Origin of the sequence: Paenibacillus sp. FSL R5-0744 (assembly GCF_037972555.1) — a bacterium.
GTDB lineage: Bacteria > Bacillota > Bacilli > Paenibacillales > Paenibacillaceae > Paenibacillus_AQ.
The window spans coordinates 6,225,856-6,456,541 of the sequence record NZ_CP150228.1 but is presented as its reverse complement, the minus strand read 5'-3'; the positions used below and the strand labels follow the sequence as shown (position 1 = coordinate 6,456,541).

The 230,686-nt window shown below is 43.9% G+C and carries 184 protein-coding genes and 2 riboswitches (2 of these 186 running past the window's edge); of the genes, 165 read left to right on the top strand and 19 right to left on the bottom strand.

Annotation, left to right across the window (positions count from 1 at the left end; all coding sequences use genetic code 11):
* The 12 genes from MKY19_RS28630 to MKY19_RS28575 form a co-directional block, all read left to right on the top strand.
* On the top strand, positions 1-402 hold the 3' portion of the coding sequence (locus MKY19_RS28630) for a ThuA domain-containing protein (protein ID WP_042192549.1). 237 nt of this gene lie to the left of the window's left edge; 402 of the gene's 639 nt are visible here — the last part of the coding sequence; the start codon falls outside the window, past its left edge; the stop codon is at positions 400-402.
* A gap of 94 nt (positions 403-496) precedes the next feature.
* Positions 497-844, top strand: a complete 348-nt coding sequence (locus tag MKY19_RS28625; RefSeq protein ID WP_339799228.1) for a polyhydroxyalkanoate synthesis regulator — start codon at positions 497-499, stop codon at positions 842-844.
* Complete coding sequence (locus tag MKY19_RS28620; protein ID WP_339799226.1) at positions 845-2,512, top strand: AarF/ABC1/UbiB kinase family protein; 1,668 nt, start codon at positions 845-847, stop codon at positions 2,510-2,512.
* A gap of 393 nt (positions 2,513-2,905) precedes the next feature.
* Positions 2,906-4,711 carry a DEAD/DEAH box helicase gene (locus MKY19_RS28615; protein WP_339799224.1) on the top strand — a complete coding sequence of 602 codons (1,806 nt, stop codon included), beginning with the start codon at positions 2,906-2,908 and terminating at the stop codon, positions 4,709-4,711.
* A 199-nt stretch (positions 4,712-4,910) separates the two neighbouring features.
* Positions 4,911-5,774 carry a M15 family metallopeptidase gene (locus MKY19_RS28610; protein WP_339799222.1) on the top strand — a complete coding sequence of 288 codons (864 nt, stop codon included), beginning with the start codon at positions 4,911-4,913 and terminating at the stop codon, positions 5,772-5,774.
* A gap of 147 nt (positions 5,775-5,921) precedes the next feature.
* The gene (locus MKY19_RS28605; RefSeq protein WP_339267652.1) at positions 5,922-6,398 is read left to right on the top strand and encodes a glutathione peroxidase; all 477 of its coding nucleotides are present in this window, start codon (positions 5,922-5,924) and stop codon (positions 6,396-6,398) included.
* Between the two features lie 250 nt (positions 6,399-6,648).
* Entirely contained in the window at positions 6,649-8,283 is a 1,635-nt protein-coding gene (locus MKY19_RS28600) for a formate--tetrahydrofolate ligase (RefSeq protein WP_339799219.1), read from the top strand.
* A gap of 337 nt (positions 8,284-8,620) precedes the next feature.
* Positions 8,621-9,985, top strand: coding sequence for an FAD-dependent oxidoreductase (locus MKY19_RS28595; RefSeq protein ID WP_339799217.1), 1,365 nt, complete (start codon positions 8,621-8,623; stop codon positions 9,983-9,985).
* A 275-nt stretch (positions 9,986-10,260) separates the two neighbouring features.
* Positions 10,261-11,088, top strand: coding sequence for a formate/nitrite transporter family protein (locus MKY19_RS28590; protein ID WP_042131410.1), 828 nt, complete (start codon positions 10,261-10,263; stop codon positions 11,086-11,088).
* Between the two features lie 433 nt (positions 11,089-11,521).
* On the top strand, positions 11,522-12,742 hold the full coding sequence (locus MKY19_RS28585) for an MFS transporter (protein ID WP_076297928.1): 1,221 nt from the start codon (positions 11,522-11,524) through the stop codon (positions 12,740-12,742).
* Positions 12,743-12,819: 77 nt separating this feature from the next.
* On the top strand, positions 12,820-13,350 hold the full coding sequence (locus MKY19_RS28580; protein WP_339267645.1) for a GNAT family N-acetyltransferase: 531 nt from the start codon (positions 12,820-12,822) through the stop codon (positions 13,348-13,350).
* Positions 13,331-13,975, top strand: a complete 645-nt coding sequence (locus MKY19_RS28575) for an MOSC domain-containing protein (RefSeq protein ID WP_339267644.1) — start codon at positions 13,331-13,333, stop codon at positions 13,973-13,975. Before MKY19_RS28580 ends, MKY19_RS28575 begins: the two co-directional genes overlap by 20 nt.
* Positions 13,976-14,068: 93 nt before the next feature.
* Here MKY19_RS28575 and MKY19_RS28570 read toward each other — a convergent pair whose 3' ends face one another.
* A complete protein-coding gene (locus tag MKY19_RS28570; protein WP_339267642.1) occupies positions 14,069-14,617 on the bottom strand; it encodes a GNAT family protein in 549 nt (182 codons plus the stop codon).
* Positions 14,618-14,847: 230 nt separating this feature from the next.
* Between MKY19_RS28570 and MKY19_RS28565 the strand changes: the two genes are divergently transcribed.
* Positions 14,848-16,554 carry a glutamine--tRNA ligase/YqeY domain fusion protein gene (locus MKY19_RS28565; protein WP_339243816.1) on the top strand — a complete coding sequence of 569 codons (1,707 nt, stop codon included), beginning with the start codon at positions 14,848-14,850 and terminating at the stop codon, positions 16,552-16,554.
* An 81-nt stretch (positions 16,555-16,635) separates the two neighbouring features.
* On the opposite strand, the gene MKY19_RS28560 is transcribed toward MKY19_RS28565, so the two are convergent.
* The gene (locus MKY19_RS28560) at positions 16,636-17,859 is read right to left on the bottom strand and encodes an MFS transporter (RefSeq protein WP_262495582.1); all 1,224 of its coding nucleotides are present in this window, start codon (positions 17,857-17,859) and stop codon (positions 16,636-16,638) included.
* 378 nt (positions 17,860-18,237) lie between these two features.
* On the opposite strand from MKY19_RS28560, the gene MKY19_RS28555 reads away from it, so the two are divergent.
* The 4 genes from MKY19_RS28555 (at position 18,238) to MKY19_RS28540 (ending at position 25,303) form a co-directional block, all read left to right on the top strand.
* Positions 18,238-20,094, top strand: coding sequence for an ABC transporter ATP-binding protein (locus MKY19_RS28555; protein WP_339267641.1), 1,857 nt, complete (start codon positions 18,238-18,240; stop codon positions 20,092-20,094).
* Positions 20,024-20,701, top strand: coding sequence for a response regulator transcription factor (locus MKY19_RS28550; protein WP_339799214.1), 678 nt, complete (start codon positions 20,024-20,026; stop codon positions 20,699-20,701). Before MKY19_RS28555 ends, MKY19_RS28550 begins: the two co-directional genes overlap by 71 nt.
* A complete protein-coding gene (locus MKY19_RS28545; RefSeq protein WP_339799212.1) occupies positions 20,698-21,750 on the top strand; it encodes a HAMP domain-containing sensor histidine kinase in 1,053 nt (350 codons plus the stop codon). The genes MKY19_RS28550 and MKY19_RS28545 overlap by 4 nt, the downstream gene beginning before the upstream one ends.
* A 130-nt stretch (positions 21,751-21,880) precedes the next feature.
* Positions 21,881-25,303, top strand: coding sequence for an S-layer homology domain-containing protein (locus MKY19_RS28540; protein ID WP_339799210.1), 3,423 nt, complete (start codon positions 21,881-21,883; stop codon positions 25,301-25,303).
* Between the two features lie 91 nt (positions 25,304-25,394).
* Here the strand turns inward: MKY19_RS28540 and moaA are convergent, their stop codons facing one another.
* Entirely contained in the window at positions 25,395-26,396 is a 1,002-nt protein-coding gene (moaA, locus tag MKY19_RS28535; protein ID WP_076285640.1) for a GTP 3',8-cyclase MoaA, read from the bottom strand.
* Between the two features lie 415 nt (positions 26,397-26,811).
* Between moaA and MKY19_RS28530 the strand changes: the two genes are divergently transcribed.
* Complete coding sequence (locus tag MKY19_RS28530; protein ID WP_042192508.1) at positions 26,812-27,504, top strand: molecular chaperone TorD family protein; 693 nt, start codon at positions 26,812-26,814, stop codon at positions 27,502-27,504.
* Positions 27,505-27,887: 383 nt separating this feature from the next.
* Here the strand turns inward: MKY19_RS28530 and MKY19_RS28525 are convergent, their stop codons facing one another.
* The 3 genes from MKY19_RS28525 to MKY19_RS28515 form a co-directional block, all read right to left on the bottom strand.
* On the bottom strand, positions 27,888-28,085 hold the full coding sequence (locus MKY19_RS28525; RefSeq protein WP_339799207.1) for a hypothetical protein: 198 nt from the start codon (positions 28,083-28,085) through the stop codon (positions 27,888-27,890).
* Complete coding sequence (locus MKY19_RS28520; protein WP_339799205.1) at positions 28,078-31,239, bottom strand: efflux RND transporter permease subunit; 3,162 nt, start codon at positions 31,237-31,239, stop codon at positions 28,078-28,080. The genes MKY19_RS28525 and MKY19_RS28520 overlap by 8 nt, the downstream gene beginning before the upstream one ends.
* Positions 31,240-31,353: 114 nt before the next feature.
* Complete coding sequence (locus MKY19_RS28515; protein WP_339267631.1) at positions 31,354-32,271, bottom strand: TetR/AcrR family transcriptional regulator; 918 nt, start codon at positions 32,269-32,271, stop codon at positions 31,354-31,356.
* Positions 32,272-32,498: 227 nt separating this feature from the next.
* Between MKY19_RS28515 and cls the strand changes: the two genes are divergently transcribed.
* On the top strand, positions 32,499-34,007 hold the full coding sequence (cls, locus tag MKY19_RS28510) for a cardiolipin synthase (protein WP_042192502.1): 1,509 nt from the start codon (positions 32,499-32,501) through the stop codon (positions 34,005-34,007).
* A 57-nt stretch (positions 34,008-34,064) separates the two neighbouring features.
* On the opposite strand, the gene MKY19_RS28505 is transcribed toward cls, so the two are convergent.
* Positions 34,065-35,594, bottom strand: a complete 1,530-nt coding sequence (locus MKY19_RS28505; protein ID WP_339799202.1) for a phospholipase D family protein — start codon at positions 35,592-35,594, stop codon at positions 34,065-34,067.
* 187 nt (positions 35,595-35,781) lie between these two features.
* On the opposite strand from MKY19_RS28505, the gene fni reads away from it, so the two are divergent.
* The 95 genes from fni (at position 35,782) to MKY19_RS28030 (ending at position 144,285) form a co-directional block, all read left to right on the top strand.
* Positions 35,782-36,921 (top strand): type 2 isopentenyl-diphosphate Delta-isomerase, encoded by a 1,140-nt coding sequence (fni, locus tag MKY19_RS28500; RefSeq protein WP_339243799.1) that lies wholly within the window; start codon positions 35,782-35,784, stop codon positions 36,919-36,921.
* 38 nt (positions 36,922-36,959) lie between these two features.
* Positions 36,960-37,433 carry a GNAT family N-acetyltransferase gene (locus tag MKY19_RS28495; protein ID WP_256721720.1) on the top strand — a complete coding sequence of 158 codons (474 nt, stop codon included), beginning with the start codon at positions 36,960-36,962 and terminating at the stop codon, positions 37,431-37,433.
* Positions 37,434-37,601: 168 nt separating this feature from the next.
* A complete protein-coding gene (locus MKY19_RS28490; RefSeq protein ID WP_339799198.1) occupies positions 37,602-38,954 on the top strand; it encodes a S41 family peptidase in 1,353 nt (450 codons plus the stop codon).
* Positions 38,955-39,097: 143 nt separating this feature from the next.
* Entirely contained in the window at positions 39,098-40,198 is a 1,101-nt protein-coding gene (ychF, locus tag MKY19_RS28485; protein ID WP_042192499.1) for a redox-regulated ATPase YchF, read from the top strand.
* Between the two features lie 234 nt (positions 40,199-40,432).
* The gene (gene prfA / locus MKY19_RS28480) at positions 40,433-41,506 is read left to right on the top strand and encodes a peptide chain release factor 1 (protein WP_042192496.1); all 1,074 of its coding nucleotides are present in this window, start codon (positions 40,433-40,435) and stop codon (positions 41,504-41,506) included.
* Complete coding sequence (gene prmC, locus MKY19_RS28475; RefSeq protein ID WP_339267622.1) at positions 41,499-42,497, top strand: peptide chain release factor N(5)-glutamine methyltransferase; 999 nt, start codon at positions 41,499-41,501, stop codon at positions 42,495-42,497. Before prfA ends, prmC begins: the two co-directional genes overlap by 8 nt.
* A gap of 140 nt (positions 42,498-42,637) precedes the next feature.
* Positions 42,638-43,822, top strand: coding sequence for an FtsW/RodA/SpoVE family cell cycle protein (locus tag MKY19_RS28470; protein WP_076285646.1), 1,185 nt, complete (start codon positions 42,638-42,640; stop codon positions 43,820-43,822).
* 199 nt (positions 43,823-44,021) lie between these two features.
* Entirely contained in the window at positions 44,022-45,206 is a 1,185-nt protein-coding gene (locus tag MKY19_RS28465) for an FtsW/RodA/SpoVE family cell cycle protein (RefSeq protein ID WP_076285647.1), read from the top strand.
* Positions 45,207-45,289: 83 nt separating this feature from the next.
* Entirely contained in the window at positions 45,290-46,045 is a 756-nt protein-coding gene (spoIIR, locus tag MKY19_RS28460; RefSeq protein WP_081382658.1) for a stage II sporulation protein R, read from the top strand.
* A gap of 207 nt (positions 46,046-46,252) precedes the next feature.
* On the top strand, positions 46,253-47,494 hold the full coding sequence (locus MKY19_RS28455) for an L-threonylcarbamoyladenylate synthase (protein ID WP_339804547.1): 1,242 nt from the start codon (positions 46,253-46,255) through the stop codon (positions 47,492-47,494).
* Between the two features lie 127 nt (positions 47,495-47,621).
* Positions 47,622-48,194: a manganese efflux pump gene (locus MKY19_RS28450; RefSeq protein ID WP_042192488.1), complete on the top strand. Its 573-nt coding sequence runs from the start codon at positions 47,622-47,624 to the stop codon at positions 48,192-48,194.
* A 47-nt stretch (positions 48,195-48,241) separates the two neighbouring features.
* The gene (locus MKY19_RS28445; protein ID WP_339799195.1) at positions 48,242-48,829 is read left to right on the top strand and encodes a low molecular weight protein arginine phosphatase; all 588 of its coding nucleotides are present in this window, start codon (positions 48,242-48,244) and stop codon (positions 48,827-48,829) included.
* Between the two features lie 48 nt (positions 48,830-48,877).
* Positions 48,878-48,960, top strand: a riboswitch (ZMP/ZTP riboswitch).
* Between the two features lie 74 nt (positions 48,961-49,034).
* The gene (locus tag MKY19_RS28440; RefSeq protein ID WP_339267614.1) at positions 49,035-49,619 is read left to right on the top strand and encodes a TIGR01440 family protein; all 585 of its coding nucleotides are present in this window, start codon (positions 49,035-49,037) and stop codon (positions 49,617-49,619) included.
* Between the two features lie 113 nt (positions 49,620-49,732).
* Entirely contained in the window at positions 49,733-50,980 is a 1,248-nt protein-coding gene (glyA, locus tag MKY19_RS28435; protein WP_042192482.1) for a serine hydroxymethyltransferase, read from the top strand.
* A gap of 423 nt (positions 50,981-51,403) precedes the next feature.
* The gene (gene upp / locus MKY19_RS28430) at positions 51,404-52,033 is read left to right on the top strand and encodes a uracil phosphoribosyltransferase (RefSeq protein WP_042131376.1); all 630 of its coding nucleotides are present in this window, start codon (positions 51,404-51,406) and stop codon (positions 52,031-52,033) included.
* Between the two features lie 60 nt (positions 52,034-52,093).
* Positions 52,094-53,254, top strand: coding sequence for a UDP-N-acetylglucosamine 2-epimerase (non-hydrolyzing) (gene wecB / locus MKY19_RS28425; protein WP_042192480.1), 1,161 nt, complete (start codon positions 52,094-52,096; stop codon positions 53,252-53,254).
* A 177-nt stretch (positions 53,255-53,431) separates the two neighbouring features.
* Positions 53,432-53,665 carry an AtpZ/AtpI family protein gene (locus MKY19_RS28420; protein ID WP_042192476.1) on the top strand — a complete coding sequence of 78 codons (234 nt, stop codon included), beginning with the start codon at positions 53,432-53,434 and terminating at the stop codon, positions 53,663-53,665.
* Positions 53,658-54,035 carry an ATP synthase subunit I gene (locus tag MKY19_RS28415; protein WP_076285650.1) on the top strand — a complete coding sequence of 126 codons (378 nt, stop codon included), beginning with the start codon at positions 53,658-53,660 and terminating at the stop codon, positions 54,033-54,035. The genes MKY19_RS28420 and MKY19_RS28415 overlap by 8 nt, the downstream gene beginning before the upstream one ends.
* 29 nt (positions 54,036-54,064) lie before the next feature.
* Positions 54,065-54,832, top strand: coding sequence for a F0F1 ATP synthase subunit A (gene atpB, locus MKY19_RS28410; protein WP_042192471.1), 768 nt, complete (start codon positions 54,065-54,067; stop codon positions 54,830-54,832).
* A gap of 104 nt (positions 54,833-54,936) precedes the next feature.
* Entirely contained in the window at positions 54,937-55,152 is a 216-nt protein-coding gene (atpE, locus tag MKY19_RS28405; protein ID WP_060625974.1) for a F0F1 ATP synthase subunit C, read from the top strand.
* Positions 55,153-55,249: 97 nt separating this feature from the next.
* The gene (gene atpF / locus MKY19_RS28400; RefSeq protein WP_060625973.1) at positions 55,250-55,738 is read left to right on the top strand and encodes a F0F1 ATP synthase subunit B; all 489 of its coding nucleotides are present in this window, start codon (positions 55,250-55,252) and stop codon (positions 55,736-55,738) included.
* Positions 55,735-56,286 (top strand): F0F1 ATP synthase subunit delta, encoded by a 552-nt coding sequence (locus tag MKY19_RS28395; RefSeq protein ID WP_042192468.1) that lies wholly within the window; start codon positions 55,735-55,737, stop codon positions 56,284-56,286. Before atpF ends, MKY19_RS28395 begins: the two co-directional genes overlap by 4 nt.
* Before the next feature lie 11 nt (positions 56,287-56,297).
* On the top strand, positions 56,298-57,809 hold the full coding sequence (atpA, locus tag MKY19_RS28390; protein ID WP_339799189.1) for a F0F1 ATP synthase subunit alpha: 1,512 nt from the start codon (positions 56,298-56,300) through the stop codon (positions 57,807-57,809).
* Between the two features lie 153 nt (positions 57,810-57,962).
* Positions 57,963-58,832: an ATP synthase F1 subunit gamma gene (gene atpG, locus MKY19_RS28385; protein ID WP_042131368.1), complete on the top strand. Its 870-nt coding sequence runs from the start codon at positions 57,963-57,965 to the stop codon at positions 58,830-58,832.
* A gap of 261 nt (positions 58,833-59,093) precedes the next feature.
* A complete protein-coding gene (gene atpD, locus MKY19_RS28380) occupies positions 59,094-60,494 on the top strand; it encodes a F0F1 ATP synthase subunit beta (RefSeq protein WP_042192466.1) in 1,401 nt (466 codons plus the stop codon).
* 103 nt (positions 60,495-60,597) lie between these two features.
* On the top strand, positions 60,598-61,014 hold the full coding sequence (locus MKY19_RS28375) for a F0F1 ATP synthase subunit epsilon (protein WP_042131365.1): 417 nt from the start codon (positions 60,598-60,600) through the stop codon (positions 61,012-61,014).
* A gap of 196 nt (positions 61,015-61,210) precedes the next feature.
* Entirely contained in the window at positions 61,211-61,468 is a 258-nt protein-coding gene (locus MKY19_RS28370; RefSeq protein WP_076285651.1) for a DUF1146 family protein, read from the top strand.
* A gap of 201 nt (positions 61,469-61,669) precedes the next feature.
* Entirely contained in the window at positions 61,670-63,046 is a 1,377-nt protein-coding gene (murA, locus tag MKY19_RS28365) for a UDP-N-acetylglucosamine 1-carboxyvinyltransferase (protein WP_042192464.1), read from the top strand.
* Positions 63,047-63,381: 335 nt separating this feature from the next.
* Entirely contained in the window at positions 63,382-64,533 is a 1,152-nt protein-coding gene (gene spoIID, locus MKY19_RS28360; protein WP_339799182.1) for a stage II sporulation protein D, read from the top strand.
* A gap of 61 nt (positions 64,534-64,594) precedes the next feature.
* Positions 64,595-65,329, top strand: a complete 735-nt coding sequence (locus MKY19_RS28355) for a M23 family metallopeptidase (RefSeq protein ID WP_339799179.1) — start codon at positions 64,595-64,597, stop codon at positions 65,327-65,329.
* A 271-nt stretch (positions 65,330-65,600) separates the two neighbouring features.
* Positions 65,601-65,888, top strand: a complete 288-nt coding sequence (spoIIID, locus tag MKY19_RS28350; RefSeq protein WP_019915029.1) for a sporulation transcriptional regulator SpoIIID — start codon at positions 65,601-65,603, stop codon at positions 65,886-65,888.
* Positions 65,889-66,017: 129 nt separating this feature from the next.
* Positions 66,018-67,016 (top strand): rod shape-determining protein, encoded by a 999-nt coding sequence (locus tag MKY19_RS28345; RefSeq protein ID WP_042192456.1) that lies wholly within the window; start codon positions 66,018-66,020, stop codon positions 67,014-67,016.
* A gap of 47 nt (positions 67,017-67,063) precedes the next feature.
* A complete protein-coding gene (locus tag MKY19_RS28340; RefSeq protein ID WP_149645345.1) occupies positions 67,064-67,942 on the top strand; it encodes a flagellar hook-basal body protein in 879 nt (292 codons plus the stop codon).
* Between the two features lie 52 nt (positions 67,943-67,994).
* Positions 67,995-68,816, top strand: a complete 822-nt coding sequence (locus MKY19_RS28335; protein ID WP_076285654.1) for a flagellar hook-basal body protein — start codon at positions 67,995-67,997, stop codon at positions 68,814-68,816.
* Positions 68,817-68,826: 10 nt separating this feature from the next.
* Entirely contained in the window at positions 68,827-69,063 is a 237-nt protein-coding gene (locus MKY19_RS28330) for a DNA-directed RNA polymerase subunit beta (RefSeq protein WP_042192450.1), read from the top strand.
* Between the two features lie 257 nt (positions 69,064-69,320).
* Entirely contained in the window at positions 69,321-69,743 is a 423-nt protein-coding gene (fabZ, locus tag MKY19_RS28325) for a 3-hydroxyacyl-ACP dehydratase FabZ (protein WP_042192447.1), read from the top strand.
* A 47-nt stretch (positions 69,744-69,790) separates the two neighbouring features.
* Positions 69,791-71,512, top strand: a complete 1,722-nt coding sequence (locus MKY19_RS28320) for a phospho-sugar mutase (protein WP_339799174.1) — start codon at positions 69,791-69,793, stop codon at positions 71,510-71,512.
* Between the two features lie 134 nt (positions 71,513-71,646).
* On the top strand, positions 71,647-73,683 hold the full coding sequence (locus MKY19_RS28315) for a DUF5693 family protein (RefSeq protein WP_339799171.1): 2,037 nt from the start codon (positions 71,647-71,649) through the stop codon (positions 73,681-73,683).
* Positions 73,659-74,795: a polysaccharide pyruvyl transferase CsaB gene (gene csaB, locus MKY19_RS28310; protein ID WP_339804544.1), complete on the top strand. Its 1,137-nt coding sequence runs from the start codon at positions 73,659-73,661 to the stop codon at positions 74,793-74,795. The genes MKY19_RS28315 and csaB overlap by 25 nt, the downstream gene beginning before the upstream one ends.
* A gap of 6 nt (positions 74,796-74,801) precedes the next feature.
* Positions 74,802-75,557, top strand: a complete 756-nt coding sequence (locus MKY19_RS28305; RefSeq protein ID WP_042192439.1) for a WecB/TagA/CpsF family glycosyltransferase — start codon at positions 74,802-74,804, stop codon at positions 75,555-75,557.
* Positions 75,558-75,673: 116 nt separating this feature from the next.
* On the top strand, positions 75,674-76,801 hold the full coding sequence (locus MKY19_RS28300; RefSeq protein WP_339799167.1) for an MraY family glycosyltransferase: 1,128 nt from the start codon (positions 75,674-75,676) through the stop codon (positions 76,799-76,801).
* Positions 76,802-77,009: 208 nt separating this feature from the next.
* The gene (locus MKY19_RS28295) at positions 77,010-80,903 is read left to right on the top strand and encodes an S-layer homology domain-containing protein (RefSeq protein ID WP_339799164.1); all 3,894 of its coding nucleotides are present in this window, start codon (positions 77,010-77,012) and stop codon (positions 80,901-80,903) included.
* 260 nt (positions 80,904-81,163) lie between these two features.
* On the top strand, positions 81,164-81,505 hold the full coding sequence (locus tag MKY19_RS28290) for a hypothetical protein (RefSeq protein ID WP_042131350.1): 342 nt from the start codon (positions 81,164-81,166) through the stop codon (positions 81,503-81,505).
* Positions 81,506-82,325: 820 nt separating this feature from the next.
* Complete coding sequence (locus MKY19_RS28285) at positions 82,326-85,076, top strand: hypothetical protein (protein ID WP_339799161.1); 2,751 nt, start codon at positions 82,326-82,328, stop codon at positions 85,074-85,076.
* Positions 85,077-85,161: 85 nt separating this feature from the next.
* The gene (locus MKY19_RS28280) at positions 85,162-85,698 is read left to right on the top strand and encodes a hypothetical protein (RefSeq protein WP_339799158.1); all 537 of its coding nucleotides are present in this window, start codon (positions 85,162-85,164) and stop codon (positions 85,696-85,698) included.
* A gap of 153 nt (positions 85,699-85,851) precedes the next feature.
* Entirely contained in the window at positions 85,852-86,118 is a 267-nt protein-coding gene (locus tag MKY19_RS28275) for an alpha/beta-type small acid-soluble spore protein (RefSeq protein WP_339799154.1), read from the top strand.
* Between the two features lie 339 nt (positions 86,119-86,457).
* Positions 86,458-87,660, top strand: coding sequence for a methionine adenosyltransferase (metK, locus tag MKY19_RS28270; protein ID WP_339799151.1), 1,203 nt, complete (start codon positions 86,458-86,460; stop codon positions 87,658-87,660).
* 201 nt (positions 87,661-87,861) lie between these two features.
* A complete protein-coding gene (locus MKY19_RS28265) occupies positions 87,862-91,902 on the top strand; it encodes an Ig-like domain-containing protein (protein ID WP_339799148.1) in 4,041 nt (1,346 codons plus the stop codon).
* A 228-nt stretch (positions 91,903-92,130) separates the two neighbouring features.
* Positions 92,131-94,863, top strand: a complete 2,733-nt coding sequence (locus MKY19_RS28260; RefSeq protein ID WP_339799145.1) for a stalk domain-containing protein — start codon at positions 92,131-92,133, stop codon at positions 94,861-94,863.
* Between the two features lie 57 nt (positions 94,864-94,920).
* On the top strand, positions 94,921-96,081 hold the full coding sequence (locus MKY19_RS28255; RefSeq protein WP_042131343.1) for a sensor histidine kinase: 1,161 nt from the start codon (positions 94,921-94,923) through the stop codon (positions 96,079-96,081).
* A 4-nt stretch (positions 96,082-96,085) separates the two neighbouring features.
* A complete protein-coding gene (locus MKY19_RS28250; RefSeq protein ID WP_339799140.1) occupies positions 96,086-96,814 on the top strand; it encodes a response regulator transcription factor in 729 nt (242 codons plus the stop codon).
* Between the two features lie 237 nt (positions 96,815-97,051).
* Positions 97,052-97,498 carry a glycosyltransferase family A protein gene (locus tag MKY19_RS28245; protein ID WP_339799138.1) on the top strand — a complete coding sequence of 149 codons (447 nt, stop codon included), beginning with the start codon at positions 97,052-97,054 and terminating at the stop codon, positions 97,496-97,498.
* Positions 97,499-97,625: 127 nt separating this feature from the next.
* Positions 97,626-99,629, top strand: a complete 2,004-nt coding sequence (locus tag MKY19_RS28240; RefSeq protein WP_339799135.1) for a helicase-related protein — start codon at positions 97,626-97,628, stop codon at positions 99,627-99,629.
* Positions 99,626-100,444: a ComF family protein gene (locus MKY19_RS28235; protein ID WP_339799132.1), complete on the top strand. Its 819-nt coding sequence runs from the start codon at positions 99,626-99,628 to the stop codon at positions 100,442-100,444. The genes MKY19_RS28240 and MKY19_RS28235 overlap by 4 nt, the downstream gene beginning before the upstream one ends.
* Before the next feature lie 170 nt (positions 100,445-100,614).
* Positions 100,615-101,025 (top strand): TIGR03826 family flagellar region protein, encoded by a 411-nt coding sequence (locus MKY19_RS28230; protein WP_339804541.1) that lies wholly within the window; start codon positions 100,615-100,617, stop codon positions 101,023-101,025.
* 102 nt (positions 101,026-101,127) lie between these two features.
* A complete protein-coding gene (gene flgM / locus MKY19_RS28225) occupies positions 101,128-101,412 on the top strand; it encodes a flagellar biosynthesis anti-sigma factor FlgM (protein ID WP_042192418.1) in 285 nt (94 codons plus the stop codon).
* 12 nt (positions 101,413-101,424) lie between these two features.
* The gene (locus tag MKY19_RS28220; protein WP_042192416.1) at positions 101,425-101,925 is read left to right on the top strand and encodes a flagellar protein FlgN; all 501 of its coding nucleotides are present in this window, start codon (positions 101,425-101,427) and stop codon (positions 101,923-101,925) included.
* A 54-nt stretch (positions 101,926-101,979) separates the two neighbouring features.
* Positions 101,980-103,563, top strand: coding sequence for a flagellar hook-associated protein FlgK (gene flgK, locus MKY19_RS28215; RefSeq protein WP_339799128.1), 1,584 nt, complete (start codon positions 101,980-101,982; stop codon positions 103,561-103,563).
* A gap of 15 nt (positions 103,564-103,578) precedes the next feature.
* Positions 103,579-104,496 (top strand): flagellar hook-associated protein FlgL, encoded by a 918-nt coding sequence (gene flgL / locus MKY19_RS28210; RefSeq protein WP_339799125.1) that lies wholly within the window; start codon positions 103,579-103,581, stop codon positions 104,494-104,496.
* A gap of 16 nt (positions 104,497-104,512) precedes the next feature.
* On the top strand, positions 104,513-105,079 hold the full coding sequence (locus tag MKY19_RS28205) for a DUF6470 family protein (RefSeq protein ID WP_339799122.1): 567 nt from the start codon (positions 104,513-104,515) through the stop codon (positions 105,077-105,079).
* A gap of 115 nt (positions 105,080-105,194) precedes the next feature.
* The gene (locus MKY19_RS28200) at positions 105,195-105,641 is read left to right on the top strand and encodes a flagellar assembly protein FliW (protein ID WP_339799119.1); all 447 of its coding nucleotides are present in this window, start codon (positions 105,195-105,197) and stop codon (positions 105,639-105,641) included.
* A gap of 1 nt (position 105,642) precedes the next feature.
* Positions 105,643-105,885, top strand: a complete 243-nt coding sequence (gene csrA, locus MKY19_RS28195) for a carbon storage regulator CsrA (RefSeq protein ID WP_094871898.1) — start codon at positions 105,643-105,645, stop codon at positions 105,883-105,885.
* Positions 105,886-106,128: 243 nt separating this feature from the next.
* Entirely contained in the window at positions 106,129-107,385 is a 1,257-nt protein-coding gene (locus MKY19_RS28190) for a flagellin (protein ID WP_339799116.1), read from the top strand.
* Between the two features lie 149 nt (positions 107,386-107,534).
* Positions 107,535-109,340, top strand: coding sequence for a 6-hydroxymethylpterin diphosphokinase MptE-like protein (locus MKY19_RS28185; RefSeq protein WP_339804537.1), 1,806 nt, complete (start codon positions 107,535-107,537; stop codon positions 109,338-109,340).
* 21 nt (positions 109,341-109,361) lie between these two features.
* Positions 109,362-110,363, top strand: coding sequence for an NAD-dependent 4,6-dehydratase LegB (locus tag MKY19_RS28180; protein WP_339799114.1), 1,002 nt, complete (start codon positions 109,362-109,364; stop codon positions 110,361-110,363).
* Complete coding sequence (locus MKY19_RS28175) at positions 110,360-111,529, top strand: LegC family aminotransferase (protein WP_339799112.1); 1,170 nt, start codon at positions 110,360-110,362, stop codon at positions 111,527-111,529. The genes MKY19_RS28180 and MKY19_RS28175 overlap by 4 nt, the downstream gene beginning before the upstream one ends.
* Complete coding sequence (gene neuC, locus MKY19_RS28170; protein WP_339799109.1) at positions 111,522-112,682, top strand: UDP-N-acetylglucosamine 2-epimerase; 1,161 nt, start codon at positions 111,522-111,524, stop codon at positions 112,680-112,682. Before MKY19_RS28175 ends, neuC begins: the two co-directional genes overlap by 8 nt.
* Before the next feature lie 47 nt (positions 112,683-112,729).
* The gene (gene neuB / locus MKY19_RS28165) at positions 112,730-113,809 is read left to right on the top strand and encodes an N-acetylneuraminate synthase (RefSeq protein ID WP_339799106.1); all 1,080 of its coding nucleotides are present in this window, start codon (positions 112,730-112,732) and stop codon (positions 113,807-113,809) included.
* Entirely contained in the window at positions 113,806-114,801 is a 996-nt protein-coding gene (locus MKY19_RS28160; RefSeq protein WP_339799102.1) for a GNAT family N-acetyltransferase, read from the top strand. The genes neuB and MKY19_RS28160 overlap by 4 nt, the downstream gene beginning before the upstream one ends.
* Before the next feature lie 17 nt (positions 114,802-114,818).
* The gene (locus MKY19_RS28155; RefSeq protein WP_339799099.1) at positions 114,819-115,484 is read left to right on the top strand and encodes a class I SAM-dependent methyltransferase; all 666 of its coding nucleotides are present in this window, start codon (positions 114,819-114,821) and stop codon (positions 115,482-115,484) included.
* A gap of 48 nt (positions 115,485-115,532) precedes the next feature.
* Positions 115,533-116,582, top strand: coding sequence for a nucleotidyltransferase family protein (locus MKY19_RS28150; RefSeq protein WP_339799096.1), 1,050 nt, complete (start codon positions 115,533-115,535; stop codon positions 116,580-116,582).
* Positions 116,579-117,277 (top strand): acylneuraminate cytidylyltransferase family protein, encoded by a 699-nt coding sequence (locus MKY19_RS28145; protein ID WP_339799092.1) that lies wholly within the window; start codon positions 116,579-116,581, stop codon positions 117,275-117,277. The genes MKY19_RS28150 and MKY19_RS28145 overlap by 4 nt, the downstream gene beginning before the upstream one ends.
* A gap of 141 nt (positions 117,278-117,418) precedes the next feature.
* On the top strand, positions 117,419-117,619 hold the full coding sequence (locus MKY19_RS28140) for a hypothetical protein (RefSeq protein WP_339799089.1): 201 nt from the start codon (positions 117,419-117,421) through the stop codon (positions 117,617-117,619).
* Between the two features lie 391 nt (positions 117,620-118,010).
* A complete protein-coding gene (locus tag MKY19_RS28135; RefSeq protein WP_339799087.1) occupies positions 118,011-118,787 on the top strand; it encodes a methyltransferase domain-containing protein in 777 nt (258 codons plus the stop codon).
* A 310-nt stretch (positions 118,788-119,097) separates the two neighbouring features.
* Positions 119,098-120,666, top strand: coding sequence for a DUF2920 family protein (locus tag MKY19_RS28130; RefSeq protein ID WP_339799083.1), 1,569 nt, complete (start codon positions 119,098-119,100; stop codon positions 120,664-120,666).
* 119 nt (positions 120,667-120,785) lie between these two features.
* Positions 120,786-121,202 carry a flagellar protein FlaG gene (locus tag MKY19_RS28125; RefSeq protein WP_339799080.1) on the top strand — a complete coding sequence of 139 codons (417 nt, stop codon included), beginning with the start codon at positions 120,786-120,788 and terminating at the stop codon, positions 121,200-121,202.
* Between the two features lie 48 nt (positions 121,203-121,250).
* Positions 121,251-122,993: a flagellar filament capping protein FliD gene (gene fliD, locus MKY19_RS28120; RefSeq protein ID WP_339799077.1), complete on the top strand. Its 1,743-nt coding sequence runs from the start codon at positions 121,251-121,253 to the stop codon at positions 122,991-122,993.
* 28 nt (positions 122,994-123,021) lie between these two features.
* Complete coding sequence (gene fliS, locus MKY19_RS28115; RefSeq protein ID WP_339799074.1) at positions 123,022-123,420, top strand: flagellar export chaperone FliS; 399 nt, start codon at positions 123,022-123,024, stop codon at positions 123,418-123,420.
* Positions 123,413-123,748: a hypothetical protein gene (locus MKY19_RS28110; RefSeq protein WP_339799072.1), complete on the top strand. Its 336-nt coding sequence runs from the start codon at positions 123,413-123,415 to the stop codon at positions 123,746-123,748. The genes fliS and MKY19_RS28110 overlap by 8 nt, the downstream gene beginning before the upstream one ends.
* Positions 123,749-123,982: 234 nt before the next feature.
* Positions 123,983-124,180, top strand: coding sequence for a cold shock domain-containing protein (locus tag MKY19_RS28105; protein ID WP_019915069.1), 198 nt, complete (start codon positions 123,983-123,985; stop codon positions 124,178-124,180).
* Between the two features lie 317 nt (positions 124,181-124,497).
* Complete coding sequence (locus tag MKY19_RS28100) at positions 124,498-125,934, top strand: S-layer homology domain-containing protein (RefSeq protein WP_339799069.1); 1,437 nt, start codon at positions 124,498-124,500, stop codon at positions 125,932-125,934.
* Positions 125,935-126,163: 229 nt separating this feature from the next.
* A complete protein-coding gene (raiA, locus tag MKY19_RS28095; protein ID WP_042131328.1) occupies positions 126,164-126,712 on the top strand; it encodes a ribosome-associated translation inhibitor RaiA in 549 nt (182 codons plus the stop codon).
* A gap of 279 nt (positions 126,713-126,991) precedes the next feature.
* Entirely contained in the window at positions 126,992-129,499 is a 2,508-nt protein-coding gene (gene secA / locus MKY19_RS28090; RefSeq protein ID WP_339799066.1) for a preprotein translocase subunit SecA, read from the top strand.
* Between the two features lie 368 nt (positions 129,500-129,867).
* Positions 129,868-130,981 (top strand): peptide chain release factor 2 gene (gene prfB, locus MKY19_RS28085; protein WP_143759238.1). Its coding sequence is split into 2 segments (ribosomal slippage): positions 129,868-129,939 and positions 129,941-130,981, totalling 1,113 coding nucleotides; the frame shifts between segments, so codons are not numbered across the junction.
* 151 nt (positions 130,982-131,132) lie between these two features.
* Positions 131,133-132,017: a YitT family protein gene (locus tag MKY19_RS28080; RefSeq protein ID WP_076285679.1), complete on the top strand. Its 885-nt coding sequence runs from the start codon at positions 131,133-131,135 to the stop codon at positions 132,015-132,017.
* 181 nt (positions 132,018-132,198) lie between these two features.
* Positions 132,199-133,248, top strand: coding sequence for an N-acetyl-gamma-glutamyl-phosphate reductase (gene argC, locus MKY19_RS28075; RefSeq protein WP_339804534.1), 1,050 nt, complete (start codon positions 132,199-132,201; stop codon positions 133,246-133,248).
* Positions 133,249-133,268: 20 nt separating this feature from the next.
* A complete protein-coding gene (argJ, locus tag MKY19_RS28070) occupies positions 133,269-134,501 on the top strand; it encodes a bifunctional ornithine acetyltransferase/N-acetylglutamate synthase (protein ID WP_339799063.1) in 1,233 nt (410 codons plus the stop codon).
* Between the two features lie 42 nt (positions 134,502-134,543).
* Positions 134,544-135,374 carry an acetylglutamate kinase gene (gene argB, locus MKY19_RS28065; RefSeq protein ID WP_339799060.1) on the top strand — a complete coding sequence of 277 codons (831 nt, stop codon included), beginning with the start codon at positions 134,544-134,546 and terminating at the stop codon, positions 135,372-135,374.
* Positions 135,375-135,444: 70 nt separating this feature from the next.
* Complete coding sequence (locus tag MKY19_RS28060) at positions 135,445-136,731, top strand: acetylornithine transaminase (RefSeq protein WP_339799057.1); 1,287 nt, start codon at positions 135,445-135,447, stop codon at positions 136,729-136,731.
* Positions 136,728-137,696: an ornithine carbamoyltransferase gene (gene argF / locus MKY19_RS28055; RefSeq protein WP_339799054.1), complete on the top strand. Its 969-nt coding sequence runs from the start codon at positions 136,728-136,730 to the stop codon at positions 137,694-137,696. Before MKY19_RS28060 ends, argF begins: the two co-directional genes overlap by 4 nt.
* Before the next feature lie 311 nt (positions 137,697-138,007).
* Entirely contained in the window at positions 138,008-139,243 is a 1,236-nt protein-coding gene (locus MKY19_RS28050; RefSeq protein ID WP_076297891.1) for an argininosuccinate synthase, read from the top strand.
* A 94-nt stretch (positions 139,244-139,337) separates the two neighbouring features.
* Entirely contained in the window at positions 139,338-140,753 is a 1,416-nt protein-coding gene (gene argH / locus MKY19_RS28045; protein WP_339799051.1) for an argininosuccinate lyase, read from the top strand.
* A gap of 146 nt (positions 140,754-140,899) precedes the next feature.
* Positions 140,900-142,099, top strand: a complete 1,200-nt coding sequence (locus MKY19_RS28040; protein ID WP_339799048.1) for a phosphoenolpyruvate hydrolase family protein — start codon at positions 140,900-140,902, stop codon at positions 142,097-142,099.
* A 99-nt stretch (positions 142,100-142,198) separates the two neighbouring features.
* Entirely contained in the window at positions 142,199-143,407 is a 1,209-nt protein-coding gene (locus MKY19_RS28035; RefSeq protein ID WP_042131317.1) for a Tm-1-like ATP-binding domain-containing protein, read from the top strand.
* Positions 143,408-143,448: 41 nt separating this feature from the next.
* Complete coding sequence (locus MKY19_RS28030) at positions 143,449-144,285, top strand: phosphoenolpyruvate hydrolase family protein (protein ID WP_042192344.1); 837 nt, start codon at positions 143,449-143,451, stop codon at positions 144,283-144,285.
* A 137-nt stretch (positions 144,286-144,422) separates the two neighbouring features.
* On the opposite strand, the gene MKY19_RS28025 is transcribed toward MKY19_RS28030, so the two are convergent.
* Complete coding sequence (locus MKY19_RS28025) at positions 144,423-145,211, bottom strand: alpha/beta hydrolase family protein (protein WP_339799045.1); 789 nt, start codon at positions 145,209-145,211, stop codon at positions 144,423-144,425.
* Positions 145,212-145,398: 187 nt separating this feature from the next.
* Here MKY19_RS28025 and MKY19_RS28020 point away from each other — a divergent pair, with 187 nt between their 5' ends.
* The 3 genes from MKY19_RS28020 to MKY19_RS28010 are packed head-to-tail and all read left to right on the top strand — an operon-like array spanning position 145,399 to position 148,284.
* Positions 145,399-145,950: a type II secretion system protein gene (locus MKY19_RS28020; RefSeq protein ID WP_339799042.1), complete on the top strand. Its 552-nt coding sequence runs from the start codon at positions 145,399-145,401 to the stop codon at positions 145,948-145,950.
* Positions 145,934-146,470, top strand: a complete 537-nt coding sequence (locus tag MKY19_RS28015; protein ID WP_339267514.1) for a prepilin-type N-terminal cleavage/methylation domain-containing protein — start codon at positions 145,934-145,936, stop codon at positions 146,468-146,470. The genes MKY19_RS28020 and MKY19_RS28015 overlap by 17 nt, the downstream gene beginning before the upstream one ends.
* Before the next feature lie 14 nt (positions 146,471-146,484).
* Positions 146,485-148,284 carry a hypothetical protein gene (locus MKY19_RS28010; protein WP_339799039.1) on the top strand — a complete coding sequence of 600 codons (1,800 nt, stop codon included), beginning with the start codon at positions 146,485-146,487 and terminating at the stop codon, positions 148,282-148,284.
* 86 nt (positions 148,285-148,370) lie between these two features.
* Here MKY19_RS28010 and MKY19_RS28005 read toward each other — a convergent pair whose 3' ends face one another.
* Positions 148,371-152,951, bottom strand: coding sequence for a DUF5057 domain-containing protein (locus MKY19_RS28005; protein ID WP_339799036.1), 4,581 nt, complete (start codon positions 152,949-152,951; stop codon positions 148,371-148,373).
* A 375-nt stretch (positions 152,952-153,326) separates the two neighbouring features.
* Here MKY19_RS28005 and MKY19_RS28000 point away from each other — a divergent pair, with 375 nt between their 5' ends.
* The 8 genes from MKY19_RS28000 to MKY19_RS27965 all read left to right on the top strand — a co-directional run bounded on the left by MKY19_RS28000 (position 153,327) and on the right by MKY19_RS27965 (position 161,804).
* A complete protein-coding gene (locus tag MKY19_RS28000) occupies positions 153,327-154,991 on the top strand; it encodes an ATPase, T2SS/T4P/T4SS family (RefSeq protein WP_149645302.1) in 1,665 nt (554 codons plus the stop codon).
* A gap of 44 nt (positions 154,992-155,035) precedes the next feature.
* Entirely contained in the window at positions 155,036-156,085 is a 1,050-nt protein-coding gene (locus MKY19_RS27995; protein WP_149645301.1) for a type IV pilus twitching motility protein PilT, read from the top strand.
* Positions 156,085-157,290: a type II secretion system F family protein gene (locus MKY19_RS27990; RefSeq protein ID WP_076119116.1), complete on the top strand. Its 1,206-nt coding sequence runs from the start codon at positions 156,085-156,087 to the stop codon at positions 157,288-157,290. Before MKY19_RS27995 ends, MKY19_RS27990 begins: the two co-directional genes overlap by 1 nt.
* A 167-nt stretch (positions 157,291-157,457) precedes the next feature.
* A complete protein-coding gene (locus tag MKY19_RS27985) occupies positions 157,458-157,949 on the top strand; it encodes a type II secretion system protein (RefSeq protein WP_339799031.1) in 492 nt (163 codons plus the stop codon).
* A 78-nt stretch (positions 157,950-158,027) separates the two neighbouring features.
* Positions 158,028-158,777, top strand: coding sequence for a prepilin peptidase (locus MKY19_RS27980; RefSeq protein ID WP_339799028.1), 750 nt, complete (start codon positions 158,028-158,030; stop codon positions 158,775-158,777).
* 14 nt (positions 158,778-158,791) lie between these two features.
* The gene (gene pilM, locus MKY19_RS27975; protein ID WP_339799026.1) at positions 158,792-160,417 is read left to right on the top strand and encodes a pilus assembly protein PilM; all 1,626 of its coding nucleotides are present in this window, start codon (positions 158,792-158,794) and stop codon (positions 160,415-160,417) included.
* A complete protein-coding gene (gene pilO / locus MKY19_RS27970; protein WP_339799024.1) occupies positions 160,401-161,006 on the top strand; it encodes a type 4a pilus biogenesis protein PilO in 606 nt (201 codons plus the stop codon). Before pilM ends, pilO begins: the two co-directional genes overlap by 17 nt.
* A gap of 195 nt (positions 161,007-161,201) precedes the next feature.
* The gene (locus MKY19_RS27965; protein ID WP_339267499.1) at positions 161,202-161,804 is read left to right on the top strand and encodes a DL-endopeptidase inhibitor IseA family protein; all 603 of its coding nucleotides are present in this window, start codon (positions 161,202-161,204) and stop codon (positions 161,802-161,804) included.
* A gap of 45 nt (positions 161,805-161,849) precedes the next feature.
* Here the strand turns inward: MKY19_RS27965 and MKY19_RS27960 are convergent, their stop codons facing one another.
* Positions 161,850-162,251 carry a CBS domain-containing protein gene (locus MKY19_RS27960; protein ID WP_339267497.1) on the bottom strand — a complete coding sequence of 134 codons (402 nt, stop codon included), beginning with the start codon at positions 162,249-162,251 and terminating at the stop codon, positions 161,850-161,852.
* 151 nt (positions 162,252-162,402) lie between these two features.
* Positions 162,403-163,830 (bottom strand): VanW family protein, encoded by a 1,428-nt coding sequence (locus tag MKY19_RS27955; protein ID WP_339799020.1) that lies wholly within the window; start codon positions 163,828-163,830, stop codon positions 162,403-162,405.
* Positions 163,831-164,059: 229 nt separating this feature from the next.
* Between MKY19_RS27955 and ftsE the strand changes: the two genes are divergently transcribed.
* The 5 genes from ftsE (at position 164,060) to MKY19_RS27930 (ending at position 170,316) form a co-directional block, all read left to right on the top strand.
* A complete protein-coding gene (gene ftsE / locus MKY19_RS27950) occupies positions 164,060-164,746 on the top strand; it encodes a cell division ATP-binding protein FtsE (RefSeq protein ID WP_042192319.1) in 687 nt (228 codons plus the stop codon).
* Positions 164,736-165,650, top strand: a complete 915-nt coding sequence (gene ftsX / locus MKY19_RS27945) for a permease-like cell division protein FtsX (RefSeq protein ID WP_042192317.1) — start codon at positions 164,736-164,738, stop codon at positions 165,648-165,650. Before ftsE ends, ftsX begins: the two co-directional genes overlap by 11 nt.
* Before the next feature lie 30 nt (positions 165,651-165,680).
* Complete coding sequence (locus MKY19_RS27940; RefSeq protein WP_042192315.1) at positions 165,681-166,988, top strand: M23 family metallopeptidase; 1,308 nt, start codon at positions 165,681-165,683, stop codon at positions 166,986-166,988.
* A 125-nt stretch (positions 166,989-167,113) separates the two neighbouring features.
* A complete protein-coding gene (locus MKY19_RS27935) occupies positions 167,114-168,580 on the top strand; it encodes a S41 family peptidase (protein WP_339799016.1) in 1,467 nt (488 codons plus the stop codon).
* 851 nt (positions 168,581-169,431) lie between these two features.
* Positions 169,432-170,316: a PDZ domain-containing protein gene (locus MKY19_RS27930; protein WP_339799013.1), complete on the top strand. Its 885-nt coding sequence runs from the start codon at positions 169,432-169,434 to the stop codon at positions 170,314-170,316.
* A gap of 53 nt (positions 170,317-170,369) precedes the next feature.
* Here MKY19_RS27930 and MKY19_RS27925 read toward each other — a convergent pair whose 3' ends face one another.
* Entirely contained in the window at positions 170,370-171,023 is a 654-nt protein-coding gene (locus MKY19_RS27925) for a response regulator transcription factor (protein WP_339799010.1), read from the bottom strand.
* Between the two features lie 57 nt (positions 171,024-171,080).
* A complete protein-coding gene (locus MKY19_RS27920; RefSeq protein WP_042192307.1) occupies positions 171,081-172,238 on the bottom strand; it encodes a sensor histidine kinase in 1,158 nt (385 codons plus the stop codon).
* A gap of 167 nt (positions 172,239-172,405) precedes the next feature.
* Here MKY19_RS27920 and MKY19_RS27915 point away from each other — a divergent pair, with 167 nt between their 5' ends.
* The 6 genes from MKY19_RS27915 (at position 172,406) to MKY19_RS27890 (ending at position 180,768) form a co-directional block, all read left to right on the top strand.
* Positions 172,406-173,341, top strand: a complete 936-nt coding sequence (locus tag MKY19_RS27915) for an ABC transporter ATP-binding protein (RefSeq protein ID WP_076297871.1) — start codon at positions 172,406-172,408, stop codon at positions 173,339-173,341.
* Positions 173,342-173,357: 16 nt separating this feature from the next.
* Positions 173,358-174,530 (top strand): ABC transporter permease, encoded by a 1,173-nt coding sequence (locus tag MKY19_RS27910; protein WP_339243701.1) that lies wholly within the window; start codon positions 173,358-173,360, stop codon positions 174,528-174,530.
* Positions 174,523-175,683 (top strand): ABC transporter permease, encoded by a 1,161-nt coding sequence (locus MKY19_RS27905; RefSeq protein ID WP_076285708.1) that lies wholly within the window; start codon positions 174,523-174,525, stop codon positions 175,681-175,683. The genes MKY19_RS27910 and MKY19_RS27905 overlap by 8 nt, the downstream gene beginning before the upstream one ends.
* A 117-nt stretch (positions 175,684-175,800) precedes the next feature.
* The gene (locus MKY19_RS27900; protein ID WP_042192298.1) at positions 175,801-176,124 is read left to right on the top strand and encodes an L-rhamnose mutarotase; all 324 of its coding nucleotides are present in this window, start codon (positions 175,801-175,803) and stop codon (positions 176,122-176,124) included.
* Positions 176,125-176,346: 222 nt separating this feature from the next.
* Positions 176,347-177,501: a cation:proton antiporter gene (locus MKY19_RS27895; protein ID WP_042192295.1), complete on the top strand. Its 1,155-nt coding sequence runs from the start codon at positions 176,347-176,349 to the stop codon at positions 177,499-177,501.
* A 252-nt stretch (positions 177,502-177,753) separates the two neighbouring features.
* Complete coding sequence (locus MKY19_RS27890) at positions 177,754-180,768, top strand: efflux RND transporter permease subunit (protein ID WP_339799004.1); 3,015 nt, start codon at positions 177,754-177,756, stop codon at positions 180,766-180,768.
* A 494-nt stretch (positions 180,769-181,262) separates the two neighbouring features.
* Here the strand turns inward: MKY19_RS27890 and gcvPB are convergent, their stop codons facing one another.
* From gcvPB to gcvT, 3 genes are all read right to left on the bottom strand, one after another.
* Positions 181,263-182,723, bottom strand: a complete 1,461-nt coding sequence (gcvPB, locus tag MKY19_RS27885; RefSeq protein ID WP_076286983.1) for an aminomethyl-transferring glycine dehydrogenase subunit GcvPB — start codon at positions 182,721-182,723, stop codon at positions 181,263-181,265.
* Positions 182,720-184,072, bottom strand: coding sequence for an aminomethyl-transferring glycine dehydrogenase subunit GcvPA (gene gcvPA / locus MKY19_RS27880; protein WP_339799000.1), 1,353 nt, complete (start codon positions 184,070-184,072; stop codon positions 182,720-182,722). The genes gcvPB and gcvPA overlap by 4 nt, the downstream gene beginning before the upstream one ends.
* A 106-nt stretch (positions 184,073-184,178) precedes the next feature.
* Positions 184,179-185,291 carry a glycine cleavage system aminomethyltransferase GcvT gene (gene gcvT / locus MKY19_RS27875; protein WP_339798997.1) on the bottom strand — a complete coding sequence of 371 codons (1,113 nt, stop codon included), beginning with the start codon at positions 185,289-185,291 and terminating at the stop codon, positions 184,179-184,181.
* 185 nt (positions 185,292-185,476) lie between these two features.
* Positions 185,477-185,575, bottom strand: a riboswitch (glycine riboswitch).
* 179 nt (positions 185,576-185,754) lie between these two features.
* On the opposite strand from gcvT, the gene gcvH reads away from it, so the two are divergent.
* Positions 185,755-186,147, top strand: coding sequence for a glycine cleavage system protein GcvH (gcvH, locus tag MKY19_RS27870; protein WP_042131286.1), 393 nt, complete (start codon positions 185,755-185,757; stop codon positions 186,145-186,147).
* Positions 186,148-186,603: 456 nt separating this feature from the next.
* On the opposite strand, the gene MKY19_RS27865 is transcribed toward gcvH, so the two are convergent.
* Positions 186,604-187,440 carry a flagellar motor protein MotB gene (locus tag MKY19_RS27865; RefSeq protein WP_042192284.1) on the bottom strand — a complete coding sequence of 279 codons (837 nt, stop codon included), beginning with the start codon at positions 187,438-187,440 and terminating at the stop codon, positions 186,604-186,606.
* Positions 187,437-188,219, bottom strand: a complete 783-nt coding sequence (locus MKY19_RS27860) for a flagellar motor protein (protein ID WP_076286986.1) — start codon at positions 188,217-188,219, stop codon at positions 187,437-187,439. Before MKY19_RS27860 ends, MKY19_RS27865 begins: the two co-directional genes overlap by 4 nt.
* Positions 188,220-188,499: 280 nt before the next feature.
* On the opposite strand from MKY19_RS27860, the gene uvrB reads away from it, so the two are divergent.
* The 8 genes from uvrB to galU all read left to right on the top strand — a co-directional run bounded on the left by uvrB (position 188,500) and on the right by galU (position 204,675).
* Positions 188,500-190,491 (top strand): excinuclease ABC subunit UvrB, encoded by a 1,992-nt coding sequence (uvrB, locus tag MKY19_RS27855; RefSeq protein ID WP_339798994.1) that lies wholly within the window; start codon positions 188,500-188,502, stop codon positions 190,489-190,491.
* 474 nt (positions 190,492-190,965) lie between these two features.
* The gene (gene uvrA, locus MKY19_RS27850; protein ID WP_339798991.1) at positions 190,966-193,839 is read left to right on the top strand and encodes an excinuclease ABC subunit UvrA; all 2,874 of its coding nucleotides are present in this window, start codon (positions 190,966-190,968) and stop codon (positions 193,837-193,839) included.
* Positions 193,840-195,485: 1,646 nt separating this feature from the next.
* Complete coding sequence (locus tag MKY19_RS27845; protein WP_339798987.1) at positions 195,486-196,619, top strand: acyltransferase; 1,134 nt, start codon at positions 195,486-195,488, stop codon at positions 196,617-196,619.
* Between the two features lie 731 nt (positions 196,620-197,350).
* Positions 197,351-197,560 carry a hypothetical protein gene (locus MKY19_RS27840; RefSeq protein ID WP_042192275.1) on the top strand — a complete coding sequence of 70 codons (210 nt, stop codon included), beginning with the start codon at positions 197,351-197,353 and terminating at the stop codon, positions 197,558-197,560.
* A 153-nt stretch (positions 197,561-197,713) separates the two neighbouring features.
* Positions 197,714-198,823, top strand: a complete 1,110-nt coding sequence (locus tag MKY19_RS27835) for a trypsin-like peptidase domain-containing protein (protein ID WP_339798983.1) — start codon at positions 197,714-197,716, stop codon at positions 198,821-198,823.
* Positions 198,824-198,850: 27 nt separating this feature from the next.
* On the top strand, positions 198,851-200,764 hold the full coding sequence (locus MKY19_RS27830) for a stalk domain-containing protein (RefSeq protein ID WP_339798980.1): 1,914 nt from the start codon (positions 198,851-198,853) through the stop codon (positions 200,762-200,764).
* 206 nt (positions 200,765-200,970) lie between these two features.
* Positions 200,971-203,493, top strand: coding sequence for a U32 family peptidase (locus tag MKY19_RS27825; RefSeq protein ID WP_339798977.1), 2,523 nt, complete (start codon positions 200,971-200,973; stop codon positions 203,491-203,493).
* A 294-nt stretch (positions 203,494-203,787) separates the two neighbouring features.
* Positions 203,788-204,675: a UTP--glucose-1-phosphate uridylyltransferase GalU gene (gene galU / locus MKY19_RS27820; RefSeq protein ID WP_339798974.1), complete on the top strand. Its 888-nt coding sequence runs from the start codon at positions 203,788-203,790 to the stop codon at positions 204,673-204,675.
* Positions 204,676-204,746: 71 nt separating this feature from the next.
* Here galU and MKY19_RS27815 read toward each other — a convergent pair whose 3' ends face one another.
* A complete protein-coding gene (locus MKY19_RS27815; protein ID WP_339798971.1) occupies positions 204,747-207,524 on the bottom strand; it encodes an O-antigen ligase family protein in 2,778 nt (925 codons plus the stop codon).
* 112 nt (positions 207,525-207,636) lie between these two features.
* Here MKY19_RS27815 and MKY19_RS27810 point away from each other — a divergent pair, with 112 nt between their 5' ends.
* The 20 genes from MKY19_RS27810 to ligA all read left to right on the top strand — a co-directional run.
* Positions 207,637-208,398, top strand: coding sequence for an ABC transporter permease (locus MKY19_RS27810; RefSeq protein ID WP_339798968.1), 762 nt, complete (start codon positions 207,637-207,639; stop codon positions 208,396-208,398).
* A gap of 12 nt (positions 208,399-208,410) precedes the next feature.
* Entirely contained in the window at positions 208,411-209,697 is a 1,287-nt protein-coding gene (locus MKY19_RS27805) for an ABC transporter ATP-binding protein (protein ID WP_339798965.1), read from the top strand.
* Positions 209,698-209,712: 15 nt separating this feature from the next.
* Entirely contained in the window at positions 209,713-213,021 is a 3,309-nt protein-coding gene (locus tag MKY19_RS27800) for a glycosyltransferase (RefSeq protein ID WP_339798962.1), read from the top strand.
* A complete protein-coding gene (locus MKY19_RS27795) occupies positions 213,018-214,379 on the top strand; it encodes a mannose-1-phosphate guanylyltransferase/mannose-6-phosphate isomerase (protein ID WP_339798959.1) in 1,362 nt (453 codons plus the stop codon). Before MKY19_RS27800 ends, MKY19_RS27795 begins: the two co-directional genes overlap by 4 nt.
* A complete protein-coding gene (locus tag MKY19_RS27790) occupies positions 214,376-216,580 on the top strand; it encodes a hypothetical protein (RefSeq protein ID WP_339798956.1) in 2,205 nt (734 codons plus the stop codon). The genes MKY19_RS27795 and MKY19_RS27790 overlap by 4 nt, the downstream gene beginning before the upstream one ends.
* A 43-nt stretch (positions 216,581-216,623) precedes the next feature.
* Positions 216,624-217,025: an FdtA/QdtA family cupin domain-containing protein gene (locus MKY19_RS27785; protein WP_339804533.1), complete on the top strand. Its 402-nt coding sequence runs from the start codon at positions 216,624-216,626 to the stop codon at positions 217,023-217,025.
* A complete protein-coding gene (locus tag MKY19_RS27780) occupies positions 217,022-217,582 on the top strand; it encodes an acyltransferase (protein WP_339798953.1) in 561 nt (186 codons plus the stop codon). Before MKY19_RS27785 ends, MKY19_RS27780 begins: the two co-directional genes overlap by 4 nt.
* A 92-nt stretch (positions 217,583-217,674) precedes the next feature.
* Positions 217,675-218,718, top strand: a complete 1,044-nt coding sequence (locus tag MKY19_RS27775) for a DegT/DnrJ/EryC1/StrS family aminotransferase (RefSeq protein WP_339798950.1) — start codon at positions 217,675-217,677, stop codon at positions 218,716-218,718.
* Complete coding sequence (locus MKY19_RS27770; protein WP_339798947.1) at positions 218,699-219,634, top strand: glycosyltransferase family 2 protein; 936 nt, start codon at positions 218,699-218,701, stop codon at positions 219,632-219,634. The genes MKY19_RS27775 and MKY19_RS27770 overlap by 20 nt, the downstream gene beginning before the upstream one ends.
* Positions 219,585-219,992 (top strand): GtrA family protein, encoded by a 408-nt coding sequence (locus MKY19_RS27765; protein ID WP_339798944.1) that lies wholly within the window; start codon positions 219,585-219,587, stop codon positions 219,990-219,992. Before MKY19_RS27770 ends, MKY19_RS27765 begins: the two co-directional genes overlap by 50 nt.
* 11 nt (positions 219,993-220,003) lie before the next feature.
* Entirely contained in the window at positions 220,004-220,747 is a 744-nt protein-coding gene (locus tag MKY19_RS27760) for a sugar phosphate nucleotidyltransferase (RefSeq protein ID WP_339798941.1), read from the top strand.
* Positions 220,748-220,766: 19 nt separating this feature from the next.
* The gene (gene rfbC / locus MKY19_RS27755; RefSeq protein WP_339798938.1) at positions 220,767-221,318 is read left to right on the top strand and encodes a dTDP-4-dehydrorhamnose 3,5-epimerase; all 552 of its coding nucleotides are present in this window, start codon (positions 220,767-220,769) and stop codon (positions 221,316-221,318) included.
* A gap of 35 nt (positions 221,319-221,353) precedes the next feature.
* Positions 221,354-222,376, top strand: coding sequence for a dTDP-glucose 4,6-dehydratase (gene rfbB, locus MKY19_RS27750; protein WP_339798935.1), 1,023 nt, complete (start codon positions 221,354-221,356; stop codon positions 222,374-222,376).
* 8 nt (positions 222,377-222,384) lie between these two features.
* The gene (gene rfbD, locus MKY19_RS27745) at positions 222,385-223,248 is read left to right on the top strand and encodes a dTDP-4-dehydrorhamnose reductase (RefSeq protein ID WP_339804531.1); all 864 of its coding nucleotides are present in this window, start codon (positions 222,385-222,387) and stop codon (positions 223,246-223,248) included.
* Positions 223,249-223,533: 285 nt separating this feature from the next.
* Positions 223,534-224,484, top strand: coding sequence for a glycosyltransferase family 2 protein (locus MKY19_RS27740; protein WP_339267449.1), 951 nt, complete (start codon positions 223,534-223,536; stop codon positions 224,482-224,484).
* Entirely contained in the window at positions 224,481-225,887 is a 1,407-nt protein-coding gene (locus MKY19_RS27735; protein WP_339798932.1) for an undecaprenyl-phosphate glucose phosphotransferase, read from the top strand. Before MKY19_RS27740 ends, MKY19_RS27735 begins: the two co-directional genes overlap by 4 nt.
* Before the next feature lie 121 nt (positions 225,888-226,008).
* A complete protein-coding gene (locus MKY19_RS27730) occupies positions 226,009-226,875 on the top strand; it encodes a phosphatidylinositol-specific phospholipase C/glycerophosphodiester phosphodiesterase family protein (RefSeq protein ID WP_339798929.1) in 867 nt (288 codons plus the stop codon).
* Between the two features lie 171 nt (positions 226,876-227,046).
* A complete protein-coding gene (locus MKY19_RS27725; protein ID WP_339804528.1) occupies positions 227,047-227,757 on the top strand; it encodes a heptaprenylglyceryl phosphate synthase in 711 nt (236 codons plus the stop codon).
* A 159-nt stretch (positions 227,758-227,916) separates the two neighbouring features.
* Positions 227,917-230,256: a DNA helicase PcrA gene (gene pcrA / locus MKY19_RS27720; protein ID WP_339243652.1), complete on the top strand. Its 2,340-nt coding sequence runs from the start codon at positions 227,917-227,919 to the stop codon at positions 230,254-230,256.
* A 78-nt stretch (positions 230,257-230,334) separates the two neighbouring features.
* A protein-coding gene (gene ligA / locus MKY19_RS27715; RefSeq protein ID WP_339798924.1) for an NAD-dependent DNA ligase LigA crosses the window boundary here: on the top strand, positions 230,335-230,686 show its 5' end (the start). 1,661 nt of this gene lie beyond the right edge of the window; only the first 352 of its 2,013 coding nucleotides appear in the window; its start codon is at positions 230,335-230,337; its stop codon lies beyond the right edge, outside the window.

Here is a 230,686-nt window from a genome sequence, read left to right as displayed (position 1 = left end):
GTGAGCGGTGGTGGAGGACTGATTGTTCTTCATACAGGTGCTTCATTGACGAAGCGTAACGAACTAGCTCAGCTGATCGGTGGACGCTTTAATGGTCACACCGCTTACGAGCCAATGAATTTTAAGGTGCTAGAGCATGACATTACTGAGGGCGTTGAAGACTTCCAGCTGGATGAGGAGCCTTATCATTTCGAATTTGATCCGTTCACAGATCGGACTATTCTTCTTCAGTATGAATCGGAGGGTCAATGGCTTCCAGCTGCATGGTGCCACAGCTATGGTTTAGGACGAGTAGTGTTCCTTATGCCTGGGCATCATGAGCCATCCTTCCGCCATCCAGCACTACGTAAACTGATCTTGCAGGCAGCTACTTGGGCTGCACGTATTCCGGTAAGTAACTAAGGATAGAGCGTTTTTTTGAAATACGCACACAGTGAGGTATACTTTAATTATCAACTCCGTTTGTAACGAAACGGAATCTTTGGGAGGAAGTACTATGAGTGATTTGTTTAAAAAAGCGATCTCTTTAGGAGTGGGCCTCACCATTGTTAGTAAGGAAAAAGTAGAAAAGGTCGTTGAGGAACTAGTGAAGCGTGGGGAGCTTGCTCCTTCGGAGTCTAAGGCCCTAGTTGACCGTCTGATTGAACGCGGTGAGGAAGAGCGAGGTATGCTCAAGTCTGTTGTACAAGAACAAGTACAACGCGTGTTGAAGGAAATGAAGGTTCCTGTACAAAGTGATATTGACGAGCTGGAAGGCCGAATTGCTGTGTTGGAGCGTCGATTGGCCGAGCTGGAGGGCATTTCCCATCTAGAAGGAACATCGGCGGAAACGCATACGGACTAAATGGCAGTACGTATCAGACATGCCGGACGATACCGGTCCATTGCCATGGCGCTTATGCACCATGGTTTTGGCTATATGGTGGAGGAGCTGGGGCTCTATCATTTATTATCCCTTCCACGCCGTCTTGTAACGCAAGAAGCTCATACAAGCCTTACGCTCGGGGAGCGGATTCGGCTCGTATTGGAGGATTTGGGCCCAACCTTTATAAAGCTTGGACAACTCGCCAGTACACGTTCGGATCTGCTGCCTGATTCTATTATTCAAGAATTGGTAAAACTACAGGATAATGTGCCCCCGTTCCCTGTGGAGCGCGTGCGCACGATTGTGGAGCATGAACTCGATCAACGGATGGATGAAATCTTTAATTCCTTTGAGGATACTCCTCTTGCGGCTGCGTCGATCGGTCAAGTGCATAGAGCTGTTCTTCACAGTGGGCAGGTCGTGGCTGTTAAAGTTCAGCGCCCTGGCATACTGCGAACGATGAGTAGGGATTTGGAAATTCTCAAAGATCTGAGCGCCCTTGCTGAGAAGCAGCTAGGCTGGGCGAGGCAATATCAGTTGTCCCGTATGGTAGAGGAATTCTCGAAATCTCTGCTTGGCGAGCTGGATTACGGCCAAGAAGGACGCAATGCAGAGAAAATAGCTCAACAGATGGATTATGACGGAGTATACATCCCGGATATTTATTGGGACTATACGTCAGCACGAGTGCTGACGATGGAATATGTGGTAGGGATTACACTAAGTCGTCGCGATGAACTACTGAGTAGCGGCGTTAAGCTTAAGGTTATTGCTCAGCAGCTCGTGGAAATGATGCTAAGACAAATTTTCATTCATGGCTTTTTTCATGCAGATCCGCATCCAGGGAATGTTATGAGAATGGCTGATGGGAAGCTGGCTTTGATTGATTTTGGCATGATGGGGCGGCTGAACGAAGAGATGAAAGAGCAGCTGTCTGCGCTTGTCATCGCACTAATGCGCAAGAATACGGATGCGATGGTCCGGGCAATTTTGCGACTCGGAGTCATCCCTGAGGATGCTGATCGAGCGGCATTGCATAATGATATGGATCGACTTCGCGAAGAGTATTATGATGTTCCGTTTAGTAAGATGAGCATAGGTAAAGCGCTAAATGATCTGTTTGGCATTGCTCGCAAGCATCGATTAGTCCTTCCCCCGGATCTAACGATGCTTGGTAAGACGATGCTGACGCTTGAGGGTGTCATTAGCAACTTGGACCCAACGATTAGCATTTTAGAGATGGCAGAGCCTTTTGGACGGGAACTTGTGAAGCAACGATTTAGTGGTCCCCGATTGCAGCGCAAGTTCCTTGGAGGCGTAGCCGATTTAACGGAGAGTCTTCTAGAGCTTCCTGGGCAGGCAAGGCAGCTATCCGCACTAATTAGTAAGGGAAAGCTAAAGGTAGAGATTGCGGCACCTGAGCTGGAGCATTTGGAGCGAAAGCTGGATCGGGTTGGGAACCGCTTAGCGTTTAGTATTGTGATGCTTGCGTTCAGTATCATCATGGTTGGACTCATTATTGGAACTGCGATGCGCGGTCAGCCTTCAGTGTTATGGAATTTCCCTACAGTGGAGATTGGCGGCGTAGTAGCGCTTCTGATGTTCTTATGGTTGATCTTTGCGATTTTTAAATCGGGAAGGTTCTAACCTACAACTACAGGATAGAATAATTATTATTCTGCAGTTTCACACAAATGCCGTTCTATCAAGTACAATATAAAAGATAACTTTCTAAGCTTAACTTTACTTCTATTGTATAAAGTGGAATGGAACGCAAATGGAGTGCCGTCTAAACGTCCGGTGGATCGCTGCTGCCCAGAAACCGAACTTTGACCGCACTCTTTTAACGGGTCAAGGGATACATGGGACGGAAGAATGCCGGTGACGGGGTTCTTCCGCTTTTGTTTGAATATAGCTGAATCGGAAGCATACGCCCCAAAAGGACAGTCAAGTAGGGGCTGCCTGAATAGGGCTTTGGAAGACGGAAGTTAAGTAAGAGATGTAATCAAATTTAACTGAGAAAATAGTGAGGTGGAGAATTTGCCGGGATTTAAAGAATTAGGTGTTTCAGAATTACTGTGTACATTGCTTCAAGGTCAAGGCATCGTTAAGCCTACACCAGTGCAACAGGAAGCAATACCGCCATTGGTGCAGGGTCTGGATGTAATTGCAAGAGCGAAGACAGGTACAGGGAAGACATTAGCTTTCTTGCTGCCAATTATGGACAAGATCCACACGGAGCGAGCTTATCCGCAGGCGCTAATTATGGCCCCAACACGTGAGTTGGCTTTGCAGATTACAGAAGAGGCACGTAAGCTGGCGCGTCATACGGATATTAAAATCTTGGCTGTTTATGGTGGTCAGGATGTTGAGAAGCAGCTGCGTAAGCTCGAAGGTGGCAGACATCTTATTATCGGTACACCGGGCAGACTGCTAGATCATATGCGCCGGGAGACGCTCGATCTTAGTGGCGTTAAGATGCTCGTTCTGGACGAAGCGGATCAAATGCTGCATATGGGATTCTTGGAGGATGTAGAGACCATTATTACGGCTGTTCCTTATCGCCGTCAAACGATGTTGTTCTCTGCGACGATGCCAGATCCGATTAAACGTCTCGCAGCTAATTACATGAAAGAGCCTCTGGATATCATTATTAAGAGTGGTTCTCCGATTCCGCTGGATAATATCAAACAGCAAGTCGTGGAAGTCTCGGATCGTAATAAAGAAGAGGCACTCAAAACATTGATTGAACGGGATCGTCCTTACTTGGCTATTATTTTCTGCCGGACCAAACGTCGGGTGTCCAAGCTGAACGAAGCACTCCAAGCAGCAGGTTATGATTGTGATGAGCTGCACGGTGATTTGTCTCAAGGTAAACGCGAAGGTGTAATGAAGAGATTCCGTGATGCGAAGCTGCAGCTTCTTGTAGCCACAGATGTAGCGGCTCGGGGGCTGGATGTCGAAGGTATCACTCATATCTTTAACTACGATATGCCACTTGATGTGGATAGCTATATTCACCGGATCGGCCGGACAGGCCGTGCCGGAGGCAAAGGGCTAGCAATTACGTTCACTTCTCCACGTGAGCAAGATGGACTAGACCTGATCGAGCATGGCATTTCGCAGCGTCTGGATCGCCGCCGTTACGACAAGGATGAATTCGGCGTTGGCGAATTCGTTGCAGTACAAGGCGGCGGACGCCACGGCGGTCGTCAAAGCGGCGGCGCTGAGGCAGCGCGCACGGGCCGCGGACCGAAGACCGGCGGCTCTGGCCGCGGCGGTGCTCCGCGCGGCGAAGGCGGAGCGCGGCAAGGTGGCCGCGGCCGCGGTAAGGAAGCAGGCGGCTGGGGCGCGCCTGCAGAAGGTCGCCGTGGTGGTCGTTCTGATGCGGCGGCTGGCAAGCGCGGCGGCAGCGGCTTTGATGCTGCCGCACCTAAGGGCGGCGGCAAGGCTGCCGGCGTAGTACGAGTAGGCGGCGGCTATGGCGCCTTCGCCTCCAGAGGCGATGCGCCAGCTAGCGGCAACGCAGCAGCGCCTAGCAGCACCGGTTCGCGCGGTGCGAACCGGAAGGGCGGCCCAAGCACTGGCTACAGCGAGAACGTAGCCAGAGGTGCAGACGGCGGCGCTTACGTTGGCGGCACACCACGAGGCGGCTTAGGCAGCGGCTACGGTACGGGTCCGTCTAGAGGCGGCGGCAAAGGTGGTAAAGGTAGCAAAGGCGGCTATAGCGGTGCCAAGGGTGGCGCTGGTAAAGGCGGCCGCAACAGCGGAAATACGGGTTCCTCACGGGGTGGACGTGGTAGCTCCGGCGGCTTTAAAAGCGGCGGCAGAGGCACATCCAGATAATGTGAGTGGAATTTCATAACTAAAACTTGTTACCATAGAAGTTAGCGGACAAGCTAACTCCCTATGGTAACTTTATTTTGTAGGCACAATTATTCGAGCGATATTTGTCTAAAAAAGGATCTTAGTGTAACATTTTTGAAGGAAAGCTTGTCTAATAGATAAATAGAGTGTTTCGACTTCGAGGAGGAAGATCTTGCAGATGTCTAAAAAATTAAAAATAATAATCTTGTTAATTGTCGTTATTGCTGTTGGGTGGGGGATTGGGAAGTATACGACGCCTTCTCCTTCTGCTTCAGATAGTAGCGGTTCCAATATAAATGCGCAGGATGATCTTCAAGCTGAGCCTGGTGAAGATGGAAATAGCACCGAAGAGGGCATAACAGACCCAGTGGTAGCTAACCCATCTAATACAACGGATCCCTCTGATCCGTCCGAACCGGATAGTAACGGTAAGGGAAATAGCACTGATGATTCTTTTAAAGAGCCTGACAGCATAGCTGTGATGGTGAATAAGGAGTATGGACTGCCGGAGAACTATAAGCCAACGGATCTAGTCTACCCGGACGTGCGTTTTACATTTAAAGAGAAAATCGAGAAGCGTATGATGCGTAAGGAAGCTGCCGAAGCGTTAGAGAAACTGTTCGCAGGCGCAGAGGAAGACGGGATTTACTTGGCTGGCGTTTCGGCCTACCGTTCTAAGGAAACCCAAACAAGGCTGTTCAATCGTTATGTTGAGAAAGACGGAGAAGAACTGGCTCGTACTTACAGTGCCGTGCCTGGCTATAGCGAGCATCAGACAGGGCTTGCTATCGATGTCTCAGGAAGTGACGGGAAATGTGCTGCGGAGAGCTGTTTTGGTGGAACGAAGGAAGCGGAGTGGCTAGCGCAGCATGCAACCGAATATGGTTATATCATCCGCTTTCCAGAAGGAAAGCAGGACATTACAGGATATAAGTACGAGCCTTGGCATATCCGTTATGTGGGCAAGGATATAGCTACTTATATTGCGGATAAAGGGATTACGCTGGAAGAATATTATGATGTCGTACCCGTATCCAAATAACAAAGTGATAGAGAGCAGTCCTAAGAAATACATAGGACTGCTTTTTTTATCTTAGTGTTTACAGAAAGTGTCGATAAGTTGCATTCTGTTACAATTCGGGTAAGATACGTAGTGTAGTCTAAGTACATGGAAGGAAGGGGAATTAGGATGTCGATCTACAATTTTTCCGGCGTTACGCCTTCGGGTAAAGAAGTGTCATTTACAGAGTATGAAGGTAAGGTAGTGCTGATTGCCAATACGGCTAGTAAATGCGGACTTACACCGCAGTATGGGGATCTCCAGAAGCTATACGAGCAGTATAGGGATCAGGGACTTGTAGTATTAGGATTCCCCTGCAACCAATTTGCGGGTCAGGAGCCGGGTACAAGTGAAGAGGCAGAAGAATTCTGTCAGATTAATTATGGCGTTACATTTCCTGTGTTTGCCAAAGTGGATGTGAATGGACCGGATGCCAGCCCTCTTTTCAATTATTTAAAAGAGCAGCAGCCGGGTACTGGCGATAGCAGTGATATCAGCTGGAATTTCACGAAGTTTCTTATTGATCGTGGCGGTAATGTAGTAGCTCGTGTGGAGCCAAAGGAATCGCCAGAAACGATGACAGAACAGATTGAGTCCTTACTGTAGATCATTTAGGGACTGATGAATTGTTATTTTACAAGTATCCTTTCGACCTCGGTCTTTGGCCGGGCCTCGACGGGATCTTCTTTTTTTACATAGGAATATAGAATAGGCGCCTTAAATTTTGTTGTGATAAATTATACTTGACGCTTTACAGAGACCATGTATTCTTTGAAGAGAATGTAATGCCCATGCAAAATATGCATAAAGCGTGGAATACAGCAGGATAATAACGGCAGGAGGGTTCAATACAAGCATGAAGTTAATTACAGAGGTAGCAGCACAAGCGGGAATTGGCGAAGAGCATCTGGAACTATACGGCAAATATAAAAGTAAACTTTCACCGTCCTTATGGGAAGACATGAAGAACAAACCAGATGGCAAGCTGGTATTGGTCACTGCGGTGAATCCAACCCCTGCTGGCGAAGGGAAGACCTTAACAACCATTGGGCTGGCACAGGCATTGAACGCAGCAGGAGTAAAGACCGTGGCTGCCTTGCGCGAGCCATCCCTCGGACCATGCTTAGGCATGAAAGGCGGTGCCACGGGCGGCGGCAAGTCACAGATCATTCCGGCAGATGAGATTAATTTGCACTTTACGGGTGATATTCATGCGGTGACTTCTGCACATAATTTATTGTCTGCGATGATTGACAATCATATCTTCCAAGGTAATGAGCTGGGTCTTGATCCGCAGCGTATCGTTTGGAAACGCGTGATGGATATGAATGATCGCAGTCTGCGGAATATTGTGACAGGGCTCGGAGATGGAAATGGAGCCGTGCGGGAAAGTGGATTTCAGATTACAACAGCTTCTGAGATTATGGCTGTATTATGCCTATGCGATAATCTGAGTGATCTCAAAAAGCGTCTGAACCGTATTTTGATTGGGTATGATCAAGAGGGACAGCCTGTAACGGCCGAGCAAATAGGGGCAGTTGAAGCGATGACAGCGCTGCTGAAGGAAGCAGTTAAGCCTAATCTGGTGCAGACCTTGGAGGGCACTCCTGTTATTGTACACGGTGGTCCATTTGCGAATATCGCCCATGGCTGCAGTAGTGTTATTGGTACTCGTTATGCACTCAAGCTGGGAGATGTTGTGGTTACGGAAGCAGGCTTCGGAGCGGATCTTGGTGCAGAGAAATTCATGGATATCAAATGCCGGCAAGCGGGTCTAACCCCTTCAGCGGCAGTGCTTGTCGTGACGGTGAAATCCTTGAAATATAACGGTGGTGTACCTAAGAATGAGCTCCAAACGGAGAACCGGACGGCGCTGCGCTCTGGATTGTCTAATTTGGAGCGTCATATAGAGAATCTCGGCAAATTTGGGGTGCCTGTTCTTGTTGCCATTAATCATTTTGAAGGCGATAGCCCAGAAGAGATTAATGACGTTGTGGAGGCTTGTCGCCGATTGAACGTTCCTGCGGCAATATCCAAGGTATGGGCAGAAGGTAGTGCGGGCGGACAAGAGTTGGCTTCGGAATTAAAGAAACTTCTGGATCATAGCGACACTGAACGTTTTGCTCCTTTGTATGAGAATGAACTCGACATCTCTTCCAAAATCACCAAGATTGTTCGCGAAATTTACCGTGGTGCGGAGGTTAACTTTTCCCCTGCGGCCAAACGCAGCCTAGCGGTGATTGAGCGTCTTGGGTTAAATAATCTTCAAGTATGTATGGCGAAGACCCCTTATTCCTTCTCAGATCAGCCTAGATTGCTTGGCGCTCCAGAAGGTTTCACGGTAGGTATCCGTGATATTACCCTTTCGCTTGGTGCAGGGTTTGCTGTAGTGATTACGGGCAATATCGTTACGATGCCAGGTCTACCGGCTAAGCCAGCTGCTGAGGCACTATGGATGGATGAAGATGGCGTGATTCACGGTTTGGTGTAGATTCAGTTTATGATCAGGCTTTTCCCTGTTGGTTTAGGGGAAAGCCTTTTTTTGCGCGTTATAAGAAAGTATATCCTGAGGGGGCAGAACATAATGTCCTACGCCCATGGCAAAGCTAACGAGGTCGCAATCGGCAGCAGTGACGGAAAATGCTTAAAATTGTGAACAATCTGAGAATATAGGCGAAAAGACTTGTAATGTGATAAATATCACAATATAATCAGTTTATAAAGTGAAATAAATCACAATTAACTCATCGGTGATCAGATATCTAATTTGGTCAGTCAAGCAATTCGAATATATAACCAGGTTGTCCATTTGAAGGAGGAAGAAAATAATGAAAGTAGCTGTCATTGGATGTACCCATGCCGGAACTGCCGCAATTTTAAATACTGCCAAGCTTCACCCGGAAGCCGAGATTACGGTTTATGAGCGTAATGATAATATTTCTTTCTTATCTTGTGGAATTGCTTTATACGTAGGTGGAGTGGTCAAGGACCCGCACGGGCTGTTCTATTCTTCCCCTGAGAAGCTTGCTGAGCTTGGTGTAAAGACCAACATGCGTCATGAAGTGACCGTTGTGGATACGAAGTCCAAAACATTGCGTGTTCGCAATTTGGTAACCGGACAGGAGTTTGACGATACCTACGATAAGCTGATTATGACTACGGGATCATGGCCGATTGTACCGAAGCTCGAAGGGATTGAGCTGGAAGGCGTCTTGCTTTGCAAGAACTATGATCATTCCAATACCATTATAGAAAAAGCTAAACAAGCGAATAAAATCACAGTCGTAGGCGCTGGATATATCGGCGTTGAGTTGGTGGAAGCCTTCCAAATGAACGGAAAGCAAGTTACGCTGATTGATGGTGAAGATCGTATTTTGAATAAATATTTGGACCCAGAGTTTACTGCGCCGATCGAACAATCCTTTAAGGATCATGGTATTAAATTAGCGCTGAATGAGAAGGTAAGTTCTTTTGCTGGTGAAGGTGGTAAAGTTACCAAAGTTATCACAAGCGAAGGGGAGCATGAGGCGGATCTTGTAATTCTCTGCATCGGCTTCCGTCCGAATACTGAGCTGTTAAAAGGTCAAGTGGATATGCTGCCAAATGGCGCAATTCTGGTCAATGATTATATGCAGACTAGTTGCCCAGATGTGTATGCCGCTGGTGACAGCTGCGCGATTCATTACAACCCTACAGGTAAGCACGCTTATATTCCACTGGCAACCAATGCCGTACGGATGGGCACTTTGGTCGCACGTAACTTAGTGAAAGAGACGATTCCTTATATGGGTACTCAAGGGACTTCGGGCATTAAGATTTATGAAGATAATATCGCTGCTACCGGTCTTACTGAAGAAGGGGCTAAGGCTGAAGGAATGGACGTAGAAACTACCATGATTATTGACAACTACCGTCCAGAATTTATGCCAACCTTCGAGCAGGTGCAATTAAAAGTGGTATTTGATCGCGCCACACGCCGCATTCTCGGAGCGCAAATCTTGTCCAAAACGGATTTGACGCAATCGATCAACACAGTATCTGTATGTATTCAAAATAAAATGACAATCGATCAGCTTGCCTTTATCGATTTCTTCTTCCAACCTCATTACAACAAGCCTTGGAACTTCCTGAATACAGTAGGACTCGAATCGCTACCGGCATCAGTACCAAGCAAAGAGGCAGTAACCGTATAATTTAATTGCCTGTGAACAATAAAGTTGGGTAAACCGGAGCCATATATGGCTCCGGTTTTTTGTGATTGAAGCTGGTACTATTTACCTTTAAAATAATATGGAGCCTGTTCTTACAAATGTAATTATGGATGCGCTTCGTTAAATTTGACATGTCAGTGAAAAGTTTCACTTAGTTTTTCATTAAGTGATAATTATCACGTTAATGTGTTTTATGACACGCTACAATGGTCGTAAAGGAACAAATTTTAAGTAAATAGATGAAGGGGATAGGAATCATGGCTTATAATAAACCGCAGCAGATTGCCGCAGTCACGGTCGAGAACGGCATAAAAAAGGCGCACAATCCTTTAAGCACCGTACTAATTCTGGGCTTTCTGGGAGGAGCGTTTATCGCGCTCGGATTTTTACTGGATATTCGCGTCATTGCTGGCGCACCACATGAATGGGGATCCATCGCTAACTTTATTGGGGCAGCTGTCTTCCCTGTCGGATTGATTCTAGTACTGCTTGCAGGGGGAGAACTGCTGACAGGCAATATGATGGCTGTGCCACTTGCTTTTATGGCGAAAAAGATATCCTTCTGGGAAGTGATTAAGAATCTCGTATTGATTACCCTGAGCAATCTAGCGGGAGCTTTGTTTGTAGCTTACTTTTTCGGTCACGTGGTTGGTTTAACCTCTGACGGTGTGTATTTGGAAAAGTTAGTGGAGATGGCAGGACATAAGCTTGAGGCAGACTTCTTGCCGGCATTTGTTTCCGGTATCGGTTGTAACTGGCTTGTAGCTTTGGCGGTATGGCTCTCCTATGGAGCAGATAACTTCAGTGGCAAAATCCTCGGTATCTGGTTCCCAACAATGGCTTTTGTAGCTATCGGCTTCCAGCACGTTGTAGCCAACATGTTCTTAATTCCGGCAGCTATTTTTGAAGGTTATTTTTCATGGGGAGAGTACTTCAACAATTTTGTTCCGGTATGGCTAGGAAACTTGACGGGCGGTGCGATCTTTGTTGCGGCAGCTTATTGGATGGCTTACCTGCGCAAAGAGCCTGCATCTATTCAGTCCGTGGACAGCATGTCCGGCAGCGGTGTAAAAAAACACGCCTAAACCTATCTTATAAAGCACTCCTTAGAATAGTTGAGGGGTGCTTTTTGCTGTATAGACAAATAAAATCCGCCGTGATGTATCCGAGCTCGGGGGAACGAATTCGGATGCACAGCGAATTTTAAAAGGGGGAGTGTTTCTAGGCTCTATTACCCCGACTTTATAATAACGAAACACTTCATTATTGTTTAGTCTACTTTACGGACGACAGCGGCAACTATAAAATATAAATAGATAGTAGAAATAGGGAGGACTGCGGACGTGAAAGGTGCTACTTTTTTCTCAGCTAAGGCAGAAGTTAGTCCTAAATAAGAGGTGAAGTATACTCAGACTTTATCACGATAGCACGTCAATGCGTCTGCTTGCCCTGAACCCTGTTTTGGGATAATACTGGATGGAATAATGACACATATATTACAGGGGATGTACACTACTTATGAAGTTTTTACAGAATTATCCTAAAGAAGTTAAGATATTTTTAATTGCTAGTCTTATTAATGCAACGGGTAGTGCACTGATGTGGCCATTGGTTACAATGTATGTTTTTGATGAGCTTGGACGCAGCATGTCGGATGCTGGATTAGTGATTCTTATTCAATCAGTTGGAGGAATTGTGGGTCAACTACTCGGGGGCTCACTCTATCATAAGGTAGGCGTTAACCGGCTGATTGTTGGAGCGCTGGGCATGAATGCACTTGCTCTGTTCACTTTGCCGGCAGCAAGTAACAACTGGACGTTATTTATGGTCGCGATGGGACTGGTAGGGCTCTTTAATTCACTGTCCTTACCTGCGATTCAGGCATTTATCGGCTTTCGTTTTACGAAGCAGCGCGGAGAGTTGTTTAATGTTATTTATGTCGCTAATAATATTGGTGTAGCACTGGGTACGGCGTTAAGTGGTTTTTTGGCCGATATTTCTTATATGCTCAGCTTTGTGATGAACGGCGTAACTTCAGCGGTATTTGCGGTATTCTTTTTTGTATATCTCAAGAAAGTCGGAGGAGATTCTCCACAGGAGGTCGCAGAACACCAGAAGGCTGGTCCTGACAAACAATCTACCTGGAAGCTAATGGGGCATACACGAATTTATCTTTATATGGGTATTGCCTCGATGTTCCTACTATTAGGGAACTCTATCTGGAATACAGGGGTATCTCCGTTCATTATTTCTGAGGGCTGGCCTAAGAAGACTTATGGTTTTCTCTGGACGCTTAACGGAATTCTCATTTTTGCAGCTCAGCCGCTCGTAACAGTAATTAAACGCTGGTTCGCATCTACCTCAACGGCGCAAATGACAGTAAGTGCTCTATTTTATTTGGGTGGGTATGCTGTTCTTTTATGGATGCCGACTTATTCAGGTCTAGTGCTTGGGATGGTACTCGCTACGCTTGGGGAAATGCTGATATCTCCGGCCATGCCTTCCTTTATTTCGGATCATGCAGGTCGCAGTGCTCCTTTCTATTTAGGGCTAAGTGGAGGCATGGGGGCAGTCGGCAGGGTAATTGGACCATACTTAATGGGTAGGTTATACGATAGTGGAGGTTTAGCGCCTACCGCATGGTTGGCATGTGCGATGGCACTGCTGTCCGTAGGATTCTTTATCGTTCATGCGTATATCAACCGCCGAGGAAATTCATTGGAGCGGTCAATAGGATAGTTGAGAGTTGAGCATAGTGGATTCAAATGATCTACTGTGAATTCTATAGAGGTGCAAGGCAAGGGGTGTACATCTTTATGAAACTTAGCAACAGGGATAGGTTTATAATAAGGTTCTCAGAGATTAAAGACGTGCGGGAACTGATTCATCTGGATCATATGATCTGGACGGAGAACACTAGCCCGGGGCCATTAATGTGGCGTTCCCAAGAGGATTATCTACTGAATGCTCCCCCGGGTTCGCAGCTAGTAGCACTAAAGGATGACAAGCTATGCGGATATGTTGGGTTTGGCTGCCCTAGTCGAATGGAGAGTAACAGGCATGTGTGCGAGGTCAATATTGCTGTTCATCCGGATTATCAACGTTTAGGTATTGGCCGGCAGCTCATAGAGGCTATTAAGGAACACGCCGCAGATAACGCCATTCGTAAGCTGCGTCTACGCGTATTATCCTGTAATGAATCAGCGCTTTCTTTTTATCGTAAATGCGGGTTTGTGGAAGAGGGACGTCTGCGGGAGGAGTTTTATCTTGGCGGTCGATATGTGGATGAAATCTTTATGTGCTGCATGCTGACAGGAGGAGAAGGATATGGAGATCATCTCGCTTAATGTGGGGCGGCCGGTAACAGTGGATTATCGGGGGAAACCTTTGGAGACTGGGATTTATAAAATGCCTGTAGAAGGATCAGTTCAGCTACATATGAGCGGATTTGATGGAGACGGGCAAGCAGATCTGAAACATCACGGGGGCCCTGACAAGGCAGTTTGTGCCTACCCCATCGAGCATTATCCCTACTGGGAGCAGCAGCTTGGGAAGAAACTGGAATACTCTGCCTTCGGAGAAAATATAACAACTGCCGGCTTATTAGAGACAGATGTTTGCATTGGCGATGTGTACGAAATAGGTACCACTGTGCTGCAGGTCAGCCAGCCACGTTATCCTTGCTTCAAAATCTCACAAAAGCATGGCCCGGCAGATCTCCCGGCCCAAGTGCTGGATACTAGATATAGCGGATTTTACTTGCGTGTGCTTCGTGAAGGAAAGATCTCAACCGGAGATGCGATTGTCAAAAAAGAAAGTGGAGCTGGCGGTGCGTCCGTGGCGCATGTACTACATTTAATGCAAGTGGGGCTGCAAGAGGAAGCTGCACTGGCAGCTCTTGCGGAGCTAGGAACTCTCTCCGCCGTAGTGCGGAACAAGTTTCGAAAACAGCTGGGTCTGCCGGAGAGTTAAACACTATCTACAAACCAAAATAAGCCTGGAGGCGTGTGCCTTCCAGGCTTATTTCTATTTATGAGCTTATATGTGTTGCTTGCTTAGCCTAACTTAGCCGAGCAGCTGCCATTCACTACGTAATAAACCGTATACGGCATGGTTGACGTAGCCGTCAGGCAGTTTCTCTGACTGTCTAATCACACCCTCAAGGACAAAACCAAGCCGTTCCGGGATCGCCCGGCTGGAAACATTTCCGGTCGCGCAGCGAATTTCTACACGCTGCAGCTCCATTTCCAGTAGTGCATAGTCTACTAGCACCCGACAGGCACTGGTCATATACCCTTTACCTTCATATCCTTCACCCAGCCAGTAGCCGATCCCAACAGATCGGTTATGCCAGTCAATTTGGTGATACCCAATAACACCGGCGAGCTCACCGCGAACCCATAGTCCAGCGGTAAAAGCACCATTGTCAGTGCTTTGTTTAACCGCATTTTTGATGAAATTTAGAGTGTGGTCCTGTTCCGTAACGGCATCCACCCAAGGGAGCCATTGTCGTAGTCGTTCCCGTGAGTGCTCTACTAACGCGAACATGTGCCGAGCGTGCTCTGGCATTAGCGGCTTTAACATCAGCTCTTCATCGATGACATAATTAAACAAGCGGTTGCCTCCTTTTTGGCACAAGGCCTTATGTATGATTATGGATTATTTCTTATGATTATCATGCTACTCTATCGCCCTGACAGAAGTCAAAAGGTCTAAAGACACTAAAAAATGATCCGTGCCTTGTGCCCCCTTTTATTGAACAATCTACGCTTAACGGGTATATTAGTAGGAAACATGTTTATACAAGAAGTAGTGTAACACTACAGAATGAAAGGTTGATAGCTGTGGAGAACCGTAGCACCCCCTCCAATTTTATTAAGAATGTTATTACCGAAGACCTCCGTACCGGTAAAGTAAAGGAAGTTATCACACGCTTTCCGCCGGAGCCGAACGGTTATTTACATATCGGACATGCCAAGGCGATCTGGATTAACTTTACACTGGCGGACGAGTTCGGTGGCAAGACTAACCTAAGATTTGACGACACGAATCCGGCTAAAGAGGATACGGAATATGTAAACTCGATTCAGGAAGATGTAAAGTGGCTCGGTTATGAATGGGAAGAGCTGCGTTTTGCATCTGATTATTTTGAGGAAATGTACAAACGTGCCGAATTATTAATTACAAAGGGCAAAGCCTATGTCGATGACCTCAGTGCGGATGAAATTCGTCAATTGCGTGGAACGCTGACGGAACCAGGAAAGAACAGTCCGCATCGTGATCGTAGTATCGAAGAGAATTTGGATCTGTTCCGGCGTATGCGTGCAGGCGAATTCAAGGACGGTGAGAAGGTTCTTCGCGCCAAGATTGACATGGCGTCACCGAACATTAACCTCCGTGATCCTGTAATTTATCGGATTACACATGCACATCACCATAATACAGGCGATAAATGGTGTATCTACCCGATGTATACCTTCGCTCATCCGTTAGAAGATGCTATTGAGGGGATTACTCACTCCCTTTGCTCGCTCGAATTTGAAGATCAACGTCCATTCTACGATTGGGTTGTAGCTGAATGTGAGATGCCAGCTGTCCCTCATCAATATGAATTTGGTCGTCTGAATCTGGCTCAAACGATGACTAGTAAGCGTAAGCTGAAGCTGCTTGTAGACGAAGGACATGTGGATGGTTGGGATGATCCACGGATGCCTACGATTTCTGGTCTACGCCGTAGAGGATATACGCCGGAAGCGATTCGTAAATTCGTGTATGAAGCGGGTATCTCTAAGAGTCAGGGTCTGGTGGACCTGCAAATGCTGGAGCACTTTATCCGTGAGGATCTTAAGCTAACTGTACCGCGTACTATGGCTGTGTTACGACCGCTTAAGGTTGTTATCACCAATTATCCTGAAGGTCAAACAGAATGGCTTGAAGCGGAGAATAATACAGAGAATGAGGAAATGGGCGTACGTCAAATTCCGTTCTCGCGTGAAATTTATGTTGAGCGTGATGACTTTATGGAGAATCCGCCGAACAAATATTTCCGGTTGTTCCCTGGTAATGAAGTACGTCTGAAGCATGCTTATTTCATCAAATGTAATGAGGTTATTAAGGATGAGAATGGCGAGGTAGTGGAGCTGCATTGTACGTATGATCCAGAAACGAAGAGTGGAAGTGGATTTACAGGCCGCAAGGTAAAAGGTACGTTGCACTGGGTTGAAGCTAGCCAAGCGGTTCCTGCGGAATTCCGTCTATACGAGCCTCTGATTTCTGCTGAAGATGCGGATGAGGCTGTGGAGGTTGAAGGTTTGGATTCCTCGGTAGAGAAATCGGAGCCTAGCTTCTTAGATCAGCTTAATCCTAAGTCTATAGAAATTCTGCAAGGGTTTGTTGAACCTGCGCTTAAGGATAGCGTGGCTCAGGATAAATTCCAGTTCTTCCGTCATGGCTATTTTAATGTGGATAGCAAATATTCAGCGCCTGGACATCTCGTATTCAATCTTATCGTTTCACTGAAGAGTTCATTTCAGCCTCCTAAACAAGGCTAAACAGATAAATTAATCAAGGTAACAACAAAAAGCAGGCTCAAACGTCCCGAATAGGTACGTTTGAGCCTGCTTTTTGTTGAATTATAATGCTTCGATGTCGAAGATCTCTTCATCTTCCTCTGAAGGGGGGCGATACCCACCACGGCTAACAAAGAGCCACATGAAACCAAAGCCAAGCGTTCCAATAAGCGTCAAAAACACACCCGTCTGATACATGCTTTGTGCACCCAGATACTGATACATCCAACCTCCGAGAATACCTCCAATGAAACCGGATATCCCACTCCAGCTTAGGGTGTAGAGCGCTTGTCCGGAAGAGCGATAAGGCCGTGGAATCAGGAGCATCGTCAATTGGGTACCTACATAGAAAAAGCCGCCGAACGTTATGCAGTGTAAAATTTGAATGAACACCACTTGAAGGGCAGTAGTCGCATCAGCCATAAACCACCAACGCAGAACGAACAAACCACTGACCAATGCAAGCCAGCCGAGCAAAACAGAAATTTTACGTTTCAGGAACCGGTCACAGAGAACGAATACGCCCACCTCCAAAATGGAGGAGAGGAATACGGCAAGACCGATCATTTTTTTAGAGCCGCCCAGATCCGTAATATACAAGGATATAAATGTGGTGTTCATAGTGTTTGGAATGGATACCAGAATACCAAACAATAAAAAGCACAAGAAAAAAGGATTGAAAATCAACTTACTTAAGCCCTTATACGGCATCGGAGCTCTCATAATGGTATGGTTAATTTTAGGCAATACAAGAACGGATAGGATTGATGCACCTAGTAACGCTGTAAGCAGATAGGTCAAGATGGATACATCAGCCCAATCCAGGATAAAGCCGGCGACAATCGCAATCACTGCCCACCCTATTGAACCCCAAAGCCGGAAAGAACGGAAGCGCTGATTAGTTCCGTCAATATAGCTGAGAATCATCGTGTTGCTTTGTGCAAATAGTGGTCCTTGGAAGAAATAGAACAAAATAATGGCGTTGTAGATCGTTTCATATGTATTTGCTCGAAACATAAACTGTGAGAACACTAGCGTTCCGAATAACATTAGCAAAACGATACGCCGTATATTCTGAGAACGGTCTGTTAAGAACGCCCAAAATGGATTTGCAAATATGGATACTAGCGCTCCCATAGAGAATAAGACACCAATCTCTAATTTGTTCATCCCTACATCCAGCAGGTATAGTTGAAAGAAGCTGGTGAAGAGGACCATGGTTCCATATACAAAAAAATTGAACCATTTTAAAGACGTGATAGAAGATGGAATAACGCCTTTTCGCAAATGGTTCACTCCTTTCTCACTAAATATCTTGCATGGAGTAGAGTGGCCAATAGTAGGCCCTTCTATCACTGTAACACGTGTTGAAAAGGGATACAAACACCCTTTTTTACTTTTTTACATTATTTTGGGTTTTATTTATGTTTGAGACGATAAGCGACAAAAAATGCGTGAACGCGTGCGTAGAAGGTACAAACGCTAAGTGTAACGGGCGTTATTTTGGCCTATGACTATTCCCGCAGGATGGGAAATGACAAGGCAGTATTGTCTGATCGGCGCGTTTAACTTCAGTTTACAATCTGCAGATAGGATGGGTGTAAGGCGAGAAAGATATTACTATGCTTTTCTCGTAGAGCTATTTAGAAAAGGGGAGTCATTGTCATGAAGAAATCCGAATCCAAGCGAAAGATGGCGCTGAAGCCGTTTTTAACGCTACTAAGAGAAACTAAGCCTTCATACGGCTTATTGGCTATAGCCATTGCGTTAAGCATGATATCGACATTGGTCAGTCTGGTCATCCCGATGTTTACTAAGAACTTGGTGGATGGCTTCTCTTTGGCCTCCGTGAGCAAGCTGCAGATTGCGGGTATAGCAGCTGCATTTATTGCGCAGACCATTGCGGGAGGGATCTCTATCTATCTGCTCAATTATGCAGGTCAGAAGATGGTTGCGGGTCTGCGGGACCGACTGTGGCGTAAATTTCTAGTTCTGCCTGTGGCTTATTATAATGACAACCGAACGGGAGAAAGTGTCAGCCGCATGACGAATGATACAGGGATCATCAAAACGCTGATTTCTGAACATCTAGCCAGCTTATTTACCGGAGTGATCTCCATTGTAGGTTCGATCTCAGTTCTGCTATTTTTAAATTGGAAAATGACACTTGTTCTATTCACTGTTCTTCCACTTTCTGCGTTGATACTAGTACCACTTGGGCGGCAGATGTACAAAATTTCCAAAGGAATGCAAGACGAGACAGCTTCTTTTACTGCTACACTTAGTGGTGTTTTATCTGAGATCCGTCTGGTCAAATCCTCAGGCGCAGAGAAAAAAGAGTACGAGGCAGGCAAGACTGGAATTATGAACCTGCTTTCCTTTGGTATTCGTGAAGGCAAGATTAGCGCGATGATCAGTCCACTCGTCTCCTTTGTTTTTATGATGCTGCTTGTGGTCATTATCGGTTATGGTGGGATGCAGGTATCGTCCGGTGTCTTGACGGCTGGAGAACTGGTCGCCTTTATTCTTTATCTTATTCAGATTATTATGCCACTTACTCAACTGACTACGTTCTTCACACAGATTCAGAAGGCTAAGGGTGCCTCAGAGCGTATTATTGAGACCTTGGCAGCAGAAGAGGAAGTATATGAGGGACAGGAAGAGGCAAATGGCACAGAAGGTCCGATCTCAGTAGAGGGATTAAGCTTTGGATATAAAAATGGTGAGAAGGTATTGAATGATGTAAGCTTCCAGATGCTTCCTGGTCAGGTGACGGCTATTGTCGGACCGAGCGGGGGCGGCAAGACCACTTTGTTCTCGTTGCTAGAACGTTTTTACGAGCCTCAGTCAGGTCTGATAAAGCTGGGTGACAAGCCAGTGTCTACATTCTCATTGCGTTCGTGGCGGAAGCTTATAGGGTATGTCTCGCAGGAAAGTCCACTGTTGGCTGGTACGATTGCTGAGAATTTAACCTATGGATTGGATCGTGACGTTAGCAGGGAGGAGATGCACGCAGCAGCAGCAATGGCTTATGCAGATGGTTTTATTGATGCACTTCCTGAAGGATATAATACGGATGTCGGCGAAAGAGGCGTGAAGCTGTCTGGTGGACAGCGGCAACGGATTGCTATTGCTAGAGCACTGCTGCGGAACCCGAAGATTCTTATGCTTGATGAAGCCACTTCCAGTCTGGATAGCCAATCAGAAGCCGTGGTGCAGAAGGCACTGTCCAATCTGATGAAGGGTCGGACTACGATTGTAATTGCGCACCGTTTGGCTACTGTTGTAAATGCAGAGCAGATTATTTTTATGGAAAAAGGTCAAATTACCGGAAAGGGAAGTCATGAGGAACTACTGGAAAACCATGAGCTGTATCGTGAGTTTGCCACCCAGCAGCTACAGATGAATAACCCCGAGGTTCAGGACATTGAAGAGGAGGCTCCAGTGCTACATGACAAAAATACTAGTAGTGGACGACGATCCGCACATCCGCGAATTGGTAGAAGTATTTCTGAGAGCTGAAGGAATGGATGAGATCTATGGAGCTTCCGATGGACTGGAGGCTCTTCAGATTCTGGAAGGTAATAACATAGATTTAGCTATTATTGATGTGATGATGCCCAACATGGACGGCTGGGAGCTATGCCGGCGGATGCGCCAGAACTATGATTTCCCGATTTTAATGCTGACAGCCAAAGGGGAAACCTCACAAATTGTAAAAGGCTTTGAGCTGGGTAGTGATGATTATTTGGTCAAGCCATTTGAGCCGGTTGTACTTATTGCGAGAGTAAAGGCGCTGCTTAAACGATATCAGATTTCTGCCGCGCAAAGTGTGACCGTAGGCCGATTGCGTATGAATCGCAAAACCTACGAGGTGTCCTCAGAGTATGGGGAAATTACCTTGCCGCTTAAGGAATTTGAGCTGTTGTTTAAGCTGGGCAGCTATCCGGGGCAAACATTGACAAGAGACAGGCTGATCGAAGAAATTTGGGGTTATGATTTTGAAGGGAATGAGCGGACACTCGATGTGCATATCAACCGTTTGCGTGAACGGTTCAATCAGGATAACTATGGATTCGTTATTCGTACGATCCGTGGTCTAGGGTATCGGTTGGAGGCTGAGGCATGAATCGATTTAAGGAGATCATTAAGCGGATTGGGATGTCCTTTGTTTATTTCGGTGGCGTTGGGATTAGCTGGACTGCAGCTTATTTCCTAATGAACTGGATATATAGCAGGGCTGGGCGCCCCTCCTCGGATTATTTGGTCCAATTAATCAGCGTGATGGTCGGTATTGTGATCTTGTTCATGATGGCATTGGTAGTCTCCAAGCTATTTCGTGGCTGGGAACGTGTCTTTTATAGATCAATCATTGAAGGGTTAGGACGAATTGCTAAGGGTGATTTTAATGTAGTATTGGATAATAATAGGGAATACGGTGAATTCGGAGAAATTGTTGAGAGTATCAATGTAATGGCAAGTGAGCTGAGTCAGATGGAGACCATGCGCCAGGATTTTATCTCCAACGTATCGCATGAAATTCAATCTCCACTAACCTCGATTCGGGGGTTTGCTCTTGCGCTGCAGGATGAGACTCTGAATGTAGAGAGTAGGAGGCACTACCTTAATATTATCGTGGCTGAGAGTACCCGCGTATCTGGACTCAGTGATAATTTATTGAAGCTGTCCGCGCTTGAATCAGGCAATTTTCCGTTTGAAAATCAGGTTTATCGTCTGGATAAGCAGCTTAGAGATACAATTTTGGCTTCTGAGCCACAGTGGCTGGAGAAAAATATAGAGGTAGAGGCTGAATTGGAGGAAGTGAATGTAACTGCGGTAAAAGATTTAATGACCCAGGTCTGGACCAATCTTCTTCATAACAGTATTAAATTCACTCCCCGGAATGGATGTATTCATATCAAGCTTCGAACGATAGATGAGCGGGTAGAGGTGGAGATTCAAGATAGTGGGATTGGTATCTCTGAAGAAGACTTACCTCGCATCTTTGATCGCTTCTATAAGGCAGACAAAGCTAGAACAGCGAGCGGGGGCGGTAGTGGCCTGGGCCTATCACTGGTTAAGAAGATCGTTGAGCTGCATAACGGTAAAGTAACCGTGGCCAGCCGACCGGGTGAAGGAACGGCTTTTGTAGTGAGCTTGCCAATGCCAAAGAAATAAATCGGCATTGTTTATGTAAATATGAATATTTACATAAACATGCAACAAAATCCGACATGTCTTTACAATTTTCTACTATTCTAAATATAGAATCTACGAAAATCCAAAAGACATCGGAGGATTAATCATTTTGAAGAAGAGCAAAATTCGCGTTTTTCTAACTAGTTCGCTTGCCGTATTATTGTTAGCACCCAACTTTTCATTACAGACAGTTTATGGTGCTTCAGGAGAATCAGCGCCTGATATCACGTCTACTGCTTCTGAACATTCAGGGAAATGGATGACAGGTGAATACCATGCACATACGTTTGAATCGAACGATGCTCAGGAGTCATTGAAAAGTGTGCTCGATGCTGCATTTGAACAAAATGGTTTTGACTGGATGGCACTGGCTGATCACCTTCGGGTATCTGACCGGGATGACGAAGGGGTGAATCTCCCTGGCGGCTCCATTCCGATGTCTCAAGGTATTGTGGATTATCAGAATGAGAAAATTAAGAAGTTACAGGTAGAAGGCAAATATGCTGGGAAAATTATTTTTTCAGGCTTTGAGTGGGATATGCCCCAATACGATCATGCTGCAGTTGGGATTGTTACAGATCATCCAGGGTCCGCAGAAGCTTTGAAGGCTATTAATCAATTTGAATATTTATTTACTAATCGTGATGTAAGTATGTTCGATCCGGCAGATGTGGCTAAGTGGAGTGCGGCGGATACGAGAGCTTTTTCTACAAAAGAAGATACTCGCACAGCTATGAAATGGCTCAGTAGTCATTATCCAGATAGCTATGTACTGATCAATCACCCCTCCAGAAAAAATGGTACAAGCTCGGAGCTTAAAATAGAGGATATCCGTGACTTTAACAATATCAATCCGAATCTTGTCTTCGGCTTTGAAGGTATGCTGGGCAATCAGATGGCGAGTGATCGGGGAGAGACGCCTGAGACTTACGGAGGTACAGACGTCAAGGTTGCACAGCTTGGAGGAATGTGGGACGCACTGCTGGGTGAGGGCCGCAGATTTTGGAATTTTGCTAACTCTGATTTTCATTTCAAAACAAAAAATGATCAATTTTCCAGCGGTTACTGGCCTGGTGAGTATTCCAAGAACTATACCTGGGTGGATGGCTCCGATATTAACGCTGTCGTAGATGGCATGCGGTCAGGGAAATCATTCTCTGTTTTTGGGGATCTCATCAACGCATTAGAGTTTAACGTGTCTGGAGATGGACAAGAGGAAGAAATGGGTGGCGAACTGGACGTAAAACAAGGGGACGACCTAGAGCTTACGATCCGCTTCAAAAGTCCACAGCAAAATAATAATGGCGACGCTGTTAAGGTAGATCATGTAGATTTGATCTCCGGTGAAGTCCATGGCAAGGTTGATCCAGGTACACCTGATTACACCGAAGCGACTAACGATACAACAAAAGTGTTGAAACGCTTCACAAGCGAGGACTGGACTACAGATTCCGAAGGCTACAATGTTATTAAGTATAAGGTAGAGGCAGCGGACAAGGATCGTTATTTCCGGTTAAGAGGGACTAACCTTGGAACTGATGTTGCGGGAGAAACGGTTAACGGTGAACCGCAGATTGATCCGAAAAATAATACTGTCGATAACTTAACTCGTTTCGAAGAAATCAACGCCCGTAATTATAGTGATATGTGGTTTTATTCCAATCCGATTTTTGTGGATGTGGAGTCGTACAGCGATCAGCAAGCAGTTAACGATACTATGACTGCATTAGATCTAGGAGATACAAGCGCAGTAACTTCTGATCTAACGTTGCCTACCGAAGGCAAACACGGGACAAGTATTGTGTGGAAAAGCTCCAATCCGGTTCTAATGACGAATGAAGGTAAAATCATCTACCAACCTAAGAAGGATACGAAGCTGACCTTAACAGCTACAATTCAGCGGGGATTGGCTACGGAAACGAAGACTTTTGAAGTAACGCTAAGCGGAGATGATAGTATCACCCCATTGGCGCTTCATAGCACATTAAAGACTGAGAACGGACAAGCTTATTTAAGTGGTGACTGGACGAATCAGAGTGTTTCGGTAAGCGTGTATGCTAGCGTATATATTCCTGGTGCGGATGTATCCATTCAATTAGCGACTGATGTAAACGGAAATTTCCTGCCCTATGAAAGTGGGAAAGTGGTTGAGATTTCGGAAGAAGGCCAACATCAACTGCAATTCAAGGCAACGGATTCTTTAGAAAATAAGACAACATTGCCGCTTGCTGTGAATATCGATCGTACAGCACCTGTGATTACCCTGAAGGGGGATAGCCGTCTTAGTCTGACCCAAGGGGATGACTTCAAGGACCCGGGCGCAGACGTTACTGACAAGGTTGGGATTGCAGGCTCTATCCTGGTGACAGGAACAGTGGATGTTCAGACTCCAGGAACCTATACACTGAAGTACAATGCGACAGATTTGGCTGGCAATGCAGCTACTGAGATTGTACGCACAGTAGTTGTAACTGCGGGCACTAGCAGTGGAGAGGGGAATAATAACGGAGGAGGCAACGGACTAGTTGCAACTCCAGCTCCTACCGCGGCGCCATCTCCTACAGAGCAGCCTTCTACAACTCCGCGTGTGGAATTGGAGGTAAAAGCACAGCAGGGAGGAACGGGCACACTTAAAGACGTGGGCAGCTTTACGATTCCGGCTGGAGGGTTGTCTGGTAACAGCGAAATTGCCTTTTCGGTTATTGCTGCTGATGAGACACCAGCAATGGGCGCTCTTCAGGCTGTGAGTGCAGTAGTAGAGCTTACTAGTGACAAGGCAGGCATGCTCAATAAGCCTGTGGAACTGTCCCTCAATTACGATGCGGCCAAGATTACATCGGGGCATAAAGCAGCTATCTACTATTACAACGAGCAGCTTAAAAAGTGGATTTATGTTGGTGGTCAGAGTCAAACGGGTGGAACTATAACTGCAAGCTTAAATCAGCTTGCCAAATATGCTGTGTTTAATTATCAGGCCCCATCGATTACTGATTTGAATACACATTGGTCCACGGCGTTTACAGACCGTCTAATCGGTATGGGCGTCATGAAAGGGTACGAGGATCATACCTTCCGTCCGAATGAGGATGTTACTCGGACACAGTTCGCTTCTATGATTGTACGGGCGCTTGGTTTGCAATCAACAGGTAGCACAGTGAAATTCGCGGATCAAAGTGCAATTCCAGCTTGGGCTGCAGATGATGTAGCTGCGGCGGTAAATGCCGGAATCCTTCGTGGATATGATGTGAACGGCAAAATGTTCTTCGAGCCTTCAGAAAAGATTACCCGTGCCGAAATGTCAGTTATGCTCGCGAATGCTTTGAAGGCTAATGCCCATAAGCAAACGGATAAAGAGGGGGACTTCGCGGATCTTGCCTCCATTCCACAATGGGCACAGGCATCTGTAAAAGCGGGTGTTGAAGCGGGTATTTTGGGTGGATTCGAGGATAACACATTCAGACCTGAGAACAATGCTACAAGAGCGGAGGCAGCAACGACGCTTTACAAGCTGCTCGAGGCTCTATATCTATAATAGTGGATGGTGAAGGCTATCCTTTAATCTCTAAATGAAACGCCGCTTTTCCCAGATGGCTTGGGGAAAGCGGCATTTTTAATGAGACGGACTAGCCTCCAATTTGAGACATACGCCGAGCCGTCGGCGTGTGGCTTTGTGCTTTTTTCTCCAAGGCTAATGCCATTTCGTGGTTATGTGGCTTGTTACCCAGAGCTTTGCGGAATAAGGCCTGCACTGCTGCGGGATCGCTTATTAGGGGACGGACATTGTACTCATCTTCCCAATATAGACAAGCTTTGATATGGCCATCTGCTGTTAGTCTTAGACGATTGCAGTTATCGCAAAAGTGATCGCTTACGGGATGGATTAATCCGAACGTTCCTTGCGCTCCAATAACCCGCCGATTCTGGGAAGGGCCATTACCAGATGGCATCTCAGCTTCCTCGGTTTCCCAGCCGGCCGCAGTACAAGCTTCTATAACGGTTTCCAGCGGCAGATAGGATTGGCGCCAAGAATCAGTAGCACTTCCGATAGGCATATATTCAATAAAACGTACATTTAGTGGACTGTTCAACGTAAGGGAGATGAAGTCTTTGATCTCGTCATCATTAATCCCTTTCATCAACACAACGTTAAGCTTGATCGGCTCCAGCCCGGCAGCTTGTGCTGCCTCGATCCCCTTTAGTACCTTGGAGACCTCACCGCCGCGTGTAATCATAGAGAAGCGATCTTGCCGTAAAGAGTCCAGACTGATATTCACCCGTGACAACCCGGCTTCTTTTAGCAGTGCTGCTTTAGCTGGAAGCATTAATCCGTTCGTAGTCAGTGAAATATCATCGATCCCCGGAATGGCGGATATCATAGTTACTAGCTTCTCCAGGTCTTTGCGTACAAGAGGTTCTCCACCTGTTAGCCGTACCTTGCGTAATCCAAGTGGTGCTAGCGATTCCACAACTGCGGTGATTTCCTCATAGCTCAGAATCTCGTCCTGCGGCTGGAATTCCATCCCTTCCGCTGGCATACAATAAATGCAACGCAGGTTGCAGCGGTCGGTAACCGAAATGCGGATGTAGTCATGTAAACGTCCAAAAGGGTCCGTCAGCGGCTCCATAGCGTTGCTCCCTTCATTTGTTGGTGTTTTGAATGCTTCCCGTCTTAAGAGGAGGCGAAGGTGTTTATACTTGTTTAGAATTTTAAAGATCGCTCGCGGGTACGTCAATGAGCAAACTATTGAACGGGTTAAACTCCCCCTATTTGAATAAGGAGGGTTGTGATTTAATTGCATAATAATGGACAAACTAAATAGAATGACAAAGCCGAAATAGACTTGCGAAAATGTGACAAAAGTACGACAAATGAAGTGATTAGTCATAGAATGCTCACGGAAAGCGTTTTTAATATCCGATATAATCTAGGTGCGGATTACTTTTACGTTCACTTTTGCGAAAACAGAAAGGATACCGGAAATTGCACGTCGATCATGTGACGGTGTGTGACCGGGAAACCCAATGAGGAGGATTTGCAAAATGACTATGCAAACTGTTCCATCGCTCGCCGTGCCGGAGGCATTTAGCCATTGGTTGGAAAGTCGGGGATTAATATATCAGCTTTTAGTGGATTTTTTGGGTAGAAAACCATCACTCTCACTTGTGGCTCAGTGGAGCCGCAATCGCAAGATGAGTGTTGCTGCAGAGATGACGGAAGGCGGACGGGAACTGAAGCGCTATCTGAGTCAGGAACCGAATAAGCTCCCCCATATATGTGAGAAAGAGACCCAAGAATATAAACGGCTTATGCACGAACAGACAGTAAGCTCTTTTAAATTACGTGAAGCTGCTATTCTGGGTCGTTCTGAAGATTTCTGCAACGTGCTTGCTGATGTGTATACTTCCGCAGGAATTGTATTTAACAAATGTAATGGTGAAGCTGATGATCATATTGCTATTGAGCTGGAATTTATGGCAGTAATGCATGAGCGGATGTTGTACAATAGCTTCTCAATTAGAAGTGCTATGGATCTACTTGATATTCAGGTAGCCTTTTTGGAAGATCATTTACTGCAATGGACTCCACAGTTCTGTGAGAAGTTAAATGCAGCAACGAATAGTACGTTGTATTTGGGGCTTTCCCATATGCTCGCTGAGTTTCTACCCCTTGATCTGCAGATGCTGCGTTCCTGGAGAGCTTCGCTGGAGAGCAGTGCAACAGCAATGGTATAACAACACTATAATGCAGAGCCCGGCCTATAAATTAGGTCGGGTTTTTCTTGCTGTGGAAGTGTAAATAGTGATTTAATTGAAGCTCTAAGTGGAGCGATGAAATGAAGATCTGAGTGAAGTCCCAAATGACGATCCAAGTGAAGCTCTAGAAGAATAATTAGGGGATTTCTCCCTAAAACTCTGAAATTATTGGTCATAAGACATGTAATTAGGGAAAACCTCCCTATAATTCACCTGATTTGGCGCTAAATCAGGTGAATTAGCTATTTTTTAGGGAGGAATTCCCTAATTTCGTACATTTAGAGTGATTATCGGAAATTTTTAGGGAGTTTTTCCCTAATTAGTTTAGACCTACTGTCCACCGCACAACTACCCATCGCAAATCATGCACCGCCTACCGCACAACCGCCTATCGTCAATCCCCCGCCCGTCCAACCACTCGTCACCCACCTACAAAAGTCTAATGGGTTACTTTGCCCATTCCATAAAAAAGAAGCTGCCCCATAAGTAGTATTCACTACTTTGTAGACAGCTTCTTCATTTAGCATGTTTACTTGATAAGCATCAAGTGTTCTAGTCAATTACCTTTTTACTGCGGAATTTCATCAGGAATTCATACACGACTGGCACTACTACAAGTGTCAGCAGCGTGGAGCTGATCAAGCCGCCGATAACGGTAACACCTAGCCCCTTGGAGATGATCCCTGCACTGTTTTCAAGTCCTGTAACCAGTGGCAGCAATGCACCAATCGTTGCAAGTGCAGTCATCAGGATTGGACGTAAACGTGTGCCGCCTGCTTCAAGCAAGGCTTGACGTGTGGTCATTCCTTCTTTTTCCTTATGAATAACGCGGTCGATGAGGACAATGGCATTCGTGACTACGATACCAATCAACATCAGCGCACCCATGAGGGAGGAGACGTTTAAGGTTTCCCCAGCGATCAGAAGGGCTACGAGTACCCCGATAATGGTGAAAGGAAGTGAGAACAGGATAGCAAATGGAGCTAATCCACCGCCAAACGTAACCACAAGCACGAAGTATACGATGGCAATAGCAGCCGCCATAGCAATACCTAATTGACCAAATGTGTCATTGATCTGCTCGGTTACACCACCGAAGCTAACCGTCACGCCATCTGGTAATTCCATAGCATCTATTTTTTCCTTCACGAGGTTTGAAGCACTATTGACGTCACTTGAAATAATCTCGGCAGTGACATCCACCTTCATCTTACCGTCCATCCGAGTAATCGAGTCAGGGGAAGAGCCGTTTTCAATTTTAGCGACTTGCCCGATTGGCACGGAAATGCCTAGTGGTGAAGTCAATGTAGCCTCTTCCATTTCTTTAATGCTCTTATACGTTTCTTTATCAGTTTCGATATAGACTTTGTAGTTCTTGCCGTCCATTTCTACTTCTGTGAGTACTGGACGTGTACCTGCAGGAGCAAGCTTCATCGCAATTTGTCCCGCTGTAAGTCCAAGGGAGCTAAGCTTTTCTTGATCCGCTACAATCGTATATTGATCGTAAGCTTCTTTGAGACTTGTTTCGCCATCCTTGAAATTAGTGGTGTCAGCCTGTACGATCTTGGCGATCTCATCCGCTACCGGCTTAATTTGATCTAGTTCGTCTCCGAATACATTCACGGTTAACGTGCTTCCACCCATACCTCCGCTCATCATCGCGGACATATCGCCCCACACACCATCTGGGACTTCTGCGGTTAAGCCTTCGATCAACTTCTCTTTTACATTTTCGAAATCAGGAGTATTACTATCATAAACGATGAAAAAGAGTCCTGAGTTGCTGGATCCGCCCATACCCATCGGGCCTCCGCCACCAATGGAATATTGCATTTTATCTACATGCTGCTGCGCTAAAATATATTTCTCAGCTTTCAGGCCTTGTTCTTGAACTTCTTCAGTTCTTTGTCCAGCCTTCGGTGAGTAGGTTAGCATAACCGTTTTATCCTCTTGGGAAGGCATAAAGCTAACGCCGATAGGCTTGATCAGGAACAAGCTGCCCGCCAGGAGCAGAACCGCTACTCCGAAAGTAACGAGTTTATGGGAAAGACACCAGTTCAGAATCTTTTGGTAACCGGCAGACATTCTGTCTGGTTTCTCACTATGCGTCTTCTTACCTTTCAATCCGTTGCGGAACAGGGAGTGTGCCATTGCAGGAACCAGGGTAATCGCAACTACCAACGAAGCGAGCAGGGCGAAGACCATAGTTAAAGCGAAAGGCAAGAACAGCTCTCCAACCATACCACTTACTAGAGCAAGCGGTAAGAATACCGCGATGGTTACAATCGTAGAGGACATGATTGGTACGAACATTTCACGAGTGGCTGCACTGATTAATTCCCGGCCTTTTAGCTTCTCGCCAGATAACGAGAGTCGCCGGTATATGTTCTCTATGACTACAATCGAGTCATCGACTACCCGTCCGATGGCAACGGTCATCGCACCAAGGGTCATCATATTAAGCGTAATGTCCATTTGACGCAGACATAACACTGCGATCAGCAATGATAAAGGAATAGAGATGATAGAAATGATTGTCGAACGAATATTCCGCAGGAAGACCAAAATGATAATTACTGCGAAAAGGGCGCCAAATACAGCTTTTGACAACATTGTATTTACGGAGTCCTCAATCGGCTTACCTTGGTCAAGCAGAACTGTAAGGTCAATGCCTTTATATTGTGCTTTTAATTCTTCAGTTTTGTCCTTAACACCATTTACGACATCAACAGTGTTGGCATCGTTGGCTTTGACAATCTGGATACCGATCGATTTTTGACCATTCGTACGGGAGATCGATTCAGAATTACCAACAACCTCAATTGTAGCAAGCTCTCCCAGCTTCACGGTTGGCAATCCCATATTTGCAGCTCCGCCAGCAGCGCCTGCACCAGCAGCACTTCCAGCACCTGCATCGGCAGCGCCAGCTCCAGGAGCCCCAGCGCCAGCAGCGCTCGCTGCACCAGTTGGCATCACTGGAATGGCCACATTTTTAAGATCTTCAACGGTGGTGATGTTGCCATCCACGACAACTGCCTTTTGAGCTTTGTCCATCTCGAACAGTCCTAGTGGAACACGGAGGGAAGAGCCTTGAATCATCCCTTTAACCGTATCTTCGGTCAGTCCGTATTGCTTGAGCTTCTCTTGATTGAACTTAAGCGAAACTTCTTTGACGTATTGTCCAGAGATTTGAATAGAAGCAACACCCTCAACATCTTCAAGGGCAGGGCGAATATCGTTCTCGGCAATACGGGTTAGTTCCTCGAGATCTTCTGAATCTCCATTCGATAAACTAAGGGAGACGACAGGCATTGAGCTAAGGCTAAAACGGGAAATGGAAGGCTTTTGCACATTGTCTGGCAATGAGACCTCATTCAGCGCTTCGCGAACAGCTGCTGTAGCATTATCCAGATTTGTTCCATAATCAAACTCGATTTGGATACTGGAGGCATTCTCCAGAGAAGTGGAGGTGATTGTCTTTACACCATCCACATTGCGCAGCTTTTGCTCCAACGGTTTACTGACATCATTAACGACGCCTTCTGGTGCAGCCCCCGGATAAATAGTTGTTACGCTAAGATAGGGTATACTAATATTAGGTAAGGTTTCTTGCTTCATTGTCAGTCCGCTATACAAACCGGCAAATACAATAATTATCGTCAGAAGCCAAATGGCAAATTTGTTCCTGAGCGAGAAATTAATTAAGCTTTTCATAAGTGTTGTTTCTGCTCCTCTCGGGCCTTTTCTTTACGAAATAGGGCGCCATTTTGAAAATTTATAATACTCGCTATCCATGTTCTTCTCTCTCACGAACTCTTTATAGAGCAATTAACGAAATAAGCATGAATGATTTGAAAAAGAAGTAACCAGCTTTCTCAATTCTTCCAATGGTGTAGTGAGCTCTGAGCAGGATTGGAGGTTGGACAACATCCCCTGTATGATTGCTTTGCGTGGGTGTGGTAAGAGAACTTCGCCTTCTAGAATGTTGAGTGATTCCAGCAAATCGGCTGACTCTTCCGGTTCTATACTATCTAATTTACTAACCACAGTCTTCATGTCCTTAATGATCTGCAGTGGATTCTTGCGCTTACTCTCCTCATTCTCCTCCATCCAGCTTGCAAGAATGGTAGAGTTGATGAGAGGAGCCTGCTTACTTTTAAGAAGACCAGCTACAATAATATCTAGTAGATTCATTAGATGATCAGCCATAACGGCAAGGGACAAGTGGGTATCCTGACGAAAAATAACCGCAATATATGACTTGATTAGTCCATGACCTACAATACATAAATCTCCGGTATAGGGAATGATGTCTTTTCCATAAAGGGTCTCCATCTTCACCTGAAACCAGCGCAAGAAGGAAGCGTTGTTTCTACGCAGCCATTCCGGTACTTCAGTATCAAATCCTTTTCCGGCAACTTCCTGAATTTGACGCTGTAAGAACTCACGTAATTCGTACACATGACTCAGTAGAATTTCTATTTGATTCCTAAGCTTCTCACGCGGTGTTCTTTGGGTTTCTTGTTCTTCACGTAATAAGGGATCACGAATCATTCGGTAACAATAGAGAAAAATACTGCGTTCCAGTTCTTCTTTGGATTTGAATACTAGATACAAGCTTCCCTTCGAAATTCCGCATAATTCGGCGATCTCTTGCATGGACGTGGAAGAGGAGCCTTTCACAGCGAATAATTGCATGGCGATCTTAATAATCTGTTCCTGCTTGTCCACAGTTTTATCGCTCATTGGGGGGATAACCTCCTTTCTGACTACCCAGTTCTATAATTGACTAATCGGTCAAAATAATTATATTCGATCCATCTTGTCATTACAAATTTCAGAACAGAAGGGTTACAGTTTTGTTGTAAATAGATTTTTACACAGTAATTGTCTAGGAAGATATAGGTTCTTCATGTAATATATAAAATGTGTCTTTTTGGTGTTGCTTTTATGAATAAGAAGGTAGGTACAATATGAGAAGAGGACTTCAATCTATAATTATTATTGGGGCTTTCATAGCATTTTATTATTTTGGTTTTGGTATTTTTGGGAGTACTGCTGGAACAATTATTAGTATTTTCTCCACACTGACAGTCGTTTCAATTAGCTTAGCTATTTTTATGGAGAATCGTAATCCTTCTACTACGATGTCATGGATTCTTTTGCTTGCGTTGATCCCGGTGCTCGGTTTGGTCTTTTATTTTCTATTTGGACAGAATGTATTTAAACGTCGTAAATATGATAAAAAAGCACAAAGAGATCTTATGGCCTATGAGCGGATTGAGAATGACGCTTTGCGTACGCATCAAGATTGGTCGGTCTTTGACCCCTCGCGTCAAAAACTACTATTATTATCCAAGACTCTAGCGCGTACTCCTATTTCCTTTGCTTCAGAGACGCGCATCCTTACCAATGGTGAAGAGACGTTTGGAACATTACTGCTAGAGCTGCGACAAGCGAAGCACCACATACATATGGAGTATTACATCTTCCGTGCAGATCACATTGGAACGCGTATTCAACAGATTTTGATCGCAAAGGCGCGTGCGGGTGTATCTGTCCGATTTATGTATGATGCTGTGGGGAGTTTTCAGCTTTCTAAAGCTTTTTTGAAAGAGTTGGTTGATGCTGGAGTACAAGTGGCATCGTACGGTAATTCCACCTCCTTTTTCTCTAGCCGGGTTAATTACCGGAATCACCGAAAAATCGTCGTCATCGACGGTGATGTCGGGTTCATGGGTGGACTGAATGTGGGGGATGAATATTTAAGCCGCAGCAAAACTTATGGATTCTGGCGTGACACCCATATGTTAGTTAGAGGTGAAGCGGTACGGACGATGCAAATCATCTTCTTGCAAGATTGGATGCATACTACAGGTGAAAAAATACTGGAGCAGGATTATCTAACACCACAGCTACACTTTATGACAGGGGACGGAGCAGTACAGATCATAGCGAGTGGGCCGGACAATGAACGCCGTGCACTCAAAAATATATTTTTCTCCATGATCACCTCAGCTGAGAAATCAGTTTGGATTGCCAGCCCTTATTTCATTCCGGACGAGGATATCCTGACTGCGATACGTGTAGCGGCTATATCTGGTTTAGATGTTCGCTTGTTATTCCCTGCTAAGCCAGATAAATGGATTCCGTTTCTGGCTTCGCATTCTTATTTCCCGGCATTGCTGGAGGCTGGAGTGAAGATTTATGAATACGAGAAGGGCTTTATACACTCTAAGCTGTTAATCGTGGATGGTGAAATAGCGACTATTGGTACAGCAAACATGGACATGCGGAGCTTCCATCTTAACTTTGAGGTAAACGCATTGCTTCTTCAGACAGAGAGCGTTACACGAATTGTTGCTGATTTTGAACGGGATTTATTGTCCACCACTCAGATTGTGCATGAGACCTTTATGAATAAACGCATGGTGGTACGTATACTGGAGTCTGCCGCCAGATTAATGTCTCCACTGCTATAACTTCATTACAGATTAAACCACCGCGGAGGGTGCTGCCTTCTCTGCGGTGGTTTTTGTTTAAAAAGTAGTAAAGCCCAGGTTAGTCTGCAGCCGGAACAGGATGTACTTGAACCAGGTCACATCGCTCTGATAGGCCTCAAAAGGTAAAGTGAACGTATGACCCTCGTTATTCCATAACCGATAAAAGTAGGCTTCCATATCTTTGAACAGAGGCTGATCTCGCTTCATAGAAATCCACAGATCATTCTCCAGATTGTAGTCATCTAGATTGCGTGTGGTGAAATTGGTGGAACCGCCAAGAACGATGGAGCTGCCGGTTTGTTTGGCGATAAAGAGCAGCTTTGGATGATATTGCTCTTTGGTTGTATTGTACCAACGAATAGAGATTTCGCCATTCGTGCGTTTATTCAGATCCATGGCAACTGGACGGTTGGGGATCCCGATTTTATCGCGCCCGAAGGCGTTCTGATTTGGATCCAGGATTAGGTTTACCTTAGCCCCGCGTGATGTAGCCTCTACCAACGCATCCAGAATGGCATCATCAGCAAGATAAAACATCCCCATCCATACGGTATCCCCCTTCCGGGCGGACCTAATGCCTTGCAGCGCATATTTGTATACCTTTCCTTCTGTTAAATAGCGAACTTCTAGAGATTCCGCTGATGGTAGGTTCTTTTCTTGGGTAAGATTGGGCTTATGAAGTAGCAATGGACCTGCATCTGAAAGATTGGCTGCCGCCTGCTCGGTCTGGAGAATATCGGCAATAATTGGACCTTGTACCTCCAAAGCAATATTGGAGTGGTAGGCGCTGGCATCGTGAACATTTCCAGAGGAAATTAGTGCAGTGTTCTCACTGACAATTACTTTGCGATGGTTCGCCTTCACATTCAGCAGCTTCAGATAAGATCGAGCGGTAATATCCGGTCCACCACTGGCCATAAGATTGGGGATAAGGCCCTTACCGGATTGTCCGAACCATTGAATGAAGGTGCGCCAGACGGCTGAATAGGCAGGTGTAGAATCCCGCAGCGAATTAACATCGGTCATGATGACTCGGATCCCCACGGCCTTCATTTCTTCCAGAAGATGATTGGGCGCTGAGTTGTAATTGGTATTGACCTCATCGGTGATGAAGACAATCTCCATTTCGGGATAGGTTTGCTTTTGTGAGATTAATTTATCTGTCAGCATTCGACTGACTGGAGGGAATGACTGATCTTTATGGGTATAATCATTGAACAGGAACAGGTCGATGACTAAGAACTCCCTTGACTCCTCGATGATATGTAGCATTCTCGGAAGAATTTCACTCTCCTGCTTACCTGTGTCCGTACCGTCTGGATAGGTTAGGTCATGCCAGAAGGATACATTGTTCACTTTGTATATGGGACTTTCATAGGAAATCCCAACGGGTAGAGGTTTATGTGTCTGGTATATCATGACGCCGATTAACCAGAGAATTAGAATGACGCAAGCCCATATCACTCGTTTGCGGCGTCGTGAAGAGGTGCGTTTCTTTGGAGCAAAAGCATGGGTTCTATCTGGTATCACTTGGGGCTGAACGGGTTGTTCACGATCTGATCTCATCGGAAGTTCCTCCTGAAAGTATTGCAGAGCACTTCCTTTATAATTATTATGCTCCGGCGTGTACCAACCTATTAACACCTAGTGGGTAGAAATGAAGCATCCCTCGTATTTCACTCACTTCATATTGTAAATTCATCTGAAGGGATATGTTATAATAAGTGCAGTTTAGGAATAGGAGGAACGGAGCATGAATCATACGCCAGAAGAGGCCGGACCATATGATGCGAATAGGCAGTCTGGCGCGGATCATGGCAATGACCTACCGACTGTAGAGGTTTCAGATAAGAAGTCTTTATTGCCTGCATCAAGGACAGGTGAACGCAAAATAGAGCATGTACGCCTTTGTCTAAATGAAGAAGTTGGTGGCGTTGGTGTGACTACGGGGTTTGAACATTACCGATTTCGGCATAATGCTCTTCCAGAGCTGAATTTCGATGATATATCATTGCAGACTACGTTCCTGGAACGTGAACTTCGTACACCACTGCTGATCAGCTCGATGACAGGCGGCAGTGCTGCTACAGGAGCCATCAATGCCCGACTAGCAGAGGCAGCGCAGCGTCGTGGATGGGCGCTGGGGGTTGGTTCTGTGCGAGCGGCGGTGGAGCGCTCTGAGCTAACCGAAACCTTTTATGTACGGGACAAAGCACCTGATATACCGGTTATCGCTAATATTGGCGCCGTACAGCTGTCCTATGGTTTCGGGATTGAGGAGTGTCGCCGCGCTGTGGATATTGCTGGTGCCGATTTTCTTGTACTGCATCTCAATGGTCTTCAAGAGGTCTTTCAACCGGAAGGGAATACTGGCTTTGCTTCTTTACTATCGCAGATAGCAAAAGTATGCCGTGCACTTGAGGTTCCTGTAGGTGTAAAAGAAGTCGGCTGGGGCATTGACGGTGATACAGCAGAACATCTTTATAATGCAGGGGTAGCTTTTGTTGATGTAGCGGGTGCAGGCGGAACATCCTGGAGTCAGGTCGAGAAGTTTCGGAGTAGAGACCCTATACGGCGCGCAGCGGCTGAAGCTTTCGCAGACTGGGGCACTCCAACCGCAGATTGCATTGCAGAGGTACGTGCTGTCTCCCCGAAGGGGGCATTGATTGGCAGCGGCGGCTTGAAGCATGGTGTGGATGCGGCGAAGGCATTGGCCCTCGGTGCTGATTTAGCAGGCTTTGGACGCAATCTTTTAGGACCGGCAGTAGATTCTGAAGAGGCGCTAGATGCTGCACTGGCTCAGGTAGAGCTGGAGCTGAAGATAGCAATGTTCGGCATCGGAGCTCCCGATTTAGCAACTTTACGTGGGACTTCCCGTTTAATACGTAAATAAAAGTATATGGTAAATATAGAAGTGAGGAAGTGAAAAAGATGATGATTAAATTGGTTCATATGGATGAGTCTGCTTTTCAATTTTTCTTAGGTCAAGCTACTCGTGATTACGCTGAAGATAAGATTAAAGCCGGCGCTTGGGACCCTGAAATCGCGATGAAGCTGTCTGAGGAAGCTATAACACAGTCACTGCCCAAAGGATTAAACACAGATGGCGCTTATCTATACTCTATAGTAGAGCTAAGTAGTGATAGCCAGGTGGGATATATCTGGTTTAATGTAAGTGAAGGTCGCAGCGGCCGAGAGGCTTTCATTTATGATTTTTACATTTTTGAACCGTATCAGAGCAAAGGTTATGGCAAGCAGGCTATGATCGCACTTGATGAAGAAGCCCGTGAGATGAACGTCACCAAAATCGGGTTACATGTCTTCGGTCAGAACAATCGTGCATTTGAGCTGTATAAAAAAATGGGATATACCGTAACTGACATTACGATGTCTAAAGATTTGTAATACTTAACGTGGAGACCTCGAAGGAGGTCTTTTTTGTGTTGTTCTAAGAAAACCAATGTAAATAATTGTGATAAATATATTTGAATTAGGAGGAATAGAAAAATATGATTATTAAATAAATTCCTGAAAATGGATTCAGCTATATGGAATATTGGAAGGGGGATTAAGGTGAGACCAAGGTTTGTATTACCAGCGGCTTTATCTGTAGCTACAATACTGTTACTGGTTAGTTGCAACCGTGGGGATTCGCCAGGGAAAAAGCAATCTGAGTCGGGGCAAGTTCAGGCAAGTCCGGTTGCGCCGGTAGCCTCTTCAAAGGTAGCGGGAAAACAGCTAGAAGCGGCGTTGTCTCCATTGACAGTGGAACAAAGATTAGAGGATTTTGATTATATGTGGAAGATTATTAAGGAGAACTACCCTTTCCTAGAGGTAAATAAGCGTCTAAATGGAGAGGATTGGCTTGCGAACAAAGAGGCGTACCGTAATGAAATTGCAGCAGTGAAGACAGATGATGAGTTTTTTAGACGAATGAAATTCGTACTTAGCAGGTTAAATAATGGGCATACGAATTTTTTATCTAAGGAAGAATATCCATGGTTTCTAAACGCCTATGTTCAGGCAGGTTTTGGTTATGAGCCTTGGATCAACGTGTTTCAACAGCCAAATGTGTTGGCTCGTTACAACCAGAAACCTTTAGCGGAGCAGCAAAGCTCTGATGGCATCGTTAACGATATGAATAGTGGTGAGGCAGGGAGTCAGACAGGAAAGACTTCCGGGAATGTGAAAAAGGTTATTATAGAGCCAGAGCAAATAGCGTATCTAGGCATGCGAAGCTTTGCCGGAAGTCTCATGGAGATGGATAGTTCGGAGATTCGTGATTTTTTAATAGAAGTTAAAGATTATAAGACACTAATTCTAGATATCCGCGGAAATGGCGGAGGAAACAGCGATTACTGGAGAGCACATATTGCTCCTCTGCTAATTAATAAACCTATCGAATACAATACATACTTACTTTATACAAGAGGCAACTATGCTGAGACCTTTATGCAGGCACGTCAGATCACAAGGGGGCAGCAGCCTATTACCAGCATCAAAGACGAACAGTTGCCTAATTTACCATCCGAAGCATTAAAAATGTTCAAGACATATAGTAAAAATACAGATGTAGTAATCCCTCAAGAATCCGTTGGTTTTAAAGGAAAGATCTATTTGCTGGTTGATAGCTCTGTGTATTCATCAGCGGAAGGTCTTGCAGCCTTTGCAAAAGGAACCGGGTTTGCGACGGTTGTTGGTGGCAGAACAGGTGGGGATGGACTAGGGATGGATCCACTTGTCGTTGCATTGCCTAATAGCGGTTATGTATTCAGATTTTCCTTTGAGATGGGACTTAACTCTGATGGAAGCTGCAACGAGGAAGTGAAGACAGTCCCTGATGTGGAGGCTGATCCAGATACTTCTAAGCCCCTATTGGATCAGCCGGCGGTGCAAAAAGTATTGGAACTTGCCAAATCCTATTGAAATGGGTTCGCTTGGATAAGGCTGGATTGACACAACTGTAAGACATCCGGTGTTGCTGGAGAATATGTTCTAATATATAATGGTTTAGATCGTATTACTTATTCGGATGATCAATTTAGCTGAAAATAGGAGTTGTCATATAAATGGCTTTGAAAGCGGGAATCGTCGGTCTTCCTAACGTAGGAAAATCCACATTGTTTAATGCAATAACGCAAGCGGGAGCAGAATCCGCAAACTACCCTTTTTGCACGATTGACCCTAACGTTGGTGTCGTTGAAGTTCCGGACGAACGTCTTGATAAACTGACTGAGCTGGTACAACCTAACAAGACTGTACCTACTGCTTTTGAATTTGTTGATATCGCTGGTCTTGTGCGCGGTGCGAGTAAAGGTGAGGGACTAGGCAACAAGTTCCTAGCTCATATTCGCGAAGTAGACGCTATCGTTCATGTCGTTCGTTGTTTTGAAGATGAGAACGTTACCCACGTGGATGGAAAAGTAAATCCGATCAGCGATATTCAGACCATTAATTTGGAACTGATTCTTGCTGACATTGAGAGCATTGAGAAGCGGATTGAACGTTCCCGTAAGAACATCAAAGGCGGCGACAAGAAATACGCTCAAGAAGTTGAACTGCTTGAACGCGTCAAAGAAGTGCTCTACGAAGATAAACCTGCACGTAGTATAGAATTGTCCGATGACGAGAAGCTTATTATCCGTGATCTTCATTTGTTAACATTGAAGCCAGTGCTGTATGCAGCGAATGTAAGTGAAGAAGAAGTAGCAAGTGCTGAGAATAATCCTTATGTGCAGCAAGTGCGTGAATTTGCAGCAACTGAAGGTGCTGAAGTTGTTCCGATCAGTGCTAAAGTAGAAGCTGAAATTGCCGAGCTTGAGGGCGAAGATAAAGCGATGTTCCTAGAAGAACTTGGGCTAGAAGAATCTGGCCTGAACCGTTTGATCAAAGCGGCTTACAAGCTTCTAGGCTTGTATACGTATTTCACGGCAGGCGTTCAGGAAGTTCGTGCGTGGACCATTCGTAAAGGAACTAAAGCACCCGGCGCTGCTGGTGTAATTCACACAGATTTTGAACGTGGATTTATCCGTGCTGAGGTAGTGGCTTACGCAGATCTTTTGGCAGCAGGCTCAATGAATGGTGCCAAAGAACGTGGTCAACTGCGTCTAGAAGGTAAAGAGTATTTGGTGCAGGACGGCGACGTTATGCATTTCCGTTTCAACGTTTAAGAGGACTGAAGCATACTAATGATAAGAGGGTCATCTCAGTCGGTAGAGGGTATCTACTGCTGGGATGATCCTTTTTTAAAATATAAGACATTTATTAAGGGATTTACGCGTACAGAACTGTAGCCATTTCACAATATCTTTGGTATAATATAAAGTCGTATATCTAATTTTATGACATATGTTTTAATCGCTTTATTTGCGAATTTGAAATTGAACTAGGAGAGGTGAATTCCCTTGTTGGACCGATTGCAATCCCTGGCGGACCGCTATGAGAAGCTCAGTGAACTGCTTTGTGATCCGGATGTTGCAAACGACAGTAAGAAACTGAGGGATTATTCCAAAGAACAATCAGACCTACAGCCTGCATTTGAGGCGTATACTGAATATAAGAGTGTAATGGAAGAGCTTGAAGCTGCTAAGCAGATGCAAGGCGAAAAGCTTGATGATGAGATGAAGGAAATGGTCAAGATGGAAATTGACGACCTTTCCAAACGTCAGGTAGAGCTGGAAGAGCAAATCCGTGTATTGCTACTGCCTAAAGACCCGAATGATGATAAGAACGTAATCGTCGAAATTCGTGGTGCAGCGGGTGGAGATGAAGCTGCATTGTTTGCTTCCGACCTTTATCGGATGTACACCCGGTTTGCAGATTCACAAGGCTGGCGCGTGGAGCTAATGGATGTCAACGCGAGCGATCTTGGTGGATTTAAAGAGGTAATCTTCCTTATTAACGGCCGCGGTGCATACAGTAAGTTGAAATACGAAAGTGGTGCGCATCGCGTACAACGTATCCCAGCGACTGAATCCGGTGGACGTATTCATACCTCTACTTCTACAGTATCGGTGATGCCGGAAGCTGAAGCATTTGAGATTGAAATCCATGATAAAGATATTCGTGTGGATACCTTCTGTTCAAGTGGTGCAGGCGGACAGTCTGTAAATACGACCAAGTCTGCAGTACGTGTAACCCATGTACCTACGGGCATCGTTGCTACCTGTCAGGACGGTAAGTCACAGAACTCCAATAAGGAAAAGGCGCTTCAAGTGCTTCGTGCCCGTATCTCCGATATGAAGCGGCAGGAAGAAGAAGCAAAGTATGCTGGTGAACGGAAGAGCAAAGTAGGTACGGGTGATCGTAGTGAGCGTATCCGGACGTATAACTTCCCGCAGAGCCGGGTTACAGATCATCGCATTGGCTTGACACTGCACCGTCTGGAGCAGGTTATGAACGGAGAAATCACTGAAATTATTTCGGCTCTTTCAATTGCTGAACAAGCTGATTTGATGGATAGTATGGACAATGGATAATAATGCTTTGAACGATGGCGTATTTGTCATGTCGGAAGTGAAAAGCATCCGGGAAGCCTTTGCGGAGGCTTCTTCTTTTTTGAGCCAGAGCGGTTGTAATGAACCGCAGCGCAGTGCGCAGTTACTGCTTGAGCATGCGCTTGGCTTATCCGGAGCGGCGTATTATATGGCGCTGGCGGATCCTTTTCCAGCTGCGATCAAGGAAGCGTGGGAGGCGGGAGTTACTCGCCGTAGTAAGGGTGAGCCGGTGCAATATATCATCGGCGAGCAAGAGTTCTACGGGCGTCCTTTTGAAGTGACGCCAGATGTGCTTATTCCACGGCCGGAGACGGAGCTGCTCGTCGAGGCGATTTTGCGGTACGGCGCGGAGCTTTGGCCGGACGGCACGGTTGCGCCGAGTGAAGCGGCGCAGGAAGAAGGCGCTGCTTCGTTAGCAGCAGCGCAAGATCGTGCGGGCGGCGCGGAAGGTGGACGCGCCGTACGGCCGCTGACCGCCGTCGATATCGGCGCCGGCAGCGGAGCGATTTCCGTCACGCTGGCGGCGGAAGCGCCGGCGTGGCGGGTCTGCGCCGGAGATATTTCGCCGGCGGCCCTAGCTGTGGCGAAGCGCAATGCGATGCGCTCCGGCACAGCCGTGGACTTTCGGCTCGGCGATCTGCTCGAGCCGTTCGCGGGGATGGAGACGGATATTCTCGTCTCCAACCCGCCGTACATTCCCGGCGAGGATATCGCCGGGCTGCAGCGTGAGGTGCGCGACCATGAGCCGCGCACTGCGCTGGATGGCGGAGCGGACGGGCTGGACCCGTACCGCCGCATGATGGAGCAGCTGGCGCTGCTCCCGGCACCGCCGCGCCTGATCGGCTTTGAACTCGGCTTCGGACAAGCCGAGCAGGTAGCCTCGCTACTTGAAGCGGCGGGTCATTGGAAAGAGATCATCACCATTAATGATCTAGCTGGAATTCCACGTCATGTGCTAGGTGTAGCACGATAATACTGCATGCTGTGCAGGGGACTCCTGTTGATCGGGGAGTGAAATTGTATTTTCAACCCGACTTCCTTTACAATAGAATTTAACCGGACTTCTTGGTGAACCATAAAAGAAAGCCCAGATTTAGAGTAGGGAGGCAGAACGTGCTTCAGAAGATTAAAAAAATTGATGGTGCTATCGTAGTCGTTCTGTTATTGCTCATGACTGTCAGCATCTTCGCCATATATAGTGTGACTCATGGAAGAGAAAAGCTGGACGGACATCATATCCGTATGATGATGTATTATGCAATTGGCTTTATTGCTTTTATTGGAATGACCTTTTTAGATTACAGAATTTTAGTGAAATACGCGTTATATATTTATTTGTTTGGGATAGGTATCCTGGTCCTCGTCAGCTTTTTGGGCGAGACCAAGAATAATGCCCAAGGCTGGTTGTCCCTCCCTGGAGGACTGAGCCTTCAGCCTGCCGAGCTATTCAAGCTAATATTAATTCTATTTCTGGCAGCGATGCTTGTTCGTAAGAATAAGAGTAAACTCTTGTTTTGGCGGGATGTTGTGCCGCTCGGCCTATTAACCTTATTTCCGTTTCTTATTGTCCTTACACAGAATGACCTTGGGAATGCCTTGTCTTACATCGTGATTCTTGCAGGTCTGTTGTGGATTGGAAATATTAAGTACACTCACGCATTAATCGCGCTGGTGATTGTAGCAAGCTCTGCGATTGCCGGAATTATGAGTTATATCCATTATCATGACGAAATTAAAACGTTTCTTAACGATATTGGCCGTTCGCACTGGATTGAACGTTTCGACCCATGGCTTGTTCCGGATAAAGCGACAGCGAAAGCTCTTTATCATACCAAAAACGCCAAGCTCGCGATTGCCTCAGGTGGGATGAGTGGAGAAGGCTATATGAACGGTAGCTCTGTTCAGACGGATCGGGTGCCTTATACGTATTCAGACTCTATCTTTGTGCAGATTGCCGAGGAATTTGGCTTTGTCGGTTCTGCATTTGTGCTGCTACTGTATTTTATCCTGATTCACCGAATGATTCTTATTGCGCTGGAAGCCAGAGATCGAGCAGGTCCATTTCTGATCGTCGGCATTGTCGCGATGATGCTGTATCAGATTTTTGAGAATATTGGTGCGTTTATTGGTCTGATGCCTTTGACAGGTATCACATTGCCATTCATCAGCTTCGGAGGTACCTCCCTGCTTATTAACATGGCCAGCATTGGGCTGGTAATGAGCGTGCGTCTGCATGGTCGAGATGTAGAGGAAGATTTGCCTAAGCCTACTCCTTATGCAGCCGCCAAACAGGTTTAATCACTAAATCAAAAGATAACCGTCAGAAACTCATCTTTTAAGGATGGGAACTGGCGGTTTTTTATTATGGGAAGTGAATCTCTGATATCGGGTGTATTACATAAATTTGGAATTGTGGCCTTGAATGCTCTACAATAGAAAGGAGAGACTTTCCTCAGGTGAGGGTGGTTGGAACCTTAATAGAGTAAGGGGTTTGCGTATGCTTAAAAAGCTCAAGAAGATCGATAGCGTGATTCTTATTGTTCTAGTTATGCTGATGGTGATTAGTATTCTTTCGATATACAGCGTGACTAATGGTAGATTAGTTCAGAAACTAGATGGGTTCCATCTACAAATGCTTAAATACTACATTGTAGGGTTTGTAGCGTTTTTTGTGCTTACCTTCGTGGACTATAGGATATTTGTTAAATATGCTCTTTATATTTACATCTTGGGTATTGGTCTCCTAGTGTCGGTTAGTTTTTTTGGTAAGGTAAAGAACGGTGCGCAATTAGGGCTAGAGATAGGTGGACTTAGCTTTCAACCTGCGGAGCTTTTTAAGTTGATATTGATTCTTTTACTCGCGTCCATACTGGTCCGTAAACAAGGAGCCACGCTAACCTTCTGGAAGGGAGTCGTTCCGCTGGCGCTTCTTACATTGCTCCCTTTTGCCATAGTTATTGTACAGAATGATCTCGGAAATGCGCTAAGCTACATCGTAATATTAATCGGTCTTCTATGGATCGGGAATATCAAAATTTCACATGCACTCATCGGATTACTAATCGTTGGCGGATTGGGTCTTGCAGGAATTCTGAGCTATATTCACTATCATGATGAAGCGGTATATTTTTTTGAGGAGACCCTTGGCAGGAAGCATTTAGTGGATCGTTTTGATCCTTGGCTCGTACCTGATTTGGCGTCAGATGATGCAAGCTATCACACGAAAAATGCTAAAGTGGCTATTGCCTCCGGAGGGATGAGTGGCGAGGGGTACATGCAAGGAAGCTCTGTGCAGAGTAACCGTGTTCCATATACCTATTCGGATGCTATATTCGTACAGGTTGCGGAGGAGTTTGGGTTTGTGGGTTCAGCGCTGCTGCTGTTGCTCTTTTTTATTCTTCTTCATCGGATGATACTGATTGCTCTAGAGAGTAGGGAGCGTAGTGGTCCGTTTTTGATTATTGGAATTACGGCAATGCTGCTATATCAAATCTTAGAGAATATTGGAGCTTTTATCGGCCTAATGCCGCTTACGGGAATTACACTTCCGTTCATCAGTTATGGAGGCACATCTCTTTTAATTAATATGGCCTGTATGGGGATTGTAATGAGTGTGCATCTTTATGGTCGGGATGTTGAGGAGGATTTGCAGTTGCCTAAGGCGCTTGCTGTAAAATTATAGATTTAATAGATTCATAGGTTTGCAGTCTCTCATCTCTGGACATACTACTAGCATGAGAGTTAAGAGGAGAGGGGCTGCGACAAATGAACGATAATCATATGGATAAAAGAGATTCCTTACGTGTAACTTTTAAGTATACTGCCATTTTAATTTGTTTTTTTATGATCGTTATCATGGCCTGGGAAGGTCAAAAAACCGATGCAGCAGTAGCCGAAGTATCGATTCCGCAGGATTCTATCCGGCTGCGTATTCTGGCGAATTCGGACGGAACACAAGATCAACTAGTGAAGCGGCAAATCCGCGATACAATCGTAGAGCAAATGAACCAGTGGGTAACTGCACTTGAGGACCCACAGAGTTTAGAGCAGGCACGCGCTTTAATTAGAACTCATCTACCAGAGCTTAATGCACTGGTTGGATCGGAGCTAGAGAAACGCGGCATTCAATATTCATATAAAGTTGAGCTGGGTGTAGTTCCTTTTCCGACCAAATTATACGGTGGAACAGTCTATCCGGCCGGAGAATACGAGGCTGTGCGGGTTACGTTGGGCGAAGGAAAGGGTCAGAACTGGTGGTGCGTACTGTTTCCGCCGCTGTGCTTTATCGATGCGGGCTCCGGAGATGCAGCAGCGCCTGCTGCTAATAAAGGGGCGAAGACCGTCTCGGCTGCCGGGGCAGATAGCGGAGTTAAGGCGCAACCAGCAGTAGGAACAGCTGTACAAGCAGATTCTTCGGCGAAGGATGTTGCGGCAGCGGATTCCGCAGAGCCAGAGGTGCGGTTCTTCGTTTGGGAACTGCTGCAAAACCTTTGGAACTGGATTAGCGGATTATGGTCGTAATGCTGATGTTAGCCCTTTGGTTTTGTGGAAATGGTCTATAGTTTTGAATCTAGATATGTTACTATTTCATAAGCAGATCGACTGCGGCGCCTTCATTGGGGCCGCTTTTTGGTAAGATTAGAGTTAATGAACCTCCAGAGTATTTATCCTAAGATTGCAAGAAAAGCTATTGTTCAATATATATCCTGTAGAAAGCCTGTGATGAGAATGAATGAACCACACGACCCTTTATTCGCCGTTCAGCGGCGGAGTGGAATTAGAAATGAGACTGTATATTGGGTACTGGATTTGCTGGAAGATGCAGCTTCGGATTCCGGTGTACTTCAGCCAAGTGAGGAGAATAAGTTAGCCATCGTGGAGGCGGCAGCCATGCTTCGTGAAGGTGGAACGGTCGCTTTTCCAACCGAAACGGTCTATGGACTTGGTGCGGATGCACGGAATACTGCGGCAGTTGAGGCTGTTTTTGCGGCAAAAGGGCGACCGTCTGATAATCCCCTTATCGTGCATATTGCCGATCCAGGTGCTCTGGACGAGCTGGTTACAGAAGTGCATCCTACGGCTGCGGTATTGATGGATGCTTATTGGCCAGGACCGCTGACAGTTGTTCTTCCTGTTCGTGAGGGTGTTTTGTCATCCTGTGTAACGGCAGGACTGGACACGGTAGGTGTTCGTATGCCTGATCATCCGGTAGCTTTGGCGCTGATCAGTGCAGCGGGCTGTCCCGTTGCGGCACCTAGTGCTAACCGTTCCGGTCGTCCGAGTCCGACCTTAGCTTCACATGTGATGGAAGACTTGGCCGGATACATTGGCGGCGTACTTGATGGCGGCGCGGCCGGAGTTGGACTGGAGTCAACTGTTGTGCAGGTGCAGCCTGATGGAAAGGTTGCCGTGCTTCGTCCTGGTGGGATTACTTTGGAGCAGTTAACTGCTGTAGTGGGAGCAGAAGCCATTGCTGCTGAGCCAGCTGTGGTTAAAGAATTTGGAGCTTCCGCAGCAGCGGAAGCTCCAGTAGTCACTGCACCGAAGGAACGCCACGGTGCAGAAGCTGTTTCCGCCAGCTCGGCGCCACGCGCGCCGGGCATGAAGTACACGCACTACGCGCCGCGCGGCTGGCTCGGTGTGGTGAGCGGATCTTCTCCGCAACGTGTTGCGGATGAAGCCGCGAGTCTACTTCAGGCGGCACAGCTGAACGGCGAAGTAACGGGCTTACTCCTCTTCGAGGAGCATAAGCCCCTCTATCCCGCCGATCCTGCCGCCTACGTTCTTTCCCTCGGCTCGTTATCCTCGCCGGAGGAAGGGGCGCGCTCCCTATATGCCGCGCTGCGGCGCTTCGATGAAGCGGGAGCGACTTACATCTTGGCCGAGGCTTGTCCGTATACGGGCCTCGGCGTAGCTATTATGAACCGGCTTATGAAGGCAGCCGGTGGTTCCGTCATTGATGCCGGATAGCCACGGCGACCTTTCTATCCAGCTATAGTATAGGTTCTTCGAATCTGAAATCTCCTATGAAGTCATGATTACCCCCTTGTCCGCATATCGTTGTTGTACAAGATATTTCGGACTTGGGGGGTTAAGCATGGGCATAGGAGATGTATATGCCGGTTGGGGGCAGACAGTTACTATTGCTATAATGGCGATTGCATTAGGGATGGATGCCTTTTCGCTCGGAGTAGGGATCGGGATGAAAGGGATTCGTCTGCTGCATATTCTGCAAATGAGTGTGCTCATTGCTTTTTTTCATATGCTGATGCCTCTTCTAGGTTTATTGACTGGAAGTTATGTCGGACATTTGCTAGGTCAAGTAACAACTTATGCCGCAGGAGGGCTACTTGTGCTGTTAGGCGGACATATGGTGTATAACTCCTTTCGTCCGGAAGTGGTAGGTACGCGAGCTATGAATCACCGAACCTTATGGGGAATGCTGCTTCTATCACTCAGTGTTAGTGTGGATTCTTTTTCCGTTGGGGTATCCTTAGGGATGTTTGTGAATGGTGTACTTCTGACTATACTAGCTTTTGGTGCCTGTGGAGGTCTGATGTCAATTATCGGCCTGCTTCTTGGGCGGCATGTCAGTCGTGGACTCGGGGAATATGGGGAAGCACTGGGCGGGGCTATTTTATTGGGGTTTGGCTTGCTATTCATCTTTTGATACAATAACGGCATTACAATATTTTAATTTCATGGGGGTGCAAAAGCATGCTGCATATTTTATTCGTCTGCACCGGTAATACATGCCGTAGTCCTATGGCTGAGGGGCTTTTACGAAAGCTTGCGAAGGAACGTGGAATCGACCTGGAAGTGCGGTCTGCAGGTGTATCTGCCATTTCTGGTACTTCTATATCGAGACATGCTGCAGCTATTTTGCAGGAAGAAGGCATTCATGATCATTTAGAGTCGTCGCAATTAACAGGGCAATCCGTCGCTTGGGCCGATCTTGTACTTACCTTAACCAGTGGACATAAGCAACATTTGCTACAGTATTTTCCGGATGCCGTAACAAAAACATATACATTGAAGGAATACGTGCATAACGAAGAAGCTGTGACTGAGGATATTAAAGAATTGGACAGCCTTTATGCAGATGCTGAGTTAAACATAGCTCTAGGTGGTGAACCCAACGCAACGGATCTACAACGAATGATTGAAATCCGCCAGCGTATCCCAAGCTTTGATATTTCTGATCCATTCGGGGGTACGCGTGAAGATTATGAGCTTACTGCTGCTGAGATTCGCACTTCGTTGTTTAGTTTATTAGATAAACTGGAATCCTTACGCCATTTGTAAATGGTTGATTTTCAGTCGGCTTTGCTTTAAGATGAAAGTACAACTAATCGGTTCCGATGTAACTGGCGACAAATGTGGATCAAACCACGATGGAGCATCGGAATAAACGGCCGGTCGCCTGGGCAAAAGAGCAAATCCGCAGCTACCTGCGGACTGCTCTTTTTTGTTTAAATGACGCTTGTTTGAAGCTTGAGGAGGTAGGGTGATGGACAAAGTTGTGGAGTTATCTTTAACTGAAGCTACTGTCACTGTGTTAAGGGAGTTGGCGGAAGCTGGTAACCTTGGATCTGGTAAAATTGTTGTCCTAGGAGTTAGCACAAGTGAGGTCGCTGGTGTCCGTATTGGAACCGGTGGTGCGCTTGAAGTCGCACAGCAACTGCTTGAAGGGGCTCGTTTGGTCGCAGCGGAAAAAGGATTTCATCTCGTTTATCAGTGCTGTGAGCATCTGAATCGTGCGCTTGTAATGGAACGCTCTTTGCTAGAGTCGCTTGGGCTAAGTGAAGTTTCAGCTGTACCTATACCGGGTGCTGGCGGTTCGATGGCTGCGGCTGCCTATCGCTCTATGAAAGATCCTGTTCTGGCGGAAACGTTAGAAGCACATGCTGGCTTAGACATTGGTGAGACTCTTATAGGTATGCATTTGCGCCGCGTGGCAGTTCCTTTTCGGCCGACCTTGCGGTACATTGGAGCAGCTAGAGTGAACGCGGCATGGGCCAGACCTCCGCTTATTGGCGGCGAACGTGCGGTTTACCGTACTCTTGAACAGAGTGATTCACAGGTTTGTGATTGATGGACTTAGATTTATGTTTTTGCAGAAACGTAGACCTAAAGCTTTTTCGTGGCGGGCAAATCGTTTCTATTTAAATACAACATATCTACACACACTAGGGAGGAAATAAGAACATGGAACAATTACGTAAGAGTGACCCGGCAGTACTGGAAGCAATGGAACTGGAACTGAAACGTCAGCGTGCCAACATTGAGCTTATTGCCTCAGAGAATATCGTTAGCGAAGCCGTAATGGAAGCCATGGGCTCAGTGCTTACGAACAAATATGCAGAAGGCTATCCAGGCAAACGGTATTATGGTGGCTGTGAAGATGTGGATATCGTTGAGAATCTGGCTCGTGATCGTGCAAAAGAATTGTTCGGTGCGGAACATGTCAACGTACAGCCTCACTCTGGAGCACAAGCGAATATGGCTGTATATCTCGCTGCACTTAACCCGGGCGACACGGTTCTTGGCATGAACTTGGCGCATGGCGGACATTTAACGCATGGTAGTCCAGTAAATGCTTCTGGATTACTCTATAACTTCGTAGCTTATGGTGTACAAGAAGATACTTTCCTAATTGATTATGACGAAGTACGCAAAGCAGCCTTCAAGCACCGTCCTAAGTTGATTGTTGCTGGTGCAAGTGCGTATCCGCGCATTATTGATTTCGAAAAACTTGGTGCTATCGCCAATGATGTCGGCGCGTTGTTTATGGTAGATATGGCCCATATCGCAGGTCTTGTTGCTGCTGGTCTTCATCCGAGCCCGGTTCCTCATGCTCATTTCGTTACAACTACAACACATAAGACTTTACGCGGTCCCCGCGGAGGTATGATTATGTGCAGACAGCCATGGGCAGCTGCTATCGATAAAGCCGTATTCCCTGGTTCCCAAGGTGGACCGCTGATGCATGTCATTGCGTCAAAAGCAGTCGCATTCGGTGAAGCTTTGCTGCCATCCTTTAAGACCTATGCTGAGAATGTAGTGAAGAATGCAAATGTTCTTGCAGAAACACTGATTAGCGAAGGGGTTAACATTGTATCCGGTGGTACAGATAACCACTTGATGTTGCTTGATACACGCAACCTGAACATTACCGGAAAAGATGCGGAAAAAGTACTAGATTCCATCGGAATCACTGTGAATAAAAACGCAATTCCATTTGATCCTACAAGTCCTTTCGTAACAAGCGGTATTCGTATTGGTACACCTGCGGTTACTTCCCGTGGTATGGACGAGCAAGCTATGGTGGTTATTGGCCGCATTATAGCTAATGTTCTGAAGAATCCGAAGGATGAAGTGAAATTAGCTGAGGCAGCTCGTCAAGTTGCTGATTTGACGGATCAGTACCCACTTTATCCAGAACTGAAGTACTAGTTCTTATTCTCGTATTCACTAATAAATTCACCTCCACCGAGTCCTGATTTTAGGGTTTGGTGGAGGTTTTTTGTTGTTTATTGTTCACAATATTATCTGGGTAAATTGATGGAAAATCATGAAATCAATCATGAAAGTTCATGGAACTTTCATAAACAATAGTGAAAAAAATGTGAATAGTATGAAAAATGCAAATTTGCACAACCTAATCTAGGTTTTATTCCTGAAAAGGCAACGGAATTACCAATCCTTACCTTTATAAGCGAAGGAAAACACAAGGGTAGGGGTTCAATATGGGTACATGTGCCTTTCTAGGTGAAATGCGGCGATGGGAATGCTATAATAGACAGGATTTAGCCATAGAGAAGCAAAAACGCTTTCTAGGGTTATAGACACGACTTACAATTACCGGAGGGACAGGAAATGGGAAAATTGGTGATTTGCGATCATCCTTTAATTCAACACAAACTAACATTTATTCGCGACGTAAGAACAAACACGAAGGATTTCAGAGAGCATGTTGACGAAGTTGCCACATTGATGGCTTATGAGATAACACGTGATATTCCTCTAGAAACCATTACAGTACAAACACCGGTCACTGAAACGGAAAGTAAAGTGATTTCTGGAAGAATGCTTGGGCTTATCCCTATTCTTCGTGCTGGTCTGGGTATGCTTGAGGGCGTTCTGAAGCTTCTTCCTGCTGCTAAAGTAGGACATGTTGGCTTATTCCGTGATCCGGACACGCTTCAACCGGTTGAGTATTACATCAAGCTTCCTACAGATGTACAGGAACGTGAACTGATCGTAATTGATCCAATGCTAGCTACGGGGGGATCTGCGATTGCTGCTATTACCTCGCTGAAGAAGCGTGGCTGTACACAAATTAAAATGATGAACCTGATTGCAGCTCCAGAAGGTGTTGCTGCCGTTCAAGAGGCTCACCCAGATGTCGATATTTATGTAGCTGCGCTTGATGATCATTTGAATGAGCATGGATATATCGTTCCGGGACTTGGCGATGCTGGAGATCGTTTGTACGGAACTAAGTAAATAGTAATTCGTAATAGGATATAAGAAATTTGTTTATTTTTTGATGAGAGGGTAGGGGTTATGTCCAAAATTAAAGTGATGACTATTTTCGGAGTGCGCCCCGAGGCGATCAAGATGGCTCCTCTAGTTCTTGAACTGAAGAAGCATCCTGAGCACATCGAGTCAATTGTATGTGTAACAGCACAGCACAGGGAGTTGCTCGATCAAGTGTTGGAAGTGTTCAATATTACTCCTGATTACGATCTGGATGTGATGAAGGACCGTCAGACGCTTAATGAGATTACTATTCGAGTGCTCGAAGGCCTGGAACCTGTACTCAGAGAGGTTAAACCTGATCTCGTATTGGTGCACGGGGACACATTAACGACGTTCCTTGCAAGCTATGCCTCTTTCCTGCAGCAAATTCAGGTTGGGCACGTAGAAGCAGGACTTCGGACATGGAACAAATTGTCTCCGTATCCTGAAGAAATGAACCGTCAGCTTACAGGCGTATTAGCAGACCTGCATTTCGCTCCAACGGATTGGTCAGCTAGTAATCTGAGACATGAGAACAAAAAAGAATCAAGTATTTATATCACAGGCAACACTGTAACCGATGTGTTTCAATATACCGTACAGCCTGATTACCGGCATCCTGTTTTGGATTTTGCTTCAGGAAAAAAACTTATTTTGATGACTGCTCACCGTAGAGAATCTCAAGGTGAACCGCATCGGAATATCTTCCGAGCTGTCAAAAGAATCGCTGATGAATTCGAAGATGTAGCCATTGTTTATCCTGTGCATCCGAGTCCTGCCGTTAAGGAACCTGCACATGAAATTTTGGGTGGACATCCAAGAATTAAGCTGATTGATCCGCTGGATGTCGTGGATTTGCATAATTTTTATCCGCATACCCACTTGATATTGACCGATTCTGGCGGTTTACAAGAGGAAGCTCCTTCATACGGAGTACCAGTACTTGTGCTTCGTGATACGACGGAGCGTCCTGAAGGGATAGACGCTGGAACGCTAGAACTTGTGGGCACGGACGAGGAGAAGGTGTATGCACGGACACATGCTCTTTTGACTGATAATGAGCTCTATCAGTCGATGAGTCGGGCCGCCAACCCGTACGGAGATGGCAAAGCCTCCCAACGAATTGTCAATGCGATTTTGCACCATTTTGGTGTAAATAAGGAGCGTCCTGAAGAGTTTCACAGAATGTTCACAAAAAATAAATAATTTCATTTAAAGTAATATCTGATCTGATTAAAATCAACATACAGTGAAACTGTACGGTTTATATGGTTTTGGAACATTTTGCTGTGATTATTTTCATGTTTTCAAGGGTTTTTGGGCAATGTTCAATGAATTGACAAAGACTCCAGAAATTCAGTAAAATTAGTTGGGATTGTAGCCATGAAAGAACAAAATAGCAGGGACAGCTTGTTACAGACCGCGCTTATCATTGGAAGTGCAGGCACTATACTCGCCGCTTACATTGTTATTGGTTTTTTTGCGGCAAGGTGGCTGAAAGACTTGATGGAGGGACCTAAATATTGGCTCGCTATTGGCACTATAACCGGAATGATTCTGGGAATTGTGAACGTCGTCCTGTTAATTAAAAAATTTTTGGGGGAGCAGAATGGATAATATGACTCCCATGATCAATACCGTCACTAGAGTTACGCTCGTCCTTATGGCAGGACTCTTAATGGGCTGGGCGCTTCATCATGAGACCAGGGATTTTACACTGGGCATGACTCTGGGTCTGGTGGCGGGATTGGTAAACTTTCGTTATCTGGCCGTCAAGGTTCGACGGGTAACGCAGTCGATTGCGAGCAACGAAGGGAATGCCTTCAGCCTCGGTTTTGTTACACGGATTAGCTTCGCAATTTTGGTCACCATGTTCGCGGTCAAGATTGAGCATTTCTCCCTGGTAGCAACTATTTCAGGCGTATTCATTCCTCAGCTTCTCGCCATTCCTGCGGGGATATATCTGAGTGTGAAGAACAAACTTTAACCAGATTAAAGAGAAAGGGGGATGATACTATGCATGAGATGCCGAAAATCTTTGTCGGGGGAATACCGATAGATATATCAGCCGTATTGATGCTTCTGATCAGTTGTACAGTAGTATTTGTACTGGTGATGCTGTCGGTTCGTAAGCTTTCGGTTGAGAATCCATCTAAGCTTCAGAATTTTATGGAATGGGTTGTAGAATTTGTAGAGGGTGTCATAAGCAGTGCCATGGACCTGAAGAAAGGAAAACCTTACATATCTTTGGGGCTAACGTTGATTCTGTTTATCTTTGTTTCCAACCTTCTTGGATTGCCCTTCTCAGTTGTAACTGAAGCACATGGACCTGTAACCGTGTTTGGCCATGTGATTGAAGCAACCAGGAACTTGGCGCATGGTGATCATGTTGAGATCTTATGGTACAAGTCGCCGACTGCTGACATTAATATCACTGCAGGATTGGCAATTATTGTGTTTATACTGATGAACTTCCTGGGCATTAAGCTCAATGGCAAGCATTATTTCAAACACTATATTGAGCCGTTTCCAATCTTTTTGCCACTGAACATTATCGAGAACTTGGCAAAACCAGTAGCTCTGGCAATTCGTCTATTTGCTAACATCTTTGCCGGAGAAGTACTGATTACAGTCATTTTGAAACTGGGGATTCTCAGTATTCCTTTCCTGGCTGTATGGCAAGGCTTCAGTATTTTCGTCGGGGCACTACAGGCGTTTATCTTTACGATACTGACGATGGTTTATATCGCACAGATGACGATTCACGAAGAAGAAGCACATTAATGAACTGCTGCGAAGGGAACGGTTATCGTCTGATTTTCTTTCGCGGGAGATATCTTATATCATTAAACATAATATGAACCAAAATTAAAGGAGGATATTTACAAATGGAATATTTAGCAGCAGCAATAGCGGTTGGTTTGGGTGCACTTGGTGCAGGTCTTGGTAATGGTATGATCGTTAGTAGAACAGTTGAGTCCATCGCTCGTCAACCAGAAGCTCGTAATGCGCTTCAAACAACAATGTTTATCGGTGTAGGTATCGTCGAAGTTATTCCGTTGGCAGCAACAGTTATCGCATTCCTAATCATGTTTTCATCTTAATAAACCGTATTTACGGTTTGGCGGGGACGGCCGATGCCATCCGCGCCTTACTTTTGTATACGTCCGCATGACGCGGTAATGGAAGGGAGTGACCTCAGTGGAAATTGTTTGGACAAACATCTTATTTTCAATTGTAGCCTTTGGGATTCTATATTTCTTGCTCAGTAAGTATGCGTTCAGCAAACTGTTCGCAGTTATGGAGAAACGCCGTGAGCTGGTAATGCAGCAAATGGATGAAGCTGCGAAGACTAGAGAGCAAGCGGTCGCGTATGTGGAAGAGCAGAAGCAGGCGCTGAACAGTGCACGCCAGGAAGCTCAACAGATTATTCAACAATCGCAAATTACTAGTAATCAACAGGTAGAACAAGCTTTGGCGCAAGCTAAAGTTGAAGCTGCACGCGTCAAAGAAGAGGCCGTGCGCGATATCGAGAACGAGAAGAATAAAGCAGTGGAAGAGTTGCGCAGCGAAATTGGAACGGCATCTGTTCGTATTGCTTCTAAACTTCTTAAGAAAGAAGTTAGTGCTAGCAGTGAGCAGGAGCAGCTTGTGAACCAATACCTCAATGAGGTAGGAGGCCGATCATGAGCCGCGATACGGTAGTTGCCAAGCGCTACGCTAAAGCATTGTACAGTGCAGCGGTAGAGAAGGGGATTACCCTTGAAGTAGAAGAACAGCTCAAGGCAGTGGTCGAAGTTTTACATTTAGACCAAGAGGTACAGCGTTTTATTCTTGCACCACGTATCTCGGAGTCCGACAAGCTGAAAGTGCTGCGCACAGCACTTCAAGATAAGCTCTCTCCTATTGTAATGAACATTGTAGAACTGTTAGTAGAGCGAGGCAGAACCGATATTTTTGCCGAACTGCTGGATACGTATATCAAGATTGAAGGAGACGCTCTTGGCATTGGTGATGCTAAGGTATACTCCGTTTATTCTTTAAGTGAAGAAGAACAAGCGGCTGTAGCTGCAGAATTCGGCCAGCTAGTAAACCGTAAAATTCGGGTTACGAATGTGGTCGATCCAAGCCTGCTGGGAGGACTGAAGGTTTATATCGGCGATACGCTGTATGACGGAAGTCTTTCTAGTAAATTGGAACGTCTCGAGAAATCCTTTAATGATAAGCATAGAAGATAGGGGTGAGGATATTGGGCATCAGACCTGAAGAGATCAGCACTTTGATCAAAAGTCAAATTGAGCAATATAAAGCCGATATCGAAGTTGCCGAAGTGGGCACCGTCATTCAAGTCGGAGACGGTATCGCTCGTGTCTACGGTCTGGAAAACGCAATGGCAGGCGAGTTGCTAGAGTTCTCCAACGGTGTAGTGGGCATGGCGCTCAATCTGGAAGAAAGCAACGTCGGTGTTGTAATTCTGGGTGAGTACAAGGAAATTCGTGAAGGCGATCAAGTAAAACGTACTGGACAAATCATGCAAGTTCCAGTTGGAGAGGCCCTTCTGGGTCGTGTTGTTAACGCACTCGGTATGCCGCTTGACGGTAAAGGCCCAATTCAAACGACGGAGTTCCGTCCGGTTGAGAATAATGCTCCTGGTGTTATCGACCGTAAATCGGTTCATGAGCCAATGCAAACTGGTCTTAAAGCGATTGATGCGATGGTACCAATTGGTCGTGGACAACGCGAACTTATCATTGGTGACCGTCAAACAGGTAAGACTGCAATCGCAATCGATGCGATTATCAACCAAAAAGGCAACGGAATGAAATGTATTTATGTTGCCATTGGACAAAAACAATCCACAGTAGCACAGGTTGTAGAAACTCTCCGCCGTCATGGCGCGTTGGAATATACAATCGTTGTAACTGCTTCGGCTTCAGAGCCATCCCCACTGTTGTATATTGCTCCATACGCAGGTTGCGCAATGGGCGAGTACTTTATGTACAAGGGCGAACACGTATTGATCATTTATGATGACCTTTCAAAACAAGCTTCGGCTTATCGCGAATTGTCCTTGCTGCTTCGTCGTCCACCGGGTCGTGAAGCGTTCCCTGGTGACGTGTTCTACTTGCACTCCCGTCTTTTGGAACGTGCGGCTAAGCTTAGTGATGAGCTTGGTGGTGGTTCATTAACCGCGCTTCCGTTCATCGAAACACAAGCATCTGACGTATCGGCTTACATTCCTACGAACGTAATCTCGATTACAGATGGTCAAATCTTCCTTGAATCCGATCTGTTCTACTCTGGTCAACGTCCGGCGATCAACGTCGGTATCTCCGTTTCCCGTGTAGGGGGCTCCGCTCAGATTAAAGCGATGAAGAAGGTAGCTGGCTCGCTCCGTTTGGATCTTGCTCAATATCGTGAACTTCAAGCTTTCTCACAGTTCGGCTCAGATCTTGATAAATCCACGCTTGCTCGTCTGAATCGCGGAGCACGTATGATGGAAGTTCTGAAACAAGGTGTAAATCAGCCGTTGTCTGTTGAACATCAAGTGCTTAGCTTGTACACAGCTGTAAAAGGATACTTGGATGATATTCCTGTTAAAGACGTAAAACGTTTTGAAAAGGAATTCCTTGCTTACATGGACAGCAGTGCTGCTGAAGTTGCTCAATCCATCAGAGATACCAAGGATTTGACAGCAGATAACGAAGCCGCTCTTAAAGCAGCGATTGATAAATTTAAAAGAGGCTTTGCTTCTAGCTAATATAGATCGTACCTAAACGATTCTTACTAAGTGAGCTTTGGCTATGCCGAAGCTCAGGCTATTACTTATAAAGTTGGCTTTGAATTCGTCAAAGCTAAGAAGATGCTTACGAAGTTAGCTTTAACTCCGTTAAAGCTTTAAGGTGGTGAAATCATGGCAAGAAGCATGCGTGATATTAAACGTCAAATTAAGAGTGTTCAAAACACAAGACAGATCACAAAAGCGATGGAAATGGTAGCCGCCTCCAAGCTGAGAAAAGCCCAGGAGAAGGCAATTGCCGCCCGTCCTTATGCTGAGAAGCTGAAAGAGGTTGTATCGAGCATTGCTGCCGGTACAGAAGGCGTTCAGCATCCCATGCTGGTCAGTCGCCCTGTGAAAAAAACTGGTTATCTTATCGTGACCTCTGATAGAGGGCTTGCGGGAGGATACAACGCTAATATTTTACGTAAGGTGACGATGCTCATCGCGGAACGACATAAATCCAAAGATGAGTACGCCTTGTTCGTTATCGGTCGTAAAGGCCGTGACTTCTTACGCCGCCGTGAATATCCGATTGTACAGGAAGTTACTGAGCTATCGGATGCGCCGAAATTTGCTGACATTAAGTCTATTGCTAATTCGGCAGTACAACAGTTTGTAGATGGTACGTATGATGAGTTGTACGTTTGCTACAACCAATTCGTCAATGCGATTACCCAGATCCCAACCGTTGATCGACTGTTGCCTATGGAAGGCGTAGGAAATCATGAGCATCATGAAGCGACTGCAAATTACGAATATGAACCTTCACCAGAAGGCGTACTCGAAGTACTACTTCCGAAATACGCCGAAACTTTGATTTATAGCGCAATTCTGGATGGCAAGGCCAGTGAGCTGGGTGCGAAAATGACAGCGATGGGCAGTGCAACAAAGAACGCGTCGAAAATGATCGGAGAACTTACCCTTACGTACAACCGTGCCCGTCAGGCGGCAATTACGCAGGAAATTACCGAGATCGTGGCCGGAGCGAACGCTCAGTCTTAAAAATACAAGAACAGTTAAGCAACGTGCTTGACTTGCCTTGTATTTTACGAGAAACAGTGCCGCATGGAGCGATACATAGTATCGCCCGCTTCTGGAGTATGGCTCCTTAAGAACGGCACTGCAGTTCTTCTTAAAATATAAGAAAGTATAGGTTTTACACTATACAAAATGCTTATATTTCTACGAGAAACGGTTGTCATCTTTATAAGACGACAGCGTCGTTTCTTCTTGATGTAACAGCTTTCGAGGAGGGAAATGAAGATGAACAAAGGACGCGTTGTAAGCATTATGGGTCCGGTTGTCGATATTGAATTTGAACGCGGCCAATTGCCCGAGATATTCAACGCTATCAAAATTGAAACCGTCTTGGACAATGGTCGCCAGATTAACCTAACACTTGAGGTTTCCAATCACTTGGGAGACAATTTGGTACGTTGTATCGCGATGTCTTCTACAGATGGTCTGGTTCGCGGACTGGATGCGATTGACCAAGGTGGTCCTATTTCGGTTCCTGTAGGGGAAGCGACATTAGGCCGGGTATTTAACGTACTTGGAAATCCAATTGATAACGCTGGTGAAGTTGTTGCTGAAATAAAGAACCCGATTCACCGTTTGGCTCCGACATTTGATGAATTGTCGACACAAGCCGAAATTTTGGAAACGGGTATTAAAGTTATCGACTTGCTTGCACCTTACGCTAAAGGCGGTAAAGTTGGTCTGTTCGGCGGTGCCGGTGTAGGTAAAACAGTAACGATTCAAGAATTGATTAATAACATTGCCCAAGAACACGGCGGTATTTCCGTATTCGCGGGTGTGGGTGAACGTACTCGTGAAGGTAATGACCTTTATCACGAAATGACGGACTCCGGCGTTATTAAGAAAACAGCAATGGTGTTCGGACAAATGAATGAGCCCCCAGGCGCGCGTCTGCGCGTAGCTTTGACCGGTCTTACTATGGCGGAATATTTCCGTGATGTAGAAGGTCGCGATACGCTGCTCTTTATCGATAATATATTCCGCTTTACCCAAGCGGGTTCCGAAGTATCCGCTCTTCTCGGACGTATGCCGTCCGCGGTAGGTTACCAACCAACCCTGGCTACTGAAATGGGTCAGTTGCAAGAGCGTATCACTTCTACCAAAAAAGGCTCCGTTACTTCCATTCAAGCAATCTACGTACCAGCGGATGACTACACTGACCCTGCTCCGGCAACTGCGTTTGCTCACTTGGATGCAACAACTAACCTTGAGCGTAAGATTTCCGAGAAGGGGATTTTTCCAGCGGTTGATCCACTGGCTTCCAGCTCGCGTCTGCTAGCTCCGGAAATTGTTGGTGAAGAGCATTACAATGTGGCACAAGGTGTTAAACAATTGCTGCAACGTTATACCGAACTTCAAGACATCATTGCCATCTTGGGTATGGATGAATTGAGTGAGGATGATAAGGTTATCGTAGCTCGTGCTCGTAAAGTTGAGCGGTTCCTGTCACAGCCTTTCCACGTAGCTGAACAGTTTACCGGCTTCAAGGGTAAATACGTGCCAATCAAAGAAACTGTACGTAGCTTTAAGGAAATCCTGGATGGTAAGCATGATGATCTTCCAGAAGCAGCGTTCCTTTTTGTGGGTACAATCGAAGAAGCGGTTGAAAAAGCGAAATCGATGTAACACTGAGCTTAGTGAATGCTTTCGAAGCGGGCTTTACTTCGTAAAGCTAAGTGTATGCTTTCGATGAGAGCTTTACTTCGTAAAGCTTTAAGGAGGAATGGAAGTGAATACCTTTTTGTTGGAAATTGTCACGCCGGAGCATCTCGTCTATTCTAAACAAGTGAATAGCTTGACAGTACGGGGAGTCGAAGGCGAGTTGGGTATTTTGCCGGGACACATTCCGCTTGTGACTCCACTTCAGGTTGCTCCGTTATCCGTCAAATCGGACGGTGTTACGATCTCCATCGCCGTTCATGGCGGTTTCGTTGAAGTGCATAAGGACAAAGTAACAGTGCTGGCCGAAAGTGCTGAGCTGCCAACGGATATTGATGTTGAACGCGCCGAGGCTGCTAGAGAACGCGCTCAGCGCCGTCTCCAGACTCGTAGCAAACAAGATGATATCGATCACCGCCGTGCGGAGTTGGCGCTGCAACGCGCTGTTACACGGATTAAAGTGTCCACTGGTAAAGGACAACAGTAGGATATAAGCGGTCAAGCTCTAAGCTTGACTGCTTTTTTTGTTATAGTAATCTATCTAGTAAAGGTTAAGATTTCTTCATTTTTTTGGATATTGGCATTGAATTGTTTAAAAATTTGTAAAAGTACTGGATTCTTTTGCCCTGCGCAAGTATGATATAAGAGTCGATTTCCGAGTAATACGAACACGGAGGGTTAGCATGGGGGATATATTGTCCAATGGATGGTCTAGTGCCGCTGGAACCAGCAGCATGATCTCAATGATTGTTTCTTTGCTCAGTGTTGTATTATCTTGGTGGGCATTGCAGAACCTTAAGCTGGATTTGGTCATAAGATATCCCAAGAGTCCTCAAGGAAGGCTGCTGCACTTGCTTCTGGCTATTGTACTAGGTCGTTTTGTTGCAGGATTCTTTCTGGATTACCTTAGCTGGAGTGGGATGATCCGCTATATGTTTTAGGAATATGTAGTTTGGTTATAAGTGTCATAGGTCGCAATGGTCAAAAAGTGTCGAATAATAAGGTTTTATTATGTCAACACTGAACTTTAAGGAACATGCCCGGCTGAATGGGCGTATTGATGGAGTATGCGAATTTTTTTGCAATTACTTTTAATCTAAAAAAATAATTTAAGAAATAATGGACGCGGAGGGAAACCGAAAATGAGCAAATTTATCGTCCGCGGTGGCAACAGATTGACCGGGAGCGTGAAAGTTAGCGGCGCAAAAAATTCCGTATTACCGATCATAGCCGCCTCTCTATTGGCAGAAGAAGGAGTAAGCGTCATTGTGGACGCACCTCCGCTTGATGATGTAATGACGATTTCAAAAATGTTGGAATCTCTGGGTGCAGGGGTTACATATCAAAACGATATTATCCAGGTGGATGCTACAAACATCACTTCCTGTGAAGCACCTTATGAATGGGTACGGAAAATGCGGGCATCTTTTTTAGTCATGGGTCCTCTGTTATCACGGCTTGGTCATACAAGAATTTCTTTGCCTGGTGGCTGCGCCATTGGCACACGACCGATTGATCAGCATTTGAAAGGATTTGAAGCGCTTGGTGCGGAGATTAGTCTCGGCCAGGGCTACATTGAAGCGAAAAGTAACGGTCGGCTGCGCGGAGCCAAAGTGTATTTGGATGTAGCTAGCGTGGGTGCGACCGAAAATATAATGATGGCAGCGGCACTCGCCGAAGGCGTGACCGTGATTGAGAATGCGGCTAAGGAGCCTGAAATTGTCGACCTGGCCAATTATTTGAATGGTATGGGCGGAATCGTTCGCGGTGCGGGTACAGGTGTTATCCGTATTGAAGGCGTAGAACGTCTGCATGGTGTTAAACATCATGTGATTCCTGACCGTATTGAAGCCGGTACCTATATGGCTGCCGCAGCAATCACAGGTGGGGACGTATATGTGGAAGGCGCAATCGCTGATCACTTGGGACCTGTTATTGCTAAGATGGAAGAGATGGGTGTGACCATTATTCCTGATGAGAATGGGGTTCGTGTAATTAGTGACAAACCTCTTAAAGCTGTTGATTTGAAGACTTTGCCGTATCCAGGCTTTCCAACGGATATGCAGTCACAAATGATGGCATTATTGCTGCGCTCTGAAGGAACTAGTGTCGTTACAGAAACTGTATTCGAGAACCGGTTCATGCATGTGGATGAATTCCACAACATGAATGCTGAGATTAAGATCGAAGGTCGCTCAGCAATCGTTACAGGTAATGCGCAATTGGTCGGAGCCAAGGTTTGTGCTACGGATTTACGTGCGGGAGCTGCGCTTATTTTGGCAGGTCTTGTTGCTGAAGGCACTACTGAGGTAAGCGGAACTCATCATATCGACCGTGGATATGTACATTTGGCTGAGAAGCTGTCTGGACTAGGTGCGGAAATATGGCGTATCTCCATGGAAGACACAGCCGCGCAAACGGTGAAGGACGAAACTCTTAAACCAGAAGTAGCCAAGAGCGAATCAAGCAAAAGCGATGAGGTTAAACCTCGCTTTCAGGTTCAAGCAACTTGGGTATAATATCAGTCATTAAGTGAGAACAGGCTGCAGTGATGCGGCCTGTTCTTTTTTTAAATATAAGAGTTTATATGTTCTACGCTATAAAATATCCTTATATTTCTCGCATAAACGCTTACCGTCCTTATAGGGACAGCGAAGGCGTTTTTGCTTGTATTATTAGAAAGTAAATCTGAATCCTCATCTAATGAGGATTTTTTTTCGTTTGTGATTTTTTAACGCGGGGCATAGTGATAGATACGAGAAAGCTAGTCTCTTTCTCTCAAATATTGTTCTAGTAGTTGCTGTAAATTCATATCTATAAGAATCAACAGTGACTCACGGAAGGAGCCATAGAGATGAAAGATTTCCGCTACTTGCGACGTAATAAGTCAACGCGCTGGCACTCGCGTCCCCTTGCTCCCCGGCTCAGGCGCCTCGGTCCCGCCGCCTGGCTCGCAGCGCCTATCCTGGCGGCGCTGCTGATTCCACTGGCGGTTGTCCCGCTGCACCGGGGACAACCGGCGCCTCCGGCCTTGCCGACGGTAACGGCCTCACCAGCCGCACCAGCGGGGCCGGAGGCGGCTGCGCAGGAAGCGCCGCAGCCGAAGGTCTCCGTCTATTTGTCGCGTAGCGGACAAATAGAGACGTTGCCGCTGGAGGAATACGTTAGCGGCGTGCTTGCGGCCGAGATGCCGGCAAGCTTTGAGCTTGAAGCGCTCAAAGCGCAGGCCGTAGCGGCCCGAACCTTTATCCTTCGCCGCCTGCTGGCTGGCGACAGAAGCGGCGTCCCCGTTCCGGGGGCGGATGTAACAGATACGGTAAGCCATCAGGCTTACGTATCTAAGGATACGCTGGAACGGAAGTGGAAGCTCGGCGGAAGAAGCGCCGACCTTGCAAAGCTTCAGCGCGCGGTCCTTGAGACGCGCGGTGTCATTATGACCTATAAAGGGCAGCCGATTACGGCCTCCTTTTTCGCCTCCAGTGGAGGATATACCGAGAACTCGGAAGAATACTGGAATGCAGCGATTCCCTATCTGCGCAGTGTTACTAGTCCTTGGGAGAAAGAGATTACCCCAAACTATGCGGTGACATCTACATTCACCATCTCGGAAATACTTACTAGACTCGGGCTAAACGACAGAGTAATTCCTGCTTCAAAAAATACTACCCAATCAGGCATGACAAAAAATATCTCTACTTCCTCTGAATTGCCGGTAGAAGTGTTGTCTCTCACCACCGGACATCGGGTTAAGGAAATCTCTATTGGAGGTACTATTTTTACTGGAAGAGAAGTGCGAGAGAAGCTAGGGTTACGTTCCAGCCAATTCAGTTGGGGGAGAAAAGGGAATAAAATCTATATAACTACCTTCGGAAATGGGCATGGTGTGGGAATGAGTCAGTGGGGAGCTAATGGGATGGCGAAGGAAGGCGGAACGGCTACTCAAATTCTCAAACACTATTACAGTGGTATCTCTTTTACGCAAATCTCAACTCTTCTGAAAAAATAACTTGAAAGATACGTATAAAAGATAGAAGCCCGGTAACACTGGTTACTGAGGTGATAACCATATGAATGAACAAGACAAAAACAAAACAAACCATGATGAATCTCTCAAAAAATCGCAGGGAGATTTAGGTGCTAAACCTTCTTCATGGAGCAAGATGTTATCTAAACGTTGGGTGTTCCCAGCAGTCTACACGGCGGCAGCGGCAATTATACTAACTTTGGTGTGGGTCTATCAGGATGCCGGCCAAAAACCGCTGGACACCGCCGCCACATCACAGCAAGTAGGAGCTTCGACTAACGAAGCTGGCACTGCAAACAGTAATCCAGATGCCCTTGAAGTTCTTGCTTCAGCGGAAAGCTTGGTTTGGCCAGTAGCCAATCCAGGTGAAGTAGAAGTGGTCAAACCGTATTATGATGAGAATGGTACAGAGGACAATCACGTTGCCGCAATGGTGCAGTATAACGACAAATTTATTCCTAATGTCGGTATCGATCTTGCCCGTGAAGACAACAATACGTTCGACGTCAAAGCAGCGCTTAGCGGTGAAGTTACTAGAGTGGACGATGTTGCAGTGTTAGGTAAGGTCATTGAGATTACCCATCAAGGTAATATGAAGACCGTCTACCAAAGTCTTGGCGAAACGAAAGTTAAACAAGGCGATGTTGTGAAGCAAGGAGATACGCTTGCAACCGCAGGTCGCAGTGAAATCGAGAAGGACCTTGGCAATCATGTACACTTTGAAGTGTATAAGGACGGCAAAGTAGTTAATCCATCTGAGTTACTGCCAGGTCGATAAGAATATTTACTGCAGGGGGCTAATGCCCCCTGTTTTTTTGTGAAAAAGGCTCTTCGTAAGCAGCATGCTTATAAAGAGCCTTATTTTTCTATGAGAAACGGTTATTGTCTTTGATGAACCAACGACGTTTCGTCTTGCTAATAACAAGGCTTCTTGGGTTGTCCATTAAATAAAATGAGCCTTCACAGGCTTGTCATGTCTTGAAAGCGCGAATATATAAGCCCGCCCCTCATATAATGTACCAAACTATCCACAGTTGGGAGGCGGGAGCGTGCACGATTACATCAAGGAACGTACGATCAAAATCGGACGCTGCATCGTGGAAACCAGGCATACGGTCCGGACCATAGCCAAGGAATTTGGCGTTTCAAAAAGCACGGTGCACAAAGACTTGACGGAGCGTCTGCCAGAGATCAACCCTGATCTGGCCGATCAGGTGAAGCACATTCTTGAATATCACAAATCCATCCGACATCTTCGGGGGGGAGAAGCCACAAAAATTAAATATAAAAAAACGACGGGGAAAAAACGTGAGGTTGCTGTAGCATCAAAGCCATAAGATTTTCGGAAATTTAAGGAAATATTCAGCTTTAAAACATTGTGTAGTTCCCCTAAAGTATGTTATTTTTAAATTTAGTACTAACTGCTGTTTTTTCAATTAAAATAACACTTTGGGGGCTCTTTCATTATGTTTAGCAAGGATATCGGAATCGACCTCGGCACGGCCAATGTGCTCATACATGTTAAGGGAAGGGGAGTCGTTCTGGATGAACCTTCCGTGGTCACACTTGAAAGTGATACGAAGAGAGTCCTTGCGGTGGGAGAACAGGCACGTCGCATGGTTGGACGTACACCCGGAAATATAACAACTATCCGTCCTTTACGGGATGGTGTCATTGCAGATTTTGAAGTTACGGAAATGATGCTGAAGTATTTTATCGACCGTGTTGGCGGTCGCACCTGGTATTCACGGCCTCGCATTCTGATATGCGCCCCTACAAATATTACATCTGTGGAACAAAAGTCCATTCGGGAAGCGGCAGAACGTAGCGGGGCTAAGGAAGTATTTATGGAAGAAGAGCCAAAGGCCGCTGCGATTGGAGCGGGAATGGATATTTATCAGCCAAGTGGAAACATGGTCGTCGATATCGGTGGCGGAACGACGGATGTAGCCGTACTTTCTATGGGCGACGTCGTTACCGCTTCTTCGATTAAAGTCGCTGGAGACAAGTTCGATGAGGCCATTTTAAGATATATTAAACAAAAGTATAAATTGTTGATCGGTGAACGGACAGCAGAGGATATTAAGGTTACTATTGGTACGGTTCGACCTGGTTTGATGAAGTCCGAAATGGATATTCGTGGCCGGGACATGGTAAGCGGACTTCCCCAAACGCTCACTATTACGGCGGCTGAGGTAAAGGAAGCATTATGGGATCCGGTTTCTTCCATTGTGGCTGCAGCTAAATCGGTACTGGAGCGTACACCACCAGAATTGTCTGCGGACATCATTGACCGGGGTGTGGTTCTTACTGGTGGAGGTGCTTTGCTTAACGGATTGGACGAGCTACTCTCAGAAGAATTACATGTACCTGTTTGGGTAGCGGAAGACCCTATGCACTGTGTGGTAAAAGGAACAGGAATTATGCTGGACAATTTGGACAAGGTCGTTAAGAAAAAGTTCTAAGCAGCCGATATAAAAGGTAGCATTAGATTCGGAAGGAGACTACCTTCATGATAAGAGGTTTATATACGGCCGCTGCAGGTATGGTTGCGCAGCAACGTAGACACGATACGGCAACACAGAACATCGCTAACTTAAATACTACGGGATATAAGCAGGTTGACAGTGTTAATCATGCTTTTCCGGATGTCTTGATCTCTGCTATGATTAATGGCAATACCACGCCGGTGGGGCGCCTTAACACGGGAGTTTTTGCAGAACAGTCAATATCCCAATATTTACAGGGTGATTTAAGGGAGAGCGGCAAGTCTATGGATTTTGCTTTATCTACAGATTTGCAAGTCGCCGACCCTGTGACGGGTCAAAATATAGCCTTTGATGGTTCAGGGAAATATGTAAGTCCTGAGGGTGAGGTTATTTACCGTCCACAGGCTTTCTTTACCGTTCAGGATGCTGAGGGCAATAACTTATTTACCCGAAATGGAAGCTTCACAGTAAATGCGGCTACGGGAGAAGTGTTGAGCAGTGGAGGCTTCAAGGTTCTGGATTCCACTGGCAAGCCACTTGTCTTGACAGGAAATCAGGACACCCTTAAAGTGGACGGGCAGGGTAATGTACTAAATCCAGTAACAGGACTTCCGACAGGGACCAAGATTGGTGTGAGTGTAGTTACAAAGCCGCAGGAGCTTGTGCGTGATGGTAAAGGTGTGTTTCACGCTGATGATATAGCGGCGGCGGACATTCGTTACTCCAATGCAACTGATAACTTACAGGTGCGTCAAGGGTATTTAGAGGGCTCCAATGTTGACCCTACTCAGGTTACTGTTGATTTGAATGCCGCATACCGGGCATATGAAGCGAACCAAAAGATCGTCCAATACTATGATAGCAGCTTGCAGAAGGCTGTAACTGAAGTCGGCAGGGTATAAGTGCTGCTTATGAAATGGGTTTTACAGGTACAGCTTATAGGAGGTTTGATCTATGAATAACTCAACGATTAGTGCAGCAGTCTCCATGTCGAGCCTTCAGCAGCGGCTTGATATTATAGCGGATAATCTAGCCAATATGGATACAAATGGTTATAAGAGCAAGAAAGGTTCCTTTGAGGATGTGCTGACTCGTGTGCAGCAGCAATCGGATGACTATGATCAGCCGGGCCGCGCTACACCTCTAGGCTTTAATATCGGTTTTGGGACTTATGTGCCTTCGATTACGACTAATTGGGAAGAAGGCCCCCTTAAAGAAACAGGTAATCCAACCGACTTGGCGCTTCAGGGTAATGGGCTGTTTGGAGTTCAGGTCAATGGAACTACAGCTTATACAAGACAAGGTGACTTTCACTTTACGCCTGACACCACCGATGCAACGAAAATGGTCCTTGTAGATAATACGGGGAATCCGGTACTGAATACAGCAGGTAATCCTTTAACGGTCCCTGTGGGCGTGAATGCAGCTATCGATGAATCCGGTCGTGTATTAACGAAACAGTCAGAGAATGGACCTGTTCGGGTAGCAGGTACTATAATGATTGTAGAACCTAAGACACAGAATGCTTTAAAGGCAGTGGACGGGAATTTCTATATGCTTGCCGATGGAGTTACAGCACAGCAGGCTTTTGTACAAAGAGCGGCAGGTGAGGCGTCTGGAATTGGAGTACGCTCAGGGTGGCTGGAGCAGTCAAATGTCGATATGACCACAGAAATGACAGAAATGATGCAGATTCAACGTACGTATCAACTCGCAGCTCGGGCGCTTTCTTCCAGTGATCAGATGCTAGGTCTGGCCAATAACATGCGCGGGTAGAGGTGAAGGAATGGAACGTCAGAAAAAGGTGAAGTCGGAAGACAAACCAGAAGACAAGAAAGAGCCGAAGCGGCGAGGATTATCAAAATGGACACTCATCCAGTGGATTCTTATTCCTTTGCTTCTCATAGCTGCACTTGGAGGCGGACTGGTTGTCGGTTACGTTGTCCTTGGCAAAAAAGAGTTTAGCGATGTTCTACAATGGAGCACATGGAAACATGTCTATGATTTGGTTTTTGCTCCATAATTTAAGATGATAACGACTCCCTTCTTGCTTAAGGGAGTTTTCTTTTTTATACGGATAAATGTATAATGGTGGGGGGCCTCGGGCAGCAAAAAGGGCCCTCTCCGCCATGCTATCGCATCCGGTGGAGAAAGCCCCTTATCTCAACCTCCACTTCTGCAGGTGGTGAAGGATATATATAGTTTTTACCGAAGCTGCCTAAATTTATGCAGTTCGGCGAAGAATAAATGAAGTAACATCCGAAAGGAGTTTTGTTAATAATGCTGGATATCAACCAAATTCAAGAAATCATCCCCCATCGGCCTCCATTTCTGCTGGTGGACAAGATCACTGAGATTGAAATGGGTAAACGAGCTGTTGGCATTAAAAATGTAACGATCAATGAACCTTTCTTCGCAGGTCATTTTCCAGGTTATCCGGTAATGCCGGGCGTACTGATTACAGAAGCTCTTGCACAAGTTGGTGCGGTTGCTATTCTAGGGGTAGAAGCGAATCGCGGTCGGATTGGCTTTTTAGCCGGGCTCGATGGATTCCGTTTCCGTGGGCAAGTCGTACCCGGAGATACGCTCACTCTTGAAGTGGAGATTACTCGCCTTAAGGGCAGTATTGGAAAAGGACAAGCTACTGCGTCGGTTGAGGGGAAAGTTGTTGCCTCTGGGGAAATTATGTTTGCGCTCAGCTAATATTAATTAGCGAATATATATTATACATGGAGAAGGAGAGATTCTAAATGACTCAATTAAGCCCAAAAGCGGCAGAAACCTTATCTCGCTGGCTGGAGAACGCATCTGTTGATGAGTCTACGAAGGCGGAGCTGCGCGCTCTGGAGAACGAGCCACAGGAGCTCGAGGAACGATTTTATAGAGATCTAGAATTCGGTACAGGTGGTCTACGCGGTGTAATTGGTGCAGGTAGTAATCGTATCAATCGTTATACGGTAGGTAGAGCTACACAAGGTTTCGCTAAATATATTCTGGAGACGCATACTGGAGAGGGAAGACCTTCTGTTGTTATCGCTCATGACTCCCGTCGTTTCTCGCCTGAATTCACACTTGAGGCTGCTCTTGTATTGGCTGCTAATGGCATTGAGGCTCATTTATTCACTTCTCTGCGTTCAACACCCCAATTGTCGTTCAGCGTGCGCCATTTGAAGGCAACGGGCGGTATTGTTATTACTGCAAGTCATAATCCCCCTGAATATAACGGGTATAAGGTTTATAATTCTGAAGGTGGACAGCTTGTCCCTGACGAAGCCGAAAAGGTCATTTCTTACATATTAGGGGTTGACACTTTTGATGGTGTGAAGCGGATTTCCCAAGAAGAAGCGGAGCGTCAAGGTCTGCTGCACTGGCTTGGTGAGAAGGATGACGAAGCGTTTACCGATACTGTCGCTGTGGTTAGTCTTGCAAGTGAAGAGATCGCCTCTACGCTTGGAAAAGACTTCAAAATCGTATACACCCCGCTACATGGTACTGGTAACCTGCCAGTCCGCCATGTGCTTGAGAAAATAGGTTTCACACAGGTGCATGTTGTACCTGAGCAAGAACAACCAGATTCCGAATTTTCCACTGTAAAATCACCGAACCCAGAAGAACGCGAAGCCTTTACACTGGCTATGAAGCTGGGCGAAGAGTTGAATGCAGACCTCTTAATTGGCACGGATCCCGATGCAGACCGTATGGGGGCAGTGGTTCGCGATAATGAAGGTAAATTTGTTGTTTTGTCGGGCAATCAATCTGGAGCTTTGATGATTCATTATTATTTGAGCCGTTTACAGGAACAAGGTAAGTTGCCTAGCAATGGTGCAGTTGTGAAGACTATCGTGACGAGCGAGATGGGGGCTGCTGTAGCCTCTCATTATGGTGCAACTGTATTTAATACGCTAACGGGATTCAAATATATTGGGGAAAAAATGACTCAATTCGAACAATCCGGAGATTACACATATCTTTTCGGTTATGAAGAAAGCTATGGTTATCTTGCAGGTAACTATGCTCGTGATAAGGACGCCGTTCTTGCGGCTATGTTGATCGCTGAAGCAGGTGCTTATTACAAAGCTCAAGGCAAAACATTATATGATGTTCTTCAGGAATTGTATGAGCAGTTCGGATACTTCTTGGAAAGCCTGGAGTCCCGTACACTGAAGGGTAAGGATGGCGTTGCGCAAATTCAAGGTATCATGAATGATTGGCGTACGAATGCTCCACAAGAAATTGCGGGATCTGCCGTTACAGAGGTGCTGGATTATTCGCTAGGCTTGAATGGTCTGCCGAAGGAAAATGTACTAAAGTATTTGCTGGCTGACGGTTCATGGTTCTGCCTGCGTCCTTCAGGTACCGAGCCAAAGATTAAAGTTTATTTTGCGGTTGTGGGTGAATCCTTGCAGAATGCTAAGGATAAGGTAGCTACACTATCCAAGCAGGTTATGGCTCGTGTTGACGGGGAACAATAAAATAAGAATATAGATCGCGCTCTATATTGTGAAATTATATTTTTTACGTAGAAACGGGTACCGTCTCTAAAAGGATGACGATCCGTTTCTACTTTTGTAAAAAGAGTTTTGAAGTGAAAGAGGAGGTACTTTTGGTGCAGCAAAAATGGCAACGTTGGAATATTTCTTCCCGAAAGTGGCTGTGGATCATAGTTGTGGTTGGCGTTTTAGCTGCCTTGCCAGTTGTCTATGACCGTCTGCAGACGGAGAAGTCTTCCAAGACAGTGGAATTTGTATTTGATTACCGTGATTTAGTTGAAGTAGCAAGCTATCGTGCAAATCCGCAGGATTATATTTCCGAACAGTTAGATCGTCTAAAAGATGCTGGTGTTCAGAGTATGGCGATTTACGAAAGCACGCTGGAAGATTATCGGAAGGCGCGTCGTCTAATGATGTGGGGTGCGGCTGATATCGCTAATCTTACGGATACAATCATTCCGGTGAATGAGAACTATACTTATGTTCTTTTTACTAATCCTGATTACTACCAGGCCCTGGCGCCTGTCATTAAAGAGGCATTCGGTAATCTTGGGATTACTTCGAAGGAATGGAGTTTCCGCGGACAACAAGGTCTTATTATTGAGACTCCAATAGAAGATGCTACACTGAAGCCACTTCAGCCGGATCCATTTACACTGGAGATGCTGCATGACAAAGGGTTCACCATTGTACCGCGTCTTGTGGATTCTTTGACTTATAATAACGCGACAGTTAAGAAGCTGTTAGATCGTTATGAAGAATTGGGTGTAAAACGAATCCTATTCGAGGGAGAGTCCGTTAAAGGGTTTAATGATGATGCCGATACGGCTAGTATCACTGATATTGCAAATCTCCTTAAGGAACGTGGAATCGGAATTGCAGCAATTGAAAATATTAAGAAGCAGCAGAAGGGCTTTAACAAGCTTGCTTATTTGCTGGATTATAACGTAACACGGTTATACTCCCTTAGCGAAGGGGACTCTGCCTTAGATCCAAAAGTGATTTCAGATCGTTTCGCGCTGGCAACAAAGGATCGCAATATCCGCATGATTTATTTAAATACAATTCCTTCGCGAAATACAGCTAAGGCACAGATTACAGATACGCTAGACAACCTTGTCACGAGTCTAAGTGATCCTGGTGGTGCCGTTGAGCAGATCAAAGACAATGGGTTTAAGTTAGGACAAGCTACGGCTTTTGAAGTTGTAGATTCGTCTTATCAGCGTTACTTCAAGCTAGTTGCGGTAGTTGGCGCAGTCTCATTAGTAGCGCTGCTGATTTCTTACTTTATTCCATGGCTTACGATCCCAGCATGGGTGCTAGGATTACTGGGAAGTGCAGGCCTGCTGGTCTTGAAACCAGAGCTATTTGAGCAGGCACTGGCGCTAGCGGCTGCGATAAGTGCACCAACCCTGGCGGTTGTACTTGCCATTCGTAAGGTCAATGAAATGGGACCTCCGCTACGGAGCAATACCCTTACCTATAAGGCTATGAGCCCGAAACGTCGGTTTACGCATAGTCTGGTGCTTTATTTGAAGACTTCATTAATTTCTTTGAGCGCTGTGCCATTCGTAATCGCACTGCTCAACAACATAACCTACAGTCTCGTGCTGGACCAGTTCCGTGGTGTTAGTCTGCTCCATATGGCGCCTATCGGCCTTGTAGCACTTTATGTACTCCTCTATCGTGGAGAGTTTGTCTTTAACAAGACAGGTAAGCTGCTGCGTACACCAATCACATTAGCTATGGTTCTTGCCGCTATGGTTCTTGGGGTCGTAGGTATGTATTATTTAAGCCGTACTGGAAATGGTGGTAACGTAACACCTCTAGAAATGGCCTTCCGTACATTCCTAGAGAATACGGTTGGTGTCCGGCCGCGTAATAAAGAGTTTTTGCTCGCACATCCGTTATTAATTCTTGGTGCATTCCTGGCCTTTAGATATCGGAATGCAGCATTTATCATGATCATTGCCGTAATTGGTCAGCTCTCCATGGTGGATACCTTTGCACATATTCATTCACCTGTTCTGATCTCGCTGGTTCGTGGATTGCTCGGTCTTGGACTCGGACTGATCATTGGTGTAATTGCCGTAATCGTATGGCAGATTGCAGAAGGGTGTTGGAAACGATGGTCGCCACTCCTAAAAAGATAGTTATCTCTGGTTACTATGGTTTCCGTAACAGTGGAGATGAGGCGGTGTTGCAGTCCATTCTAATTGCACTGCAGAAACAGTCTCAAGCTTTGGGTATATCCATTGAGCCTATAGTGCTGTCCATTGATCCTGAGTGGACGAGCGCCACATACGGAGTGAAATCCGTGCACCGGATGAAGCTTGTTGAAGTCCGTCAAGCGATTTATGAGAGCGCTGGTCTGATCAGCGGTGGGGGGAGCTTGCTGCAGGATGTAACAGGTAGCAAGACTATTCCTTACTATTTAGGTATTATCAAACTTGCGCAGTGGATGGGTAGACCAACCTTTATCTATGCTCAAGGCATTGGGCCAGTGAATCGTAAACTTTTTCACCCTTTAATCAAATCCGTGTTTCGTAAATGTACCTATATATCTGTGCGGGATGAACAATCCCGCGAGCTTCTTCTATCTATGGGGCTAGAACAGAAGAACGTAGAAGTTGTTCCCGATCCGGTAATGGGCTTGTCTTTGCCAGAGGACACGGATGTTGCTACACAATCTTCAGAATTATCTAATTCACTTCCGGTGATTGGGATATCGGTACGTTTTTGGGAGCAAGACCGCAGAGAACTGGAGGCTCTTGTACAAGGCTTGATTAAGGTCAACCGGGAGGTTCCATTACATTTGCGATTTCTCCCTTTTCACACCCCTTCGGACAATGAGGCTTCACGTTATGTGATGGATAAGCTGAAGGGAAGTATAACCGAGCACGGTGGACAGGTCAGTATTTGTGAGGATGCTATTCACCCGCAGCAGATGCTAAGGGAAGTGGGACAATGCGATGTTCTGATTGGTATGCGACTTCATAGCTTGATCTACGCGGCTGGAAGACGTGTTCCACTGATTGGTATTTCTTATGATCCGAAGATCGATCATTTTCTGGACAGAATCCAGTGCCATCCTGTTGGAGCAACGAACACACTTGATGCTGAACATGTTGCTGCCGAGATTGTTCATCTTTTGAACACAGGACAGGAATGGAGAGCGGCACGGGAAGATGTCATTTCCAAGTTGATTCAAGAAGCAGAGGCACCAGCTCGGCAAATCGTAGAATATTTTCACCATAAAGGATGATCTAAAGTGAAAGCAGAAAGCGCGGTACCTACAGTTCCTATTTTTGGAATTAGAGTCTCGAAAGTTGATATGGCAGCAACAGTTGCCTATTTGACGGAGGCTGTTCATACCCGTATCCCGCATCAAGTGATTACAGCTAATCCCATTATGGTTATGGCTGCACTGGAAGATCCAGCTTATATGGATATTATGAAATCGGCTGAATTGGTTGTCCCGGATGGGACAGGCGTTGTATGGGCTGCTAATTATTGTAATGAGCCGGTATCAGAACGGGTAGCAGGTTATGATCTGTTACATGAATTGATGCGGCAGGGTGAAAGATATAGTTGGAAGGTATATCTCCTAGGTTCTACACCTGAAGTGATTCGGGAAACCGCTGAAAGGTTACAATTGCAATATCCGGGTGTTATCATTGCAGGATATCACGACGGTTATTTTGGTCCGGATGCAGATGAAGAAATTGTTGCTGGAATTGTTAAGGCTAATCCTGACTTATTATTTGTTGCCAGAGGTGCGGATAGTCAGGAACCTTGGATTGCTAAATATAAGTCCAAACTGGGCGTTCCGATCATGATGGGGGTCGGCGGCAGCTTTGACGTGATCTCTGGGAAGAGCAAAAGAGCGCCAATAGCCTTCCAAAAAATGAGAATAGAATGGCTGTACCGTCTCCTAAAAGAACCTACACGGTACAAACGAATGCTTGCACTGCCGAAATTCGCATTAAAAGTGGTGCGTGAGAAAGATAAAGTAACAAAAGTCTAGCAAAATGCCGATATTCACCTAGAAAATGAGATAAATAGCCTAAATAAAGGATTGGAATTTGTTTTTGTAACAGCGTATAATTCAATGCGGTAGAGAAATGGGGGTCGACTGATCAAATGTTAATCATATACATCGCTGGATTTATCGTATGCATGGGACTCGCACTTGGCCTCACACCTTTGGTTAAGAAATTCGCCATTAAGATTGGTGCAACAGATGTGCCGAATGCTCGTAAAGTGCACACGAAAATTATGCCCCGCCTTGGCGGATTAGCTATTTTTCTAGCGTTTGTGTTAGGCCTGCTTGCCGTATTGCCGATTATTCCATACGAGTTCACTCCGCGGGAGGTCAACTTCATCAAAGCGCTGCTATGTGGTGGCGGACTGATTGTACTTATCGGGGCACTCGATGACCGATTCGAATTATCAGCAAAAGTGAAGCTACTGGGCCAAATTATCGCAGCCTGTATCGTTGTTTTCGGCTTTGGTATTACTGTAGATTTTGTGAATATTCCATTTAACAATACGTATTCCTCACTGGAGAGCTGGATTGCTATCCCGCTTACGATTTTCTGGATTGTCGGTGTTACCAATGCCGTTAATCTGATCGACGGGCTGGACGGGCTTGCGGCTGGTGTATCAGGAATTGCAATTGCTACGATTGCGGCAATGGCTTTCGTGATGGGAAACACCATGGTGGCAATGCTATGTTTGTTGCTTCTGGGTAGCATCATCGGATTCCTGTTCTTTAACTTCCATCCTGCTAAGATTTTCATGGGTGATACGGGTTCGCTGTTCTTAGGCTTTTGCTTAGCATTACTTGCTTTGCTAGGATTTAAACAGATTGCAGTGGTTTCGTTTATTACACCTTTGCTTATTATCGGTGTACCATTGTCGGACACGTTCTTTGCGATCGTGCGCCGTAAGCTGCAAAAGAAACCAATCTTCGCACCAGATAAAGGTCACTTGCATCACTGTCTACGCGAGCTTGGCTTTAGCCATCGCCAGACTGTACTCATTATTTATGGTATTGCTGCATTTTTCGGTATTTTAGCGGTCATTCAATCATCAGCAGCTCTATATGAAGCCAACTGGGTTACGTTCGTGGTTATCTGTATCATGCTATTCTTCCTGCAAATCGGTGCTGAAATCACTGGTTTGATCGGTAAGACTAAACGGCCGCTGATTGATTTCTTTTTAAGAATGCGTATGAAGGTGAGTCAGGAACGCGGATCTAAACTGTAAGCTGCACTTTATAATAATTATAGAAACAACAAGATCTCATTATGTAAAAAGCCTATCCTGTCACAGGATGGGCTTTTTACGTTCTTAAAATTAGCTAAAAAATGTTCTTTTTATAAAATTATTAAGCAGTATTCCTTCAAATTATCATCTTAAGTACCGATAAAATAGTTAACGTCAACAAAAGGGAGAGATTAATGACATGCAGCGCATGAGAAAGACATTTATATGGTCGCTACTGTTTGCTTTGGTAGTAACTTTAGTCCCCGCTGGACTTATGAATACCGCAGAAGCGGCAGATAAGCCCACCAGTTATTTTACACCTGATAATAAAGTTTTACGAAATACAGTTGATCTGACACTATTACCGTCAACAGGTACAACCACTCAAATCTCCAGAACTAATGTATTGCAAGTAACCGATGCGAGCTTGAAGGTTTCAGGAACCTATACAAAGGTAACCAGCTCTACACTGGGAGCAAATGTACAACTATTGAGCTGGGATCAGCAAGCTGGAAAGTGGGTTGAAGACCCTACACATGTGATGCCAGGTGTTGTTCAGTTGGATGTTGATAGCCCGGATAACCGGTTTACCGCGAATTTGACGCTGTATCCGGGAATTAATCGGATTACGTTGACCGGGTCGCAGGGAAGTAACGATCGTTCTGAGGCTTTTTATGTTCTTTTTGATAAGGTACCTTATGTTGAGAAGCTTCAAGTATTAGGCGGTTCAGATAAGCTTGACCTGAACGAAGGTGCGCAGCTTGTAGTAGCGAACTCAGAAATCACTTTGGAAGGTAAAGCACAAAATGCAACAAAGGTTACTGTTTCCATTAACGGTGAGGGTGCATCAGCTACCTCTCTATTGCAGGACGGAACCTTCTTCTCACAGCGGATGCAACTTAAACCAGGTGTGAATGAGCTGAAGTTAGTCGTAATGAACGGCTCTGATACGCTGTCCTTTCAATATACGATATTTTATTTTGATGAGAAGAATCCGATTGTTAAATTATACTTAGGGGATTCGTCTAATTATGTACAGGATCTGCTTGGCAAAGATCAGCCGATATTTACGGAGAAAGCGGATACCGCCAAAGTATTTGTTCAAATGATGGTTCCGGACAATGCCGGGATTCCATTTGCTGGATCTGCAATTGTAAAGCTTGATAATGCGGTTGTTACCCCTTCTTATGGAAGTGGGATGACTATTGATTCTAGTGGTAAATTGTCTTTAACTACTGGGTCTGAAATTTTGGTCCCTTCTCCGAAGAAAGATTCGCCTTCATATCGTCTAGTTACATTCAGCATTCCACTCACTATGGTGAAAGACACGGCAGCCAATATTTTAGTAGATCAAGTTCACGCTCTTTCGGTCGCTTATGGGACTAAAACAATAAATCGTTCCGTGGATTTTCAATATATGCAGGGGAAAACGGTTATCACTGATATGAGACTGTTAGAAGGATATAATCCCGCAGATACTACTATTCCACCAGGCGTATCGCTAAATGGAGCAAAGGTGAACTCCAGTGAGTTCTATATTCGGGTCAAAACTAATAGTTTACCTAATGATACTACGTTACTTGCTAGCTATTTACCTTTATCCACTAAAAGCCTAGCCCCTGAGTTGGTTAAGACAATTTCAGATACTGAATATATTTACAAAATAAATGATTTTCAAAATGGTAATCAGACAGTCCGCTTTAATTTTAAGGGTTCTACCGCAAATAAAGATGTTAATATTTCCTTTGCATCAAAGAACTACATCTATGTCGCTAACCTCACTGATGGAGAGACTTATACTATTGATTCAAGCGCAAACAAAACACTCACGGTTAAAGGGCAGTACATTGATTTCCAAAATCTAAAAAGTACTTTTTTTGTAGCTGAAATGTATGTTAATGGACTAAAAGTTAAATCAAGCACCGATGCTTGGGTGGACAAACAAACAGGTAATTTTGAAGTTCCACTAGCGGTTAACGCTACAGCAGGTCCGTTGGTATATGGAGAGAACAAAATCATCTTTACTGCAACAGGTATTGATGACAAAGGACAGACAAGAGAAGTGCGCAAGGAATTGCGTATATATATTATTGATGAGAATGTGTCAACGATTAGTAAGTTCCAACCTGCTGTTGGTACAGGAAGACCGGACTTTCCGTCTCGTGATTTTACATCTACCGATACAGGACTCGCCAAACTTTTTAATTTAACACCAGATTTCATTTATAAAGATAATATATATACAACAAGTTTGAAGACGTATGATTTAGTTCTTCGAGGAAGCGGAGCTGTTAAGCTTAATTTGAATTTGGGTACTAAAAATATTGTTTCTATTGATATTCCTACAAATTCACAAACGCCTGAGACTCCTACTTTTCCTCCAGGTACCGCATACACTTATAGCTTTGCAGGAAATCAAAAGGACTTTATTATGCGAATACAAGATCTCACTAATGATGCACCAGGAACGTATATATACACACTTGAGCTGATTAACAGCACAGGAGCTAAGACCAGTCGGAAGCTAGAGATTGTTAGAGAAGTAAGTGCGTATCGCCTTCTTTCACCTCAGCCTTCTGTAGGTACTCAATATGTTGTGAACAAAAACTTCATTCACTTCGATATTGAGGCTGAAGGAGCTACAGATGTTATCGTAGATAAGGAACGCGCGGTTAGACGTACTGACTTGGGGGCTAATAGATTTGTATTAGATTATGTGGGCTTAAAACAAGATAAAGCCAATCCTATTAAGATTTCAATTGTTCGCGGAGGAGCAACCACGACAGATACCATTTCCGTATTCTATACGGGGACTGTAGGTGTCGATTCACAGTACATGGCACCTAAGGTAGCGGATAAATACAGCGTGTTTAACAAGGCATTAGAATTAAATTTCCCTAAAGGAACGGTAATGCAAAGTACAGATAGACGGAACCTCACGAAATATTATCCTGACACGAAGTTGCGTTTTGGGATTGCAGAGCCGAAGACAGGTGTAGTAGAACGCCGTAATGATTATGGAAATGTTATTGGTTTCCCTGAGACGTTTGAGGACAGTGGTATTCCTACATGGAAGATTCCTGATGAGTTTACTCTTCGTTTTAGCTCCGATTATGAGACTAATAACTTTGGACGCATTTCGGAAATGTACTGGATTAGTGGTGGATTAGGAGAGTTGGGCACAGTCTCAACTGCAGGATACATTCCTGCTACAAACGGATTAGCTCCATATTCTGTAGATGGTTTGTTTGGTGATCCGCAGATTCCCGCTGAACGCAGAATTACGCCATCCAAACGCGGTACACTGACCCTTTCGTTTGACTCTAATGTAGTAGTGGAGGCAGGTACCCAAGTTACTGTATTCAAATATAATGATAAACGGGAATGGGAAAATATTGGAGGTACTGTAGATACCAATAAACACACAATCACCGTTCCGTTTGATGAATTTGGATACTATACCGTTATGAAGATGAGCCGAGGATACAACGATGTTACGAATCATGCTTGGGCCAGAAATATTTTGAATGCTTTGTACTCTAAAGGAATTATGAATAATCTTCGGTTTGAGCAATTCGGAACAGATGATCAGACGACAAGAGGAGAGTTCGCAACACTTCTTGTTAAAGGATTGAACCTTCCGCTTAATTATGATGATAAGAAGACATATGCGGATCTTGTACCCGGAGCAAGCTCAATTACCTGGGACTATGCCCATATTGAGACAGCGGCAAGAGCAGGTATCGTTACTGGACTCTCTGATGGTGTATTCGGACCAGATCAGCCGATTACCAGGGAACAAGCAGCTGTAATGATCGCCAGAGCACTTAAATTGAAGCTGGCAGTGAATGATCAGAAATTAAAAGACAATGTCGCCAAGTCATTCATGGATTCCGGTAAGATAGAATCCTATGCATTGTCTGCTGTTCAAGCAGTATCGAAAGCCAAAATCATGAATGGAACTGAAGTGAACACTCCAGGACAGAAGAAGCCTTCATATAACTTTAATCCTAAGTCCAACATGACCAGAGCTGAAGCTGGGAAAATTGCTGTTGAACTATTGAAAAAGAGTACTACTATATTCCCTAAAAACCTGAGCTAGAGGGAAAGCTTCATATTGTATGATTTTATTACAGAGGGCTGTTTAGTCGCCCTCTGTTTGTTCATTTATCAGCCACTATATATTCGGTATACTTTATATCTGATTACCATTTGGGTATAATGAAAAAAGAAAAATGCAAAGTTTTGAAGAGCACGTGGATGTATACAGCTTAAATTACCATTTAGACATCTTTGTAATCTGCGCCGATTTACGATACAATAACGTAGAAAATATTATTTTCTGAAAGGTGAAAGCCAACCATGAAACCGATTTTAGCAAAAGCACAGTTGGATTACATGAAAGCCAAGAATATGTTTGAGAATAGAGCAAAAGTGTTAGAAAAGGAAATTGCGGCTAAGCGGGCACTACAGGAGATTACGCAGGAGGTTATGGAGGAGCTTGTTCAGGCTACAGGATTCCATGATTCTTACAATGAGCTTGTCGTTGCTGAGAACGCTTTGATCGAATGGTCTCATACTACAATTAAACATGAGAAGAGCTACCGCGAGAATCGCGCAGCTATTGATGCAATGTATGACAATGTAAACTCAAGTCCTGAAAAGCGTCAGGAATTGATCCAGTTATCTATGAAGATTCGTTAGACCCTGCTGTAATAGAAGTAAGCGCCGGCAACGGCGCTTTTTTGTTGCGTTCAGCATGGTTGTTATCTGTATGGGAAGCATCGAATGGTGAAGGTAAATAGTAGCCATTAGCTTACGAATCATCAAAGCAATGAACCAGGAGGCAAACCAAGGAAGAACATGTTTGATCAAACCTATAAGCGAAGGTATTTAGATTATAGCTTTAAGATCCGAAGCTCGGATGAGGAGCCTCCATATAATCAGCCTACGGTGAATGTGAGTAATCAGGTCTTTTCCCCCTTTATACTCAAATTTTGTAGGAATGTTTAAATAAATGGCACTAGTGTTAATGATACTTAGTAAATATTGCATAATGACGTTTAGAAAACGACTATGGTATACTATTTTCCGTGGCAACCCATGATTAACAATAGTTAGTAGAACATACATATGTATCTTCTATTGGGATTGTACCGGGAAACAAAAAAAAGAAAAGATTTTTTTGAGAAACCGCAACTTTTCCAAATCTTCTGCGTTTAAGGTGTAGAGTCATTTACACAGGCAGTTGAAATTAACCGGTGGTAAAGCGAATTTAACAAAATGGAAAAATTAGCTTTACGTGACTTGAGGCACATTGTATAATACTTAGGTATAATTAGGAATCTAGTATTGTCATGTCCTGATCATTGTTTACCAGTTTCTGTGATACCCGTCACAGACATTATTTATACTTAATTTGCTCAACTCTGGAAAGGGGGTGCATCGGCTAATGAGTGACACGAGCTACTCAACTAAAGAAAAATCTCAGTTTATGAACGTCCAAGGAGGAGAAAAAAAGGTTATGAAGAAAATTTTATCCGTAGCATTATCTACAGCAATGGCATTCTCGATGTTTGCCTCTGTAGCGTTTGGTGACGCAGCAACAACCCCGCAACAAAAATTTGACGCTTTGGCAGCAAAAGGTATTCTCAATGGGTACCCAGATGGTCAAGCTCACCTTGAAAAAGATCTTACTCGCGCTGAATTCGCGAAGATCGTTACTAAATTGTTCGATCTTACTGAAGTAACTAACAAATTGTCTTACAAAGACAAAGGTTACAACGCTAAGAACTGGGCAGTTCCTTACATCGAAGCTGTTACTGCAGCTAACTTGATGCAAGGTAAAGATACTGTTAAAGGTATCTTCGACTACAATGGTAAAGTAACAGTTGAAGAAGTAGCGGCTGTATTGTTCCGCGCTTTGAAACTTGAAACACCAGCTACAACTGACAACACTGCATCTGCATGGGCTAAAGGTTATGCTCAAGCAGTAATCAATGCTGGTCTGATTGCTAAAGACACTAACTTCAAAGCTAACGCTAGCCGTTCTTTGGTAGTTGAAACAGCTTATGCAGTTGATCAATTGAAAGCAGCTCCTACTGTAGCTTCTGCTGAAGCAGTAAGCCCAACTAAAGTAGTTGTTACTTTCTCTGACAAAACTACTACAACTGTTGAATTGACTACTGCTCTTGTAGCAGGCGTTGAAACTACAATCAACTTCAAACACAACAACCACGATTACACTACAAAAGTAACTTTGGCAGCTCCTAAAGTTGTTTCCGCAACTGCTCCAAACGCTAAACAAGTAGTTGTTAAATTCAACCGTACTATCGATGCTGATACATTGGCTGAAGGTGGGAAAGTTATTGATGGCGTTGTAAAAGTAACTAAAGTTGGAAGCAAAGATGATGAAGTGGCAAACGCTACTGTAACTTTCAGCGCTGACAATACAGAAGCTACAATTACTGTGCCAGGAACTAAGGGTCTTAAAGGTAACTACACTGTTGTAGTAAGTGATGCTGTTAAAACAACATCCGCAGAAGCTATTCCAGCATTCACAACTTTGCTGACTGTAGCCGATACTGTAGCTCCAACTGTTGCTTCTGTTACTTCTACAGCTAAAGCAACTACTAAAGATGTTTATGTAACTTTCAGCGAACCAGTTAAAACTACTGGCATCGTTGCTTACGTAAATGGTTCAAATGCTGCTGTAACTGTACAAAATGATACTTACACTGAGTTCAAACTGAGTGGAGTAACATTGGATAGCGGTAAGACTTATGACGTATCCCTGCTTAACGTAACTGACTATGCAGGTAACGTGGCTAATCCAAACCCAATCAAAACTACTGTAACTGTTGTTTCTGACGTTGCTGCTCCTGTGATCAAGAGCGTAACTGCTGTGAGCGACAAATTCATCGAAGTTGAGTTTGACAAGAACGTTGAACGTGCATCTTTGGTTGGTAATGTTCGTCTCTTGAACTCTGTTGGAGAAAGCCAAGGTACATTTAGTGTTGTTACTAATGATAAAACAGGCAAGAAATTTACCCTGCAGAGCCCTCTGACTAGCTTCCCGTCCACTGGTAGCTTCACTGGAACTGTTGTATTCGGAGCAACTGTTAAGGATACACTCGGTAACACTTTGGGAACTGCTTCAAGTCAAGCGATCACTTTCACTAAGGATACTGTAGCTCCTACGGTTACTGGTATCACTTACACAAGTTCAACTTCTGTTAAGGGTCTGAAACTGACTTTCTCTGAAGATGTTGTAAACACTGGAGTAGGTTCTGTTGTACTGATCAATAACAAAACTGGTCAATCTAAGGCGATTGCTAACACTACAAGTGGTAGTGGAAAAACACATACATTGACTGATGTTAAAGTAGATGCTGGTGAGTACACTGTGCGTCTGCCAGAAGGACTCTTCAAAGATAAATCCTTCTCCGGCAATAAACTTGCTGCAACTGTATTGACTGTGAAAATCGGTTCGGAATCTTCTGATGGCGATGCTCCAGTACTGTTCAATGACCGTATTGTAATCACTGACAGCAAAAAGATTTCAGCTCCAACTGCAACTGAAACTGTTTATGGTGATGCTACTATCACTGTTGACCTGAAAGATGCAAGCGGTCTGAACGTTTCTTCTGTAATGGATGTTAATAGCTACACATTGAACGACAAGGCATTGCCTGCTGGTTCTTATGTGACTATTCAAACTCTTGATGAAAATGGAGCACCAGCAACTAGCTCTTCCAGTCCGAAATTTGCTCGTGCAACAATTCATATCCCTAGCTCTTCAATCACTGAAACTAAAACTGACTACAATTTCGTAGTTAACGGTGTTACTGATGTATCTGGTAACACAATCGAAGCGGTTTCGGCGAAAGGTAAGCTTACTAGCAGAACTAGCCCAGTCTTTGAATCTGCAGTAGTTTCCAGCGGTAACTCTTATGAATTGATTCTTGGGTTCTCTAAAAAAGTAGAAAATCTTGACAAACAACATTTGGCGATCTATATCAACAATGATTCTGTTGGAACTCGTCTTGATCAAAAGTATTACACTGTAACTGAGATTAAAAATGGATCGGATAAAGGTAAATGGTCTGTTACCTTCTCGAAACAAATCATTGATTCCAGTGCAAATATCAATGAGCAATTGGATCTGAACTCCAATGAAGTTAACAGAATCATCGTTAAGATTGTTAAAGATGCAACCGCACACGATGAAGATGGTAACAAAGTAACTGATGGTACAGAAATCTCCGCTAAGTAATCTCCGATTACCGAAGCACAGAATAGCCTCTTCGGAGGCTATTCTTTTTTTATAGGCATTTACCCCCATAAGAGGAGGAATTTCATTGAAATCGATATGGAAAGTATCAACTGCAGCTGTATTGCTGGCTGGTGGTGTTTGGGCTGGATCCCTGTTAAATGTTACTGCTGAAGGTGCAGGTGTGGGTTCACAGCCTGGAACAGCGGATGACCCAGTGGTTACCAAAAGCTATGTAGATCAGCAAATTCAGAAAGCACTTACAGGTGGTACAGGTACAGCTCCAGTAGCTACAGCTACTCCGAGTCCTAGCTCAGCTCCAACAGCAACAACAGCTCCAACTACTAGCAGTAATGAATCCGTAATTGTTGATGTAAAACCAGGTCAAACCTTAATTGCTTCCGCAGGCGCTGAATTTATTGTTCGCGCGGGAAAAGCAGTGATCTACTCTCAGGATGCGAATGGTGTTGCTGATTTAACAGATGGTAAAGATCTAGCTAATGGAGTCGCTGCACCATCAAACCATTTACTATCCTTCCCTCGTGATGGTCGTGGTATTACTGTGCAAGAAGGACAAACCCTTGGTCTTGTTGTTATGGTTCGCGGTGGTTATACATTAAAATAATGTGTGACTATATATATTCATATTGCCCTTAATTGTACTTGATCATACCTTCAAACTGATTTCCAAAGTTACAAATCATTGGCGCGATTGAAGAGTAGATGTTGAACGCACAATATTCCTGTAATCTTATAAATTCACAGGAGGTGCTGTAACATGGCACGTAACAATCGTACAGTGGTACCGGAAAGTCGGGCAATGCTGAAACAAATGCAATATGAGATTGCAGCTGAGTTTGGTTTATATGGGGCGCATTATGGAGGCGGAGCAGACACTGAGTTTGCTTCTGAATTAGGAGCAATCGGAGGTAGTGCTTCTGGCCGTAGCCAGTATCTTGGACATCTTAGTTCAAGAGATAATGGCTCTGTTGGCGGTGAAATCACGAAGAGACTCATTAAGCAAGCTGAACAGTCTCTTCTTTAATAATATCAGGGTGTAGGAACTCATAAATTCCCTATCTGATATTGCTTTTTAATACTTTAGAATCAATATTTATACTGTGATGGAGGGGCTTCGGAGTCATTGACACCACCTCCCAAATAAGATAATATGACTTTTGAGGAAAGCCTTAGACCTTTTCCATATGGGAAAGGTTCATTTTTTTGAAGAGTTTAATGAATATAAACATGAAAGACTGCAATCATCCTTCATAAAAGAAACAGGCTCCTGAGTTACTTTGTTATATATTTTTTTAATTTGGTCTGTGATTATTAAGGAACTCCTTATACAGTGTCAGACTAACCATAAGGGAGGTTGTTATACTTGTCTATTAAAGGGCGTCATTTGTTTACTTCCGAGTCCGTAACGGAAGGCCATCCGGATAAAATCTGTGACCAGATTTCAGATGCGGTATTGGATGCATTTTTAGCTAATGATCCAAATGCACGTGTAGCCTGCGAAGTAGCAGTAGCAACTGGTCTTGTTTTGGTGATCGGGGAAATCAGTACCAAATCTGAGTATGTAGATATTCCTGCCATCGTACGCAATACCATTAAAGAAATTGGATATACACGAGCAAAATATGGTTTCGATTATAATACCTGTGCAGTTTTGAGCTCTCTGAATGAACAGTCGGCTGATATTGCTCAAGGTGTAAACTCTGCGCTGGAACATCGTGATCCAGCACAACTAGCTGAAGAAACAGCAAATATTGGCGCGGGTGATCAAGGGTTAATGTTCGGTTTTGCTACGAATGAGACACCAGAACTGATGCCGCTACCGATCGCTTTATCTCACCGTATTGCTCGTCGCTTATCTGAAGTTCGTAAGAACGGAACTTTGGAATATCTGCGTCCGGACGGGAAGACACAAGTTACGATTGAGTATCAAGATGAGAAACCTGTACGCGTGGACGCTATCGTAGTATCCACACAGCATGCGGAAGAAATTTCTCTTGAACAAATTCAAGCAGATATTAAAGAGCATGTAATTATGCCGGTTGTTCCTGCGGAACTGCTTGATACTGAAACTAAATATTTTATTAACCCAACAGGACGATTTGTGATTGGTGGTCCTCAAGGGGATGCTGGTCTGACTGGACGGAAGATTATCGTTGATACGTATGGCGGATACGCTCGTCACGGCGGCGGCGCATTCTCTGGTAAGGATCCAACTAAAGTGGACCGTTCTGCGGCTTATGCTGCTCGTTATGTGGCGAAGAATCTTGTAGCTGCGGGTCTAGCTGATAAATGTGAGATCCAGCTTGCTTATGCCATTGGTGTGGCTACTCCTGTCTCGATTAATGTGGATACATACGGAACAGGTAAAATCAGTGAGGAAAAGATGGTTCAACTGATCAGCAACAACTTTGATCTTCGCCCTGCGGGTATTATCTCCATGCTTGATTTACGTAAACCAATTTATAGACAGACTGCAGCATACGGCCATTTTGGACGGACTGATGTTGATCTTCCTTGGGAACGCGTAGATAAAGCGGAATTACTCAGAGGTCAAGCAGGATTGTAGTTAATTATATGTTCTTATAATTCGTTAAGCCCGCAAGTTGGCACTTAGTGTCAGCTCTGCGGGCTATTTTTATGTAATGGGCAGAATTAGGATTGATTCTAATCATAGAGAAGTAGACTACTAAACTTTGTAAGCCCTTTAACCGAAATATAAGAATATACATAAAGACGTTAGTATGGTTTGAGAGGAGTCTATCACGGCATGAAAAGAAAAATTTCAATATGGACGGCAATTTTTCTAGCGGGAGAACTGGTACTTGGAGCAGGGTATCCTTCTATCGGAATTGGAATATCGGCAGTACATGCTGCAGCGGAATTTGGCATTAGTGTGTCGCCAGCACCTGGAGCAACCTATGTAAATATCGGGTCATCTCTTAAATTAAGCTTTGATCGTCAAGTAAACCCACAGGCTGGAGAAATTACCATCACGGGTCAGGGTGATAGTACACCTTTTGTGACGATTCCTATTGGTAGTTATGGTTTAATTGGTAGTTCAAAAGATTACGAGCTTAAATTAGGGCCAAACCAACAATTCACTCCGAATAAGGCATACACGGTCACAATTCCCAAAGGATTGTTCAAAGATAACGAGGGTAATGAATCAGGACTTACTTCATGGGTATTTACCACCGCTCCCGAGAGTAATACGGCTATCACGGCAGGCAACTTTTCACCGGCTAGTAATGCAAGAGTAGATGCCGGGAGTTTAAAGGAACTTAGTCTGACACTAAATAAGCAGCTGTTAAAAGGTGGGGGCTCTATTAGAATCTTGTCCTCAGCAGATAATACAACCGTGCAAGAGTTCAGAATAAAGGATGATGACACTAGAGTTAACGTTCTGACTGATGCAAACTCTACCACAGTTAAATTAACGTTGGAGAAAGCTTTGGCAGCCGGAGGAAGTTATTATGTTCTAATAGATGCCTACGCTTTTAAAGATGTTGATAATCGAACGTTTGCTGGTATTTCTAGCGGGAATGTATGGAGTTTTTCTACGAAAGGTGTAGCTGAAATTCCAGTAACCCCATCACCGGCTAACGGTTCAGGTGGTATATCTACCACAGGAGCGCTACAGCTCACTTTTGACCGTCCTATGATGCCTGCATCAGGTTATATTACGGTGTCCCCAGGGGCTGCTAACGATGCCAGAACGAGATGGCTTGATGTGAACTCCCCAGCCGTTACTGGAGGAAGCAGCAGAACTATAACATTGAATCCAGCGTCATCAGCCTCACCTCTGCTAAATGGCACGCAATATACAGTTACGATCCCCCAGGGTGCTTTTTATGATCAAGATGGAAATGTATTTCCTGCCTCGGGCCCGTACACTTGGACCTTCACAACGGTATCTTTGACTGGACTTGGCGTAAGTGCTTTGAATCCATCTGATCGAAGTGAATCTATTGCTAACAACAGATCCTTTTCGATCGCTTTTAATCGGGATGTGAATTACAACAGTGCAGTGGCCAATGGTGTGGCTCTATATAAAAGCGGAGGATCTCAGTTGCCGGTTAACGTTACTCGGAGTACCACTACAGCTAAAGAATTTATAATCACACCTTCTGTAGTGTTAGATAGTGATTCAACTTATTACATTGATATCGCTAAAGGGGCTTTTGTAGACGCAAGTGATGCCAACGTTCTATATGAAGGATTAAGTGGTAAGAATTCATGGAGCTTCAAGACCTTGTCTCTGGACAAAACTGCTCCACAGCTCACATCTGTACAGCTTGAGAATAACCGAACGATTCGTCTGAAATATAATGAGTCGCTCAATTCATCCATAGCGTTGTTGACCTCAAGCTTTGGAGTTACGGTGAATGACGAGAATCGAGCGATTGAAAGCGTCTATATTCAGGGAGACAGCGCTTATCTGGTGCTGAGTACAGGAGTAGCTGTTGGGCAGATTGTAAAGGTCAGCTATAATGGCGGACTGCGGACGATTCAGGATCCAAGCGGAAATGCGGCGAGCACTTTTAGCTCTAAACAGATCACGAACTCCATCGAGTCCTCCATGCCGACACCTAAAGATGGGAGAATCACAGGGAGATCCGTAGTATTAAACTTTAACGATACACTAAAATCAGTTTCCTATTACGCTCATAACCAGTTCTCAGTGACTGCAGATGGAAGCTCACTTGGGGTCAACTCGATCAGTTCCAGTGGTAATACAGTATATTTAACATTGGCTAGTGAAGCATCAAATGGACAGAATGTTCGGGTATCCTATTATGCAGGTTCTTATCCTTTGCAAAATTCTTATGGACAAAATATTGCGGACTTTACTGATTTCAATATCCGTAACAGTAACGATACGATTGCGCCAGTGTTTCAAAGTGCAACCGGAGGCGGCACTAAAATCATTTTGAATTATAATGAAGGCTTGTCTACAACCAATCTCCCACTGAATAGCCAATTCTCTGTTTTAGTGGGCAGCACGCCTAATTATGTAACTAATGTATCGGTCAGCGGCACTCAGGTTACTTTAACGCTTCAGAAAGCGCTGACGTTGAATCAGAATGTGACCATATCTTATGTGCCGGGTTCTGCCGGGGTGAGCGATTTGAATGGAAACCGAGCGGCGTATATTAACTTGCAGCCTGTATCCATTTCGGAGAATAGCGGCACCACTGTTCCGGAGATTAATTCAGCGGCCGTGTCGGGTGACGAGCTAACAGTTACTTTTGCAAAAAATATGCAGGCATCCGGTTCCCTCTTCACCAATCAGTTCGGAGTTAGAGCAGATAGCAGCAGCGTAGGAGTGCAATCCTACTATATCTCAGGCAATATTCTGAAGATAACATTATCCTCAGCTGTAAAAACCGGGCAAGCTGTCGACTTATCCTATATGTCTGGTAACGGTATGATTAAGGATTTGAGTGGGAATATACTATCCTCATTCTCAGCATTATCAGTTCAGAATCTAACCGGCGTGACCACCGGATCTGGAAGTCGTCCATCCTATCTGGGAACACTTGCAACGAGTGAGTTTGGAAAAGAGTATCTACTGTTAAAGAGCGACTCCTCACAAATTGTGGATGACCGTTCTTTATACAATCAATCCGTAAAAAGATATACTATAAACGCAGATCGAATAGCTGCAAGTTATGAATATCTGAATAAGATGAACAATGATATATTAGCTTTTGAAGTTCCTTCCACCGAGCAAGCAGCTTTTGTATCCGTTCCGCTAAAACCATTGCTCGATGCGGTAAATCGTAATAAAAATACTAAGTTTATGATTCGTCATGGAGATAACCTATTTAGCGTAGGGCTCAATGATATGGATATGAACGGGCTTGCAAGCAGCCTGAACTCGGAAAGTAAAAATATTTCGCTCGTGTTTCGCTTGGATAAAGTTCCAGCAGGCACGTTTACACCTTTTGAGCAAAAGCTGCAAACGTTGGGAATGCGAACCGTTACTAGTCTCATGGATGTTCGTGTGACGGCGATCGTTGGCGGCAGTAATTCGAATTCCAAGGCACTGGCTGTACCAGGAGAATACACCGTACGTACTACTTCCTCGTTAAATAGTGCGCAGACATCTGTAGTCAGATTAGATCCTTCTTATGACGATGCAGCTTATCTACCCACAAAAATCAGTACGGTAGGCAGCTATACGATTATTCGTGCTCGAACCAATGGTAATCAGGTGCTAGGGACCTTCTTGTCCCTCCGGACTTTCACGGATATGAGTAAGCACTGGAGTAATGCGATTGTAGCTGAGCTTGGCGCTAAGAGTATTATCGATAGCAGCTACGGCAATGCGTTTAATCCGGAGAAAAAAATTACCCGCTCTGAGTTTGCTGTTATGCTTAGTCGGGGTCTGGGTTTGCTTGGAGATCGTGAGACAGCACAACGCTTCCGAGATGTGCGGCCTTTCACACAAACAGGAGATTATATTGGTGCAGCGGCTAAGGCAGGAATTATTACAGGGAATACGGATGGTACTTTCCGTCCGAATGATAATATAACACGCGAGCAGATGGCGATCATGATGATCCGTGCGATGGAATATACCAATCATCCTATTACACTAAGCGGTACTTCTGCCTCAACACTTGCAAGATTCAAGGATAAGGCAAAGATTCAGAATCAAAGTGCGGAGTTCGTCGCAAAGGCAGTGCAATCAGGGATTATTTTGGGCATGACAGTAAGTGAATTTGGGCCCCAAGGCAATGCCACCCGTGCTCAAGCTGCCGTGATGCTACAACGGATGCTGAAACAGGCTGATTACTTGTAAACAACTCTTATATATAACCAAACAATTGGTAAAGCCCGGCAATTATGCCGGGCTTTTTTTGTCGTCTAATTATGACAGTTTTGACTCTATAAAGCTTGAAATCTCTCAATTTCGCAACTTTTTGGCTTATTTTCAGTCTATTAAAAGAGTACTAGAAAAATAGGAACCAGTTTCCAGACATTGATATGGACTGATAGAGTACAAAAGAGATGGGAGAGTTACGTTGAAATGAATGAAGTTTTCATGGAGAAGAAGAGTAGCGAGGTTGTACGGGGAATAAGATTATCTTCCACTAAAAAGTGGATTGCTGCTTCATTGGCTGGTGTGTTATGGATTATGCCGGTAATCGGCAGTGAAGGTATGATGCTGTTTGGTCAGGGGTCTGCACCAATCGCAGCTGCAGCTACAGCTCCTTTTAAGGTAAGTAAGCTGGGAGAAGAAGTAATTACTTCGGGCGCCATTATGATGAAATATAAATATACTACTACACGTTCTGGGGCGAGTGCTTCTGGTCTAGCGGATGTTATTCGAGTAGATCTTAACAATCCATATGTTTCTTTAGATGTGATGACTGGTAAAGGCGGAAACCTGACTACACGGCAAAGTACTGGTGGTATGGCTAAGGAAACTGGAGCCGTGGCCGCAGTAAATGGCGATTATTTTAATACAGGTGGAGAGGGTGCTCCGATCGGTGGACAAGTATCAGGTGGAGTACTGGTGTCTACCCCTTCACAATTGGATGGAATGTATGCCTTTGCAGTGACAAAAGATCGCAAACCTATTATTGACGAGTACAGCTTCGAGGGGATGGTAACTGCGCCAGATGGCGCACAGTTTGAGATCTCCGGTATCAATAAAGGTGCTTATAGCCCTGAAGGCGGAAGCTCGACTTATAGTCATGCTAATGCTATGTATATCTACACAGATGTATGGACTGCACTCGACCGCCCTAAAAATAGCTCTACCACTCCAACAGAGGTACTTGTTGAGAATGGTGTAGTTACTCAAATTTCAGAAAATGCTGCACTCCCTATGGCGGTTCCAAAGGGAGCTTATATTTTGCGGGCACATGGCTTAGCCGCACGATATGTTACTGCCCATTTGACGGTAGGACAACCTGTAACAAGTGTGTATTCCCTGAAATCTAAGACTACACAGCAATCGCTAGATCCTGCGAGTCTACAAACAATGATTGGCGGACATACGATTCTAGTAAATAACGGAAAAGCAGCAACGTTCTCTCGTTCTACTAGCAGCATTGGAGGCTATCGTGCACGCACGGCTTTAGGATATTCTCAAGACGGACGTTATGTATATATCATAGCTACTGAGAAAAATGGCAATAGTTCAGGGATGTCTCTAACCGAATTGCAATCATTCATGACCAATATTGGAGTCTGGAAAGGTCTTAATCTCGATGGAGGCGGCTCTACAACGATGGTAGACCGGCCCCTCGGTGAAACCTCTACTACACTCACTTTTAATACAGAGTATGGCACAGAGCAACGCAGTATCGTTAACGGGCTTGGTGTCTACACTAACGCACCGCAAGGTGAAGTCAAAGGAATCAAAATTAGCGGAAGTTCCGCACTGCTGGTTGGACAAAAGGCAACATATTCTTTAAAGGGTTATGACACTTACTACAACCCTATTGATGTAGCAGCAGGTAATCCTACATGGGTATCAAGCGGCGGAAGCGCAACGGTAAGTGCAGGTGAAGTAACGGCAGTGAAGCCAGGTACCGTTACCTTAACGGCTAAAAGCGGTTCTGCAAGCGCCTCTACAACTGTTACAGTTCTGGGTGGTAATGATCTATCCAGTATGAGTGTAGGTACAGCTACAGCGCCACTGACAGCCGGAACTACTGTGTCTGTCCCTGTTACAGCGGCAACGAAGAGTGGAACAACTATCAATGTTCCGGATTCAGCACTGAAGTGGGAGTTTGTAGGCTTTAAGGGAGCCGTGAAAGATGGCAAGCTTACTGTAAACGCCGTTGATGCAGGGGTTACTACAGGTTATGCTATTGCCCGTTATGATGGATTTAGTGCAGTGGTTGTATTATCAACAGCAGCAGCTACAACATGGGAAGATTTCGAGAAGGTAAGCTATCCAATCGACTTTACTACCAATGTTCCAGCGGTACAGGGTACTGCAACGATAGTGGATGGAACGGCTGAAAGAGTAGGCTCCAAGGTGCTGTCACTCAGTTATGATATGACGGCTGGTAGCGGCAAAATGTATGCTTATGCTCAGCTTAATGGTACAAGCGGCAAAACAGTTCCAGCGCTTGCAACTTCGATGTCGGTTGATGTGATGGGCGATATGAGCTTGAATTGGCTGCGTGCTGAATTTGTAGACAACAGTGGAGCTACAGCTTATGTGGATCTTGCGAAGATCATCGATTGGAATGGTTGGAAGAACATTAACATTGACTTGTCAGGCTCAGGCATTAAATTCCCAGCAACGCTGAAGAGACTCTATGTTGTCAACGTAGAGGAAGGCCAGGATGAACGGGCGAAGACGGGTACAGTTGCCTTTGATAATATCACCTTTACAATGCCTTCACTTTCCAGTGATGCAGGCTTACCAAAAGGGACAGCTTCTATGAGCATTGGCTCGAAGGCAATGACCGTAAACGGAAATAAGAAAGCTATTGATGTAGCTCCAATTGTAAAAGACGGCAGTACTTATGTGCCAATTCGGTATGTCCTTGATGCTTTCGGAGGCAGTGCTACTTGGGATCAGGTGAATAAGAAGATCATGGTATTACGCGGAGCCAAGGCACTGGATCTTACCGTAAATAAAAAAGAATATCTGCTGAACGGCAAACGTCAAAGTGCTGAAGTAGCACCAATCATTTTACAAGGTAGGACTTTAGTACCGTTAAGACTAGTTTCTGAACAGCTAGGATTAACTGTAAAATGGGAACAGAAAACGAAGACCGTAACTATCGAATCGTGATATGTTAATATAAAGGAAAACCTTTAAAACGATTCGATAGAAAAGGGGCAAGCATCCGTGGAATTTCAAGCCGATGCGATTGATCGCGTCATTAAAAATACCATCGACGTGATGGAGAGCAGCAAGTATCAGATTTTTGAAATATTGCAGGTTGCGCGTGATGAACTTGCTGCACTCAACAAAGAACTGCAGCGGGTCATGGACGAAACGGATGAGACATTGAAAAAAGTAGACAAGCTGGAGCTGCAGTATCATCGCTCCAGAATCCGGCTGACAGAGGTCAGCCGGGACTTTGTCCGCTACTCGGAGAAGGATATCCGTATTGCCTATGAGAAGGCTACGGAGCTACAGCTCGAACTCATGATGACGCGTGAGCGAGAGGTCTATCTTCGATCAAGACGTGATGAATTACAAATGCGAGTGCGCAGTGTCGAAAATTCTGTAGAGCGCGCAGAGTCAATTGGTTCGCAAATGAGCGTAGTGCTCGAATATTTGTCAGGAGAACTAGGTCAGGTGACGAGAATTGTCGAATCTGCGAAGAATAGACAGATGATAGGACTCAAGATAATCCTGGCTCAAGAGGAAGAACGGAAGAGAATTGCCCGGGAAATTCATGATGGTCCTGCTCAAATGCTGGCGAATCTAGTCCTTAGGACGGAAATTGTAGAAAGAATGCTGGTAAAGCAGGAATTTGGGTTGGTGCAGGACGAAGTAATAGATTTGAAAGGACAGGTTCGATACAGCCTGGAAGAAATGCGTAAGGTCATCTTTAATTTACGACCGATGGCTCTCGATGATTTGGGATTAATTCCGACTTTGCGGAAATATGTGCATGATTTTGAGGAGAAGACGAAGCTGAGGACGACCTTGGAAACCAGAGGTCAGGAACATCGACTATCTTCAGCCATGGAGGCAGCGGTATACCGATTGGTCCAGGAAGCTTTGTCTAATGCAGCTAAACATGCCTATCCGAGTTTCGTATTGGTAGAGATTACTTACCAAGCGCAGTTAATTAAGATTGTGATTAAGGATAATGGATTAGGTTTTAATGTGCAGAAATTAAAAAATCCGCAGGGCAATCGTGAAAGCTTCGGGCTAGTAGGTATGCGGGAACGTGTAGAGCTGCTTGAAGGCAGAATGGAAATCATATCAGCCGAGAATCAGGGGACAACAATCGTGATCCACATTCCGACGAACGTGGAGAAAGGGAAGGAGTAATGTGATGGAGAACTTAAACTTAAACTCTACTAAAACGCCCATTAAAGTTCTTTTGGCGGATGATCATCAGCTTTTTCGTGAAGGGCTGAAACGTATTTTGAATATGGAGGAGGATATCGAAGTCATCGGTGAATGTGGTGACGGTATCCAGGTATTAGAGTTCTGTAACGGAACTAAACCAGACATCGTACTGATGGATATTAATATGCCTATTGAGAATGGCGTGGAGGCCACTCAAAAACTGCGGGAAATGTTCCCGGAGGTTAAGGTAATTATTTTATCGATTCATGATGATGAGAGTTATGTGTTTGAAACCCTTCGTAAGGGTGCCAATGGCTATTTATTAAAGGATATGGAGGCTGAATCCCTTATTAATGCGATCCGTTCGGTCTGTGAGGGACACGCTTTTATTCATCCAAAGGTTACCGGAAAGCTAATCAATCAATTGCGGCGCATGACTTACCTTAATGAGACTGGAGTAGCTGCTGATACGGTAGTGAAGGAAGCTGGTGTTAAGTTTGTGGCCGGTGACAACAATCCTCTTACACGTCGTGAAGCAGAAGTACTGCGGCTGATGGCGGAAGGTAAGAGTAACAAAATGATCGGTGAGTATTTGTTTATTAGTGAAAAAACGGTCAAAAACCATGTTAGCAGTATTTTGCAAAAAATGGAAGTTGATGATCGTACGCAAGCTGTAATTAACTCGATCAAATATGGTTGGGTAACCTTATAAGAATATTTACAGATTTACGGTACATATAGGAATGAATTCAAGGAGAGCACAGCTTGTTCCTTTAAAATATAAGAAAGTATAAGTTTCACTCCATACTTTATGTCTTATATTTCTCGCTTAAACGCTTACCGTCCTTGCAAGGACGCCGAAGGCGTTTATGCTTGATAGGAACTCTGGGCAGTCACCGACCTTTTAAAGCCGGCATATAGTGTTGGTATACAGAGGAGGTGCATCTCCATGGTAGCCCAGTTGATATGGATTGCGGCTGTTTATGTATCCGCTGCAGTGATTATTCATATGCTGCATAATCGGCAGAAGGTGCGGCAGACACCGCAGTCCGTGAAATGGATTCATTATATTTTGATTACTCGCAATCATGCATCTGTTGTGGAATGGTACATTCGGGCGCTGACATTTCAAGCATTTTTAACCGGAAAACGATTTCGAGTAACGTTCATGGATGATGGCTCGAGCGATGGAACCCTTGGAATTGTTTCCAGGCTGGCTGATAGTGGCTGCTCTATCGATCTTGCAACATCTATGTACACTTTTCAGATGAGTGAAGAAGAGTTGCAGCAACAAGGGATTGTGGTAGACTTGCGGTTGTCAGGGCAGTCTGTTTCGTTGCCTTTTATGGGGATGGCAGGAAGTAGGGGATGCGAATCAAAGCGCGACAGATTTTAAGTGAATATGTGAGTAACGGGTGAAGCACACTCTCCAAGAAATGGAGGAGTGTGCTTTTTGCGTTAGAGGCTGGGAAAGTGGTGTGGGCAAGAGTGATTAATGGTGAGACTTAAAGGAGGCCGATTTTATGCGAGCTGCTGTATATGCCTTGGAATGTAGGGGGATCTGGAGTGTTTGGATTTCTTTAGATCTTACAGTAGATAGATGGTGGTGGTCTGGCGCTGGGCTGGAGAGTCAAGGTAGAGGCTTAGTAACGGAGGACAAGCTGGTTTTATTATCTCCTGCGCTGCCGCTGGGGTGGGCGGTGAAGCTGCGCGATTATTTTAAACAAAGGGACGGAATGAGGAACTGGGGGGCTAAGGAGTGGGGGCAATACGTAAGCAGTGTTCTTGAGCCTGAGTTGAAGGAGGAAAGGGAAGCAGGAGGAACGGGAAAGGAAGGGTGGCTTAGTGATGGGGTATCGCTATGGCGGCTTCCTGAACAAAGTGGGGGATTTATAGAACCGTCTAGAAAGAATAATGATTGCAGAGAGAGTGATCTCGATTATGCTTTACTGAAATCGGAGGCAGAACAACTATCGTGGGCTGTGGTCGGCCGCTCTTTACTGCAGCCGGAAATAGAAGTGCTGCTGGTAGAGGGCTTTCCAGAGCTGACGGGTCGTTGGCGCCAGGCGGCACAACTGGCGCATTTGCAGGGGCGGCTGCAACTGACAGCTGCCGTTGGTAGTCACGCCCCGGCTGCGCATGGGGCGTGGGCCCGCCAGCTCCCTGCGGGCGCTGGCGCTCTGGCGCGTGCGGCGGCTAAGTTGCCGCACGCGTGGTGGCGCGGCGCTGTCGCCCGCCGCGCGGTTTCGCGCTGCCTGCGCTGCGGCAGCGCCCCAACCGGCCGCACGGCATGCGCCGCGTGCGGCCTTATGGGCTGCGCCTATTGCGAGGCCTGCCTCGCACTTGGGCGCAGCCGGGCTTGCGCGCTGCTGCTGCGCAGCGCAGCGCTTCCGGCCGTGCGGTGCACGGCCGCCCTTGACCCCACCGCGGCCGCAGGCCGGTGGGGGCTCAGCCCAGCGCAGGCGGGAGCCGCTGGCGCTGCGCTGGGTTTTCTGGCGGAGCGGCGTGAGCGCTCCGCCAATTCGTGCCCAGAGCGGTTCCTGCTCTGGGCGGTAACGGGAGCCGGGAAGACAGAAATGATCTTCCCGCTCCTAGAGGCCGTGCTCGCCGCCGGTGGGCGGGCGCTCGTAGCGACGCCGCGACGCGACGTCGTACTCGAGCTCGCTCCGCGGCTCGCGAAGGCTTTCCCGGCGGAGATTCTCGCCGTGCTTTATGGCGGCAGCGCAGAACGCTGGGTGAGTGGTCGCCTAACGCTGGCGACCACCCATCAGCTGCTGCGCTTCCATCGAGGCTTTGATCTCGTAATCATTGACGAGCTGGACGCATTTCCCTATCACAATGATCCTATGCTGGCTTATGCCGCTGAACAAGCCTGTAAGGTAGATGGCTCTTTTATCTACTTATCAGCTACTCCACCACAAGAAATGCAGCGGTTGGTCCGGTTAGGCAGACTTCCATATGCCAGAGTACCTGTTCGCTTCCATGGTCATCCCTTGCCTGTGCCACAGCATCTGACCATGACATCCGTTCAAACATGCCTAAAGCGTGGGATGTTACCTAGATCTCTCATACATACGCTTCGTAAGTCGCTCGAGCGCGAGGCGCAAATCTTTTGTTTTGTGTCGCGTATTGCACATATTGAAGGATTACTGGTTCTGCTTCGTCGGAGCTTTCCCCGCGTAGTTATCGAGGGTACTTCCTCCAAAGATTCCTTCCGGGCAGAGAAGGTAACTGCTTTTCGCGACCGGGCTATCTCCCTATTAGTAACGACTACGATTCTGGAACGAGGAGTTACAGTCCCACGCAGCGATGTATTTATTTTGGATGCGGATAGCGATCTTTTTGACGAAGCCTCCTTGGTTCAGATGGCTGGACGTGCCGGGCGATCTAAGGATGATCCTGCTGGGCGTGTTGTATTTGCCTCTCCCCAATGGACCCGATCACAGCGAGGAGCGATCTCCCAAATCCGTACTATGAACATCATCGCTCGCCGCAAAGGGTACATTAGCAAGGAGGCGCCGAGATGAGCTCTCTGTTCTCATGGTTAACCAAATCTCGGGCACTCTTGTCCCCTTCCGTAACTCCATGCTTAACCTGCGGCAAGCGTAATCCTGGATCCTCACAATTTCCTGGAGTTTGCAGGAATTGCGTAGAATCCATTCCTTGGATACGTTCCCCACGCTGCTTGAAATGTGGTCGGCATGTGGGCTGTCCTGACTGTACCCGCAGTAGTGAACCGTCTCCGATTATTTGTAATCGAAGTGCAGTGGCTTACACTCGTGTTATGCGAGAATGGTTGGGTCAGTATAAATATCGCGGGAATGAACGGTATGCCCCTTTACTTGGCCTCATGCTGGATAGAGCCTATCTAACACTGAAAAAAGAGAAGCAGAGCGCTCTTTTATCCCGAAAACCATCCATCATCCATCGTTCTTGGTCTGCTGATTTGTTAGTGCCAGTGCCTGTCAGTGCTTCCCGGCTTATGGAGCGAGGATTTAATCAAGCGGAAAGATTGGCTGATGTACTATCTAGATGTAGGAAGATTCCACAGCTTCCGCTGCTGATCCGTACACACCATACGGGAAAACAGAGCTTTAAGAGCCGAGCGGAACGACTGGCGGATATGAAGCACGCTTTTGCAGAAAATCCGGCAGTAACAACACAATTTGCAGATTGGTTAAATAGGGAGGTACCTCTAAATCGTCCTGTTCGGATTATTATTGTTGATGATATTTATACGACGGGCAGTACCATTCGTGCGTGCGCTGAGATCATACAACAAGTGGGTTCAGATTATGGTTATGCGGTAGAGGTGTATAGCTTAACTTGGGCACGTTCTTAAGTGGGAACAAAATGCATGATTGTGAACACCTCCATTCACTTTTTGAAGATAAACATACACCTAGTAGCGTTTCTTCTGTCCCATAGACGAATTCCCTGCAATCATGTAATCTAGGAGCATAAGAATATTATGCATTGTACAGAATGTACGGAGAGGAGCGGCTGCTTGTTATGAATCTAGACAATTGTCCAAGGTGCGGCCGGTTGTTTGTTAAGAATCTTATGGGTTTGTGCCAGCCCTGTATCAAAGAGCTGGAGCATGAATATGAGATCTGCGTGGATTATTTGCGGGAGAACAAAGGAACCAACATTCAAGAGTTGTCCGATGCTACAGGAATTTCGATTAAGGAGATCACCCGCTTTATTCGAGAGGGCCGGATATCTATAGCTAATGCTCCTAATATGATGTATCCCTGCGAGGTGTGTGGAACGCTGATTCGCGATGGGCATATGTGTGATAGCTGCCGTTCTCGGCTAAGGAAGGATCTCTCCAATGCCGCCAAGGAAAGTGCTACTGAGGATTCTACCAAAAAGACAACAGACGGTGCATATCGTGCCATAGACAAGTTGCGTGACCTATAAAATCTGCAAAAAAACGTTTGCAGCTATAAAGAATGTTTCAGTCTACGCCGATAAACTTAGTAAAGATTATCGGCTTTTTTATATTAGAAGGAAGGTGAAGTTATGAAAATTAACGAGACCGGACGAATTAACGCGATGAATCCGTATCAACGAAGCGCGGATGCGCAAAGGCAGGAACAAATGAAGAAAAGTTCACGCAAGGATGAGGTTTCGATCTCTGATGAAGCAATTCAGCTCTTGCAAGCACAGAATTCTGGTAATGATGCTGAACGTGCACTTAAGATCGACAGTTTGAAGCAACAGGTCTCCGCAGGTACCTATCAAGTAGATGCAGCTAAGCTAGCAGAGAAACTCGCCCCTTACTTTAAGCAATCCTCCGAGAATTAGGTGAAACCATCCATGGCATTGACGACATTAATAGAACTATTGGAGCGGCTGGACGAAGTGCATAATCAAATGCTGGAGCTGGCCGCTGAGAAAAAACAGACGATTATGGACAACAAGGTGGATGCCTTAATCGACATCCTGAACCGTGAGTCCAAGTTAATGAAACTGATTGGACAGCTCGAGGAACAGCGAATCGCGGCGGCATATACCGTTCTGCAAGGCGTAGGTATTCGTTCCAACCTGAACCTGAACCTAACTGAGCTGTCCAGACTTATATTTGACCCTGAAGACAAGGCACGACTGCTGCATATTCAGCAGAAGCTTTCTGGCACTTTGCACCGCTTGAAAGAAGCAAATGAGCTTAATCAGAAGCTGATAGAGCAGTCGCTTACTTTTATAGATTATTCTTTGGATCTGCTGGTCGGAAGACCGAATCAGGATATCACATATCATCGTCCGTCCGATAAGGGCAATGGCGTAAATCGGTCGGGGATTTTTGATGCACGAGGCTAGAATTGTACTGATGAAGTGTTCTGTCAGAGCAGAACATAAGGAGGAGTAAGCAGCATGACATCCACATTTCACTCGATAGAGACGGCGAGACGCAGCCTTTTTACTCAGACCGCAGCTCTTAATACGACTGGACACAATATCGCAAATGCGAATACCGAAGGTTATACTCGTCAACGTGTAAATATGAAGGCTGCTTTACCTATTGAAGCGTACGGATTTAATAAATCTACCGTTCCTGGTCAAATGGGTACAGGGGTGGAATTCTCATCTATCGATCGGATTCGGGAAATGTTTCTGGATGATCAGTACCGTGGCGAGAATTCTGCATTTGGAAACTGGAAACTTCAAGCAGACACCCTCTCTAAACTAGAAGCGATTGTTAATGAACCATCGGATACAGGTATTCGTACAGTGCTAGATAACTTCTGGAAATCTTGGTCAGATCTTAGTAAAAACCCGGAAGACCCTACTGCTCGTAAGATTGTAGTGCAGACTGCACAATCTTTGACAGATGCCATGAACTATATGAGCAAGCAATTAGATAATCTTGATCGGGATCTAACTACCAATATTGAGGTAAAGGCAAAAGAGGCTCAGGGCTACCTGACTGCTATCGCAGATTTAAATAAATCGATCTATAAGATCGAAGGTATGGGCGATCAGGCAAATGATTTACGCGATCAACGCGATCTGATGGCAGACAAGCTATCCAAGATTGCTAATATTACCGTCGTGGAGACAGAAGCTGGTTATAACGTTTCGCTGGGTGGACAGCCACTGGTAGAGGGTGGAGAAGTTACTGCAAACGTAGATAGTGCATTTCTTAATAATGCTTATGCCGCTGGAACTTTGAAGGGCGGCGAAGCTTACGGAATGATTTTCTCCAAAAATACTTATGTTACCGACTATAAGAAACAACTCAATGATATGGCTAGTACGATTGCTACAGGTAACGTTGAAATTACAATACCAGCAGGTTCCAATCTTCCTGAGGGAACGGTATTGACTAATGATGCCAAGATTAAGCAAGCAGATGGTACTGTAGTTACTTTGTCCGCTGGTCAGGCAATGCCTAAGGGTGCAACGATGTATGAGGATGCTAAAACCATTGTTAAAGGCTTGAACGGACTTCACAAGTTAGGTTATGCGATGGATGGAAGCGCTGGTCGTGATTTCTTTGTAACTTCTGGTGATGCTGGAACGATCAAGTTGAATCCAGAAATTGCTGAGGATGTAGGTTTATTCGCAACCTCGTTGCGCACTACTGTAGATGCAGCTGGGAATACGCAGGTCGTTAAAGGAAATAACACCTTGGCTCTTTTATTAACAAACCTCAAGGATAGTAAATTCACTACGCCGGACGGTAAAGTTAGCAATACTGTGGGTGGGCTTCTAGGCTCTATGGTTGGCCAGTTGGGTATTCAATCGCAGGAGGCAGCGCGTCAGACCGATAACTCAGATTATCTGGTTGAACAGGTTAACTCCCGTCGTCAATCTGTTAGCGGCGTATCTCTGGATGAGGAAATGTCGAATATGCTAGTTTTCCAGCATGCTTATAGTGCCGCAGCGCGTTTTATGACTACTTTTGATGAACTGCTCGACAAATTGATTAATTCCACCGGCACAGTCGGCAGATAAAAGGAGATATAGCGTATGTTGAGAGTAACCTCTAATATGATGAATTCACAGCTTCTGCTTAACCTAAACCGCAATGCACGTACAATGAACGACACACAATTACAGCTTTCAAGCGGACAAAAAATCAACAAGCCTTCCGATGATCCGGTAGGGATTACGTATTCCCTGCGATATCGTGCGGAACTTTCATCTAACGAGCAATATACCAAGAATGTAGATAGCGCTCTTTCATGGCTGGACTATAATGATACCGTCCTAGGTCAAGCTGGAGATGTTGTACAGAAGATTCGTGAATTGACAGTAAAGGCTTCGACAGGTACTAATCCGCAGTCAGCACTTGATAGTATTAATTCAGAGGTTATGCAGCTGAAAGAACAGCTTGTGGATATTGCTAACAGTACGCTGAACGGTAAATATATTTTTAATGGTGAGCAATACAACACGAAACCTTATGATTTCGCTAAAGGTGCAGATGGTACATATGATGTATCTAAGCCAATCACAACAGATACCGGGCAGATTCAGTTTATTGTAGGTGAAGATGTGCGAATGCCTATTAGTACGACTGGTAATGACGTATTCGGTAACACTGGGGATGCGGATAATCTGTTTACAATTATTAATAATCTTTCAGCTGGGTTAAAGGCTGGTGATCTTAAGGCTTTATCGGGTCAACTTGATGTAATCGATACGCGCATGGAGACTATTTTATCGGCACGTTCCGAAATAGGGGCAAAGACTAACCGCGTTGAATTGATGCAGGATCGGCTTAGTGATCTGAATATTAACCTGACGGATCTTCAGGCAAAGACAGAGGATGCCGATTACGAAGGTTTGATTATGAATTCGAAGATCCAAGAGAATATCTATAATGCTTCCTTGTCTGTGGGTGCAAAGATTATATCAACAACCCTCGTAGACTTTATCAGATAAACGGAGGTGGTTTTAGTTGCTTCAGCCGATATTGCAAATCCGTCAGACACCTGCTGTTATTGGGATTGATGCTGACCCGGGCACATATTCGATAACTCAGCCTAAGGCTGAGGTCAATGTAACAACCACTCCGGGGCAATTAACGGTTCAATCGACTCGACCTGAGCTTACCGTAGATCAATCACGAGCATGGGAAGCCTATAATGGTGGGAAAATGCTCGATATGAATAGACGGATTTATTCTGGGATTCAGCAGTTGTATCTTCAAGGCATTGCCAGAAAGGTCGAGCAGGGGAATCGTATGGCTCAGTTTTTTAGACCGGGTAATACAATTGCAGAAGTGTATGGCACTGATACCGAGCCAAATTCGTTTCCAGAGATTCGCGGTCCGGCATCCTACGACAATGTTGATATTCATATCGAAACGAGAGCCCCGCAAATCGATTTTCGAGCTGCAAAAGTGGACTTTCAGGTAGAAAGGCGTAATCCGGAAATTGAATATACCCGTGGAAAGTTAAACATATATATGCAGAAATATGCTTCGATTCAGTTTATTCCACCGGAATTGAATGTTCAATTGTAGCTTCAAAAGCTATAGATGTGCCATTAAGCGCCTCTATAGCTTTTGTGCTATATAATGTAATAGAATTTTGTGAGAAGCTAGTTTTGCATAGCAAAACTTTTGAGGAGTGGACAACTTGATTATAGAAACACTATCTTGGGGTAAACTGGAAGTAGATGCAGAGCAGTTATATCATTTTCCAAAAGGATTACCCGGTTTTGATGAAGAAACAGACTTTGCATTGATTGCGATGGCGGAGATGCCCTTTTGGTATTTACAGTCAGTGAAAAATAAGGAATTATCTTTTCTGTTGGGTGATCCATTTGTTTTTCATCCAACTTATGAATTTGAATTGCCGGATGATGAGGCGGAAGAGTTAGATATTAAATCGGATGTGTTCGTCCGTTGTATCATTACATTGAAAAACAATATTGAGAAGTCTACAATTAATCTTCTTGCTCCCATTGTATTGAATCCTGTAGGGCGTTTTGGCAAACAAATCGTGTTGCATAAAGCGCCTTATCATACGAAGCATAGCCTTCTGCAAGAGCAGTCGGTTATCGATGGAAAGGATGGTGGATGATATGCTCGTACTTTCCCGCAAAAAAGGGGAATCCATCGTCATCCAAGATCAGATAGAGCTGACGATCTTAAGTGTGGATGGTGACACCGTAAAGGTCGGTATTTCTGCACCGAAGCATGTCGATATATTTCGTAAAGAGGTATACCTTTCGATTCAAGAGGCCAACCGTGAGTCCGTTGCTCCACAGCAGACTGATCTGAATGCATTAATCCATCGACTTCGTGATATAAATAAGAATGATTAATTGACATGTTGTATACACAGAATCCAAAACCTGGGACTGCTTAATCGCAGACTCAGGCTTTTTTATTTTATTTTGGAGAATTTGTCTTAAAAATTTCAAAAAAACTTCGAATTGCTCTAAACAGTTGGCTGCATGAAGTCGATATATGTAGTAGACGCTGACCCGGCAGGGCGGCCGACCTTAATGGATCGGCGTTTACCACATGGATGTGGAACTAACTTAATTTCAGGGAGGAAATATCAAATGATTATCAACCACAATATCGCGGCGTTGAACACTCACCGCCAACTGTCTGCTAACACTGCCAACACTAACAAAAATATTGAGAAATTGTCTTCCGGTCTTCGTATCAACCGTGCAGGTGACGATGCCGCTGGTCTGGCAATTTCCGAAAAAATGCGTGGTCAAATCCGCGGTTTGGATCAAGCTTCACGTAACTCGCAAGACGGTATCTCTTTGATTCAAACAGCTGAAGGTGCATTGAACGAAACTCACAGCATCCTGCAACGTATGCGTGAACTTTCCGTTCAATCCGCGAATGACACGAACACTGCTGGTGATCGTAGCGAATTGCAAAAAGAAATGACTCAATTGAATGATGAAATTGATCGTATTCAATCTACAACCCAATTCAATACCAAGAATTTGTTGGATGGATCTATGGGTAGTGCTGTAAATGCAAATAAAGCAAATATCAATACAAATGCTTCATTGAAGAACTCTGTGGGTGCAGCAGTCACTTCAACTACTGCGCTTACTAATCTGAGTGACAAGAATGGTAATTCACTTGGTATTCAAGCGACTGACACTATTACCATTTCTTATGTTCAGAACGGAACAACCGTTAACAGTACTAGCTTTGCTGCAAGTGCAGCATTGACTATTGGAGCATTGGCAACTACTGATGGTACTACAGCCAATCCTGCTCTAACTTTGTCTACTTCTGCTGGCGTAGTTTCATTGGAAGCAGCTACAGCTGGTACAGCGGGCGCTATTAATGGTCTAACAATCACTGTTAAAGATGCTAGTGGTAATATTCGTACTGCCGCTACTAATGCATTGTCCTCCTTCGCAGAGTCTCAAGCAGCAGTAGATAAGAGAACTGATGGCTCAGCATCTTTCCAAATCGGCGCTAATACAGGTCAAACAATGAACTTATCGATCGAGAATATGGGGACTGCTGCTTTGGGAGTAACTGGGTTGCAAATCTCAACTCAATCCCAAGCAACTGTAGCTATTAAGGTTATCGATACAGCGACTCAAAAAGTTTCCAGTGAGCGTTCCAAACTGGGTGCTGTTCAGAATCGTCTGGAGCATACTATCAACAACTTAGGAACTGCTTCTGAGAACTTGACAGCCGCAGAATCCCGTGTTCGTGACGTAGACATGGCGAAAGAAATGATGCAGCAAACTAAGAACAACATTCTTGCACAAGCAGCTCAAGCGATGTTGGCTCAAGCGAACCAACAACCACAAGGTGTGCTTCAACTGTTGAGATAATTAGTTTTTGGATTACGAGATCCATAAACAAATTTTCGCTATGAATTAATAAAAGGTATAGCCCCACATTGTGGGGCTATCTTTCTTTACAATCCTAAACTACTCAAGACAATTTTTAATATTTGTGTAAATAAGGAGAATCATACGTGATGTTACTGAATAGAAATCTCGAAGTTTTATCTCGGAATACAAGTCATTGGATTTGTGAGCAAAAGGAAGTTGATTTTGGTCACAATTTAATTAGTGAAGATGAGGATGGCAACGAATTCGTTTTTTATAACAATCAAACTCTGTTGGTAAAGAAAGAGATTGAAAAATCGAGTTTGCCTAATCCTTTAAAAAGAGAACTTATATTTGTAATGGGTGTTAATTCTGTAGAAGAAATTGAAAAGCTGATTCAAACCATGAGCAAAGAGTCTTACTTGATCATTATTGAACCTAACCCTGCCTTCTTTAGTTACGCATTAAATAAAAGAGATTTATGTTTTTTCGAAAAGCTTAATGTGATCCTCTTTGCTGATGAATTGAGTAACCTGTCTATTTTTCTGGATAAATTGTTATCGACAACTCTTATCTACTACCTTAAGAATATGAAATTTTACTTTACCTACTTCTACAGAAACTATGCTGTGGATATATGTACTTATTTGGTGAGAACAGTTAAGGAAACTGCGAAATATAAGGCTATGCTTTTCGGAAACTCTATTGAGGATAGTTTAACGGGATTTAGACATAATATGAAAAACCTCCCTCATTTAGTGCATTCAAAAGACGTATCTCGCTTGAAAAATCTTTTTATTGACATACCAGCAATAGTAGTAGCAGCTGGTCCATCTCTAAATAAAAATATAGAACAATTAAAAGGACTTACAACAAAGGCTGTTATAATTGCTGTAGACACGATTGCACAAAGGCTTTGTGAAGAAGGAATAATACCGGACTTTATCTGTTCGATCGAACGTGATGTGGAAACTTACACCTATTTCTATGAAAATAAAAACTATCCTTCTCAAACGACACTTGTGGCCCCCCTGCTTCTTTATCCTAAGATTTTTGAGGAGTTTAAGGGTGATGTTATTATCCCGATGCGGGAAAACGTAGGAGAATATATCTGGCTTCAGCAGACCTTTGGATTAAAGGGGGATAATTCAATAAGTATTGGTTTGTCTTGTGCACATGTTGCTTTTGGATTTGCAGAACATATTGGTGCGTCCCCAATAGTGTTGTTAGGTCAGGACCTAGCTTTTGGAGATTCTGAAGAGGAGTCCCATGCTGATGGGACAATATACGACAATAAAAAATTTACTAATGAAGTGTTTTCTGCAATCGAAAAAAACTATACAGAAGGTTATTACGGAGGAATAGTCCCTACAACAGATATTTGGATTAATTTCCGCAAGTGGTTTGAAATAGAGATTTCCAGAGAGAACAAAGTTGTGATCAATGCCACAGAAGGTGGGGCTAAAATTGATAATACCCTCCAAATGAGCCTAGTAGAAGTTGCTCAACAATTTTGTTCTCAAGAAATAGTGCCTGTTAAAGAAGTCATGGAAAGTGTAACAGAATTTCCTCTAAACAAAGTACAAATGAAATTGATGTTGAAGGAACAAAAAGATTTGTTTATCCGTCTAAAATTAGAATTTGAGGAACAGTTAAAAATTATTAAGGGTTTAAATATTTATAACGGTTCAACCGAAAAACAATTATTAAAAGTGGTGAACAAGCTAAGCAAAACAGATGCGCTTTTTGGAAAGATAACGGAGAATTGGCTCTTACGGCATAATTTACAGCCGATAATGATGAGTTCCTTGTGGAACCTATATGCGATTGAACAAACGTTATCATCGTCAAATTTAATTGCAAACAGAGATATTCAACTGGATTTCCTTACAGTTAGTGTTTTTGTTCTTGGGGAAATTATCTCTATAATTGAGGAAAGTTCAAATAACCTTTAAGGAATATTGGAGTGAAAAGATATGGGGGAGAATAAAAAAATATTAGTGACTGGTGCGGATGGCTTTATTGGATCTCATCTCACGGAAAAGTTAATTGAGGATGGATATGAAGTTAAGGCTTTTGTGTATTACAATTCCTTTAACTCTTGGGGCTGGCTAAATCACTCGCCATATAAGAAAGAGTTTGAGGTATTCGCCGGAGATATAAGAGATCCACATGGGGTTATGGAAGCAATGAAGGGCTGTGACAAGGTTTTACATTTGGCATCCTTAATCGCTATTCCTTATTCGTATCATTCTCCTGATACTTATGTGGACACAAATATCAAAGGTACTTTGAATGTGCTTCAAGCTGCTCGTCAGCTAGGTGTAGCAAAAGTTGTACATACTTCTACGAGTGAAGTTTATGGTACAGCACAATATGTACCCATAGATGAAAATCATCCATTACAGGGACAGTCACCTTATTCAGCATCGAAAATTGGTGCTGACCAAATGGCCCTCTCTTTCTATCGTTCTTTTGAAACGCCAGTGGCGGTTATTCGACCATTTAATACTTATGGTCCACGTCAATCCGCACGTGCGGTTATTCCTACCATTATTACACAGCTTGCATCAGGACAAAGGAAAATTAAGTTGGGATCATTAGCGCCAACGAGAGACTTTAACTATGTTCAGGATACTGTAAATGGGTTTATAACGATGATGAATAATGAGAAAGCTATCGGTGAAATTATTAATATAGGAAGCAATTACGAAATTTCTATAGGGCAAACCGTTGAAGCGATTGCAGAAGTAATGGGCGTGAAGGTTGATATTGAAAAGGATGAGATCCGTCTACGCCCTGAGAAAAGTGAAGTGGAACGTCTCTGGGCGGATAATTCAAAAGCAAAAAATCTTCTAGGATGGGGACCCTCCTATGGAGGTATTGATGGTTTTAAACGCGGACTAAAAGAAACGATCGACTGGTTCATAAATCCGGCTAACCTATCTAGCTATAAGGCAGATGTATATAATATATGAGTAATCAATGGCAGCATATCGCTAAGAGTATAAAGTCCATATATGGAAATAAGGATTTCGTTCCTCTACATGAGCCTACTTTTGGAGATAAGGAGCTTCAATATGTAACCGACTGTATACAGACTGGTTGGGTTTCATCTGTAGGTAAATATGTAGACGATTTCGAGAAACGGCTTGCGGATTTCACAGGTGTTAAAAGAGCTGTTGCTGTCGTAAATGGTACTGCCGCTTTGCATATTGCACTGAAGATTGCTGGTGTTCAAGCGAATGACGAGGTATTCATTCCTTCATTGACATTTATAGCGACCGCGAATGCGGTTTCATATTTACAGGCTATTCCGCATTTTGTTGATGTATCTAAGCAAACCTTGGGACTTGATCCATATAAGCTTGAAGAACATATTCAGGCAATTGGTATAATTGATAATGGACAGCTAAAGAACAAGCGAACAGGTAGAATTATTCGTGCGGTTGCTCCTATGCACACCTTTGGGCATTCTGTGGATCTCGATCCGTTAATTGAAATCTGTGAACGTTACCATCTTGTTCTTGTTGAAGATGCGGCTGAGTCGCTCGGCTCCTATTACAAAGGAAAGCATACAGGTGGTTTCGGGCTCGTAGGAGTCCTCAGCTTCAATGGCAACAAGATTATAACTACAGGCGGCGGTGGAGCGATTCTAACTAATAATGAAAGGCTTGCTGACTACGCCAAGCATATAACTACAACTGCGAAAAATCCTCACCGATGGGAATTTACTCATGATGAAGTCGGGTATAACTATCGCATGCCAAACTTAAATGCTGCGCTTGGTTGTGCTCAACTAGAGAAGATAGTGGGATTTCAAAAATCAAAAAGACTGTTAACTGAGCAATATGAGAAGTTGTTCGAAAGTATTAAGGGGGTTCAAGTGTTTACTGAGCCTTCTTTTGGAAAGAGTAACTACTGGCTACAAACCCTTCTAGTTGATGAGGATCACTACGATCGTGATTTTGTGTTAGAGACACTCAACAGTGAGGGTGTGATGGCCCGACCGATCTGGACGCCGCTAGACGAATTAAAGCCGTATTCACATTGTCCGAAGGCAGATCTTTCAGCCACTAGGAAATTGAAGAATCGTATAATTAATATCCCATCAACTCCGCTGGGGGGGAAGTCTAATGACTAAACGTAAGATATGTATTGTTACAGGAACACGTGCGGAATACGGTCTTTTATTTCGTATAATGAAAGAAATTCAAGCGGATAATGATTTGGATTTGCAATTAATAGCTACAGGTATGCATTTGTCCCCTGAATTTGGATTGACCTATAAGCAAATTGAAGAAGATGGGTTTATTATTAATGAGAAAATAGAAATGCTCTTATCTTCAGATACGCCTGTTGCCATCGCTAAATCCATGGGAATCGCTACATTGGGGTTTGCGGAAGCATTTCAGCGGTTGAAACCAGATATACTAGTTCTTCTCGGGGATCGGTTTGAAATGTTGAGTGCTGCACAAACGGCATTAGTCATGCGTATTCCTGTTGCTCATATTTCTGGTGGTGAACTCACTGAGGGGGCAATTGATGAGTCCATTCGTCATTCACTAACAAAGATGAGTCATGTCCACTTTACAGCAAATGAGGAGTATACAAGACGTGTTATTCAGCTTGGCGAGAAGCCAGATAGGGTATTTAATGTAGGTGATCTTGGTGTTGAAAATATTCGGAAAATGTCTTTTTTGTCAAAACAGGAGCTGCAAGAGTTTTTTGGATGGAATATTGAGAAGCTCTTCTTAGTGACGTTCCATTCAACAACACTTGAAGTTGAAACGGCTGAAGAACAAATGGATAATTTGCTTTCTGCTTTTGAATTTTTTCCGGATTATAAAATTGTTTTTACAAAATCAAATGCAGATACGGATGGCAGAAGAATTAATGAATTAATTGATGAGTATTCGGCATCAAATCCTGAGCGTGTTAAATCTTTTTTTTCGTTAGGTCAATTAAGATATTTAAGTACAATGAAGTACTGCAATTTAGTGATTGGAAATTCATCTAGTGGAATTATCGAAGCACCTGCCTTGGTTAAACCAACAATTAATATAGGTGATCGACAAAAGGGGCGCTTAAAAGCAAGTTCTATCATCGATTGTGCTCCTAGGACTATGGAGATAGTAAATTCAATTCAGCTAGCTCTTTCGGATGAGTTTCAACAATTATTGACGCAAATACATTTGGAATATGAGGGAGGACCAGCTTCTGAACTAATCAAAAAACAATTAAGTCATATCGATCTGAACAGCATCATTAAGAAGTCTTTCTACGACATAATCTAGTTTCTTATAGAATGATGTGCAATTTATTTATTCTTGGAGGTGGGCAAGTGAGGAAAACATATATAATCGCTGAAGCCGGTGTCAATCATAATGGGGACATTGAATTAGCAAAGGAGCTAGTAGATATTGCGGTTAATGCTAAAGCAGATGCGGTAAAATTTCAAACCTTTAAAACGGAAAATGTAATCAGCATTCGTGCTCCCAAAGCAGAGTATCAAGTAAAAACAACAGGCAGTGAAGAATCACAATTCGAAATGGTGAAAAAGTTGGAGCTTTCATTTACAGAGTTCAAAGAATTAAAAGCATATTGTGATAAGCGTTCTATTAAATTTTTGTCCACCCCGTTTGATTTTGAAAGTGCTGATTTTTTGATTGACGAACTGGATTTGCAGATAATTAAGATTCCTTCCGGTGAGATCACCAATGCTCCTTTAATAAATCACATTGCTCGGAAAAGTTCGAAGATTATTTTATCAACTGGTATGTCAACACTAAGTGAAGTAGAAGCTGCGCTAGCAGTTATTGCTTTTGGTTTTTTACGACGGGATGAAACTCCTACTACTGAGGCATTTAAGGCGGCGTTTATTTCTCAAGAAGGGCAGCGGTTATTAAAAGAGAGAGTTACATTGCTGCACTGTACTACTGAATACCCTGCACCTGTCCAAGATGTGAATTTACTGGCTATGATTACAATGCGTAATGCTTTTGGATTGCAGGTTGGTTACTCTGATCATACAGAAGGAATTGCAGTGCCCATTGCAGCTGTTGCATTCGGTGCGACTATAATTGAGAAACATATTACGTATGATAAACAAGCAGAAGGACCAGATCATAAGGCGTCTCTTTCTCCGGAAGAATTGATTCATATGGTTGAAGGAATTAGACAAGTAGAATTAGCTAAAGGTTCAGGCATAAAGATCCCTTCGGAATCGGAGTTGAAGAATCTTAATATTGCTCGGAAGAGCATCGTTGCGCGGAAAGAAATAAGAGAAGGGGAAGCGTTCACTGTAGAAAATTTATCAATTAAGAGACCTGGAAAGGGAATATCACCTTTTCAATATTGGGATCTACTCATGAAAACTGCCACAAGAGACTTCGATAAAGACGAAGGAATTAGCCTGCTATGATTGTATCGGCAGAAGAAGCAGTAAATATATTTTATAGCTTGCCGGCGGAAATGAGATCTTATTATTTTCATCCTCATTACGTAATTAACGATGCTTATGGCAAAGAAGAGTTACAGCCAGTTTTCTTTGTTCATAAAAACGCAGAATGTATTTTCTATCACGCTTTTCATCTTGGTAAAGTACCTAATACCTCTTACTTTGATATCCAATCGCCTTATGGATACGGTGGGCCATTAATTTTAGGGGAAGTTGGATTTATAGATGAGTGCATCCAGAAGTACAAGAAATGGTGTCTAGATAATTCAGTAATGATCGAGTTTATTCGATTCCATCCATTACTGAAAAATGAAAAAAATTATTATGGACAAGTTTTCGAGAACAGGCAGACGGTGTATATTGATTTAACTTATGATGATTTGTTTACTCAGTTTAGTACTCGGGTCCGTAGGGCTATAAGAAAAGCTCAAGCTAACAATGTGAAGGTTGTTTTCTCGAAATCTGAAAAGTATGTTCAGTCTTTCTTTGCAATATATAATGACTTGATGAGAGAAAAAAATGCGAGGGATGAATATCTTTTTAATGAAGATTACTTCATACATTTATTACAAAGCGATAATACTTATTTAGTTAGTGCTGAGAACGAAGATAGAGAGGTGATTGGAGCTGTGATATTTTTTGCCTCCGGTCATATTTCGGAATATCACCTCTCAGCTTCTAATGAGGAAGGGAAACTTAAGAAGGTCACAAACTTATTGATTTATGAATTTGGCGAATTTATAAAAGTGAAAGAAGTACGGTCTTTGTATTTAGGAGGTGGAACTGACGGCACATATGAAAATTCACTTCTTTATTTCAAAAGGGGGTTTTCAAAAAAAGAAATGCCTTTTAATATCGGTAAATTCGCACATGATCCTGTAACTTATGAGAATTTAAAAGCTTCGTTTGTAGAAAGAAATCCACAAAAAGATCAATTTATTCTATTCTATCGTTAAGGAATGAGGTTTGAATAATGGCTTGGGATCAAACATGGGAAAATGTATTTAAAACACAAGAGTGGGGAAAGTACCCTTCAGAAGATCTAATCCGATTTGTTGCGCGTAATTTCTATGGAGCTCCTAGTAGAAAAGAAATTAAAATTCTAGAAGTTGGCTGTGGTACAGGGGCGAATTTGTGGTATGTAGCTAGAGAAGGTTTTTCAGTATATGGGATTGATGGTTCCAAGACTGCAGTGGAGAAAGCAAATGCCAGATTGAATAGTGAAATTCCTGGTTGGTCTGGAGAGTTATTGATCGGTGATATTATCTCATTACCCTATAATGATGCTTTTTTTGATGCAGTAATAGATAATGAAGCTATCGCTACGAATTCTTATGATAATGCAGTGGAGATGTATAATGAAATATATCGAGTTTTAAAACCAAATGGAAAGGTTTATAGCAGATCGTTCTCAGAAGGGAGCTGGGGAGACGGAAATGGCGAACAAGTCGGTCATAATGCGTGGATTCCTAACGAAGGCCCTCTAAATAATAAAGGTTTGAGTCGTTTCGCATCGAAAGAGGATATGGAAGAACTTTTGAATAAATTTCAAATTGTTGAGCTAGAAAGACTTGAAAGAACTTATAACAATTTGAATGAAAAAGTAATTGAGTGGATTGTAACGGGTGAAAAAATTTGATTACTTCGGTCTAAGGAAAAATTATTTCATCCGAAAGGGGCGTAGCAGATGGAGAACTGGCAGGAAATATTAATTGCGCCTGAACTGACTGTTATTGAGACGATGAAAATTATTGATCAATCTTCTTTACAATTTGCAGTAGTTGTTGATAAAGATCGTAGATTGCTTGGAACTGTGACAGATGGTGATATTCGCCGAGGAATATTAAGAGGTTTCCCACTTGACTCATCGATTGAGTTAGTAATGAATAGCTCACCTATATACGAAAAACAAGGGAAAAGGACATTTTTTTACAAAGAGTTAATGAGAACTAGACAGTTACGACAATTACCTATTTTGAATAACAGTCACCAGGTTCAGCGTATACTCTTTGCCGATGACATTACAGAAGTATTGCAAAAAGAAAATGTTGTTGTTTTGATGGTAGGTGGTCTTGGAACCCGATTGCGCCCATATACAGATGATATACCAAAGCCAATGCTTAAAGTTGGAGACAAGCCTATTTTAGAAACAATAATAGAGGGTTTTAAAAATTATGGGTTTACTCGCTTTATTTTATCAGTTAATTATAAAAAAGAAGTAATACAAGCTTATTTCCAAAATGGTCAACACTTAGGTGTGAATATAGATTACATTGAGGAGAATAAGAGACTTGGCACTGCGGGTGCTTTATCGCTTATATCTGAAAAACCGAATGTTCCGTTTTTTGTTATGAACGGTGATTTACTGACTAAAATAAATTATGAGCAGTTATTGGAATTTCATTGTGATACCAAGTCAGCTGCAACAATATGTGTGAGAGAGTATGAATATCAGATTCCATATGGGGTTATTGAAACGGATAATCATCGTCTGCTTTCTATTGTTGAAAAACCGGTTCATAAAAGTTTTGTTAATGCAGGAATTTATGTGCTAGACCCTCACGTGCTGCACTATGTGCCACAGGACGAATTTTATGATATGCCTGACTTATTTAAGAAATTGATGGATATGCAAAGTGGTGTCTCAGCTTTTCCATTAAGAGAGTATTGGCTTGATATTGGGAGAGTGGATGATTATGAGAAAGCAATCGGTGATTTTAGGGGAGTATTTGTATGATCGGTAATAAAAAAATCCTTGCCATTATTCCTGCACGTGGGGGATCTAAAGGCGTTCCTCACAAGAATATAAAAAAATTAGCAGGCAAACCACTTATATCTTGGACTATAGAGGAAGCAAAAAAATCCAGGTATATTGATAGACTCATATTATCTTCTGATGACCATAAGATTATCGAAATTGCTAGATCACAGGGGTGTGATGCTCCCTTTATTCGTCCTAAACATTTATCTGAAGATACAACTCCAGGAATCGATCCAGTTCTGCATGCTATAAATCAGTTACCTAGTTTTGATTACGTAGTATTGTTACAACCGACCTCTCCCTTAAGACTAGTAGAAGATATTGATGGATGTATTGAAAACATAGTGAATATGGGAGCACCTGCCTGTGTTAGTGTTACAAAAACTAATGAATCGCCATACTGGATGTATACATTGAAAGAAAATAATATGTTGAAGCAATTGATTGTGCAAGAAAAAGAAATAGAACGCCGCCAAGAATTACCGGAGGTTTATTATACAAATGGGGCTGTATACGTAGCAGATGTAAATTGGCTTTTGAAAAGCGGTACTTTTTTAGAAAAAGAGACAGTTGCATATGTGATGCCGAGGAATCGTTCCAATGATATAGATACGGAGGAAGATTTTTTAATTTGCGAATACTTTCTAGGGCGTGTACACAAGTTAAAGTGAATCATTCTACAGTCAAAGGTAGCATAAAAGCCGCAAGGTAACTATATAGCTCCTAATTAATTTGGAATAGTCCACTCCATACTCCGATAAGATAAACTAATCGGAGGTGCTCGCCATGAAAAAAATCTTAATATCAAGAAAATGGACGAATTTATACTCATGCGAAACCAGAGTGGGAAGCAGAACCATTGGCATGCATTTTTGACCATTCCCATAGACAAATTCACCAAACTAATCAATCAGTTATACGAAATGGCTTCGAATCTCTCGAAACGCAGTGGCAACTATAAATATCGAATGGAGGCCTTTTTACGGAAGCGGTATGCGGTTAATGACGTATAATCTTATTTTGCAGGGGTCAGTCTTTGGTGGTTGAGAACATCCTCAAAAGCTCGGCTCGAACTTTCTGTGAGAAGTTTCACATTAATTGAATTAACAGCTTTTAGCTGACTTTTTGGAACTCCCCCAATCATATCCACAATACTTTTTGTCCGTCAGATACATAGAGGAGAGAATTGTAAATAAGTGAATCATTGACTCACACTTGCACGTGGTTGAGCTGACGATTAAGTGTATATAGATTTTGGAAGCCTCTCCAGCTAAAACTGTAACCATGAGACCAACCTATGTATAGTAGCGTGCAGGTCTACCACTCCCATTTGTCTGTGTATACTATCTTGTCTCTTTGTATAGTATTCCTTGATAAATATTATACTGCAGGAGGAGTTTTATTTTGGCCATTGTAAAAGTGAAAAATCATATTGAATCATATAAGTTAAAATCATTCTCAGAAAGTATCAATGAATTAAGCGGCAGAATTGACAATAGATTAACAATATATCGCAACCAAATTATTATGAATAAGGTTCTATCAAGTTTCGAAAACGTAGTTGTTGATATTGGTTGTGGGGATGCGACTCTTTTAAATAGTATTCAGCATAAAGTGGGCATTGGATTTGGGATAGTGCCTTCTTCGGAAGAAAAAGACAGGCTGGATAAAGAATACAGTGATTCTAGTGTTTTTATTTTGAAGGGTCTGACAGTAGCTCTCCCGATTGAAGATGAGATTGCAACTACAGTTGTATGTAACGGCGTGTTTTTATTACTTGAAAATGAAGATGAAGTAATTAAAAGTTTACTAGAAATCAAAAGAGTTACAAAGAAAGATGGAACAGTATGGATCGGGGAAGTACCTTTTATTGACGAAGTAGAATATAATGCAAGAAATTACGGGGATTCAATCTTGAAATGGTTAGTTTTTGTTTTCAGAAACAATGGTTATAACAGTTTTTTTAAAGCGATACAGAGATTGATAAGGGCTATATTTTTTGGAGATACCTTCCTTATAAACCCTAAACAATTTTTTTTTATTAGACCTGAGAAATTCGTTGGTGTATGTGAAATGCTTGGGTTTGAGGTTGTAGAGATTTTGAATAGCAAAATTTTGAATAATTGCTTTGAGGAAGAGGATTCTTCTACAAGATACGATTATATTCTACGAAAAAATTAACTATATTCTTTGGAATTTGGGAGCATCTGCCTGCGTTAGTATTGCAAAAACTAATGAGTCGCCATACTGGATGTATACATTGAAAGAACAATATATTATGAAGCAATTGATTGATCAAAAAAAGGAATTGGAACGCCGCCAAGAACTACCGAAAGTTTATTGTACAAATGTGGCTAAGTATGTTGCAGATGCACGATCAGACCAATATCCGATGGTAGTTTCATTCAATAAGAACGCCGACTTTATGATGTCACAACGCGTCTTATCATTTAATTAATATGCATATTGCATAATATCGGGGGCAGAAATTTTGGGGACATTATGTTTTAAAATTCAACCGCATGCAGATATTGAATTGGGTTTTAACAGAAACGAGCTAGACTATTATGTCACGTTACCAGTTGAAGGCGTAACTAATGAAACTGGACTAATAATAACTATCCCAGGGTTTGGTGGAATTGCCAATTCAACTTATCAATTAGAAAAATTAAATCCATACCTTGCAGAAAAATATAATTGTATAGTAGTTTCATTGAATTATTTTGGTATATACCGAGGAAGCGAAACGAAATTGGATGAATACTTCATTCATAATATGGAACAGATTTATGGAGTTCCAAGTGCTTACTGGAATAATATTCTAACTGATAACGATTTTTATTTAAAGGTAGCAAAACTACTAGAAAGTAAAGGGCTATCTCAGTTAGACCCTTACTGTCAAGCTTTGAAGATCACGGAACGTAATGAGTATCAGTCATTTGGTTTTTTACCTGCTCTAGATAACCTTACTGTGCTTGGCGATGTTCTCAAAAGATACCCTACAATAAATAAGAAAAAAATAATTGCTTACGGTAGTTCTTACGGCGGTTATATTGCGATGCTTTGTGGAAAATTCGCGCCCAAGACATTCTCTGTAATAATTGATAACTCAGGATTTTCACGTTCCGAAATGAAATATATCGTGGGTAGAGAAATATTGGAAGATGATTATGTTGTTACTGTCAATCACAATAACAAATTTTATACTGTTCCATTTGCATATAATAATCCTTGGACGATCATGGATGAAACATCACCCAACTATTTTGGAGATTCACATAAGCAAGTTCGTAACCTGTTAATTAGAGAGCATAGGGTTAAAACGGATACACGTTATTATATTTTTCATTGCGAAGAGGATCAAATTGCTTCGGTGGAGGATAAAGATAAAGTGGTGGCCCTATTATCCAATTATAATTCCACTTACTATAAACGAGTCGGAATGAGTGATCTGGATGGTACGCTTTTCAAAAAATATGCCCATGCGATGGACGCATCTTTACGCAAATTATTTGACCACGTCGCCGAACAGGATATGGAATATGGATTGATGAAAGAAAAGAGTGAAAACGAGTTCATTAATAGTGAAGTCAATTCATTGAATTGCGGTAATAAAAATTATATTTTTAGTTTTCAGGACGACTTTACAATGAACGTTACCATAACGGACAACATAAAAACTGATTATAATTTAATTAGCTCATTTCAGTTAATGAGGGATTTATTGGAAATTTGCGATTCTATAGACGAAGGGTTTAGTTTTATCGCTGATAAGGTATCGAACAAGAGTTATAATGATGCTACTGTAGTAATGCAGGATATTTTAGATGCATTCAAAGTGATAAATTTACGTATAGATACGTTTTCCAGATTTCTAAGTGAAAATGACTTACATACAGTTAATTCACAGTTCCAAGATTCTCTTTTAGAAGCTGTTATGCATTTCAATAATGAGAATTGGGATTTGTTGGAGATTGAATTAACGGACCGGGTCGTACCAAATTTTTTATTATGGAAAAAGGAGTTGCATAACATTTTCGATCCGTATATAACCAATTAAATTCAGGTAAGTGCTTTAGTTAACCTATGGGGAAGTAGTTATTGCTATAACCTAAACAATCCCAATTAGTAACCGATATATACTATATATAATTGAGGTTCTTTGGAGGTCGGGATTTGATGAATGTACAGTTAACTCTTTCTACTAGCACAGTTCTAAAAGGGCAAATTAAGTCTGATGCGTTGTCTACTAATGGATCGTCTTCACCGATATTGGGAGCTTCATTGAACAAAGATGCTGTGCCCGTCTCGGATATTAAGGATGTCAAAGACCTGAACACCAGAGAGAGGCAAGGCGCTAACATTTCTATGGCCGAAGAGCAATTGATTAAGACAATCGAACGGGCAGTTAAATCCTTACAAGGGCCTCAGACAACGTTAGAAATCAGTATTCATGAGAAGACTCATGACATTATGGTGAAAGTGCTAAACAAGGATACGGGGGAGCTTATTCGTGAAGTGCCACCTGAGAAAACACTAGATTTAGTGGCCTCGATGATGGAAATCGCAGGTATATTGGTTGACGAGAAGATATAGAATCAGAGGTGAAGAACATTGGTAACTCGAATTAATGGTTTTTCGGGAATGGATATCGATAGTATGGTTAAGAGTATGATGGCTGCTAAAAAAGCACCATTGGATAAACTGAATCAGCAGAAAACTATTTTAAATTGGACTAGAGACAGCTACCGAGAAATAAACAGTAAACTATATGACTTTCGTAGTAATAAACTTATCGATAAATACGGCCGTAATGAATCCTTGAACACTAATCAATCAGTAGTAAGTGGTAACACGAATGCCGTAAAAGCAACGGCCTTAGCCACAGCTAATGGGGTTGATATGGATGTTAGTGTAACACAACTTGCTACAAAGACTACAGTGAAGACTTCGGGGGCAGGTTCTAACTTTACAACATCAACAACACTCTCGCAGTTACAGACAAAGCTGGGCGGGACAGTCCCAACAGAAGGCTACAAACTAACAGTAAACGGTGAAGTTTTCTCCTTTTCGGGAGATACCGCTATTTCTTCAGTTATCGCTAGTATTAACAGTAGTAGTACTGCAAATGTAATGGCCACATTTGATGAGATCACTGGGCAGTTTTCTCTGGCTGCCAAAAGCAGCGGTCCACCAACGGAGGCAACAAGCACAGCACCAGCAAAAGGAAAAGTGGTTTTGGGAGCAGATACTTCCTTGCTGAATTTGTTTTCCGGCAAGAGTGACTCAACGACACTCGCCCAATTGCAGAATTCACTATTTGGTACAAGCATTACAGATGCTAACATACAAGATTTCACATTGAATTTTGGAACGAATAACCTCTCCTTTAAGGGTAATCAGAGCTTATCAGATGTGGTTTCCTACATCAATACGAATACGACTACTTTAGGTGGTGCTACTGCTAGCCTTGTTTCAGGCCAGTTAGTAGTTACCTCTGGTGGAGTGGAGCAGACTATCAGTGGTACTGCAGCTAATTTAGTCAAAGGATTTGGTACTACCGAAGGTGTAGTTGCTAAATACACGATTAATGGAACTAGTTTAGAAAATGATAGTAATTCTTTCGCGGTTAATGGTGTTCAGTTAACATTGCTTGCAACGACAAATATTAATGGTACGGACACTCCTGCTAAAATTACTAAACAAGTTGATACGGATAAGGCAGTGGCCACCGTAAAGGGGTTCATCGATGATTACAACGCTTTGATTACTTCTTTAAATGCTAAGATAAATGAGGCTAAATATCGTACCTTTACCCCATTGACTGACGATCAAAAGAAAGATTTGAAAGAGTCTGATATTACGGCTTGGACAGAAAAAGCAAAAAGCGGTTTACTGAAGAATGACGATGTTATAAAGACGGTCTTATCCTCAATGAGGATGGACATTACTGAAAAGCTGGGTGATCTTAGTGATATTGGTATTACTACAGGATCATATTTTGAAAAAGGTAAACTGTACTTGGATGAAAGTAAACTGAGAACTGCACTTAATAATAATTCACAAGGAGTTATGGACTTACTTCAAGGACCACAAAGTTCTCCTGATACTGGATTATTTGACAAGCTTTCTTCTAGAGTAAGCGATGCATTGAATAGTATTTCCGAAAGAGCTGGTACTAATAAATATTCAGGCGATCTTACTAGTAGTTATAAAGAAGAAAGTGTTATGGGTAAGAAGCTCAAAGGTTATAACACTCGTATAAGCGATATGTTAACTATGTTGAACAATGCCGAAACACGTTACTACAAGCAATTTTCAGCCATGGAAACGGCAATGAACAAGTTACAGTCACAGTCCAACAGTCTCTTCTCCACTTCCAGTTAGGATAATTATAAAATAGAGGGTGAGATTATTGATTACATCTCCGTATGAGAAATACCGTCAGTCTTCTGTTCAAACGTCAACACCTGCACAACTAGTAATTATGTTGTACGATGGAGCTATTCGTTTCGTGAGAACAGCAATGGATGGACTCAGTAAACAGGACTATGAGAAGACAAGTCTTAATTTTGGTAAAGCACAATCTATCGTTAGTGAGTTAATGAGTACATTGGACTACACCTATGAGGTATCTAATAACCTTTATTCACTTTATGAATATACAAATTTCTTGTTAGTGGAAGCCAACATCCGCAAGAGCCCTGAAAAAGCGGAAGAGGCCATTGGCTACCTTACTGAACTTCGGGAAACTTGGCTGCAAGCATCCAAAATCGCTGCAGGCCAGGGACAGGCTGAAAGTGCTCATGGATGAGTTAATCCTGAGTTTAGATCAACTCACCCGGAGCATCGTAAACCGTCTTCAAGAGACTACCTATGAGGAGTTAGAGCTTTTTGTCGAGGATCGTCAGGAACTAGTCGATTCCATTGCAAAACAAGTCGCATTGTGTCCGACGACTTCTGCACAAAAACAAGAAATTAATCGAATTCTGGAATACGATAATGTGATTCTAGATAGAATGAACGCTCTTCGTTTGGAAGCCCAAGACTGGTTGCAGAAGCGCAAACAGGCCAAGGTACAGCGCAGCGCCTACGAGGCCGCTTACACCCCGGATAGTTTTCTAATGGATCGCAGAAAATAATTTATTTCGGTGTTTCGCTATAGGAGTAGACGGGTATTAAATACCGTCTGCTCTTTTTTGATCGTTACGCCGCAGCTATTTCTTGATTATGGTAAATTAAACGTCCTATTTTACGTGGTAAATTATTGCATGTAAACATTTACTTTTCCAATTGACAATGAAGAAGTTACGGTGGTATAGTCGATTTGTGAGCAAGACTCACGTTCATCTGATGACGAAGGGAATGTTTAATCAATGGAAGGTAAAGTAAAATGGTTTAACGCAGAAAAAGGTTATGGTTTTATCGAGACTGCAGACGGTGGCGACGTATTCGTACACTTTTCCGCGATTCAAACTGACGGTTTCAAGACTTTGGATGAAGGCCAATCCGTAGAGTTCGATATCGTTGAAGGTGCACGCGGACCACAAGCAGCTAACGTAATCAAATTATAATCATACGGCTAAGCCGACCTACATATAAGTAGATGGTTAGCAATTTAGACAGCGCTAGCAAGGATCTTGGGATTTCTCCCAAGGTCCTTTTTTTGTGCTCTCAAAAGCCTCTATCAAGGCTGTTAATAGAAAGAAAATAGCGTACTTTGTAAATTTATAATATGGAAAATGTTAGAACTCTTCGAAATGTGGGTAATAGCTTTACGTTGAGCTGTTTATCTTACCTCGACGCACACTATGTTAGCCTAGGCCAATACTTCCAAAAAGAGATTCATATAGCCTACGCTATCAAAACTTTTAGGAGGATGATTAGCAGGATGAAAAAGAAGTTGCGCGGTCTCATGACCGGAGTTTTAGGAGTTAGTATGTTATTAGGATCTCTTGGCAGCGTCTCCGCCGCCTCCGTACCTAAGGATATTCAAGGTCACTGGGCCCAAGCTCAGCTACAGGAATGGTTAGATAGTGGATACCTTGGAGGATACCCGGACGGTACGGTTAAACCAAACAAGGCAATTACACGTGGAGAGTATGTGACTCTGGTAAATCGCCTGTTCGGTTTTAAAGAAAAAGCAACTGTAAGCTTTAAAGATATGAAAAGCACAAACTGGAACTACAGTGAAGTGGCTAAAGCCGTGGAAGCTGGCTATATCGGAGGATACGAGGACAATACGTTCCGTCCTAATAGTCCGCTCACAAGACAAGAGGCAGCAGTAATGGCTGCGAAATTACTTAAATTGAGCACCAATAGCACTACTAGCAAATTTAAAGACAACGCACAAATTGCAGCATGGGCAAAAGGTGCAGTAGCCGCTGCAGCGGATAAGAAGATTATTAACGGTTATCCGGATGGAACCTTCGGTCCTAAGAGATCGTTAACACGTGCAGAGGCTGTAGGTATCATCAACACCTCAGTCATCTATTATCCAGGTAGTGGTACAGGTGGTGGAGTAGTTCCTACCCCAACGCCAACGGCTACTCCGACACCAACCGCTACGCCAACGCCAACAGCTACTCCAGGTGGTAGTACAGGTGGTGGATCTGGCGGCGGTAACGGTGGTGACGGAAATGTCACAACACCAACCGTAAGTGGGGCAACCTATGGTAACGTTGGTTCGGTAACAGCCGATGTATACCTGACATCTTCCGTAACTGGCTCAGTGTACTATGTTGTAGCTCCTTATACTGCTAACGTAAGTGCACCGAGTGCATTGCAGGTAGAAAAAGGACAGATCAGCAATGGAACTGCAAGCGAACAACATGGTAGTGTTGCAACTGTAGCCAACACAACGGTTACATTCTCGGTTTACGGATTGAATCCTGGGACGGAATATGCAACATATATCGTAGCAGCGGATGCATCTGGCAATCTGTCTACTGTAACAACAGTTCGATTAACTACTGCTCAGGAAACAGCAAACTCGATTACGCTTTTTGAACCAGGACAAGTAGGTACAGTTACAGCAGATGTGTATGTTAAATATGGCGTGACTGGTGGCACTCCAACACCGGTAAGATATGTAGTATTGCCGGCAAATGAAAAAGCACCTAGCGCAACACAAATTTCTTTAGGGCAGAATAGTGCGGGTACAGCATTGACTGCCCCATGGACGAACACACTTACGTTCGCTCCTGGTGTAAAATATACGCATACATTGACTGGATTGACAGCCAATACTGCCTATAAGGTATACGTTATTAAAGGAACAGGTACACAATTGTCACCTGTAGAAATCATTCAAATTCATACCAAGTAACTTAATCTTATACTGTCTCAGTTTGGGAATATAAGAATGGAATTCGTACTATAATAACGACAGGTTTACAATTGGTCCGGTGAGGCGAATAGTTGCTCTTACCGGACTTGTTTTATTTGTGAACACAAGGACAATATTTGTTATCTAATTGTAAGGGCTGTAAGGAATTACTTTTTACTTAGCCTTAACAATTTGGTATAATGAAGGTGTAACTAAAGGAGGAGTGGCCATGCAATTCACCATTCGAGGTCAACAAATTGACGTGACCGACGCTTTGAGAGAGTATGTTGATAAGAAGCTCAGCAAACTTGAGAAGTATTTCGAAGCACCCCCTACCTCTGAAGGGTCTGTGACGCTTGGCGTAGTTCGCGGCCTTCATACGGTGGAAGTAACCATTCCGCTTGCTGGCGTGACGCTTCGTGCGGAAGATCGCAGCGATGACATGTATGCTTCCATAGATGCCGTTGTGGACAAGCTGGAACGTCAAATTCGCAAACACAAAACGAAGATCAATCGTAAGTTCCGTCAAGAGGGACTGAAGACGCTGTTTGTGGATGGAGCTAGTACCGCTGTTGCTGTAGAAGAACAAGATTATGATGATTTAGAAGTTGTGCGGAACAAACGCTTTACAATGAAGCCGATGGATGTGGAAGAAGCAATTCTTCAAATGAACATGGTAGGACATAATTTCTTTGTGTTTTCCAATATCGACACCTCGGAAGTAAGCGTAGTTTACAAACGTGATGATGGTAAATATGGACTGATTGAACAGGGCTAAGATACAATGATGCCAGTTATGCTCTAAGTATAAAGGGCCTCGAGAGTTAGTCAGAACCTAAGAAATTTAAACCGAGCCCCTATTCGCTTGCAGCGAATAGGGCTCTTGTGCGTATAAGCGACTATATTTGAAAAATGTGGCTGATACACCTTGTATTGCGGCATCTCTTACAAACTGTTACAATTTATGAAGCAGCGGAATCGAATTTATAAATGGCCCTTTCAATTTTGTGAGGATGGGCTCGGTTCCACCATCTGTGTTGCATGAAAGGGGTTAACCATGCTAGGACTTGTAAAGAAAATATTCGGAGACACCAACGATCGTGACGTTAAACGTCTCATGAAGACAGTCGATGTAATTAATGGATTGGAACCGGAATTTGTAAAGCTATCTGATGAACAGTTACAAGCTAAGACAGCAGAATTCCGTGCCCGTATTGAAAAAGGCGAAACTTTGGAAGAAATTCTTCCTGAGGCATTTGCAACCGTACGTGAAGCTTCCAAGCGGACGCTTGGTATGCGGCATTTTGATGTGCAGTTAATTGGTGGTATGGCTCTGCATGAAGGCCGGATCTCCGAGATGAAGACTGGTGAAGGTAAGACACTAGTAGGTACATTGCCAGTGTATTTGAATGCTTTGCTAGGTAAAGGCGTACACGTAGTAACGGTCAATGACTATTTGGCTCAGCGCGACAGCGCACAAATGGCACAAATCTATAACTTCCTGGGCATGACGGTTGGGGTTAACCTAAGCGGTATGGACCATGCTGATAAACAAGCTGCTTATGCCTGCGATATTACGTATGGCACGAACAACGAATTTGGTTTCGATTATTTGCGTGACAACATGGTGCTTTATAAAGAGCAAATGGTTCAGCGCCCTCTGTATTTCTGTATTATTGATGAAGTGGACTCTATTCTTATTGATGAAGCACGTACACCTCTTATTATTTCCGGACAAGCTGAGAAGTCTACAGAATTGTATTTTTCAGCAGACCGTTTCGTGAAAAAGCTTAAGGCTGAAGAAGACTACACAGTGGATATTAAAGTGAAGTCTGTAGCCTTGACTGAAAAAGGTGTGGCTACTGCTGAGCGCGCTTTTGGTATTGAGAACTTGTATGATCACAGTCATGTAACCTTGAATCACCATATCGTCCAAGCCCTAAAAGCAAATGTAATTATGCGTCGTGACGTAGATTACGTTGTAAACGAGGGTGAGGTCGTTATTGTCGATGAATTTACAGGACGTCTAATGTCAGGTCGTCGTTATAGCGATGGGCTGCACCAAGCGATTGAAGCGAAGGAAGAAATCGAAGTACAGAATGAGAGTATGACTCTTGCAACGATCACATTCCAGAACTACTTCCGTATGTATCGCAAACTGGGCGGTATGACAGGTACAGCGAAGACTGAGGAAGAGGAATTCAAGAAGATTTATGGTCTTGAAGTTCTTCAAGTTCCTACGAACAAACCAAATCAGCGTGTAGATATGCCAGATGTTGTCTATAAGAGTGAGAACGGTAAGTTCAAGGCTGTTGTGGAAGAAATTGTAGAACGTCACAAAAAGAACCAGCCGGTACTGGTTGGTACAGTGTCGATCGAGAATTCAGAGCTCGTATCTGAAATGCTGAAGCGCAAAGGCGTTAGACACCAAGTGCTTAACGCGAAGCATCACGCTGCGGAAGCAGAAATCATTACTCATGCAGGTCAGCCAGGTACAGTTACGATTGCTACCAACATGGCTGGACGTGGTACGGACATCGTTCTGGGTGAAGGTGTGACAGATCTTGGAGGTCTGCATATCATTGGTACAGAGCGTCATGAATCGCGCCGGATTGATAACCAGCTGCGCGGTCGTGCGGGTCGTCAAGGTGACCCTGGTTCTACACAATTCTACTTGTCGCTTGGCGATGAGCTCATGAAGCGTTTTGGTGCTGACAACGTTCTGACTATGATGGATCGTCTCGGATTCGAGGAAGATCAGCCGATTGAGAGCCGCATGATCACGCGTGCTGTAGAATCTGCTCAGAAACGTGTTGAAGGTAATAACTTTGATATCCGTAAAGTCGTATTGCAATATGATGACGTGATGAATCAACAGCGTGAAATTATTTATAAACAACGCCGTGAGATTCTGGAGTCCGATAATATTAAAGATATCGTGCTTGAAATGATCAAACCAGTAATTGAGCGTATCGTTCTCGCACACTGTAGCGATGATATTCCTGAGAACTGGGAACTGCAAGAAGTTGCTGATTACGTAAACAGCAAGCTGCTTGAAGAAGGTGCTTTGACCCGTGATATTCTATGGGGCAAGGAAGCAGAGGAGATCATCGAGTTCATTTTCGCACGTGTGCTTGAGAAATATGCTGCACGTGAAGAACGTCTGGGTTCAGAACTTGTTCGTGAATTCGAGAAGGTAATCGTGCTTCGTTCCGTAGATAGCAAATGGATGGATCATATTGATGCAATGGATCAATTGCGTCAAGGGATTCACTTGCGTGCTTACGGTGGTACGGATCCACTTCGCGAATATCAATTCGAAGGCTTTGAGATGTTTAATACTATGACTGCTACGATTCAAGAAGAAGTAGCTACTTATATTATGAAGGCTCACATCGAGGCGAATCAGGAACGTCAGTCCGTAATTGATGAAGACAAGATCTCTACAAACAGCGAACCTGTTGAGAAACGTCCGGTTCATGTTGAGGCTGTGACTGGCCGTAATGATCTTTGCCCTTGCGGAAGCGGCAAGAAGTACAAGAATTGCCACGGTCAAAACGCATAAGACAAACATTTAGTAGCGCTCATATTCAGGTGTTGAAGATGTAAGTCTTTAACCCTGATCTCTATGGGTATACTAACCATAAAGAGCGGCTGGGCCCGGGGGTATCCCCCGTTTACGGCCCAGTCGCTTTTTTGGATATTTAGTATTCGAGTGAATGAGGAATGGAGAGAAGGTTTGGAACTGGAGAAGCGTAGCACTCGCCTTTATCTTCAGATTCCAACCGCAAGTGCGGTTATCTAATCAAGGAATCTGAGGATAACAGCGGTCGGAAGTCCAATCCTTCTCGGAATGGCTAATCATTCACTCACCCACTAACTATCCATTAGAGCGAAGACCGTAACAACCAATTTTGAAAGGTGAAGTGACCTATGATAGAACCAAATGTAAAGCAGGATCTGCGTGAAATAGGCAAGAAACTAACTGACCTTAGGGGGTCTCTTTGACTTAGATCTAAAGCAAGAGATGATTTCTAACTTTGAAGAAAAAATGGCGGCTCCAGGTTTCTGGGATAATAGTGAGCAAGCGCAAAGCGTAATCGCCGAGATGAACGCTGTGAAATCTTCCGTAGATCAATACGAGAAGCTTCAACAGGAATACGATGACGCTGCGATGATGGCAGAGCTTGCGGATGAAGAGGGCGATGAGGATCTGGCAACAGAAATCGGAGAGACGATCCGTAGCCTAGGCAGTAAAGTGGATGAATTCGAGCTGCAATTGCTGCTTAACCAACCGTATGACAAGCTGAATGCGATCCTTGAGCTTCATCCGGGTGCAGGCGGAACGGAATCCCAAGACTGGGGTCAAATGTTGCTGCGTATGTACACACGTTGGGCTGAGAAACGTGGATTTAAGGTTGAAGTGCTCGATTATTTACCGGGTGATGAAGCAGGAATTAAGAGTGTTACACTGCTCATCAAGGGCTTCAACGTATATGGATATTTAAAAGCTGAGAAGGGTGTACACCGACTGGTGCGGATTTCTCCATTTGACTCTTCAGGCAGACGGCATACTTCTTTTGTATCCTGTGATGTTGTTCCGGAAATTACGGATGATGTAGAAGTTGAGATTCGGACTGAGGATCTTAAGATCGATACGTATCGAGCGAGTGGCGCCGGTGGACAGCATATCAATACCACGGACTCTGCTGTACGGATTACTCACTTGCCGTCGGGCGTAGTGGTAACCTGCCAGAACGAACGTTCACAGATCAAGAACCGGGAACAAGCCATGAAAATGCTGCGTTCCAAGCTCTATGAGCGCAAGCTGCAAGAGCAGCAGCAGCAATTGGATGAGATTCGCGGCGAGCAATCCGAAATCGCTTGGGGCAGTCAGATTCGTTCCTACGTATTCCATCCGTATAACATGGTCAAGGATCATCGTACATCCGTGGAAACAGGTAATGTGGGTGCAGTAATGGACGGAGACCTGGACGCATTCATTGATGGGTACTTGCGTAGCCAGATCAAGGTTGAGGCGGATTAAGGGATTTTTTTGGGAATATAGGAAAGTATAAGCTTACTCCATACTTTATCTTTATATTTTTTTAGGGGAAACGGATACCATTCTTTGATATGGATGGAATAGCCGTTTCTTCTTACGTAGAGCAAGATGACACTTTAAGGAGCGCCATGAAATGCAAAAAATCAATTCTCGCAATAAACCCCCGCTGATTCCACTGAATGGACCCGTCCGTCATGTGGTGGATACAATGCTTATTCTGATCGGTTCGCTAATCACGGCACTGGGGTTTAATCTTTTTTTTCTGCCTAATCATATAGCTTCTGGTGGAGTATCGGGTCTTTCTGTATTGGCTGAAGCTTGGTTTGGGGCTGAACCGGCATTTACACAGTGGGCGCTTAATATTCCATTGTTTGTACTAGGAGTAATATTCCTGGGGAAACAATACGGTGTTCGCTCGTTGCTTGGGAGCTTTGTGCTGCCGCTATTTATCTTGTTGACAAAAGATTTACCTACACCTACAACTAATCCACTTTTAGCCTCCATTTATGGCGGTATCTGTGTGGGGGTGGGACTTGGCGTTGTGTTCCGCGGACGGGGCTCAACAGGTGGACTTACGATTTTGGCGCAGATTATTCAAAAGATATCCGGTCTCAGCTTCTCGGTTTCCGTTGTGTTGCTGGACGGGACGGTTATTGTGCTGGCTGCATTTATACTCGGCATGGAGCAGGCGCTGTATGCGCTGATCGGATTGTTTGTTACAGGTAAGGCCATTAATGCAATAGAGGTAGGCTTCCGTTATACGAAGGTTGCTTATATTATCTCGGACAAAACAGATGAAATATCTGCGGCGATATTAAATGATCTGGATCGTGGTCTGACAAAGCTGGACGCACATGGCGGGTACACTGGCGATGCACGTACCGTTCTGATGGTAGTGGTAGGTCAGAATGAAGTATCAAGGCTAAAGGCGATTGTCCAATCCGTAGATACAAGTGCATTTGTTATAATTACCGAAGCACATGAAGTGTTAGGCGAAGGGTTTAAAAGAGAAGCGTAATCTCTCCTACAGGGGAGGTGACGCTTCTCTTTTTTTCTAAATGAGGTTATATTTAGGATGAATAAAGTTCACATATTGTGTTGTATTTATATTAATAGGGATGTATAATAATACATATTTCTAAGACGGTATGCATTTTATTAAATAATATATTCAGGATAAGCAGGAAGTGGGGATGACAGTGGAAGGCAAGCTGAGGGCGGCGATTGTTGGATCAACGGGTTATGGAGGCGTAGAGCTGATTCGGCTACTACAAAGTCATCCTAAAGTAGAGATTACTTCGGTAATTTCCTCATCTAGTGCAGGGGATGCGATAGAGGAAGGGTTTCCTCATTTGACGGGCATTATTGACCGAAGGTTGGATGGAGTTGATCCGGCGCAGATGGCTGAGCGGGCGGATGTGGTTTTTACGGCTACGCCGTCTGGTGTAAGTGCAAAGCTGGTGCCGCAGCTGCTGGAAGTTGGACTTAAGGTCGTAGATCTATCCGGTGATTTCCGATTGAAGGATGGCGCAGAGTATGAGCACTGGTACAAACATACAGCTCCTGCTGATGAGTACCTAGAACAAGCTGTGTACGGACTTTGCGAGGTGTTCGGAGAGCATGTGGCCGGGGTTGATTTTATATCTAATCCAGGCTGTTATCCTACGGCTACACTTCTTGGACTAATTCCTGCGATTCAGGCAGGCTGGATTAAGCATGACAGTATTATTATTGATGCCAAATCCGGGGTTACCGGAGCAGGACGCGGAACGAGCCTGATGGTGCATTATGCAGAGATAAACGAGAACTTAAAAACTTATAAAATAAATAAACATCAACATATACCAGAAATCGAGCAGACACTCACGGAGATTGCTGGAGAAAAGGTAACCGTAACGTTCACCACACATCTCGTGCCTATGAGCAGAGGAATTATGAGTACGATGTATGCAGCAATGACGGGCAATTATACGGAGCAGGATTTTGTGAATTTATATCGTGAATATTATGCGGGCAGACCCTATGTGCGGGTGCGCGATGTAGGTGTGATTCCAGCGACAAAAGAAGTTAGTGGCTCTAATTATTGTGATATCGGATTTGCGACAGATGCTCGTACAGGGCGGGTGACCATAGTCTCCGTCATTGATAACGTTGTAAAAGGTGCGGCAGGTCAGGCGATACAGAACCTTAATTTGATGATGGGATGGGAGGAAACCCTTGGCCTCGGCTACACACCTGTGTATCCATAAGGATCAGCGGTACAAATAACATGAGCGAGATTGAATTATTTACTACCTTGGAAGGTGGAAGCATTACTTCACCTAAAGGATTTAAGTCCGGAGGACTGCACTGTGGATTGAAAAAAACAGACCGCAACGATCTCGGAGTGATTCTTTGTGAGGTTCCAGCTACGGCTGCTGCCGTGTATACGACAAATGTTTTTCAGGCGGCTCCTCTGAAGGTGACGCGTGAAAGTCTTGTGAACGGAACGTTGCGAGCGGTAGTCGTGAACAGCGGGAATGCTAATGCCTGCACAGGTGAACAAGGCGAGGCCGATGCTTATGAGATGCGCGCTGCTGCGGCTCAACATTTGGGTGTGGAGGTTAACGATGTTGCTGTCGCTTCGACTGGTGTGATCGGTGAACTGCTGAAGATGGATTGCGTACGTAGCGGTATTGCTGCACTTCCAGAGAAGCTGGACGGTGGGGCTGCTGGAGCGGAAGAATTCTGTCAGGCCATCCTTACAACCGATTTAGTCAAAAAAGAAATTGCCGTGAAGGTACTCGTCGGTGGCGTAGAAGTTACCATTGCTGGAGCCGCAAAGGGCTCCGGGATGATTCATCCTAACATGGCTACCATGCTCGGATTTATGACTACGGATGCTGATATTTCAGCGGAGGATTTACACAGTCTACTTCGTTCTGCTACGAACGTTACTTTTAATATGATTACAGTGGATGGAGATACTAGCACCAATGATATGTTAGTGTCGATGGCCAGTGGGCTTGCGGGTAATGAAAAGCTGACCCGATTGCATCCGAATTGGGATGCTTTTGCCGCAGGGTTTACGTATGTGTGCCAGACGCTTGCCAAAGCGATTGCTCGTGATGGAGAAGGTGCGACTCACCTGATTGAGGTTCAAGTGAATGGTGCTGTTCATGACGAAGCTGCTGCAGCGATTGCCAAGACAGTGGTGGGTTCTAGCCTAGTGAAATCTGCTATTTTTGGAGCGGATGCGAACTGGGGACGGATCATTGCTGCGGTTGGACGCGCGGGTGTTCCAGTATCTCCGGAGCGTGTGAACATTTCGTTAGGTGATATTGAGGTGCTACTGCACTCGAAGCCGGTTGCTTTTGATGAGGAGAAGGCTTTGGCCTATTTGCAAAAAAGTGAAACTGTGCTGATCACTGTAGATTTACATGATGGAACCGGAAAAGCTACAGCCTGGGGCTGTGACCTAACTTACGATTATGTGCGTATTAACGCTGCATACCGTACCTAATTTGTGGCGTGATTAAGCCCACAAGGGAAGGATACCGAACATATGACGCTAAATAGCGAGCTTGAACTTATAGATGCATTAGATGGTAGTGGATTGTTTGTGATGAAATGCGGCGGCAGTACGCTGGCTGCTCTTCCTGATTCTTTTTTCGAAGATTTACGAGATTTGCAGCAGGAAGGCATTCAGCCTGTAATTGTTCATGGAGGAGGGCCAGCCATTTCAGAGAATCTAGCAAAGCTAGGCATTGAAAGCAGCTTCGTGAACGGTCTGCGAGTAACCACCGAGGCAGTACTAGACGTCGTAGAGATGACGCTGGCAGGGAGTATCAACAAGGCGATTGTAAGGCGAATTCAAGGAAGTGGCGGTCTAGCTCTAGGGCTATCCGGCATCGATGGAAATATGATTACTGCTAGACCCGTAGCTAATAGCGCTGAAGTAGGGTTGGTAGGAGAAGTAACGGAAGTAAAAGCTGATATCGTAAAAGGGATTATAGGTATGGGATATATTCCTGTCATTGCACCTATTGGTGTAGATGCTGCAGGTCAGCGCTACAATATTAACGCAGATACAGCAGCAGGGGCAGTCGCTTCTTATGTAGAGTCTCCCCAAATGATCGTAGTTACAGATGTGCCTGGCATTATGAGTACGGTGGAGGGGCGAAAGGTTGTGCTTCCATCCGTTACCGTACAGGAAATCGAAGCTTTAATTGAAAGTGGAGAAATCTACGGTGGCATGATCCCAAAAGTACGGGCAGCTATCGATTGCATTCAAGGCAGCGTTTCAGAGGTTATCATTGTGGATGGAAAAGAACCGCGGGTGCTTAGCCGAGTACTGCAAGGTGAAGCGATAGGCACACGTATTATTCGTTCGTAGAATCATAGATGAATATCATTTAGAGGTGCAGCCTGGTACACAGGAGCACAAGATGGGAGAGTGACTTAGAATGAGCAAGCTTACACAAGCTGAATTGGATTCGCAAGCAGAGGCACAGCAGACCGATACATTAGGATCAGGTACACCGGATGTTGCAGCAGGCAAGCTGAGCGCGGTATTCCCTTCTTACGCCAGATATGATCTCAGCTTAGTTAAAGGCAAAGGCACCTGGGTATGGGATGATAAGGGCAATAAGTATCTTGATTTCACAAGTGGATTAGCTGTGACCAGTCTAGGTCATGCTCCTGAAAAAGTCGGTGCGAAGCTGAAGGAACAGATCGATACGCTCTGGCATGTCTCGAACCTGTTCCATATTCCTGGACAGGACAAAGTTGCAAACCTTTTGACAGAGAATAGCTGCGCTGATCAAGTGTTTTTCTGCAATAGTGGGGCAGAAGCGAATGAGGCTGCTATTAAGCTGGCTCGTCGTTACCACCAGAAGATTAAAGGTGTAGATCGTTATGAGGTCATCACATTTGAACAATCCTTCCATGGACGTACATTAGCCACACTAACAGCTACAGGTCAGCAAAAGGTAAAAGAAGGATTCCTGCCGCTTCCAGCAGGCTTCAAGACTGTACCCTTGCATGATCTCCCGGCGTTAGAAGCTGCTATCGGGGATCATACAGCTGCTATCATGCTGGAGATGGTGCTTGCAGAGGGTGGCGTGCTAGAGGTAGAACCAGAGTTCTTGAATGCTGTAGTGGCACTGTGCAAGAAACACGGATTGCTTCTGATTGTAGATGAGGTACAGACAGGTATGGGACGTACAGGCAAGTTATTCGCTCATCAGCATTATGGAATTGAACCAGATATTTTCACTTTGGCTAAAGGGATTGCTAGTGGGTTCCCAGCGGGCTTAATGCTTGGCAAAGGGTATTTGCGTGAAGCATTCTCACCTGGCAGCCATGCGTCCACCTTCGGAGGAACACCGCTTGCAACTGCGGTTATGGCAGCGACGATTGAGACAATGTTGGAGGATGAGCTTCCTCAACGCGCTGAAGAAATGGGTAAGTACCTGACAGGTCTTTTGAAAGAGAAGCTGGCGGATAGTTCTTTTGTGAAGGATATCCGTGGTAAAGGACTGTTAATCGGGATTGAATGTCAATCACCAGTGGGCGATATTGTTTTGGCTGGACAAAAGAAAGGTCTGTTGTTCGTGACAGCAGGTCCTAATGTCCTTCGCTTACTGCCTAATCTATATGTAAGTAAAGAGGAGATCGACCAAGCGGTGGACATCGTCTCCGAACTCATTCATACTTATGCTAAACAAGCAAACGGGGAGGTAAGCTCATGAGTCAGGGCGTACAGAGTAACAAGCACACCATTGCGCAGCAACTGAAAGGCCGTGATTTACTGGAGCTGAACGATTACAGCCCGGAGGAAATTACGTATCTGATTGATTCGGCGATTGAGCTGAAGAAGAAGCAGAAAAATGGCGAAGAATTTCAGCCGCTGAAGGGGAAAACGATTGGTCTTATTTTTGAAAAATCCTCTACTCGTACGCGCGTATCGTTTGAAGTTGGAATGTATCAGCTGGGAGGGCATGCCCTTTTCTTGAGCAAAAATGACATTCAGCTTGGACGCGGTGAAACGGTTGGCGATACAGCACAAGTAATGTCACGTTACCTCGACGGAATTATGATCCGTACCTTCGGCCATGACAAAGTAGAGGATCTGGCCCGTTATGCTTCTATTCCAGTAATCAACGGTCTGAGCGACCTGGCACATCCTTGCCAAGTGCTGGCGGATTACCAAACGATTTATGAGTACAAAGGAAAGCTCAAAGGCCTGAAGCTGGCTTACATCGGCGATGGCAACAATATGGCTCATTCCTTAATGATTGGCGGAGCTAAGCTGGGCGTGGACGTATCTATTGCCGGACCGGAAGGTTATGAGCCGGATGCAGCGGTTGTCGCAGAAGCCCGTGAGATCGCTAAAGAAACCGGAGCAAAGATTGTGGTCACTCGCAGCCCGCAAGAAGCTGTACAAGACGCTGACGTCATCTACACCGATGTGTGGGCGAGCATGGGCTTCGAAGAGGAGCAAAAGGCGCGTGAAGCGGCATTCAAGGACTATCAGGTCAATGAGGAGCTTGTAAAAGGCGCGAAGAGCGATTATCTCTTCCTGCACTGCCTGCCAGCCCACCGTGAGGAAGAGGTCAGCACAGGCGTGATTGACGGCCCTAACTCGGTCATCTTTGATCAGGCTGAGAACCGCCTGCATGCACAAAAAGCTTTAATGGCTGCCCTGATGAGTTAAGCAATCATAGATAATTAGGATTGAACTTATATTGGTCTAAGATTATATAAAATACTATATAAGATGAACTTAATAAGTAGCGTTGGAATTCCGGTGCGGAGCAACGAAGTGAAAGTTTGGAACTGTAGGAGCGTTAGCGTTCGCCTTTATAATCAGATTTCATCTGCGAAGGCAGACTGAAATCATAGAAATCTGATTATAACAGCGACCGGAAGTCCAAACATTTCACGCAGTTGCGCCTTATTACCGGAGTTCTATAAGCGCATTTTAGCGAATCTTATACCCCCCACACGAAAGGAAGTTGCCACACCATGGCTAAAGAAAAAATTGTACTCGCCTATTCCGGCGGACTAGATACATCCGTTATTTTGAAATGGCTTAAAGAAACTTATGATGCTGAGATCATTGCGTTTACAGCCGATATCGGCCAAAAAGAGGAGCTCGACGGTTTGGAGGAAAAAGCACTAGCAACCGGCGCTTCGAAAGTATACATCGACGACCTGCGCGATGAATTCGCTAGCGATTTCATCTACCCTATGTTCCAATCCGGCGCGCTTTACGAAGGCCAATATTTGCTTGGAACTAGTATTGCTCGTCCGCTGATCGCTAAGCGCATGGTGGATATCGCCATCGCTGAAGGTGCTACGGCTATCGCACACGGTGCGACAGGTAAAGGGAATGACCAAGTGCGTTTCGAGCTTGGTGTAGCTGCATTAGCTCCGAACATCAAGGTGATTGCACCTTGGCGTCTGGAAGAGTTCCGCAATCAATTTCCAGGCCGTGCGGAAATGATCGCTTATGCGGAAGCTAATGATATTCCGGTACAAGCCTCTGCGGCGAAGCCGTATTCGATGGACCGTAACCTGCTGCACATCAGCTATGAGAGCGGCGTATTGGAAGATCCTTGGTTCGATCCAAGTGCACCTGAGAACAAAGGAATGTTCCTACTGAGCAACGCTCCAGAGGATGCTCCGGATGAAGCGGAATATTTGGAACTCGATTTCGTTAAGGGAGACTGCGTAGCGCTGAATGGTGAGTCCTTAACCCCACTTCAAGTGATGGAGAAATTGAACGAGCTAGGCGGTAAACACGGTATCGGACGTGTGGATATGGTTGAGAACCGTTTTGTCGGCATGAAGAGCCGTGGTGTGTATGAGACTCCGGGTGGAACAATCCTGTTCGTCGCTCATCGCAAAATGGAGTCCATCACGATGGACCGTGAAGTGATGAACCTGCGTGACAGCCTGATCACTCGTTACAGCACTTTGGTGTATAACGGTTTCTGGTTCGCACCAGAGCGTATTGCACTTCAAGCTCTTGTAACACAGAGCCAGCAAAATGTAACGGGCACTGTTCGTCTTAAACTGTACAAAGGCAACATCATCGGCGCTGGAGTGAAGAGCCCAGTCAGCCTGTACAACCCTGAAATTGCAACGATGGAAGCTGATCCTACACAAGCTTATGATCAAGGGGATGCAACTGGTTTTATCCACTTGAACGCATTGCGCCTAAAGGTTTCTACAGGTGTAAATGGAGCTTCGAAATAGAACGATAACATAAACTTAAACGGGCAACCCCGAAGGCCGTTCCTCCCGTCAGGATAGGAGCGGCCCTCTGGCGTCCAAGAGGAGGAAACTACAGGTGAGCAAGCTTTGGGGCGGACGGTTTACTAAAGGAACAAACAAGCTGGTGGAGGAATATACGGCTTCCATTGGATTTGATAAGGCTTTGGCCAAAGAAGATGTACAAGGCAGTCTGGCGCATGTCACAATGCTGGGCAAATGTGGAATCCTTCCACAAGAAGATGTGGAGACCATTAAGCAAGGTCTGAACAAAGTATTGGACAAGGTTAACGCTGGAGAGGTTGTTTTCTCCGTAGCGGATGAAGACATCCATATGAATATTGAAAAACATCTGATCGAGGAAATTGGTCCGGTTGGGGGTAAACTGCACACAGGACGCAGCCGTAACGATCAAGTGGCAACGGACATGCACCTTTACTTACGGGGGCGTGTAGTTGAGCTAGTTAGCTTGCTGCATGAATTGCAGGAAGCTTTGATCGAGCAGGCCAAAGATAATGTGGAGACGATCATCCCTGGTTATACGCATTTGCAACGGGCACAACCGATCCTGTTTGCTCACCACTTGTTGGCTTACGTCTCCATGTTCCGCCGCGATGCGGAACGTCTGACGGACAGCTACAAACGGATCAACGTTCTGCCACTCGGAGCAGGAGCGCTTGCGGGAACAACCTTCCCGATCGACCGCCATTTTGTGGCCGAGCAATTGGGCTTTGACAGTGTTTACGAGAACAGTCTGGATGCTGTCAGCGACCGCGATTTCATCGTGGAGTTCTTGGCGAATGCAGCGCTTGTTATGACACATCTATCCAGACTCAGTGAGGAATTGGTACTGTGGAGCAGCACAGAGTTTAGTTTCGTGGAGCTGGATGATGCTTTCTGCACAGGCAGCAGCATTATGCCTCAGAAGAAGAACCCGGACGTACCAGAACTGGTACGGGGCAAAACAGGCCGCGTTTACGGCAACCTGATTGGCTTGCTGACCGTACTGAAATCTCTGCCACTCGCCTACAACAAGGATATGCAGGAAGACAAAGAAGGCATGTTCGATACAGTTACTACACTGACTGGTGCACTGCAATTGTTCGCGCCGATGATCTCCACCATGAAGGTGAACAAGGGACGTATGCGTGAAGCCGTGAACACGGACTTCTCGAATGCAACCGATATCGCCGACTTCTTGGTAGGCAAAGGTCTTCCTTTCCGCCAAGCACATGAAGTAATCGGAAAAACAGTGCTCTACTGCATTAACGAAGGCAAGTTCCTGCTGGATCTGACGCTGGAAGAGTTCAAGCAATTCTCACCGCTGTTCGACGAGAATATCTATGCTGTTCTTCAACCGGAAGCTGTGGTTAACGCTCGTAACGTTTATGGCGGCACAGCCACCGTTCAGGTGAAAGCTGCAATCGAACGCGCGGAGCAAGCACTGCACGAAGCTAATGAATGGGTTGTACAACACGGTGACGCTATATTGTAAACCGTATTAATACCAAATCTTGCCTCAGACTTTTATAGGTCGCAGGCGAGATTTTTTTTATCTAAAGGGGCTCTAATTACAACATAACTGGATTCACAGTGTTCTTTACGGTTATCCTTAGATTAGGGATAGGAGGGTGCGTAAGTATGAGTAGAGAGCAAATCCTAGACGAGCTTAGATCACAATTAGAACTGGGGAATCATATTATTGGAGTAGCCACAGGTGCGGGAATAACGGCAAAGTATGCGAAGCAGGGTGGAGCTGACTTCCTTCTGATGTTAAACTCGGGTAAATTCCGGCAGATGGGGAGGAGCTCTCTTGCTGGGATTTTGCCATTTTGCAATAGTAATGATATGGTGATGGACTTTGCGTCTAGGGAAATCATCCCTTTGGTCAGAGATATTCCTATTATTTTTGGACTCAATGCAACCGATCCGACAAAAGATATGGAGAGCTATATCAGTGAAATAAAGAATAAGGGATTTTCCGGTATTAATAATTACCCCACAGTTGGACTAATAGATGGTCAATTTGGTGAAGCGCTTGAAGAAGAAGGGAATGGTTATCTACTCGAAGTAGAAGCTATAAGAATAGCTCACGAAAAAGATTTGTTTACCATTGCTTTTGTATTTGACGAAATCCAAGCCGCTCAGATGATCGAGGCAGGAGCAGATATTATTTGTGCACATTTAGGCTTAACCGAAGGGGGATTATTAGGAGCTAAAAAAGTATTCTCTCTGGAAGCTGCCAAGGCTAAGGCGGACAAGATTTTTGATACATGCAATGCGCTAAAGCCAGATTTAATTAAATTGGTTTATGGTGGTCCCGTGAAAACGCCAATTGATGTGCAGTATATGTACAGTAATAATCAAAACTTGATGGGGTATATCGGGGGCTCTGCTTTTGAAAGAATCCCATCGGAGAAGTCCATTACGAATATAACCAAAGCTTTTAAAGTGTCGGGGACACTGGATGAAGATGATTTTATGGTCAAAATGTTAGACGGCATCACAAAGCACTATGATTATGTTGAATTTGTAAAAGAATACGTAGCTCAAAATTATATGAATGAGATCTTGTTTGCAGATTTAGCTAAGGTGGCCCATGTATCCCGAAGTTACTTAAGTAGTTTGTTTACCAAAAAAGTAGGCTGCAGCTTTCAAACGTATCTCGTACAATTTCGGATGGATAAGGCAGCGGAAATATTACATAGAGACCCTATCCAGTTATCTGAGCTAGCACCATTAGTTGGGTACCAAGACTATGCGCAGTTTAGCAAAATGTTTAAGAAGTATAAAGGGTTCTCTCCAAAACAATATAAATCTAACATAAACACAAAAACATAAGACATAAAAGCGTTTTCATTGATAAACCAAAGAAGTATGATTAACTCATAAGTTGATCATGCTTTTTTGTTGTAGATATTTGAAGAGGAGGTTGAAGAAATGAAGACGATTGCCATTGCCGGAACTTTTGACACCAAGGGTGAAGAATATCTCTACATTAAAAATTTGCTGGAAAGCTTGGAGCTAGGTACGTTTACGATTCATACGGGTGTGTTTGAACCCACCTTTACACCGGATATCTCTAACCGAGAAGTAGCAGCAGCCGCGGGTGTAAGTATAGATGAGCTCGTTGCCAAGAAAGATAGGGCACTAGCAACAGAATTATTAGCCAAAGGTATGGAAAAATTAGTACCTGAATTATATAAGCAAGGCAAATTTGATGGAATTATCTCCTTTGGGGGCACTGGAGGGACTTCACTTGTAACCCCTGGTATGCGGGCATTGCCTATTGGTGTACCAAAAGTGATGGTTTCGACCGTAGCTTCAGGGAATACTGCTCCATATGTAGGCACTAGTGATATTGTCATGATGCCATCGGTTGTAGATGTTGCTGGACTGAACTCCATTTCAACAAAGATTTTTACCAATGCAGCCTTCGCCATCGCCGGTATGCTTAAATTTGAGAATAAACAAGTGATAGAGAAAAAACCATTAGTAGCTACAACAATGTTTGGGGTAACAACCCCCTGTGTGACGGCGGCCCGTAATTATCTTGAGGCTAGAGGATATGAAGTGCTTGTATTCCATGCAACAGGTGTAGGTGGCCAGTCCATGGAAGCGTTAATCGAGGCTGGTTTTATTGAAGGCGTATTGGATCTGACCACAACAGAGTGGGCGGACGAAATTATTGGTGGTGTGCTAAATGCTGGACCTCATCGGTTAGAAGCTGCTGGAAAACATCATATTCCACAGGTTGTATCGGTAGGCGCGCTTGATATGTGCAACTTTGGCCCTTATGATACGGTACCCGAGAAATTTGCTGGACATAAGTTCTATAAGCATAACCCTACAGTTACTTTGATGAGAACAACAGTAGAAGAAAATGAAGCCATCGGCAAAAAGCTTGTCGAGAAATTAAATATGGCCAAAGAAAAAACGGTATTAATGTTGCCTCTTAAAGGGATATCCGGCATTGATGTTGCAGGGGAAGCTTTTTATGGCGTAGAGGAAGATCAAATGTTATTTGATACCTTGAGAAATGGTGTGAACAGAAATGTTGTCGAGGTTATCGAGATGGATTGTGCCATTAATGATGTAGAGTTTGCAGAAGCAGCAGCTCAGAAGCTAATAGATCTCATGAGCAAATAACACTAACACAGAACATTTTAATAATGATGGAGGCGTTACACATGAACAAAAATACAAGAACAGAAATCATGGCGAAGTTTAGAGAAGAAGTAGCAAATGGAAAGATTCTTTTAGGCGTGGGAGCTGGCACAGGGATTACTGCAAAAAGCAGTGAAGCTGGCGGGGCGGATATGCTGATTGTTTATAATTCAGGAAGATACAGAATGGCAGGTCGTGGATCACTCGCGGGGTTATTATCTTATGGAGATGCCAACCAAATCGTAGTCGAAATGGGCTCTGAGGTTTTACCTGTTGTGAAAAATACTCCCGTATTAGCAGGCGTATGTGGAACGGATCCTTTTAGAGTGATGGAGGTTTATTTAAAACAACTTAAGGAACAAGGTTTCAGTGGCGTACAAAACTTCCCAACAGTTGGTTTGATCGATGGCGTATTCAGACAGAACCTTGAAGAGACAGGGATGGGGTATGGTTTAGAAGTAGATATGATTAGAGCAGCGCATGAATTGGATATGCTCACAACTCCTTACGTATTTGATCCTGAGCAAGCTAAGGCTATGGCAGAAGCAGGAGCAGATATTTTGGTGGCACATATGGGCTTAACTACCAAAGGTACAATTGGAGCTAAAACCGCTCTTACTTTAGATGATTGTGTTGAAAGAATTGAAGCGATTATTAAAGCAGGGAAAGCGGTAAATCCAGATATTATGGTTATTTGCCACGGTGGACCGATTGCTGAGCCAGAGGATGCGGCGTATGTAATTGAACGGACAGAAGGTATAGACGGATTCTTTGGTGCATCGAGTATTGAAAGATTTGCTGCTGAAAAAGGAATCACAGAACAGACTGGATTATTTAAAAAAATCACCAAACAAGCATAATTGCCTTCGGCGTCCTTATAAGGACGCCGAAGGCAATTAAGCGAGAAATAAAATAACCCTCCGGAGAGGGCAATCTGAGTAGTATAGAATAAGGTGTAGCTTATAGCTGCACCTTTTTTGTTGTCTATTAGAAGAAGCTAATTATTACTCAATGGCAGCCAAGCCAATATATCGCGTATTTTGGCATCCCAATAGCCCCATTCATGTGTGCCTGGACCTTCTTCATAGGTTAAAGAAAGTGAGGTTGCTCGGCAGGCATCGCGGAAGCTCAAGTTATCGGTGTATAGGAAATCTTCTGTGCCACAGCATTGATACAGCGCTGGTTTTGGTCCGGTGGAGCGGTTCACTTCCTCAAGCAGCCAAAGAAGGTCATCGGGCGTTCCGGCGATATCTTCTGTTCCGAAGATCATTTCGTATTCTTTGCTTTTGACGGTAGGATCTTCCGCGTTCATAAAATTATGCGCCATATCAAGTGCTCCCGACAAACTCGCTGCTGCTGCAAAAGATTCGGGCTTACGCAGTCCCAGCTTGATCGCCCCGTAACCACCCATCGACAGTCCAGCTACAAAGTTCTCCTCACGTTTATCTGACAGTGGGAAAAACGAGCGTGCCAGCATCGGCAACTCTTCACTAATAAAGGTCCAATAACGGCCGCCAACCGCCATATCCGTATAGAAACTGCGATGCACATTCGGCATAACTACAGCTATTCCCATCTCTGCTACATATCGTTCTATCGAAGTCCGGCGAAGCCAGATCGAATCATCGTCGGACAAACCATGTAGCAAATACAACGTAGGGTGTAGTTCTCCCCTGGTTACGTTGCTCATACCGATTTGTGTGGTTGTTTTTTGCGGCAAAATTACAGTCATTGAGGTATTCAATCCTAGTACTTCCGAATAAAATTTACACTCTATTAAAGCCATTTCATCCATCCCCTCTCTCTCCAAATGATAGCACACAGAAAAAGTGAGAGATATTGTAGAAATATCTGAATTATAAGGATTTTGAGGATTGCTGTACCTAGATATGAGAGAATATAATGGAAGTAGAAAAATAAGGAAAAACGTGCAAATATGAAAGCATTCTCGTAGGCGGGAGGAAGAAAGTAGGATGAAATCAGGCCTAAAGCAGGAAAAAGGATTTACATTGATCGAAGTGCTGGCCGCTATTGTGATCTTATCGATAGTTTCACTGGTACTTACGTCTTACTTTACAAACGCCATGAGTTACTCTAAATCGAATCAAAACAAGACGATTATGATCAATCTGGCGCGGAACGCGCTGTTTTATGTGGAGAAGCAGGATTTTGAGAAGATGAAGGAATACTTTAAATCAGAAGAGAACAATTCGCTAGAAGCATCCAAATGTCAAAAGGTTATTGATGCAGACGATTCTGTGAAATGTGACGACTATAGACAACTCGTTGAAGATACTACCATCTTAAATCAGGTTTTAAACCCTTCAATTAATGGGGTGAACTATCGAATCGATATTGAGTACCAGCGTGAGTTACATAAAGAAATTTTAAGTGATTTGGATAAAAAGGATATGGCAGCATATCTATTGCCGGTATTGGTAAAAGCCAGCAGAGTGGATTCTTCTAATGGACCTCAGACCCAATCTGTTGTGGAGGGATATATTACTGATGAGAAAATTCGTTAAGCTTTTCCGCAGAGAAGGTGGCTTTTCATTAGTAGAGTTGATTGTGGCGTTATCATTATTTACGGTGGTTGCTGGAATTATTTCAGGGATCACGATGTTAGGCTTACGCAGCTATCATAAAATATCAATTGAAAACTCTCTACGGGATGAAGGCGATTTGTTGATGTCATCCATTATTACGGAGTTATATACATTTGCACCCGAGAAAGTTACCTCGGCGATCACCCAAAATGGCGAAGAGACAGATAGCTACATTACATTAGAACGGCAAGACGGTATGAAGTCGCGAATTCAGATTGCCAATGGAGTTCTTACGATAGCTAACCCCGATGTAATTAATCCTCCAGAGGACGCAAGAACTACAATTCATTCCAAGTTAGCAGAAGGATCCAAAATTATTTTAGAGTGTCAGAACGCCGTTCCGTGTGACAGTGGTCTGATATCGATAGATTTATCACTAGTTCAGAGCTACAACGGAAGGGACTACCCATTGGAGTTGAAAAGCAAATTCGGATTCTAGGAGGAGTAGGAGGGATGAGGAATAACGAAAAAGGATCAGCTCTAGTACTAGTTATGTTTGTTGCTCTTCTACTTACAATACTCGGACTAGCTGTGCTCGGGGCGACGGTGGGCGGGGCACAACGAACGGAGACCAGAGAGAATGATGTGCAAAGTTTACACCTGGCGCAGAAGGGGCTGGATGAAGCGGTCGCTTACATACAGACGAAGCTGGATGGACGAAAGGATATTGATCCTGATCATATGGAGGATGAGATTAAAAATATTGTTAATGAGGTGAGCACCAAAATTGTTGGCGTCAGCAATGACGTAAGTACAGAGTTATCTGGAGCTGGCGGTACGATCAAAAGCATCACCTATGAGAAGCAGGATAAGCAAAAATACTATGTCAATATTGAAGCACAAGCCACAGTTAATGGCGTCATCAGACAGCTGAGACAAAAGATTGTCATTGATACCTATCCTGATTTTCTTAAATATGCTTTTGGATCGGAAAAAGTATTAACATTAAACGGCGCGCCTGGTCTCCATGGCAATATATATGCGGGTAAAGAGTTACACATCAGTGATACGGCCGTATATACATACAAGGGAGTGAAAGATCTAAAAGAAAGGACTCAATATCCTAGAGTGGAATTATTGAAAGATCAAACTATAGCCACTTTTACCGAGCCTCAACCTGAAGTGCATGTGCAATCCCTTGAAAGTATCAAATATTCTGGAAATGGAGTTATTGATGCAGCTGTGAATAAGAATAATGCCCCAAGCATTCTTCCTACTATTTTGGGTATTCATGAAGAACAGGTGTTTATCAAACCGCAGAAAAAGTTCATTCAGATCAATGTGTTGGGATCCTTTCTTGATAAAGTGGAGGAAGCGACAGGGTTGACTGGGAAAAAGTCTGAACTTGAGCAAGCTATTAAGGATAATCAACTGGGGAATTATTTAAGCACAACAACATTAGATAGACTACCCGATGAGAATCCACCCTACACTGAGCCAGTACTTAAAGATAATCCAACAGAAGAAGAAAAGGATAATTACAAACTAGAGTACAGCGAATACTTAGAACAATTGAGAATGTATCAGAACTCCTTGTTGGATAAGGATTTGAATAATTCTACGATTTATAACGGTAATCTGCTTATCGATGGAATTGATTACAAACAGTTGAAGTTTAGTGATGAAGCTAAAACAGGTAATCCTTCCAACAAGCCCAAATGGCTTATTGTTAATGGTGATCTGGAGGTAAATAACTATAGCCCAGATATAACTAAATTTTTGGAGATTCAAGCTAATATTCTAGTTACAGGTAATGTTACTATTAAAGGTCAGGTGAAATTCAACTCTACTATGTTTGTTTTAGGGGAAACGAAAGTCGAGGACGCCGTGATCCAAGGCTTAAGTAGTAAGGAGTTAGTCCTTATATCTCAAGGAGATGTGCTCATTAATCGAATTGACACTTTTACGAATCCACCTAAGAAAAAGGATGAGCAGGATTCATTTTATATGAAAGCTTTTTTTTACACGGATAGTGATGCTAACTTGTACGGAGTGGGGTCAATCTTTTGGTTAAACGGAGGTTTTTTCGCTAAAGGGGATCTTACAGTAAACGCAGTACTAGGAGGCGTGACTGAGCCCTTAGATCCGGCACTCGGCTTTACTTTCGAAAATCAGGATACGGATCGATATAATTCGGGTCACCGTTTTAAGATCCAATATAATCAGGATGTTTTTACTCATCAGCAGTCTAGCCTCCCGCGTGTACAGCAGGTGAATGTAACCGTGGGGCCTCTGGAACTTGTAAGTCATTAAGACTAGTTGAAAAAAGGGTATCCTTAAGCGATTGCTTAGGGATACCCTTTTTTTGTTGGATGTTTCTTGTTGTTTAAATGTAAAGTTTAGTAACGATCGTCATTCTGAGGTGCCACAACCTTAACCGTAATATCTGCTTTTACTGTTGTACCTGTGCTTCCGGTATAAGTCACTGTGATGAGTGTGGATCCCTTTTTAACGCCTGTAACAGTTCCCCTGGTATTAATATTGGTTCCATTATTGACGCTGGCAATTGCAGAATTGTCGCTTACCCAACTCAAGTTATCTTTGATTTGATCTATTGAGATGGAGGTTGGGAATGCCCATAAAATATCGGTTAACTGGAAAGTATGGCCTACCTCTAAAGTAATGGACTGATCCCGGAATCTTAATCCAGTTAAATCAACGATTTTAACCATGTGTGTTGAAGTGATTTTTTGGAATGAAACCTTAATCAGCAGTCCTTCTTTAGCGGTATTACCAGCCGTCAATTTAGCGGTTGACCCGTCACTAGAAGGCGTAAGTGTAGCCATCTTGTTATCCGTTGATTGCACGAAATCCCAGATTAGCGTTGATGGATCGGAATCAGCAGGATTCCTAATTGCTTTTAGATCAATTTGCCCCCCTACCATTACCGTTATTGGACCTTCAATCGACAGTGACTTTAGCGGGTTAGTGATTACAATTGTCTTATCTGCAGTGATTGGATTACGATTACTAGAATTTACAGTGAGTTTCACCAAGTAAGTTCCTGACTGTGTAGCACTGAATACCTTTTTGGTATCATCACTTGGGTAGTCTGGATTGGTATTAATGACAGCATTGCTTGCTCCAGAGGCGACATTGGTGACCGACCAGGTATAGGTAATATTGGCCTCTGGTCCTTGATTATTTAGGTTGCCTTGCACATAGATAGCACTTAAAGGAATAGAATCGTTAATTTCACCAGTCCCATCTCCATCAATCGTTAAGGATCGTGGAGTTCGCTCAGCTACCGTTATGGTTGCTGTAGCCTGTTTGCCGCTACCATCTAGTGCAGCCACATGAACAGTTGCTGTGCCTTTGGCGAGGCCTGCGATGTAACCACTGCTTGAATCCAACTGTACATAATTAGTATCGGTAGTTGTCCACAGAAACGCCAGATCAGGGATATCTGAAGGAATGACTGTCGGAATTAAACGCATTCCTTCTCCGACATAGATGGTTCTGCTTTCTAATTGTAGAGCCTTAATTTTATATTCGGCTGTAAAGGTTAAGGTCTCAAACGAAATCGTAGTACGCGATAAATTAGCTGATGAAGGATCTGTTGGTGTTGGGACAGGTAGCGGATAGATCTCCGCTGGTAGGTTACCGGTAAAAGGGAAATGGTATAAAGTGGCACTACTCATATTCATTGAAGCTCCAATGATTGTTCCATACACCTGACCTCCATCAAAGTTAATGTTAGATCGTGGTGCCAGAATGGTTCCGTATACGTCGGCTTGGGAAATCCGCAAAGGCTTGGTGCCTGAGAAATTGAATAGCACACGACTACCGTTATTCCCGAGAGGGAAATGAAGGAATGGTTGGTCTGTACCATCTTCTTTTACGTTGGCAATTATCGTTGATCCTTGCGGAACTTTAAGCTCGGAGCTGTTAAGCGTATTTAATACTGAAGTGGAAATATTAACAATATTGATAGATGAGCTACCTGTTACCGTAAGTTTTCCATATTCATGAGTCGTTGAAGTATTGGAAGGCAGCTTAGCAATAGCATCAGAGAGTCCAAGGAGATAACTCTCATGCTTGTTGAAATTGAGAAGTTCACCGTATGTGATAGTACCATTTTGAATAGAACCAGGTCGTTGGTCTTTAACGGTGCCCTTAACCAATATGTTTCCGTAAACCGTACCTTCAGGAAGAGAAACATCTCCGCCCGTGACAATACCGTATGGAACTTTGTCTTTGAATTGTTCATTTACTGTAATACCAGCGTTGTTGAAGTTGACTGTGCCCCCGGAAGCTAATGGTCCCTTAATAGTTCCTCCACGAAGTGAGGTTGTCTGAAGGATAAATGCGTTGTATTCACCTGTGATTCCCAGAGGTGGTAATGTGGCATGGATATCGACATAACTAAGCTTGGAGTCATTTAAAGTATAGGTTTGGGTCTGAGTCGGTTTAACTGTGATTTGGAACGTTATAGGTTGCTCAGAGTCTGGTTTATAGATTTGGGCGCCGTTCACCGTTTTTAATGAATAGGTTATGTTATTTAGATTGCGTGTCAATCTAAACCCACTGGTTGCATTTCCAGTGACGATCGTACCGGCTGGTAGTTCTCCTGAAATCTCCAGGTTAGGTGGAAGATTCTCGGTGAATACAATATCCGATATTAATTGTGTGTTAGAGGTCTGGTTGACCGTGCCTACTTTATCAAAAGGTACAGATTTTGGGGTGATGGAATAACTAAGAGTGACCGGTTCTCCCTTTTCTACTTTACCATTCACAACATTCTGAGAGAGAGAGCGTGTTACACTCAAATTGGTGTTCGACGGCAGGACATTTACTCTGATAGTTTTACTTGAGAGAGCTCCATTTTGGTCCCATGCGTTAATTTCGATATCGAGTGCGCCCCCATTTGGAAGCGGATTTTTAACCGTTCTATATATACTTTGCCCTGATTTAATGCTCGTTTTACTCATTTCAATGTCGGTAAAATACGTGCTCCCATTTTTAAAGCGAATTTCAGTTGTCAGATCACGATCGTTAAAGTCCAGATCAGTGACTGTATAGTCGACAAGTATTGTGTTTTGATAAGAAGGAATCGATGAGCCATTAGTCGGTGTATGCACCGTAATCTCAGGAGCATGATTCGCACCAATAAAAGCGCGATACATAGTATTAACGAACAATTTTTGTTCCCAAACTGGGAAATTTCTTAGATTGGCGGGAATATCACTTACTCCAAAAAAATGTCCTGTACCCGAGTAGGTAATATTGCCTTTGGAATATGTGTAATATTGATTCCAACTATCCTCGGTATCACGTTGGTATTGATTATATTCACCATTTGGTTTTATCTTCGTACCTGACGCTTCGCTTTGAATGTTATACCATGATACTACTTCGGGATCTTCCAGATTAAGCGTGAAGTACTGGTTATGTGTTGGTGCAATTTGTGGTGTGGAGATATCGATTTGCTGGTTGCTGTCGTCCCGCTTGCTTAGATAAAAAGGATATTGCATCAAAAGCCCGTCATTCACCGGCTTAACCTTGGTGGAAAGATTGATGGCATTATGGCCTAAGTTGGTCTCCGGATTCATCTGACCGGTAATCCCCATGAAATTATTGATCCAGTTCTTTTTATTTGCATCTAAATTAATGATGGTATCGTGAGTGAACAAGGCGCTTTGCTTGAAGGTACCAGTGAATTGTGTAATCGCGTTGGTTGCATTAGTGTTTAAGTTGGATTTCTTATAGTATTCGTCGACAAAACCAAAGATGAGCATGTCATAGGTGCCGTTTAATCCGTAGCTTTGTGTTGCAGCATATTTTTCATTCACATATGTGTTAAATTGGGTCATAGTTTTGACCGCTATATTAAGTTGATAATCGGTTGTATTCAGAAACAGAGGATCCATATTACTAGTGTTCAGGAGGCTGCTTTCCGTTAGAGTGTCAGGCATAACCTGAAGAATATTTACGATGGTCTTCTCTCCGCGATAACGAATTACCCCGCTGTCAAAATCCTTTAATTGCGATTTATGATAATCATTGATTTCTAGCTTCCAATAGAGTAAGCCGGAGTATGTTTTTGGCAAAGTGTATTCGATAGTTCCGCTGGATGTATTAAGCTCTGTTTCAGCAACGACCTGCTTTTCTCCCATTTTGATGGACTTATCAAGACCGATATATAGTTTGACTGAGAGCGGAGAGCTTTGTAAATTAGGTGCGTTAGTGATATTGAAATTAAAAGAAAGCTTCTCCCCAGGAACATAGATTTTGCTGTTAGTTGCATTAGGGTCATAGTTGGGAATTCTGTTCGTAATTTGAAGGCGGGGACGTTGCTTTAGATCATTTATGTACGTAGAGTTTTGTCTTTTTAAATCGGTAAAGATATTTGCGAGTCCAGCATCATCCACAAATTTAACTTTTGGGTTGGATGAGGAAAGACGGTAACTGTTAAAAGAGCTGTACAGTATACCTTGTTCTGCTTGTGGTTTTTTATCTTTGTCATTAAAGGGTTGGCTATGAAAGAAAACATATAATCCTTTATTAATAAATTCCTTCGTAATTTGATCTGCCTTCAGATGAGTGATATCGTTTTTCATATTTTTGGTGTCCAGTGCCTTAGCTCTATTTTCCTCCGAGGCTGGTTGCTGATTACTCACTTGTGCAGGATTGTAAGTCCCCTTCCCGATATAAATTGCATCATATCTTCCATCCAGATCATCCCGCAGCGCCACAAAGCGCTTCATACTCATTGTATCAATGGTAAGGCCAGATATTCCCGTTTTTAGAGACGCAAGCTCACTAACTCCATTCTCCGTAACCTCCAGCATACGAATCTGATAATCATTTGAACTGGCTTCGACATTCGTGAAGTGATTTTTGAGTGGCGGAACAAGCAGAAGGAGAAGCAAGATCGTTACTGTAAAAAGATAGATCCTTTTGTTACTGGCAAATTTCATGTTCATCTCTCCCTGATTGTTAACTATTGGTAGATATGGTCGAATTGTATGTTGTATATGCTAGTTTCCGACAGCTTTTTCAGCTGAATTCGTTGTAAAATTATCCAATCTATGTTATATACATTCTAGGACATTCAGCATTGATAGACAACATAAATCTATTGAAATATACCTATAAATTTATTACTAAAGTCCCAAGTCTATTGAAAAATACGCTAGTTTGACAAAAAAGATGAATCCGTAAATATGGAAAAAATAATGTTCGTATTTTGCAGAAATAGAACTGGTAATTTATCTTTGGTTATTCCTAGTATTATCCATTATTGAGGTCAGTGTAAAAGTATAACCAATAACGGCATACGGAGCTGAACGGACATGGCCATCGCCAAAAAGAGACTTGGAGATTTGCTGGTAGAAAATAATATTATTTCGCAGGAACAACTGCTTGAAGCACTTGCGGAACAGCGTAAAAGCAAGCGTAAGCTTGGCGATCTGCTAATCTCTCAAGGCTATATCACGGAGCAGCAGCTGATTGAAGTGCTTGAATTCCAGCTGGGTATTCCGCATGTCAGTTTATTTAAATACCAGATTGATCCTGCGATCACGCAGATTATTCCTGAAAGTATGGCTAAGCGTTATCAGGTGCTTCCCTTCTTGAAAGAAGGAGGTAAGCTGATGGTTGCGATGGCCGATCCACTGGATTATTTTGCGATAGAAGATTTGCGAATGAGTACTGGCTTCCGGATCGAACCTGCTATTTCTACTAGGGATGAGCTACAGCGAGCGATTGCGCGTCATTATGGGATGCGTGATTCTATGAATCAGATGCTAGTAGAGCTCCCTACACAAGAAGAAATAGAAGAGACAGAGATTACAGATGAGGATTCTCCTATCGTACGTTTGGTCAATCAGATGATTCAGCAGGCTGTTGCTCTGCGGGCATCTGATATACATATGGATCCAGGTGAGAATAATCTAACGATCCGCTACCGTATTGACGGAACCTTACGAACAGAGCGGATTATTCCTAAGCAGATGCAGGGCTTTATCACTGCTCGTCTGAAAATAATGGCCCGACTTAATATCGCAGAACGCCGTTTGCCACAAGACGGGCGAATCAAAATGCAATTTGATTACAAAATGGTAGATATTCGTGTGTCCTCATTACCTACGATGCACGGGGAGAAGATTGTACTGCGGTTGCTAGATTTAAGCACAGGTGTCAAATCTGTAGATGCTCTGGGATTCAGTGAGGGGAATGCGGAAGCTTTTAAGGAAATGATCGCTCGTCCTTATGGAATTCTACTAATCACTGGACCTACAGGTAGTGGAAAAACAACGACTTTATATTCAGCGCTGAATCAACTCAATGTAGAAAGTGCAAATATTATCACGGTTGAAGATCCAGTGGAATACCAGCTTGAGGGTGTAAACCAGGTACACGTAAACTCGGCTATTGGGTTAACCTTTGCGGCGGGATTACGTTCGATTCTCCGACAAGATCCGAATATTGTAATGGTCGGTGAGATACGCGATGCAGAAACTGCTGAAATTGCGGTTCGCGCCTCATTAACGGGTCATCTAGTGTTGTCTACTTTACATACAAACGATGCGATTAGCTCCGTCTCTCGATTGCGAGATATGGGAGTAGAGCCTTATTTAATTGCCTCCTCATTAATTGGTGTGGTAGCGCAGCGGCTCGTTCGCAAAATCTGCACCGACTGCAAAGAAACCTACAAACCGTCTGAGCAGGAAGCGATTATGCTGCGTAGCTTAGGGTTGCCAGCGGATGAACTACATCGTGGTCGAGGTTGCGGTAGCTGTAGCAGTTCTGGTTATCGTGGTCGAATAGCGATTCATGAGGTACTCAGCATTGACGATCATTTGCGGCAGCTTATTACAAACACTGCTTCTGTAGAGGAAATGCGTGTCGCAGGTAAGGCGCGTGGACTTGTTCAACTGATGGATGATGGCTTACTCAAAGTTAGTCAAGGGATTACGACGCTTCAAGAAGTAATGCGCGAGACGGTCTCACATTAGGGTCTATTAGGTTCTTTTCATTTTAAAAATAGGGGGAGCAGCCGATGCCAACGTATACGCGGGATATTAGACAGCTTTTGCAGACGGCATACTCCTCCAAAGCTTCCGACTTACATATCTCTGTAGGCTCGCCTCCGGTGATACGCATGGATGGAATGCTTCACCCACTTGAGGGTGCACCAGTAACAGGTCATGAAGCGGCAGAAATGGCAGAAGCGCTGCTTGGCAGTGAACGAAACGAAGTGTTTCGGAATGCAGGTGAGGTGGATTTCTCTTATCCGCTGGATGGCGGCGTAAGATTTCGGTTGAATGTCTATCGTCAGCGGGGTGAGATTAGTATTGCTGCCCGAGCCATTCCTGCAGAGATTCCGAGTCTAGAACAACTGTCGATGCCTCCGATTTTGTCCACTTTGTCACTTAAACCACAAGGTTTGATATTAGTTACAGGGCCTACGGGCAGCGGTAAATCCTCTACGTTAGCAGCTATGCTGAATTACATTAACAAGACCGAAAGTAAGCATATTGTGACACTTGAAGATCCTATAGAATTTCTGCATAGTCATGGAACCTGTCTGGTAGATCAACGTGAAGTAGGCAGCGACACAGCTAGCTTTGCGAGCGGACTACGTTCTGCATTACGTCAGGATCCGGATGTTATTCTCGTTGGAGAGATGCGGGATTTGGAGACCATTACAGCAGCAGTTACTGCCGCGGAAACAGGTCATCTTGTGATGGCAACCTTACATACAACAGACGCACCACAGACAATTGATCGAATTATTGACGCTTTTCCGGGTCATCAGCAGGGGCAGATCCGTTCACAGCTAGCCTCAGTATTACTGGCAGTTGTCAGTCAGCGCTTGTTTCCAAGAGCTGGAGGACGGGGGCGGATATGTGCAACAGAGATCTTAGTGAATACACCTGCCGTAGCCAATCTCATTCGTACCGAAAAGACACATCAGATTAAAAATGTGATGCAAACCGGACGCTCGCAAGGCATGCATACGTTGGACATGAGTATCCGTGAGTATTTATCACAGGGGTTCATTGAACCAGTAGCAGCTAAGGCGTTTATGACGGAGGTGAGTAGCTGATGCCTCTTTTTGAATATCAAGTAAAGACAACCGCAGGCAAGTCCATTAAAGGAAAGCTAACCGCAACAGATAAACCCACGGCAATGGAGGAGTTACGCAAACGGGGCCTTACGGTATTCTCGCTGATCGAACGCAAAACAACGATTCTATCGATGGATATTTATATCGGTAATCCGGTCAAACCGCTTCATTTCATTATTTATTGTAGGCAGTTTGCCACGCTTATGCGTGCTGGAGTGTCGATTGTAGATGCAACGCGTATTTTGGCGGAGCAGACTGAGAGTAAGCCTCTACGCAAAGCGCTAGTAGATGTTAACTCCAGCCTGATGCGTGGGATATCGTTCTCACAAGCCGTTCAGGATCATAAAAAAATCTTCCCGCAGCTATTCGTCAGCATGATCCGTGCCGGTGAGGAATCAGGTGATATTGAGGGGACGCTCGACAGACTGGCGATGTTTTTTGAGAAGCAGCATTCCACGACGGAGAAAATCAAATCTGCGCTCACTTACCCGATTACCGTCGGGGTGATGGCGATTGGAGCGGTTATATACCTCCTCTGGGCGATTGTTCCACAGTTTGTAACGATGTTCGAATCGATGAATGCAGAGCTTCCGGCGATTACAAAGATGGTATTGGCACTTAGTAAAAGCATTCAAGGTCAATGGTATTTCTGGATACTCGGAGTTCTCCTCCTAGTGATAGCTTTTCAGATTACAAAACGCACGGAAAAGGGAGCCTACGCACTCGATTATGCCAAGCTGAAGATTCCGGTGTTTGGCAAGCTGAATCAAAAAGGCTCGATTGCTCAGTTTACGCGAACTTTTTCATCTCTATATGCCAGCTCAGTTCCGATCCTGCAATCTTTGGTGATTGTAGAAGAGGTAGCAGGAAATAAGGTCATTGGGGGATTTATCCGTAGTGCAGGAGACTCGCTGCGACAAGGAAATCCATTATCTGAACCTTTGAAAAAAGCCTGGGTCTTCCCGCCGCTAGTTACACAGATGATTGCGATCGGTGAAGAGACGGGGGCACTCGATACGATGTTATCTAAGGTTGCTGACTTCTATGAGATGGACGTAGAAAATACTGTTGATCGTTTGAAGTCACTGCTTGAACCATTGTTGATTGCTTTCCTAGCAGGTGTTGTAGGTGTGATTGTGGCCGCTATTATGCTGCCGATGTTCAGTCTGTATGGCAATATGTGAACCTTGCGGTTCCTTGAAGATATTGAGAGGGGTGACGCTGGGGAGGCGGGGCAGGGTTGCAGATCCTTTGCTAGCGTTAGACATGGAAGGATCAGTACTGTAGCGGGATTCATGGAAATAAAAGATATAGGCTGTACCATCACACACCACTTAGAGGGGGAAATAAAATGTTAACACAAGCGATTAAGAGAAGATTGAGCAAAGAGGAAAATCAAAAGGGGTTTACGCTGATTGAGCTATTGGCGGTTATCGTTATTTTGGGGATTATTGCGGTTATTGCGATACCGATGATTGGTGGGATTATTAATAATACAAAAGAGGATGCAGATGTTGCTACTGCTCGTCAAGTTTATGATGCAACCCGTATGTATATTACTTCAGAGCTAAATGGGGCATTTGACTCTGACACTACAGCAACTGGCACAACAGTTAGTGTTACAGTTGCTGATTTAATAACAGGCCATTATCTAGAGCCTAATCTACTGTTACCTAGTAATAAACATACAATTACCGCAGGAACGGTCACCTTTACTGATGGTGTATTAACAGCCCTTTCTCTAAGTACTACTGGAAGTACTCCATCAGGAGGAACAGCCCCAGCAGCGGTAGCTCATACTTTTGTTGTAGGTGATGTCCTTAAGTCTGAAAAATCAAAATAGAAAAAGTTAATTTTACTTTTTAGGAATCGGACTTCCCGATTCCTTTTTTAAAATCCAGAAAGCCAACAGAGGACATCCATGACGATATTCATCGCAAGTTACATCACATTACTGGGACTGATTCTAGGCTCCTTCTATAACGTAGTGGCACTACGGGTGCCAGCTAAGGAATCCTTGCTTAATCCACCGTCACATTGCCCGAACTGCAATACGCGGCTAAAGGGGCGGGATTTGTTTCCGGTGATAAGCTATCTGCTATCAGGAGGCAAGTGTCGTTATTGCGGCACAAGGGTGTCGCCTTTATACCCGCTAGGAGAAGCTGCAACGGGTTTGCTTTTTCTATGGGTGTACTTGCAGTTTGGGCTGACAGGTAAGGGAATCCTCGGGTTCGTGTTTGTGAGTTTAGCGGTTATTGTGACGGTTGCGGATTTGAAGTACATGCTGATTCCGAACAGGGTATTGCTATTCTTTTTGCCGATACTGCTCATTCTTGTATTGCTCTATCCAGAGGGGCCGTTATGGCATCACTTGCTGGGAGCTGTGCTTGGGGGAGGGGCTCTTATCCCCTTTGTTCTGTTAGGAGGGATGGGTGCCGGGGATGTGAAGCTATTTGCGCTGCTGGGCTTGGTCATCGGATTTCCTAATGTGATTTTGGCTTTTCTGATGGCTTGTCTGCTTGGAAGTGTGGTCGGAGGACTGCTAATGCTGCTCGGAATCATCAAACGCAAACAACCGGTTCCTTTTGGTCCATGGTTAGCAATAGGGGCTTTAATTAGTTACGGATATGGTTCAGACATCATTGGCGCATATCTCTCGCTCATCGGATAGGAGGACATCGACATATGCTTGGATTAGGCCCTAAAGTGGCCGGGCTTTCAATTGAAGCTACCGGAATCCGTTATATTAGTTTTAAGAATAAACAGTCATGGGAAGTCCGCAAAAAACGATATCTCCCGCTCCTTCCAGGTATGATCATTGAGAATCAGGTGGCGGATAGCGAGGCGCTTTATGATCGGGTTAGGCAGTGGGTGAGGAAGGAAGGGTTAAGGGGCAGCAAGGTTTCCTTGTCGATTCCACCTTCGCAGATCATTATCCGCAAAATGAGTATCCCAAGTACCAACGATAAGCAGGTTGAACAGCTCGTAAAGCTCGAAGTGGAGACGGGGCTGCATTTGCCATTTGAAAATCCTGTTTACGACTATGTGACGCTCGAAGTGGATGAGGAACATAGCCATTTGCTCGTATTTGCCGCTCCGCGGAAATCGATACAGGATTATGTAGAGATTTTGGAGCGTGCGGGTTTACGAATAAGCAGTGTTGAAATTTCGGCAACCGCCTTGGCGCGAAGTATAGCAACTGCACATGGGGAAAGCTTTGCGGAAACGATGTTGATTAATCTAGAGCCATCCGTCATGGACGTTTATATGTTCAGAAACGGGAATCCGGTGTTCATTCGTACGATTAACTTGCTTGATCTGCATAAAGGTCGAAATGTTGCGGCATTGGAATTTATGGCAGACAGTGAAGTTTTGGCAGAAACAGCAGTTGCTGTGGAAGAACAATTATCACCGGAACAAATGGTGGAGATCACTGCGGAAATCTCGAGGATGCTCAGCTTCTACCAATATAGCTTGCACGATGGCTCGACTCGTATCAAAAACTTAGTTATAACAGGTGTCCCATCCATTCGTAAACAGCTAGATCTAGAGCTTCAGCAGTCGCTGGCAGAACTCGACATTACACCGATAAGCCTAGACCAGATGGGTAAAGATACTGTATCTGATCTTGAGTTAAATGATTACCGAGTAGCAGCGGGGACAGCTCTAAAAAGCATCATCAGCGTGGACACGATTGACCTATTGCCGAGAGAAGATCGGGAGACGTTATTATTCCCCTATGTGACCATGGGTCTTGTGGCGATCTGGCTGGTGGGAACGATTGGGACGGGGATTTATTTTTCGGCTAATAAGGGTCAAATCTCTAATGGTAAAGAGGAGCTGCAAGGCTTACAGGATCGCAGTTTAATGCTGCAGGTAGAGCTTGGGAAGCTTAAGAACAGCGGACCTGGGCAGTTAGATCGGAAGACGGCAATCGCAGAGATTCAGAACAATAAGGTGATTGCTGTTCCCATACTAGATGAATTAGTCGAAGGGTTGCCACCGGATTCTTTTCTCCGTGACATTAACTACACCTACCGGACATCGATTGACCTGACTGTAAATGTACCTACTATGGTAGATGCCTCTAATTATTTAAGACAACTGCGTCAGATGTCCTTTACAGTGGATGCTTCTATTTCGAAGCTGAACGAAGGAACTGTGGATCAGAGTGCGGGGCCAACGAATGCAGCCACTTCCTTAAATATGTATACAGCCATTTATAAAGTAAACTTATTAGCAAATAATCAACAGACAAATGGAACGGATGCAAGCCAAGAGGAGGTGAACAGCGATGGAACAGTTCAATAAGTATCGCTCTCCAATCGTACTGGGTGTATTGATTTTGTTCTTGATGCTGTTTGCCTTTTATATGCTGGGTGTTCAACCGACAAATAAAGAAATATCTGCACAGAACGCCGAGATCAGACAGCTGGAAAAAGAAGCAGAGATTCTTCAAACTAAAATTAATGAACTAAAAAGCAGCGCTACTTCTTTAGATTCCGAACAACAGGAACTTCTGGCAGCGCTCCCGAAAGGCGATGACAGCGAAGGCTTGATTGATGATCTACGAGCGGTTGGGATGTCCTCACAGGCACGCTTAAAGGATGTCAGCTTTATTTTGGATGAGGCTAATCCGATTCAGCAAATGACTGGTTCGGCTGAAGTGCTGTTCCCGACGGTCAAACAAGTTAAAATGACTGCTGTAGTAGAGGGCACCTACACAAGCATACGGCAGTGGATGGATGAGCTACAAATGCTGGCGCGTATCGTGAATGTAGACTCGTTTAATTTCCAGCAATCCTATGAAGAGCGATCAAAGGATAGTCCTGAAAGTATCTTGACTGCTAACGTAGCTTTCACAGCTTATTATGAGGTTGTTACTCCATCTTCGAATTAGATCTCTAACCGTTGTAATAACACTATTTCACGACTCCACTTTTCCTGTAAATCAGGAGGGTGGATTTTTTTCTTTACTATAAAATATAAATGCGTATTCATTCCTCTGTTTATTGGGTATTTTAGCTTGCGGGGTGCATAAGCTGGAACAGTGGCTATCGCCTGTATTTTTCAGATCAAAAAGGAGGAATTCCGAATGAACAAAAAGTGGATGATTGGTTCGTTGGCCCTTTCCATAGGCCTGATCTCAGCAAGTGGAGGAGCTATGGCAGCTTCACCGTCAGCAGGAAGTACGGCAATCAAGAAGGTGGCTGTGTCTGCGCCTGGGAAAGAGGGCCCTGCTACCATCAATAATTTGACGGTGAAAAGTATCATACCGCTGGTAGTCCATGCAAGAGCTCTTTATTTCTATAGTAATCGAGGCGGAAACATCTTCCCGATAGAAACCTTCACGTATAAAGCGCAGGAGTACCGTTATCTTTCCAGTGACATTGGCACAAAGACGAAGCTGATGAATTACATAAAAAAAGCCTACACTCACAATGCAGCGGCATATTATGTGCAGACTCAATTTTTGGAGTATAACGGAAGAATGTCGCAGGTTAATGCAGATGTAGGCAATTTATTAATGTATGAAAAAGCCACCGCCCGCATGCTCTCCAAAACTGCGACAACCGCTGAATTTGAACTGACTGTTCCTTATCCAGATGCGCAGCAAAGTAGTGAGTCGGTGTATGTGAAGCTGAAGAAAGTGGAGGGATACTGGAGAATCGACACGTCGCCGGATATTCTTTTTTGAGGAAATGGGTAGGCAGGAGAGGAATGAAAAGGGGAAGGGCTACAACTAACAGCGCTTCAGGTCAGAGATATAAACAACACCTGCGAATTTGCCTTTACGGGTAATAATGACACAGTCATTCTTCATAGGTTCTGGGCGATTCATTGCAGTAGCTAATACGGTCTCAAGTGGAGTGGAGATGTCATAGACCAGTGGTGTCTTGTTCATAAGCTTCATGGCAGGTTCTTTGTAGAACAGATCTACTCCTGATCTTCCCGTGGCTTTTAAAAAGAAACGGTCGCACATTAACAATCCAAGCGGTTCATTCGTGGCGTTACAGACGACGATGCATTTGGATTCTGGGTGCTGGAACATTACGCGAAGGGCTTCTCTGCAAGTACGTGAGGCAAAAATAGCAGGTGCACTGCGGACAATATTAGAGAGATCATTTACAAGAGCTGTTGACATGGTGTTCATCCTTTCTGATTATAGATCTATTTCTAATGTACCCCCGAATCGTAAATTTTAAAGGCGAGAAAGGTCATCTGCAGGTAAAATAGATGCACAAGCAAAAACGGTCAGAACCTCACGAGGTCTGACCGTTTTTTTTGTAGGTAATCTATTCACTTCGAACGCCATCCTCTACCAACTGCTTTCTAGGTGCTTCTGGAATAACAGATTTACTTACGCCTCCACGATTGATGGCGATTAACCGTTTTTGTGCGTAATACACGTCACGGGATAATTTCTTTACCTCAGTGGATTTACCGTCAACAAACCGGGTGCTGTAAGTCTCAACAACATATCCGGTCTTCCCATTTTGTATAACGCGTGAGCCTCCACGGGGGAGGGAAGGGTCGTTTACGTACTTGTCGACTGGAGGCAGCACCTCTACGATTTGTGAATGGACCTTATATGTAACATTTTTCGGAAAAGTACCGAAGAGCTTGATCGTTAGTGATCGGCCTTGCACAGCCGCTTTAATGACTAGATATTTGCCAGTCGTATTGCGAAAACGGAAGTTGATATAGCCTTCTGCGAAGGTGGCATCCTGACCTTTGGGTAGATAGTTGACCGGCAAGGAGTGATTGCGGCGCTCCACAATCTCCAGTCCGGTGCGCAAAGCGGCATTGTACAGCGTACTGGAAACTTGGCAGATTCCGCCGCCGACGCCGGCTTGTAGCTTACCGTTCACAATGACTGGCGCTTCGCGGAAGCCGTATTCTATTTTTGCTTTTTCAATAGCTTTGCCATAGTCAAAAACGGCTCCAGGTGGGAGCACGGTTCCGTTCACAGCTTTGGCTGCTGATTCGACGTTGTAGATTCGTCCAGGTCCACTTGCTCCGAGAGAGGTGCTGAATTGCATGATTTTTCGCTCAATACCTTGCTCCTTTAGAGCGTTTAGAGTGATGTCCGGTTGTAATATGGTTAATGGAACTTCCAAAGTAATCCCCTTCTCTTGCAGCGAGAGTAGACGACTAAAACGAGTGGGGGCAGCGGCCCATAGTGAGGTCACCATTCCTGTCCAGTCTACCTCAAGGGAAGTCTTCTCAGGCGTATACACTACACGATCATCCCCGGTAATTCGCCGCGTAGCATCTACTGGATCACCGAAGGATTCTCTCTCCCAAGCGGGACTTAGAATGGTCTGTAATTGAGCAATATCCAGATGGGCTTCAAGACTCCAATTCTGGGGGAAGCTGTAGCGGGCTTTGACACGATCCCATAGCCGCCCTTCCGTAAGATCTTGTAGACCTTGCTCAAAAGCAGCGGCTTCATAGGTCATTCCAGCTTGTTTAAGCTTGAGGGTAAGCTCAGAATTCCCTTCGACCTGCAACACAAGGGGGATAGATTCAAGTGCCTGTAGCTTTTTCTCCAGTTCGGAACGTACCTCTGAGATATTCAGCCCGCCCACCTCCCATCCGGCAAGGGTTGTACCTTTTGGAAGCGTGTTTTTATGGCCATATAGTTGAAGTCCCCCATAGATTAATGAGCCGATAAGAATGAGTGCAATGACTATTATGAGGGTAAGATGGATTTTTTTCATGAATAATCTCCTTCCTGGATGGCTTCTGCGAGCGGCACAGTAGGTGCTTTTTATATGTATATGTACAGACATTACAAAACTTTCGAATAGTGGGGCAGTTACGGGGTACTCAATCGGTTACAGATTTGTTACAATAGATACATTGCGGAAATATTGAAGTTTATGGAAACTTAAGCTGTACCCTGTCGATTCACACAAGTGGAAAATGTCATAATTGGGAAGTGAGAAAATGATTGAAATGCAAGATGTATGGAAGACGTACCCTAACGGAACTCACGCACTGCAAGGAGTTTCAGTAAAAATTGACCGCAATGAATTTGTGTATGTTGTCGGTCCATCCGGCGCGGGTAAATCTACTTTTATGAAATTGATTTATAGAGAAGAAGTGCCAACTAAAGGTCAAATTTCTGTGGGAGGCTTTAACATAGGGAAGCTTAAACAACGTAAAATCCCATATGTGCGCCGTAATATCGGCGTTGTGTTTCAAGACTTTCGGTTATTACCAAGGATGACAGCGTATGAGAATATTGCTTTTGCCATGGAAGTTATTGAAGCCCCGAAGAAGGTCATCAAGAAACGTGTGAATGAAGTTCTCGATCTGGTTGGACTCAAAAATAAAGCAAATCGTGAGCCCTCACAGCTCTCAGGTGGAGAACAGCAGCGTATTGCAATTGCTCGGGCTATTGTTAATAACCCATCTGTTATTATTGCGGACGAGCCTACAGGTAACTTGGACCCTGAGACTTCATGGGGCATTATGCAGCTGCTGGACGAAATTAATTTTCGTGGAACAACAATTGTAATGGCTACCCATAATAGAGATATCGTGAATAAAATGCGCAAGCGGGTGCTTGCGATTGAGAACGGAAACATTGTGAGAGACCAGGCGAGAGGGGAATATGGCTATGAGTTTTAAGACCTTCTTGCGACACTTGCGGGAAGGCTTCAAAAGCGTATTCCGTAATGGATGGATGTCGATTGCTTCGATCACTTCCATCGTCGTCTCTCTTTTTGTCCTAGGTGTATTTATTCTTCTTGTTCTTAATGTGAATGCTGTAGCGGATGAGGCAGACAGCCAGGTACAGATTAATGTTCATTTGGCACTAAATGTAGATCAGAAGTTGCGTGAGACTTTGCAGACTGAAATTGGCAATATGCCGGAGGTCAGCAAGATTACGTTCATCTCCAAGGATCAAGGACTTAAAGATCTCCGTGCAGATATGGGTGAGGACGCGGCTGAGCTTCTGGAAGGGTTCGATGAAGACAATAACCCTCTCCCAGATACGCTTAAGGTAGAAGTTGTCGAACCTACTACAGTATCATTTGTGGCTGAGAAGATTGAAGCACTCAACAAGACACATACTGATCAGCCCATTTACAAAGTAAAATATGGCAAGGGCTCGATAGAAACCTTGTTCAAAATAACACGCGCTGTAAGAAACATTGGTTTTATTTTTGTAGCAGGTCTGGGGCTCATGTCTATGTTCCTCATCTCTAATACGATTCGGGTTACGATACTTGCTCGTCGTAAGGAGATTGGCATTATGAAGCTCGTAGGCGCGACAAATTATTTTATTCGCTGGCCTTTCTTTATAGAAGGGGCATTGATCGGTCTGATCGGATCGCTCATTACCTCCGTTGTCTTGTATTTGGGTTACAGCACTTTGGAATCAACCGTACAGGGAGATCCTATGCTCCAATTGCAGCTAATTCCGTTCGATAATATTTGGATGCTGGTCGTCGGTGTACTAGTTGGACTAGGCGTGCTGATCGGCGTCTGGGGAAGTACGGTTTCTATTCGTAGGTTCTTGAAAGTTTAATATTAAAAAGTGAAGGATGGGGAGTGCAAGTTGAAGAAGATTGCTGCCGGACTAGCCGTAATGTTACTAGCTGTCACTATATTCCAGCCCTCTGATGGATATGCCAAAAAAACAAGTGTTGCCGAAATCGATAAGCAGCTAAAGCAGCTGCAAAAAGAGGTGCAGGAAGCTAAGGCGCAGCAGGAGAAAGCGGCGTCCCAAACGCAGGAAGCACAGCATTATAAGAATAAGACGAATCTCAATCTGCAGTATGTCTTACAGCAAGTGGATCAAGTTAAGGGCAAAATGACCGAAATCTCTACCCAAATTTCCGATACAGAACAATCTCTGAATGTTACGGCAACGGAATTGGATAAAGCAGAAGCACGAGTCGCCTCTAGAGAGGAAGTCTTAGGATCCCGTGTTCGATTAATGTATACCGATGGAGCGGTTTCTTACTTGGATGTTTTGCTCTCCTCGACAAGCTTTGCTGATTTTCTGGATCGCGCGGATTCACTTAAGATGATTGTCGATCAGGATCAGGAGCTGTTAGTTCAACATAAGCTGGACAAGCAGACGGTGATAGAGAAGAAACAAGAGCTTGAAGGGCAATATGCTCAAGCCAAGCAGCTGTATACTTCTTTGGAACAACAGAGAAGTTTGCTGAAGGAGAAAGAAGCTGAGAAACAGGAGCTTATCGCATTCTATGATAAGCAAATTCAAGAAAGTGATGATTTAAGTGAAGAGCAGAATGAAAAGCTAGTCAAACTGGCAAGCGAACGCTCTGCGCTGGAAACGCAAAAGGATAAGATTAAGGCGGAGGAAGCCGCTCGCAGAGCAGCAGCGGCTAAGGCGGAAGCGGCTCGTAGAGCTGCGGCGGCTGCCAAGAAGGCTGCAGCTGCAGCTAGTAAGGGAAGCAGTAGTTCTAGCTCCAGTTCTAGTGATACGGGATATTCAGGTGGAGATGGGCCGTTTCTACTTCCTGTAGGATCCGCAAGAATCTCATCCCCTTATGGACCACGGACACATCCAATCACGGGTGAGAAGGGGAAAGTACACACCGGCGTCGATTTTGCGGTTCCACAAGGAACCAATATTCATGCGGCGGATTCCGGAACGGTTATCTTGGCTGAATGGTGGAGCGGCTACGGATATTGTGTAATTATTGATCATGGAGGCGGAGTTTGGACGCTCTACGGACATATACGTAAAGGCGGTCTTAGAGTTAGTGCCGGGGATAAAGTCAATCGCGGAGATGTGGTTGCTGAATCAGGTTCCACAGGTAATTCAACGGGTCCCCACCTTCACTTCGAAGTACGGATTGACGGTAAGATTGTAAATCCTATGCCTTATCTCTAATTTTTAACGAACTTATAACTCATATTATTTGATTGTACGGCATATACTGGAAGAGATACCGTACCTTTCAGGACGGACTTAGGATGTTGGTTACAAGATGGACAAGAAGGGACGGTGGGAACATCATGTTAAAAAAAAGCACCGCGGCGTTTATGATTATCGCCGCCCTGCTATGCGGTAGTTTAGTAACCTTGGGCGTGACGGGTTATACTCATGTCTTTGGACAAGCTGCAGGACAAGGATTAGCCTCTGCGTTGCAGGTTGCAGGTCTACAGCAGAAGGAATCCCAGAAGCTTGGGACTGCGCTCAGTTTGATTGAGAGCAATTACTACGAGACGGTAGATCGGGAGAAGCTGATAGATGGTGCTGTCAACGGTATGATGGAAGCGCTAGGCGATCCCTATTCCAACTATATGGGTAAAGAAACTGCTGAGAAATTTGAAGAGAGTATTGAGGGTTCCTTTTCAGGTATCGGTGCAGAAGTCTCTTCGGATAACGGTAAAGTAGTCGTGGTCTCCCCAATCAAGGGTTCACCTGCTGAAAAAGCAGGAATTCAGGCTAAAGATGTCATTTTGTCCGTTAACGGAGAATCGCTAGAAGGCATGGATCTAAATGCTGCTGTTGCGAAGATACGCGGACCTAAAGGCAGTAAGGCTACTTTGAAAATACAGCGTTCCGGCTCTGTAGAGCCTCTAGAGTTCGCTCTTACTCGGGATGATGTGAAGCTTGAGACGGTATACTCAACTATGGAAAAAGACGGTGTAGGGGTAATCGAGGTCACTCAGTTCTCCCTAAATACTGCAGAACGATTCAAGGAAGAGCTTGGGAAGCTAGAGAAGCAAGGCATGAAGGGATTGGTCATTGATGTCCGTAATGATCCAGGCGGTGTCCTCCCGATTGTTATTGAGATGGCTGAAGAGTTCATTCCAGCTGGTAAAAACATAGTTCAAATAGAATACAAAGATAAAAAACGCGAAGTTAGCACCTCCAAGGGAACTAGCAAGGCTTATCCAGTGGTAGTGCTAATGAATAAAGGTAGCGCGAGCGCCTCGGAAATATTGGCGGGTGCCTTGCAGCAGTCAGCGGGAGCCAAGCTAATAGGTGATAATTCATTTGGTAAAGGCACAGTGCAGACAAGCTTTGATAAACAGCTTGGAGATGGCAGCTTGCTGAAGGTTACCATTGCTAAATGGCTTACACCGGACGGCACATGGATCCACGGCAAGGGAATTAAACCGGATATCGCGGTAGCGCAGCCGGATTACTTCTCAGTGGCTCCGATTAACAAGAGCGTGACGCTGCAATATAACATGAACAACGGTGATGTAAAGAGTGCACAGACGATGCTGGATGGCTTAGGCTACAAGCCTGGTCGCAAAGATGGCTATTTCGATACTGGCACTAAGAATGCAGTGAAGAAATTCCAGAGTGAAGCGAAACTTCAAGTCACAGGCATGATTGATGCCAAGACTGCGGAGGCGCTGGAGGTGGCACTGATCAAAGTGATCCAGGACCCTGCCAACGACAACCAACGGAATAGAGGGATTGCTGAGATTCAGAAGGAAATTAAGGCGGCAGCGTCGAAAAAGTAAGAAGGCTGAATTCAGCCTTCTTTTTTTCTAAATATAAGAATCGATCAAGGGTATAGCACACGCATGGTGTAGCTTAAAGCTGCTGATGGTTGACTACTTAGTAAGGATAACCCTCGAATAAACCTGCAATAATACATTTTTTTATGGTACGAAGATGGCCGAAGCGATAATTCCTGCGAATCTGCAGTAATACTTGCTCCATGGGGAGCTTTCGAGCTATAAGTGAGGTTATTCCTGTACATTTGCAGTATTCGCTCCTAATGAAGAGGATATCTGTACAAAATGCTGCACTTTTACAGGCTTTCTCTGATCTAGCCAAAGTGAAAGGTATGAATGAATAAGAGGGATGAACAATTTCATTCTGGTATGTGAACAGGGGTTCATGAAAGTTTTTTGGTAGAGTAGGAAGGAGTGTGACGAACAGTTTGAATGTGATTCAGGAATGGTTAGGCAGCTTGGGCACTGCGTTCTTACACTTATTGATCCAGCCATATTACTATATTGCTATTATATTTATTGCGTTGTATTACCGTCGGCAGGTGGCATTAGAACGTAAGCTAATTCATGTGAAGTTACATAGCTGGGGTCAAGAAACGTGGCGAACGGTGTGGAGCGGGCTGGTGATGGGACTAGTGGTTTCTATTGCAGCCATATTGTTAGGAGTATCCTTATCAGGTACAGCTGTGGCCTGCATTTGGGTAGTCAGTATAGTGTTATCGCTATTGCGTGTACGGTATTTGTGCTTCGCTTATTCTATAGGTTTACTAGGTGTGATTCAATTTGTACTGTCTTTCTTTCCGGATGCCTTACATAGCGGAACGATCGGGAATATTACAACAGCCATACGGGAGATGGATATTCCCGCATTGCTAGTGCTAGCTGCGCTACTGCACATGGCGGAGGCGCTGCTGGCCCGCTGGCAAGGGGCGAAGCTTGCGACGCCCCTCTTCTTGAAGGGCAAGCGCGGCATGGTTGTCGGCGGCTATCAGCTGCAGGCTTTCTGGCCGCTGCCGCTGTTCCTGCTGATCCCTTCGGGGGCAGGAACGGATCTGCCATGGCAGCCGCTGCTGGGCGGCGGGCTTGGCATTGTCTCTTTGCCCGTTATCATCGGCTTCAGCGAGATGACGCAGGGCATGCTGCCCGGGCGCAAGGCGGCCCGCACTTCAGGACGGCTGCTGATGTACAGCATCGTCCTGCTCGGCTTAAGCCTGCTTGCCGCTTGGTGGAGCCCGCTGACCCTGCTCGCGGCGCTCGCAGCGATGGTGCTGCACGAAGGGTTAAGCTGGTACAGCGCTTTGGAAGAGCGCAGCATCAGCCCCATCTTCGTGCATCCACCGCGCGGCCGCAAGGTGCTGGCCGTGCTGCCGGGCAGTCCCGGACAGGAGCTGGGCATCCTGCCCGGCGAGATTTTACTGAAGGTCAACGGGGTCCTGTTGACCGATGCCGCGCAGCTACATGAGGCGCTGCGCATGAATCCAGCGTTCTGCAAGCTGGAGGTGCAGAACCGTGAAGGGGAGAGCAAATACCTACAGAGCCCGATCTACGACGGGGACCATCATCAGCTCGGCATCATTCTGGTACCGGAGACAGATGGAGCGGTTACTGCGGAGGCGAAGCCTTCCAGCATCTTCAGCATCATCGCGATGAAGACAGGTACTCGCAGCCGGCATCTTCCGAACGGCCGACTCAAACGGAACAAAGCTACTGAAGTCAAGAAGGAATCAGCGGAAGGATAACTAAAGTCAAGCCCGGACTCTGGAAATAGAGTCCGGGCTTTTTTGTAGAACTTCTATCCACGCCCACCCTTCAAATAGAAAATAGCGATTTGCGTACGATCTCGCAGCTCTAATTTACTTAGAATATCCGTTATGTAATTTTTGACCGTACCCTCGCTAAGAAACAGCTGTCCGGCGATTTCTTTGTTGGTATGCCCCTCAGCGATAGAGGCGACAACGGCCAATTCCATTTTGGTCAGTCCGAAAGATTCCAGTGGCTGTACCTGTGGAGATTCAGGACGGGCCGCGGGCTGTAGAAATGTGGTTAGTTTGCGCGCGATATCAGGGTGGATTAGCATGTTGCCTTCATTAACTGTTTTGACACCTTGTATGATACGGTCAGGCGGTATGTTTTTGAGCAAATATCCACTGGCACCGTTCCGCAACGCCTCAATGATATACTCATCGTCATCGAAGGTAGTTAGCATCAGTATCGAAACCTGAGGAAAAGCCTGCTTAATTTTCTCTGTCCCTTCAACACCACCGCAGCCTGGCATCCGAATATCCATCAGAATCACATCCGCCATATCTCCCGCTTGGAGCAAATTCAAGGCCTCGTTTCCGTCACTTGCAGTTCCGATCACTTCAATATCGGGGTCCATCCCTATCAGTACTTGCAGACTTTGACGAATAAAAGGATCGTCATCTACAATCATCACCTTAATCATTAGCGTGGCTCCTTCTTCATAATATAGATTTCTTTTTTGCTTCAAGTCCTACGTTGCCTATACAATCTCTCCCTGCTTATAAATGGGCAACCGCGTAACAATGGTGAATTGAGGCTCCTGCCGCCATTCCAAGGTTCCGCCGATCAGATGTGTTCGTTCGAACATTCCTTTCATCCCGACCCCTCCACTTTCCGGCAGTTTGGTTAGTTTATTGCCTTCGGGAAGCGTCCCGTTGTTGCTGACCTCCATCGTAACTCCAGTATCACTAAAGTCGACTTTAATCGAAATCGCAGTTGCATTTCCGTGACGTAGGGCATTGGTTATGGCTTCTCGGGCGTTCTTATACAAGATCACCTGAATACTAGGATATAGCGGGTAAGGTATCCCATGCACTTGGTATGAGGTCTCGATTCCCGTATCGCGGCCGATCTCTTCTAGCAGCCGGTCTAACGCATAAGCTCCCTCTAATTGTGGCGTATAGTTGATACGCTTCACTGCAGAGCGCATATCGTCCATGCTGGCTGACAATTGATCTCGAATGAGCTCCATCATCTGCATTCCGCTTTCAGGGGAGGTGGGTAAGGTGAGTAGCGCGGCTTCCATCATCATTTTAATGCGGATGAGGCGGTGGCCGATATCATCATGGAGCTGGCGGGAGATACGAACCCGTTCTTTGGACTGGGCTGCATCTTCTATTTGGGCGTTAAACTCCAGCAGTCGGTTGCGGGCTTCATCCAGCTCGAAATGCTTTTTTCGCAGCTCATCGTAAAGATTGAGGGTGTTCTCACGGCCCCGACCCGCCCTCTGTAACAATTCGTTGAGATAGGCGATGAGCAGAAAAGTAATATTGATGAATGTGATTATAAGCTTTGGAGAATCCCAGAGCGCTATGTTCAAGGTAATCAGATGCACAACCGTAAACACGAGAGGTACTGCTTGGGGCTGAAGTCTAGAATAATAAAGTAATGCTGAAATGGCCGGGAAAATCATTATGCTGCCGTACTGGTAACATAACCAGGCAGTGAACAGTATTTCCACAATGCTTATTAAGGCATGAAAGGAACGGGGTAGCTTTGGCACCATGACCACAAGGAATAGAAGCATCAGAATATGCAACGTGAAGATTCCATAGTCGGCATATGGGTAGATGTAAATGCTAATACAAGCAGGAATTATGATGAGTAGGTATCGCAATAGGGTCAGTTCTCTAGTCACACCTAAGACATCCTTTATAGAGTTTCTTCTAATCTTAGCATATTCGCCTACTTCTTCAGGAGATGACTTAAGTCACCTTCAAAAGATGACCTTTCGTACCTCCGTGAATATTCACTTTAAGCTAAAATTGGAAATATAGAAACGCAAACGACAGGAGAGATGAACGGATGGCAATCGCCGTATTGACCGATGTGGTGAAACGATATGAAGGTAAATTAACTGTAGATCATGTGAACATGACGATAGAAGAAGGAGAAATCTTTGGCTTGCTAGGCCCAAACGGAGCGGGTAAAAGTACAACGATCAGTATGATCTGCGGCTTGCTTAAGATTGACGGGGGAGACATTGTTATCGACGGTCTGCCCGTGTCCTCGAAATCACTTGAGGTGAAGAAAAGAATTGGTTTGGTTCCACAGGAATTAGCCTTATACGACACGATGACAGCGGCGGATAACGTTACCTTTTTCGGAAGATTGTATGGTTTGCGTGGCAAGCTCTTGAAGGAACGGGTAGATGAGGCTCTTGCGTTCACAGGCCTTAGCGATCGAGCTAAAGAGAAACCCTCAACCTTTTCCGGAGGGATGAAAAGACGTCTGAATATTGCCTGTGCTATTATGCATCGTCCCAAGCTGATTATTATGGATGAACCTACGGTGGGGATTGATCCGCAATCTCGTAATCATATTCTTGAATCGGTTAAGGAGCTCAATCGACTCGGTTCAACGATTATTTATACCAGTCACTATATGGAGGAGGTTGCGGCCATTTGCGATCGAGTAGCCATTATGGATAAAGGGCATATCATTGCTTGCGGCACGGAAAAAGAACTGCGAGAACGCGTTGCCAAGGAAGAAAAAATCGTCATTAAAGCTGCTAATATCACACCGGAGCTTGTTCAGGAGCTGACGCTTCACCCTAGAATTAGACGCGTAGAAGCAAAGGATGAAGTAGTCGAGCTGTATCTGCCTTCTTCACAAGGGGAGCTACAGGACATCCTTTTTATTTTTGCCAAGCATAAGGGGATTATCGGCTCGCTAAATATTGAAGAACCTGATCTGGAGACGTTGTTTCTAAACTTGACCGGAAGGACCTTAAGAGATTAAAGGGGGGATTATTCTGATGAATACTTGGACGATTATGATCTATGAGCTGCGAAGACTATTTAGCTCACGTTCTATGATATTAAATATGTTTTTGCTGCCCCTGTTATTGATCTTTCTCTTAGGTGCTTCGCTCTCCGGTGTCGTTGGTGACAAAGGCTCCACTACTATTGATGTTGTGCGAGTGGCCGTTGTTAATCTTTCTGGTGAGGGCTATGAGAGCTCGGCGATGATGGATAGCTTTTTGAAGTCAACAGAGCTTAAGGATATCATTACTCCGGTTATGGTGGGTAGTCGAGAGGCGGCAGAAAGCGGTCTGCGAACAGGAAAATATGGTTATGCGGTTGTTGTTCCTCCAGGCTTTGATAGTAAGGTACAGAGCGGTGAAGCCGCACAGCTGGAATTTATACTGGGCCAAAAAAGTACAGATAACAGGGTGGCAGGGACGGTCTTCGATAATTTTCTGAGGAATCTTAATTATAAACAGTCTGTGGCGATGACACTGGGTCCAGAAGCTTTGAACGTTATGGCACCTAGTTCCACCAGTAATGAGCCTTCCGTAAAGCTTGGAGAACTGAGCGAGGGAGGATATTCATATACTTCTTCCCAGTTCTATGCGGTATCCATGATGCTGATGTTTTTGCTGTATAGCGGCTTGACGGTATGTACTTCTCTTTTTAATGAAAAAGAAAATCATACCCTTTTCCGGATAAATTCAATGCCAGTCAAAGGCTCAGAACTGTTTATTGGCAAAATGCTTGGTGTGGGTGTTGTAAGTATAGTACAGTGCGCAGCGATTATTATTCTGACGAATGTGCTGTTCGGTGTGAATTGGGGAAATCGCCCGGGCTTGTTACTCCTATTTTGCTTGCTGATGATTGTGGCTTCGATGACCTTATCTATCGTTATTTCTATGTTCAGCAAGACTGGAGCAAGCGCAAGAAGTGTGGTTACGGTACTCACTGTAAGCATGACCTTCATTAGCGGGGGAATGGCACCACTTCCAGAATCGTGGGTGAACTCTATAGGGGCGTTTACGATTAATCATTGGGCAATGCAGGCTATTCTGAAAATGATGTTACATGCCGATGTATCGCAAATTATGCCGAATTTGGGAGTGTTATCGCTGATCTGCCTAGTGTTGTTCAGTGCAGCGGCTATTTCGTACCGGAAGGTGGGTTATCATGGATAAAATCTTAACGATTGCCTGGAACATGGTGAAACGAACCATTGGTACTAGGAAGGGGGTGCTCATCTATATTCTGCTTCCTTGTATTGTACTTGCAGGTATTGTTTCCGTTACTGGAACGATGGGAGAGAACCCAGCTGTTGTGCTGTATTCGAATATGGATAACGGGGCAGCAGGTAAGCATTTGCTCACTGAACTAAAGAATTCCGGAGAATATAAATTTGTAGAAAAGACTGACGAGACTGCTTTAAGAGAAGGCGTAGTCGATCAGAATGGAGAAGCGGGGATTCTAATTCCAGCAGGCTTCACTTCGGCACTACTTGCTGGAGAAGAGCCACAAATTAGTGTGTATGAGCTGAAGACGAATGAAACTTCCGTTATGATTAAATTAAAAGCGAGTACAATTGCTGATGAAATGAGGAGTACGGCCGCGATCATAGGGGCAGTTAATAACGGATCTAAGGACGTTGACGCACAATTTACTACGGTTATGCAAAGAGCGGAACAGCACAGTATTGGCAGCATTCGAACTGATTATAATCTATATCCTCGGGAGGGACTGGGAGTCGTTACGGGCTTAACGCTAATGTTTCTCATGAGCCTGGTCACGAGCTCTGTGTCTCTGATTATGGATGATCGGAAAGGCCGGACGATGATGCGAATGTTCAGTGCTCCGGTTCGTTCTTACGAGATTGCTATTGGTAATTTTCTGGGTAGCTTCATGGTCGGACTGATTCAGATCGTCGTAGTGCTCGCCTTAGGTCGCTGGGTGCTGCACTATGATTATGAAGTTCCAATCTATCTATATTTCCTTGTTCTTGCGGCATTTATGCTGGTGTCTATGGGGATCGCGAGTACAGTGGCAGGATTAATTCGTAATCCTAATAATGCTGGTATGCTGAATTCCCTTATTATCACACCGACTTGTATGCTTGGCGGCTGCTTTTGGCCTTTATCCATTATGCCGGACTATATGCAGAAGGCGGCTAACTTTGTTCCGCAAAAATGGGCCATCCAAGCGGTCGACATCGCTGCAACCGGTGGGGGCTGGAATGAGTTGTGGTTACCCTTTGCCATCTTAGGTCTTATGGCTGCTGTGCTACTGGCGATTGGTTCTGCCATTCTCCGCCCAAGTGAAGCTGGAATTAATGCTTAGAAAGCATAAGGCTAGATATTCATAGCTTGGGCTGTTACCTTCAGGTACAATAATAGGTATCAAATGTATTTGATTCTTATTATGTACAATAGAGGACATTTCTAGGAGGATGAACAGATGAGCAGCAATAAATTGGCTTGGACATGGCGGGTGAAGGAAGAATGTCTGGAAGAGTATGTAGCGATGCATTTAAATCCTTGGCCAGAAGTTTTGGAGGAGCACAGTAAAGCTGGTATTTCTAACTACTCCATCTTTCAGAATGGTAATCAATTTTTTTATTGCTTTGAATGTGAGGATACGGAAGCGGCTTTCGATTACATTGCTAAAAGTGACGCCTGCAACCGATGGAATGCCATTACTTCAAAGATGGTTGAAGGGTCATTTGATTTCAATGATGAGGTGCCAATGTTGCCTTTACGTGAAGTGTTCTATCTAAAATAGTGAAGCTGATTCTTTATTAACTAAAATTTGCATAAGGTAAAATATCGGCGTATCTTGTTTACAGTCTTTTATATTACGGTTATAATATATTTAATATTGTTTAATTGAATAATTTTTTGTTTTTTGGAGGAGCCTGTCAACAAGGGCTCCTCTTTGTCTTTTTTTGGCTTGGAGATGTCCCTAGTTGGCAGTTCTTATATACAACAAGGGAGTGGATGAAACATGGAGTTTGTTCTATATCTTATGCTGATTATACTATTCACCAAGCTAGCTGGTGATTTATCTGTACGACTGGGACAACCGTCGGTACTGGGTAAGCTAATTGTCGGTATCATACTGGGTCCTGCGGTACTGGGTTGGATTCAAAATGGAGAGTTTATTCATTATTTTTCGGAGATCGGTGTTCTATTGTTAATGTTTATAGCAGGGCTTGAGACTGATCTGGATCAACTGCGCAAGAACTGGAAGTCAGCTTTCGCAGTAGCCGTCGGAGGTATTATTTTACCTTTTCTAGGTGGATTCGCCATCGGAGAAATGTTTGGTTTTGCTTATCATAATGCTATGTTTATGGGTGTCATTCTTAGTGCAACTTCAGTCAGCATATCGGTTCAGGTACTGAAGGATATGAATAAGTTGAATACACGTGAAGGTTCTACCATTCTGGGAGCCGCTGTAGTCGATGATATTCTGGTTGTTATTTTGCTCGCTGTATTAATGAGCTTTTTCGGCACAGGAGAATCAGTGTCCATTGGTCTTTTAATTACGAAAAAAGTGTTGTTCTTCGCTGTAGCGCTTGTTGTGGGTTGGTTCGTTGTGCCGCGGGTTATGAAATGGATGGCTCCGTTAAAGGTGACAGAGGCTGTTATTGCAGCGGCGCTAATGATTTGCTTTGCGTTCGCGTATTTTGCTGAAATTATGGGGATGGCAGGCATCATCGGTGCTTTTGCAGCTGGGATTGCTATTTCACAAACCTCCTTTAAGCACACTGTGGAATCTAAGCTTGAGCCTATCGCCTATTCGATTTTTGTTCCGGTCTTCTTTGTCAGTATCGGACTTAATGTTTCCTTTGAAGGGGTTGGCAGTCAACTAGGATTCGTCCTCTTGTTGACGGTGATTGCCATTCTGACCAAGTTGTTTGGTGGCGGCCTGGGGGCGCGTCTTACAGGATTTAATAACCATTCATCGCTTATTATTGGTTCAGGGATGATTTCGCGGGGTGAGGTTGCATTGATCATCGCGGCAACAGGTCTGCAAAGCGGATTGTTGCAGCAGCAGTATTTTACTTCCGTAATTATTGTTGTCATTGTAACTACACTTGTAACACCACCACTCTTAAAATATATGTTCCGCGATCCAGTGCGCGCTAAACAAAAATAATAATCATAGCAAAAGGGTATCTCGAAAGCCATTTTACATGGCTTTTGGGGTGCTCTTTTTTTGTTTGCTCTAATTCCCTATCCTTCGGAAGGAGAAAGCCCCCCGTCTTAAGACTGAGTATAAAACCAGCCGTAGGGCTGTTTTGACTTCGACCAAAAATGTCTAAACTAAATCTCGGGATGGAAAATAATACATAATGGGGCAGTCATAAGAGGAGTACCAGAAATATACGGGGTGGAAGGGGAAACGATAATGAAATGGTTAACCAAATGGTCGTTCGGTAACAAGGCGGCGGTAGGGCTTTTAGTGGTAATGGCGCTTGTAGTGGGAGGGCTGAGCTACACTTCGCTACCGATGGAATTTATGCCAGAGGCAGATAATCCGCAAGTGACTGTAACGGTGCTCGGTCCGGGTCAGGATGCCCATGCGATGGAGACGAAGGTTACGAAGCCGATTGAGGCTGGGGCCGCATTTGTTAAGGGAAAGAAAGAAATACTGTCCACTTCCGGAGACGGATACGCACAGGTGAATATTTTTTATGACTCAAAAACAAATATGAAGGATGCAGCTGGGGAGGTGCAAAAGGTTGTAGATTCGTTGCAGTTCCCTGAAGGTGTGATGGCCCCTTTTGTACTTCAACTGAATACTTCCATGATTCCTGTGTCGCAGGTCACCCTTTCGTTTGACGAAGGTCTGACTAAAGAAAACCTTAAGCTTGCGGAAGAAACGATCATTCCAGAGATGCAACAAGCAGAAGGTGTAGCCAACGTCGCCTTATATGGGAAAGTAACTCCGCAAGTGCGGGTGAAGCTAGATCCAAAATTAATGGCTGAGAAAGGAATTACGACACCTCAAGTACTAGGGTTACTTCAGGGACGTAATGTATCGGCATCCCTTGGGGAGCAGACGATTGGTGGTCAGACAGGTAACGTTAATGTGGTTTCTACAATTGATAGTATCGATACTCTAAAAAAGCTACCCGTATCCTCGGGTGTTAAGCTGCAGGATATTGCTGCCATTGAATTGAAGGAAGATCAAGAGAGCGTTAGCCGCTCGAATGGGAAAGATGTTCTTTTCGCCATAGTAACCAAAGAAGCTAATGCGAATGCAGTAAGTGTCGGAGATCATATACAGGATACCGTAGCACATATTAACAAAACCATTCCAAATGCAGAGGCAGCGGTCGTATTCAGCACATCAGATATGGTGGTTACCTCCGTGAACAGTATGATGCGTGAAGTATTGCTGGGCGCATTGTTCGCGACGATCGTAATTTTACTGTTCCTACGCAACCTGCGGGCAACACTGATTACGGCGGTTTCTATTCCGCTTTCACTAGCGGTTACCTTATATCTGCTTGATATATCCGGTATAAGTCTGAATATTATCACGCTCGGAGGTGTGGCCGTTGCGGTCGGTCGCTTGGTTGATGATAGTATCGTAGTGATTGAGAACATTTACCGTAGGCTGCAAAAAGAACCCTTCTCCCGTGAAATGATTATAAGCGCAACTGGGGAAGTGGCTAGAGCGATTACTTCATCTACGATTGCAACGGTAGCGGTATTTCTGCCGATGGGTCTTCTGCGTGGTAGTTTACAGGCGTTCCTACTTCCGTTTGCCTTAACGGTCACGTATTCACTGTTAACTTCACTCGTTGTAGCTTTGACGGTGGTTCCGCTGTTAAGCTCATGGCTGCTGAGAAGAACTTCAATGAAAGAACACGAGCCGTCTAAATGGTTCACCCGATTCCTCGATTGGAATTTGCGCCGGAAATGGATTACTTTATCGCTAGGTCTTCTCCTTCTGATTGGCTCCATCGCTGCTTATGTGACTATGCCAAAAGGTGCGCTTGATGCTTCAGATGCCAGCTATGTCTCTGTTCAGTTGAATTATCCGAAGGATGTTCCTGTCAAAGAGATTTTAGAAAAAGGAAAGCAGTTAGAGCAAGATTTGATGAAACAGCCTGAAGCGGAAACGGTGATCATGCAATCAGGGAACAGTGCAGATGCGGCGCAGTGGGGGTCCGTCAGCTCGGAGACCTTAGTGGACTATACCGTTGTGATGAAAAAAGGTGCGGATGCACAAGGCTTCATCGATCATGTCCGTGATGTGAAGGATTCCTACGCTGGGGCAACACTTGTTGCTAATCAAATGAGTATGATGGGTTCAAGCTCCACTAGCGAATATATTGATATCGTGGGTGATAATCTTACAGATATTACTGCTGTTGCAGCAGAAGTTACGAATAAGTTGAAGACTGTGGAGGGTATTCAGAAGGTCAGTAGTAATATGGAGGATACCAAACCTGTCTTTACATTTAAGGTAGATCCAGCACAGACCAATGCACAAGAAATTACCATGCAATTGTCGGCTATGCTGAATCCGATCCCTATGGGGCAAATCGAACTGGACGGTACACCTGCAGGAGTAGTGTTAGATCCTATGGCTGAGCCTAAGACAGAGCAAGATTTAAAGGCAATGACGCTCATGACTGCTGAAGGTCCAAAGCCGTTGTCACAACTAGCAACCTATGAGGTTCGGAATGAACCAGCACTGTTGTTCCATAAAGATGGGAAGCCATATGCGAGAATTACAGCGGAAGTGGATCCGAAGAAGGTGTCTGAAATCGGAGCGGATATTAAAAAGCAAACCGATAGTCTTACCCTTCCAAAGGGTGTGACTCTATTTGCAGGCGGAGCCTCGGTTGATCAGTCAGAGGATTTCGCTGACCTTGGTATGACAGCGCTGATCTCCATCGGGTTGGTATATCTGATCATGGTCCTCACCTTCAAAACCCTTCGTGCTCCGCTGGCAATCATGTTCTCCTTGCCTTTGGCTGCGATTGGGGCGATTGTTGGACTGATCGTATCCGGCGTAACACCTGATTTCACTGCCCTGTTCGGGGCTCTGATGCTAATTGGTATCGTCGTCACGAATGCGATTGTGCTTATCGACCGTATTAAGCAGAATGAAACGAATATGGGTATTCGCGAAGCCATTCTGGAAGCGGCCGGAACACGGATGCGCCCGATTCTGATGACGGCTATTGCTACCATTTGCGCCATGACTCCACTGCTGTTCGGCCATGCCGAGATGGGCAGCATCGTCTCGCAAAGCTTGGCGATTGTGGTCATCGGTGGCTTGACCGCGGCAACGCTGCTTACGCTGGTTGTGGTTCCAGCGATTTACGAGCTGTTCTACTTCCGTAAATCGGCTAAGGAGCGCAAGGGCGTAGTGAAAGTAGAAACTCCGACGCATGGTGCGTAATATCAAAAAGTTATAGTGATAAACAACTGAAACAGGCCCTTCTCAGACATTTTTAATGATGCTGGGAAGGGCCTTGTTTTTTAGAAAATGAGAATTTACTTGCGTATTTGTGCGAGAGATCTAAGTTTTGATTTTATAAATAATGATTTTTACAACGATATACAATGCATTTAGCATAATTAATATGAAAGGGATGATAGAGAATATTCTATGGGACGAAGACAAGGCGGATAACATAAATAATGCGAGGAGCAAATAGGGAAGGGATAATAAATATTTTCTGTGGAATACATTATGGACAAATTCAAATTTCACAAGGAATACATTCCTTTCTAATGGGAAAACGCTACCCTCGAAATTAGGATATCATAACTCCAGATTTTTGCGAAGGTGCAGGCCGAGTAGATCATAGTGTTGATTTTTATTTACATGCAAAAACGCAGGCGACGATACTTGGTGTCGTGGCCTGCGTTTTTAATACTACTCATTAGCTGTTAACCGCAAGAACAATTCAATACCGGCTTACGTGCGGCTTGGGTCTCATCCAATCGGCTAATTTCTGTGGTATGAGGTGCGTTGATTACGATTTCCGGTGTCTCCTGCGCTTCTTTTACGATCTGGATCATCGTATTTATGAAGCCGTCGAGCGTTTCTTTACTTTCCGTTTCCGTCGGCTCGATCATCATACATTCCTCAACAGTCAGAGGGAAGTACACGGTTGGCGGATGGTAGCCGAAGTCGAGTAATCGTTTAGCAACGTCTAAGGTGCGTACACCATACTGCTTGAGGTTTTTGCCGGACATTACGAATTCATGTTTACATACGCCCGGATATGGGATTTCAAAATACGGCGCCAGACGGTGCATCATATAGTTCGCATTCAGCACAGCATTTTCGGATACCTCACGCAGTCCGTCTGGACCATAGGTGCGGATATAGGCGTAGGCACGAACGAGAATACCAAAGTTGCCGTAAAAAGCTTTCACGCGTCCAATTGATTCAGGACCGCCGAAGTCGAGTGAGAAGCTGCTATCTTCGTTTTTCACCACAGTTGGTTGTGGTAGGAACGGAATCAAAATGGATTTTACGCCGACAGGTCCGGCTCCAGGGCCACCTCCGCCGTGCGGGGTGCTCATTGTCTTATGCAAGTTCAGATGCACAACGTCAAAGCCCATGTCGCCAGGGCGGGTAATGCCCATAATGGCATTGGAGTTGGCTCCATCGTAATAGAGTAAGCCGCCTGCTTCATGCACGATCTCAGCAATCTCGACGATTTGGGTCTCGAACAAGCCGAGTGTGCTTGGGTTAGTCAGCATCAGTGCGGCTGTGTCACTGCCAACAGCTGCTTTGAGTGCTTCAAGATCAACCATCCCTTTATCTGTGGAAGGGATCGTGATCGTTTCAAGTCCTGCTGCTGAAGCACTAGCAGGATTGGTGCCGTGTGAGGAATCCGGCACGATAACCTTCGTGCGGGTCTCGCCGCGGCTTTCATGATAGGCGCGGATCATCATGAGGCCGGTCCATTCACCATGAGCACCTGCGGCAGGCTGTAAAGATACAGCATCCATGCCGGTTAGTGCGGATAAGTCATTTTGCAGGGTATACATTAATTCCAGTGCACCTTGAATGCTTTCTTCTGGCTGGTAAGGGTGGATCTTAGCTAGGCCTACGATGCGGGCAACATCTTCGTTAATCTTCGGATTGTATTTCATCGTGCATGAACCGAGTGGATAGAAGCCGTTATCTACACCAAAGTTACGGCGTGACAAGGAAGTGTAGTGGCGAATGACATCCACTTCCGATACTTCTGGAAGCACGACGGGTTCGCTACGGAGTAAACCTGATGGAATCAGAGATTCTAAGCTTTCTTCCTGCGGCACATCGCATAGTGGCAAAGAATAGGCAGAACGGCCGGGACGGCTTAATTCAAAAATTAGACTTTGCTCCGGTTTCATAAACAGCCCTCCAGTGCGCTAGCGAATTGGTCGATTTCGTTTTTGCTTCTTTTTTCCGTAACGGCTACCAGCATATGTCCAGCAAGTTCAGGATAATCACGGCCCAGATCATAACCGCCTAGATAACCTTCCTTCAGCAGCTTCGAATTAATTGCACTTACGCTGCTTCCTTCCGGAAGCTTCACGACAAACTCGTTAAAGAATGGGGAGGAAAAGGTAAGTTCAGCCCCTGTTAGTTCGCTTAGTTTATTAGCGGCGTAATGGCTTTTACGAATGTTCAGCTCGCCTACTTCACGCATCCCTTCTTTACCCATTACGGACAGGTAGACGGATGCGCAGAGTGCGAGCAGCGCCTGATTGGAGCAAATATTCGATGTCGCTTTTTCACGACGAATATGCTGCTCACGAGCTTGGAGTGTCAGAACGAAGCCGCGTTTACCGTTACGGTCAACAGTTTGACCAACGATACGACCTGGCATGCGGCGCATTAAATGCTCTGCTACAGCGAAGAAGCCACAGGTTGGACCGCCGAGGGAAGCTGGAATACCGAGTGGCTGAGCGTCACCGACTACGATGTCGGCTCCGAGCTTACCTGGTGTTTCTAGTACGCCAAGAGCGATCGGATTTGCACTGACGACGAACAATCCTTTAACAGCGTGGATCAGCGGTTCAACGGAGCTAAGATCTTCGATGCTGCCAAAAAAGTTAGGCGATTGCATCAGTACTGCAGCCGTATCACCATCAATGGCCTCAGCAAGCTTAGTCTGATCGGTAACACCGTCTCTATAGTCAATCTCCACTACCTCAAGTCCCCAAGCATTAGCCGATGTGCGTAACACTTGGCGCGCTTCAGGATGAACGGTGCGGGAGACAATTAATTTTTTGCGTTTGGTGGCACCAGCTGCGAGGACTGCTGCTTCGGATAATGCGGTTGCGCCATCATACATACTGGCATTGGCAACTTTCATACCGGTTAGTTCGCAAATGTAGGATTGGAATTCGAAGATCGCTTGCAGTTCGCCTTGGCTGATCTCTGGTTGGTAAGGAGTATAAGCAGTGTAGAATTCCGAACGGGAAATGACATGGTTGATCACCACGGGGATGTGATGGTCGTATAATCCGGCGCCGAGGAAGCTGGCGTGTGAATCGAAGTCAGCATTTCGGTCAGCGAGACCTTTCATGTGACGTAGCAGGGCGTACTCATCGAGCGGTTCAGACATCGGCATAGTGCCTTGATAACGGACGGCTTCAGGGATATCGGAGAACAGCTCATCTATGGACTGAATCCCGACGGTTTCCATCATCTCTACGCGGTCCTGTGCTGTCATGGGCAGATAACGGTGCTTCATTAAGGTTTCACTCCTTGGCTCTTTTAAAATATAAGAAAGTACAATTTTCACGTTATACTTTATCCTTCTATTTCTCGCTTAAAAGTTCACCGTCCTAATATGGACGCTAAAGGCGTTTATACTTGTAAAAAGGGGCCTTAATCACGACAGCTTTAAGCTGCTTGCCACGTATCTCTACGAAAACCTCTGTGCCTATTTCACTGTAAGCTGTATCAAGTAAAGCTAATCCCAGGTTTCGTTTCAGCGTTGGAGATTGGGTTCCGGTTGTGACCTCTCCGATTTTGATGCTGTCCGCATAGACTGGGTAATGGGAGCGTGGAATGCCTCGATCAATCATTTCTAGACCGACAAGACGGCGGGGAAGACCGGCTTCTTTTTGCTGTATCAACGCATCTCGTCCGATGAAGTCCGCTTTGTCCAGCTTCACGAAGAACTGTACTCCAGCTTCAAGAGGCGTGATGTCAGCCGACAGCTCCTGACCGTACAATGGCAATTTTGCCTCGAAACGAAGCGTATCCCGTGCGCCCAGTCCAGCAGGTGTTAATCCGTGAGGAGAGCCAGCTGCGAGAAGGCCGTTCCATAACGTTGCTGCCCCATCCAGCGGAGCGTAAATTTCGAAGCCATCTTCACCGGTATAACCCGTACGGGAGATCAGTACTTCTACACCGCAGACGGTTGCGCGTTCGATGAAGTGGAAAGGCTTGAGCGTTGAGATCGGTGCATCAGTAACTTCTGCGAGTATGGTCTCTGCCAGCGGACCTTGCAAGGCGAGCAAAAGCGTCTCGTCAGAGACATTAGTGAGTGTGACTTCACCGAATTCAGAGGTCAGATGTTCTTGCAGCCACTGGAAGTCCTTATCGATGTTGGAGGCATTTACGACAAGCATATAACGGCCTTCACTTAGTCGATACACGAGTAAATCGTCGACCACCCCGCCGTTTGGATAACAGAGCAGCGTATATTGTGCCGCACCATCGGTAAGGCGGCTGACATCGTTGGTCGTCATTTTTTGTAAGAAGGCTTCAGCGCCGCTTCCGATCACCATAAATTCACCCATATGCGATACATCGAACAGTCCAGCCTGCTGGCGAACAGCCTCATGCTCCTTCACGATACCTGTAAACTGTACTGGCAGCTCCCAGCCGCCAAAATCAATGCACCTGGACTCCGCATATGCGGAATAGAGATCATAAAAAGGCGTTCTTTTTAAAGCATCCATGTCGTCACTCCCCTAGTCTGATTACATACGAAAAAAAGGACAGGCAGAAGCAATCATGCATAAATGCACTAATCGCTTTCTGCTCTGTCCTTTGTACCTGAGAGTTACCCTGCGTAACTAACATGCAAGTTTCCCCGTTGGTGACCTGACGCACTCAGCCTCGCGTCTGATGCTCTCCAGAGGTACGTCCGACAAAGGTCCTTTTGCCTGAGAGATTCACCCCTGTTAGGGCTTACTCCTTCGGCGCCGTCTTCAAGTGAGACAGTCTCTCCCTATGCCATCATCCGCAACTGTATTTGTTTCTTATGTCTCCATTAAACGGGTATAGGAGGGCGCTGTCAACAAGAAAAAGTCAAAAAAACGACAAATTTATTTTACTTTTAGTAATATTGACATTATGCTCCGCGATCACTTAGGCTATAACTAAATTTAGAATTCCAATTTGGAAATGAGGCGGCTTGAAATGAGTGAAGTTTTAGATAACCTTCTTTACAGCGAAGAGCATGAGTGGGCACAGCAAGTGGAAGGACGCGTAGTACGTGTTGGGATTACGGATCATGCTCAGCATTTGTTAGGCGATATCGTATTTGTGGAATTTCCAGAAGTGGGTTCGGCCATTTCGGCTGGCGACAGCGTAGGCAGTATCGAATCCGTTAAGACCGTATCGGAACTGTATTCACCCGTCTCAGGGACGGTTACCAAGATTAATGACGGTTTAGAAGCTAGTCCAGAACTGATCAACGATAAGCCTTATGGCGAGGGTTGGATTTTTGAAATTGAAGTGGACGGAGAGTACGCTGATGCTGTAAAAGGTCTGCTAGATGCAGCTGGATATCGTGCATTGGTAGGGGAGTAATTCTAATATTTTTCTGAATATTAATTTCACCGAATGTAATATTTATAGCAGCAAGTTTCCGTTTTTGGGGACTTGCTGTTTGGTGTTTTTATATAAATAGCGGTCGGGATCTTTGAGTTAAATCCTGGGACTGTTTGGAATTATGGGATTTTATTTAAAAGCCAATCTACTGATTGTGGAATTAGGGAAAACCTCCCTTATTTTAGACGAATATAGCGTGACACTAAGGGGTTTAGGGAATTCCTCCCTAAAGTTTCAGTGAAAAGCGCTATTTCTGACTAAATAGGGTATTAATCAGGGAGGAATTCCCTAATTCTGCGCCTGGACAAGGGAATAGGCAGATAATCAGGGAGTATTTCCGTAATAAATAGTGGCGAGCCCATTTTGGTATGTTGATAAGCAGATTCGCTCCCGCACAGGCCTAGCTACTGTAACTAGCTCTGAGTAAAACATTTTTTAGGCACCCTCTTGAAGCTGCCGCAGCACAATGATCTCTACACGGCGGTTCTTTTGCTTACCTGCAGCTGATGTGTTCTCCGCGGTGGGCTGGGTATCAGCATACCCTGCATATTGAAAATTGTCGGGGTTCAACCCTTCATGATCTAAGAAAAAGCGAAGCACTGACAGCGCACGAGCACCAGATAGCTCCCAGTTGTCGTTATAGTGAGAAGCCGAAGATACTGGCGTATTATCGGTATGTCCTTCAATGCTGATCTTTGCGCCGATATCGCTGAATAAGCCAGATAACTGCTGAAGAGCAGGCAGGGCTGGAGACTTCAGGTCTGCCTTACCTATATCGAAGAGAAAACGGTCACTGAGTGTGATTTCTATCCCCTGCGGTTTGTCGGCAACAAAAATTTGTTCTCCGAGATTATTTTCCTCTACATAGTTCGTAATCACACCCATTAATTCAGCAAGTTTAGCCTCTTGTTCTCGAAAAGCAAGTTCACGTGCCGAAGGTGTTTCGTTCTCCGTTTGTTCAGCAGATCCATCATTCGGTCTCGCAGTTGCAGCTGCATTCCCATTCCCGTCTGTACTTTCCGGTTTGTTCTCAGTTGATTTCCCAGCATCTAAAATGCCGTTCCCACCCTCAAGGACAGTGCTGCCAGATTTGAAGGTCTCGGATAACGAGCCTGTCACGATGTTATATTTGTCAGTATCCAGGCTGCTCATCGCATACAATATAACGAAAAAAATAAGTAAAAGTGTAATTAGATCAGCATAAGTAATCATCCAACGGTCGCGGCTTTCCCGAGTCTCTACACGCCGCTTGCGCCGGTCTCTTTGTCTCATAGAAGACCTCTAGTTTCCGCACGGTCATTCGTGTCCGTGTCTGAGATGAATGAGTTCAGTTTTTTACGCACCAGCAAGGGGTGATCCCCGTTCTGCAAAGAAAGAATGCCGACGAGCAGCATTTCCATACTATGTAGCTGGCTTTGACTGCGGGATTTGATTTTGGAAGCGATGGGTAAAAATATTAAATTAGCGATGGCAACACCGTACAGTGTTGCGGTAAATGCAACTGCGATAGATGTGCCCAGATTTGATGGATCTGTAAGGTTGCCAAGTACACGGATGAGCCCCATCACCGTCCCGATAATTCCCATCGTTGGTGCATATCCACCTGCAGCTTCAAAAATCTTAGCATAGTTCTCATGCTTCAATTCTTTAGCATCCATTTCTAATTCAAGGATCTGTCTTACCTGCTCAGGATCAGTGCCGTCGACAATAAGAAGTAGACCTTCACGTGTAAAAGGGTCCGGATGTTCTTCAGCTTGTTTTTCTAACATTAGAACGCCGCCGCGACGGGCCACGGTTGCCATTGCAATAAGTTCTTCTGCTTTTTCTACATCACGATCAGGGTTGCTACCGAAAGCCATGCGTAATGCTGTTGGAATGGAGCGCAGCTTAGATGCCGGGAAACTGATCATAACGGCGGCAAACGTACCCCCGAACACAATCAAAGCTGCATTAAGCTGCAGCAGTCCTGAGAGGCTTCCGCCTTCCCAGAGATAGCCGCCGATTAACGCAGCCAGTCCAGCCAATAGGCCGATTATTGAGGTAATATCCATGCTTCAAGCTCCTAACATTTCTATGTATTATGGTTTGCAACGATCTAGTCAACACTGTATAATGAACGGGAACACATATTCTTATCTTCCATATTTTTTAATTATAAGAAAGTATAAGTTTCACGTTATACTTTAATCCTTATAATTCTCGCACAAACGCTTAACGTCGTCTTTTAGAGACGCCAAAGGCGTTTTAGCTTGCCATCGTATGGAGAGAGAACATTCAGACAACAATTATAATATATTAATCTAGTTTAGACGATAGAGGGGAGACGGGCAAATGAGTGATATTGTCGTCAGTACAAAGACTTTTGAATTGGAGTCCGAGTATACACCCCAGGGCGATCAGCCTCATGCCATAGAGGAATTACTACAAGGCATCCGGCAGGGCAAGAAGCACCAGACGCTGCTGGGCGCGACGGGTACGGGTAAGACGTTTACCGTTGCACAAGTTATTTCCAAATTAAACCGCCCGACGTTAGTTATTGCGCATAATAAGACTTTGGCTGCCCAACTGGCGAGTGAGTTTAAGGAGTTTTTTCCGCATAATTCGGTAGACTATTTCGTCAGCTACTACGACTATTACCAACCAGAGGCGTATATTCCCTCCTCCGATACTTATATCGAGAAAGACTCCAGCATTAATGAAGAGATTGATAAATTGCGCCACTCCGCAACGAGCTCCTTGTTCGAACGGCGTGACGTTATTATTGTGGCGAGTGTGTCTTGTATTTACGGCCTCGGTTCGCCGATGGAATACGGAAGCTTGCTTTTGTCATTGCGGGTAGGGATGGAGAAGCCTCGAAATGAGATTTTGAGCAGGCTAGTGGATATCCAGTACCAGCGTAATGATATCAATTTTGTACGCGGAACCTTCCGTGTACGTGGTGATGTGGTTGAGATTTTCCCGGCATCTCAGGGTGAGCATGCCATTCGGGTCGAATTGTTCGGTGACGAAATTGAGCGAATCACTGAGATTGATGTACTGACGGGTGAACTGATCGGGGAGCGCGATCATGTCGCTATTTTTCCGGCGTCTCACTTTGTTACCAAGGAAGAAACGATGCGAGTGGCACTGGTCAACATTGAAAAAGAGCTGGAAGACCGCTTAACGGTTCTTCGTGACGCAGGTAAGCTTCTTGAAGCTCAGCGTCTGGAACAGCGGACACGTTATGATATTGAGATGATGAAAGAAGTGGGCTTCTGTTCTGGGATTGAGAACTATTCCGGACCGCTCACCTTCCGTGAACCAGGGGCAACTCCGTATACATTAATGGATTATTTTCCGGATGATATGCTGATCATTATTGATGAGTCCCATGTAACACTTCCGCAGATTCGGGCGATGTATAATGGTGACCGGGCGCGTAAGACGGTACTGGTAGAGCATGGTTTCCGTTTGCCGTCTGCGCTGGATAACCGTCCACTCCAGTTCGAGGAATTCGAAGAAAAAGTGAAGCAGATCGTATATGTTTCAGCGACACCAGGACCCTATGAAATGGAGCACTGCGACACCATGGTGCAGCAGATTATCCGGCCTACAGGTCTTTTGGATCCGATCATTGAGGTTCGTCCTACAGAGGGACAAATCGATGACTTGATTAGTGAAATTCGTAATCGGGTGGAACGAGACGAACGCGTACTCGTCACAACGTTGACGAAGAAGATGTCAGAGGATCTGACGGATTACTTTAAGGAAATTGGGATTAAGGTTCGTTATATGCACTCTGATATCAAAACACTGGAGCGGATGGCGATCTTACGTGATCTTCGACTTGGTACATTCCATGTTTTGGTAGGGATTAACCTGCTAAGAGAAGGTCTCGACCTCCCGGAAGTATCGCTGGTCGCTATTCTCGATGCGGATAAAGAGGGCTTCCTTCGTTCCGAACGCTCCCTAATTCAGACGATTGGTCGTGCGGCCCGTAACTCCGAGGGTCGTGTAATCATGTACGGTGATCGAATCACTGATTCGATGGAGAAGGCGATGAGCGAAACGTCGCGTCGTCGCGCCATCCAGATCGCTCATAATGAGAAACACGGCATTACCCCAACCACCATTAATAAAAAGGTGCGTGACATCATTGAGGCAACGAAGGTTGCCGAGTCCAAAGCGGATTACCTCACGGGTGTTGGTGGCAAGATGAATAAGAAAGAGAAACAAAGCCTGATCCAGCGTCTGGAAGCCGAGATGAAGGACGCTGCGAAGAACCTGCAATTCGAACGCGCGGCAGAGCTGCGTGACGCATTGTTGGAGCTCCGGGCCGAGTAATAAACCTTAAATGCATCACCGATATTTAAAATAAGGAATTGAACGGTGCTGTCCTGGCCGTTCTTTTTGAATAAATAGATGGACGCGCATCCCATAGGGACAGCGCTCCACAACGCTTTTGGCACTTACGCGCATCCCGTAGGGACAGCGTTCTGTAACGCTTTTGGCACTTGCGCGCATCCCATAGGGACAGCGCCCCGCAACGCTATAGCAGTTGCGGTAATCTCGCACTTCCCGCTCTTACCTAGTATGCGCCTAACGTCCAAGCGGTCCCGTAGGGATAAGCGATCCGAACGCCGTCGTCACTAAGTCCGGTCCCCCAGCCTCCTTCGCCAAAAAAATGCAGGTGTCCAGAGGGTGCAACCCTTGGGGCCCTCCCTTGGAAGGGAGGGTTTGGGAGGGATCGGAAACGCTTTTAATAAAGCTCTGAAATCGTTAAAGTTTTGATATTTGATTCATTAAGGAGAGGTTCCGTTGGCGAACGATAATATTGTAATTAAAGGCGCGAGGGCGCACAATCTCAAAAACATCGATGTGACGATTCCACGTGACCGTTTCGTCGTGCTGACGGGGCTGAGCGGCTCGGGTAAGTCTTCGCTTGCATTTGATACGATTTATGCTGAAGGACAGCGGCGTTATGTTGAATCTTTGTCAGCTTATGCTCGTCAGTTCTTGGGGCAAATGGAGAAGCCGGATGTGGATTCGATAGACGGATTATCCCCGGCAATCTCTATTGATCAGAAGACAACAAGTCGCAACCCGCGCTCCACAGTTGGTACGGTTACTGAGATCTATGACTATCTCCGGTTGCTTTTTGCTCGGATCGGTCACCCTCATTGTCCAGAGCATGGAATTGAGATTACTTCCCAGACCGTTGAACAAATGGTAGACCGGATTATGCAGTATCCTGAGAAGACTCGTTTGCAAATCCTAGCGCCTATTATTTCAGGACGTAAAGGTGAACACAAAGGACTCTTCACAGATATTTCTAAGCAAGGGTTCGTACGTGTGCGTGTGGACGGTGAGCTAAGAGATCTGTCTGAGGATATTGAACTTGAGAAGAATAAAAAACACACCATAGAAGTTGTTGTAGACCGGATCGTCGTTAAAGACGATGTGGAGACCCGGCTGACGGATTCACTGGAGACAGCACTTAAACTTTCGGGCGGTAAAATCCTTGTGGATATCATCGGTCAGGAAGAGCTGCTGTTCAGTTCTAATTTTGCTTGTCCGATTTGTGGTTTCAGTATTGAAGAACTGGCACCACGTATGTTCTCCTTCAACAGTCCGTTTGGAGCCTGCACAGAGTGCGATGGACTTGGAATGAAGATGGTGGTCGATCCAGATCTGCTTATTCCTGATGCTGAGAAATCCATTGAAGAAGGTGCTTTTTTAGCTTGGACCGGAAGTACTTCTAATTACTATCCGCAATTTCTGAAGTCCGTGTGTGAGCATTTTAATATTCCACAGAACATTCCAGTGAGCAGTTTAACACCTGATCATATGAATAAATTACTGCATGGTACAGGTAGTGAGAAGGTTCGCTTCAAATATGAGAATGATTTTGGACAAAAGAAAGATGCGATGGTTGCTTTTGAAGGGATTATTCCGAATCTGGAGCGTCGTTACCGGGAGACCGCATCTGACGGTATTCGTGAATTTATCGAAGGATTTATGAGTGCTAAGCCTTGTCATGTATGTAAAGGCAAACGTCTGAAAAAAGAAATTTTGGCGGTTACGATCAACGAGCAAAATATTTCGGATATTACCGATCTCTCGATTGGTGACTGTCAGCATTGGTTTGAAGAAATAAAGTTAAGTGAGAAAGAGACAGCTATCGCCAATCTCATTCTTAAGGAAATCTGCAATCGTCTGGGATTCCTGGTGAATGTCGGACTGGACTATTTGACACTTAGCCGCGCAGCAGGCTCGCTATCTGGTGGTGAAGCACAGCGTATCCGGTTGGCCACTCAGATCGGTTCCAGTTTGATGGGTGTACTGTACATTCTGGATGAGCCAAGTATTGGTCTGCATCAACGGGATAATGATCGCCTGATCTCTACGCTTGCTCATATGCGTGACCTAGGCAATACGTTGATTGTTGTAGAGCATGACGAAGATACGATGATGGCAGCGGACTATATTATTGATATCGGACCGGGTGCGGGTATTCATGGTGGACAAGTTATGGCGCAAGGAACACCGGAAGAGATTATGAAAGATCCGAATTCCTTAACCGGTGAATATTTAAGCGGTCGTAAGTTTATTCCAGTTACCGCTAAGCGTCGTGCTACCGATGATCGTTGGATAGAAATTCGTGGCGCTAAAGAGAATAACCTGAAAAATGTGAATGTGAAGATTCCATTGGGTGTATTTACGGCGGTGACTGGTGTGTCGGGCTCCGGTAAATCTTCACTTATTAACGAAATTCTGTACAAGAGCTTGGCACGGCAGCTGAATAAGGCTGTGAAGGTGCGTCCGGGTCAGCACAAAGAAATTCGTGGCTTGGAAAATCTCGATAAGGTTATTGAAATCGACCAATCGCCAATTGGGCGTACACCACGCTCTAACCCAGCAACCTATACTGGCGTATTTGACGACATTCGTGATCTGTTCTCGAAGACGAATGAGGCAAAGGTACGGGGGTTCCAAAAGGGACGCTTTAGCTTTAACGTAAAAGGCGGACGCTGTGAAGCTTGCCGTGGGGACGGAATTATCAAGATTGAGATGCACTTCTTGCCTGACGTATACGTTCCTTGCGAGGTATGTAAAGGTAAACGTTATAACCGGGAAACACTAGAAGTGAAATATAAAGGGAAAAACATTTCCGACGTGCTGGAGATGACTGTAGAGGATGCTACAGAGTTCTTCGTGAATATCCCTCGTATTCACCGTAAAATGCAAACGCTGATGGATGTGGGTCTTGGCTACATTAAGATTGGTCAGCCAGGTACAACATTATCCGGTGGTGAAGCGCAGCGTGTGAAGTTGGCTTCTGAGCTATACCGTCGTAGTACAGGCAAGACACTCTATATTTTGGATGAGCCTACAACAGGTCTGCATGTGGACGACATTGGTCGTTTACTAGAAGTATTGCACCGCTTGGTGGATTCCGGAGAATCGGTTCTTGTCATTGAGCATAATCTGGACGTTATTAAGACTGCTGATTATATCATCGATATGGGACCAGAAGGCGGCAGTGGCGGCGGAACCGTACTGGCAACAGGAACACCAGAGAAGATCATTACTGTTACGGAGTCTTACACAGGTAAGTATCTGAAGCCAGTTCTGATTCGTGATACGGAGCGTACTGAAGCGCTTATGCTTGAGACGGCGGAAACGACGTGAGATAAGTTACGAGATAGTTTAAATGAAAAAAAAGTCAGGTAGATTCAAGAAGATGATCTCTGTATTGAACAGGGGGTCATCTTTTTTTGATCTCTCGTTTCAACTCGTCCAAAGTCAAACGAGGTTTGATTGAAAGTAAGTTGTTCCCGGAAGCAAAGAGGTCAACATTGGCTTCTGAGCTATAAATTGTTGTCCAGGGAAGCTCTACAAGCGAGCTTGAAGGGACAAGTGCCCTATGGAACAGTCCGCCTATTTGTAGACCAACTGCAAGGAGTGAATTGTATTATAATCAGAGGATCCTGAATTAATTGCAAGGTCTAATTTAATTTTCATTTTCTACTGAAATATGCTATGGAGGCTTGTGTTATGGATGACTTAATTGATTTACGGAGACGCAGACTGCTCGAAGTCTAGCTGAAACTAGAACATAATGAGTAAGAGATTAATAGAGGTTATCAAAGAGGTATCTAGATCTACCATACCGACGAAAGCATATTTCAATGTGGATGAATTGTGGGTGTGATAAATATAGAGTAAGCTGTAAATTCATTGATGCAATCGAAGCGGCTCATGTAGCGAAATGTATTAGATATAATGTCACCATGCTCGGTGTAACGAAAATCCAACAGGTGCCGGATGACCTGGAAACAGTGATGGATAACATGGCGGTGTCCGAGTGAAAGCAAGCAAGTGACGAACGAGGCAAAGGCTGATACGTTTAGGGGAGACTAACCTACTCTTAAGGATTGACTTACTTTGTATTCTGGATTAGTACGTAGTTGATGGATACTGGTGTGTCAACACTTGGTGATATGCACATTATATATAACATTATCACAGGTTGTGGAGCTGATGGAATCTCTATCACTAACTGTTCCTATATAACTGTAAAAAATAATGTTACTTCTAACTGTAATTAAAAAGGGTTTTCTGTTGGTGGCGGTTAGGCCTAGCCTATAAGGGTGTTATTCTACCTAAACAAGGTAAGGGTATTAGTATAAATAATAACATTTGCTACGATGAACAAGAAGTTAAGACACGGAAATACGGAATCTATGTAGCGAATTACGGAGGAAGCGGAGTATTTGCTGAAACATACATCGTTGACAATGTTATATTTGATAACGGTAAATCCAATTTATTCATTAGTGGAAACGTGTTTGCTAACAATTCAAATATCTTTGATGATTATTGGCATATTTCTTCACTTTTAAATAGTTGGGTTGAATTTGGCGGTGAATAATAGTGTAGGGTAATATAAAGATCAAACTGGAATATTAAAAGTGGAGTCTCAATTGCAGGAACAATATTATTCAACTTGCCTGTCGATTATCGACCAAAAGCAAGATTTAGCATTGTTACGTTAAATATGCAGGTAACGCATCTGCTTGTGTTGTAGACATTTTAACTAATGGCAATGTCCAGATCAGAGCCTTTGTAACAGGGAATGATTGGTTGGATTTGGATTCAATATCGTTCAGCACAATTTAGGGAAATATTACTTATAGAGTGAAGCAATGATACTTTTACGCAACAAAATGGATATTAACGAACGTACTTAACCTATGTGGATTATTAATAGTATGCTAATATATAACAGTTAATAACTCATAGGGGGAATTGATTTGTGGGGCTCCACTAAGACATTGGGAGAATTATATAGAAGGGATAGAAACTCGTTTGATATACTGAGGTTGATATTCGCTATTATGGTAATTTACTCTCATTCATTTGCACTAACAGGTAATCCTACTGGTGCAACCGAAATAGTAATAAAACTAACAAAAGCGATCGACGCAGGGAGTTTGGCTGTGTTTGGTTTTTTTATCTTAAGCGGGTTTTTAACAACACAAAGTATTGAAAATAGCCGAAACTATTTGGATTTCCTGCTAAAAAGGTTAATCCGTATTGTTCCAGCATTCTTTGTTTGTCTTGTGCTAATTTCATTTGTCGTTGGACCATTGTTTACAAATTTGAGTATGGGAGACTATTTTTCATCAGACAGTACGTGGAAATTCGTCTTGTATAACATCACTTTCAATATTGGTGAGAAATTCTTGAACGCTCCCGTAGATTTATTTACGAATGCCCCATTTCCTGGTAATGGGGGGGCGTTAGCTAATGGGTCAATGTGGACGCTCCAACTTGAACTAGGTTGCTATATCCTACTGATTGTGCTTTCATTCTTTCTAATGCTTAGACACCGATTTCTAATGGTTATATTCACGATCATTCTTGGTGTGTTGTATTTTATGAATGTCAAATATTCATATGTTCCTTTTTCAGTATCAGTTAAACATTTTTGGGTACTTGGATCATTCGAATTACCAAACTTTATAAAGTTCGCCTATTACTACTGCATGGGGTCATTGATGTATTTATATAGGGATAAAATACTATATAGTCATCGATTTCTGGTGCTTGCACTTTTATTGCTGTGGTTATCAACTCAATTATCACAATTCAATAACTGGAATATGATACTTTTTCCTTACCTTGTTATATGTGTAGGCATTAACTTTAGTAACAAACATTTTCACAAAATAGGTGATCCGTCTTATGGGTTGTACATTTTTGCTTGGCCTATTCAGCAAATGATCATTATCATGACCGGCAATAAAATAGGTGCGTATGGTTTGTTTGTAAGTGCCACAATAGCGACATTTATTGTATCAACGTTATCTTGGAAATACATCGAAAAACCTTGTTTAAAATTAAAGAAATTACTTCCTAATATTAGCGTCAGAATGGATGTCAAAAAGGAAGAAACTAATGTGTAGCAGGATGATATTGTGCACTAGTGGACAACTGAAAATGAGCATTAAAAAAGAGCTGCCGGATCACTCCAACGGCTCTTTTTCATTGCTATAAAAAAGAATAATAATATACAAGATAGGCATATGTAGGGCATGTCCCTCGTAAGATTCAATGAGGGGTATTTTGAAGCTGTAGGTATGCTTTATGGGGAATGGAATAAAAGTAGGCTCAAAGGTTCCTTGAAAAACAAATAATTGATCTTACATGTAACTCTATTAAACGTTTGGATATGGATATTAGATCTTTCGGAATTTATATGGGAAAATTACCTATAACTTCCGTTTTAAAATTCAATCGTCTAATATAGGGAGGAATTCCTATATTAGATCTCACGCGATACGCTAGGTCTTGCTTAATGTATCAGTTTGTCCGCTCGTAATGTCAACTTCTGATTTTTAGATAGAGCCATATATTTCAATTCTTTTTTTTCAAGACACAAAATAACTTCCGTAATCACCTTCACGAAGATCGACCATTACTCGTCAGGCTCGCATCAAATTCACTGTAAAATACCAAACGTCAATGAACAAAATCATTAATTTATCCGATTTTGCAGTAATGAAATATTTTTTTTGCGACAAATACATAATTTTTCTACAAAACCTATTGCATCGCCCAAATGGTAGCGATAACATAGAAGAGGATATGGGGAATACTGGATCTTGCTTGACAACATTTTTGAGGAGGTAAGGTAATGCTACTTGCAGAAGTTGCCGCGCAAGGACCGTCTAAATTTCATACCTTTGATGTTTTTATGATTTTATTCACTATCCTAATTTTGGTTGGAGTCGTTCGGTTACTGAGAGCTCCCCAAAAGAACAAGTTCGCCATTGCTTTCGGAGCGGTTAGTTTGTTGGTTTTTATAATCTCTGACTATGCCATGGTGATGCATTGGTTAAGTTAACGGAAGAATTAAATTGAACAGCTTTGCACCAAAAGACTCCTTTAACGCCGTGGGCGCATTGAAGGTGTCTTTTTTTCAAATTATATAATGTAAAATTAATCCATTCGCAGAGAGAGGGTCTGGTGAAGGTTGATGAGGATTGGGGAGAAACTGGTGAAGAAAGGAATGGGCTTGCTGCTGTGCGGTGTGTTACTGTCAGGAGTATGGAGTGAGTCGGTTTATGCGTTGGGTGATACGACTAAGACGGTTAGCGCGGCGACCACAACCCAGAGAGACAAAATCAAAAATTCAACAGCAGCGGAAGACCCCGTACCAGGGATTATTAAAAGTATCACCCCCTCCGTAGTGGGCATTATCGGCAAAGACGATAGTGGAGGCAATAGCGGACCGGATGATCGATACAATCTGACGCATGGTTCTGGGATTATTGTGAAATCGAATGGATGGATTGTAACCAATGCACATGTCATCAAGGATCTGCAGAATGCTTTGGTAGTGACGTCGGACTCCAAAACCTACAGCATTAAAGAAACATATCTAGATGAAGTTAGTGATCTGGCCCTGATCAAAATCAATGCCACCTCCCTTAAACCTGCAAAGTTTATTCCATCGACCGGCAAAACCGTTGTTGGTGAGAAGGTAGTGGCCGTCGGAACACCGATTAGCTTTTCTCTAAGGAATTCAGCGACCGTAGGGGTTATAAGTGGCCTTAACCGCGAAGTAGCTGCGGCTTATCGTCTGATCCAAAGTGACACAGCGATTAATCCCGGGAATAGCGGGGGCCCTCTTGTGAATATGAAGGGCGAAGTGCTGGGAATAAACAGCCTGAAATACTCAGCGGTGGGCGTGGAGAATATGGGTTTCTCTATACCGTCGGATACCGTGCAGTATATTATGAACCAGCTTTTTAAGTATGGTGAAGTAAAACACCCGAGTCTTGGATTGGAGTTGGAGCCGAGTTGGTCCTCGATTGTGGGCTTGCCAACGCTTGATCCCCTGACTGTAACCAAAGTGATTTCTGCTGAAGCACGCAAGGCGGGTGTTGCCGAAGATGACGTCTTGTACAGCATTGACGGCCACCGTGTGGTCTCACTAGTTGATATTAATGAATTGTTTAAAAGCTATTCTCCGGGTACAACGGTACGACTGGTTATGCAAAGTGATGGGGATATCGTCATCCGTAAGCTGGTGCTCACTCAGGGTGATCCCCTATTAAGTGAAGAGGGTTCAGGAACAGATGGGGACGAGCATACGGAAGAGTGATCAGGAAACTAGAGAGGAGGACGGTAAATGGGCTTTAAAGTTTTAAAACAAGGATTGTGTGCGATACTGGCCTTATTATTGCTATTTTCTATATTACCGATACCAACCGCACGGGCGGCAGAAACAGACAAGCTACAGTTGAGTCTTAAAGTGGGCAGTACTTCTGCTACGGTGAATGGCAAGAAGGTGACTATTGAGCGGCCTTATATGGAGAACGGAACGGTTATGGTACCGCTCGGGGTTTTTAAAAAGACATTTGGCAGCACGGTTTCCTTAGAAGGAAATGATGTAGTGAAAGTAACGTACGGCTCTCATACAGGGTTAATGACGATTGGTAGTATTAGTGCCTGGAAGGATGAGACTAAAGTTAAACTAACCTCCGCACCTCGGATGGTTTCAGGTGTGTTGATGGTGCCGCTGCGTTTTGTGGCGAGTGTACTGGGTGCAACCCTCTCCCAGGGTAACGGTGGTGAGCTGATCATTACCTTAGTTCCTGCAGATAATGAAGGCGATGTGCCAGTGGATACTGGTATTGATAGCGATGTGGGGAAGACGCAAATTGGGAACAGTTATTTTCAATGGACACTAAATTATCCGTCTGGACTGATTGCTGGAAATAGCGGTGGTGATGAGAGTGTGGCTACCTTCTCCAGTGCGGACAATCTTTATTATTTGGAGATTCATGCAAGTGATCAGGCAGTTGCTGTTGATGCAGATGGGCTATTAGAACAACTAGTCCGGGAAGTCGAGTTAGGCAGTGAACTGATATTAGACCGGGAGTCGTTCCCGAAAGCCTCTGTACCCTATGCACGTTTGGTCAGTAAAGATTCCAGCGGAGCACTCTGGGAAAACAGGCTGATCTATGCTGAAGGTAGACTTTACGAGATTTATTTGACGGATGAGAAAGCCACTAATTATAAGGATTTAGCCAAATATGCGGGGTTACTGAGCTCTTTTCGGCCCTCTTTTGACACTAAGGATAACAAAATCCGTGATCTCTCTACCGTAAAGAATGGCTTAAGTGAAGCCTATAATGAGGACTATGGTATCGCACTACAGGTTCCTGCCGCTTGGACTAAGGATGACCAGCATTTTTATTATGAAAGCAAACAAGGAAGTCATTTGAGTGTGGCGATTACATCGGCACCTGCTGGTTCTACACTAGAGAGCTGGGCTGAAGAGCTGAAGACAAAAACGCAGGAGAACTTTGTATCGGACGCTTATGTTGTTAAAGGTAGCATGAAGTCTGAAATCTCCGGCGTACCTGCGCAAATAAGTGAGACACAGCTGAATTTCGGCAACGGTTGGACGACAGAATATCAGGCACTCGTACTCAAGAATGGGTACCGTTACTATTTTGAATATGTGACACCTCCTGGACAAGAAGACGATAAGGCCAAATTCAAAGCTATTATATCCTCCATTGATATTGATTTTGATCTGTTGAAGGAGAACTTCGGGCGACTCGCTAGCGATGACTATAAGACAATCAAGAATAAAACGATAACCAAAGTATCTAAAAGATACGGCTATGCCATCGACATTCCACGTTTATGGACACCCGATCAAGATGTATTCGAGACACAGTTGGTAGAGTATCGGTTCATCGGAGGACGTTTCCAGATTAACTCGAAACCTGAAAGCTCAGTCGATTATGCGGTGAATATGCTCAAAGATTCTTATCAGAATAAAAATAATGATCCTAAAGGTCCTCGCATTGAAAGTATAGTGGAGTCTACCTTTGCTGGTGTTCCTGCTACGATCCTTACTGTGCATCAAATCAAGAATGGTGTTCCTCTCCGCAGTAAGCACGTTGTTTTTGGTAAAAATGAGGTGGTCTATACGATTACTGTTACGCTGAATGATGCCAATGCTACTGCAGAACAGCAAGCTTTGTTGGATAAAACGCTGCAGTCGTTTCGGTTTACAGGGAATGAGTAGTTTAGAGGTGTTTGGAGTTCATGACTAACTTATAGTAGAGTGTAATTCAATTAGATGAGAACGTCCTTGTAGCCAAAATGGCGTGGGGCGTTCTTTTCTTTATATAAATGTTGGTAAACACATGGCGCTGAGATGTGATATTTGATACAATTATCAAGTTAATCAACTAGAAATGACCCGCCACATGGCGGTTTGGGAGGATATAAATGAAAGAGCAACAAATACGCAGAGAAGACGTGGAGCTATTGGCACCTGCAGGTGACTGGGACTGCATGCGTGCGGCGGTAGCGAACGGAGCGGATGCTATCTTTTTTGGCGTAGAGAAGTTTAATGCACGGGCGAGAGCGAATAACTTTCGCATGGACGAGCTGACGGAAATTATGGCGTTTTTGCATAGCTATGGTGTGAAGGGTTTCCTGACCTTTAATATACTGGTTTTTGAAAATGAATTGTCTGATGCGAAAGAACTGATTGACGCTTGTGTAGATGCTGGCGTGGACGCAGTGATTGTACAGGATTTAGGGTTGGTCAAAATGATTCGTGAAATCTCACCAGACTTCCCGATTCATGGATCGACTCAGATGACGATTACTTCCCCGGAGGCGGTTGAGTTCACTAAGCCTTTCAGTTTGGAACGTGTGGTACTCGGTCGTGAGAACAATCTGAAGCAAATTAAGACGATAGGGGAACAAGCCCGTCTGCCGATGGAAGTATTCGTGCACGGAGCCTTATGTGTCTCTTATTCGGGTCAATGTCTAACTTCGGAAATGTGGGGTGGACGCTCCGCCAACCGCGGAGAATGTGCTCAAGCTTGCCGTCTGCCTTATGATCTGATGGTGGATGGAGAAGTTAAACCGATGGGTGATGTAACTTATTTGCTCTCCCCTAAGGATTTGGCAGCTATTGATCTTATGCCTGAGCTGATCGAGGCGGGTGTAACTTCTTTCAAAATCGAAGGGCGCCTCAAGAGCCCGGAATACGTTGCGAATGTAGTTAGTAAGTACCGTAAGGCAATTGATCGGTATTTTGATGGCGATCTATCCAAACCATCGAAGGAAGAAGTTCGTGAACTGCAACAAAGCTTCTCCCGCGGTTTCACGCATGGTTTCCTAGATGGAACGAATAATAAAAAGCTCGTAGACGGCACTTTCCCGAAAAGCCGTGGTGTATATCTCGGAACAGTTGAACAAATTCTTCGCGATGGTGTAGTCTGCCGCATTCACGCACCGCTTAAGCGGGGAGACGGAATCGTGTTTGATGCAGGGGATCCGACGAAAAAAGAAGAAGGTGGACGCGTATACGACCTTCGTCGTAAAGGTGTGAAGCTCGAAGGTGAAGCCGGAGAAGGCTGGATCATCGACATCGTAGCCGGTCGTAATGATGTGGATCTGCGTCGTCTAAATGTCGGTGACCGCATTTGGAAGACAAATGACCCTGCGTTAGACAAGGCGCTGCGCCAGACTTATGAGACAGAGAAGCCGTACCGGGTATTCCCGGTACATGTGCGAGTGCAGGGCTGCGTCGGCGAGAAGCTGACCACCTGGTGGACGGACGTTCAGAAGAACGTTACCGTCCGTGTGGACTCGGAGCTCGCGCTGGAAACAGCGCAAAAGCGTCCGATGGATGCCGCGCTGCTGGAAGAACAATTCGGCCGCCTGGGCGGAACCGTGTTCCAGCTTGACGCGCTAGAGTCGCATCTGCAAGGCGACGTCATCGTCCCTATGCGCGAGCTGAACAGCAGCCGCCGCCAAGCGGTGGAGCTGCTTGCGGGCGAGCGCCCGAAACCGCCCGTGTACGTGAAACGGGCGATCGAGGTCTACGGCGACGCTACCCGCAGGGGCGTCGCATCGCAGCGCGCTGGTGAAGCGGAGCTCACCGCGCTGTGCCGCAGCCTGCCGCAGGTGCAGGCTGCGCTCGAGGCCGGCGTGAGAAACATCTACGCCGACTTCGAGTTTATCAAGCAGTTCCCGGCAGCGGTAGATGCGGTACGGGCTGCAGGGGCCAGCATCGCGCTGGCCACACCGCGCATTCATATGCCGGGCGAGAACGGCTACCACGCCAATATTCTGCGCCTGCAGCCTGATGCCGTGTTAGTACGCAATACCGGCGCGCTGTATTATTATCTGCGCCGCCGCCAAGAGCAGCCTGATGCCGTGCATCCACGCCTGATCGGCGATTTCTCACTGAATATTGCCAATCATAAGGCGGTGGATTTGTTCCTTGAGGCAGGCTGTGACATGGTAACACCATCCTATGACTTGAACATTCAACAGATGGTTGACCTGCTTGAACACAGCGATACTTCTCGTATGGAGATCGTAATCCATCAGCATTTGCCAATGTTCCACACAGAGCACTGTGTATACTGTACCTTCATGAGTGAAGGCACAGACTTTACGAACTGTGGCCGTCCATGTGAAGAGCACCGCGCATCCCTGCAAGACCGTATTGGAATGTCACATCCGGTTCGTGTGGATGAAGGCTGCCGTAATACTGTTTATAACGCAGTTGAGCAGTCAGGTGCGGAATATTTGAACAATTTCCGTGATCTAGGCGTATCCTCGTACCGCGTGGAGTTCCTGGAAGAGACACCAGAGCAAGTGGCTGAGGTAATTAGCCTATACAGCCGTGCACTGCGTGGTGAGATCTCTGGTACGCAGGTATGGAAGAGCTTGAAGGCTACCAACCAGTTGGGGGTTACACGGGGACAATTGGTTAACGCGAAATAATAAGGGTTAAAGGAATAGGGCTAGGTGACTACCAGAGTAATGCTGGGGTTGCTTGGCCCTTTTTTATAGATATCATCTCGTCCTTCTCATAATCTGCATATACTAGATAGTGTATAGGTGAAAGTTAGTAAAGGGTTTCCCTCCCTCCCTCTCTGGTTTGATTGGAATTGATATACAAATATAACAAACTCTCTGACATTAGTCCGCTATAACTGCTATAATTGAAGGAAATATGCCATTTTACTACACAGAGTATTTTAGATGGAAGAGTAACCGACAGAAGGAGTTAATGTGATGAAGATCCGTAAAGCCATTATCCCCGCTGCAGGTCTTGGTACCCGTTTTTTGCCTGCAACCAAAGCAATGCCTAAAGAAATGTTACCGATTGTAGATAAACCGACGATCCAATATATTGTCGAAGAAGCCGTTGCTTCCGGAATCGAGGATATAATTATCGTGACGGGGAAAGGGAAACGTGCGATTGAAGACCATTTTGATAATTCTTTTGAATTGGAATTTAACTTAGCTGAAAAGCAGAAGTGGGAACTTCTTGAGTCCGTTCGCAAATCCTCCGAAATGGCTGATATCCATTACATTCGCCAAAAAGAACCAAGAGGTCTCGGACATGCGATTTGGTGTGCCCGTAAATTCATTGGTAATGAGCCGTTTGCTGTTCTGCTAGGTGATGATATTGTTGAAGCGAATAAACCATGTCTTAAACAAATGATGGAAGTATACGAGCAGTACAAATCCTCCATCGTAGGCGTCCAACCTGTACCTTGGGAAGAGGTTTCCCGTTATGGATTGGTAGATGGAACTGAATTGGCTGAGCGGGTCTATAAGGCCAACCGCCTTGTAGAGAAGCCGAAGAGAGAAGATGCCCCTTCCAACCTGGCTATCCTGGGACGGTATATCCTGACTCCGCGTATCTTTGATATGCTTGGCGAACAGCAGGTGGGTGTAGGTGGAGAAATTCAGCTGACGGATGCCATCTCTCGCTTGAGTGAAGTGGAGCGGATCATTGCTTATGACTTTGAAGGAAAACGTCATGACGTTGGTGAGAAGATGGGTTTCATTCAGACGACTATACATTATGCTCTTCAACATGAGGAGCTTAAGGATGATTTACTTCGTTATATGAAAGAGCTTATAGATAGTGAAGTTGCTAAGGCTGGGTTATAAGTAGGACTCATATCAATAAAAAAAGGTGCACCACTGTAATTACAGTGGTGCACCTTTTTGATTTATTTTTTTTAAAACTGTGAATTTGCGATTGTCTCGATCTGTGCTGCTTCCGCAGGATCTGCTGCGATCAGCTTATCATAAATCGCTTGATCTTCATTGTTTGATTTTTTCAATGCAGCAAGGTACCAACGGGCAATTTCACGATTCGTTGCATTCGTATAATCGTCGCTCAGACCAAGTTTCAAAGTTCCGATAGCATTTTGTAACTGCCCAGACATCAACTGAATTCTGCCCGCATTCAGAGCGATACTTGGTGTGATAGTTAGCGATTGTCCCTTTTGTTCTTCTGCTGGAAGAGTCTTCAGATAATTAAGGTCGCCAACCACTTGGTTATAAGCTTGAAGCCCAATCTTGAGATTAAGTAGTTTACTAGCATCGTCTTGCCCTGCACGAGCTTGTTCTGTCAGCTCGTAAGCACGGCTGATGAGCGCATCATACCAGTTCATATCCCAGAGTGTTCCGCTGTTGACGATATCTGAGTAACTTTCATTAAAACCAAGATTCAAAGTTGCAGCAGCGTCTTCAGCCTGTCCAGAGATTTGCTGCATTTTGGCGACGTTTAGTGCAATCGTTGGTGTAACCGAGAACGAACGTCCTTGCATTTGTTCAGATGGAAGAGTCTTCAAGTGCTCTATGCCAGCAATGACATGTCCATAAGCTTCAAGTTCGGTTTTGAAATATTCCTGTTTCTTAGCCTCATCCTTTTGTACAAAAGCTTGTTGCCCTAGCAAGAAAGAACGGCTAATGAGCGTGTCGTACCATTCAATATCCCAGTTGAACTTATCAGCATTGTCACGGTAAACGCCGTAAGCAAGATCACTTTGGCCCTTTAAGTCATAATAGCTTACTAATTGAGTTAGAATATTTTTATTGTATGGTTCATCTTTTAGTGCGCGAGTCAGTACACTATAAGCCTCATTTAGAAATTGCTCATCTTGATTCTGACTAAAAACCTGTTGATCCAAAGAGGATAGGTACAAGACTGATTCTGGATGACCCGGGCGAGCTTTTAAAGCCTCGATTAATGGTTTCTTAATTTCTTCGTAAGAAGTACTAACCCCAATTAAATTTTTACCTTTTAGGGCAGCATTACTAGAGCCGATATAGCTAATCGAGAGGAATAACAAGAATACAGTGCCTATCGTGAGTACAGCGGAATATCCAAGCCGCAAACCGGGTTTATTCCAACTTTTCCGTAGCTGTTTGCTGTCCATGACAACTGCCATGCCCGCCAGTCCAAGGAAGACGAGTATTCCCATAAAGGCATAACTCATATTGAAATCAAGTAGGCTGTGCACAAGAATGGATAGTGCAATGATTAGATAAAAGAAACCATTCTCAAAATCATTTTTATCCCGTTTCACATACCCACGAATGTATTTATAGAAAATATACAAAATGAATCCCATAAATACGATGAATCCAAATATACCAACCTCAATTAAGTATTGTAAAAAGAAATTATGCACTTGGCGGCTAATGTAAGGATTGTTCTGATATTGTTCATATAGTGAGGACCATCCACCTCCACCGGTACCGATAATTGGATAATCCTTAACTACCTTCATGGCATCTTTATAAAAGGTAATCCGCTCGAGTACGCTATGTTGCTGGAAATTGATGTTCTCGAGACGAGTTACCATATTGCTAGGTAAGATGTTTTTTGCACTTGTACCTATCAGCAGGAAAGCTATAATACCGACGAGAGCGACAGAACCAAGTGGAATCCATAAACCTGTCAGTTTACGCGAAGACCAATTACTCAGCTTCTCTTCCAGCCAAGGCGCGACAAAACGTTGAATGACCCAAGATACCACAGTTACAGCTAGTGAAGCTCCGAGCATGTATCCCCAGCCCTTCAAGGCGCCAGAAGAAGTGAAATTCGCATTTAACTCTAGTCCTAGGTTAGTCACTGGAGTCGTAATGAGCAACGAAGCAATACCAGCGACGCCAAGATGCAGAATCCAGAGGATTTGCTGTGCTGGGTTCAAGAACAACAGAAGTAATATAAATACGACAGGTAGCAATACTAGACCACCACGGGATAGTGTTAGTAAGATTGATACAATGATGGGAACTAACATAAAGCTATGTGTCAATGTTCCATACCATTTCTTAGAGCGAATAAGAGCAAATATGGCTACAAAAAGAAAGGCCATCAAGAATGCGGCGTAGGTATTTGCATACTGAAAGATCGAAGTCAGGCGAAGTCCGTTAGAGTCCGTCATAACTGCATCTAAATAAATACCATTTCGAACTGTGTTCGAAAACCAACCTACTAGCATTCCCGCTAATTTGCTGCTACCTAGCCAATTTAAGAGTCCAAAACCAATGATGAAATAAGCAATTGCTAGTATGGCATTTTGAATGACAACATTTACTTGCTTTTGCTTCATGAGATAAAAGGCTATAATGAAGACTGCAACATACATGCTCTGAATAAACAGCATATTCATAGCCATATAATGCGAAACTGCGACAAACAATGATAGAGCATAAGTCAGAGGCAGTAATATTGAAGCTGAAGCTACTAAGTCTCTCTGTTCATCTAGTTTGAATTTTTTGTAGTATAAGCCAAGGCAGACTAGCAGCAAAAGTCCACTTACCAGTGCTGACACATATATAGGCTTCTCGAAGTCTAATTGCTGTCCGTTAAATAATCCCACTTGAAATGGGGCCCAACATAAAAATAAAATAAAAGCAACAACCAATGCCCAGATCGGACTTGCTGTCTTTTCAACATTTCTCGACTGAGCGGCGTTTTTACCGTATACTGGTTTCGACACGTTATAATCTCCTTTTCCTGTAGGTACGACAATATTTTAGCATAATCATAACTTCTATTACTACTAATACGAAATGAATAAGAGGGACAGTATGATATTAAAATTGAAAACAATGCATAAGTTGATCATTGAGTTGTCTAAGAGTGATTTTAAAAAAAGATATTTTGGTTCATATTTAGGAATCATCTGGGCATTCATACAACCATTAATTTCATTGTTATTATTTTGGTTTGTTTTTCAAGTGGGATTTCGAAGTACTCCTATAGATGACGCTCCATTTATTTTGTGGTTAGCCTGTGCTATTATACCCTGGAATTTTTTCGCCGATGCGGTACAAACATCTACTAACTCAGTCATAGAGAACAGTTTTCTAGTTAAAAAAGTTGTATTTAAATTAGAAATTCTACCCGTAATAAAAATATATTCTGCGTTATTTGTGCATTTGTTTTTTATTTTATTTCTTCTTGTTATGTTTTTTTTATACGGGTATAGCTTTTCTTTGTACTATCTGCAAATTTTCTATTATTTATTTGCTAGTATACTTTTAGTTTTGGGAATATCCTGGATTACAAGCTCGGTAGTTCTCTTTTTCAAAGATACCGCTCAAATAGTAATTATGTTTGTTCAATTTGGTTTTTGGCTCACCCCTATATTTTATTCAATAAACACTATTCCTGAGCGATATCAATTCTTATTGAAATTGAATCCGATGTACTATATAACCGATGGCTATCGAAGAATATTTATTTATAAACAATGGTTCTGGCAAGACATGAAGCTAACGATATATTTTTGGATAGTCACAATCATTCTGCTATTTACTGGTTATTTTCTTTATCGTAAGTTAAAGCCACATTTCGCAGATGTACTTTAAGGGAGTAAACCTATGAATAATAATAATATTATTGAGGCTAAGAGTCTCACAAAAATATACAAATTATATGACAAACAAGTGGATAGACTAAAAGAGACCCTTAGCTTTACCAAGAAAAAATATCATAAAGAATTTAAGGCTTTAAATGAAGTTTCGTTTCAAGTGAAAAATGGAGAATGTCTGGGCATTATAGGTAAGAATGGCTCCGGGAAATCAACTCTGCTAAAGATGCTAACGGGTGTTCTCACCCCTACGTCCGGTTCTATGAAGGTGACGGGGAAAATTTCCGCTTTATTAGAGCTTGGGGCAGGGTTTAATCCTGATTTTACAGGTATAGAAAACATCTATTTGAATGGAACAATTATGGGATACTCTAAGGAAGAAATGGATAGGAAATTAAGTGATATTCTAGAGTTTGCAGATATTGGCGAATTTATACATCAACCAGTTAAGTCATATTCAAGTGGCATGTTTGTTCGACTAGCATTTGCAGTGGCAATAAATGTTGAGCCAGATATTTTAATTATTGATGAGGCTTTAAGTGTAGGGGACTTGAGATTTCAACAAAAATGTTACCGTAAAATAGATGAGTTGAAACAAACGAAAACCGTTTTATTTGTTACTCATGATTTGGCAGCCATCAATAAATATTGCGACAGAGTGCTATGGATTAATGAAGGGGTCTTACTAGAAGACGGAGATCCTAAAATGATATCGAAAAAATACCAGGCTTTCATGATTGGTGCGGGATTTAAAAAAGTCAACTTTAATGATCAGGTTGATGAGACTACCGATGGCAGTATTCCTTCTATAGGAGATGAAATTGATCCTTTGGCTGAGGAACTGGATGTTATGGGAGATGACAGTGCGCTGATTACTGGGGCCTCATTGTTTGATACAATGACCAATGAGAAAATTAGCGTAGTAGAAGGTAATCAAGAACTGAAATTATTAATTAAGATCGATGTAAGAAAGGAAATAAAGGATCCTATAGTTGGATTCACAATAAAAGATCGACTGGGAAATATTATTGGTCAGACTAATAGCTTTGTATTAGGAAGCGAAATGGCAACAATTCACCCTAATAGGAATTATGTATTTGGGTTTGATTTTCGTTTCCCTAATCTAAATCAAGGTCAATATACGATCTCTCCAGCGATCGCTTCAGGTACTCAAGAGGATCACTGCCAACATAGTTGGGTACATGACGCATTGGTGTTACAGGTTCTTCCTATCGGTTATGAAGAGCTTAGTGGGGTAGTTCATTTAAGTGATGTAGTATTTTCATCTTTTAATTAGAAAGCGGGGATAAAGTTGGACTTTACCGGTGAACGTTTTATTCCGGGTGAAACGGAAAAAGAATTAGAAATAGAACATATACAACGTTATGAACTCCTGCAAGATTTTGTTGAAGGGAAGCGCGTTTTGGATGCAGCTTGTGGGGAAGGCTACGGATCCTTATTGTTGTCGAGAAATGCGACATCTGTGCAAGGTCTTGATATTAGTTCTGAATCTATCCTGAATGCACAAACGAAATACGGTAGAGAAAACTTGAAGTTTGTTACAGGAAGTATAGATCTATTGCCTTTTGAGGATAACTCCTTTGATATTGTTGTTTCTTTTGAAACTCTGGAACATGTGAATGAAGATACACAACTACGTTTTTTGCAAGAAATAAGAAGAGTATTGACGAACGAAGGTACTTTGATTATCTCTACGCCTAATAAGAAGTTTTATTCGGATATACCCAAGTATTCCAATCCTTTTCATGTGAAAGAATTGTACAAAGAAGAGTTCGTTCAATTATTAGGCCGCTTCTATGGGAATGTAAATATAGCCTCTCAAAGATTTGAGGTTACCAGTGTAATAGATTCTGATAACAACAGCGATAATGAATTATATAAAGGTCTAAAGAATTCTTCGTTAGATGATGTTTACCAAAAATATATGATTGCCTTTTGTTCAAATATTGCTGAGAATTCTATGCCTATAGCTTCAGTTGGGGTATACCCACAAAAATATAATGAGATGATTTCAAGAGTATTGACTTTACAAGATGAAGTAGAAGAACGGAATCAGCATATTTCAGTTCTGGACCAAGAACTGGTTTTTTTGCGGAATGAATATAATTATTCTGAAGAGTTGAAACGAAAAGTAGAACTCATGGCTAATGAAAATGATAGGCTAGAATTAGAAGTGAAGGAACTCTCCTCAAAGTTACTCTTAAAAGAGAATGAATTGAAAAAATCTGAGCAGGAGCTGATTAGACTAGAATCTGAATTTACAAAGCTCAGTTCTAGATTAGAAACTCTGAACATCGATCTCAATAATAAAACGGGTCACATTAATCTACTTTTAAAACAGGAAAGAGAACTTCACAATATATATTCCTCAACTGGGTGGAGACTCTTAAGTAAATACTATAAATTGAGAGATTTTGTTATTCCTCTAGATAGTAAAAGAAGAGTCGTTTCAAAATTAGCTTTTAAAGCCTTAAGACACCCAAAACTAATGCTTTCCAAGCTTAATAAAAGTAATTTTAAAAAATTGAAATACTATCTTGAAACAGAAGATAGAAGTCGTTTGGAAAATCGCATTGATGTATTTGTCGATCGTCATACTGAAATTGAGCAGAAAGAACTGGATGTACAGTTGTATACTCCTGAGCAATACAATAAGCTGATATTTGACGTTGTAGTAGATCCTCAGGTATCTATCATTATCCCCGTGTACAATCAGTGGAATTATACGTATTCTTGTCTCGCTTCTATATTGCAACATACAACAGATGTATCCTATGAAATAATTATTGCGGACGATATGTCTACTGATGAGACGGTTAATATTGTAGAGTATGTAGAGAATATTATAGTAGTCAGAGATGGTATGAACAGAGGTTTTCTTTTGAATTGTAATAACGCAGCTGAGCATGCGCGTGGAAAATATATATTTTTCTTAAATAATGATACAAATGTACAAACGGAATGGCTCAGTTCCTTGGTTAAACTTGCCGAGTCTGATCAGAAGATTGGTATGGTTGGTTCTAAACTTGTGTATCCCGACGGAAGATTACAAGAGGCAGGCGGGATCATATGGAATGATGCAAGTGGTTGGAATTATGGGCGTTTAGATGATCCTGAAAAGTCGGAATATAATTACGTTAAAGAAGTGGATTATATCTCAGGGGCGGCAATTCTTGTAAGGAGTAAGATCTGGAGAGAGTTAAGCGGTTTTGATGAGAGATATGTACCGGCATACTTTGAGGACTCGGATTTGGCTTTTGAGGTTAGGCGTCTTGGGTATAAAGTAGTGCTCCAGCCTAAGTCTATTGTTGTTCACTTTGAAGGTATTTCGCATGGTACTGATACGAATAGTGGTATCAAAAGCTATCAAGTCAAAAATAAAGAGAAATTTTTAGAAAAGTGGAATGTAGAATTAAACACAGATCATTTCTTAAATGCAGAGCATGTATTTTGGGCAAGAGACAGAAGTGCAAGTAGAAAGACGATTGTGGTAGTGGACCATTATGTTCCTCATTACGATAAAGACGCAGGGGGAAGATGTACTTATTTTTACATGAAATTGTTTGTATCCTTGGGGTTTCATGTGGTTTTTATAGGTGACAACTTTTTCAGACATGAACCATATACCTCTAATCTGCAACAAATGGGGATAGAAGTTCTATATGGAGATTACTATGCTAAGAATATAAATAAATGGATTAAATCTAACGGTAATTATATCGATTATGTATATTTGAATCGTCCCCATATTTCAATTAAATATATGGAAACTTTTAAAAAGTTTACTTCTGCAAAGATCATTTATTTCGGACATGATTTGCATTACCTCAGGGAATTGAGAAATTATGAACTATCGAAGAATCCGAATTTGTTAAAATCCTCAGAGGAATGGAGGGAAACTGAGTTCGAATTGTTTAATGCTGCAGATGTTATCCACGTAGTAGGCTCATATGAGCAGATGTTACTTCAGAGGGAGTTCCCAGAGAAGCCAGTGAGAAACATCCCCTTGTTTCCTTACGCAGGTCCTTATGGAGATACTGTTAAAGTACCAAAATATGGTGATCGGAAGGACCTGTTGTTTGTAGGAGGGTTCAATCATGCGCCTAATTATGACGGGATAATATGGTTTTTGAATGAAGTTTTCGAACAAATAAAACAGTGTATCCCAGACATCAGACTATATATTGTTGGCTCCAATCCTTCGGATGACCTAAAAGCAAGGGCGTCAGATGATGTAATCGTTACAGGTTTTGTAACGGACGAAGAATTAGAGAATTATTATAACGATTCCAGATTAGTGGTGGTACCATTACGGTATGGTGCGGGGGTTAAGGGAAAGGTAGTAGAGGCTTTGTATTATCAAGTTCCGATAATTACGACATCAATTGGGGCGGAAGGATTGGAACAGGGAGATAGTGCAATGTTGATTCAAGATAATCCTTCTGATTTTGCAGCGTCAGTAATTAATCTATATCAAAACGAAAAGGAATGGATTAATTACTTCCGGAAATCAGTAGATTATATTAATCAATATTTTTCAGTAGATGCTGCTAAAAAAATTATCTCACATGATATTTATAATCAGGAGACTATGAAATGATAAATGTAGTATTATGCGGAGGAAATGGAACTAGGCTATGGCCGTTATCTAGAACACTTTATCCTAAACAGTTTAATAAGTTGATTTCTAATCAATCATTGTTCCAAATGACGGCAATGCGCAATCAGGGAGTGTGTGACCAAACATATATTGTCTCCAATGAAGAACAATATTTTTTAGCACTTGATCATCTTGAAGAAATTAATATTACGGCAGATAAATTTCTATTAGAGCCTGTAGGCAGAAATACCGCACCGGCAATTGCGTTAGCATGTCTTGCAGCTGAAGAAGAAGAGTTACTTTTAGTAACTCCTTCTGATCATATTGTCAAGAATATCGAACAATATGTTGAATGTGTTAGAAGTGCGAAGGGACTTGCTGAACAGGGTTATCTAGTTACCTTTGGAATAATGCCTAATTATCCAGAGACAGGGTTCGGTTATATTGAATCCAGAGGTTTTGATGTGATCTCATTCAAAGAAAAACCTGACAAGATTTTAGCTGAGCATTACATTAACTCAGGTAATTATTTTTGGAATAGTGGAATGTTTCTTTTTAAAGCAGGAGTGTTTTTACGAGAATTACAGGTGCACGCTCCTGAAATTTATGAACAATCCTTAATTGCATTCAACAGCTCGAAAAATAAGGCTGGAATTATGAGAATAGGGCGAGAGGATATGTTGGCAATACCTTCTAATAGTATAGATTTCGCTCTAATGGAGAAAAGCAGTAATGTCAAAATGATCCCTTCTGATATAGGTTGGTCAGATATGGGGAGTTTTGAGGCATTATACACAGAACTTCCGAAAGACGAAAATGAGAATACGATTAATGATAAAGCTATTGCTATAGACTCTTATCGTAACATGATAATTTCGGACCAACGTTTGATATCGACGATAGATATAGAAGATTTGATCATTGTGGATACGCCTGATGCACTACTAATATCCAAACAGGGCTCATCACAAAAAGTTAGAGAAGTTGTAGAGGTACTTAAGGTTCGTGGGTCGGAGCTTTGTGATAATCATGTTACGGCTTATAGACCCTGGGGGAATCATACAGTTTTAGATTCTACAGATAATTACAAGATCAAGAAGGTAATCATTAAACCTGGAAGAAGGCTGCAAGCACAGAAGCATTATCATAGAAATGAACATTGGATTGTTGTTAAGGGAACTGCATTAATAACAATTAATAAAGAACAAAATATATTGAGAACAAATGAGTCTACTTATATAAAGTCAGGGGAATGGCATTATATTGAGAACCTTGGTAAAATTGACCTTCATCTCATAGAAGTACAGGTCGGTGAATACCTAGAAGAAGATGATATAGTTCGGGAGGGCGACGATTGAAGCATCTAATGTCAAATAAGAGCGGATTTAGAATTGCTTTAGAGTTTTTATTATGTTTATTCGTATGTATGCTAGGAATGTATTATGTACTTAATCTAAAGGATTTTAATATAAATATCCCCTATATTTATACAGGGGATGGTTTGTCATCTAGTTTATTTATCAAGGGAATGATAGAAAACGGTTGGTATAATGTGAACCCCAATTTAGGTGCTCCATTTGGCTTGGAAATGTACGATTATCCGCTCGGAGGAGATAATTTCCAATATTTAATCATGAAATTCATTGCACTCTTTAGTGGTAATTATGTTGTCGTTATGAATACCTACTATTTATTGACCTTCCCTTTATGTATGTTTGCAGCTTTTATAGTTTTGAAAAATTTGAAAGTGAATTTTTTCTTGTCGCTAAGTATTAGTCTGCTATATACTTTTTTACCATACCATATAATTCGTACGGGACACCTTTTTCTGCTCGGGTATTATATGGTACCTTTAGTGACGTTGGTTGTTTTGTGGGTGGCACATAAAGAGAATTTTATACTAATACAAACGGATAAATTCAAATTTAGATTTACACGAAACCGATATTTATTTGGTAGTATTCTTATTTGTATTCTTATTGGTTCTACCGGGGCGTATTATGCTTTCTTTTCGTGCTTTTTTTTACTGGTAATTGGATTGATCAGTTTGCTTAATGAAAGGAATATGAGAAAACTTCTAGTATCCTTTATACTGATTTTTTTTGTTGGAACCTCCCTATTAATAAATATTTCACCTAGTATATATAGTAAGCTTACTAATCCAAAAGAAAATAGCGTTTCTAGTAGAAATTTCGAAGCCGCAGAGACCTATGGCCTTAAGATTACGCAGCTATTGCTCCCCACAACTAATCATAATGTGGAATGGATTAAAGAGAAAAAAAATGAATATAACAGTAAAGCTCCATTAGTTAATGAAAATGACACATCATCTTTGGGGGTTATTGGTTCAATTGGATTTTTGATGTTGATTCTGCATTTATTCATGCGAAGAAAAACGAAAATTGAGTACAATTACACACTATCCTTATTAAATATTTCCTCTGTTTTATTGGGGACAATCGGTGGATTTGGAGTTTTATTTGCGGCTTTAGTTTCTGCACAAATCAGAAGCTATAATCGAATAAGTGTTTATATAGCATTTTTCTCTTTTTTGTATATTGCATTGAATTTAAATTATTTCTTTGATCAGAAGCTAAAAGTATCAATGAAAAGATGGATTTATGCTATTTTCTCCCTACTCATTATTGTGTTTGGTGTTTATGATCAGACGTCTCATCCATTAGTTCCTTCCAAAGTGATCGCCGAAGAATATAATAACGACGCAGACTTTGTTCATTTAATTAATGATAATCTTCCAGAAAATTCAATGATATTCCAGATCCCATACGTTTCATTTCCAGAAGGGGAGAATATAAAGAATTTAGGTAATTATGATCTTCTAAAAGGCTATATTCACTCTCGAGATCTCTCATGGAGTTTTGGGAATATGAAAGATAGCTTTGGGGATAAATGGATGAAGGAAATAGTGAAATTACCAATAAAAGATTCAATTGAAATATTGGCAAAAGTGGGATATTCAGGAATCTACATTGATCGTAATGGTTATACTGCGGCATACGCTGATAAAATTGAAATGGAACTGAAAAATTTAACTAATCAAGATCCGCTAGTCAGTAAAAATAAGGAGTTAGTTTTTTTTGACTTAACACAATATACAGAAAAACTTAAAAGCACTACATCTTTTACAGAGTGGGATAATCAAAAAAATAAATATTTATCTTCTGTAATATATAAAAACCATTATAGTATATCCGGAGATGAAAATTGGGAATTGTTGGATAGTAGGGAAGGGTATAAGATCGTACAGACAGATCACTTTAGCGACTTACCGCTTAATCAGGAAGCTATAAATTTAATAGACGCTAATAATCAGAAATATTCATTTGATGATAGTTTTCCTGAAGGGAATCACTACTCAAATAGACATTGGGAAGATCCTAGTCATTTTGTTATTTCCTTGAGCAATAAAACTACTGGTTGGAGAGAGGATAATACTCCTACAAAAGAAGACATTAGTAATTTTTTTAAGAGCAATAACTACACTCTTAAGTACACTTCGGATATGGATACTGGCATTGTTACATTTTTGGAACGATGAGAAAAGCTTCGAAAATAACTATAAGGCGGGGTAAATTTTGAATATGAGAAGTAGTGGTGTTATCGAATTGAAAGAGTTAGGAGATGAACGTGGTTTATTGACCGTTATTGAAGAAAAGAAGACAGTTCCATTTGAGGTAAAAAGAATTTTTTATATTTTTAAAACAGTACCAGATGTTCGTCGAGGATTTCATGCTCATTATAAAACAAGACAGGCATTAATTTGTGTCTCAGGAAGTTGTAAAGTACATCTGGATAATTCCAAAAGAAAAGAAGAGGTTATTTTGGATAAGCCCAGCAAAATGTTAATTCTTGAACCCAATGACTGGCATGAAATGTATGAATTCTCTCCTGACTGTGTTCTGCTAGTACTTGCTTCCCATTTATACGATGCAGAAGACTATATAAGAGATTACAATGAATTTCTGGAGGTATATGGATCATGAAGAATTATTTCGCCCATTCACATGCAATTGTTGAGAGCGAAAAAATTGGAGGTGGGACTCGTGTTTGGGCATTCACTCATATTCTTCCCGGTGCTGTTATTGGTGGAAATTGTAATATTAATGACCATACTTTCATTGAAAATGATGTCGTTATCGGGAATAATGTGACTGTTAAATCGGGAGTTTATATCTGGGATGGAGCTAGAATTTCAGATAACGTTTTTATAGGTCCTAATGTAACGTTTACTAACGACTTAAGACCTCGATCTAAACAGTATCCCAATGAATTTCTTAAAACAGTACTTCAGGAATATTCTTCTATCGGTGCTAACGCCACTATAATTGCAGGTAATACTATTGGGAAATATGCCATGATTGGAGCAGGATCAGTTGTCACAACAGATATACCAAATAACACTTTATGGTATGGTAATCCAGCAAAATTTAGGGGGTATATCTGCAACTGTGGAGAGAGGTTAGATCAAAAGCTGCAATGTCCCACTTGTACAAAACAATATGTACTCGAAGGTGCTATAATAACTGAGATTAATTCTTGATTACAAAACAGTAAACTATATTAGAAATAGGTGAAAAAATGATTCCATTTCTCGATTTAAAGAAGATAAATTTGCGACATGAGGAAGCAATAATGGAATGCACACAAAAAGTACTTCATTCAGGATGGTATATTCTTGGTAATGAAGTAAAATCCTTTGAGTCAAAGTTTGCAAACTATTGCGGTACAGAATACTGCTTGGGTGTAGCTAACGGTTTAGACGCACTTGAATTGATTATTCATGCATATGGTATTGGAGCAGGCGATGAAGTAATTGTTCCTTCCAATACTTATATTGCTTCTATACTAAGTATCTCCGCGAATGGAGCAATACCAATTTTGGTTGAGCCAGAGTTAGCTACCTATAACATTGACCCGGCTCTTATAGAGGAGAAGATCACACCTCGAACAAAAGCTATTCTAGTTGTCCATTTGTACGGTCAGACTTGTGATATGGGGCCAATCGTTGACCTTGCGAAGAAGTATAATCTTAAAGTTATTGAAGACTGTGCTCAGTCACATGGCGCTATATATAATGGAAAAAAAGTAGGGAATTTAGGGGATGCTGCTGGGTTTAGCTTTTATCCTGGGAAAAATCTAGGAGCACTCGGTGATGGTGGCGCAATTACCACCAACGATAAAGAATTATTTGAAAAGTTATCTGCTTTACGGAATTATGGATCTCACAAGAAATATGAGAACTTATACAAGGGTTATAATAGTAGATTAGATGAATTCCAGGCGCCCATCCTATCAGAAAAGTTAAATTGGCTTGATGAAGATAATGCCCATAGAAGGAACATTGCTAATTATTATTCGGCTAACATCATTAATTCGGAGATAATTAATCCCGTTGTGAAAAGTGGGGCGGACTCACACGTATGGCACGTATACCCAGTTAGAACACGTAACAGAGAACAATTTATGAATTATATGGATGGAAATAATATCCAGACTTTAATACATTACCCTATACCTCCCCATAAGCAGGAAGCGTATAAAGAATGGGAGAATATGAGTTATCCAATCTCAGAACAAATTCACTCTGAAATTGTTAGCTTACCAATAAGTCCGGTAATGGACCTGTCAGATGTAAAGTATGTGGTGGAGGTAATCAATGCCTACCATTCATCCTAAGTTTTCCATAGTTGTTCCTGTATATTATAATGAGTTGAATCTCCCCTATACAATTCCACGGTTAAAAGAATTACAACAATTGCTGCCTGACTTTGAACTGGAGTTTGTTTTTGTGGATGATGGATCAAAAGATTCCTCTTTGTCGATATTACTTGAAGAGAGAGAGAAGGATCAGAGAATCAAGGTTGTTAAGCTCAGTAGGAACTTTGGATCTATGTCTGCGATACAAGCAGGTTTATTACAGGCAACAGGTGATTGTGTAGGGATTATTGCCGCTGATCTCCAAGATCCGCCTGAACTATTTGTTGAGATGATTGATAAGTGGAAGCATGGTAAGAAAGTTGTACTTGCAACAAGATCTGATCGTGAGGAATCTTTATCTCAAAAGACATTTTCAAATACCTATTATTTCCTTTTAGAAAAATTGGCGCTAAAGGGTTATCCTAAAGGTGGCTTTGACTTTGTACTTATTGATAAGCAAGTAGTAAAAGAACTGACTCATATAGAAGAGAAAAATACTAGCGTAATGAGTCTCATATATTGGTTGGGTCACGACCAAGAACAAATCCCATATGTACGGCAGCAGAGAAAACTCGGAAAATCAAGATGGACATTGTCCAAAAAAATCAAATTATTTGTGGATTCTTTTGTTAGCTTCTCATATACTCCTATACGCTTCATGTCTATAATTGGGTTTATTACTGCTGTTCTTAGTTTTTTTTATGGTATCTTTGTAGTAATTGGTACTTTATTCGGTTTTATTGAATTACAGGGGTGGACTACAATTATAGCTTTGATTACTTTCCTATTGGGAATCATTATGATTATGTTAGGTATAATAGGAGAGTATATGTGGAGGATATTGGATGAAAGTAGAAAGAGACCACCATACATCATTGATGAAGTTTATAAATAAACCATTCATTCGTTTTGTAATCAGCGGATTTATTAATACAGGAGCTACGTATATTATTTATTTAGTACTCCTATCTTTTTGGGAGTATAAGATATCTTATACTGTTTCTTATATATCGGGGATATTTATTTCTTATTATTTGAATACAATCTTTGTTTTTCAAGAGAAAGCTTCCTTTCAAAAATTTTTAAAATTCCCTGTTGTCTATATAGTCCAATATCTAATAAACCTATTATTTATTTTCTTACTAGTTGACAAAATGGGATTGTCCACTGCAATTGTACCTATCATTGTAACTATAATTGCTATTCCAATAACGTTTCTTTTATCTAAAACTATTATAACTACAAGAAAGTAGGAGGTAACCTCATGAAAGGTATCATCTTAGCGGGTGGAACAGGATCTAGGCTGTATCCATTAACTAAAGTAACAAATAAGCATCTTCTCCCTGTCGGAAAGTACCCTATGATTTTCCATTCTATTCTTAAACTTAAACAAGCGGGAATTCAGGATATTCTTATCGTTACTGGCAAGGAACATATGGGTGATGTAGTTAATTTGTTAGGAAGCGGACGAGAAATGGGTGTCACTTTTACTTATAAAGTACAAGATGAAGCAGGAGGAATAGCTCAAGCTTTGGATTTGGCAGAGCAATTTGTTGGTGATGATCAAATGGTTGTAATACTTGGAGATAATGTATTTGAAGATGATATTTCTCAATATGTGAAAAATTTCATTGATCAAAAACATGGTGCTAAAATCTTGATACAGGAAGTGTCTGATCCGACGAGATTCGGTGTACCAGAGATTCAAGACGGACGTATTATCTCAATTGAAGAGAAGCCTGCTGTTCCAAAATCCAATTATGCAGTAACTGGTATTTATATGTTTGATAGTAATGTATTCAGCATCGTAAAAACATTAAAGCCATCTGCAAGAGGCGAATTAGAGATCACAGATGTAAATAATGCGTATATTATAAGAGAAGAATTATCTTATGATGTCTTGCAGGGCTGGTGGACAGATGCTGGTACGCATTCTTCATTGGCTAAGGCCAATGAACTTGCACAATCACTTGTCTTTGGTGAAGAATTTGGTAAGTTGAAATTATAAACATGAAGGAGGAGGTAATATGAAGGCAATCCCTCTTCAACTGCAAGGTGCGCTTTTGTTAGAGCCGGTGATTCATGGGGATCATCGGGGTTTTTTTATGGAAAGCTACAACGAAGAAATAATGCATAAGCTCGGTATAACTCACAACTTCATTCAAGACAACCAATCACTCTCCGCAGAGGTTGGAGTGCTACGCGGGCTTCACTACCAATTGAACCCTAAGGCTCAAACGAAATTAATCCGTGTCATATCGGGTGTAATTTATGATGTGATCGTCGATGTTCGTCATAATTCGCCTACATTCGGTCAATGGGTAGGTGTGATTCTCAGCGAATATAACAAACACCAACTGCTTGTACCAAAGGGATTCGCACATGGATTTTGCACGTTGGTGCCGAACACCCAAGTATTATATAAGGTGGACGAATATTATTCCCCCGCGAATGACCGCGGCATATTATGGAATGATCCTGCGTTGGGTATTGATTGGCCGACCTCTAATCCTATCTTATCGGACAAAGATCAACGGCATCCATTACTGAAGGACGCAGAACTAAATTTTGAAATATAAACTTTACAACTCATTGAAATAAAGGTGGGCTACACATGAAACTGCTAGTTACTGGCGGAGCCGGATTTATCGGCAGCAACTTTGTATTATACATGCTGCAACAACATCCTGATTATCAAATCGTTAACATAGATGCGTTGACGTATGCAGGGAATCTAGAGAATCTGAAGTCAATCGAGAATCACCCTAACTATACTTTTGTCAAAGCTGACATTACTGATGTTCAGGCTATCGATTCCTTTATGAGCCAAGGTGTTGATGTAGTGGTGAATTTTGCTGCTGAATCGCATGTGGATCGGAGTATTTTGGAGCCAGAGGTGTTTGTGAAGACGAACGTACTTGGAACACAAGTGCTTTTGGATGCGGCGAAAAAATACAGTGTTACTAAATTCGTTCAGGTATCTACGGATGAGGTATACGGATCACTGGGAGTGACCGGATTATTCACTGAAGAAACTCCCTTGACTCCTAACAGTCCTTATTCGGCAAGTAAAGCAGGTGGAGATCTACTTGTTCGTGCATACCATGAAACCTTTGGTCTGCCAGTGAATATCACCCGATGTTCAAACAATTATGGCCCGTACCAATTCCCTGAAAAACTCATTCCACTCATGATCTCACGCGCACTTGCGGATCAAGCATTGCCTGTTTATGGCGATGGGATGAATATTCGCGACTGGTTGTATGTTGAGGATCATTGTAGCGCGATTGATTTGGTTATCCACGAGGGAGTAAACGGTGAGGTCTACAACATTGGTGGTAATAATGAGCGAACGAATGTGCATATTGTAAACACGGTATTGCAGGAACTAGGAAAACCCGATTCTCTGATTACTTATGTTCAAGACCGTCCAGGTCATGATCGCCGCTATGGTATTGATCCTACCAAGATTATGAACGAATTGGGTTGGAAGCCAAAACATACATTTGAAACAGGTATTAAAGAAACCATCCAATGGTATCTCAATAACCGTGAGTGGTGGACCCGCATTCAATCGGGGGAATATCAAAAGTATGCTGAATTACAATATGGTGATCGTTTAGGAGATTCGCTGTAATGTCAACTATGAAGGTACTTGTTACAGGTGCAGCTGGACAACTGGGTCAGGACGTAGTTTTACTACTCCAGCATCAAGGTCACGAAGTAATGGGCTGCGACCGCCAGAAGATGGATATTACAAATCTAGATCAGTGCACCGAAGTTATTGGTGGATTCGGACCAGATGTAGTCATTCACTGCGCTGCTCATACGGCAGTAGATGCGGCAGAAAGTGACATCGATGCAGCTTATTTAATTAATGCAGCGGGCAGCCGAAACGTAGCGATTGCCTCTGAAAAAGCTGGAGCTAAGCTGGTGTACATTAGTACGGATTACGTATTTAATGGTTTGAGCGTACAGCCTTATCATGAATATGATAATACTGATCCTAAGAGCATATACGGTAAATCGAAACGGGCAGGAGAAGTACTTGTACAATCCCTTTCTTCTAAGTATTTTATCGTGCGTACTTCATGGGTGTATGGAAAGTATGGCAACAATTTTGTTAAAACGATGCTGAATCTTGGTCAAGAAAAGCCCTTACTGCAAGTTGTGAACGATCAAAAAGGTTCGCCAACTTATACAGTGGATTTAGCACGCTTCTTGCTTGATCTTATCCAAACTGAGAAGTATGGTGTATATCATGCGTCAAATAGCGATTCATGTACTTGGTTTGAGTTTACACAGTCAATTTTTGCAGAGGCTGGGGATATTTTGGGCTTGAAATTCACTGCAAAGCTTGAACCGTGTGTTACGGAACAATTCCCTCGACCTGCGCCACGTCCTCGTAACTCTGTGATGGAGCATTTGTCGATCCGTACGAACGGATTTGAGGATATACGCCACTGGCGAGAGGGATTAAAGGACTTCCTACTGGAGTTAAAAGAATAGAAGCTAACCATTTCAACTTCCGCATCGCTTTAAAGATGCGGGATTTTTTTATTGTTGACTTATAATGAGGGGGAGTCATAAGTTGTGGAATTTCAATACATAACAGTTACCATTTTTTCATCCATTTTATGCAAACCATAATAAATTCAGAAAGAATAGTGAGTTAATGTACCGCTGATCCAATCACATCTGGTAAAACCTCCCTGAAACGTCACCTCCTCTCAGGGAGGTTTTATGTTATAATTATTGTCGGTAGATTACTATATTTGTCAGGAGCGTTACGCAGTGAATGTAGATGTAAGTATACTTATTGTTAATTACAACACGTGTCGCCTGACGATGGATTGTCTCAGGTCGGTGTATGACTCGGAAACGAACTATTCCTATGAGATTATTTTAATAGACAACAATTCCAATGATGATTCGGTAGAGAAGATTAGTAGAGAGTTTCCAGGTGTAATGTTGATCGCAAATAACGACAATGTCGGTTTTGCTCGTGCTAATAATCAGGGGATGGAAGCTTCATCCGGACGGTATGTGCTGCTACTTAACTCAGATACGGTAGTACGTAAGGATACGCTGGAGACAATGATCTCCTTTATGGACGGTCGACCCGATGTTGGGGCGTCAGGATGTAAGATTATTTTGCCGGATGGTTCGCTGGATAAAGCGTGCAAGCGTGGATTCCCTACACCGTCTGCTTCTTTCTATTATGCTTTTGGCTTCAGTAAGCTTTTTCCGGATCGTCCGAGGTTTAACGGTTACCAGTTAGGCTATCTGGACCCTGATCTTGATTACCCGATTGATTGTCTTGTTGGTGCGTTTATGCTGCTGCGGCGGGAGACGATTGATCAGGTGGGTGGATTGGATGAAGAGTTCTTCATGTACGGAGAAGATTTAGATTGGTGTTATCGTATTAAAGAGGCTGGTTGGGAGATTTATTATTATCCGAAGACTTCTATCGTACATCTTAAAGGCGGCAGCGCTAGACGCAGACCTTTCAAAATCGTATACGAGTTTCACCGCGCAATGATTTTATTTCATCGTAAGCATTATAGTAAGAAGTACAACAGTATGATAAATGGAACGGTATATGCCGGTGTAGGTGTGAAGTTTGCACTTTCACTTTTGCGGAATGCCTTAACTTCTCCTAAAACGGTCTCATCACCTGCTCAGAGTCTTAACGCTAACGAAACAGGTGCACGTAACGAAAAGAATACTGAGGTGAATTTATGATTCGGCGTAATCAGAAATTTTTGACACAGCTCTATATGGTTGCTGATTTTATTGTCATCCAACTCTCTTTTTTAGCCGCTTGGTGGCTTAAGTTTAAAAGTGGATGGATGGAGTTTGAAAATCCGCTGCCTGTAGAGTCGTACGCTTACTGGAGTATGATTTATGGCGGAGTTGCAGTGTTAATCGGTATATTATTGTCACTGTATTTGCCTAAGCGTAAGAAACGTTTTGTCGATGAATTTATTAAGATTTTCCAAGTGCATATTATGAGCATTTTTATCTTGCTTGGTCTGATGTTCTTCGTGAAAGAAATCGATATCTCCCGTACCTACCTTGCTATTTATATGGGATTTAACGTTCTTTCTATTATGCTGTACCGATATGTGTTGAAGAAGACGCTTAAATCTTTCCGCGAAAAGGGCTTTAACCGACAGTTCGTACTTATCATCGGTGCAGGTACGCTAGGCAAAAGATTCTACAATAATCTAGAGCAATACCCCGAGCTTGGATATGAAGCGATTGGTTTCCTGGATGACTATCATACTTGGGATGGAATTGAAGAGCAACGATATAAACCGATTCTAGGAACAGTTGACCAGTTGTCTGGAATGCTAGAGATGCTGCCTGTGGATGAGGTTATACTTGCTCTGCCGCTTGATGCGCATTCGAAGTATCCTTCAATTATTGCGGCCTGTGAAAAAGCAGGTGTACGCACACTGATTATCCCTGACTTTTTTGACTACTTACCAGCCCGCCCTTACTTTGATAACTTTGCAGGCATGCCAATGATTAATGTTCGTGATATTCCACTAGATATGACGGGTAATAAGATGGCAAAAAGATTGTTTGATATTGTGTTCTCTTTGTTCGCAATTATTATGATCTCTCCAGTGATGCTTATCGTGGCTCTTGGTGTCCGACTGACCTCTCCGGGACCGATTATATTCCGGCAGGAACGTGTGGGACTGAACCGTCGTAATTTTATGATGTATAAGTTCCGCTCCATGAAGATGCAGCAGGATGGTGAAGAGGATACAGGCTGGAGTACGCGGGAAGATCCTCGTAGAACCAGATTTGGGACCTTTATCCGTAAGACAAGTCTGGATGAGCTTCCGCAATTTTTTAATGTGTTACTGGGTCATATGAGTGTAGTTGGCCCACGGCCAGAACGACCATTTTATGTAGAACAGTTCCGTGATGAAATTCCGAAGTATATGGTTAAGCACCATGTACGACCTGGAATCACAGGCTGGGCACAGAGCAATGGACTTCGCGGTGACACTTCCATCGAGGAGCGGATCAAACACGATATTTTCTATATCGAGAACTGGTCTTTACTGTTTGACATTCGAATTATTTTCAAAACGATTCGCAACGGCTTCGTCAACAAAAATGCTTATTGATTCCTGCACTTATTTTGGATTTATTAAACTTTTATACGATCCCCGTTTCTACCTATGGTAGAGCGGGGTATTGTTTATCTATTGTTTTATAATCTAAACTTCGCAAAGGAAACTCTCAACTATGGATATGAAAAAGATTGTTGCAACCGTGATTGTAATTGGAGCTCTTATCATGTTACTTGTAATCGCTTTTAGTAATGAAGATGAACAGCCTGCAAGCGGCTTTGAAGCTCACAAGGTCATAGCACATGCCATGGGTGGCATTAACGGGCATACATACACCAATGCTTTTGAAGCATTTGTCGCTAATTATGCACAGGGAACTCGCGTATTTGAAGTAGACTTGCTATTATCGGCTGATGATCAGCTAGTAGGTAGGCATGAGTGGTCAGGTAATATGAGCAAGCTTTTAGGTCAGTTGGATGTTCTCCCTGCTAATAAACAAGGGGTGGTACTAGATTTTAAGGAATTCATGGACAGTCCAATCCTGAATATATACTCCCCGATCGATGTCGAGAAGTTGCTTGATCTGATGCAGCATTATCCAGATGCCTATATCGTGACCGATACGAAAGAAATCAAACCCGAACTTATAAATAAACAATTTACATTGTTGGTAGAGGCGGTGCAGCGCCGGGATCCAGCCATATTAGATCGGATTGTTCCACAAATATATAATCAGTCGATGCTTGATGAGATCAATAAGGTATATTCTTTTCCAGAAGTGCTTTACACTCTGTACCAATCAAAGGATACTGATGAACAAGTTATTGAGTTTGTTAATAAAACAGGTGTGGATATTACTATGCCAGTTGGCCGAGCCACCAAGAGCTTTGTTAAAAAGCTGAAGAAGGCCGGAGCTCGTGTATATGTTCATACCGTAAATGAAGAAGATGAAATTAGGAAGCTGGCCCGTATGGGCGTGGATGGTTTTTACACTGATTTTGTACCCGAAGAGGATTTGATTAACATCTCAGGTGTACGTTGAAATCTTACACTACTTATTACCATTAAAAAATACGAAAAAATGTTCGCATTTTTGTTCGCTTTAAATTGACACACCTGCTGTGCTGGCATAGACTAGATCTATATCTTTTGCGGCGGCAGGAGTGTCTTTGTCTTGCCCAAATGACTATTAAGGATGATTCTCATGAAATCAGTGCAGCAAATGATCAAACCTTGGCGGCATGTGTTTAAGCTAGACCCTGACCGGATGATTTCAGATGAGGATTTGGAGGCCGTTTGCTTATCTGGCACGGATGCCATACTGATAGGGGGCTCTACAGGAGTAACCTATGAGAATACAGTGGATCTCTTATCAAGAGTAAGAGGGTTTAAGTTACCCTGTGCACTAGAAGTATCCGAACTTGAAGCTGCTGTGCCCGGATTTGATCTTTATATGATCCCTATGGTGCTTAATACGCCTGATCCAGCCTGGATTGTAGGCCATCATCGCCGAGCTATTGAACGCTATGGATTCATGATTCCATGGGATTCGCTTCTAACGGAAGGTTATATTGTGCTGAATAGTGACTCTTCAGTTGCACGAATTACAGGGGCTGAGACGGCCATTGATGCTGAAGAAGCGGCTGCTTATGCTCAGGTTGCGGACAGGCTGATGTCACTGCCGATTGTTTATCTTGAATACAGCGGTAGGTTCGGGGATATGGAGACTGTGCGGACAGTACGCGAAATGGTGGATCACGCCCAACTTTTTTATGGTGGGGGCATTACTTGTGAGGTGGAAGCCGAGCAGGCAGCAGCTCTATGTGATACAGTAGTGGTCGGCAATATTATTTATAGTGATGTACAGCAGGCACTGCTAACAGTTGCGGCTGTAAAAAAGACAGTACAAGAGCAATTTGATTAAAATATAAGAAAGTATAAGTTTCACGTGATACATTATCCTTATATTTTCGCATAAACACTTACCTTCCTTATAAGGACGCCAAAGGAGTTTATGCTTAGTGGTTATTTTTAGGACTACTTATGATTTGTGAGTTTATATTTAGAAAGGAGCATGTTACACATGCAACTTATTAGCATACAAGACGCAGTAAGTCGACTGAATCCTCCACAAAGACAGGCTGTCGAAACTACTGAAGGACCACTTTTGATTATGGCTGGTGCGGGCAGTGGGAAGACGAGAGTGTTGACTCATAGAATTGCCTGGCTGATTGCCAATCGAAAGGCGCCGCCTTGGGCGATTTTGGCGATTACGTTTACGAATAAAGCCGCGCGGGAAATGCAGGAACGTGTATCTAAGCTTGTCGGACCTGAGGGAAGAGATATCTGGGTATCCACCTTTCACTCTATGTGTGTTCGGATTTTACGGAAGGATATTGAGCGGATTGGTTTTACCTCCAACTTCTCCATTCTGGACTCTACAGATCAGTTATCCGTAATACGTAACTGTATGAAGGAACTGAATATTGATACGAAGAAATTCGAACCAAAAGCTGTGCAGGCTATCATTAGCGCATCCAAGAATGAGCTGATCACTCCGGCGCAGTATGAGCAGAAGGTTGGCGATTATTTTGAAGGCTTAGTTGCAAAGGTATATAAGATGTATCAAAGGCGTCTAAGAAGCAATAACTCGCTTGATTTTGATGATTTGATTATGAAGACCATCGAACTGTTTAAGGAAGTTCCCGAGGTCCTTGATTTCTACCAAAAGAAATTCAAATACATCCACGTGGATGAGTATCAGGATACGAACAGAGCGCAGTACATGTTATGCCGCATGTTAGCTGACAGCCACCACCGGATTTGTGTGGTAGGGGATAGTGATCAGTCGATTTATCGTTGGCGCGGAGCAGATATTACGAACATTCTTAATTTTGAAGAGGACTATCCAGAAGCGAAAACCATTCTTCTAGAGCAGAACTACCGTTCAACTGCTAATATCCTGAATGCAGCCAATGGTGTGATCGCACTCAATAGTGGACGTAAGCCGAAGAAGTTGTGGACCGATTCCGAGGAAGGCGCCAAGATTAAGGTGTACCGGGCGGACTCCGAGCATGATGAAGGTTACTTTGTAACCGGAGAAATCAGCAAAAATGTGAAACAGGGTCAAGCCTACCAGAATCATGCGATACTGTATCGTACGAATGCCCAGTCACGGGTAATCGAGGAAATTCTAATTAAATCTGATATTCCGTATCAAATCGTAGGCGGGATTAAGTTCTATGATCGTAAAGAAATCAAAGATCTGCTCGCTTATTTACGCCTGTTGTCTAACCCTGATGATGATATCAGCCTGACGCGTATTATTAATGTACCTAAGCGGGGATTAGGGGATACAACGGTTGGCAAGCTGGCAGCTGCGGCTGGTGAGCGTGGTGTTTCTATTTTCCGCGTACTGCAAACTGTAGATGATTTGGGCTTTGCCGGACGGACGCGGAATATGCTAGTAGAGTTCTACGATATGATTGAAGCTCTGCACCGTATGGTGGAGTTCTTGTCCGTAACCGAACTGACGGAAAAAATACTGGAGATGTCGCAGTACCGTTTGGAGCTGCAAAATGAAAACACACTCGAATCACGCTCGCGCTTAGAGAATATCGATGAGTTCTTGTCCGTGACGATGGAGTTTGAAAAGAATAACGAGGACAAGTCGCTTGTCTCCTTCCTCACGGATCTTGCACTTATCGCAGATATTGATAGTGTGAATGATGATGAAGAGGACCGTAGTGACGCTGTAGTCCTGATGACGATGCACAGCGCCAAGGGTCTGGAGTTCCCAACAGTATTTATCGTCGGGATGGAAGAAGGCGTGTTCCCGCACAGCCGAGCCTTCCAAGACAACGATGAGCTCGAAGAGGAACGCCGGCTTGCATATGTAGGGATCACCCGCGCCGAGAAACAATTGTTTCTCTCTTGCGCGCGGATGCGTACGCTCTTTGGGCGGACGACGGCGAATCAGCCGTCCCGCTTCATTGAAGAGATTCCGGAGGAGTTGAAGGAAGATACCGCGAAGACACAGGACCGCTTCCAACGCGGAGGCTCGGAGGTAGGCGGTGCTTACGGCGGACGCGGCTTCAGTGGCGGCAGTCGTGGGAACTTCGGCGGCCGAAGTGGAGCTGCTGGTGCGGCGCCGATTGGCAGCGGAAGCACAGCGTCCGCAGCGACAAGCAAGAGCAGCGTGACAGTAACCTCCGGAGGCGCACAGCGCGCTACTGGAGCAGGGGCTGCAGCAGCTGGCGAATACAAAGCGGGTGATAAGGTTTCGCATGGCAAATGGGGTACTGGCACCGTTGTAGCTGTGAAGGGCACTGGGAATGATACGGAGCTGCAAATTGCTTTTCCGGCACCAGTGGGTGTAAAACGACTGCTTGCAGGGTTTGCACCGATTACCAGGGTGGAATAATAGTAGGAAACGATTAACGAACGGATATTTAGACCACGCTAATCATTAGGAAACTTATTGACGGAGGGATGTACCTGCATGGATGCTATGCATGTGATGGAAGAGCTTGTTGCGGAGTTAAATAATTATAATTACCACTATTACACGCTGGATGCTCCGCTAGTCAGCGATAAGGAATATGATGTTTTATACGACAAGCTTGTAGCACTGGAGGCTGAGAGTGGCTTCGTACTACCAGATTCACCTACACAACGTGTAGGTGGAGAGCTGCTTAAGGGCTTCACGCCGCATCGGCATCTGGCTCCGCTTTGGAGTCTCGATAAAGCACAGAATATTGAACAGCTGCGGAGCTGGAATACGCGGGTACTTCGCTTAGTGAATGAGTACAATCTTAAGAACCCAGGCAACCCTCTACCTGATCCTTGTTATG

What these genes read in the sequence shown, in the direction of transcription:
- flgK (WP_339799128.1), top strand. Translation starts at nt 101,980, where the DNA reads ATGACATCCACATTTCACTCGATAGAGACGGCGAGACGCAGCCTTTTT.
- MKY19_RS27910 (WP_339243701.1), top strand. Translation starts at nt 173,358, where the DNA reads ATGAATACTTGGACGATTATGATCTATGAGCTGCGAAGACTATTTAGC.
- argB (WP_339799060.1), top strand. Translation starts at nt 134,544, where the DNA reads ATGACGCTAAATAGCGAGCTTGAACTTATAGATGCATTAGATGGTAGT.
- pilO (WP_339799024.1), top strand. Translation starts at nt 160,401, where the DNA reads ATGGAACAGTTCAATAAGTATCGCTCTCCAATCGTACTGGGTGTATTG.
- MKY19_RS27760 (WP_339798941.1), top strand. Translation starts at nt 220,004, where the DNA reads ATGAAAGGTATCATCTTAGCGGGTGGAACAGGATCTAGGCTGTATCCA.
- MKY19_RS28555 (WP_339267641.1), top strand. Translation starts at nt 18,238, where the DNA reads ATGAAGAAATCCGAATCCAAGCGAAAGATGGCGCTGAAGCCGTTTTTA.
- MKY19_RS28235 (WP_339799132.1), top strand. Translation starts at nt 99,626, where the DNA reads ATGAGCTCTCTGTTCTCATGGTTAACCAAATCTCGGGCACTCTTGTCC.
- MKY19_RS28030 (WP_042192344.1), top strand. Translation starts at nt 143,449, where the DNA reads ATGAACAAAAATACAAGAACAGAAATCATGGCGAAGTTTAGAGAAGAA.
- MKY19_RS28290 (WP_042131350.1), top strand. Translation starts at nt 81,164, where the DNA reads ATGAAACCGATTTTAGCAAAAGCACAGTTGGATTACATGAAAGCCAAG.
- MKY19_RS28295 (WP_339799164.1), top strand. Translation starts at nt 77,010, where the DNA reads ATGAGAAAGACATTTATATGGTCGCTACTGTTTGCTTTGGTAGTAACT.
- spoIIR (WP_081382658.1), top strand. Translation starts at nt 45,290, where the DNA reads ATGAACGATAATCATATGGATAAAAGAGATTCCTTACGTGTAACTTTT.
- atpE (WP_060625974.1), top strand. Translation starts at nt 54,937, where the DNA reads ATGGAATATTTAGCAGCAGCAATAGCGGTTGGTTTGGGTGCACTTGGT.
- MKY19_RS27840 (WP_042192275.1), top strand. Translation starts at nt 197,351, where the DNA reads ATGCTACTTGCAGAAGTTGCCGCGCAAGGACCGTCTAAATTTCATACC.
- csrA (WP_094871898.1), top strand. Translation starts at nt 105,643, where the DNA reads ATGCTCGTACTTTCCCGCAAAAAAGGGGAATCCATCGTCATCCAAGAT.
- MKY19_RS28040 (WP_339799048.1), top strand. Translation starts at nt 140,900, where the DNA reads ATGAGTAGAGAGCAAATCCTAGACGAGCTTAGATCACAATTAGAACTG.
- MKY19_RS27930 (WP_339799013.1), top strand. Translation starts at nt 169,432, where the DNA reads ATGGATATTCCCGCATTGCTAGTGCTAGCTGCGCTACTGCACATGGCG.
- MKY19_RS28035 (WP_042131317.1), top strand. Translation starts at nt 142,199, where the DNA reads ATGAAGACGATTGCCATTGCCGGAACTTTTGACACCAAGGGTGAAGAA.
- MKY19_RS27825 (WP_339798977.1), top strand. Translation starts at nt 200,971, where the DNA reads ATGAAAGAGCAACAAATACGCAGAGAAGACGTGGAGCTATTGGCACCT.
- MKY19_RS27775 (WP_339798950.1), top strand. Translation starts at nt 217,675, where the DNA reads ATGGAATGCACACAAAAAGTACTTCATTCAGGATGGTATATTCTTGGT.
- glyA (WP_042192482.1), top strand. Translation starts at nt 49,733, where the DNA reads ATGGAACAATTACGTAAGAGTGACCCGGCAGTACTGGAAGCAATGGAA.
- MKY19_RS28010 (WP_339799039.1), top strand. Translation starts at nt 146,485, where the DNA reads ATGAGGAATAACGAAAAAGGATCAGCTCTAGTACTAGTTATGTTTGTT.
- csaB (WP_339804544.1), top strand. Translation starts at nt 73,659, where the DNA reads ATGGTCGCCACTCCTAAAAAGATAGTTATCTCTGGTTACTATGGTTTC.
- MKY19_RS28450 (WP_042192488.1), top strand. Translation starts at nt 47,622, where the DNA reads ATGGGCATAGGAGATGTATATGCCGGTTGGGGGCAGACAGTTACTATT.
- gcvPB (WP_076286983.1), bottom strand. Translation starts at nt 182,723, where the DNA reads ATGAAACCGGAGCAAAGTCTAATTTTTGAATTAAGCCGTCCCGGCCGT.
- gcvH (WP_042131286.1), top strand. Translation starts at nt 185,755, where the DNA reads ATGAGTGAAGTTTTAGATAACCTTCTTTACAGCGAAGAGCATGAGTGG.
- MKY19_RS28060 (WP_339799057.1), top strand. Translation starts at nt 135,445, where the DNA reads ATGAGCAAGCTTACACAAGCTGAATTGGATTCGCAAGCAGAGGCACAG.
- ychF (WP_042192499.1), top strand. Translation starts at nt 39,098, where the DNA reads ATGGCTTTGAAAGCGGGAATCGTCGGTCTTCCTAACGTAGGAAAATCC.
- pilM (WP_339799026.1), top strand. Translation starts at nt 158,792, where the DNA reads ATGCTTGGATTAGGCCCTAAAGTGGCCGGGCTTTCAATTGAAGCTACC.
- MKY19_RS27780 (WP_339798953.1), top strand. Translation starts at nt 217,022, where the DNA reads ATGAAGAATTATTTCGCCCATTCACATGCAATTGTTGAGAGCGAAAAA.
- ftsX (WP_042192317.1), top strand. Translation starts at nt 164,736, where the DNA reads ATGAGTTTTAAGACCTTCTTGCGACACTTGCGGGAAGGCTTCAAAAGC.
- ftsE (WP_042192319.1), top strand. Translation starts at nt 164,060, where the DNA reads ATGATTGAAATGCAAGATGTATGGAAGACGTACCCTAACGGAACTCAC.
- MKY19_RS28320 (WP_339799174.1), top strand. Translation starts at nt 69,791, where the DNA reads ATGACTCAATTAAGCCCAAAAGCGGCAGAAACCTTATCTCGCTGGCTG.
- gcvT (WP_339798997.1), bottom strand. Translation starts at nt 185,291, where the DNA reads ATGGATGCTTTAAAAAGAACGCCTTTTTATGATCTCTATTCCGCATAT.
- MKY19_RS28495 (WP_256721720.1), top strand. Translation starts at nt 36,960, where the DNA reads ATGATGATTAAATTGGTTCATATGGATGAGTCTGCTTTTCAATTTTTC.
- MKY19_RS28185 (WP_339804537.1), top strand. Translation starts at nt 107,535, where the DNA reads ATGTTACTGAATAGAAATCTCGAAGTTTTATCTCGGAATACAAGTCAT.
- MKY19_RS28155 (WP_339799099.1), top strand. Translation starts at nt 114,819, where the DNA reads ATGGCTTGGGATCAAACATGGGAAAATGTATTTAAAACACAAGAGTGG.
- cls (WP_042192502.1), top strand. Translation starts at nt 32,499, where the DNA reads ATGAGAAGAGGACTTCAATCTATAATTATTATTGGGGCTTTCATAGCA.
- MKY19_RS28445 (WP_339799195.1), top strand. Translation starts at nt 48,242, where the DNA reads ATGCTGCATATTTTATTCGTCTGCACCGGTAATACATGCCGTAGTCCT.
- MKY19_RS28590 (WP_042131410.1), top strand. Translation starts at nt 10,261, where the DNA reads ATGGCTTATAATAAACCGCAGCAGATTGCCGCAGTCACGGTCGAGAAC.
- MKY19_RS28245 (WP_339799138.1), top strand. Translation starts at nt 97,052, where the DNA reads ATGGTAGCCCAGTTGATATGGATTGCGGCTGTTTATGTATCCGCTGCA.
- murA (WP_042192464.1), top strand. Translation starts at nt 61,670, where the DNA reads ATGAGCAAATTTATCGTCCGCGGTGGCAACAGATTGACCGGGAGCGTG.
- MKY19_RS28175 (WP_339799112.1), top strand. Translation starts at nt 110,360, where the DNA reads ATGAGTAATCAATGGCAGCATATCGCTAAGAGTATAAAGTCCATATAT.
- MKY19_RS27735 (WP_339798932.1), top strand. Translation starts at nt 224,481, where the DNA reads ATGATTCGGCGTAATCAGAAATTTTTGACACAGCTCTATATGGTTGCT.
- MKY19_RS28145 (WP_339799092.1), top strand. Translation starts at nt 116,579, where the DNA reads ATGATCGGTAATAAAAAAATCCTTGCCATTATTCCTGCACGTGGGGGA.
- raiA (WP_042131328.1), top strand. Translation starts at nt 126,164, where the DNA reads ATGCAATTCACCATTCGAGGTCAACAAATTGACGTGACCGACGCTTTG.
- MKY19_RS28110 (WP_339799072.1), top strand. Translation starts at nt 123,413, where the DNA reads ATGGATGAGTTAATCCTGAGTTTAGATCAACTCACCCGGAGCATCGTA.
- MKY19_RS27980 (WP_339799028.1), top strand. Translation starts at nt 158,028, where the DNA reads ATGACGATATTCATCGCAAGTTACATCACATTACTGGGACTGATTCTA.
- MKY19_RS28545 (WP_339799212.1), top strand. Translation starts at nt 20,698, where the DNA reads ATGAATCGATTTAAGGAGATCATTAAGCGGATTGGGATGTCCTTTGTT.
- MKY19_RS28575 (WP_339267644.1), top strand. Translation starts at nt 13,331, where the DNA reads ATGGAGATCATCTCGCTTAATGTGGGGCGGCCGGTAACAGTGGATTAT.
- MKY19_RS28000 (WP_149645302.1), top strand. Translation starts at nt 153,327, where the DNA reads ATGGCCATCGCCAAAAAGAGACTTGGAGATTTGCTGGTAGAAAATAAT.
- MKY19_RS27795 (WP_339798959.1), top strand. Translation starts at nt 213,018, where the DNA reads ATGATAAATGTAGTATTATGCGGAGGAAATGGAACTAGGCTATGGCCG.
- MKY19_RS27965 (WP_339267499.1), top strand. Translation starts at nt 161,202, where the DNA reads ATGAACAAAAAGTGGATGATTGGTTCGTTGGCCCTTTCCATAGGCCTG.
- MKY19_RS28585 (WP_076297928.1), top strand. Translation starts at nt 11,522, where the DNA reads ATGAAGTTTTTACAGAATTATCCTAAAGAAGTTAAGATATTTTTAATT.
- MKY19_RS28260 (WP_339799145.1), top strand. Translation starts at nt 92,131, where the DNA reads ATGAATGAAGTTTTCATGGAGAAGAAGAGTAGCGAGGTTGTACGGGGA.
- MKY19_RS28285 (WP_339799161.1), top strand. Translation starts at nt 82,326, where the DNA reads ATGAAGAAAATTTTATCCGTAGCATTATCTACAGCAATGGCATTCTCG.
- MKY19_RS28550 (WP_339799214.1), top strand. Translation starts at nt 20,024, where the DNA reads ATGACAAAAATACTAGTAGTGGACGACGATCCGCACATCCGCGAATTG.
- MKY19_RS28420 (WP_042192476.1), top strand. Translation starts at nt 53,432, where the DNA reads ATGAAAGAACAAAATAGCAGGGACAGCTTGTTACAGACCGCGCTTATC.
- MKY19_RS28005 (WP_339799036.1), bottom strand. Translation starts at nt 152,951, where the DNA reads ATGAAATTTGCCAGTAACAAAAGGATCTATCTTTTTACAGTAACGATC.
- atpD (WP_042192466.1), top strand. Translation starts at nt 59,094, where the DNA reads ATGAACAAAGGACGCGTTGTAAGCATTATGGGTCCGGTTGTCGATATT.
- upp (WP_042131376.1), top strand. Translation starts at nt 51,404, where the DNA reads ATGGGAAAATTGGTGATTTGCGATCATCCTTTAATTCAACACAAACTA.
- MKY19_RS28275 (WP_339799154.1), top strand. Translation starts at nt 85,852, where the DNA reads ATGGCACGTAACAATCGTACAGTGGTACCGGAAAGTCGGGCAATGCTG.
- wecB (WP_042192480.1), top strand. Translation starts at nt 52,094, where the DNA reads ATGTCCAAAATTAAAGTGATGACTATTTTCGGAGTGCGCCCCGAGGCG.
- MKY19_RS27990 (WP_076119116.1), top strand. Translation starts at nt 156,085, where the DNA reads ATGCCTCTTTTTGAATATCAAGTAAAGACAACCGCAGGCAAGTCCATT.
- MKY19_RS28345 (WP_042192456.1), top strand. Translation starts at nt 66,018, where the DNA reads ATGTTTAGCAAGGATATCGGAATCGACCTCGGCACGGCCAATGTGCTC.
- MKY19_RS28370 (WP_076285651.1), top strand. Translation starts at nt 61,211, where the DNA reads ATGGGGGATATATTGTCCAATGGATGGTCTAGTGCCGCTGGAACCAGC.
- MKY19_RS28250 (WP_339799140.1), top strand. Translation starts at nt 96,086, where the DNA reads ATGGAGAACTTAAACTTAAACTCTACTAAAACGCCCATTAAAGTTCTT.
- fliD (WP_339799077.1), top strand. Translation starts at nt 121,251, where the DNA reads ATGGATATCGATAGTATGGTTAAGAGTATGATGGCTGCTAAAAAAGCA.
- MKY19_RS28440 (WP_339267614.1), top strand. Translation starts at nt 49,035, where the DNA reads ATGGACAAAGTTGTGGAGTTATCTTTAACTGAAGCTACTGTCACTGTG.
- MKY19_RS27810 (WP_339798968.1), top strand. Translation starts at nt 207,637, where the DNA reads ATGCATAAGTTGATCATTGAGTTGTCTAAGAGTGATTTTAAAAAAAGA.
- rfbB (WP_339798935.1), top strand. Translation starts at nt 221,354, where the DNA reads ATGAAACTGCTAGTTACTGGCGGAGCCGGATTTATCGGCAGCAACTTT.
- MKY19_RS27765 (WP_339798944.1), top strand. Translation starts at nt 219,585, where the DNA reads ATGAAAGTAGAAAGAGACCACCATACATCATTGATGAAGTTTATAAAT.
- MKY19_RS28610 (WP_339799222.1), top strand. Translation starts at nt 4,911, where the DNA reads ATGTCTAAAAAATTAAAAATAATAATCTTGTTAATTGTCGTTATTGCT.
- MKY19_RS27985 (WP_339799031.1), top strand. Translation starts at nt 157,458, where the DNA reads ATGTTAACACAAGCGATTAAGAGAAGATTGAGCAAAGAGGAAAATCAA.
- atpG (WP_042131368.1), top strand. Translation starts at nt 57,963, where the DNA reads ATGGCAAGAAGCATGCGTGATATTAAACGTCAAATTAAGAGTGTTCAA.
- MKY19_RS27830 (WP_339798980.1), top strand. Translation starts at nt 198,851, where the DNA reads ATGGGCTTTAAAGTTTTAAAACAAGGATTGTGTGCGATACTGGCCTTA.
- MKY19_RS28080 (WP_076285679.1), top strand. Translation starts at nt 131,133, where the DNA reads ATGCAAAAAATCAATTCTCGCAATAAACCCCCGCTGATTCCACTGAAT.
- MKY19_RS28020 (WP_339799042.1), top strand. Translation starts at nt 145,399, where the DNA reads ATGAAATCAGGCCTAAAGCAGGAAAAAGGATTTACATTGATCGAAGTG.
- MKY19_RS28025 (WP_339799045.1), bottom strand. Translation starts at nt 145,211, where the DNA reads ATGGCTTTAATAGAGTGTAAATTTTATTCGGAAGTACTAGGATTGAAT.
- MKY19_RS27865 (WP_042192284.1), bottom strand. Translation starts at nt 187,440, where the DNA reads ATGAGACAAAGAGACCGGCGCAAGCGGCGTGTAGAGACTCGGGAAAGC.
- MKY19_RS28105 (WP_019915069.1), top strand. Translation starts at nt 123,983, where the DNA reads ATGGAAGGTAAAGTAAAATGGTTTAACGCAGAAAAAGGTTATGGTTTT.
- fabZ (WP_042192447.1), top strand. Translation starts at nt 69,321, where the DNA reads ATGCTGGATATCAACCAAATTCAAGAAATCATCCCCCATCGGCCTCCA.
- flgM (WP_042192418.1), top strand. Translation starts at nt 101,128, where the DNA reads ATGAAAATTAACGAGACCGGACGAATTAACGCGATGAATCCGTATCAA.
- MKY19_RS27730 (WP_339798929.1), top strand. Translation starts at nt 226,009, where the DNA reads ATGGATATGAAAAAGATTGTTGCAACCGTGATTGTAATTGGAGCTCTT.
- MKY19_RS27960 (WP_339267497.1), bottom strand. Translation starts at nt 162,251, where the DNA reads ATGTCAACAGCTCTTGTAAATGATCTCTCTAATATTGTCCGCAGTGCA.
- MKY19_RS27905 (WP_076285708.1), top strand. Translation starts at nt 174,523, where the DNA reads ATGGATAAAATCTTAACGATTGCCTGGAACATGGTGAAACGAACCATT.
- uvrB (WP_339798994.1), top strand. Translation starts at nt 188,500, where the DNA reads ATGAGTGATATTGTCGTCAGTACAAAGACTTTTGAATTGGAGTCCGAG.
- fni (WP_339243799.1), top strand. Translation starts at nt 35,782, where the DNA reads ATGAATCATACGCCAGAAGAGGCCGGACCATATGATGCGAATAGGCAG.
- MKY19_RS28415 (WP_076285650.1), top strand. Translation starts at nt 53,658, where the DNA reads ATGGATAATATGACTCCCATGATCAATACCGTCACTAGAGTTACGCTC.
- MKY19_RS28330 (WP_042192450.1), top strand. Translation starts at nt 68,827, where the DNA reads ATGGAACGTCAGAAAAAGGTGAAGTCGGAAGACAAACCAGAAGACAAG.
- MKY19_RS28100 (WP_339799069.1), top strand. Translation starts at nt 124,498, where the DNA reads ATGAAAAAGAAGTTGCGCGGTCTCATGACCGGAGTTTTAGGAGTTAGT.
- MKY19_RS28515 (WP_339267631.1), bottom strand. Translation starts at nt 32,271, where the DNA reads ATGAGCGATAAAACTGTGGACAAGCAGGAACAGATTATTAAGATCGCC.
- MKY19_RS28455 (WP_339804547.1), top strand. Translation starts at nt 46,253, where the DNA reads ATGAATGAACCACACGACCCTTTATTCGCCGTTCAGCGGCGGAGTGGA.
- MKY19_RS28595 (WP_339799217.1), top strand. Translation starts at nt 8,621, where the DNA reads ATGAAAGTAGCTGTCATTGGATGTACCCATGCCGGAACTGCCGCAATT.
- flgL (WP_339799125.1), top strand. Translation starts at nt 103,579, where the DNA reads ATGTTGAGAGTAACCTCTAATATGATGAATTCACAGCTTCTGCTTAAC.
- MKY19_RS28600 (WP_339799219.1), top strand. Translation starts at nt 6,649, where the DNA reads ATGAAGTTAATTACAGAGGTAGCAGCACAAGCGGGAATTGGCGAAGAG.
- MKY19_RS28505 (WP_339799202.1), bottom strand. Translation starts at nt 35,594, where the DNA reads ATGAGATCAGATCGTGAACAACCCGTTCAGCCCCAAGTGATACCAGAT.
- MKY19_RS28340 (WP_149645345.1), top strand. Translation starts at nt 67,064, where the DNA reads ATGATAAGAGGTTTATATACGGCCGCTGCAGGTATGGTTGCGCAGCAA.
- MKY19_RS28605 (WP_339267652.1), top strand. Translation starts at nt 5,922, where the DNA reads ATGTCGATCTACAATTTTTCCGGCGTTACGCCTTCGGGTAAAGAAGTG.
- MKY19_RS28180 (WP_339799114.1), top strand. Translation starts at nt 109,362, where the DNA reads ATGGGGGAGAATAAAAAAATATTAGTGACTGGTGCGGATGGCTTTATT.
- MKY19_RS28530 (WP_042192508.1), top strand. Translation starts at nt 26,812, where the DNA reads ATGACTATGCAAACTGTTCCATCGCTCGCCGTGCCGGAGGCATTTAGC.
- MKY19_RS27935 (WP_339799016.1), top strand. Translation starts at nt 167,114, where the DNA reads ATGTTAAAAAAAAGCACCGCGGCGTTTATGATTATCGCCGCCCTGCTA.
- prmC (WP_339267622.1), top strand. Translation starts at nt 41,499, where the DNA reads ATGGATAATAATGCTTTGAACGATGGCGTATTTGTCATGTCGGAAGTG.
- rfbC (WP_339798938.1), top strand. Translation starts at nt 220,767, where the DNA reads ATGAAGGCAATCCCTCTTCAACTGCAAGGTGCGCTTTTGTTAGAGCCG.
- MKY19_RS28050 (WP_076297891.1), top strand. Translation starts at nt 138,008, where the DNA reads ATGGCTAAAGAAAAAATTGTACTCGCCTATTCCGGCGGACTAGATACA.
- MKY19_RS28265 (WP_339799148.1), top strand. Translation starts at nt 87,862, where the DNA reads ATGAAAAGAAAAATTTCAATATGGACGGCAATTTTTCTAGCGGGAGAA.
- MKY19_RS27915 (WP_076297871.1), top strand. Translation starts at nt 172,406, where the DNA reads ATGGCAATCGCCGTATTGACCGATGTGGTGAAACGATATGAAGGTAAA.
- moaA (WP_076285640.1), bottom strand. Translation starts at nt 26,396, where the DNA reads ATGGAGCCGCTGACGGACCCTTTTGGACGTTTACATGACTACATCCGC.
- MKY19_RS27860 (WP_076286986.1), bottom strand. Translation starts at nt 188,219, where the DNA reads ATGGATATTACCTCAATAATCGGCCTATTGGCTGGACTGGCTGCGTTA.
- neuC (WP_339799109.1), top strand. Translation starts at nt 111,522, where the DNA reads ATGACTAAACGTAAGATATGTATTGTTACAGGAACACGTGCGGAATAC.
- MKY19_RS28240 (WP_339799135.1), top strand. Translation starts at nt 97,626, where the DNA reads ATGCGAGCTGCTGTATATGCCTTGGAATGTAGGGGGATCTGGAGTGTT.
- MKY19_RS27805 (WP_339798965.1), top strand. Translation starts at nt 208,411, where the DNA reads ATGAATAATAATAATATTATTGAGGCTAAGAGTCTCACAAAAATATAC.
- MKY19_RS27900 (WP_042192298.1), top strand. Translation starts at nt 175,801, where the DNA reads ATGAGCAGCAATAAATTGGCTTGGACATGGCGGGTGAAGGAAGAATGT.
- MKY19_RS27895 (WP_042192295.1), top strand. Translation starts at nt 176,347, where the DNA reads ATGGAGTTTGTTCTATATCTTATGCTGATTATACTATTCACCAAGCTA.
- MKY19_RS28125 (WP_339799080.1), top strand. Translation starts at nt 120,786, where the DNA reads ATGAATGTACAGTTAACTCTTTCTACTAGCACAGTTCTAAAAGGGCAA.
- galU (WP_339798974.1), top strand. Translation starts at nt 203,788, where the DNA reads ATGAAGATCCGTAAAGCCATTATCCCCGCTGCAGGTCTTGGTACCCGT.
- MKY19_RS27890 (WP_339799004.1), top strand. Translation starts at nt 177,754, where the DNA reads ATGAAATGGTTAACCAAATGGTCGTTCGGTAACAAGGCGGCGGTAGGG.
- MKY19_RS28625 (WP_339799228.1), top strand. Translation starts at nt 497, where the DNA reads ATGAGTGATTTGTTTAAAAAAGCGATCTCTTTAGGAGTGGGCCTCACC.
- rfbD (WP_339804531.1), top strand. Translation starts at nt 222,385, where the DNA reads ATGAAGGTACTTGTTACAGGTGCAGCTGGACAACTGGGTCAGGACGTA.
- argF (WP_339799054.1), top strand. Translation starts at nt 136,728, where the DNA reads ATGAGTCAGGGCGTACAGAGTAACAAGCACACCATTGCGCAGCAACTG.
- MKY19_RS28160 (WP_339799102.1), top strand. Translation starts at nt 113,806, where the DNA reads ATGATTGTATCGGCAGAAGAAGCAGTAAATATATTTTATAGCTTGCCG.
- MKY19_RS28520 (WP_339799205.1), bottom strand. Translation starts at nt 31,239, where the DNA reads ATGAAAAGCTTAATTAATTTCTCGCTCAGGAACAAATTTGCCATTTGG.
- MKY19_RS27925 (WP_339799010.1), bottom strand. Translation starts at nt 171,023, where the DNA reads ATGATTAAGGTGATGATTGTAGATGACGATCCTTTTATTCGTCAAAGT.
- MKY19_RS27955 (WP_339799020.1), bottom strand. Translation starts at nt 163,830, where the DNA reads ATGAAAAAAATCCATCTTACCCTCATAATAGTCATTGCACTCATTCTT.
- MKY19_RS28395 (WP_042192468.1), top strand. Translation starts at nt 55,735, where the DNA reads ATGAGCCGCGATACGGTAGTTGCCAAGCGCTACGCTAAAGCATTGTAC.
- MKY19_RS28015 (WP_339267514.1), top strand. Translation starts at nt 145,934, where the DNA reads ATGAGAAAATTCGTTAAGCTTTTCCGCAGAGAAGGTGGCTTTTCATTA.
- gcvPA (WP_339799000.1), bottom strand. Translation starts at nt 184,072, where the DNA reads ATGAAGCACCGTTATCTGCCCATGACAGCACAGGACCGCGTAGAGATG.
- spoIID (WP_339799182.1), top strand. Translation starts at nt 63,382, where the DNA reads ATGAAAGATTTCCGCTACTTGCGACGTAATAAGTCAACGCGCTGGCAC.
- MKY19_RS28190 (WP_339799116.1), top strand. Translation starts at nt 106,129, where the DNA reads ATGATTATCAACCACAATATCGCGGCGTTGAACACTCACCGCCAACTG.
- MKY19_RS28620 (WP_339799226.1), top strand. Translation starts at nt 845, where the DNA reads ATGGCAGTACGTATCAGACATGCCGGACGATACCGGTCCATTGCCATG.
- MKY19_RS28220 (WP_042192416.1), top strand. Translation starts at nt 101,425, where the DNA reads ATGGCATTGACGACATTAATAGAACTATTGGAGCGGCTGGACGAAGTG.
- MKY19_RS27785 (WP_339804533.1), top strand. Translation starts at nt 216,624, where the DNA reads ATGAGAAGTAGTGGTGTTATCGAATTGAAAGAGTTAGGAGATGAACGT.
- MKY19_RS28580 (WP_339267645.1), top strand. Translation starts at nt 12,820, where the DNA reads ATGAAACTTAGCAACAGGGATAGGTTTATAATAAGGTTCTCAGAGATT.
- secA (WP_339799066.1), top strand. Translation starts at nt 126,992, where the DNA reads ATGCTAGGACTTGTAAAGAAAATATTCGGAGACACCAACGATCGTGAC.
- MKY19_RS28465 (WP_076285647.1), top strand. Translation starts at nt 44,022, where the DNA reads ATGCTTAAAAAGCTCAAGAAGATCGATAGCGTGATTCTTATTGTTCTA.
- pcrA (WP_339243652.1), top strand. Translation starts at nt 227,917, where the DNA reads ATGCAACTTATTAGCATACAAGACGCAGTAAGTCGACTGAATCCTCCA.
- MKY19_RS28335 (WP_076285654.1), top strand. Translation starts at nt 67,995, where the DNA reads ATGAATAACTCAACGATTAGTGCAGCAGTCTCCATGTCGAGCCTTCAG.
- MKY19_RS28355 (WP_339799179.1), top strand. Translation starts at nt 64,595, where the DNA reads ATGAATGAACAAGACAAAAACAAAACAAACCATGATGAATCTCTCAAA.
- argJ (WP_339799063.1), top strand. Translation starts at nt 133,269, where the DNA reads ATGAGCGAGATTGAATTATTTACTACCTTGGAAGGTGGAAGCATTACT.
- atpB (WP_042192471.1), top strand. Translation starts at nt 54,065, where the DNA reads ATGCATGAGATGCCGAAAATCTTTGTCGGGGGAATACCGATAGATATA.
- MKY19_RS28230 (WP_339804541.1), top strand. Translation starts at nt 100,615, where the DNA reads ATGAATCTAGACAATTGTCCAAGGTGCGGCCGGTTGTTTGTTAAGAAT.
- MKY19_RS27770 (WP_339798947.1), top strand. Translation starts at nt 218,699, where the DNA reads ATGCCTACCATTCATCCTAAGTTTTCCATAGTTGTTCCTGTATATTAT.
- MKY19_RS28140 (WP_339799089.1), top strand. Translation starts at nt 117,419, where the DNA reads ATGGACGAATTTATACTCATGCGAAACCAGAGTGGGAAGCAGAACCAT.
- MKY19_RS28300 (WP_339799167.1), top strand. Translation starts at nt 75,674, where the DNA reads ATGTTAATCATATACATCGCTGGATTTATCGTATGCATGGGACTCGCA.
- MKY19_RS28150 (WP_339799096.1), top strand. Translation starts at nt 115,533, where the DNA reads ATGGAGAACTGGCAGGAAATATTAATTGCGCCTGAACTGACTGTTATT.
- MKY19_RS27995 (WP_149645301.1), top strand. Translation starts at nt 155,036, where the DNA reads ATGCCAACGTATACGCGGGATATTAGACAGCTTTTGCAGACGGCATAC.